This window comes from Blautia luti (assembly GCF_033096465.1).
In the GTDB taxonomy this organism is placed as follows: Bacteria; Bacillota; Clostridia; order Lachnospirales; family Lachnospiraceae; genus Blautia_A; species Blautia_A luti.
In genome coordinates, this window is record NZ_AP028156.1 from 777501 (window position 1) to 1007500 (window position 230000).

205 protein-coding genes, 10 tRNA genes, 1 rRNA gene, 3 pseudogenes and 2 riboswitches (2 of these 221 cut by a window edge) are annotated in these 230000 nt (G+C 43.4%); of the genes and pseudogenes, 187 read left to right on the plus strand and 32 right to left on the minus strand.

The genetic code is table 11. The features are described 5' to 3' along the window. The 17 genes and pseudogenes from R8695_RS03620 to R8695_RS03700 form a co-directional block, all read left to right on the plus strand. A 23S ribosomal RNA gene (locus R8695_RS03620) occupies positions 1–1904 on the plus strand (it extends 979 nt beyond the left edge of the window). Positions 1905–2233: 329 nt separating this feature from the next. Then, positions 2234–2587 (plus strand): nucleotidyltransferase domain-containing protein, encoded by a 354-nt coding sequence (locus R8695_RS03625; RefSeq protein ID WP_118510231.1) that lies wholly within the window; start codon positions 2234–2236, stop codon positions 2585–2587. A gap of 105 nt (positions 2588–2692) precedes the next feature. After that, positions 2693–2887 (plus strand): HEPN domain-containing protein, encoded by a 195-nt coding sequence (locus R8695_RS03630; protein ID WP_243139564.1) that lies wholly within the window; start codon positions 2693–2695, stop codon positions 2885–2887. Positions 2888–3449: 562 nt separating this feature from the next. Beyond that, on the plus strand, positions 3450–4478 hold the full coding sequence (hflK, locus tag R8695_RS03635; RefSeq protein WP_308418860.1) for an FtsH protease activity modulator HflK: 1029 nt from the start codon (positions 3450–3452) through the stop codon (positions 4476–4478). An 86-nt stretch (positions 4479–4564) separates the two neighbouring features. After that, entirely contained in the window at positions 4565–5431 is an 867-nt protein-coding gene (gene hflC, locus R8695_RS03640) for a protease modulator HflC (RefSeq protein WP_118510227.1), read from the plus strand. Between the two features lie 176 nt (positions 5432–5607). Then, positions 5608–6495 carry a metal-dependent transcriptional regulator gene (locus R8695_RS03645; RefSeq protein WP_118510225.1) on the plus strand — a complete coding sequence of 296 codons (888 nt, stop codon included), beginning with the start codon at positions 5608–5610 and terminating at the stop codon, positions 6493–6495. 5 nt (positions 6496–6500) lie between these two features. Further along, positions 6501–7367 carry a hypothetical protein gene (locus tag R8695_RS03650; RefSeq protein WP_118510223.1) on the plus strand — a complete coding sequence of 289 codons (867 nt, stop codon included), beginning with the start codon at positions 6501–6503 and terminating at the stop codon, positions 7365–7367. A 208-nt stretch (positions 7368–7575) separates the two neighbouring features. Continuing rightward, positions 7576–7965: a YbaN family protein gene (locus tag R8695_RS03655; protein ID WP_118510259.1), complete on the plus strand. Its 390-nt coding sequence runs from the start codon at positions 7576–7578 to the stop codon at positions 7963–7965. After that, positions 7962–9704, plus strand: a complete 1743-nt coding sequence (locus R8695_RS03660; protein ID WP_118510221.1) for an ABC transporter ATP-binding protein/permease — start codon at positions 7962–7964, stop codon at positions 9702–9704. The genes R8695_RS03655 and R8695_RS03660 overlap by 4 nt, the downstream gene beginning before the upstream one ends. 82 nt (positions 9705–9786) lie before the next feature. After that, positions 9787–11595, plus strand: coding sequence for an amino acid ABC transporter ATP-binding/permease protein (locus R8695_RS03665; RefSeq protein ID WP_154780741.1), 1809 nt, complete (start codon positions 9787–9789; stop codon positions 11593–11595). Positions 11596–11963: 368 nt separating this feature from the next. Continuing rightward, complete coding sequence (locus R8695_RS03670) at positions 11964–12947, plus strand: hypothetical protein (protein WP_118510219.1); 984 nt, start codon at positions 11964–11966, stop codon at positions 12945–12947. A gap of 178 nt (positions 12948–13125) precedes the next feature. Beyond that, positions 13126–14280, plus strand: a pseudogene (locus R8695_RS03675) (FprA family A-type flavoprotein); the annotation flags it as partial. Positions 14281–14403: 123 nt separating this feature from the next. Next, the gene (locus R8695_RS03680) at positions 14404–14916 is read left to right on the plus strand and encodes an HD domain-containing protein (protein WP_118510215.1); all 513 of its coding nucleotides are present in this window, start codon (positions 14404–14406) and stop codon (positions 14914–14916) included. A gap of 176 nt (positions 14917–15092) precedes the next feature. Beyond that, positions 15093–15743 (plus strand): RNA polymerase sigma factor, encoded by a 651-nt coding sequence (locus tag R8695_RS03685; RefSeq protein ID WP_154780734.1) that lies wholly within the window; start codon positions 15093–15095, stop codon positions 15741–15743. A gap of 7 nt (positions 15744–15750) precedes the next feature. Further along, the gene (locus R8695_RS03690) at positions 15751–16962 is read left to right on the plus strand and encodes a DUF4179 domain-containing protein (protein ID WP_243139563.1); all 1212 of its coding nucleotides are present in this window, start codon (positions 15751–15753) and stop codon (positions 16960–16962) included. Between the two features lie 84 nt (positions 16963–17046). After that, the gene (locus R8695_RS03695) at positions 17047–17541 is read left to right on the plus strand and encodes a hypothetical protein (protein WP_243139562.1); all 495 of its coding nucleotides are present in this window, start codon (positions 17047–17049) and stop codon (positions 17539–17541) included. Between the two features lie 209 nt (positions 17542–17750). After that, positions 17751–18923 carry an NAD(P)-dependent malic enzyme gene (locus R8695_RS03700; protein WP_154780733.1) on the plus strand — a complete coding sequence of 391 codons (1173 nt, stop codon included), beginning with the start codon at positions 17751–17753 and terminating at the stop codon, positions 18921–18923. Between the two features lie 95 nt (positions 18924–19018). Here the strand turns inward: R8695_RS03700 and R8695_RS03705 are convergent, their stop codons facing one another. After that, positions 19019–19891 (minus strand): AraC family transcriptional regulator, encoded by an 873-nt coding sequence (locus R8695_RS03705; RefSeq protein ID WP_154780732.1) that lies wholly within the window; start codon positions 19889–19891, stop codon positions 19019–19021. 233 nt (positions 19892–20124) lie between these two features. On the opposite strand from R8695_RS03705, the gene R8695_RS03710 reads away from it, so the two are divergent. The 4 genes from R8695_RS03710 to R8695_RS03725 all read left to right on the plus strand — a co-directional run bounded on the left by R8695_RS03710 (position 20125) and on the right by R8695_RS03725 (position 26471). Beyond that, positions 20125–21771 (plus strand): glycoside hydrolase family 43 protein, encoded by a 1647-nt coding sequence (locus tag R8695_RS03710; protein WP_154780731.1) that lies wholly within the window; start codon positions 20125–20127, stop codon positions 21769–21771. A gap of 131 nt (positions 21772–21902) precedes the next feature. Beyond that, positions 21903–23471 (plus strand): alpha-amylase family glycosyl hydrolase, encoded by a 1569-nt coding sequence (locus tag R8695_RS03715; RefSeq protein ID WP_243139561.1) that lies wholly within the window; start codon positions 21903–21905, stop codon positions 23469–23471. A gap of 114 nt (positions 23472–23585) precedes the next feature. After that, positions 23586–24992 (plus strand): MATE family efflux transporter, encoded by a 1407-nt coding sequence (locus R8695_RS03720; RefSeq protein WP_154780730.1) that lies wholly within the window; start codon positions 23586–23588, stop codon positions 24990–24992. 127 nt (positions 24993–25119) lie between these two features. Then, positions 25120–25240, plus strand: a riboswitch (NiCo riboswitch). Between the two features lie 373 nt (positions 25241–25613). After that, on the plus strand, positions 25614–26471 hold the full coding sequence (locus R8695_RS03725; protein ID WP_334296264.1) for a cation diffusion facilitator family transporter: 858 nt from the start codon (positions 25614–25616) through the stop codon (positions 26469–26471). Positions 26472–26551: 80 nt separating this feature from the next. On the opposite strand, the gene R8695_RS03730 is transcribed toward R8695_RS03725, so the two are convergent. Both R8695_RS03730 and R8695_RS03735 read right to left on the minus strand, forming a co-directional pair. After that, the gene (locus tag R8695_RS03730; RefSeq protein ID WP_154780728.1) at positions 26552–27172 is read right to left on the minus strand and encodes a response regulator; all 621 of its coding nucleotides are present in this window, start codon (positions 27170–27172) and stop codon (positions 26552–26554) included. A 15-nt stretch (positions 27173–27187) separates the two neighbouring features. Beyond that, on the minus strand, positions 27188–27973 hold the full coding sequence (locus tag R8695_RS03735) for a sensor histidine kinase (protein WP_243139560.1): 786 nt from the start codon (positions 27971–27973) through the stop codon (positions 27188–27190). A gap of 519 nt (positions 27974–28492) precedes the next feature. Between R8695_RS03735 and R8695_RS03740 the strand changes: the two genes are divergently transcribed. The 4 genes from R8695_RS03740 (at position 28493) to R8695_RS03755 (ending at position 32834) form a co-directional block, all read left to right on the plus strand. Continuing rightward, the gene (locus R8695_RS03740) at positions 28493–29422 is read left to right on the plus strand and encodes an ABC transporter ATP-binding protein (RefSeq protein ID WP_118510253.1); all 930 of its coding nucleotides are present in this window, start codon (positions 28493–28495) and stop codon (positions 29420–29422) included. A gap of 13 nt (positions 29423–29435) precedes the next feature. After that, a complete protein-coding gene (locus R8695_RS03745; RefSeq protein ID WP_154780725.1) occupies positions 29436–30560 on the plus strand; it encodes an ABC transporter permease in 1125 nt (374 codons plus the stop codon). Continuing rightward, positions 30547–31680, plus strand: a complete 1134-nt coding sequence (locus tag R8695_RS03750; RefSeq protein ID WP_118510193.1) for an ABC transporter permease — start codon at positions 30547–30549, stop codon at positions 31678–31680. Before R8695_RS03745 ends, R8695_RS03750 begins: the two co-directional genes overlap by 14 nt. Before the next feature lie 308 nt (positions 31681–31988). Then, positions 31989–32834, plus strand: a complete 846-nt coding sequence (locus R8695_RS03755; RefSeq protein ID WP_118510191.1) for a Cof-type HAD-IIB family hydrolase — start codon at positions 31989–31991, stop codon at positions 32832–32834. Positions 32835–32990: 156 nt separating this feature from the next. Here R8695_RS03755 and R8695_RS03760 read toward each other — a convergent pair. Both R8695_RS03760 and R8695_RS03765 read right to left on the minus strand, forming a co-directional pair. Then, positions 32991–33061: transfer RNA gene (locus tag R8695_RS03760), tRNA-Trp, on the minus strand. A gap of 85 nt (positions 33062–33146) precedes the next feature. Then, entirely contained in the window at positions 33147–34100 is a 954-nt protein-coding gene (locus tag R8695_RS03765; RefSeq protein WP_154780724.1) for a transglutaminase domain-containing protein, read from the minus strand. A 188-nt stretch (positions 34101–34288) separates the two neighbouring features. Between R8695_RS03765 and R8695_RS03770 the strand changes: the two genes are divergently transcribed. Further along, complete coding sequence (locus tag R8695_RS03770) at positions 34289–34810, plus strand: RNA polymerase sigma factor (protein WP_118510251.1); 522 nt, start codon at positions 34289–34291, stop codon at positions 34808–34810. Next, positions 34800–36134 carry an anti sigma factor C-terminal domain-containing protein gene (locus R8695_RS03775; protein WP_154780723.1) on the plus strand — a complete coding sequence of 445 codons (1335 nt, stop codon included), beginning with the start codon at positions 34800–34802 and terminating at the stop codon, positions 36132–36134. Before R8695_RS03770 ends, R8695_RS03775 begins: the two co-directional genes overlap by 11 nt. A gap of 45 nt (positions 36135–36179) precedes the next feature. On the opposite strand, the gene R8695_RS03780 is transcribed toward R8695_RS03775, so the two are convergent. Further along, positions 36180–36267: transfer RNA gene (locus tag R8695_RS03780), tRNA-Ser, on the minus strand. Between the two features lie 207 nt (positions 36268–36474). Here R8695_RS03780 and epsC point away from each other — a divergent pair. Then, positions 36475–37401, plus strand: a complete 927-nt coding sequence (gene epsC, locus R8695_RS03785; RefSeq protein WP_118510249.1) for a serine O-acetyltransferase EpsC — start codon at positions 36475–36477, stop codon at positions 37399–37401. Between the two features lie 83 nt (positions 37402–37484). Here epsC and R8695_RS03790 read toward each other — a convergent pair whose 3' ends face one another. Further along, a complete protein-coding gene (locus R8695_RS03790; RefSeq protein WP_243139559.1) occupies positions 37485–39320 on the minus strand; it encodes a glycoside hydrolase family 2 protein in 1836 nt (611 codons plus the stop codon). 254 nt (positions 39321–39574) lie between these two features. Here R8695_RS03790 and R8695_RS03795 point away from each other — a divergent pair. The 4 genes from R8695_RS03795 to R8695_RS03810 all read left to right on the plus strand — a co-directional run bounded on the left by R8695_RS03795 (position 39575) and on the right by R8695_RS03810 (position 39885). Continuing rightward, positions 39575–39645 (plus strand) — tRNA-Gly (locus R8695_RS03795). Between the two features lie 3 nt (positions 39646–39648). Further along, positions 39649–39721: transfer RNA gene (locus R8695_RS03800), tRNA-Gly, on the plus strand. 17 nt (positions 39722–39738) lie between these two features. Continuing rightward, a tRNA-Gly gene (locus R8695_RS03805) sits at positions 39739–39809 on the plus strand. A gap of 3 nt (positions 39810–39812) precedes the next feature. Further along, positions 39813–39885: transfer RNA gene (locus R8695_RS03810), tRNA-Gly, on the plus strand. A 115-nt stretch (positions 39886–40000) separates the two neighbouring features. On the opposite strand, the gene R8695_RS03815 is transcribed toward R8695_RS03810, so the two are convergent. Both R8695_RS03815 and R8695_RS03820 read right to left on the minus strand, forming a co-directional pair. Further along, the gene (locus R8695_RS03815; protein WP_118510183.1) at positions 40001–40216 is read right to left on the minus strand and encodes a DUF378 domain-containing protein; all 216 of its coding nucleotides are present in this window, start codon (positions 40214–40216) and stop codon (positions 40001–40003) included. A 126-nt stretch (positions 40217–40342) separates the two neighbouring features. Continuing rightward, on the minus strand, positions 40343–41395 hold the full coding sequence (locus R8695_RS03820; protein ID WP_118510181.1) for a DUF5067 domain-containing protein: 1053 nt from the start codon (positions 41393–41395) through the stop codon (positions 40343–40345). 119 nt (positions 41396–41514) lie between these two features. On the opposite strand from R8695_RS03820, the gene R8695_RS03825 reads away from it, so the two are divergent. From R8695_RS03825 to R8695_RS03840, 4 genes are all read left to right on the plus strand, one after another. Continuing rightward, a complete protein-coding gene (locus tag R8695_RS03825) occupies positions 41515–42438 on the plus strand; it encodes an alpha/beta fold hydrolase (protein WP_118510247.1) in 924 nt (307 codons plus the stop codon). A 79-nt stretch (positions 42439–42517) separates the two neighbouring features. Further along, the gene (locus R8695_RS03830; protein WP_154780721.1) at positions 42518–42679 is read left to right on the plus strand and encodes a hypothetical protein; all 162 of its coding nucleotides are present in this window, start codon (positions 42518–42520) and stop codon (positions 42677–42679) included. 48 nt (positions 42680–42727) lie between these two features. Beyond that, positions 42728–43201: a hypothetical protein gene (locus R8695_RS03835; RefSeq protein ID WP_118510179.1), complete on the plus strand. Its 474-nt coding sequence runs from the start codon at positions 42728–42730 to the stop codon at positions 43199–43201. After that, positions 43198–43707: a VanZ family protein gene (locus R8695_RS03840; RefSeq protein WP_118510177.1), complete on the plus strand. Its 510-nt coding sequence runs from the start codon at positions 43198–43200 to the stop codon at positions 43705–43707. Before R8695_RS03835 ends, R8695_RS03840 begins: the two co-directional genes overlap by 4 nt. 93 nt (positions 43708–43800) lie before the next feature. Here the strand turns inward: R8695_RS03840 and R8695_RS03845 are convergent, their stop codons facing one another. Then, positions 43801–44598, minus strand: coding sequence for a sirohydrochlorin cobaltochelatase (locus tag R8695_RS03845; protein WP_118510175.1), 798 nt, complete (start codon positions 44596–44598; stop codon positions 43801–43803). A gap of 253 nt (positions 44599–44851) precedes the next feature. Between R8695_RS03845 and R8695_RS03850 the strand changes: the two genes are divergently transcribed. The 5 genes from R8695_RS03850 to R8695_RS03870 all read left to right on the plus strand — a co-directional run bounded on the left by R8695_RS03850 (position 44852) and on the right by R8695_RS03870 (position 50119). Then, on the plus strand, positions 44852–45772 hold the full coding sequence (locus R8695_RS03850; protein ID WP_154780720.1) for an AraC family transcriptional regulator: 921 nt from the start codon (positions 44852–44854) through the stop codon (positions 45770–45772). Between the two features lie 123 nt (positions 45773–45895). Further along, a complete protein-coding gene (locus R8695_RS03855; RefSeq protein ID WP_154780719.1) occupies positions 45896–47560 on the plus strand; it encodes an alpha-glucosidase in 1665 nt (554 codons plus the stop codon). 173 nt (positions 47561–47733) lie between these two features. After that, positions 47734–48702, plus strand: a complete 969-nt coding sequence (locus R8695_RS03860; protein WP_154780718.1) for a diacylglycerol/lipid kinase family protein — start codon at positions 47734–47736, stop codon at positions 48700–48702. A 23-nt stretch (positions 48703–48725) separates the two neighbouring features. Next, a complete protein-coding gene (gene thyA, locus R8695_RS03865; protein ID WP_118510167.1) occupies positions 48726–49574 on the plus strand; it encodes a thymidylate synthase in 849 nt (282 codons plus the stop codon). 53 nt (positions 49575–49627) lie between these two features. After that, complete coding sequence (locus R8695_RS03870; protein ID WP_118510245.1) at positions 49628–50119, plus strand: dihydrofolate reductase; 492 nt, start codon at positions 49628–49630, stop codon at positions 50117–50119. Positions 50120–50173: 54 nt separating this feature from the next. Here the strand turns inward: R8695_RS03870 and R8695_RS03875 are convergent, their stop codons facing one another. Then, positions 50174–51199 carry a branched-chain amino acid aminotransferase gene (locus tag R8695_RS03875; RefSeq protein ID WP_154780717.1) on the minus strand — a complete coding sequence of 342 codons (1026 nt, stop codon included), beginning with the start codon at positions 51197–51199 and terminating at the stop codon, positions 50174–50176. A 252-nt stretch (positions 51200–51451) separates the two neighbouring features. On the opposite strand from R8695_RS03875, the gene R8695_RS03880 reads away from it, so the two are divergent. The 6 genes from R8695_RS03880 (at position 51452) to R8695_RS03905 (ending at position 62217) form a co-directional block, all read left to right on the plus strand. After that, a complete protein-coding gene (locus tag R8695_RS03880; RefSeq protein WP_154780716.1) occupies positions 51452–52702 on the plus strand; it encodes a 5-bromo-4-chloroindolyl phosphate hydrolysis family protein in 1251 nt (416 codons plus the stop codon). A 23-nt stretch (positions 52703–52725) separates the two neighbouring features. After that, positions 52726–53871 (plus strand): toxic anion resistance protein, encoded by a 1146-nt coding sequence (locus R8695_RS03885; protein WP_154780715.1) that lies wholly within the window; start codon positions 52726–52728, stop codon positions 53869–53871. Between the two features lie 6 nt (positions 53872–53877). Then, on the plus strand, positions 53878–55008 hold the full coding sequence (ispG, locus tag R8695_RS03890) for a flavodoxin-dependent (E)-4-hydroxy-3-methylbut-2-enyl-diphosphate synthase (protein ID WP_279238209.1): 1131 nt from the start codon (positions 53878–53880) through the stop codon (positions 55006–55008). A 108-nt stretch (positions 55009–55116) separates the two neighbouring features. Further along, positions 55117–59604, plus strand: coding sequence for a PolC-type DNA polymerase III (locus R8695_RS03895; protein WP_154780713.1), 4488 nt, complete (start codon positions 55117–55119; stop codon positions 59602–59604). A gap of 25 nt (positions 59605–59629) precedes the next feature. Then, entirely contained in the window at positions 59630–61585 is a 1956-nt protein-coding gene (locus R8695_RS03900) for a fructose-1,6-bisphosphatase (protein ID WP_118510157.1), read from the plus strand. Positions 61586–61620: 35 nt separating this feature from the next. Next, a complete protein-coding gene (locus R8695_RS03905; protein WP_154780712.1) occupies positions 61621–62217 on the plus strand; it encodes a hypothetical protein in 597 nt (198 codons plus the stop codon). Positions 62218–62329: 112 nt separating this feature from the next. Here the strand turns inward: R8695_RS03905 and R8695_RS03910 are convergent, their stop codons facing one another. Continuing rightward, positions 62330–62545 (minus strand): helix-turn-helix domain-containing protein, encoded by a 216-nt coding sequence (locus R8695_RS03910; protein ID WP_154780711.1) that lies wholly within the window; start codon positions 62543–62545, stop codon positions 62330–62332. Positions 62546–62951: 406 nt separating this feature from the next. Here R8695_RS03910 and R8695_RS03915 point away from each other — a divergent pair, with 406 nt between their 5' ends. From R8695_RS03915 to R8695_RS03965, 11 genes are all read left to right on the plus strand, one after another. Beyond that, the gene (locus tag R8695_RS03915; RefSeq protein WP_243139558.1) at positions 62952–64493 is read left to right on the plus strand and encodes a YifB family Mg chelatase-like AAA ATPase; all 1542 of its coding nucleotides are present in this window, start codon (positions 62952–62954) and stop codon (positions 64491–64493) included. A 20-nt stretch (positions 64494–64513) separates the two neighbouring features. Continuing rightward, complete coding sequence (gene dprA, locus R8695_RS03920; protein WP_154780710.1) at positions 64514–65407, plus strand: DNA-processing protein DprA; 894 nt, start codon at positions 64514–64516, stop codon at positions 65405–65407. 20 nt (positions 65408–65427) lie between these two features. Continuing rightward, on the plus strand, positions 65428–67500 hold the full coding sequence (topA, locus tag R8695_RS03925; protein ID WP_118510149.1) for a type I DNA topoisomerase: 2073 nt from the start codon (positions 65428–65430) through the stop codon (positions 67498–67500). Between the two features lie 314 nt (positions 67501–67814). Further along, a complete protein-coding gene (gene codY / locus R8695_RS03930) occupies positions 67815–68597 on the plus strand; it encodes a GTP-sensing pleiotropic transcriptional regulator CodY (RefSeq protein ID WP_118510147.1) in 783 nt (260 codons plus the stop codon). Positions 68598–68940: 343 nt separating this feature from the next. After that, entirely contained in the window at positions 68941–69225 is a 285-nt protein-coding gene (gene groES / locus R8695_RS03935; protein WP_008705701.1) for a co-chaperone GroES, read from the plus strand. 56 nt (positions 69226–69281) lie between these two features. Further along, the gene (groL, locus tag R8695_RS03940; RefSeq protein WP_154780709.1) at positions 69282–70901 is read left to right on the plus strand and encodes a chaperonin GroEL; all 1620 of its coding nucleotides are present in this window, start codon (positions 69282–69284) and stop codon (positions 70899–70901) included. Positions 70902–71041: 140 nt separating this feature from the next. After that, positions 71042–71545: a DUF6106 family protein gene (locus tag R8695_RS03945; protein WP_118510141.1), complete on the plus strand. Its 504-nt coding sequence runs from the start codon at positions 71042–71044 to the stop codon at positions 71543–71545. Between the two features lie 156 nt (positions 71546–71701). After that, positions 71702–73159 carry an IMP dehydrogenase gene (gene guaB / locus R8695_RS03950; protein WP_118510139.1) on the plus strand — a complete coding sequence of 486 codons (1458 nt, stop codon included), beginning with the start codon at positions 71702–71704 and terminating at the stop codon, positions 73157–73159. Between the two features lie 108 nt (positions 73160–73267). Then, positions 73268–74116, plus strand: coding sequence for a peptidoglycan recognition protein family protein (locus tag R8695_RS03955; protein WP_308418859.1), 849 nt, complete (start codon positions 73268–73270; stop codon positions 74114–74116). Between the two features lie 150 nt (positions 74117–74266). Then, positions 74267–74347, plus strand: a riboswitch (ZMP/ZTP riboswitch). A gap of 57 nt (positions 74348–74404) precedes the next feature. After that, positions 74405–75118 (plus strand): IMP cyclohydrolase, encoded by a 714-nt coding sequence (locus R8695_RS03960; RefSeq protein ID WP_154780708.1) that lies wholly within the window; start codon positions 74405–74407, stop codon positions 75116–75118. Positions 75119–75169: 51 nt separating this feature from the next. Beyond that, a complete protein-coding gene (locus tag R8695_RS03965) occupies positions 75170–76354 on the plus strand; it encodes a phosphoribosylaminoimidazolecarboxamide formyltransferase (RefSeq protein WP_118510135.1) in 1185 nt (394 codons plus the stop codon). A gap of 370 nt (positions 76355–76724) precedes the next feature. Here R8695_RS03965 and R8695_RS03970 read toward each other — a convergent pair. Next, positions 76725–76797: transfer RNA gene (locus R8695_RS03970), tRNA-Gly, on the minus strand. A gap of 259 nt (positions 76798–77056) precedes the next feature. On the opposite strand from R8695_RS03970, the gene R8695_RS03975 reads away from it, so the two are divergent. Beyond that, complete coding sequence (locus tag R8695_RS03975; protein WP_154780707.1) at positions 77057–78160, plus strand: 3D domain-containing protein; 1104 nt, start codon at positions 77057–77059, stop codon at positions 78158–78160. Between the two features lie 97 nt (positions 78161–78257). Here R8695_RS03975 and R8695_RS03980 read toward each other — a convergent pair. Both R8695_RS03980 and R8695_RS03985 read right to left on the minus strand, forming a co-directional pair. Then, positions 78258–78330: transfer RNA gene (locus R8695_RS03980), tRNA-Phe, on the minus strand. A 282-nt stretch (positions 78331–78612) separates the two neighbouring features. Beyond that, positions 78613–79797, minus strand: a complete 1185-nt coding sequence (locus R8695_RS03985; protein WP_154780706.1) for an iron-containing alcohol dehydrogenase — start codon at positions 79795–79797, stop codon at positions 78613–78615. Between the two features lie 293 nt (positions 79798–80090). Here R8695_RS03985 and glyA point away from each other — a divergent pair, with 293 nt between their 5' ends. From glyA to ade, 13 genes are all read left to right on the plus strand, one after another. Continuing rightward, positions 80091–81329, plus strand: coding sequence for a serine hydroxymethyltransferase (gene glyA, locus R8695_RS03990; protein ID WP_154780705.1), 1239 nt, complete (start codon positions 80091–80093; stop codon positions 81327–81329). Positions 81330–81646: 317 nt separating this feature from the next. Further along, on the plus strand, positions 81647–81862 hold the full coding sequence (locus R8695_RS03995; RefSeq protein WP_154780704.1) for a hypothetical protein: 216 nt from the start codon (positions 81647–81649) through the stop codon (positions 81860–81862). Between the two features lie 163 nt (positions 81863–82025). Beyond that, complete coding sequence (locus tag R8695_RS04000) at positions 82026–83066, plus strand: InlB B-repeat-containing protein (RefSeq protein ID WP_154780703.1); 1041 nt, start codon at positions 82026–82028, stop codon at positions 83064–83066. Positions 83067–83343: 277 nt separating this feature from the next. Next, a complete protein-coding gene (locus R8695_RS04005) occupies positions 83344–84252 on the plus strand; it encodes an NAD(P)/FAD-dependent oxidoreductase (RefSeq protein ID WP_154780702.1) in 909 nt (302 codons plus the stop codon). Between the two features lie 24 nt (positions 84253–84276). Then, positions 84277–84579, plus strand: a complete 303-nt coding sequence (trxA, locus tag R8695_RS04010; RefSeq protein ID WP_154780701.1) for a thioredoxin — start codon at positions 84277–84279, stop codon at positions 84577–84579. Positions 84580–84829: 250 nt separating this feature from the next. Then, on the plus strand, positions 84830–85060 hold the full coding sequence (locus R8695_RS04015) for a FeoA family protein (RefSeq protein WP_118510119.1): 231 nt from the start codon (positions 84830–84832) through the stop codon (positions 85058–85060). Beyond that, positions 85050–87047: a ferrous iron transport protein B gene (feoB, locus tag R8695_RS04020; RefSeq protein WP_154780700.1), complete on the plus strand. Its 1998-nt coding sequence runs from the start codon at positions 85050–85052 to the stop codon at positions 87045–87047. Before R8695_RS04015 ends, feoB begins: the two co-directional genes overlap by 11 nt. After that, entirely contained in the window at positions 87044–88723 is a 1680-nt protein-coding gene (locus tag R8695_RS04025; RefSeq protein WP_154780699.1) for a B12-binding domain-containing radical SAM protein, read from the plus strand. The genes feoB and R8695_RS04025 overlap by 4 nt, the downstream gene beginning before the upstream one ends. Positions 88724–88856: 133 nt before the next feature. Next, complete coding sequence (locus R8695_RS04030; RefSeq protein ID WP_154780698.1) at positions 88857–89474, plus strand: AIR synthase-related protein; 618 nt, start codon at positions 88857–88859, stop codon at positions 89472–89474. A 16-nt stretch (positions 89475–89490) separates the two neighbouring features. After that, the gene (locus R8695_RS04035; RefSeq protein WP_118510111.1) at positions 89491–89991 is read left to right on the plus strand and encodes a tRNA (cytidine(34)-2'-O)-methyltransferase; all 501 of its coding nucleotides are present in this window, start codon (positions 89491–89493) and stop codon (positions 89989–89991) included. Positions 89992–90073: 82 nt separating this feature from the next. Beyond that, positions 90074–90634, plus strand: coding sequence for a TetR-like C-terminal domain-containing protein (locus R8695_RS04040; RefSeq protein WP_118510108.1), 561 nt, complete (start codon positions 90074–90076; stop codon positions 90632–90634). Positions 90635–90876: 242 nt separating this feature from the next. Continuing rightward, complete coding sequence (locus R8695_RS04045; protein ID WP_182437389.1) at positions 90877–92853, plus strand: oleate hydratase; 1977 nt, start codon at positions 90877–90879, stop codon at positions 92851–92853. A 260-nt stretch (positions 92854–93113) separates the two neighbouring features. Next, complete coding sequence (ade, locus tag R8695_RS04050; RefSeq protein WP_118510106.1) at positions 93114–94841, plus strand: adenine deaminase; 1728 nt, start codon at positions 93114–93116, stop codon at positions 94839–94841. Between the two features lie 53 nt (positions 94842–94894). Here ade and R8695_RS04055 read toward each other — a convergent pair whose 3' ends face one another. The 3 genes from R8695_RS04055 to R8695_RS04065 are packed head-to-tail and all read right to left on the minus strand — an operon-like array spanning position 94895 to position 99402. After that, complete coding sequence (locus tag R8695_RS04055; RefSeq protein WP_154780696.1) at positions 94895–96307, minus strand: sensor histidine kinase; 1413 nt, start codon at positions 96305–96307, stop codon at positions 94895–94897. Further along, positions 96304–97005 (minus strand): response regulator transcription factor, encoded by a 702-nt coding sequence (locus R8695_RS04060; RefSeq protein WP_118510102.1) that lies wholly within the window; start codon positions 97003–97005, stop codon positions 96304–96306. Before R8695_RS04060 ends, R8695_RS04055 begins: the two co-directional genes overlap by 4 nt. Positions 97006–97020: 15 nt before the next feature. Further along, positions 97021–99402, minus strand: coding sequence for an endonuclease MutS2 (locus R8695_RS04065; protein WP_118510100.1), 2382 nt, complete (start codon positions 99400–99402; stop codon positions 97021–97023). A gap of 281 nt (positions 99403–99683) precedes the next feature. On the opposite strand from R8695_RS04065, the gene R8695_RS04070 reads away from it, so the two are divergent. Further along, the gene (locus R8695_RS04070; protein ID WP_154780695.1) at positions 99684–100871 is read left to right on the plus strand and encodes a serine hydrolase domain-containing protein; all 1188 of its coding nucleotides are present in this window, start codon (positions 99684–99686) and stop codon (positions 100869–100871) included. Between the two features lie 41 nt (positions 100872–100912). Here R8695_RS04070 and R8695_RS04075 read toward each other — a convergent pair whose 3' ends face one another. Beyond that, entirely contained in the window at positions 100913–101803 is an 891-nt protein-coding gene (locus R8695_RS04075; protein WP_154780694.1) for a helix-turn-helix transcriptional regulator, read from the minus strand. Between the two features lie 316 nt (positions 101804–102119). On the opposite strand from R8695_RS04075, the gene R8695_RS04080 reads away from it, so the two are divergent. From R8695_RS04080 to rlmD, 9 genes are all read left to right on the plus strand, one after another. Continuing rightward, entirely contained in the window at positions 102120–103412 is a 1293-nt protein-coding gene (locus tag R8695_RS04080) for an ABC transporter substrate-binding protein (RefSeq protein ID WP_154780693.1), read from the plus strand. Between the two features lie 79 nt (positions 103413–103491). Beyond that, a complete protein-coding gene (locus tag R8695_RS04085; protein WP_117850467.1) occupies positions 103492–104379 on the plus strand; it encodes a carbohydrate ABC transporter permease in 888 nt (295 codons plus the stop codon). 12 nt (positions 104380–104391) lie between these two features. After that, positions 104392–105237, plus strand: a complete 846-nt coding sequence (locus tag R8695_RS04090) for a carbohydrate ABC transporter permease (RefSeq protein ID WP_118510092.1) — start codon at positions 104392–104394, stop codon at positions 105235–105237. 35 nt (positions 105238–105272) lie between these two features. Then, on the plus strand, positions 105273–107372 hold the full coding sequence (locus R8695_RS04095) for a glycoside hydrolase family 3 C-terminal domain-containing protein (protein ID WP_118510090.1): 2100 nt from the start codon (positions 105273–105275) through the stop codon (positions 107370–107372). Positions 107373–107376: 4 nt separating this feature from the next. Then, positions 107377–108147 carry a polysaccharide deacetylase family protein gene (locus R8695_RS04100; protein WP_154780692.1) on the plus strand — a complete coding sequence of 257 codons (771 nt, stop codon included), beginning with the start codon at positions 107377–107379 and terminating at the stop codon, positions 108145–108147. 36 nt (positions 108148–108183) lie between these two features. Beyond that, complete coding sequence (locus tag R8695_RS04105) at positions 108184–109734, plus strand: glycoside hydrolase family 43 protein (protein ID WP_154780691.1); 1551 nt, start codon at positions 108184–108186, stop codon at positions 109732–109734. 153 nt (positions 109735–109887) lie between these two features. After that, a tRNA-Leu gene (locus R8695_RS04110) sits at positions 109888–109972 on the plus strand. A gap of 254 nt (positions 109973–110226) precedes the next feature. Continuing rightward, complete coding sequence (locus R8695_RS04115; protein ID WP_118510235.1) at positions 110227–111174, plus strand: 3'-5' exoribonuclease YhaM family protein; 948 nt, start codon at positions 110227–110229, stop codon at positions 111172–111174. A 5-nt stretch (positions 111175–111179) separates the two neighbouring features. After that, complete coding sequence (gene rlmD, locus R8695_RS04120; RefSeq protein WP_154780690.1) at positions 111180–112820, plus strand: 23S rRNA (uracil(1939)-C(5))-methyltransferase RlmD; 1641 nt, start codon at positions 111180–111182, stop codon at positions 112818–112820. A gap of 588 nt (positions 112821–113408) precedes the next feature. Here the strand turns inward: rlmD and R8695_RS04125 are convergent. The 5 genes from R8695_RS04125 to R8695_RS04145 all read right to left on the minus strand — a co-directional run bounded on the left by R8695_RS04125 (position 113409) and on the right by R8695_RS04145 (position 116715). Continuing rightward, the gene (locus tag R8695_RS04125) at positions 113409–113852 is read right to left on the minus strand and encodes a hypothetical protein (RefSeq protein ID WP_015534247.1); all 444 of its coding nucleotides are present in this window, start codon (positions 113850–113852) and stop codon (positions 113409–113411) included. 3 nt (positions 113853–113855) lie between these two features. Then, complete coding sequence (locus R8695_RS04130) at positions 113856–114314, minus strand: DUF1700 domain-containing protein (RefSeq protein ID WP_015537323.1); 459 nt, start codon at positions 114312–114314, stop codon at positions 113856–113858. Next, positions 114311–114670, minus strand: coding sequence for a PadR family transcriptional regulator (locus R8695_RS04135; RefSeq protein WP_015534245.1), 360 nt, complete (start codon positions 114668–114670; stop codon positions 114311–114313). The genes R8695_RS04130 and R8695_RS04135 overlap by 4 nt, the downstream gene beginning before the upstream one ends. A gap of 562 nt (positions 114671–115232) precedes the next feature. Beyond that, a complete protein-coding gene (locus R8695_RS04140; RefSeq protein ID WP_117466788.1) occupies positions 115233–115895 on the minus strand; it encodes a sigma-70 family RNA polymerase sigma factor in 663 nt (220 codons plus the stop codon). Further along, complete coding sequence (locus tag R8695_RS04145) at positions 115876–116715, minus strand: helix-turn-helix domain-containing protein (RefSeq protein WP_015534243.1); 840 nt, start codon at positions 116713–116715, stop codon at positions 115876–115878. Before R8695_RS04145 ends, R8695_RS04140 begins: the two co-directional genes overlap by 20 nt. Positions 116716–116948: 233 nt before the next feature. On the opposite strand from R8695_RS04145, the gene R8695_RS04150 reads away from it, so the two are divergent. The 26 genes and pseudogenes from R8695_RS04150 (at position 116949) to R8695_RS04270 (ending at position 140241) form a co-directional block, all read left to right on the plus strand. Next, complete coding sequence (locus R8695_RS04150) at positions 116949–117569, plus strand: CHC2 zinc finger domain-containing protein (protein ID WP_015537325.1); 621 nt, start codon at positions 116949–116951, stop codon at positions 117567–117569. Further along, a complete protein-coding gene (locus R8695_RS04155) occupies positions 117544–118917 on the plus strand; it encodes a DNA primase family protein (protein WP_054324427.1) in 1374 nt (457 codons plus the stop codon). The genes R8695_RS04150 and R8695_RS04155 overlap by 26 nt, the downstream gene beginning before the upstream one ends. A 593-nt stretch (positions 118918–119510) precedes the next feature. After that, positions 119511–119729, plus strand: coding sequence for a hypothetical protein (locus tag R8695_RS04160; protein WP_015534241.1), 219 nt, complete (start codon positions 119511–119513; stop codon positions 119727–119729). A gap of 2 nt (positions 119730–119731) precedes the next feature. Beyond that, positions 119732–120718, plus strand: a complete 987-nt coding sequence (gene mobV, locus R8695_RS04165; RefSeq protein WP_015537326.1) for a MobV family relaxase — start codon at positions 119732–119734, stop codon at positions 120716–120718. Beyond that, complete coding sequence (locus tag R8695_RS04170) at positions 120702–120899, plus strand: hypothetical protein (RefSeq protein WP_117466784.1); 198 nt, start codon at positions 120702–120704, stop codon at positions 120897–120899. Before mobV ends, R8695_RS04170 begins: the two co-directional genes overlap by 17 nt. Before the next feature lie 88 nt (positions 120900–120987). After that, positions 120988–121233 (plus strand): helix-turn-helix domain-containing protein, encoded by a 246-nt coding sequence (locus R8695_RS04175; RefSeq protein WP_117568913.1) that lies wholly within the window; start codon positions 120988–120990, stop codon positions 121231–121233. Next, positions 121220–122908 carry a recombinase family protein gene (locus R8695_RS04180; protein ID WP_154780689.1) on the plus strand — a complete coding sequence of 563 codons (1689 nt, stop codon included), beginning with the start codon at positions 121220–121222 and terminating at the stop codon, positions 122906–122908. The genes R8695_RS04175 and R8695_RS04180 overlap by 14 nt, the downstream gene beginning before the upstream one ends. A gap of 79 nt (positions 122909–122987) precedes the next feature. Continuing rightward, positions 122988–123218 (plus strand): hypothetical protein, encoded by a 231-nt coding sequence (locus R8695_RS17840; RefSeq protein ID WP_243283212.1) that lies wholly within the window; start codon positions 122988–122990, stop codon positions 123216–123218. Between the two features lie 20 nt (positions 123219–123238). Further along, positions 123239–123928, plus strand: a complete 690-nt coding sequence (locus tag R8695_RS04185) for a response regulator transcription factor (protein WP_008120506.1) — start codon at positions 123239–123241, stop codon at positions 123926–123928. After that, positions 123904–125169, plus strand: a complete 1266-nt coding sequence (locus R8695_RS04190; RefSeq protein WP_154780688.1) for a sensor histidine kinase — start codon at positions 123904–123906, stop codon at positions 125167–125169. The genes R8695_RS04185 and R8695_RS04190 overlap by 25 nt, the downstream gene beginning before the upstream one ends. 113 nt (positions 125170–125282) lie before the next feature. Beyond that, positions 125283–125957 (plus strand): ABC transporter ATP-binding protein, encoded by a 675-nt coding sequence (locus R8695_RS04195; RefSeq protein WP_006426335.1) that lies wholly within the window; start codon positions 125283–125285, stop codon positions 125955–125957. After that, positions 125954–128398 (plus strand): ABC transporter permease, encoded by a 2445-nt coding sequence (locus R8695_RS04200; protein ID WP_154780687.1) that lies wholly within the window; start codon positions 125954–125956, stop codon positions 128396–128398. Before R8695_RS04195 ends, R8695_RS04200 begins: the two co-directional genes overlap by 4 nt. 41 nt (positions 128399–128439) lie before the next feature. Further along, on the plus strand, positions 128440–129171 hold the full coding sequence (locus R8695_RS04205; RefSeq protein ID WP_154780686.1) for a hypothetical protein: 732 nt from the start codon (positions 128440–128442) through the stop codon (positions 129169–129171). Further along, on the plus strand, positions 129155–129403 hold the full coding sequence (locus R8695_RS04210) for a hypothetical protein (RefSeq protein ID WP_154780685.1): 249 nt from the start codon (positions 129155–129157) through the stop codon (positions 129401–129403). The genes R8695_RS04205 and R8695_RS04210 overlap by 17 nt, the downstream gene beginning before the upstream one ends. Positions 129404–129451: 48 nt before the next feature. Next, positions 129452–130333: a 3-deoxy-7-phosphoheptulonate synthase gene (locus R8695_RS04215; protein WP_195978913.1), complete on the plus strand. Its 882-nt coding sequence runs from the start codon at positions 129452–129454 to the stop codon at positions 130331–130333. A 111-nt stretch (positions 130334–130444) separates the two neighbouring features. Beyond that, positions 130445–130762 (plus strand): annotated as a pseudogene (locus R8695_RS04220) (recombinase family protein); the annotation flags it as partial. Continuing rightward, positions 130702–131676, plus strand: a complete 975-nt coding sequence (locus R8695_RS04225; protein WP_330585212.1) for a LysR family transcriptional regulator — start codon at positions 130702–130704, stop codon at positions 131674–131676. The pseudogene R8695_RS04220 and the gene R8695_RS04225, both read left to right, overlap by 61 nt. Before the next feature lie 216 nt (positions 131677–131892). Beyond that, positions 131893–132021, plus strand: a complete 129-nt coding sequence (locus tag R8695_RS04230; RefSeq protein WP_308418855.1) for a hypothetical protein — start codon at positions 131893–131895, stop codon at positions 132019–132021. 105 nt (positions 132022–132126) lie between these two features. Beyond that, a complete protein-coding gene (locus R8695_RS04235) occupies positions 132127–133014 on the plus strand; it encodes an aldo/keto reductase (RefSeq protein ID WP_167515486.1) in 888 nt (295 codons plus the stop codon). A gap of 18 nt (positions 133015–133032) precedes the next feature. After that, the gene (locus R8695_RS04240) at positions 133033–133665 is read left to right on the plus strand and encodes a flavodoxin family protein (protein ID WP_154780682.1); all 633 of its coding nucleotides are present in this window, start codon (positions 133033–133035) and stop codon (positions 133663–133665) included. A 71-nt stretch (positions 133666–133736) separates the two neighbouring features. After that, a complete protein-coding gene (locus R8695_RS04245) occupies positions 133737–134288 on the plus strand; it encodes a flavodoxin (protein WP_330585211.1) in 552 nt (183 codons plus the stop codon). Positions 134289–134308: 20 nt separating this feature from the next. Next, positions 134309–134863: a flavin reductase family protein gene (locus R8695_RS04250; RefSeq protein WP_154780681.1), complete on the plus strand. Its 555-nt coding sequence runs from the start codon at positions 134309–134311 to the stop codon at positions 134861–134863. 15 nt (positions 134864–134878) lie between these two features. Beyond that, complete coding sequence (locus R8695_RS04255) at positions 134879–135646, plus strand: carboxymuconolactone decarboxylase family protein (RefSeq protein WP_167829775.1); 768 nt, start codon at positions 134879–134881, stop codon at positions 135644–135646. Positions 135647–135907: 261 nt separating this feature from the next. Beyond that, entirely contained in the window at positions 135908–137350 is a 1443-nt protein-coding gene (locus R8695_RS04260) for an IS1182 family transposase (protein WP_154780680.1), read from the plus strand. Positions 137351–137829: 479 nt separating this feature from the next. Then, positions 137830–138936, plus strand: a complete 1107-nt coding sequence (locus tag R8695_RS04265; RefSeq protein WP_331669659.1) for an RNA-guided endonuclease TnpB family protein — start codon at positions 137830–137832, stop codon at positions 138934–138936. A 363-nt stretch (positions 138937–139299) separates the two neighbouring features. Beyond that, entirely contained in the window at positions 139300–140241 is a 942-nt protein-coding gene (locus R8695_RS04270; protein ID WP_154780893.1) for an Abi family protein, read from the plus strand. Positions 140242–140304: 63 nt separating this feature from the next. Here the strand turns inward: R8695_RS04270 and R8695_RS04275 are convergent, their stop codons facing one another. Next, positions 140305–140496, minus strand: coding sequence for a hypothetical protein (locus R8695_RS04275; RefSeq protein ID WP_154780892.1), 192 nt, complete (start codon positions 140494–140496; stop codon positions 140305–140307). A gap of 167 nt (positions 140497–140663) precedes the next feature. Between R8695_RS04275 and R8695_RS04280 the strand changes: the two genes are divergently transcribed. The 21 genes and pseudogenes from R8695_RS04280 to R8695_RS04375 all read left to right on the plus strand — a co-directional run bounded on the left by R8695_RS04280 (position 140664) and on the right by R8695_RS04375 (position 161565). Continuing rightward, entirely contained in the window at positions 140664–143636 is a 2973-nt protein-coding gene (locus tag R8695_RS04280; protein WP_154780891.1) for a TOTE conflict system archaeo-eukaryotic primase domain-containing protein, read from the plus strand. Next, positions 143629–145380, plus strand: coding sequence for a recombinase family protein (locus tag R8695_RS04285; protein WP_308418867.1), 1752 nt, complete (start codon positions 143629–143631; stop codon positions 145378–145380). Before R8695_RS04280 ends, R8695_RS04285 begins: the two co-directional genes overlap by 8 nt. A gap of 111 nt (positions 145381–145491) precedes the next feature. Beyond that, positions 145492–145614 (plus strand): hypothetical protein, encoded by a 123-nt coding sequence (locus R8695_RS04290; RefSeq protein WP_279238217.1) that lies wholly within the window; start codon positions 145492–145494, stop codon positions 145612–145614. A gap of 2 nt (positions 145615–145616) precedes the next feature. After that, positions 145617–145952 (plus strand): annotated as a pseudogene (locus tag R8695_RS17845) (ATP-binding protein); the annotation flags it as partial. Between the two features lie 329 nt (positions 145953–146281). Then, the gene (locus R8695_RS04295) at positions 146282–147076 is read left to right on the plus strand and encodes a nitrogenase iron protein NifH (RefSeq protein ID WP_279238216.1); all 795 of its coding nucleotides are present in this window, start codon (positions 146282–146284) and stop codon (positions 147074–147076) included. After that, entirely contained in the window at positions 147073–148353 is a 1281-nt protein-coding gene (locus R8695_RS04300) for a nitrogenase component 1 (RefSeq protein WP_154780890.1), read from the plus strand. Before R8695_RS04295 ends, R8695_RS04300 begins: the two co-directional genes overlap by 4 nt. A 4-nt stretch (positions 148354–148357) precedes the next feature. Beyond that, a complete protein-coding gene (locus tag R8695_RS04305) occupies positions 148358–149521 on the plus strand; it encodes a nitrogenase component 1 (RefSeq protein ID WP_154780889.1) in 1164 nt (387 codons plus the stop codon). After that, complete coding sequence (gene hypF / locus R8695_RS04310) at positions 149514–151871, plus strand: carbamoyltransferase HypF (RefSeq protein WP_154780888.1); 2358 nt, start codon at positions 149514–149516, stop codon at positions 151869–151871. The genes R8695_RS04305 and hypF overlap by 8 nt, the downstream gene beginning before the upstream one ends. A 2-nt stretch (positions 151872–151873) precedes the next feature. Continuing rightward, the gene (locus tag R8695_RS04315; protein ID WP_118510825.1) at positions 151874–152083 is read left to right on the plus strand and encodes a HypC/HybG/HupF family hydrogenase formation chaperone; all 210 of its coding nucleotides are present in this window, start codon (positions 151874–151876) and stop codon (positions 152081–152083) included. Continuing rightward, entirely contained in the window at positions 152083–153138 is a 1056-nt protein-coding gene (gene hypD / locus R8695_RS04320) for a hydrogenase formation protein HypD (protein WP_154780887.1), read from the plus strand. The genes R8695_RS04315 and hypD overlap by 1 nt, the downstream gene beginning before the upstream one ends. Positions 153139–153328: 190 nt before the next feature. Next, positions 153329–154336: a hydrogenase expression/formation protein HypE gene (gene hypE / locus R8695_RS04325; RefSeq protein ID WP_154780886.1), complete on the plus strand. Its 1008-nt coding sequence runs from the start codon at positions 153329–153331 to the stop codon at positions 154334–154336. Positions 154337–154352: 16 nt separating this feature from the next. Further along, positions 154353–154628 (plus strand): TM1266 family iron-only hydrogenase system putative regulator, encoded by a 276-nt coding sequence (locus R8695_RS04330; protein WP_118510819.1) that lies wholly within the window; start codon positions 154353–154355, stop codon positions 154626–154628. Continuing rightward, positions 154625–155458 (plus strand): nitrogenase iron protein NifH, encoded by an 834-nt coding sequence (locus tag R8695_RS04335; protein WP_154780885.1) that lies wholly within the window; start codon positions 154625–154627, stop codon positions 155456–155458. The genes R8695_RS04330 and R8695_RS04335 overlap by 4 nt, the downstream gene beginning before the upstream one ends. After that, complete coding sequence (locus R8695_RS04340) at positions 155458–156795, plus strand: nitrogenase component 1 (RefSeq protein WP_118510815.1); 1338 nt, start codon at positions 155458–155460, stop codon at positions 156793–156795. Before R8695_RS04335 ends, R8695_RS04340 begins: the two co-directional genes overlap by 1 nt. Beyond that, entirely contained in the window at positions 156792–157937 is a 1146-nt protein-coding gene (locus R8695_RS04345) for a nitrogenase component 1 (protein ID WP_154780884.1), read from the plus strand. The genes R8695_RS04340 and R8695_RS04345 overlap by 4 nt, the downstream gene beginning before the upstream one ends. A gap of 62 nt (positions 157938–157999) precedes the next feature. Beyond that, complete coding sequence (locus R8695_RS04350) at positions 158000–158404, plus strand: hypothetical protein (protein ID WP_118510811.1); 405 nt, start codon at positions 158000–158002, stop codon at positions 158402–158404. A 2-nt stretch (positions 158405–158406) separates the two neighbouring features. Then, entirely contained in the window at positions 158407–158724 is a 318-nt protein-coding gene (locus R8695_RS04355) for a serine hydrolase (RefSeq protein ID WP_154780883.1), read from the plus strand. After that, positions 158724–158903: a response regulator gene (locus tag R8695_RS17645; RefSeq protein ID WP_334298135.1), complete on the plus strand. Its 180-nt coding sequence runs from the start codon at positions 158724–158726 to the stop codon at positions 158901–158903. Before R8695_RS04355 ends, R8695_RS17645 begins: the two co-directional genes overlap by 1 nt. A 56-nt stretch (positions 158904–158959) precedes the next feature. Then, positions 158960–159616 (plus strand): SDR family NAD(P)-dependent oxidoreductase, encoded by a 657-nt coding sequence (locus R8695_RS04365; protein WP_118510859.1) that lies wholly within the window; start codon positions 158960–158962, stop codon positions 159614–159616. Positions 159617–159802: 186 nt separating this feature from the next. Next, positions 159803–160327: a GNAT family N-acetyltransferase gene (locus tag R8695_RS04370; protein ID WP_154780882.1), complete on the plus strand. Its 525-nt coding sequence runs from the start codon at positions 159803–159805 to the stop codon at positions 160325–160327. A gap of 65 nt (positions 160328–160392) precedes the next feature. Continuing rightward, on the plus strand, positions 160393–161565 hold the full coding sequence (locus R8695_RS04375) for a M20 metallopeptidase family protein (RefSeq protein ID WP_154780881.1): 1173 nt from the start codon (positions 160393–160395) through the stop codon (positions 161563–161565). Positions 161566–161747: 182 nt separating this feature from the next. Here R8695_RS04375 and R8695_RS04380 read toward each other — a convergent pair whose 3' ends face one another. Then, positions 161748–162386, minus strand: coding sequence for a Crp/Fnr family transcriptional regulator (locus tag R8695_RS04380; protein WP_154780880.1), 639 nt, complete (start codon positions 162384–162386; stop codon positions 161748–161750). Positions 162387–162547: 161 nt separating this feature from the next. Here R8695_RS04380 and R8695_RS04385 point away from each other — a divergent pair, with 161 nt between their 5' ends. The 4 genes from R8695_RS04385 (at position 162548) to R8695_RS04400 (ending at position 166894) form a co-directional block, all read left to right on the plus strand. Then, positions 162548–164338: a flavin reductase gene (locus R8695_RS04385; protein WP_154780879.1), complete on the plus strand. Its 1791-nt coding sequence runs from the start codon at positions 162548–162550 to the stop codon at positions 164336–164338. Between the two features lie 178 nt (positions 164339–164516). Continuing rightward, positions 164517–165506, plus strand: coding sequence for a nucleotidyltransferase family protein (locus R8695_RS04390; protein ID WP_154780878.1), 990 nt, complete (start codon positions 164517–164519; stop codon positions 165504–165506). Positions 165507–165606: 100 nt separating this feature from the next. Next, positions 165607–165732, plus strand: a complete 126-nt coding sequence (locus R8695_RS17925; RefSeq protein WP_279238215.1) for a hypothetical protein — start codon at positions 165607–165609, stop codon at positions 165730–165732. Positions 165733–165997: 265 nt separating this feature from the next. Continuing rightward, a complete protein-coding gene (locus R8695_RS04400; RefSeq protein ID WP_154780876.1) occupies positions 165998–166894 on the plus strand; it encodes a LysR family transcriptional regulator in 897 nt (298 codons plus the stop codon). Between the two features lie 113 nt (positions 166895–167007). Here R8695_RS04400 and R8695_RS04405 read toward each other — a convergent pair whose 3' ends face one another. Beyond that, on the minus strand, positions 167008–169383 hold the full coding sequence (locus R8695_RS04405; RefSeq protein WP_118510780.1) for a phosphoketolase family protein: 2376 nt from the start codon (positions 169381–169383) through the stop codon (positions 167008–167010). A 270-nt stretch (positions 169384–169653) separates the two neighbouring features. Next, a complete protein-coding gene (locus tag R8695_RS04410; protein WP_154780875.1) occupies positions 169654–170700 on the minus strand; it encodes a LacI family DNA-binding transcriptional regulator in 1047 nt (348 codons plus the stop codon). Positions 170701–170959: 259 nt separating this feature from the next. On the opposite strand from R8695_RS04410, the gene malQ reads away from it, so the two are divergent. The 11 genes from malQ to larC all read left to right on the plus strand — a co-directional run bounded on the left by malQ (position 170960) and on the right by larC (position 182001). Continuing rightward, complete coding sequence (gene malQ, locus R8695_RS04415) at positions 170960–172507, plus strand: 4-alpha-glucanotransferase (protein ID WP_154780874.1); 1548 nt, start codon at positions 170960–170962, stop codon at positions 172505–172507. 275 nt (positions 172508–172782) lie between these two features. Further along, on the plus strand, positions 172783–173313 hold the full coding sequence (locus tag R8695_RS04420) for a DUF3877 family protein (RefSeq protein ID WP_154780873.1): 531 nt from the start codon (positions 172783–172785) through the stop codon (positions 173311–173313). Positions 173314–173564: 251 nt separating this feature from the next. Beyond that, positions 173565–174983, plus strand: coding sequence for a pyruvate kinase (gene pyk, locus R8695_RS04425; RefSeq protein ID WP_154780872.1), 1419 nt, complete (start codon positions 173565–173567; stop codon positions 174981–174983). A gap of 101 nt (positions 174984–175084) precedes the next feature. Continuing rightward, positions 175085–175759, plus strand: a complete 675-nt coding sequence (locus R8695_RS04430) for a DUF6198 family protein (RefSeq protein ID WP_118510770.1) — start codon at positions 175085–175087, stop codon at positions 175757–175759. Positions 175760–175906: 147 nt separating this feature from the next. Then, entirely contained in the window at positions 175907–176803 is an 897-nt protein-coding gene (locus tag R8695_RS04435) for an ROK family protein (protein ID WP_154780871.1), read from the plus strand. A 21-nt stretch (positions 176804–176824) separates the two neighbouring features. Beyond that, on the plus strand, positions 176825–177565 hold the full coding sequence (locus R8695_RS04440) for a PIG-L family deacetylase (RefSeq protein WP_154780870.1): 741 nt from the start codon (positions 176825–176827) through the stop codon (positions 177563–177565). 14 nt (positions 177566–177579) lie between these two features. After that, the gene (locus R8695_RS04445) at positions 177580–178344 is read left to right on the plus strand and encodes a tRNA threonylcarbamoyladenosine dehydratase (protein WP_154780869.1); all 765 of its coding nucleotides are present in this window, start codon (positions 177580–177582) and stop codon (positions 178342–178344) included. Positions 178345–178591: 247 nt separating this feature from the next. Further along, on the plus strand, positions 178592–179776 hold the full coding sequence (locus tag R8695_RS04450; protein ID WP_154780868.1) for a PP-loop family protein: 1185 nt from the start codon (positions 178592–178594) through the stop codon (positions 179774–179776). Next, entirely contained in the window at positions 179773–179907 is a 135-nt protein-coding gene (locus tag R8695_RS04455; RefSeq protein WP_022380740.1) for a hypothetical protein, read from the plus strand. The genes R8695_RS04450 and R8695_RS04455 overlap by 4 nt, the downstream gene beginning before the upstream one ends. Further along, a complete protein-coding gene (gene larB / locus R8695_RS04460; protein WP_025580512.1) occupies positions 179885–180646 on the plus strand; it encodes a nickel pincer cofactor biosynthesis protein LarB in 762 nt (253 codons plus the stop codon). The genes R8695_RS04455 and larB overlap by 23 nt, the downstream gene beginning before the upstream one ends. A gap of 2 nt (positions 180647–180648) precedes the next feature. Beyond that, positions 180649–182001: a nickel pincer cofactor biosynthesis protein LarC gene (larC, locus tag R8695_RS04465; RefSeq protein WP_154780867.1), complete on the plus strand. Its 1353-nt coding sequence runs from the start codon at positions 180649–180651 to the stop codon at positions 181999–182001. A 167-nt stretch (positions 182002–182168) separates the two neighbouring features. Here the strand turns inward: larC and R8695_RS04470 are convergent, their stop codons facing one another. Next, positions 182169–184121, minus strand: a complete 1953-nt coding sequence (locus R8695_RS04470) for a glycoside hydrolase family 31 protein (RefSeq protein ID WP_154780866.1) — start codon at positions 184119–184121, stop codon at positions 182169–182171. A gap of 344 nt (positions 184122–184465) precedes the next feature. On the opposite strand from R8695_RS04470, the gene R8695_RS04475 reads away from it, so the two are divergent. The 13 genes from R8695_RS04475 (at position 184466) to R8695_RS04535 (ending at position 199353) form a co-directional block, all read left to right on the plus strand. Next, entirely contained in the window at positions 184466–185854 is a 1389-nt protein-coding gene (locus R8695_RS04475; protein ID WP_118510754.1) for an alanine/glycine:cation symporter family protein, read from the plus strand. A 61-nt stretch (positions 185855–185915) separates the two neighbouring features. Next, positions 185916–186626: a tRNA (N6-threonylcarbamoyladenosine(37)-N6)-methyltransferase TrmO gene (gene tsaA, locus R8695_RS04480; RefSeq protein WP_154780865.1), complete on the plus strand. Its 711-nt coding sequence runs from the start codon at positions 185916–185918 to the stop codon at positions 186624–186626. A 256-nt stretch (positions 186627–186882) separates the two neighbouring features. Further along, a complete protein-coding gene (locus tag R8695_RS04485; RefSeq protein ID WP_118510752.1) occupies positions 186883–188202 on the plus strand; it encodes an aspartate kinase in 1320 nt (439 codons plus the stop codon). 192 nt (positions 188203–188394) lie between these two features. Next, the gene (locus R8695_RS04490) at positions 188395–190758 is read left to right on the plus strand and encodes an ATP-dependent DNA helicase (RefSeq protein WP_154780864.1); all 2364 of its coding nucleotides are present in this window, start codon (positions 188395–188397) and stop codon (positions 190756–190758) included. A gap of 66 nt (positions 190759–190824) precedes the next feature. Continuing rightward, positions 190825–192258 (plus strand): serine hydrolase, encoded by a 1434-nt coding sequence (locus R8695_RS04495; RefSeq protein ID WP_154780863.1) that lies wholly within the window; start codon positions 190825–190827, stop codon positions 192256–192258. Positions 192259–192425: 167 nt separating this feature from the next. Then, positions 192426–193700, plus strand: coding sequence for a sn-glycerol-1-phosphate dehydrogenase (locus R8695_RS04500; protein ID WP_154780862.1), 1275 nt, complete (start codon positions 192426–192428; stop codon positions 193698–193700). 4 nt (positions 193701–193704) lie between these two features. Then, a complete protein-coding gene (ispF, locus tag R8695_RS04505; protein WP_154780896.1) occupies positions 193705–194181 on the plus strand; it encodes a 2-C-methyl-D-erythritol 2,4-cyclodiphosphate synthase in 477 nt (158 codons plus the stop codon). A 17-nt stretch (positions 194182–194198) separates the two neighbouring features. Continuing rightward, the gene (gene cysS / locus R8695_RS04510; protein ID WP_154780861.1) at positions 194199–195608 is read left to right on the plus strand and encodes a cysteine--tRNA ligase; all 1410 of its coding nucleotides are present in this window, start codon (positions 194199–194201) and stop codon (positions 195606–195608) included. Beyond that, positions 195593–196072 carry a Mini-ribonuclease 3 gene (locus tag R8695_RS04515; RefSeq protein WP_330585270.1) on the plus strand — a complete coding sequence of 160 codons (480 nt, stop codon included), beginning with the start codon at positions 195593–195595 and terminating at the stop codon, positions 196070–196072. Before cysS ends, R8695_RS04515 begins: the two co-directional genes overlap by 16 nt. Beyond that, on the plus strand, positions 196069–196806 hold the full coding sequence (rlmB, locus tag R8695_RS04520) for a 23S rRNA (guanosine(2251)-2'-O)-methyltransferase RlmB (RefSeq protein ID WP_019161073.1): 738 nt from the start codon (positions 196069–196071) through the stop codon (positions 196804–196806). The genes R8695_RS04515 and rlmB overlap by 4 nt, the downstream gene beginning before the upstream one ends. Positions 196807–196843: 37 nt before the next feature. Further along, positions 196844–197467 carry an RNA polymerase sporulation sigma factor SigH gene (gene sigH, locus R8695_RS04525; protein WP_154780860.1) on the plus strand — a complete coding sequence of 208 codons (624 nt, stop codon included), beginning with the start codon at positions 196844–196846 and terminating at the stop codon, positions 197465–197467. Positions 197468–197530: 63 nt separating this feature from the next. Next, positions 197531–197602 (plus strand) — tRNA-Thr (locus R8695_RS04530). 83 nt (positions 197603–197685) lie between these two features. Continuing rightward, positions 197686–199353 carry a glutamine--tRNA ligase/YqeY domain fusion protein gene (locus tag R8695_RS04535; protein ID WP_154780859.1) on the plus strand — a complete coding sequence of 556 codons (1668 nt, stop codon included), beginning with the start codon at positions 197686–197688 and terminating at the stop codon, positions 199351–199353. 135 nt (positions 199354–199488) lie between these two features. On the opposite strand, the gene R8695_RS04540 is transcribed toward R8695_RS04535, so the two are convergent. Then, positions 199489–199896 carry a hypothetical protein gene (locus R8695_RS04540; RefSeq protein WP_154780858.1) on the minus strand — a complete coding sequence of 136 codons (408 nt, stop codon included), beginning with the start codon at positions 199894–199896 and terminating at the stop codon, positions 199489–199491. Between the two features lie 173 nt (positions 199897–200069). Here R8695_RS04540 and R8695_RS04545 point away from each other — a divergent pair, with 173 nt between their 5' ends. From R8695_RS04545 to R8695_RS04575, 7 genes are all read left to right on the plus strand, one after another. Further along, positions 200070–200663: a Maf family protein gene (locus R8695_RS04545; RefSeq protein ID WP_154780857.1), complete on the plus strand. Its 594-nt coding sequence runs from the start codon at positions 200070–200072 to the stop codon at positions 200661–200663. 6 nt (positions 200664–200669) lie between these two features. Beyond that, positions 200670–201335: an HAD family hydrolase gene (locus R8695_RS04550; RefSeq protein ID WP_154780856.1), complete on the plus strand. Its 666-nt coding sequence runs from the start codon at positions 200670–200672 to the stop codon at positions 201333–201335. Then, the gene (locus tag R8695_RS04555; RefSeq protein WP_118510706.1) at positions 201328–202131 is read left to right on the plus strand and encodes an HAD family hydrolase; all 804 of its coding nucleotides are present in this window, start codon (positions 201328–201330) and stop codon (positions 202129–202131) included. The genes R8695_RS04550 and R8695_RS04555 overlap by 8 nt, the downstream gene beginning before the upstream one ends. Continuing rightward, the gene (locus R8695_RS04560) at positions 202132–202389 is read left to right on the plus strand and encodes a glyoxalase (RefSeq protein WP_118510704.1); all 258 of its coding nucleotides are present in this window, start codon (positions 202132–202134) and stop codon (positions 202387–202389) included. Positions 202390–202487: 98 nt separating this feature from the next. Beyond that, positions 202488–205193 carry a hypothetical protein gene (locus tag R8695_RS04565; protein WP_243139582.1) on the plus strand — a complete coding sequence of 902 codons (2706 nt, stop codon included), beginning with the start codon at positions 202488–202490 and terminating at the stop codon, positions 205191–205193. A 155-nt stretch (positions 205194–205348) separates the two neighbouring features. Continuing rightward, positions 205349–207415: a molecular chaperone HtpG gene (gene htpG / locus R8695_RS04570; protein WP_154780855.1), complete on the plus strand. Its 2067-nt coding sequence runs from the start codon at positions 205349–205351 to the stop codon at positions 207413–207415. Positions 207416–207677: 262 nt separating this feature from the next. Next, positions 207678–208019 (plus strand): sporulation initiation factor Spo0A C-terminal domain-containing protein, encoded by a 342-nt coding sequence (locus R8695_RS04575; protein WP_118510700.1) that lies wholly within the window; start codon positions 207678–207680, stop codon positions 208017–208019. Between the two features lie 36 nt (positions 208020–208055). Here the strand turns inward: R8695_RS04575 and R8695_RS04580 are convergent, their stop codons facing one another. Next, complete coding sequence (locus R8695_RS04580; RefSeq protein WP_118510699.1) at positions 208056–208556, minus strand: DUF5721 family protein; 501 nt, start codon at positions 208554–208556, stop codon at positions 208056–208058. Between the two features lie 200 nt (positions 208557–208756). Here R8695_RS04580 and R8695_RS04585 point away from each other — a divergent pair, with 200 nt between their 5' ends. Together R8695_RS04585 and R8695_RS04590 are read left to right on the plus strand one after the other, a co-directional pair. Then, a complete protein-coding gene (locus R8695_RS04585; protein ID WP_154780854.1) occupies positions 208757–209596 on the plus strand; it encodes a DegV family protein in 840 nt (279 codons plus the stop codon). A gap of 75 nt (positions 209597–209671) precedes the next feature. Next, positions 209672–210112, plus strand: coding sequence for a hypothetical protein (locus R8695_RS04590; RefSeq protein WP_154780853.1), 441 nt, complete (start codon positions 209672–209674; stop codon positions 210110–210112). A 109-nt stretch (positions 210113–210221) separates the two neighbouring features. On the opposite strand, the gene R8695_RS04595 is transcribed toward R8695_RS04590, so the two are convergent. After that, the gene (locus R8695_RS04595) at positions 210222–210422 is read right to left on the minus strand and encodes a cold-shock protein (RefSeq protein WP_008705499.1); all 201 of its coding nucleotides are present in this window, start codon (positions 210420–210422) and stop codon (positions 210222–210224) included. Between the two features lie 289 nt (positions 210423–210711). On the opposite strand from R8695_RS04595, the gene R8695_RS04600 reads away from it, so the two are divergent. The 21 genes from R8695_RS04600 to R8695_RS04700 all read left to right on the plus strand — a co-directional run. After that, positions 210712–211998 (plus strand): dihydroorotase, encoded by a 1287-nt coding sequence (locus R8695_RS04600; protein WP_154780852.1) that lies wholly within the window; start codon positions 210712–210714, stop codon positions 211996–211998. Between the two features lie 91 nt (positions 211999–212089). Further along, entirely contained in the window at positions 212090–213016 is a 927-nt protein-coding gene (gene pyrF, locus R8695_RS04605; protein ID WP_118510691.1) for an orotidine-5'-phosphate decarboxylase, read from the plus strand. Between the two features lie 10 nt (positions 213017–213026). Next, positions 213027–213815: a dihydroorotate dehydrogenase electron transfer subunit gene (locus R8695_RS04610; protein WP_154780851.1), complete on the plus strand. Its 789-nt coding sequence runs from the start codon at positions 213027–213029 to the stop codon at positions 213813–213815. Next, positions 213815–214717, plus strand: coding sequence for a dihydroorotate dehydrogenase (locus R8695_RS04615; RefSeq protein ID WP_118510687.1), 903 nt, complete (start codon positions 213815–213817; stop codon positions 214715–214717). Before R8695_RS04610 ends, R8695_RS04615 begins: the two co-directional genes overlap by 1 nt. A gap of 54 nt (positions 214718–214771) precedes the next feature. Continuing rightward, complete coding sequence (gene pyrE, locus R8695_RS04620; protein WP_118510685.1) at positions 214772–215452, plus strand: orotate phosphoribosyltransferase; 681 nt, start codon at positions 214772–214774, stop codon at positions 215450–215452. A 20-nt stretch (positions 215453–215472) separates the two neighbouring features. Next, the gene (locus tag R8695_RS04625) at positions 215473–215625 is read left to right on the plus strand and encodes a hypothetical protein (RefSeq protein WP_167515493.1); all 153 of its coding nucleotides are present in this window, start codon (positions 215473–215475) and stop codon (positions 215623–215625) included. Between the two features lie 9 nt (positions 215626–215634). Further along, the gene (locus R8695_RS04630) at positions 215635–216108 is read left to right on the plus strand and encodes a VanZ family protein (RefSeq protein ID WP_118510683.1); all 474 of its coding nucleotides are present in this window, start codon (positions 215635–215637) and stop codon (positions 216106–216108) included. Continuing rightward, positions 216092–216412: a DUF6142 family protein gene (locus R8695_RS04635; protein WP_118510681.1), complete on the plus strand. Its 321-nt coding sequence runs from the start codon at positions 216092–216094 to the stop codon at positions 216410–216412. The genes R8695_RS04630 and R8695_RS04635 overlap by 17 nt, the downstream gene beginning before the upstream one ends. A gap of 40 nt (positions 216413–216452) precedes the next feature. Then, the gene (locus R8695_RS04640) at positions 216453–218480 is read left to right on the plus strand and encodes an aminopeptidase (RefSeq protein WP_154780894.1); all 2028 of its coding nucleotides are present in this window, start codon (positions 216453–216455) and stop codon (positions 218478–218480) included. A 213-nt stretch (positions 218481–218693) separates the two neighbouring features. After that, positions 218694–219194: a 5-(carboxyamino)imidazole ribonucleotide mutase gene (gene purE, locus R8695_RS04645; protein WP_117844700.1), complete on the plus strand. Its 501-nt coding sequence runs from the start codon at positions 218694–218696 to the stop codon at positions 219192–219194. Positions 219195–219221: 27 nt separating this feature from the next. Beyond that, positions 219222–220247 carry a phosphoribosylformylglycinamidine cyclo-ligase gene (gene purM, locus R8695_RS04650; protein ID WP_154780850.1) on the plus strand — a complete coding sequence of 342 codons (1026 nt, stop codon included), beginning with the start codon at positions 219222–219224 and terminating at the stop codon, positions 220245–220247. Continuing rightward, positions 220241–220867, plus strand: a complete 627-nt coding sequence (purN, locus tag R8695_RS04655) for a phosphoribosylglycinamide formyltransferase (protein ID WP_154780849.1) — start codon at positions 220241–220243, stop codon at positions 220865–220867. Before purM ends, purN begins: the two co-directional genes overlap by 7 nt. A gap of 47 nt (positions 220868–220914) precedes the next feature. Beyond that, positions 220915–222189 carry a phosphoribosylamine--glycine ligase gene (purD, locus tag R8695_RS04660; RefSeq protein WP_154780848.1) on the plus strand — a complete coding sequence of 425 codons (1275 nt, stop codon included), beginning with the start codon at positions 220915–220917 and terminating at the stop codon, positions 222187–222189. 157 nt (positions 222190–222346) lie between these two features. Then, positions 222347–223060 (plus strand): DNA alkylation repair protein, encoded by a 714-nt coding sequence (locus tag R8695_RS04665; RefSeq protein ID WP_118510673.1) that lies wholly within the window; start codon positions 222347–222349, stop codon positions 223058–223060. A 4-nt stretch (positions 223061–223064) separates the two neighbouring features. Beyond that, positions 223065–223829, plus strand: coding sequence for an SseB family protein (locus tag R8695_RS04670; protein WP_154780847.1), 765 nt, complete (start codon positions 223065–223067; stop codon positions 223827–223829). A 159-nt stretch (positions 223830–223988) separates the two neighbouring features. Then, complete coding sequence (locus R8695_RS04675) at positions 223989–224372, plus strand: GntR family transcriptional regulator (RefSeq protein ID WP_118510669.1); 384 nt, start codon at positions 223989–223991, stop codon at positions 224370–224372. Between the two features lie 8 nt (positions 224373–224380). After that, positions 224381–226852: an ATP-dependent Clp protease ATP-binding subunit gene (locus R8695_RS04680; RefSeq protein ID WP_154780846.1), complete on the plus strand. Its 2472-nt coding sequence runs from the start codon at positions 224381–224383 to the stop codon at positions 226850–226852. Positions 226853–227006: 154 nt separating this feature from the next. After that, positions 227007–227420 (plus strand): endosialidase, encoded by a 414-nt coding sequence (locus R8695_RS04685; RefSeq protein WP_154780845.1) that lies wholly within the window; start codon positions 227007–227009, stop codon positions 227418–227420. Then, on the plus strand, positions 227414–228790 hold the full coding sequence (radA, locus tag R8695_RS04690) for a DNA repair protein RadA (RefSeq protein ID WP_154780844.1): 1377 nt from the start codon (positions 227414–227416) through the stop codon (positions 228788–228790). Before R8695_RS04685 ends, radA begins: the two co-directional genes overlap by 7 nt. A 69-nt stretch (positions 228791–228859) precedes the next feature. Continuing rightward, positions 228860–229531: an HAD family hydrolase gene (locus R8695_RS04695; protein ID WP_154780843.1), complete on the plus strand. Its 672-nt coding sequence runs from the start codon at positions 228860–228862 to the stop codon at positions 229529–229531. A gap of 315 nt (positions 229532–229846) precedes the next feature. Further along, positions 229847–230000: the 5' portion of a nitroreductase family protein gene (locus tag R8695_RS04700; protein ID WP_243139581.1), read on the plus strand. 128 nt of this gene lie beyond the right edge of the window; the window shows 154 of its 282 coding nt (coding positions 1–154); the start codon lies at positions 229847–229849; its stop codon lies off the right edge, out of view.

The window sequence follows — 230000 nt, forward strand, 5'->3', positions numbered from 1 at the left end:
CTGCACGAGATAAGTTGGGCGGTCAAAAGGGAAAGAGCCCAGACCTTCAGTTAAGGTCCCAAAGTGTGCGTTAAGTGGAAAAGGATGTGGGATTTCGAAGACAACCAGGATGTTGGCTCAGAAGCAGCCATCCATTCAAAGAGTGCGTAATAGCTCACTGGTCGAGAGGTCCTGCGCCGAAAATGTCCGGGGCTGAAACGCGCCACCGAAACTAAGGAACCGAAAGGTTGGTAGAGGAGCATTGCATGCGGGAAGAAGCAGTACCGAAAGGAGCTGTGGACTGCATGGAAGAGAGAATGCCGGAATGAGTAGCGAGATAGAGGTGGGAATCCTCTAGGCCGAATATCCAAGGTTTCCAGAGTAAAGCTGATCTGCTCTGGGTAAGTCGGGGCCTAAGGCGAGGACGAGAGTCGTAGCCGATGGACAACAGGTGGAGATTCCTGTACTGCGGTATGACAGAACTGTGGGGACACGTAAGGAAAGCGGAAGCCGGGAATGGAAAGCCCGGTGCAAGCGGGGTACCAGCCACTCTGGCAAATCCGGGTGGCAATGGGAAGCCGTGATGCGGAGCGAAATAAAGTAGCGAAGTCCGTGAGCCATGCGTCAAGAAAAGCCGCTATTGTTTATACCGTACCCGTACCGTAAACCGACACAGGTGGATGAGGAGAGAATCCTAAGGCCGGCGGAAGAAGCATTGTCAAGGAACTCGGCAAAATGGCCCCGTAACTTAGGGATAAGGGGTGCCTCAGAAATGAGGCCGCAGAGAATAGGCTCAAGCAACTGTTTAGCAAAAACACAGGTCTATGCGAAACCGAAAGGTGAGGTATATGGGCTGACGCCTGCCCGGTGCTGGAAGGTTAAGAGGAGAGGTTAGCGCAAGCGAAGCTTTGAATTTAAGCCCCAGTAAACGGCGGCCGTAACTATAACGGTCCTAAGGTAGCGAAATTCCTTGTCGGGTAAGTTCCGACCCGCACGAAAGGCGTAATGATTTGAGCGCTGTCTCGACAATGCATCCGGTGAAATTGAAGTACCAGTGAAGATGCTGGTTACCTGCGCCAGGACGGAAAGACCCCATGGAGCTTTACTCCAGTTTGGTACTGGGACTCGGTATTGCATGTACAGGATAGGTGGGAGGCTAGGAGATAGTAACGCCAGTTATTATGGAGCCGCTGTTGGGATACCACCCTTGCAGTATTGGGTTTCTAACCAGCCGCCGTGACCCGGCGGTGGGACAATGCCAGACGGGGAGTTTGACTGGGGCGGTCGCCTCCGAAAGGGTATCGGAGGCGCCCAAAGGTTCCCTCAGAATGGACGGAAACCATTCGAAGAGTGCAAAGGCAGAAGGGAGCTTGACTGCGACACCGACGGGTGGAGCAGGTACGAAAGTAGGGCTTAGTGATCCGGTGGTATTAAGTGGGAATGCCATCGCTCAACGGATAAAAGCTACCCTGGGGATAACAGGCTTATCACTCCCAAGAGTTCACATCGACGGAGTGGTTTGGCACCTCGATGTCGGCTCATCGCATCCTGGGGCTGTAGTAGGTCCCAAGGGTTGGGCTGTTCGCCCATTAAAGCGGTACGCGAGCTGGGTTCAGAACGTCGTGAGACAGTTCGGTCCCTATCCGGCGTGGGCGTAGGATATCTGAGAGGAGCTGTCCTTAGTACGAGAGGACCGGGATGGACGGGCCGCTGGTGCATCGGTTAGACTGCCAAGTCTACGGCCGAGTAGCCAAGCCCGGAAGGGATAAACGCTGAAGGCATCTAAGCGTGAAGCCCCCCTTAAGATGAGATATCCCATTCGAAAGAAGTAAACCCCCTTGAAGACGACGAGGTAGATAGGGCAGAGGTGGAAGTGCAGTAATGCATGGAGCTGACTGTTACTAATCGGGTGAGGGCTTGACCAAGAATCGCAGGAAGTAATGAATCTCAAGGAAATGTCAACATGTATGTAGTTTTGAAGGTACAGAAAAAGCCAGCTAGATGATAGCTGGTTTTTTTGTACGTAAAAATAAATATAATAAAATTATATAAGATAGTTTGTATGCTTTCATGAATTAATCCTCCTGACCAAATTATTTGAAAAAGTTTCGGAAAGTCTTTTTCTTTTCTTCAGAAATATGGGAGATAGACATAGAAGATCAGGAATGTTATAATTTTTTTACAAAGAAATCCTGAAGTAGAAAATGTAAGTATAATTTGGAAATAATATACAGAGAAAACGGAGGGATAGAAAATGCTGATATGTATCAGATCAAAACGACAGAGAAATGCAGCGGAGTATGCTTTAAGAACTATTCAGTCATCATGCATAAAGCCTTATATTAAGACAATATATCTGTATGGCAGTTGTGCACGGGGAGAAGAGAAATATAGCAGTGATGTTGATTTGTTTCTGGAACTGTCAGAGTCATTCCGCTCCCGGCCGGAACTTAAAAAATATCTTTATCTTCTAAAATCAGAAGTATCCTCTGAGGAATTGGATGATGCAGAAACGGATCTGAAAATTGTAGTTGACGATGACTGGAAAAGGAACAAAATGCTGTATTATACAAATGTGCGAAAGGAAGGAATTCAGATATGGCCTTAAACAGTTATTTTGATTTTGCAGAAAATGATTTTCAATATTTTAAAGCTTCTTATGATGCGGGGATAGTTTAGTCTGAACAGATTGATGAAATTTCTAAAAGGAAATATGGGAGCAGAGTTTTCAAAAAATACGCAGACACATATGAGAATGATAGATGGTTTTTATTTTTCAACCAGATACCCTGGTGATGATAGCATAGAGATAGATGGTGATGATGTGGAAACCTGTAATGATGCAATAGAATTATGCAGAAAAGAAGTTTTAGAGTTAGAACGAAAATTAAAAAAGAGTGAGGTATAAACAGAAATCACACAAAAATAAAAATATCCTGAACAAGTTGCAGAGCCAGATAGCCTTGTAACTATCAGGATATTTTTGTTTGGTGCTGTCAGCTCTAAAAAATGTTTGAAAATGGAAATATATATACAGAATACTGTCGCTGGAACGACCCGCTGCAGGTGGAGAATCCTGTAAACAGAATTCTTTCTTGTGAGCAGACAAAGAAGCGGATTGTGAATATTCGCTTGACCTCAGCATTGTATGTTAAGTATAATATATCACTGAGATTACGTAAAAATATTTCTTGCATTTTGTAAATAGTTATGATATGATGCTGCTCAAAGAAAAGGGAGTAGCGGCCATCGATATGAAGAACTGGACTTGTTTTTCCTATAAATGGTACATAAATGCGTCAGAACGGCAGATTAAGAATGCCCGCATTATGATATAATCGGCAAGACTTTTGTTTTAGACATTAAGAGAAGAGCTCATGTTATGTCTGAAATGAAAGTCTTTTTCTTTTCTTCAGAAATTTTAGAAGCAAAATATTTACTTATGTCAAATGGTGAAACGGAGGAGAAAAGTGAACGAAAAAGTAAATCCATTTAAAAAATTACAGAAACCGGGAAAACATGTGAAACGTATTGTAATAGGAGTAGCAGGGGTGGTGATTATTGCAGGGCTTGCAGGAGATGCTACCTATCAGATCCAGGAGCAAGAACAGGCAGTACTGACAACTTTCGGAGTGCCGAAGGCAGTGGCAGAAACAGGACTGCATTTTAAGATTCCTTTTATACAGAAAGTACAGAAAGTAAATACAACGATCCAGGGATTTCCTATTGGATATAGTATGGGAGATAATTCGGTGGTTGAGAATGAAGGCATTATGATTACCTCGGATTATAACTTTATTGATGTAGATTTCTTTATTGAGTACAGAATTTTAGAACCGGTAAAATATCTTTATAATTCAGAGAAACCGGAAGATATTCTGAAAAATATTTCTCAAAGCTGTATCCGTACAGTAATCGCAAGTTATGATGTGGATGAAGTACTTACCACCGGAAAAGGTGAAATCCAGAGCAAGATCAAAGAAATGATACTGAAGCAGATGGAGGAACAGGATCTGGGAATCCAGCTTGTGAATATCACAATCCAGGATTCAGAACCACCCACACAGGAAGTTATGAAAGCATTTAAAGCAGTAGAAACTGCCAAGCAGGGAAAAGAAACTGCTCTGAATAATGCAAACAAATACAGAAATGAAAAGCTTCCGGAAGCTGAGGCAGAAGCAGACCAGATCATTCAGGATGCTGAGGCACAGAAACAGGTAAGGATTAATGAAGCGGAAGCTGAGGTTGCACGTTTTAATGCCATGTATGAGGAGTATGTAAAAAATCCGGAGATCACAAAGAAGCGCATGTTTTACGAGACAATGGAAGATGTGCTGCCGGGAATGAAGATTGTGATTGATAATGGAGATGGAGTTCAGAAGGTTCTGCCGTTAGATTCTTTTACAGGGGATAGTTCAGAGAATTCAACAGAGACACTGAACACAGAGCCGCAGAGTTATCAGGATACACAAGATTTAAATGATTCTGAGAATGAATAAAGAAATGACAGAAAATATTTCATATAAAAAGTGTTTTGGTAAATGAAATACGAAGGATAGAGATATAATTTGGAAAGGACTAATTTATGAAAGGTAAGAGAGTTGGAATATTAATTGGTGTGGCTGCAGTGGTTGTAGCTGTCGGAGCGTCGGTAACGGTAACTCAGCAAAATGAATACAAGCTGATCCGTCAGTTTGGTAAGGTTGACAGGGTGATCAGTTCATCGGGAATCAGCTTTAAGATTCCGTTTATAGAGAGTACACAGTCATTGCCAAAGGAAACATTGCTGTATGATCTTGCAGCATCTGATGTAATTACAAAAGATAAGAAAACGATGATCAGTGACAGTTATGTTCTCTGGAAAATCAGCGATCCGCTTAAATTTGCACAGACATTAAACTCTTCTGTGGAAAGCGGCGAGAGCCGAATTAATACCGCTGTGTATAATGCCACTAAAAATGCAATCAGCAGTATGTCACAGGATCAGGTGATCACAAGTCGTGACGGAGAACTGTCTGATATGGTCATGGAGGCAATAGGAACAAACATGGATCAGTATGGAATCGAACTTCTCAAATTCGAAACCAAGCAGCTGGACCTGCCAGATGATAATAAGGAAGCTGTGTATGAACGAATGATTTCTGAACGGGATAATATTGCAGCGACTTACAAGGCAGAGGGAAACTCTGAAGCAAAGGTGATCCGAAATAAAACAGACAAAGAAGTAGCAATCCAGATTTCTGATGCAAAAAAACAGGCAGAGATCCTGGAGGCGGAGGGTGAGCAGGAATATATGAAAATCCTTGCGCAGGCTTATGGAGAAGAGGACAGAAGTGAGTTTTATTCATTTGTGAGAAGCCTGGATGCGCTGAAGACATCTATGAAAGGTGAGGACAAAACAGTGATACTGTCTGCAGATTCACCGATCGCTCAGATCTTTGAAGGGAAATAAAAGAAGAAGGCTTCGAATTTATAAAAATCTTACAAATTCGAATAAAAAACAGAAACATAGAATTGGCTTGACAGTAACGCAGAATTGTTCATATAATACAAATTAGCCAAAACTAATCTGCTGATATAAGGTACTTGGAGAGAAAATTATTATAGAATAATTCAGGTGGGATCAAAATGAGAAAACTGATGCAAACTGATTTTGAAGAAATAAAGGAAACGAATATTCAGCTTCCATCTTCACGACGTGAGATTGCGGAAGACATGTTAGAGCAGATTTGTCTGATCGCGAATGCAGGAGCAGAGATTACGGTTGAGGAGTTATGCGGCCGTATGAATATGAGCAGAAGAGAAGTTAATTTTTGTCTGAAACAATTAAAAAATCATGGATATGTTGTCGAGGAGAAAGAGACGTATACAGGATTACAGGGGAAAGAAGCTGAATCAGGGATTTTTCTCACAGAGCTTGGGAAGATTACAGGTGAGGAATTTCAATATCGTCATGAAATTCTGAGGCAGTTTCTGCAGTTTGTGGGTGTTTCAGAGGAGAAGGCAGAAGAGGATGCCTGTCGTATGGAGCATGTGATCAGTGAGGAGACGGTTCAGCAGATTTGCAATTTTGTGGATTATGGAGATACTTTTGAGAGGATTTTGAAGCAGCCGGATCTGCGTAGCTGGTACCGGCCGGGGAGTTATCAGTTTCTTATGGGAATCTACCAGATAGAGAAGACGTATCCGAGAAGATTTGCCAGGGAATTTAAACGTTTTTCTGAGAATATCCGGCTGCATGTTACAGAAGATGAGAGCAGTTTTGAACTGATCAAAAGGGAAGGTGAGGCTTCATCTCAGAATTTATGGTACAAAGATCCGGAACAGGGATGGATACAGGCGGAAGAGAGAATGGAAAATCCCCGGATACCATCTGTTGCATTTAAGTTTCTAACCCGATGTCAGGATCCGATCATAGAGGGAGTCGCACTGATTGCGTTTACGAGAAAAGGTGAGAAGCCTGTTGACTGGAACAGCCGGGAACTTGATGTACATATCTGGAAGTCGGAGGGATAAGGGGCATGAATAAACAGGATAGTGTGGATCTTCTGCATCCCTCAATGCTTCAGATCCAGTATCTTATAGAACTGGAAAAGGTGGGGAAAAAGCGTGGAAGTGTTACAATGATCGCAGACATCTGTGGGGTGAGTCATGGACCGGTCAGTCGTTTCTTTAAAGAGTGCATGGAGAGAGGATATCTGACGGAGAAATATGAGTTTACTGCCGAGGGAACGCATGCCTTACTGATTTACAAGAAACTTCTGCGGGATGTGAAACTGTATCTGAAGGCAATGAATATTCAGGAAAAAGAGATTCCTGAGAAGATGCGGCAGTTGATTGAGAATGTAGATTATGATCTGCTCAGGAATATGATAAGGAATGGGAGGCAGACTGCCGAGCATATAAAGAAACAGGATAAGAGTCAGGAATATGCCAGAGATAGTCAGCACAGCAGGGAGCCGAATACATATTTTATTGAGAAAATATTGGAGAAAGGAAAGTTTCAGGTTGGGATTGCGGTTCATCAGATGAGCAGAAACAGTGAAACCAGGATTTCCATGGCTCATCAGGGATTTGAGCATCTTGCACTTATTCGAAATAATACACGCGGAAGCTGGCTGGAGCTGACAATCCGGGAGGTTAACGGACGATCCAGGATTGATGGAACCAGGATGTGGGGACATATTTCTTCTTTGAAATATGAGAAGCAGGGACAGCTTTATGAAGCGGTTATAAAGGACGGACATCTGAAAATTCCGCTCAGTGCCTGTCATTTTTTCCGTGGGAGGATGGGAAATGTAAAGGGCACAGTTCACATTACTGTTGCCTGTAATATTGGAAACGCACATATGCCGGAGAGTACAGCAGTGCTGACATTCTGGATGTAGGATTAAAGGTCGAAATGAAGAAAGTTCGGCCTTTTTATTATGCACAATTATGACAAAAAGCTGATTTTACAGGTATTTCAGAAATTCATAAACCGTTCTCATAAGGAACGAAACTGCAAAAATTAGTTGACGCTAATCCAATAGTACTGATACAATGACCTGACGGTTAGCAATAGATAACCAGATAGAGAAAAGGATGGAGAAAATTATGAAACATACACTCAAAATCTTTTGGATGACACTGGGATTTTTGTGTCTTGGGCTTGGGACGGTGGGGATTGTACTGCCGATTCTGCCCACAGTTCCATTTTATATGGCAACGTTATTCTTTTTTGCCAATAGTTCAGAGAAGCTTCATTCATGGTTTCTTGAAACAAATTTATATAAGAAACATCTCGACAGTTTTGTGCAGAAAAGAGCTATGACCATGGGAACAAAACTCCGCATCATGGGAACGGTAACTGTAATCATGGGCATAGGATTTTTATGTATGAAAAATGTGCCGATTGGCAGAATCTGTCTGATCGTGGTCTGGATCTGCCATGTATTGTATTTTTTCTTGAGAGTAAAAACAGAAAAAGAAAAGGGGAACTTATGATAAAAACAAGACTGGTGGGATTATTATCCCATGCGAAAAAATATATTGTATATACGATCCTGTGGCAGTGGGCAGCACTTCTGTCGCAGGTGATGGCAGTTTTTTCAATCGCAGATTTACTGGAAAAGGTCGTATATCAGAATGTGACAACAGCAGTCATTGAACGAACAGTAATTGCGCTGATTCTGGTAGTGATCATTAGATTCATTTGTGAGAGAATGGGGGCAAGATCATCTTATCTGGCCTGTGTGGATGTGAAGCGTATCCTGCGTGAAAAGATTTATGAAAAGATGCTGAAGCTTGGAGCATCCTATAATGAACAGGTATCTTCTTCAGAGGTGGTTCAGGTATCAACGGAAGGTGTGGAGCAACTGGAAACTTATTTCGGAAAATATCTTCCGCAGTTATTTTATAGTCTGATCGCACCGGTGACACTGTTTGTCATTCTCAGCAGAGTGAGCCTGAAAGCCAGTATAATCCTTCTGATCTGCGTACCGCTGATCCCGGTTTCCATTGTGGCAGTACAGAAAATTGCGAAGAAGTTATTGGATAAATACTGGAGCATTTATACTGGCCTTGGAGATTCTTTTCTGGAAAATCTGCAGGGACTGACAACTCTGAAAATCTATCAGGCAGATCAGCAAAAGGCAGACGAGATGGACATGGAATCTCAGAACTTCCGCAGAATCACCATGAAAATTCTGACCATGCAGTTGAATTCTACCAGCGTGATGGACATTGTGGCATATGGCGGTGCAGCAATTGGTATGGCAGTGGCAGTATCTGAATTTCTGAAAGGAAATATCAGCATTTCCGGAACTTTATGTATAGTTCTTCTGGCAAGTGAATTCTTTCTGCCATTAAGACTTTTGGGATCTTTTTTCCATATTGCAATGAATGGTATGGCGGCAAGTGACAAGATTTTTAAAATATTAGATTTACCGGAACCACAGACAGGAGAGAAGATTTTGCCTGAAGGATCATTGGATATTTCTTTTAAGAATGTACATTTCGCATATGAAGAAGATAGAGAGATTTTAAAAGGAATCGATCTGTACCTTCCGGCGGGAAGTTTTGTGTCTCTGGTAGGAGAATCCGGATGCGGAAAGAGTACGATCGCAGGAATCATTTCTGCAAAGAACAGAGGATTTACCGGAGAGATTACTATTGGCGGTGTGCCGCTTTCCCAGGTAAAGGAAACGGATCTGATGAGACATGTGGTACTGGTCCGCCACAACAGTTATCTGTTTAAGGGAACAGTGGAAGAGAATCTTAGAATGGCAAAACCGGATGCAACAGAAGCGGAAATGGAGGAAGTTCTTGTTAAGGTAAATCTCCTGGGATTTCTGCAGACTCAGGACGGACTGCAGACAAAACTTCTGGAAAAAGCCGGCAACCTGTCCGGCGGACAATGCCAGAGGCTGGCGATTGCCAGAGCATTACTGAGAGACTCGGCAGTATATATTTTTGATGAGGCTGCTTCCAATATTGATGTGGAGAGTGAAGAACTGATTATGGATGTGATCCACCAGCTTGCCAGAACAAAAACAGTACTTCTGATTTCACATCGACTGGCAAATGTGGTAAATTCCGACCAGATTTATTTCCTGAAAGATGGAGAAATAAAGGAAAGTGGAAAACATGAAGAGCTGATGCAATTGAATGGTGAATACAGACATCTGTATGACAGCCAGATGGCATTGGAGAACTATGGAAGGGAGGAACCTTTGGATGTCTGATACGAATAAAAAAAGCGTACAGAAAAGTACAGTACAAAAGAAGATGGTGAATGAAAGCATAGCATCATATGAAGCGGTCACAATGAAAAAACGCAGAAGTGCTATCTCGATTATGGGAAGTCTGATCGGTCTGGTGAAACCATTGCTTCATATCATGCTGGCAGCGATCATCCTGGGAACAGCCGGATATCTCTGTGCTATTTTCCTGACTATTCTTGCAGGGCAGGTAATTGTACATGGAGTTATTGCAAGAGGTGCAGGAAGTATAAAAACGATCATAACTGTAATGATCATCATAGCAGTTCTACGCGGAATACTGCATTATGCGGAACAATACTGCAATCATTTTATTGCATTTAAACTTCTGGCAATCATCCGTCACAAAGTATTCGCAGCACTGCGAAAACTCTGTCCGGCGAAGCTGGAAGGCCGGGACAAGGGAAACCTAATTTCTATCATTACAACAGATATTGAACTTCTGGAAGTGTTTTATGCACACACAATATCGCCGATTGCCATTGCAGCTCTGACTTCTCTGGTTATGGTATTTTTTATCGGAAGATATCACTGGCTGGCAGGAATTCTTGCGCTGGCAGCTTATCTGGTCGTGGGAGTTGTGATCCCTATGTGGAACGGCAGACGTGGAAGTCAGATGGGAATGGAATTTCGTACAAACTTCGGGGAATTGAACAGCTTTGTATTAGATTCCCTTCGTGGTCTGGATGAAACAATCCAGTACGATCAGGGGGAGAAACGAAAAGAACAAATGTCTGAGCGCTCCAGAAGCCTGGCGGGAATGCAGGAGAAATTAAGCAAAATGGAAGGCACTCAGAGATCATTTACAAATCTGGTGATTCTGCTGGCATCCTTTGGAATGCTGGCACTGACTGTATGGCTTTACGGAAAAGAAGAGATCGGATTCGAGGGAATCCTGACCTGTACCATTGCAATGATGGGTTCTTTCGGACCGGTGGTGGCACTGTCCAGTCTGTCCAACAATCTGAATCAGACGCTGGCAAGCGGAGAGAGGGTTCTGTCTTTATTGGAAGAAACACCCATGGTGGAAGAAATCTCCGGGAATGTGGATATAAGAACTGATTCTGATAATGAAATTTCAAATACATCTATTGTCTCAGAAAATACAGATAATGATATAAGAAATCAAAATAATAGTCCGGAAAAAGAAAAATATATTTTGAGAGGTATTTTAACAGGCAGAGCAAAGAACAGCGTAAATGTATTCTCAGGTGCAGAAGCACAGCATGTTACCTTTGCTTACGAAAATGAAACAATCCTGGATGATTATTCCCTGAAATTGGAGCCAGGCAAGATCACCGGTATCCACGGAGCCAGCGGTTCTGGCAAGTCTACACTCCTGAAACTGCTCATGCGTTTCTGGGATGTAAATCAGGGAAGTGTATCCGTAGATGGCGAAGATATAAGAAAAATCCAAACCAGACATCTGCGAGATATGGAAAGCTACGTAACACAGGAAACTCATCTGTTCCATGATTCCATTGCTAATAACATCGCAGTAGGTAGTCCGGGGGCTTCCAGAGAAGCAATCATCGAAGCAGCAAAGAAAGCTTCTATTCACGACTTTATAATGAAACTTCCGAAAGGCTACGACACAGAAGTCGGCGAATTGGGGGATACCTTATCCGGCGGGGAAAAACAGCGAATCGGAATCGCCAGGGCATTCTTACATGACAGTCCGTTGATCCTTATGGACGAACCAACATCCAATCTGGATTCCCTAAATGAAGGAATCATCCTGAAATCTCTGCGGGAAGCGTCAGAGAAAAAGACTGTAATACTTGTATCACATAGAAAATCTACTATGAATATCGTTGATACTGTATTTGAAATGAAAGATGGCAGGATTTCGTAATCCTAATATCAGAACTTATAGCAATCTTCTTAAATTCATTATTTATGAGGACTGCTTATAGAAGAGAGGCTGTTACACTAATTGCTTATGTAGTGTGACAGCTTTGTGTATTATGTCCTAAAAATTTGTTGCTGAAACGTAAGGAATAAATTTTCAAGAGCAGTGTTGATGTGTCGAAAACTATTGATTGACGGAACTGTATGTATTTGTTACACTGAATTTACATATTCGAGTTCCAGACCAGTCGGTCATCTTTTTCCCTTTATGAAAGCATGTACGAAAGATAAGGAGTATCCTATTTATGATATTTGTGCAAATTGGGTATTCAAACATTGTTGCCGTATGTTAGAATAGAAGTGAGGTATCTAATGAATAATACGATATTTGATGATGTATTTCGTACAATGATTGAGAAAATGCCATATCTGGCAGTACCTTTGATTAATGAAGTGTTCCATACTTCTTATTCGGAGAATGTACCGATTGTGCAGCTGCGCAATGAACATCAGCAGGAAAACGGAGAGATTATCACGGATTCCTGTTTAAAGATTGCTGGTAAATTGTATCATATTGAATGTCAAAGTGTAGACGATACAACTATGGCAATTCGTATGATAGAATATGATTTCTCCATAGCAATTGAAAATGCACAGAAACAGGGACGCAAATACAGGATGGATTTTCCAAAGTCCTGCGTATTATATTTGAGAAGCGGAAAGAATACGCCGGATTTTTTGGAGATAGAGATGGTACTTTCGGATGAGAACATAGTACATTATTGGGTTCCGACAATGAAATTGGAGACATATACGAGAAACAGTATTTTTGAAAAAAATTTACTGATGCTTCTGCCGTTTTATATTATGCGATATGAAAAGGATATTCATGAAATGAGTGAGAATCCGGAAATGTTCCAAAGTTTGCTGAATGACTATGAGGAAATCCGGATAAATCTGGAAAGAGAACTTTCAGGAGCAGATAAGACGGCTTTATACATGAATTTAAATAAACTGATCATAAAAATAGCGGACTATATATGCAGGAATGAAAAAACAGTCCGGAAAGGAATAGGTGAGATTATGGGTGGAAAAGTTCTTGAACTGGAATCTGAAAGGCTCGAACGGCTTCAAAAAGAGGCGGAAGCAGAGGCAAAAGCAATTGGAGAAGCAAGGGGTAGGGCAATTGGAGAAGCAAAGGGCATAGCGATTGGAGAAGCAATCGGCGAAGAACGATTAAGCACTTTGCTTAATCGTCTGATTATGGATGGAAGAAGTGCAGAAATACAGTCTGTTGTGACAAATGCAGAGACTCGAAAACGGTTATATAAGGAATATGGAATTTTACCAGAATAGGTATTAAATAAAACGACAGTATTACTTTTTATATATGAGTTAAGGGGTGAAATTTTAGAGATAAAATGAAACTTGACGAACGATATGAATGTGGATATAATAGGTTCAGAAATAAAAAAATTGGATTTTTTAACCGGATTTGACCGGCCCTGATATCGCTAAGGAGGAACATTTTATCATGAAAATCGGAAATGATATTTATTATGTAGGTGTAAATGATCATCAGGTAGATCTGTTTGAAGGTCAGTATGTAGTGCCAAACGGTATGTCCTATAACTCATATGTGATCATGGATGAAAAGATTGCAGTTATGGATACCGTAGATGCTAATTTCAAAGATGAATGGCTTGAAAATGTAGCCAGAGTCCTGGACGGTGCGAAACCGGATTATCTGGTAGTACAGCATATGGAACCGGATCATGCCGCAAATATCGAGAACTTCATGAAAGCATATCCTGACACAACCGTAGTTGCAAATACCAAGACCTTCACTATGATGGGAAATTTCTTCAGAAACCTGAATCTGGACGGAAAGAAGCTGGTAGTTGCAAACGGTGACAGCCTGACACTTGGAAAACATGTGTTGACTTTCGTATTTGCACCAATGGTTCACTGGCCGGAGGTTATGGTTACATATGACAGTACTGATAAGGTTCTGTTCTCAGCAGACGGTTTCGGTAAATTCGGAGCACTTGACGTAGAAGAAGACTGGGACTGCGAAGCACGCCGTTACTATATCGGAATCGTTGGAAAATACGGTGCACAGGTTCAGAAGCTTCTGAAAGCTGCCGCAACTCTGGATATCCAGACAATCTGTCCACTCCATGGACCAATCCTCACAGAGAACCTTGGACATTACATTGAGAAATATGATATCTGGTCCTCCTACAAAGTAGAGAGCGAAGGTGTTGTGATCGCCTATACATCTGTATATGGTAACACAAAGAAAGCAGTAGAACTTCTGGCACAGAAACTGGAAGAAAAAGGATGTCCGAAAGTAACTGTATTTGACCTTGCAAGAGATGACATGGCAAAAGCAGTGGAAAATGCTTTCCGTTACGGTAAACTGGTACTTGCCACAATTACATACAACGGAGATATTTTCCCATTTATGCGTACCTATATTGAGAATCTTACAGAACGCAGCTACCAGAACCGTACCATCGGTCTCATCGAAAACGGAAGCTGGGCACCTGCAGCAGCAAGAATCATGCAGGGAATGTTCGAAAAGAGTAAAAATATCACATGGCTTGAAAATAATGTAAAGATCACTTCTTCCTTAAGCGGAGCAAACGAAGCAGAGATTGAGGCTATGGCAGAGGAACTTTGCAAATAATTGATAATTGTAAACAGCAGGATCGAAAGATTCTGCTGTTTTTCAGAATAAGATAAACCCGGTTACTGAGAACGGAGTACACAAGTAACTAAATCCGTAAGAGAAAGGCAGAAACAAAACATGACAGTAGCGGAAGTTGTAAAGAAAATGGTAGAGTATTCCGAGGGAGATCTTCATGATATCAATCATTTCATGAAAGTATATGCATATGCAAAAACAATCGCGGAAGGCGAAAATCTGTCACCGGAGCAGCAGAAGCTGGTGGAGGTGACTGCGGTTGTCCACGACATTGCCTGCCCTCTCTGCAGAGTAAAATACGGAAATGCCAACGGTAAACATCAGGAGGAAGAAAGTGCGGCACTGATAAAGGAATTTTTCGCAGATTCAGATATGCCGAAAGAATTTGTAGATCGTGTTTCTTATATTGTAAGCCATCATCATACAATAACTGGAATCGACGGTATTGATTATCAGATTATGATAGAAGCAGATTATCTGGTAAATGCAGATGAGAGTAATTTCTCCGGAAACAATGTGAGAAACATGCTGGAAAAAGTATTCAAAACAGAGACAGGAAAATTCCTGCTCCAGTCTATGTATCAGAAGAGATTGAATGCTAAGGAAGAGAAATAAACAGAATGAAAATATAACATCAAAATAATCATTGAAAAGCTGTCACAAAAAAGTGGCAGCTTTTTGAAACTTTTCATTACATTTTCCCATCTAATAAGTGTAAAACAAAAACAACAAAACTTCATTCGAATGAAAACCATTTACAGAAACATACTCTAAGCAAGGAGGATCAGCATTTGATACAGTTGGTAAAGCGCTCCATCTCAGGAGATGCGGATGCATTTCTGGAACTGATGGAAAAGAATTCTCTGGCAATGTACAAGGTGGCGAGGGGAATCCTTGATAATGATGAGGATGCCGCAGATGCCATGCAGGATACCATACTTACCTGCTTTGAAAAAATACATACACTGAAGAATCCGGAATATTTCAAAACCTGGATGATCAGGATCCTGATCAATGAATGCAATAAAATCCACAGACACTACAAAAACTTCAGCAGAGCCGAAGAACTTCCGGAAGTCCCCGGACAGGATATGTCCATTGAGGAATTTGAGTTCAAGGAAATGCTTGGAATGTTGGACGAATCCTACAGGATCATACTGGTTCTGTATTATGTAGAGGGATTTCGGATTGCAGACATTGCTTCTATATTAAATATGAATGAAAACACAGTAAAAACCAGACTGGTCAGAGCCCGGGTGCAGCTAAAGCAGGAATATACTTCAGCAGAAGATAATATTCAGAAGAAAAGACTGCAGCAGAAGAAAAAGAAAAACAGAGAATTCACAGGTATAACAGAAGAGCTTGCGGAAAACCAGAATGGAAATATGAGAACAGAATCGGTAATAGCAGGAAGCATAACGGTAAGTGCAAGAAAGGGATGAAGTGATTATGGCGAAGAAATTGGATTTTGATAAAGAAAAGAATAACAGAAATGACAATGCGATAGAGGAAATCATGCAGGCAGAGTTTCCATTGCCAAAGCAGGCAGAAGACGCGAAGAATACAGCATTTGCCAGAATCAGAGAAATGGCAGCAGCTTCTGGAAATGCGGAAAACACAGAGAATATGGTGCGAAGATTATCGGAGAAATCAACAGAAAAATCAACAGGAAGTTCTGGAAAGAAATCAACAGAAAAATCAACAGGAAGTTCTGGAAAGAAATCAACAGGAACAGTAAAATCGCATAAGAAATTCAAAACAGTGTACAAAACAGCTTTGGGACTGACCGCAGCGGCAGCTGTGTTTTCCGCAGTGTGTATCACAAATCCTGCATTTGCAGAGAATATTCCTCTGGTTGGAAATGTATTTAAGCAGCTCGGCAATTCCCTGGGATTTTATGGTGATTATTCAAAATATGCAAAGCAGCTGACAGATTCCACAGAAGATGCACGGTCTGCAGATGCTGATGGAAGTCAGGAGGGAAGCAATAATTCTCAAAATGTTCAGGCTGAGGATCAGAATACAACAGAAAATGATAATTCAGATAAAACGAAAGACAATGAATCCTACAGCAAAACGGTAGATGGAACAACTGTCACACTCTCAGAGATATACTGTAATGAACTGGCAATGTATCTGTCTATGACAATTCATACAGAAGATAAATTCCCGGATACCTTCATTAGATTTGATGGAAAACCCGATATTAAGCTCAGTGAGAATTCTACAGTGAAATATGATTACATGGATGGAAAAAGTAATCTGTTCAATGCTTATCTGGATGGAAAAATGCTGGATGATAACACCTATGCAGGAGTTTTGCGTATTCCTGTAGAAGATATGACAGTGGATGATGCAAGATGGACAAAATTTTATGAGGTGCGTAACGCATTTTTCAAAGAAAAAGGGATTGATGTAGATTCTGAGGACTTTAGTTTTGATAAGCTAGCCCAGGCACTGGGAATGGATGAATACAGTGATGAGAAGCTTCCTCAGGTGGGAGGTCCGGCAATCAGTGATTATGTCAAAGACATCAAAGTACCTGACCGGTTTACCATGGAGCTGGATCTGAAAGATATTGTGGGCGCTCTTCCGGAGAATCAGGATACCACCCCGGATATCCCTCAGGATCTGCGGGATGAATATAATCAGAAAATGTAAGAGCATGGAATCAGCACAGACGATGCAGATTATGAGAGCCTGACAGAAGAGCAGAAGAATCTGGAGCATCAGTTTTTCACTGAGATGTGGAATGAGTATTATGAACGATATCCTGAGGCAAACGAAGGTGATAACAGATATAACTCATGGACACTAAAAGGTGACTGGAAGTTCAACGTAGATGTAGAGAAAAATACTTCCGATACGGTTGAAAAGGATGTAAATGTGGTAGATGAAAATGGAGATGGTGTTCTCTCCATTACGAAAACACCATTTGAGATCACTATGAAAATGCAGGATCCGGAAACAAAATATGTTGCTGTTATGCTGGATGCCAATGGAGATATACTACCAGATGGCGGAGTGGCAAACGGTAATGCGGACACCTATGCAATACAGGACAGGGATGTTTCCACAGTATATATCTATCTTTGCGATTACTATGAGTATATGGACGAACTGAAAGGCTACTACTGGTCCGATGACTACGAAGAAAAAGCAAAGACCAAGACTTTCAAACAACTCCTGGATGAGCGTGCAGTTGCCAGCGCAGAAGTACATTTTGATAAAGATAAATAATGATGTTAGGGTCAAAAGGTATTTTTCCCCTAACCTGATATCAAAAAATAAAGTATCATAACTGAGACAGCATCTTTCCAATTTTCTGCAGGAAGATGCTGTTTTAGTTATTTTGATAAAAAAGGTCAGAAAAACAGTAGAATCCGAGCCAGGTTAATGTTACAATGTAGGCGTCTCAAAAGAAGAGTGCAGAAGGGAGCCAAAACAAAATGGACTACGCAAAAGAATCTTTAAAAATGCATTATGACTTAAAAGGTAAAATTGAGGTTGTATCAAGAGCCAAAGTAGATTCCAAAGATGCTTTAAGCCTTGCTTACACACCGGGTGTTGCTCAGCCTTGTCTGGAGATCCAGAAGGATGTAAACAAGAGTTATGATCTGACAAGACGTTGGAATACAGTTGCTGTTGTAACAGACGGAACTGCGGTACTTGGACTGGGAGATATCGGACCGGAAGCAGGTATGCCTGTTATGGAAGGCAAATGTGTACTCTTTAAAGAATTCGGCGGTGTAGATGCGATTCCGCTCTGCGTCCGCAGTAAAGATGTTGATGAGATCGTTAAGACAGTAAGTCTTCTGGCCGGATCCTTTGGAGGAATCAACCTTGAGGATATTTCCGCACCGAGATGTTTTGAAATCGAAAAGAAACTGAAAGAATGCTGTGATATTCCGATCTTCCACGATGACCAGCACGGAACAGCAGTTATCACACTTGCAGGTGTTATCAATGCGCTGAAACTGGTTGGCAAGAAGCTTGATGAAGTGAAGATCGTTACTTCCGGAGCAGGTGCTGCAGGTATCGCTATTATCAAACTGTTAATGTCCATGGGACTTAAAAACGTAATCATGACAGACAGAAAGGGTGCAATCTACGAAGGCAGAGAAGGATTAAACCCGATTAAAGAAGAGATGGCTAAGATTACAAACTTCAACAAAGAGAAAGGTACTCTTGCAGAAGTGATCAAAGGCGCAGACATCTTCATCGGTGTATCCGCACCTGGAACACTGACACAGGATATGGTTCGCACAATGGCAAAAGATCCGATCATCTTTGCATGCGCAAACCCAACACCTGAAATTTTCCCAGACGAAGCAAAAGCAGCAGGCGCAGCAGTTGTTTCCACAGGACGTTCCGATTATCCAAACCAGGTAAACAATGTACTCTGTTTCCCGGGACTCTTCCGTGGTGTACTGGACGCAAGAGCATCGGATGTTAACGATGAAATGAAAGTTGCAGCAGCATACGCCATCGCAGGTCTGGTAAGTGACGAAGAATTAAGTGCAGAATACATTCTTCCGGCTGCATTTGACCCACGTGTAAAAGATGCTGTAGCTAAAGCAGTAGCAGAAGCAGCCATAAAATCAGGTGTAGCAAGAATCTGATCAGATTAGCGGCAGCTGATTAAATGTAATAGAATAAAATATCAGAATCCCCCTGTATTTGTGTGAAAACATAATAGCAGGGGGATTTTTTTGAACTACATTGCTGAAGTCGAAACTTCTGACTTTTGATAATTTCTGCGGATCTGCGTAGGAGTGTCCCCGAAATGTTCCTGAAACATCTGCCGAAACAGTTTATAATTGGTAAATCCATGTCTCTCCAGGATCACATGAACGGGATCTGTGGTAGAGATGAGATCACGATAAATAAAAGAAAGCCTGTATTCATTCTGATATTCCAGAAAAGTAACCCCCATCCTTTTTTTGAAAAAACGGCAGAAATATCCTGTCTGCAGATAAGCAATCTCTGAAATTTCTGCCAGAGATATTGGACGCTGGTAATGATCCGCGATATATTTGAGAACCACATTCAACCTGTCCAGATCCTTCTTCTTCTGGCTGAGATCACTTTGAAAAACTTTCACACTGAAGTTATGATACAGCTGAAAAAGCAGCTCGAAGATCAGACTGTTGAAACGCATGATAAAACCATCCGGCCGGATCTCATCAATGATCTGCATCTGTTCCAGAACAGTACAGAGCATGGCTGTTTTCGTACTGCGGACAGGATCTGTGCTGGTATGATCCAGTATAAAAAGCAGCTGCTGAACATTGGGGATATATTTTTCCATAAAATCAAGAGGGATCTGCAGAACGATCGCCTTATTGGGATTGGTACATTTCGTAGAATGCAGGACATTAGCGTTGATCAGCGTACAGTCGCCGGGATGGATGGTGAAACTTCGGGATTCAACAGTGATATCCAGGGAACCTTCCTGCATATAAATGATCTCCACAGCCCGGTGCCAGTGAGGCGGAATATAACTGCCCTGGTCAATAGAAGTATAAAAACGCACATTGGTAATATCCGACACATCTATGATCTCATAAGAATTTTCTGTTCTTTTCATAATCCATTTTCTCCATAAAATATCTGATGAAAATCTATCCGTCAATTATCATATCATAGTTTCTTTACAGCAGGCAATGGGAATAACACGGACAAAAGAGAATATCGACCTATATATTTGTCCTTATTATGCCTGACGTCTGCCAGTTATTTATGATAAGATAAAGTCGTCAAACAAACAGATAGAAGATTAAACAGATAATAATAAAAGAAACATACAAGGAGGAAAAGAATATGATCCGGAATCCAATACTTCCAGGCTTTAACCCAGATCCGTGCATCTGCAGGAAAGGAGACGACTATTACCTCGCAGTTTCCACTTTCGAGTGGTTCCCGGGAATCCCGGTTTATCATTCCAGAGACTTAAAGAACTGGGAATTATATACCCACGTACTGACAGATGATGAGAAAGTAGACCTGAAGAAACTTCCAAGTGCCAAAGGAGTCTGGGCACCGTGTCTGACTTACTGTGAGCAGGAAGACATGTTCTATGTTGTTTACGGAGTCATGAATTCCATGAACGCCAGATATTTCGATGTAGACAATTTCATGATCTGCGCGAAAGACATTAAAGGACCATGGAGCGAACCTGTATATCTTCATTCTTCAGGTTTCGATGCATCTATGTTCCACGATACAAACGGAAAGAAATATATTGTATCTCTGGAATGGGAGACAAGAGAGGGCTACGAGAAGCCAGGCGCTATCTGCATGGTAGAATATGATCCTGAGAAGAAAGAAATCGTAGGATATCCGAAACGGATCTGGTGGGGCGGTACAGATAGAGGATGTATCGAAGCACCGCATCTGACCAAACGCGGCGAGTATTATTATATTATGTGTGCAGAAGGCGGCACAGGCTACAATCACTGTGTTACAATGGGACGCTCCAGAAATGTCTGGGGACCATATGAAAAAGATCCGAAAAACCCGATTGTTACCAGTGTACCTGGAGAATCTTATGAAAGACAGGACCCGGATCATCTGAAACCGAAATATTATAATCCGGAATCCATTTTACAGAAATCCGGTCATGGAAGTTATGTGGAACTTCCTACAGGAGAAGTATATCTGGTACATCTCTGTGCAAGGCCATTTGTGCCGGAACTTCGCTGCACACTGGGACGTGAGACTGCCATTCAGAAAATGATGTGGACAGAGGATAACTGGCTTCGTATGGCTGATGGAAGTAATCTGGCGAAAATGGAAGTGCCGGAAAGCTCCCTTCCCGAATATCCGGTAGAAAAGACTCCGGATTTCGATGATTTCGACGAGGATGCGCTTGGAAACTTTTATTATTCTCCAAGGATTATGCCGGAGAGATTTGCAGATGTAAAAGCACGTAAGGGATATGTAAGACTTCGCGGACAGGAATCCCGAACTTCTTTAAATAAAGTAAGTATTCTTGCCAGAAAGCTTACCAGCGTATATGCAAGGATCACTACAAAAATGGAATTCGTGCCGGAAGTACATCAGCACAGTGCAGGTTTGATCCTTTATTACGACAACATGAACTATATCAACCTTCGTAAATATTACAGTGAAACACTGGGTCAGAGCGCATTATCTATTATTCATCTGGAAAATGGAGTAAAAACAGAGTTTCTGAATACCAGAATTCCGGTGGAAGATAAGCCAATTTATCTGAGACTTTATATTGAAGGACGTAAATCCTGGTTCGAGTGGAGCTATGATGGCGAAAATTATGAGAAGATCGGAAGAATTTTTGACACCACCAGATTTTCTGATGAATACTGTAAATACGGCGAATTCACTGGAACCATGGTAGGAATTACCTGTGCAGACCGTGTACTTCATAAGAAATGTGCAGATTTCGATTTCTTTGAATATAAAGCAGATGAAAGTCGTCAGGTTGAGTAAAATTTAAGTAGATATGCCTGGGCAATAATGTCAAAATAATAGACAAATATGTCAAAATAAGGGTGGATATTTCTGAGATATAGCAATATAATCAACTCAGTGTGAAAATTAATTTAAGGAGGATTTTTACAATGGGACTGCCATCATGGTTGGAGAATATTGTTTTTTATGAAATTTACCCACAGAGTTTTCTGGATACAGACGGGGATGGAATTGGAAATATTCAGGGAATCATTCGGAAACTGGATTATATCAAAGATTTAGGCTGTGACGGAATCTGGCTGAACCCGTGTTTTGCATCACCATTTTATGATGCAGGATATGATGTGGCTGACTATAAAAAGGTAGCACCACGTTATGGAACCAATGAGGACTTAAAGGAACTGTTCCAGAAAGCACATGAAAAAGGAATGAAAGTTCTGCTTGACCTTGTTCCAGGGCATACTTCCACAGAACATGAATGGTTTAAAGAGTCCTGCAAAGCAGAAAAGAATGAATATACAGATCGTTATGTATGGACGAATAACATCTGGGATGATTTTAAAGATGTTGGAAGTATCACAGGAAGCATCCGTGGTTTTTCTTCCAGAAACGGCTGTTGTGCTGTAAACTTCTTTTCTGTGCAGCCGGCCCTGAATTTCGGCTTTGCCAGATGTGACAAAGAATGGCAGCAGCCAATGGATGCACCCGGACCAATGGCCACAAGGGAAGCTATGAAAGATGTCATGCGCTTCTGGATGTCCATGGGATGTGATGGTTTCCGTGTGGATATGGCAGGTTCACTGGTAAAGAATGATGATGACCAGGAGGGAACAATTGCTTTATGGCAGGATTTTCGTAAATTTATGGATGAAGAATTTCCGGAGTGTGCCCTTCTTTCCGAGTGGGGAGATCCGGGACGTTCTTTAAAAGGCGGTTTTCATATGGATTTCCTTCTGCACTTCGGACCATCTCATTACCTGGATCTGTTCCGTGCAAAAGAACCTTATTTTTCAAGAAGAGGAAAGGGAGATATTTCTGAATTCGTAAAAACATATGAAGAAAACTATGCAGCCACAAACAGAGAAGGGCTGATGTGCATCCCGTCCGGAAATCACGACATGATCCGTATCAAAGAAACGTTGGATGACGAAGAAATCAAGATTGCATTTGCATTTCTGTTATCTGTACCTGGAGCACCGTTTATTTACTATGGAGACGAAATTGGTATGAAATATCTGTCCGGTATCGAATCTGTAGAAGGCGGTTTTGAACGTACCGGTTCCAGAAGCCCGATGCAGTGGAATCACAGTGCAAACGCAGGATTTTCAAGCTGTAAACCGGAAGAACTTTATATTCAGATTGATCCTGATAAAAATCGTCCGACAGCCCAGGATGCGCTGGAAGGCCAGAACAGCCTGTACACGGAAGTGAGGAAACTGATCGCAGTGAGAAAAGAGCATCAGGCATTACAGAACACAGCGCCAATGGAATTTGTATATGTAAAAGAATCCGCATATCCACTGGTATATAAGAGAACAGGAAAAGAAGAAACTGTCTATATTGTGCTGAACCCATCCGGACAGGATGTGGAATGTGAAGCAGAGATTCCGGAAAACGCACAGGTGATCTACTCCAATCACGACGAAGCGTTTTATGCAGAAGGTGTATGGAAAGTGCCTGCAGCTTCAGCTACTTATCTGGCTGTTTCGAACAAATAAATATAAAACTTGAAAACGGTGAGTTTTTATAGTATTGTAAGTGTTACGACACTTTGAATCAGAGACTGTCATGAGGCAGTCTCTTTTTATGAGACAGGATGAGGGGGGGATTTTATGGAGAGGACAAAAGAAAGATCACTGTTTTTCAGGAAATTTATCGGTGATAAAAAGTTTTACATGATGGTGCTGGCTGTGGCTGTTCCGATCATGATTCAGAATGGAATTACAAATTTTGTAAGTCTTCTGGACAATATTATGATCGGACGGATAGGCACAGAGCAGATGTCAGGAGCTTCTATTGTGAACCAGCTGATCTTTGTATACAACCTGTGTATTTTCGGGGGAGTATCCGGTGCGGGAATTTTTACTGCTCAGTATTTCGGACAGAAGGATCATGAAGGTGTACGCCAGACCTTCCGGTATAAATTCTGGATGGCTGTGGTACTGACAATCGGGACGATCATTTTATTTCTGACAGCAGGAGAAAATCTGATCAGTATGTATCTGCAGGGAGAAGGAACACCTCAACAGATTGCAGATACATTAAATTATGGAAAACAATATCTGCAGATTATGCTGATCGGTCTTCCGCCCTTTATGATGGTGCAGATCTATTCCAGTACATTGAGAGAATGCGGTGAGACAGTACTTCCAATGAAAGCAGGTGTTGTGGCAATCTGTGTGAATCTGCTGTTTAATTACCTGCTGATTTATGGAGCGTTCTTTTTCCCGAAACTGGGAGTGAGAGGTGCGGCAGTGGCTACTGTGTTATCCCGTTATGTAGAAGCTGCTATCGTGCTGAGCTGGACACACAGGCATACAGAGAAGAATCCTTTTGCCAAAGGTTTATATCATACGTTGAAAGTCCCGGTAGGACTGACGAAGAAGATACTGGTTAAGGGAACTCCCCTTCTGTTTAATGAAACTTTATGGGCTTCTGCTATGGCAATGCTAACTCAGTGTTATTCTGTACGCGGTCTGAATGTGGTTGCGTCTCTGAATATTTCCAACACTATTAATAATGTGTTTAATATTGTATTTATTGCTCTTGGAGATTCTGTGGCGATTATTGTAGGGCAGCTGCTGGGAGCAGGGGATATGAAGAAAGCCAGAGATACAGATAACAAAATGATCGCATTTTCTGTGATATGCTGTACCTGTGTGGCGATTGTTATGTTTGTTATGGCACCGTTGTTTCCAATGCTTTACAACACCAATGATGAGGCAAGAGAACTGGCAAAATATCTGATCATGATCACTGCATTTTTTATGCCGCAGAATGCCTTTCTGCATGCCACTTATTTCACGCTGCGTTCAGGTGGAAAGACTATTATCACATTCCTGTTTGACAGTGTATTTGTCTGGTGTGTCAGCGTACCTGTAGCATTTGTGCTGAGCCGTTTTACAGGAATCCATGTGCTGGCTATCTATACCTGTGTACAGCTTGCTGATCTGATCAAATGTGTGATCGGATTTGTGCTTGTAAAGAAAGGTGTATGGCTTCAGAATATTATATCATAGAATATGTAACATTGGGCTTGACTAACTCATAGAGTATAGTGTATCATCAGTGAAAGTCAGTGAGAAGCTGGCAGCAACTATTATTTTCTCTTTGCACTGCATTACATTCCAACAGAATGCGAGATCAACAGTACAAACTGAGCAGGCGATGCCCGCAGGATGAGAGATCAATCATACTCAGGGCGTGGGGCCGGGCTGCACGAAGCGGCAGCAGATATGAATATTACAGACATATCTGTGGGACAGTGTATGTTCCGCAGGTGTGTCTTTTTGTTTTTAGAAAAGTATATTTCAGAAAATGAAAAGACCCCGGGAAGACCGCACTTTGATAAGGAACAGGAGAGAATCTCCTGTGACGCAATGTATGTGACATAAGAAGAACCCGTAAGTTACTGTTCACTGGTAATATCGCGCGAATTTATGCGATTAGCATAAATTCTGTGTATTGTGAAGCGTATTACTGGGCATGGAGAGAACAGTAATACTTGTGAAATTAAGGAGGTCCTGGTTATGGAACAGACAAGACAGATCAATATGATCAACAATAACATGGAAACGAAGAAATCATGGAAGGAGAGAAATGTGAAGAAGGAAGAACCTGCATGGGAACATAAGGTGGCAATGAAAGTTTCCGGTGTGAGCATTGCAGTAAACCTTTTACTTTCACTGTTTAAACTACTTGCCGGAATCCTGGCACATTCAGGAGCCATGATTTCAGATGCGATTCACTCTGCATCAGATGTAGGGAGCACCTTTGTGGTGATCGTAGGAGTGAATTTGTCCAGTAAAAAATCAGATAAAGAACATCAGTACGGACATGAACGTATGGAATGTGTATCTTCCATTATATTATCTGGACTGCTTCTGGCTACAGGTATCGGAATCGGTATGAATGGTATCGAAAACATTATCAAAAGTACTTCAGGGGAGAGCATTGCAATTCCCGGAACTTTGGCACTGGTTGCAGCAGTAGTTTCCATCGTGGCAAAGGAGTGGATGTTCTGGTATACCAGAAGTGCTGCTAAGAAAATCAATTCCGGAGCATTGATGGCAGATGCATGGCATCATCGTTCAGATGCAATGTCTTCTGTAGGAGCATTTATCGGTATTCTGGGAGCCAGACTTGGATTCCCGATTCTGGACCCTCTTGCCAGTGTGGCAATCTGTATCCTGATCGTAAAAGCATCTGTAGATATTTTTAAAGATGCTGTAGATAAAATGGTTGATCATTCCTGTGATGAAGCTACAGAGGAGAGCATGAGAAAAGTAATCTCGGAAGTAAAAGGAGTCAGAGGAATTGATCTTCTTCAGACGAGACTTTTTGGATCCAAGATGTATGTAGACATCGAAATTTCAGCAGAAGGTGACATTTCACTGAATGAAGCACATGATATTGCTGAGAATGTTCATCATACCATTGAGGATAATTTTAAGGATGTCAAACATTGCATGGTACATGTGAACCCGGTGAATGAATAAAATATACGAAAGAATAAGATCCCTGCAGGATTGTTTCCTCTTATCAGAGAGGAAACAATCCTGCAGGGATCTTTTGAGTATTATTTATGTTGGTAATAAAAGACAGCTACCTGTGTCCGGTCACGAAGCTGTAGCTTATCCAGGATGGAACTGAGATAATTCCGTACAGTTCCTTCACTCAAAAATAATTCAGAAGCAATCTCTTTATTGCTGTAACCATTGGCGATAAGCTCTATGATCCGAAGTTCCCGTTCATTGATATCGCAGGCATTGTAATCAAAAGAGGGTGAGGAATGAAGCATTTGTGGAATCCGGGCGACGATCTCTGTGCCGAATACAGTCTGCCCAGAGAATACTGCCCGGAGGGCGGGAAGAATGCTGGCATAATCCTGTTTCAAAAGATAACCTTTCGCTCCCAGGCGGAGCGCTTTTATTATATATTCGTCATCAGAAAAGGTGGTCAGAAGCAGAATCCTGGCATCTGGAAATTCTTTCAGGATCAAAGCAGATGCCTCCAGTCCAGACATATTTTTCATGCGGATATCCATAAGCAGAATATCCGGCTGGTATCTGCGGTACAGCTCACAGGCTTCCTGACCGTCAGAACCTGTGGCAGTGATATTAATATCCGGATTGATCTCAAGAATTGTCTTTAAAGCGCCAGCCACCAGGCTGTCGTCGTCTACGATTATAATATTCATAAAAAACTCCAATATCTAATTGTTGTTTACAGATTTCGGTATGGTGATAAAGATCCGAAATCCGTTTTGGGTACTGATCTGCAGTGTGCCGTTCAGGGAATATACTCTTTCTTTCATATTCACCAGCCCGATTCCTGAGAAAGCAGGATCATAATGAATATCTGTGCCGTTATCTTCAAAGCAGAGCTGATACAGAGCAGGATGTTCCCTGATGAGGATTTTTACGGAAGAAGCATTGCTGTGTTTCATGATGTTAGACAGTGCTTCTTTTATAATGCTGATAAAGCAATATTTGATATTGCGTGGAATCTGATCAGAGATATCATAGGTGACACCTACCGGGCAGAAGGTGAAGTCGCGGATCAGGCTGTCAACAGCGTGTTCCAGATTGACAGATTCATCATGAAGATCGTGCACACTGGAACGGATGCTGTTCATGGCAGCATTAAGAGAGTCTTCCAGACTGTCCATCAGAGGTGCTGTTTTCGGATCATTGTTAACTGCCCGGACAGCCGCAGTAAGCAGGATAGAACGGGAAAGAACATGCCCTACATTATCATGGATTTCCCTGGCAATGCGGTTGCGCTCTTTCAGTGTTGCATTGTAGATTTCATAGTTCTGTTTTTCCAGAAGAGCGTGATTTTTCTCTGCCAGAATAAGAGTACGTTCTTCACTGTCGTCCCTGCAATGAAGAAAATCAAGTTCCAGTTTCTCATATTCTGAAGTGCTTTTTTCCAGAAAAACGGACAGCAGAACACCAAAAAAAATTGCGCATACAAGTACATCAGGAAATTCTTTCATACTCGGAGACCGGAAGAGGAAAATACCCGTGGCCCATAGCAGGAACAGCTGCAGATGGCTGTATAAGATAACATAAATAAAAACGGGATAAAACAAAAGAAAATCAGGCAGAACCAGGACTGCCAGCCCGTAAGTCAGAAACAGTAAAGCTGCTATTACATGATTTTCGAAGATGTAACAGCAGCACAGGAGGATGACGGTGCACAGCAGTGCACAGATAAAAATGCTGTCTGCATCTATGAAAAAAAGAGCTAGCAGGCTGTATAAGATCAATAAGCCGATATCCCGAAAATAACGCATGGTTTCCTCCCCCTTTCAAAATCTATCATACTATAATCAGGTGAGAAAATAAATGCATGGGACGAAAGATATGACATTTGTCATGAAAATACAATGACATTGTGCACTTGGATGAAGCTGAAGATTCGCATATAATATAAGTTGTAGAAAATGCTTCATGGGGACATATTTATGAAAAAGTGAAGAGCAGATCAAAGGAGGGAGAACATGTCACAGAATATTGTTCATATAGAGAATCTGGTAAAGAGATACGGAGAATTGACAGCATTGAACCATCTGAACCTGGATATCAGAGAAGGAGAAATTTTTGGTCTGCTGGGACCTAACGGCTCAGGAAAGACCACAGCCATAAACTGTATGTTGTCACTTCTGAAATACGAGAAAGGTCAGATTGAAATATTCGGAGAGCCTATGAGACCGGATAATTATCAGGTAAAGAAGCAGATTGGAATCGTGCTCCAGAATGTTGCTGTATTTGATGAGCTGACAGTACAGGAAAATATTGATTATTTCTGTGGTTTGTACATAGGAGATAAGAAAAAAAGAAAAGAACTGGTAGAAAATGCCATCCATTTTGTGGGGCTGGAAGACTACCGGAAAATGCGACCGAAGAAGCTTTCAGGAGGACTTTTAAGACGTCTGAACATTGCCTGCGGAATTGCCCATAAGCCCAGACTGATCATTCTGGATGAGCCTACGGTAGCGGTAGATCCACAGAGCAGAAACAAGATCCTGGAAGGAATAAAACAATTAAATGAACAGGGCTCTACCATCATCTATACTTCACATTATATGGAAGAGGTGGAACAGATCTGTACCAGGGTCGCCATTATGGACCATGGCAGGATCATTGCATCCGGAACAAAGGATGAACTGAAACAGATGATCAAAACAGGTGAGACTATCACTATTGAAGCTGTGATTCTGGAAGAAAATAATCTTAAAGAAATCCGGGAACTGGAGCATGTTTTTGATATACAGTATAGAAATCAGATTCTGACAGTCAGGTGTACACGCGCCAGACACAATTTGATCCGAATTCTGAATTATCTTCAGAACCAGGATATCGCATTTGGAAGGGTGTTCTCGGAGATGCCGACTCTGAATGATGTATTTCTGGAGATCACGGGTAAACAGCTGAGAGATTAAAGGGGGAGAGAACATGCTTCATTTATTAAAATATAATGTGAAGGTAAAGCTGAAAAATTTCGGAATGACGTTCTGGCCCCTTGCATTTCCGCTGATTCTGGGAACCTTGTTTTATTTTGCTTTTGGAAATATCAGTGATGCAGATTTTCAGACCGTACCTGTGGCTGTGGTGGAAGAAGCACATGCAGATCAGGTGTTCCTTGCATTTCTGGATCAGATCGAAGGAGGCGAGGATAAACTTCTGTCAGTGGAAAAAATGACAGATGAACAGGCACAGGATAAACTGGAAGCGAAAAAAGTTTCCGGAATTTATTATGTGGGAACAGAACCCTCACTGACTGTAGCATCCAGCGGGATCGAGGAAAGTATCCTTCAGTCGGTTCTGTCCAGTTATGAAAATACGAGAAGTACAGTGAGAAATATGCTGAAAACCCATCCGGAAGGAATCTTCGATGGACTTCGGGCTATGCTGAGACAGCAAAACAGCGTTCAGGAACTTTCATTGGGAGGCAGGACCATAGATGGAAACGTGCAGTTTTTTTATGCACTGATTGCCATGGGATGTCTCTACGGATGTTTCATAGGGGTTGGCACAGCCATCAGATTACAGGCAAATCTTACAGCTCTGGCAGCCAGAAGATGCGTCACTCCTACCCATAAGTTGAAGCTGGTCCTCTCAGAGCTGATTTCTTCATTTCTTCTGGGATATGTGGATGTGGTGATCCTCCTTTTGTACTTGAGATATGTACTGAAACTGGATTTTCAGGGACAGATGGGGAGAATGCTTGTGATCTGCTTTTGGGGTTCGCTGATCGGAGTTTCCATGGGGATTTTCGTGGGAAGCCTGGGAAAGATGAAAGAAGGGGTGAAGATCGGTATCATTTTGGGAATTTCCATGGTATGTAGCTTTCTGGCTGGCCTGATGAACAATATCATGAAAGATATTGTGGAAAAACATGCACCTTTTATAAACCGGATCAATCCGGCGGCACTGATCTCAGATGCATTTTATTGTATCAATGTGTATGATGATCCGGCACGTTATCACAGAAGTCTGATCACTCTGGCCGTGATGGGCGTGGTGCTGGTGACTGCATCATTTTTGCTGATACGGAGGGAACGCTATGACAGTATTTAAAGGCTATATGAAAATATTAAAAAAGAATGCAGGGCTGGTGGTGATGTATCTGGTGATCTTTTTCTCTGTAGCACTGGCACTGCAGGCAGCCGCTGGAAAAGAGGGCAGTGACAGTTATCAGAGCAAGAGTATTGAGATTGGGATGGTAGATGAGGACGGCCAGGCCCTGGCAAAAGGCCTCCGGGAATATCTGGGAAAGATCCATCACATTACCATGCTGGGAAATGACCGGGAAGTTCTGCAGGAGAATCTGTTTTACAGAAACGTGGAATATATCGTGCAGATCCCAAAAGATTTCACACAGTCCTGTATATTGGACGGAGAAAGCCTTAAGGTGACGAAGGTTCCGGGATCATATTCTTCTTATTATGTGGATCAGCAGATCAACAGTTATCTCAGTATGGCGAGGGCTTATCTGGCAGCAGGATTTTCCCAGGAAGAGGCTGTGAAGGCCATTGAAAGTGAGACACATAGTCAGGTGAAGACTCTGGCAGGCAATTCCGGAAATGTGGAAGCACCGGGGTATCTTTATTATTTCCGTTATCTTCCTTATCTGTTTCTGGGAGTGTTCTGTTATGTGATGGGATATATCCTTATGGCATTCCGTCAGGGAGATATTCAGAGACGAATGGAGGCGTCTGCAGTATCCATGAAACGTCAGAGCCTGGAAGGGCTTCTGGCAATGGGAGTAATGGGAATCACTTTGTGGGGAATCGGCATCGCAGGAGCAGGGATCATGTATGGCAAAAAGTTCTGCCAGTCCGGGAACCTGGGATATTATCTGGCAAACAGTCTGCTTATGATGGCAGTGGCATTGTCTCTTTCCTATCTGGTGGGAATGTTTATGAAAAACAGCAATATGCTCAGCGGAGTGGCCAATGTGATCTCTCTGGGAATGTGCTTTCTGTGCGGGGTATTTGTACCCATGAGTGTGATGGACCAGAAAGTCCTGAAAGTTTCCCGGTTTCTGCCAGTATACTGGTATGAGCAGGTCAACGAACTGCTGGGTGAATATACAGTTCTTCCGGATCATGTGGTTTCGAAGATTTATATGGCCATGGGAATAGAGGCGTTATTTGCAGTGGCTTTTGTATGTCTGATCCTGGCAGCAGGGAAATAGTTACTGTTCACTCCGTGCACAGTAACACGCTTCGCGATGCAGGGAAGATGAACCTCCTTGCGCAAAGCCCAAGGAGTATCGTTTGCTCCGCAAACTTAATTTATGCTAATCGCATAAATTCGCGCGGTATGTCTCGGGTTTTCTGTGATCTTTGCTCACAAAAAACACCTCGCGGGATATTACCTGTGAACAGTAACGGGAAATACAGAAGACAAAAGTAACTGTGGATTGATCTATTGCGTGAACGGAGACTTCATGTTATCATCAGGAAAGTACATGAAAAGTAAGGGAACAGAAAGGAAAGAGAAATGAGTATCCGTGTAATTGCATTAGATATTGATGGAACACTGACCAATAAGAAAAAAGAGATCACTCCCAGAACAAAGGAAGCTTTAAAGAAAGCACAGGAAATGGGAATTCGCCTGATCCTGGCATCCGGCAGACCGGATAAGGGTCTTATTCAATATGTAGAAGAACTGGAAATGGATAAATATCATGGATTATGTGTTTCCTACAACGGTTCCAGAGTATTTGACTGCCAGACGGGGGAGGTACTGTTCAATGAAACCATGACAGTAGAAGAGGGCAGGGCTGTGCTGGAACATATGAAGAAATTCAATGTTCGTCCTATGCTGTACAAAGGGGATTATATGTATGTAAATGATGTGTATGACTGTATGGTTACAGATGGGGACGAGAGCCTGAACATTATCAAATATGAATCGCGTAACTGTAATTATAAGCTCTGCGAAATGGATGATCTGGTGGAATTTGCAGACTGGCCTATGAACAAGATCCTGACAGCAGGAGATGACGTGTATCTTCAGGCACATTTCGAAGAAATGCGGGAACCTTTCAAGGATACGCTGAATTCCATGTTCACAGCTCCGTTCTATTATGAATTTACCAGGAAGGGAATTGATAAAGCCAAAGCCCTTGATACTGTCCTGACAGATCTGGGCTATAAATCTGAAGAACTTATCGCTTTCGGAGACAGCCAGAATGACAAATCTATGATCCAGTATGCAGGAATCGGTGTAGCCATGGAAAATGCCACCGACGAATTAAAAAACGCCGCAGACGAGATCACCCTGTCCAACGAACAGGACGGAATCGCTGAAGCATTATATAGGCATATTCCGGATTTGAACTGAAATCTATTAAGTCAACAAAAACAGGAGCATCCTGAAATTTGTGTAAATTTTCAAATTTCAGGATGCTCCTGTTTTTATCTGGGATATTTTCAAACCATTTTGAAATAAAATAAAAAGCCGGGAATCTTTTCAGAAAGATTTCCGGCTCGATGTCAGCAGGGGATGAGAGAATCGAACTCCCACCAAAGGTTTTGGAGACCCCTATCATACCATTTGACCAATCCCCTATATGTAATTTCTGTTGCAATTATACATATAAAAGCTACATTTGTCAAGCTTTTATATGCACAATTGCAAAAAACTAATGAACAGTTATTTCATAAAATCATAGATTTTCGGGTTATCATCTGGAGCCGGGTGTTGTTTTAAGCCGTAAACATTACGGATCCAGCCGGACCAGTGGGTCTGGGGATCATAGTGCAGGCCGTTGATGGTGATCCAGCAGTGGTCATATCCCACGACGATCTTAATGTTTTTATATCCCACCTCTTTCGCCATAGCTGCGAATGCACATGCGAAAGAATAACAGTTGCCTCTCTTGGTCTGAAGCATTTTCAGGGCAGTGCTTCGGTACCAGCCTTTCTGGTTTAAGTTGGGATCACTGCCGCCGTAGCTGAAATTCCTCCAGGATACAATATAATTCCAGCAGGCACGGAGCTTTTTCGCCTTAGTCATATTGGAACTGGTGAGGGAGGAAACTGTCTGCATAGTCTGCATTTTCAGAAGCGCGGCAGTATTTTTCCTGGCTGCTCCACTGGAAGTGAAATAGAGCTGTCCGTTTTCACGGGAACGGTTCAGATAGCATCTTCCTTTGGAATCTGCATAATACAGATTATTCCGGTAAATGAAATATCCGGTGGCAGGGTGTCCGTACTTGGAAATGATATAATATTTCTTATCATAAACCGTCACCATTTTATTCTGCTTATTCTGGATCAGACGTCCCTTCTCATCGAAAACATATACTTTATTGTTGATCCTGTGGGTGCCCTTGAAAGCGTAGCCGTCAGTTCCGAAATAGTATTTGGTTCCTTTGTAATTCAGCCAGCGGTCTTTCACCATGCTGCCGTTTTTGTAGAAAGAAATTTTATTTCCTTTCACAGTCAGCCCTTTGGGGGTGGATGCCTTCTGCGATGTGGCAGTGGGGTCTGCGGTTACGGTTGTCTGGGAGACCACTGTGGTAAGTTCCCGGGCAGAAGCGCCCTGTGGTGCAGCAGCCACACAAAGGACTGCCAGAAAAGCAGGGATTAATCTGGGTATTTTCATGCTTGTAATTCTCCTTCTTGTTTCCCGGTTTTAAAGCACAGGAGGGGAAACATACTCATAAATGTGCTGATAAAAAGTTTCTGACATCATTATATAAGGGAACGAAAAAAAGGTCAATTTTAATATGTAACATTTGCGGAAGATACGTGTTATATTGATAGAAAGAAAAAGGAGAGGGGGGAGTGCTCATGGACAGGGATATATTGCGGCAGTTTTACCGGCGGTATTCACGGGAGATTTATCTGTATCTTTACTCGTTGTGTAAAAGCAGAGAGACAGCTGAAGATCTGATGCAGGAAGTATTCTTGAAAGCACTTCTTTCCCTTCCTGATCAGAATGAGAATCTTCGTGCATGGCTGTACAAGGTGGCGAGAAACGCCTGCTTTAATGAACTGCGGAACAGGAAAAGGGAAGTGGAAATGGATCCTGCTGCGGAGGCTGATGTCTATGCAGCAGAAGCAGTGGAAAAAAAACAGGACAGTCTGTCAGACATACTGATCCGAAATGAGCAGAAAAAAATGTTATATGAAGCAATGCTGAAACTCCCGGACAGGCAGAGGGAGATCCTGGAATTATTTTATTTTTCGGAAATGAGTATGAAACAGATCGCAGAGATCATGAAACTGACACCGCAGAATGTGCGGGTTCTTGCGTACAGAGCGAAGAAACAGCTTCGGGAGTATATGGAGGTGAAGGAATATGAGTTATAGGGAAAAACTTGAAAAGTATAAAAAGAATCAGCTTCCAGAAGAGGAAAAAAAGAAAGTAGAAGATGAGATTGAGAAAGCAGAGGCCATCAATGAATATCTTGCAGATAAACTGGAAGAGGAACTGATAGAAGATGACGAAGCCTTTCAGGACGGGAACGAGGAGAATACATTTCGCGAAGAAAAAGACAGCAGGATGGAGGAAAAAGAAGCGCAGTTTGAGGAATATGTAAAAAAGTCCATCCACCGTATTTTTCGAAAAATATCTGTAGGAACAGGGGCAGTGCTCCTTGTGGCCCTTTTATTTGTACAGTTCGGACTTTCCCCGCTGGTATCTTTGTTTTATTATAATCCGGCGAAGCAGATTAAGGTGAAAATGGAATCCGACGGCGATTCGGAGAGCTGGGAAAGTTCGGAGTCTCAGTTTGGAATTGATTTTGGAATCTTTTCAGAACTTACGATGCCGTGCAGGAGTACAGATTCTGCTCAGGCGGTTTCTCAGGGATATGGAAATTACTATTTTCAGATCAATCCAACCATCGGATATGGGACGCAAAGCCGTCAGGGGATTGCAGGACAAATCAAAAGAGGAAAAATGCAAGCGTATACTCCCGGGTATTTTCAGTCTGTACAGGACAATTATTTTATAGCATATGGATTGGACAGAACTAAAGATTTCCGGGAGCAGATAGAGAATTCCGTGACAGATTATGGTGATTATTCGGTGAGCACAAGTCAATGGGTTTACGCATCTTTAGAGGAGGGGGAGGAAGCTGTCAGGAGTCTGGATAAAGAGGGGTTTTATTATACCTATGTTTCTTTTGACCAGACACTGTCCTTCGAAGAAGTTGATCAATTGATGGAAAAACTGCAGAATGATGTTTCTGTTATGGGAAATCCATGGATTGCAGTGTATGCTTCCGAAGGAGATTATATGAGAACCTTGGGATATGATTATGAGAATACCAAGAATAATATATGGAAAGTCCCTGCTGAGTATAATCAGGGGTATCCTGAACTCTCACTTTTCAGTAAAAACAGTTATTCCGATGAAGCGTATGAAGAGGCACAGGCAAAGTTAAAGGATGAGAAAGCCATGACGCAGCACATGGTCAGCATGCTCCGGTATATGGCAGACCAGAAGAAATTTACAACAATGATGGAAAAGATATCAGGGAGTGATAGAAACTGGTCACTGGCAGCAGATTATATTGAAGAGAATGGGTTGAAATCCTACGGGTTCGTGTGTGTGACTACCAAAGCGGATATGGAGAAGATGCTGATGGAAGACCATATCCTCGGCATTGCAGTAGAAGCATGGAAATAAAAAATAAGAATAAAAAATCCTGCCACGGAGCAGGAAAAATAAAAGCGGAGATGGAGGGATTTGAACCCTCGCACCGGTTGCCCGGCCTACCGCATTTCGAGTGCGGACCCTTCAGCCACTTGGGTACATCTCCATATTAAGATGAAAAACAGTTCCGCGGAATAACCGGAACTGTTTTTTATTATATAAGGAATTAGTGAAAAGGTCAAATCTTTTTTTATTGACGAATTGCTCTCACTGTAATAAGATAATAACAAAATGCGGTTGTTTACCCTGTGGATAAAGCGATTTTTGTCCAAGGCAGGGAAGCAGCTGCGAGGAAAGCGGACAGGTGACCATCATGACAGATAAGAAGAAAACGATTCTGGAAGCTGTGGAGAAGCTGACAGATACTTACCGTAAAGAAGAACTTTTTCTGGGAAAAGACAGAGGACGTCTTCCGAATAAGAAAGAGATCATCGATTTTATTAAAGATATGAGATCCATTATCTTTCCAGGATATTTCAGTGTAGATTCCAGTGCCAGTGTGTTCCCGGAACATTATGTGGCATATCGCCTGAATGATTTGTACGACTGCTTACAGGAGCAGATCGAGATTGCATTTTTATATCAGGGAGAAGAAGAGCAGAAGGCGAAAGAACATGCAGAGAAGATCACAGAGAAATTCTTCACCAGTATGCCGGAGATCCAGCGTATGTTATTAACTGATCTGCAGGCGGGATTTGACGGCGACCCGGCAGCCAAGAGTAAAGAAGAGATCATTTTCTCCTATCCTGGATTTTATGCGATTTATGTATACAGACTTGCACATGTTCTTTATCAGGAGAATGTGCCGTTTATTCCAAGGATCATGTCTGAGTATGCCCATGGTTATACAGGCATTGATATCAACCCGGGGGCAACCATCGGAGAATATTTCTTTATTGACCATGGAACCGGTGTTGTAGTTGGTGAGACTACAGAGATCGGAAAGAACGTGAAGCTGTATCAGGGTGTGACACTGGGTGCGCTTTCTACCCGTCAGGGACAGCTGCTTGCCAATGTGAAGAGACATCCGACGATCAGAGACAATGTGACGATCTACTCGAACTCTTCTGTACTTGGAGGTGAAACTGTGATCGGTGAGAATACGATCATTGGAGGTAACACCTTCATTACAGAGTCCATTCCGGCAAACACCAAGGTCAGTGCCAAGAGCCCTGAACTTGTGATCAAGAAACCGAGAAGTGCAGTGGAAACTACGAATGTGTGGGACTGGGAGAACTGATCCTGAGTGGTGACATAAATAAAACTATCCTGCCAGGCATCAAGCCGACTGCTTTGATGCCTGTGCAGGATAGTTTCTTATTTTTATAAGGAATTTTTCAGCAGTTTATTCCATTTCTTGACAGCAGAAGGATTCATCTTTAATTTCTTGCGGTCATAAGTGAGCAGTCCGTTGGTCTCTTCTTCAATATCTGAAAGCTGTGTATAAATCGTGGCAGAATATCCTTTTTTTACAGAAGGGATGATGGTATCTTTCATCAAACCGACGAAGCCGTCGGTGAGCTCTTTACTGTTTTTGAAGTTCTTATATCCATAAATATTGCGGCAGGCACTGTGCTCCGGAATGCGCAGAGAATAGCCGCCGAATTCAGAGAGTGCAAGTACACGCTCTGATCTGGGGATGGGAAGTCCCAGAAAATAATAATGCAGACTGTTGATATCTCCGCAGTCCTGATCGAACCATCCGCTGGCAGAATCTACCAGGCGGGAAGGATCCAGTCTGTGGATAAAATCTGTAACTTTTTTCGTAGAAAACTGTCCCCATCCTTCATTGAACGGGATCCAGGTGACAATGGAAGGGTGGTTGTACAGTGTTTTTATCATATCCCGGAGCTCATAGATATATTCCTGGCGGCCGTCTTCATCTGTACGGGAGAGAAGGTGTGCATGAACATCTTTTACCGGAATCCGTGCCCAGTTCAGCAGAGTGGCGAGATAGGTGACGAACCAGTGCTGGTAATCAGAGCCGCCGTTGGGCATATCCTGCCATACCAGCATTCCCATACGGTCGCAGTGGAAATACCAGCGGTCAGCCTCGATCTTGCCATGTTTGCGAAGCATATTGAAGCCAAGGGTTTTCATGGCACAGATGTCATGGATCAGTGCTTCGTCAGAGGGTGCAGTATAAAGTCCATCCGGCCAATAGCCCTGATCCAGCACGCCGTTCTGGAAATAAGGCTGGTCGTTGAGGAAGAAGCGTGGATATCCGTCAGCTGCCGTCTGGACGTTGCATTTGCGAAGGGCAAAGTAGCCCAGAACACGGTCTTCGCCATATTCGAGAGAATAAGGATAGAGCCAAGGTTCTTCCGGGGTCCAGGATTTCTGCGCGCTTTCCGGAATGGGAATAGCAGATTCCTTTCCAGGGAGCAAAGCAGCAGAAGTAATCTCTTCGTGCAGTAAATCGTCTGTAAGTCCCTCTGATTCCAGAAAAACAGGGGGATAAATTCTGCAGGTGATTGCATTCTGATCTTGCGCAGAAGCGGTACGAACTCTCATGCGGATCTTTTTTTTATCATAATCCGGAGTGGTGCGGATGTCTTTGATGTATTTATCTGGTACAATTTCCATCCATACAGTCTGCCAGATCCCGCTCTGGGCAGTGTAGAACATCCCGCCCCGTTCCAGCTGCTGTTTTCCCCTGGCATGGTAAGAAGTATCACTGAAATCGTGTACACTGATGAGGATAGAAACAGTCAGGTCTTCTGCGATAAAGTCCGTGATATCTACAGTAAATGGCAGATATCCCCCCTTATGGTAAGCCACGAATTTACCGCCTATATATACGCTGCAGATCTGGTCAACAGCTCCGAAATGAAGAAGAAGCCGCTGGCTGTTCACATCCAGACAGCCTTCTGGGAGCTGGACTACGCGGGAATACCACAGGACTTCATCTGGCAGAAGCTGTCTGTTTACCTGAGAAAGGGGTACTTCCGGTGAAAATGGAACCAGGATCTGTCCGTCAAAGGGGAAGTATTCATTTTCATAAAACTGATGTGGCAGAATTCGTTTGTCTGTGATCAGATAATCCCACATACCATTCAGATTGATCCAGTGTTTTCGCTTCATACCAGGACGTGGGTATTCTTTTAATGTCTCTCCCTGGGCTGCTGCTTCAGTCCAGATGGTTTTCAGTTTTTTCAATATATCAGGTCCTCCTTCTGAGTATAAGATCAATGGAAAGTATAAAAACGGGTACATATATAACCTTATTATACATGAAAAACAACAGTTTGTGAGGGGAAAAGAAGAAAAGAAATACGGGATAATTGTCTGAAAGAGACTAAATTGTACATGCTATTAAAAAAATAGAAAAAATTTAAATTTAGTGTTGACAAATGAAGATTCATCATATATACTAATCTTCGTTGATGCGGCAGAGATGCACAGACAACTGTGCGGGTGTAGTTCAATGGTAGAACACCAGCCTTCCAAGCTGGATACGTGGGTTCGATTCCCATCACCCGCTTATGCGATAGTGGCGTAGTTGGTAACGCGCGACCTTGCCAAGGTCGAGACCGCGGGTTCGAGCCCCGTCTATCGCTCTTTTAACTGAATATCTGCGGGTGTAGTTCAATGGTAGAACACCAGCCTTCCAAGCTGGATACGTGGGTTCGATTCCCATCACCCGCTTGTGCGATAGTGGCGTAGTTGGTAACGCGCGACCTTGCCAAGGTCGAGACCGCGGGTTCGAGCCCCGTCTATCGCTCTTGAGACTTCGGATTTTCCGGAGTCTTTTTTGTATGCATGAGAAATAAAAAGCAGGAGAGCACACCGGGATGCTCTCCTGTCTCAGGAAGGATTAAAGAGTATTGTCTTTGATATCAGGATTCTTCAGAGGCTGTATCTGAATCACCGTAAAAAGTAAGAAGATAAAGTCCGCAGATCCCCACCAGACCATAGATGATCCTGGAGATCCAGCTCATGCTTCCGAAAAGCAGTGCTACCAGATTCAGATTAAAAAAGCCGATGAGGCCCCAGTTTACAGCCCCAATAATGGCAATAGTCAGTGCTGTATATCGTAAACATTTATTTCCCATAAGTCACCATCCTTTCATCCATCCGTGATATTCTACAGTGTGCGCAGTGTGAAAAAAAATATGCACAATTTTCAAAAATAATCATGAAAACTGTGCATAGTGTTTCTCTGCCAGAGAGAGCAGAACTTATTTTACTTTCAGGATCTGGCTTGCGGTGGCATCTTCGTCGAAAGAGAATGCTTCCTGAACCTGTACGGTCACGTCACTTTCATCTGTGAGAGTAAATGCCTGGCATACCGTAACTGTCTGTTCCGGCTGGATCTCGGCAGTGTAATGATCAATGGCATCATCATTGTTCTCCGGGATTGCTGCGTCGCAGACTTCTCCGTGCTGATAAGCTTTCAGATTAACATCTACCATTGCACTGGATGCTGAGGAAGAATGATTGGTGTAATCATAGTAGATCATAATACAGGGGTTACCTGCGAAATCCTTGGTGATGGTGTGTTTTTTGTACTTGATGGTGAACTTGTCAGTGGTCAGGTTCAAAGTGTCGGATTCTGTGGCTTCCGGTGAGGAGGATGAACTGCTGTCATTGTCCATATTATTGAGGGAATTGTTGATCTCGTCCTCTACACTCTTGAAGTTGGCTGACATGATCTTTACGGTAGCATCATCCAGAGAAACGATCTTCCAGCCTTCATTTGTCTTGATCAGCGGATAGATGATATCTGCTTCTGAGAATTCATCTTTTTCACTGCTCTTTGCTTTTTCGTTCAGGATGGATGCCAGTTTTTCCTGGGTTTCTTCTTCACTGAGCTGAGCTCCGGAATAAGCACTGGCTACGATCTGGCGAAGGAATTCCGTGATGGTTTCCTTATAAATGTTCGTGCCGTCCACATAAGTGATATGTGCTGTAACAGAGGCGGTTCCGTTCTGGATATCGAATCTGTTTCCGGTGATCTTATAGGTCATTTTCTGGTTGATCGCTGTGAAGAAATCTGTATATGCTGCATTGCGGATGTCTGCGTTATCAAGGGCTGAGAGATCGCTGCTCTGAAGCAGGGATTCCATTGTGGTAAAGTCCATTTTCTGCATGCTGTCCAGGAACTGTTCGGCAGTTTTTTTCGGCTGCTGGCGCTGATACAGATAGAATGCAGTCCCGCCTGCCACTGCCAGTACCAGGATCACGAGAATAACGATCAGACCGGCATGGCTTTTTTTATTTTTTTTACTCATGGTTCCTCCTGTCTTAGTAAGGTATATCAATTATTTCGTTTACGGGTTTATTATAGCAGAATGCGTTGACATTGGCAAATTTCTTCTATTATAATAAAAAGAAAGGAGTGGCAGAGAAAATGAAATATGAGAGTTCTTTTAAATCAGAAGCAGACGGTCTGGAAATCTCCATTATGGCAGTTCTGCCGGATCAGAAGCCTTACAGGGCAGTTATCCAGCTGGTTCACGGCATGAGCGAGCATAAAGAAAGATATCTTCCATTTATGAAATTCCTGGCGAAACAGGGTTATGTGACGGTGATCCATGATCACAGAGGCCATGGAAAAAGCGTAAAATACCAGCAGGATCTGGGATATACATACGGAGGCGGAGCGAATGCTATGCTTCAGGATATCGGAACAGTGAACCGTAAAATACATGTACATTTCCCGGATCTGCCGGTGATCCTGATGGGACACAGTATGGGATCTCTGGCTGTACGTGCCTATGTGGCAGAACATGACAGCACGGTGGATATGCTGATTGTGTGCGGTTCTCCCAGCAATAACCCGGCCAGACCACTGGGAGTGGCAGTTGCCAGGATGGAGAAGGCTGTTCTGGGACCGAGACACAGAAGCTGGCTGATAGAGGGGCTGTCTTTCGGCACAGGTGTGATGAGATTCCGCAAAGATAAAACCTGTACAGCCTGGATCTGTTCTGACTCGGAAGTTGCCAGAGAATATAAAGAATCGGAACTTTGCGGATTCACTTTCACAGATGATGCTTATCTGGCGCTGTTTGATCTGATGAAGCGGGCCTATGATGCAGAACATTATTCCTGCACCAATCCGAAGATGCCGGTGCTGTTTGTAAGCGGAGCAGAAGATCCATGCATGATCAATGTGCGGCATTTCGCAAAGGCAGTGCAGAATATGCGCCATGCAGGATATCTGGATGTAAAGGGCAAACTTTATCCGGGAATGCGCCATGAGATCCTGAATGAGAAGAATAAAGAACAGGTTTATCATGACATTGCAGTATATTTAAAGAAAAAAGGATTCTGAAACCGAATAAAAAACTGAATAAAAAAACATCCGGGATCTCATAATAAATTTGAACACAGAAATGAAAAGGAGAGACTTGATGTTTCGAAAAGGGATTTTTTTCCTGATCCTGACAGGGCTGTTGCTTTGTGCCGGGTGCGCGGGCAGGAGACCAGCAGAACAGGGGGAATTGGTACGTATGGAGGCTGTCGGAGAAAATCCGGCGGTCTTTTTGCTTTACGCAGATGTGAAAAAATGGTAATATTATATTCGGGCAATTTAAAAATATAAAAACAGGAGGTTTTTACTTATGGAGGAACAGAAAAAAGAAAACCTGCCGGAGAATACTGAGGCAGAGAATTCTTTGGAAGATACATCAGAAGCGCAGAAGGCTGCACAGCCTGCAGGCAGATCCTTTCTCTGGATGCTGGCTGGAGTTTATCTTCTGTATACAGGCTACAGTCTGGCAGCAGCTGTTATCAGAGGAGAAGAAGGTGCCACACCCATTTTCCTGCTGATTGGAATCGTATTTCTGATCATTGGAGCAGGCCTGGTGTTTACAGGAGGAAAGAATCTTCTGAAGGCTAATAAGATGAAACAGGAACTGGAAGCAGGAAAATCAGCTGGTATGGCAGGTGCAGAAGCAGCAGCCGGCGGAGAACTGAAAACAGAAGAACAGCCTGCAGCCCAGAAGAAAATGAGCATTGCAGACAGAGCGAATCTGGCGAAGAGACTGGATGAGGAAGAAGCTTCATCAGAAGAGGAAGAAGAGAATCAGAAATGAAAATCGTAAAGATGTTATTGAAACCTTTTTCTTTCGTACCTGCACTTCTTATGATGTATGTGATCTTTTCGTTTTCCGCGCAGACCGGAGAAGTATCCGGTGACCTGAGCTATAAGATCAGTTATAAGATCGTGGAGACCAAGAATGAACTGTTTAATGAAAACAAAAGCCCTGAGGAGCTTTCCTGTGCGGCGGATGGAATTCATCATTATGTAAGAAAAGCAGCGCATATGACAGAGTATTTCCTGCTGGCAGTTGCCATTTCTTTTCCATTGTATGTGTACGGTGTGAGGGGAATCTGGCTGATGATCCTGGCAGGGATCGTATGTGTGGGATTCGCGGGGCTGGATGAATATCACCAGTCTTTCGTGGACAGCCGTACTCCCTCTGTGAAGGATGTGGGGATAGACAGCATAGGAGCCATGATCGGTGTTCTGTTGGTACAGGCATTCTGTTGGTCCGCACTGAACAGCCCGGTAAAGAAAAAGAAGAAAAAACGAAAATAAAAAACTGCGGTACTTTTTACATCACAGTGAGAGGATGTAAGAGGTATCGCAGTTTTTTGGTACAGGAAATTGCAGCAGTCTCGAATGCCGGGATCAGCGGGTCAGCTGTGCAGATCCTGCGCGGACATGGCGGAGGAAAATATCTCTGATGGATGGAAGTTCTCCCAGTCCCTGCAGGGTACAGGAAATCTGGAATCCCTCTTTTTCCAGAATGCTTTTCCAGGAATCTTCATCCTCACCTGCCATATCGTTGGAAGCATGGTCACCGGCTACGATCATGAAAGGTGCCAGATGTACGTGGGCAGGATGAATGGTTCGTAATTCTTCAAGGAAGGTTTCCAGGGAGAAATCACCCTCCACAGTTCTTATATGGATATTCGGGCAGCCGGACTCTTTAAAGAGGCGGTCCATTTCCGGGTAGAGTTCGTTGGCGATGTGTTCTGTCCCGTGTCCCATAAGAAGCAGGAGATCTTCTGGTGCAGGATGATATTCCCGGATCAGTGCCTGACAGACTTCTTCTTCGTCCTGCTGTGTTACGATGAGGGAGTCACAGATCACGATGGAATCAAAATCTTTTTCAGATGCCAGGACTTCTTTTTTCATGGCGTCACTCTCAAATCCTGTGATCACATAAGTCGGCTGTACGATCACGTTTCGGATCCCGTCATTTTTCATCTGTATCATGGCTTCTGCAATATCCATGATGTGGGTCCCGTCACGTTTCTTAAGTTTGGCCCGGATCCTGGGGCTGGTCCATGCACGGTAGCAGGGAAGATCCGGGAAGGCCTGCTGGATATCTTTTTCAATCTTTTCTATGGTTTTCTTGCGGGTTTCCGGGTAGCTTGTTCCGAAGCTGATCACCAGAACCGCAGTTTTTTCAGGTATAGGCATTGGTATTCTCCTTAATAATTGGCATATTATGCGCACTCGTGCTTCATTATACAGGGGAAAAATCGAAAACTCAAGAACAGTAGAAAAATTTTTTTATGAATGCTATAATGGAGTTACTGTTCACAGGTCAATGGTATTTAGATAATCTATACCCTTAAGACTAACTAAGGATATAGATTATCTAAATACCATTGCGGAGTGAACAGTAATATAATGTCAGGAGATAAAGATAAAAAAGGAGCCATCCATAAAAATGCAGAATGAAAAATTACCGAAATTAAGAGAAGGAAGGGTCCACGGGACAAAGGATTTTCCATGCGCCATTTACTGGACCGGTTCCAGAAAAAAAGGAATCATGGTGCAGCACCACTGGCATGAGGAAATTGAGATCATTTATTTTTCTGGTGGAGAATTCTGTGTGGAGATCAATATCGAGAAATACAGGATCAGCGGAGAATGTATTTTCTTTATCAATCCAGGAGAACTGCACAGCATTTCGGTAGAGAAGGACGGAGAATGTATGGAGGATGCAGTTGTTTTTCACATGGATATCTTGAACTTCGCTTCTTCCATGGATCAGGTACAGACCAGACTGCTGCAGCCGATCCAGAATGGCAGGCTTCTGTTTCCGCGATGTATTGAAACTGAGAGTCCGGCTTTTAAAACAGTAAGGGATGCTTTTCTGAATATCCAGAATGCTTTCGGCAGATCATGCACAGGAGAGGGGATTTGCGACGGGCAGGCCGTGACAGAGGATATTACCTGTCAGCTGGCTGTCAAAGCGTCCCTTCTGCGTATCCTGACGGTACTGTCTGCCAATAGAATGTTTACAGAAACCAGTAGGAACAATGACCGGAGGATCGAGACCATCAAAAAGGCCATCGGATATATCCAGGACAATTATAAGGAAAAAATCTATATCCGGGATCTGGCAGACCTGATCGGGATGAACGAGCAGTATTTCTGCCGCTTTTTCAAGAAAGCCATCGGTCGTTCTCCTATTGAGTATGTAAATGAGTACAGGATAAAAAAAGCAAGACATTATCTGGAAGAAACAGACCTGACGGTAATGGAGATCTGTCTGGAATGTGGTTATAACAATCTGGGAAATTTTCTCCGGGAATTCCGCAGATACACAGACACCACACCCTTACAGTACCGTAAAAGGTCATGATTTCGTATTTTTTTATCAAATAAAAGTAAGACGTAAGGGAAATATGCATTTATAATATAGTTCAGTTAAAACGATCGAAAAGACGAAATATAACGTAAGATCAGATTACGGAGGACTATAAAAATGATAAAAAAATGGTGGAATGACAAAGTTGCATATCAGATTTACCCGAAGAGTTTCTGCGATACGAACGGCGACGGGATCGGGGATCTGCGGGGTGTGATCAGCAAGTTGGATTATTTAAAGGATCTGGGGGTGGATATCGTCTGGCTGTCTCCCTGCTATAAATCCCCGCTGGCTGACCAGGGCTATGATATTTCAGATTATTATGATATTGATCCGCGTTTCGGAACCATGGAAGATATGGATGAACTGATCGCGGAAGCGAAGAAGAGAGATATGTACATCCTGATGGATCTGGTTGTAAACCATTGTTCCGATGAACATGAATGGTTCAAAAAAGCCTGTGAAGATCCTGATGGAAAGTACGGAAAATATTTTTACCTGAGAGATAAGAAAGAAGGGGAACTGCCGACCAACTGGCGCTCCTATTTCGGTGGTCCTGTATGGGAGGATCTGCCTGGAACCAATAAGCAGTATCTCCATGTATTCCATAAGAAACAGCCGGATCTGAACTGGGAGAATCAGGAAGTAAGAGAGGAAGTTTACAAAAATATCAACTGGTGGCTGGACAAAGGTTTGGGTGGTTTCCGTATCGATGCCATCATCAATATCAAGAAGGCACTTCCCCTGCACGATTATGAACCGGACAGAGAAGACGGTTTAAGCAGCATCCACAAGATGCTGGAGGAAGCTACAGGGATCGGAGAATTTCTGAGTGAGATGAGAGACCGGACTTTTAAGAAGTATGATGCTTTTTCCGTAGGGGAAGTCTTTAATGAAAAGCCGGAGGAGATTCCGGATTTCATCGGAGAGAACGGATATTTTTCCAGTATGTTTGATTTCAATGAAACGATCTGCGGAGGTTCTGATAAAGGCTGGTATGACTGCCGCAAGATCACTCCGGATGAGTACAAGAAGTGCTGTTTTGAGACCCAGGCGAAGATCGGAGATCAGGGAATGGTTTCCAATATTATCGAGAACCATGATGAACCACGTGGCGTAAGCCGTTACCTGCCGGATGGCGAATGCACAGAAGCGGGCAAAAAAATGCTGGGTGGATTAAACTTTATGCTTCGCGGCCTTCCGTTTATTTACCAGGGCCAGGAGATCGGAATGGAAAACGTAGAGTTCCAGTCTATTGAACAGGTGGATGATATTTCCACCCTGGATGAGTATAAAGTAGCTCTGGAAGCAGGGCTGTCACCGGAGGAAGCCTTAAAGAGTGTGGGAAGATTCAGCAGAGACAATGCCAGAACTCCGATGCAGTGGACAGACGGGGCCAATGCGGGCTTCACAAGTGGAAAACCATGGCTGGAAGTAAACTCCAACTATACAAGGATCAATGCAGAAGCACAGATGAAAGATCCGGATTCTGTATGGAATTTCTATAAGAAACTGATCGCACTGCGCAAGGATCCTGAATATAAAGAAACAGTTGTCTATGGTGCACTGAAGCCTGTATGGGAGGATGTACACAACCTGATGGCATATTACCGCAAAGGGGACCGGACACTTCTGGTAGTGGGAAATTACCAGAAAGGGCCTCAGAGCATCGAACTTTCCCATGGATACAAAAAGGTTCTGCTGAACAATTACCATGAGCTGTCTGAGAACGGAAATAAACTGATTCTTCAGGGATATCAGTTCCTGGTGCTGGAAGTATAAATTAAGAATAGAATATAAAGTTGTGAGAGAAGCCTCTTTTTATGGAGAACAGTTGCGTTTTCCATGAAAAGAGGTGCTTTTTTATGGAGAATTATGTCGCTGGCAGGATTCTTTTTACTTGTATGGATAGGGCAAATATTGTATGATAGTAGGAAAGGCGTAAGGTGAGAAAAATGAATCAGATACAGATTATTGTAAACAACGGCGCAGGAACGGGAAAAGCCTTTCAGGTGTGGAATGAAACCCAGAAATTACTGCGCAGATATAAAGTAAATTATACAGCCTATGCTACCAGATACCGGGGACATGCCACCAGACTGGCGGAGAAGATTTCCACAATGGAGGGAAAGGCCCAGGTTTATCTGATCGTGGTGGGAGGCGACGGCACCATCAATGAGGTGCTGAACGGAATCAGAGATTTTGACAGGGTACGTCTAGGAGTGATCCCTACAGGTTCGGGGAATGATTTCTGCAGAAATCTGAAGCTTCCCGGAACACCGGAGGAGAGTCTGCGACAGATCCTGGTGTGCATCCGCAGGGACCGCCAGGGCAAAGAACTTCTGCGGATCGATCTGGGACAGGTTACCTGGGAAGGCTGCAAAAAGCCCAGGATCTTCGGAATCAGTGCAGGGGTGGGACTGGATGCTCTTGTGTGTAAGAAGGCACTGGATTCCAGACTGAAACGGGTTTTAAACCGTCTGCATCTGGGTAAACTTACATATCTGGCTCTGACTGTGCAGTCATTATTTACTATGGAAACTGCCAACGGGAAGGTGATCACAGAGCACGGCGGCTACATCCTTCCGAAGATGATCTTCGCAGCATCCATGAACCTTCCGGCAGAGGGCGGCGGTGTCCCCATGGCACCGGAGGCATCCCCGAAGGATGGACTTTTATCTTTAAGCAGTGCATCGGGAATCGCCAAATGGCGGACATTTTTCCTTCTTCCATTGCTGGTTGCAGCGAAGCAGGAAGGAATCAAAGGATTTAATATCCGCGATGAGAAAAATTTCCGCATGGTTCTGGACAAACCCATGGTCCTTCATGCAGACGGAGAATATTGCGGGGATGTAAAACGGGCAGAATTTTGCTGCCTGGAGAAGAAACTGCAGTTGCTGCATAAAGACAATATGATCAAATAATACGAAACGGAGAGAATGAGACGATGAGTTACGCAGATGATGTTTTTATAAAAATGTGCCAGGACATCCTGGAGAACGGTACAAGCACGGAAGGTGAGAAAGTACGTCCCGTATGGGAAGACGGAACGCCTGCTTATACCATCAAGAAATTCGGCGTAGTAAACCGATATGATCTGAGAAAAGAATTTCCGGCCATGACACTGAGACGTACCGCATTAAAAAGCGCCATGGACGAAATCCTCTGGATCTGGCAGAAGAAGTCAAACAATATCAATGATCTCCACAGTCACATCTGGGACAGCTGGGCCGATGGGGACGGTTCCATTGGCAAGGCTTACGGATACCAGCTTGGTGTGAAGCATCAGTACAAAGAAGGTATGATGGATCAGGTTGACAGAGTACTCTACGATCTGAAAAACAATCCGTTCAGCCGCAGAATTATGACAAATATCTATGTACATCAGGATCTCCATGAGATGAATCTGTATCCCTGTGCCTATTCCATGACATTCAATGTAACACAGACACCGGGAAATGAGAAACTGACATTAAACGCGATCCTGAACCAGCGTTCCCAGGATATTCTTACAGCAAACAACTGGAATGTGTGCCAGTATGCAATCCTGCTTATGATGGTCGCCCAGGTATGTGATATGGAGGCAGGGGAACTGCTTCATGTGGTGGCTGACTGTCATATTTATGACCGCCATATCCCGGTAGTAAAAGAGATGATCAAGAGAAAACCATATCCGGCACCGATCGTGAAACTGAATCCGGAAGTGAAAGATTTCTATCAGTTTACAACAGATGATCTGATCGTTGAGAATTACGAGACATGGCCGCAGATCAAGAACATTCCGGTGGCCATCTGATCGTAAATGACAGTACAGATGATACAGAAGAAAGATATCAGGAGGAAAAAGAGATGAATTTAATCGTAGCAGTAGACCAGAACTGGGCAATTGGCAAAGACAACAAGCTTCTGGTAAGCATCCCGGCGGATATGAAAATGTTCCGTGAGGAAACTTCCGGGAAAGTAGTGGTTCTGGGAAGAAAAACTCTGGAAACTTTTCCAAACGGACTGCCATTAAAAAACAGAACCAACATTGTAATTACCAAGAATCCGGATTTCGATGGAAAAGGTGCCATTGTAGTCCACAGTATTGAAGAGGCACTGGAAGAGGTTAAGAAATATCCATCAGAAGATGTGTATTGTATTGGTGGTGACAGCATTTACAAACAGATGCTTCCATACTGTGATACAGCGCACGTGACCAGAATCGACTTCGCATATGAAGCAGACAGTTATTTCCCGAATCTGGATGAAGACGAGGACTGGGAGATCACGGCAGAGAGCGAGGAGCAGACATATTTTGATCTGGAGTACCAGTTTGTAAAATATGAGAGAAAGAAATAATGAATAAGAAATAAAAAATGCGCTGTGTTGTTAACACAAACACAGCGCGATTTTTTATTCGATCACTTTCAGCCATCCTTCCGGTGCCTGGATGCGGCCCATCTGGATTCCTGTTAATGTGTCGTAGAGTTTCTGGATAACCGGACCCATTTTCTCCATTCCGCTTGGGAAGCAGATCTCTTTGCCATGGTCAACGATCTTTCCAACAGGAGAGATAACTGCAGCAGTACCGCAGAGACCACATTCAGCGAAATCTTTTACTTCATCGAAGTATACTTCTCTTTCCTCAGCTTCTAATCCAAGGTATTCCTTAGCAACATAGATTAAGGAACGACGTGTGATAGAAGGAAGGATACTGTCAGACTTAGGTGTAACAACTTTGCCGTCTTTTGTAACGAAGATGAAGTTAGCACCGCCTGTTTCTTCTACTTTCGTACGTGTAGCTGCATCAAGATACATGTTCTCATCGAATCCGTTCTTGTGGGCATCTACGATTGCATGTAAGCTCATTGCATAGTTAAGACCAGCTTTGATATGACCTGTTCCATGAGGTGCAGCACGGTCAAAATCAGTGACACGGATTGTGATCGGCTTAGCGCCGCCCTTGAAGTATGGTCCTACAGGTGTGGTGAATACACGGAACATATACTCGTCAGCAGGTTTCACACCGATAACCGGGTTAGTACCCATCATGTAAGGACGAACATATAAAGTAGCTCCTGAACCATATGGTGGAACATATGCTGCGTTCGCTTTTACTGTCTGAACGATGGCATCAACGAAACGGTCTTCCGGGAATACAGGCATCTCAAGTCTCTTGGCTGAGTTTGCCATACGCTCTGCGTTTAAGTCAGGACGGAAAGTAACGATACGTCCGTCTTCTGTTGTGTAAGCTTTCATTCCTTCGAAAGCTGTCTGCGCATACTGGAAAACACCTGCACATTCGTTCAGTGTTACATTAGGATCTGTTGTCAGTTCCCCGGCATCCCATGCGCCATCTTTAAATTTAGATACATAACGATAATCAGTCTGTACGTAACCGAAGCCGATGTTGCCCCAGTCGATATTCTTTTTTTCCATAATGAATCTTTCCTCCGTTCACACATATTACAGTATTTTCAAGTGTGATTACTGTTTATCTCTTTACCATTGTAAAACTTTTGCTTGTTAACTTCAATGGGAAATTTTCAATTTCAGTAAAATTTTGGAGAAAAATAAAAAATACCGGGGAAAAAACGCCGGATTTCAAGTGGAACCAGCAGAAACGATGTGCCAGTCTTGTTTTTTATATTGGATTTCGCTATAATATGGAATAGAAAAATGGAGGTCAACATGAGCGAAAATTTTGACGAATTAGGAGAACTTGGAGACAGAATAAAAGAGATCATAGATACAGCGGTTTCCACGAAGGATTACAGGCAGATGACCGAGGATATTAAACAGACAGTAGGACAGACCATAAACAGTACGCTGAATTCTGCTGTTGATACCGGAAGTGAAGCTATCAGGAATGGTCTGAACAGTATGTTTGGTTCAGGAAATTCCGAGTATCATAATAAGACGAAAGAGTTTGAAGAACGACGCAGACGGGAACGTGAACAGGAACGAAAGAAGCAGGAAGAGGAGAAAGCGAAAGAGCGCATGCTGACTCTGTATGACAGGAATACAGGGGGAAGAATGAAAGGCATGATGCTTGCCATCTCCGGCGGTATCCTTGCCAGTGGCATGGGACTTGGCACACTGGTTCTGTCTATTTTCGGTACAGTGGGACATATGAGTTCCCTTGTGCTGGGTGGAACCTGTTTCCTGGCAGCAGGAGCACTGGCCGGGGTGGGACTTCTCACTGGCGGCATAAAAAAATTAGGAAAGCTGGAACGTTTCCAGAAATACATCGGCACACTGGGAACTCACACATACTGTAACTTCGAACAGCTCTCTGCAGCAGTAGGGAAACCTGTGAAATTTGTAAAAAAAGATGTAAAGAAAATGATCAGTGATGGGTGGTTCCGCCAGGGACATATTGATGCCCAGGAAACCTGTCTGATCACAAGCAACGAAACCTATCAGCAGTATACCCAGACCGCGAAGGCGTTGGAAGAGAAGAAACAGGAAGAAGAGAGACGTCAGGCAGACTTTTCCCCGGAGGTTCAGGAAGTTCTGGATAAGGGAAATGAATTTCTGGATAAGATCCATAAGAGCAATGATGCAATCCCGGGCGTAGAGATTTCTGCCAAGATTTCCAGAATGGAACTGATCGTGGAGAAAATTTTCGAGCGTGCACAGAAGCATCCGGAGATTATACCGGATCTGAAAAAGATGATGAATTATTATCTGCCAATGACTGTGAAACTGCTGGATGCGTACGAAGAAATGGACAGGATGCCGGTACAGGGGGAGAATATCAAGTCTTCGAAGAAAGAGATCGAGGATACACTGGATACCTTAAACCAGGCATTCGAGAAACTGCTGGATTCTGTATTCCAGGATACGGCATGGGATGTTTCCAGCGATATTTCCGTACTGCATACACTGCTGGCACAGGAAGGTCTGACAGATGATGATTTCGCGAAGATGAATAAATAAAAGCCTGATCAAAAGGAGAAAACATGGAAAAAGAGTTTAAGGATTTTGAAATGGAAACACCATCACTGACCCTGGAACCGGATCTTGGCGCAGTGGAAGAGAAAGAAGAAATTGCAGAAGTCAAACAGCCGGAGAAGGAACCGGAAGCACCGGCACTCACACCAGCAGAACAGAAAATGGTGGAGGAATTTGCTGCAAAGATTGATATTGAGAATACAAACCAGATCCTTCAGTACGGAGCGGGAACCCAGAAGAAGATGGCAGATTTTTCCGATACAGCACTGGAGAATGTGAAGATGCAGGATCTGGGAGAAATCGGGGAGCTGATCACAAATGTGGTCGGAGAACTGAAAGATTTTGAAGCGAAAGAAGAAAGTGGATTCTTCGGATTCTTTAAGAAACAGTCTTCGAAAATTGAGAATATGAAGAACAAATATGCCAAGGCAGAGGGGAATATTGAAAAGATCACAGATTCTCTTCAGCAGCATCAGGTACGTCTCCTTAAAGATTCTGCCATGCTGGATAAGATGTATGAGCAGAACCTGAATTATTTTAAAGAACTTACCATGTATATTCTGGCAGGCAAGAAGAAACTGGAGGAAACAAGAAACGGAAAACTTGCAGAACTGAAGAATAAAGCAGTACTGAGCGGACTTCCGGAGGACGCGCAGGCAGCCAGAGACCTGGATGAGAAATGCAACCGCTTCGAGAAGAAGCTGCATGATCTGGAACTTACCAGAACCATCGCAATGCAGACTGCACCGCAGATCCGTCTGATTCAGAATAATGATACGGTAATGGTAGAGAAGATCCAGACAACCATTGTAAATACCATTCCGTTATGGAAGAGTCAGATGGTACTTGCTCTGGGAATCGCACATTCTGCAGAAGCAGCAAAGGCCCAGAGACAGGTAACCGATGTTACCAATGAACTTCTGAAAAAGAATGCGGAGATGCTTCATGTGGCAACTGTGGAAACTGCCAAAGAATCTGAACGTGGAGTAGTGGATATGGAAACCCTTCAGAAGACGAACGCAGACCTGATCCAGACACTGGATGATGTGATGCGCATCCAGATGGAAGGCCGTCAGAAGAGACAGGCAGCAGAGATGGAAATGCGCCGTATGGAAGACGAGCTGAAACGAAAACTTCTGGAGATCAGAAAATAAAAAGCAATGGAACAGGTGGGAGCTGCCGGGAATCCGGCCGCTCCTGTTTCTGACAGGAATGTTAAAAGAAAAGAGGAAATTATGTACAGAGATCATACAAAAGTCATCCGGATCGGTGACAGAAAAATCGGTGGCGGCAATCCCGTTTTAATCCAGTCCATGACCAACACCAAGACTGAGGACGTAGAGCAGACCGTAGCCCAGATCCTTGCCCTGGAGCAGGCAGGATGCGACATTATCCGCTGCGCAGTACCAACTATGGAAGCGGCGAAAGCATTAAAAGAGGTCAAGAAGCAGATCCATATTCCACTGGTAGCAGACATTCATTTCGACTATCGTCTGGCTATCGCAGCGATGGAAAACGGCGCGGACAAGATCCGTATCAACCCGGGAAATATCGGAAGCACAGAGCGTATCAAAGCAGTTGTAGACGTAGCGAAAGAACGTGGAATCCCGATCCGTGTCGGTGTAAACAGTGGTTCTCTTGAGAAAGAACTTGTGGAAAAATACCACGGAGTTACAGCAGAAGGCCTGGTGGAAAGCGCACTGGATAAAGTACACATTATCGAAGAGTTAGGTTATGATAATCTGGTCATCAGCATCAAATCTTCTGATGTCCTTATGTGTGCAAAAGCCCATGAACTCATCGCAGAGAAAACAAACTATCCGCTCCATGTAGGGATCACAGAAGCCGGAACTCTTTATTCCGGAAATATCAAATCCGCTATCGGTCTGGGAATCATCCTGAATCAGGGAATCGGTGACACGATCCGTGTATCTCTCACAGGTGCACCGCTGGAAGAAATCAAATCCGCGAAACGTATCCTGAAGACATTAGGCCTTCGCAAAGGCGGCGTAGAAGTGGTATCATGTCCAACCTGCGGCCGTACGCAGATCGACCTGATCGGCCTTGCAAACCAGGTAGAAACCATGGTACAGGACATCCCGCTTGACATCAAAGTCGCAGTTATGGGATGTGTCGTAAACGGACCTGGAGAAGCGAAAGAGGCAGATATCGGAATCGCAGGTGGAGTGGGTGTCGGACTTCTGATCAAACACGGTGAGATCATACAGAAAGTTCCGGAAGACCAGTTATTGGAAACTTTGCGTCAGGAACTTCTGAACTGGAAAGAATAGACCAGTGTTATTTGTACAGTAAGATTTTGAAAATCCCTGAGAAGTGATTTGGGGGAGTTGAAACAGGAACGGTATCTGTTTCAGTTGGAATAACGAGGAGATTTTATTTTGGAAAAAGACTTTTTTGATGTATTTCCCAATTTAAAAGTGAAGAAAGAACTAGAAGAATTACTGGAAATGGTATATGTGACCAGGGTTTCCTGCAATCCTTCCAAAACACATATCTGGGTCTATATAAAAAGTGAACGCTGGATCCACAAGAAGTATATTTTTGCACTGGAAGACCAGATCGAGCGCCAGCTTTTTGCCGGGCTTGGCGTGACGGTTACTGTCATCGAGAAGTTCCGTCTTTCAGGCCAGTATACTCCGCAGAATTTTCTGGATACCTACAGATCCAGTATGGAACTGGAACTGCGCAATTACAACATGCTGGAATACAACATGTTCAAGCAGGCGCAGATTTCTTTTCCTGGAGAGCATGACCTTCATATGATCCTTCCTGACTCTGTAATTGCCAGAGAAAAGAGCGACATTCTGATCGAGTATCTGCAGAAAGTTTTCTGCGAGAGATGCGGAATGGATTTAAAAGTAGAACTGGAATTCACAGAAACCCAGGAGAGTAAATACCGAAAGAATGCGGCAGTCCAGATCGCGCAGGAAGTGGAGAATGTCATCCGTCATGCGAAAATGAATGCAAAAAGTGAGGAAACCGATCAGTCCGAAGAGGCTGGAAGTGATAACAAAAAAACAGAAAAGAATGCTGAGAAACCGCAGCAGGAGAAGAAGGATAAGAAAGCAGCTTTTGGCGACCGCAAGGACAAGAAAGGCGATTTCCGAGGCGGATTTCGAAGGGACAGCAACCCGGATGTTATCTATGGAAGAGACTTCGAAGGCGAACCTGTTGCACTGGAAAGTATTACAGGTGAGATGGGTGAAGTGATCGTCCGCGGACAGGTTATGGATGTGGAAGCAAGAGAAATCCGTAATGAAAAGACCATCCTGATCTTCCCGATTACAGACTTCACAGACAGTATTGTAGTAAAGATGTTTCTGCGAAATGAGCAGGTGCCGGAAGTGACAGAGCATGTAAAGAAAGGCGCATTCCTGAAATTCCGTGGCGTAACAACCGTAGACCGATTCGACAGTGAACTTACCATTGCATCCATCGCAGGAATCAAAAAGATTGCCAACTTTACCACATCCCGAGTAGACACCAGCCCACAGAAACGTGTAGAGCTTCACTGCCATACAAAGATGAGCGATATGGACGGTGTTACAGATGCCAAATCTCTGGTAAAGCGTGCATATGAATGGGGACATCCTGCCATTGCCATCACAGACCACGGCGTTGTCCAGGCATTCCCTGAGGCGAACCACTGCTTCGATGCATGGGGCGGATGTGTCCCGAAGGATTCTGATTTCAAGGTCCTGTATGGTATGGAGGGTTATCTGGTAGATGACTTAAAAGGTATGGTTACTAATGGAAAAGGCCAGAAGCTGGACGGCAGATTTGTAGTCTTTGATATCGAGACCACCGGATTCTCCTCCCTGACCTGTCACATCATAGAGATTGGTGCAGTACTGGTAGAGAATGGTGAGATTACGGACCATTTTTCAACATTTGTAAACCCCAAAGTTCCGATTCCGTTCCGTATCGAACAGCTTACCAGCATCAATGACAGCATGGTCATGGATGCTCCGACCATCGAAGAGGTTCTGCCGGAGTTCCTTGAATTCAGCAAGGGTGCAGTGATGGTTGCACACAATGCAGACTTCGATATGGGATTCATTATGAAGAACTGCGACAGACTGGAAATCGAACATGATTTTACCTATGTAGATACTGTAGGTATGGCACGTTTCCTGCTTCCTGCATTGAACAGATTCAAATTGGATACCGTAGCAAAGGCAGTAGGGGTTTCTCTGGACAACCATCACCGAGCGGTGGACGATGCTGCCTGCACTGCAGAGATTTTTGTTAAATTCGTAAAGATGCTGGCAGACCGTGATATCCTTGATGTGGATGAGCTGAACAAGCAGGGGGCAGTTTCTGCTAATACTATTAAGAAACTGCCAACATACCATGTAATTATTTTTGCCAGAAATGAAACCGGCCGTATTAATCTGTATAAACTGGTGAGCCAGTCTCATCTGAAATACTATCACAGACGTCCCCGTGTACCAAAGAGTATCCTGCAGAAATATCGCGATGGACTTCTGGTAGGAAGTGCCTGCGAGGCGGGAGAACTGTATCAGGCATTACTGCGAAATGCACCTGAGACAGAGATCGCCAGACTGGTAAATTTCTATGATTATCTGGAAATCCAGCCCATCGGAAATAATAAATTTATGCTCGCAGATGACAAGCACGATATGATCAATTCCGAGGAAGATTTACGAGAAATGAACCGCAGGATCGTGAAGCTGGGTGAACAGTTTAAGAAGCCTGTAGTGGCAACCTGCGACGTGCATTTCATGGACCCGCAGGATGAAGTTTACCGACGGATCATCATGGCAGGAAGCGGCTTCTCGGATGCAGATGAACAGGCACCTCTGTATCTGCGTACCACCGAGGAAATGCTGGAAGAATTTGCTTATCTCGGAAGCGAGAAAGCAGAAGAAGTAGTTATTACAAACACCAATAAGATTGCTGATATGATCGAGAAAATCTCTCCGATCCATCCGGATAAATTCCCTCCGGTCATCGAGAATTCCGACCAGGATCTGAAGAATATCTGCTTTACCAAAGCACACGAAATGTATGGAGATCCATTGCCTGAAATTGTAGAGAGCCGCCTGGATCGAGAACTGAACTCAATTATTTCCAACGGATATGCCGTAATGTATATCATTGCCCAGAAGCTTGTATGGAAGTCAAATGAGGATGGATATCTTGTAGGTTCCCGAGGATCTGTAGGATCTTCTTTGGCAGCGACTATGTCCGGTATCACAGAGGTAAATCCTCTTCCACCACACTATCTCTGCCCGAATCCGGACTGCAAATACAGTGATTTCGATTCACCGGAAGTAAAGAAATATGCAGGTATGGCAGGGTGCGATATGCCTGACAAGATCTGCCCGAAGTGCGGAACGAAGATGAAGAAAGAGGGATTTGATATTCCGTTCGAAACGTTCCTTGGATTCAAGGGGGATAAAGAGCCGGATATCGACCTTAACTTCTCCGGTGAATACCAGGCAAATGCCCACAGATACACAGAGGTTATCTTTGGTAAGGGCCAGACATTCAAAGCAGGAACCATCGGTACCCTTGCGGAGAAAACTGCGTTCGGTTATGTGAAGAACTATTTTGAGGAGCGCGGTGTGCATAAACGTTACTGCGAAATCAACCGTATTGTACAGGGATGCACCGGTGTTCGCCGTACCACAGGACAGCATCCGGGAGGTATCATTGTACTTCCGGTGGGCGAGGAAATCGAGAAATTTACTCCTGTTCAGCATCCTGCGAACGATGTAAACAGTGACATTATCACCACACATTTTGATTACCATTCCATTGACGGAAATCTGCTGAAACTGGATATACTGGGACACGATGATCCGACTATGATCCGAATGTTGGAAGACCTGACAGGCATCAGTGCGAGAGATGTTCCGCTGGACCAGAAAGATGTCATGTCTCTGTTTGCCAGTACAAAAGCGCTTAATATTGAGCCGGAATCCATCGGTGGATGTAAGCTTGGATGTCTGGGAATTCCGGAGTTTGGTACTGATTTTGCCATGCAGATGCTTATTGATACCAAGCCGAAATACTTCTCAGACCTGATCCGTATTGCAGGACTTTCCCATGGTACGGACGTATGGCTTGGCAATGCCCAGGTGCTGATCCAGGAGGGAAAAGCAACCATTTCCACGGCCATCTGTACCCGAGATGACATCATGATCTACCTCATCGGTAAAGGGGTAGAGAGTGGTCTGGCATTTACGATCATGGAGAGTGTCCGTAAGGGGAAAGGTCTCCGTGATGAGTGGATCGCGACCATGAAAGAACACGACGTACCGGACTGGTATATCTGGTCCTGTAAGCTGATCAAGTACATGTTCCCGAAAGCTCATGCTGCGGCATATGTTATGATGGCGTACCGAATCGCATGGTATAAAGTGTTCCAGCCATTGGCGTATTATGCGGCATATTTCAGTATCCGTGCCACCGCGTTTTCCTATGAACTGATGTGTATGGGTAAGGAACGTCTGGAATATTACATGGCAGAGATCCGTAAAAAAGGCGATGCCGTCTCCAAGAAAGAGCAGGATACCCTGAAAGATATGCGTATTGTACAGGAGATGTACGCGCGAGGTTTCGAATTTGTACCGATTGACCTTTACACAGCCAAAGCCCAGCGATTCCAGATCGTAGACGGCAAACTGATGCCGTCCCTTGCGACTATCGACGGACTTGGGGATAAGGCGGCAGACGCTGTCGTAGATGCCGCAAAACAGGGCAAATTCCTGTCAAAAGACGACTTCCGCGACAGAACGAAAGTCAGTAAAACAGTTATTGATCTGATGGATGATCTGAAGCTGTTCGGAGATATTCCGCAGTCCAATCAGATGTCATTATTTGATTTTACAGGTTGATTTTTCATGCCAACAGGAGATGAATATGAGAAAAGAAGAATTAAGATATTTACAGAGACTTGCAGAGATTTACCCTACAATTGGGAAGGCATCCACGGAGATCATCAATCTCCAGTCCATCCTGAATCTGCCGAAAGGAACCGAGCATTTCATGTCTGATCTCCACGGCGAATATCAAGCATTTTCCCATGTGCTGCGAAACGGTTCCGGGGCAGTCAGAAAGAAGATCGATGATGTATTCGGTCATACTCTTGGAAATAATGACAAGCGTTCTCTTGCGACCTTGGTCTACTATCCAAGGGAGAAAATGGACCTGGTCAAAGAAACAGAGGAGGACATGGAAAATTGGTACAAGATCACCCTGTACCGCCTTATCGAAATCTGCAAAACGACCGCGTCCAAGTACACCAGATCCAAGGTACGCAAGGCACTTCCGGCAGATTATGCCTATGTGATCGAAGAACTGATCACAGAGAAAGCAGAGGTTCTGGACAAAGAAGCCTACTATGATTCTATTGTAAATACGATCATTCAGATCGGCGGTGCAGAGAACTTTATCATTGCTCTGGCTGAACTGATCCAGAGGCTGGTAGTGGATCATCTGCATATTCTGGGAGACATTTACGACAGGGGACCTGCACCTCATTTTATTATGGACCGCCTGATGGAATATCATTCCCTGGACATCCAGTGGGGAAATCATGACGTGGTATGGATGGGAGCTGCAGCAGGGCAGAAGGCCTGCATTGCAACAGTTCTACGAAACAGTATCCGTTATGGAAATCTGGATATTCTGGAGGACGGATACGGGATCAATCTGCTGCCTCTGGCTACTTTTGCCATGGAAGCGTATAAGGACGATCCCTGTGAGATCTTTGCCATGAAGGGGGCTTCCAACTATAATAATCTGGAAGCAGAGCTGGGCAAAAAAATGCACAAAGCTATCGCCATCATCCAGTTTAAATTAGAAGGAAAACTGGTAAAAAAACACAAGGAATTTCAGATGGAAGACAGAGCATTGTTGCATCGGATCGATCCGGAAAAAGGAACCATCACCCTGCCGGATGGCAAGGTCTATCCTCTGCGGGATAACAGCTTTCCTACTGTGGACTGGAAGCACCCTTATGAGCTTACAGATGGTGAGAAAGAAGTGATGGGCAAGCTGTCTTCTGCATTCAGAAACTGTGAAAAACTTCAGAATCATATCCGCCTTTTACTTGACATGGGCGGCCTGTATAAGGTATATAATGGGAATCTGCTGTTTCATGGAAGTATTCCGCTGAACGAAGACGGAACCTTCCGGGAAGTACAGATTTATGGAAAGAGTTATAAAGGAAAAGCCCTGTACGATGCACTGGAAGCCTATGTGCGCAGAGCATTTTATGCAGTGGGCAAAGAGGAACAGAAAAAAGGCAAAGATATCATGTGGTATATTTGGGCTGCACCGGATTCTCCGCTGTTCGGCAAGAGCAAGATGAGTACGTTTGAACGATATTATATTGAGGACCCGGCTACACATGTGGAGAAAAAGAATGCTTACTACCGCCTGTGGGAGAATGAAGAAGTAGTGGATAATATGCTGCGGGAATTCGGACTGGATCCTGCAGAAGGACACATTATCAACGGCCATGTTCCGGTTCACCAGAGTGAGGGAGAAAGCCCTGTGAAGTGTAATGGAAAGGTCATTGTCATTGACGGCGGATTCTGTAAAGCATACCGCAAAGTAACAGGAATCGCAGGATATACGCTGATCTATAATTCCTACGGCCTCACTCTGTCTGCACATGAGCCTTTCACATCCAAGACAGATGCAGTGGCAAAAGAGACCGATATCGTATCCAACCGTGTGGCTGTCCGGTATATGGCGAGACGGCAGCTGGTGGGAGATACAGACACTGGTCATGCGCTGAAAGAGAGAATCCAGGAACTGATGCAGCTTCTGGATGCATACCGTAAGGGAATTATCAAAGAAAAGAAATAAAAACGGAAATAACGAAAAAGAGGAGACGTGTAAGTTTGTCGGTAAAGAACAGAAAGAATACAGAGAAAAAAAGAAGAATACTGAAAAGGCTGCTTGTAGTGATGATCATTTTATTTCTGCTGACAGGGCTGACAGGGATCGGCCTGGTCCATCTGCAGAACAGCAGGGACAGGGCTCAGCGAAAAGAAGAAGCTATCGCAGCACTGGAAAGTGTGCCGACGATCACACCGACTCCTGTTGCAACGGTAACGCCTACGCCTACCCCTGTTCCTACAGCAACGCCTACGCCAGTGATCACCAGAGAACCTGCATTTAATCCGGAAGATTATATTGGAACCTGGTACAGCACCAACGGAAGAGTGACAGTACAGATCACCAAGCTCACGGAGAAATCCATTACCTTTACCTATACGCAGGTAAATAAAAAAGGAACTGCAGTCTGTGAGGCAAGTGCGAAGAAGTCTGTGGCAGGAAACGCAGCCAGAGTGTCTTTTACGGATTCTCTGGGAAACAAGGCAAAGGGGTATTTCACCTTTGACAATGGTATGCTTTATGTGAAAATCAAAACAACAAAGAAAGCAGAAGGAGCAGGGGTGAAGCCGTCTGTGGACTGCATTATGGTGCGGGGATAAACCGGCCTGCACTGTTTATACAATAAAAAGAGGTTCTGGCATGGGATATCTCAGGATATCCTGATGTCGGAACCTTTTTGGATTTTTATGTACTGCCTGGCAGTAATAATGATCATTTTGCCATTTTTTTGTTGTCTGTACGGCCTACCAGATAATCGAGACTGATCTCATAGTAATTGGCCAGACGGATAAGCATTTCTACAGGGATGTTTCTGGAACCTGTCTCATAATGAGAATAGGAACGCTGGCTGATGTGGAGAATCTCACTTAATTCTCTCTGGGACAGATCTGCATCTGTGCGCAGATCCTGAATACGCTGAAATTTCATTTCATTCACCTCTTTCTGTCAGGGGATTATGGGGCTGCTGGCTGCAGCTGCCGTTTATAATAAAAAGTATAAATCAGACAAAATATACTATTGCAATTTGGAGCAAAATGGACTATAATAAAAACATTCTTTTAAACAGATCGATATCAGGGTGTTTGTCAAACCTTATCTGTATCATCCATCTGAGTTCTCAGATATTTTTAATTTCATTCATAGGAAATTAAAAGTCTTCCGGGCAGGATTGCACTGCGGCGGAGAGGAATTATGTCGCTGAAGCGACCCGCCGCAGGCGGAGAATCCTGCTTGCAGGATTCTTTCTTGTATCAGATGTTTCTATATAAGATATTTCCCATATAAGAACAAGTGAATCAGAGTTCAGTCATACGAAGGGTCCGGGGAACTTTGTATGCAGAAAGGAGACTGTTTGTTTGCAAGTGTTTTATCTGCTGCCATTATGGGGGTAGAAGTACGTCCTGTCAAGGTAGAAGCAGATGTAAGTAACGGCCTGCCTTCTTTTGTCATGGTTGGCTTTCCGTCCACACAGGTAAAGGAAGCACAGGACAGAGTGCGGACTGCTTTCAAAAATAACGGATTTAATTTTCCACCAAAGAAGATCACAGTAAATCTGGCACCGGCAGATATGAAGAAAGAAGGTTCTGGATTTGACCTGCCGGTAGCTGCTGCAGTTCTGTCTGCTTTTGAAATGATCCCCGGGGAGGTGCTGAAGGGGGTGATGATGGCAGGTGAGATCAGCCTCAGCGGAGAAATACATGGAATTTCCGGAATCCTTCCCATAATATTGTGTGCCAGGAGCCTGGGCTGCCGGTTATGTGTGGTTCCCAGGGAAAACCTGGCAGAGGGAAGACTGGTAAGTGACGTCCACGTAGCAGGGGTAAGGAATCTTACAGAATTGCTGAAATGTCTGAAGAACCCGGAACCCTTTCTGAAAGAGGAGGTCTTTGTACCGGAAGAAGGGGGGACAGCAGGGGTGGATTTCGCAGATATTGAGGGACAGGAGGGAGCCAGGCGGGCTGCAGAGATCGCAGTCAGCGGATTTCACAATATTCTGTTTATAGGACCGCCGGGGACGGGGAAAACCATGTTTGCCAGAAGGCTTCCCACGATCATGCCGCCTCTGACTTTCGAGGAGAAGCTGGAGCTGACCAGGATCTACAGCATTGCAGGTCTTCTGTCAGAAAAACAGCCCCTGATCAGCCAGAGACCTTTTCGAAGTCCTCATCATACCAGCTCACCACAGTCCATGGCAGGCGGGGGCAAAAATCCCAAACCAGGAGAGATCACTCTGGCGCACAGAGGCGTGCTTTTTCTGGATGAAATGCCGGAATTTTCCAGAAGAAGCCTGGAACTTCTGCGCCAGCCCCTGGAAGACCGGGTGATCCAGATCTCAAGGGTGAGCGGAACCTATCTGTTTCCGGCAGATTTCATGCTGTGCGCAGCCATGAACCCATGTCCCTGCGGCTACTATCCTGATATGAACCGATGTACCTGTACAGCAGGGGAAGTGGCTCATTATATGGGAAAGATCAGCCGGCCGTTGCTGGATCGTATTGATATCTGCACGGAGGTTCCGCCTGTGTCTTTTCAGGAACTTAAGAAGGCTGTTCCGGGAGAGAGTTCCGCCCGGATCAGGGAAAGGGTACGGAATGTGCAGAAGATCCAGGAGGAACGTTACAGGGGAGAAAATATCCGGTTTAACGGACAGCTTCAGAGCAGGATGATCGACAGATACTGCCCTGTGACAGACAGTGCATCCAGGCTGCTGGCAATGGCTTTTGACAGGATTTCATTCAGTGCCAGATCCTATCACAGGCTTCTGAAAGTGGCACGTACCATCGCCGATATGGAAGGGGAAGAAGTGATCGCCAGCCATCATGTAGGAGAGGCTTTGTCCTATCGTGCACTGGAAAAAGATTCTGTCATAAAATAAGGCATCAGGAGGTATTTTATATGGAAGGAAACAGTACACAGATGATCCGCTGTATAAAGAAAACAGATAAGGAGTACCCACAGAAGCTCTTGCAGTATTCTTCCATGCCTGCAGCTTTGTATGTGAAGGGGCAGCTTCCCTCTCAGGAACGTCCGTCTGTGGCAGTCATTGGTGCCAGAATGTGCAGTCCTTACGGAAGGATCCAGGCTTTTCGCTATGCGAAGTTTCTAAGTGCTGCGGGAGTACAGATCATCAGCGGGATGGCGCTAGGGATCGATTCAGAAGGACATAAAGGAGCCCTGGAAGGGAAGATGCCTACATTTGCAGTACTTGGAAGTGGCGTGGATGTATGTTATCCCAGATCCAACAGGAAACTGTATGAGAGGATCCTGTGGGAGAGCGGAGGGATACTCAGTGAATGTCCGCCGGGAAGCCCGCCCATGCAGTGGTGCTTTCCGGCCAGGAACCGGATCATCAGCGCGCTGTCCGATGCTGTTCTGATAGTGGAGGCGAAAGAGAACAGCGGATCCCTGATCACAGCAGGCTTTGCGCTGGAACAGGGGAAGATGGTTTTCGCCATTCCGGGGGCTGTTACGGACGCATTGAGCACAGGCTGCCATAAGCTGATCTACGATGGAGCAGGGATCGCCTACACTCCGGAAATCATCCTGGAAGAACTTGGGATATCCCCAAAAGGCGACAGAAAAACACCGGAAAAAAATAACTTAGGACTTGCAAGTGATTTGAATATGGTGTATAGTTGTCTCGATTTACGACCCAAAAACCCTGATCATATTGTGAGAAAAACAGGTTTTTCTCCGGCCAGGGTGAGCAATTGTCTGGTGGAACTGATGCTGAGGGGGCTGATCAGGGAAACAGGCAGACATTATTATGTAAGAACAGATATCGATTAATTATAACTAGGAGAGGTAACATGGCAAAATATCTGGTGATAGTGGAATCACCTGCAAAAGTAAAAACAATCAAGAAATTTCTTGGGTCCAATTACGATGTGGAAGCATCCAACGGACATGTTCGGGATTTTCCGAAAAGTCAGTTTGGAATAGATGTAGAACATGATTTTGAACCGAAATATATTACGATCCGCGGAAAGGGTGAACTTCTGGCCAAACTTCGCAAGTCAGCCAAGAAAGCAGACAAGATCTATCTGGCAACTGACCCCGACCGTGAGGGAGAAGCAATTTCCTGGCATCTGATGCAGGCACTGAAGGAAGACCCGAAGAAAATGCACAGGATTACTTTCAATGAGATCACCAAGACTGCAGTAAAAGCGTCCATCAAACAGGCAAGAGATCTGGATATGGATCTGGTAGATGCACAGCAGGCCAGACGAATGCTGGACCGTATGGTAGGTTATACCATCAGCCCACTGTTATGGGCGAAGGTAAAAAGAGGCTTAAGTGCAGGACGTGTGCAGTCAGTAGCGCTGCGTATCATCTGTGACAGAGAGGATGAGATCAATGCATTTATCCCGGAAGAATACTGGAGCCTGGAGGGAGAATTCCAGGTAAAAGGTGAGAAGAAGCCTCTGCAGGCGAAATTCTACGGTACAGATAAGAAGATGAGTATCCATAATAAAGAGGAGATGGATGCACTTCTTGCCTCTCTTAAGGATAAAGAATATGAGATCACAGAAGTGAAAAAGGGCGAGAGGATCAAAAATGCACCTCTTCCGTTTACAACAAGTACTCTGCAGCAGGAAGCTGCGAAGACGCTGAATTTTTCTACACAGAAAACCATGCGTCTGGCACAGCAGCTTTATGAAGGAATTGATATCAAGGGAAGCGGCACTGTAGGTGTGATCTCCTATCTGCGTACAGATTCCACCCGTATTTCAGAGGAAGCAGATTCCGCTGCAAGAGAATACATCACTGCCCAGTACGGAGAGAACTACGTATCCAGAACAGAAAAAACAGTAAAAAAAGGTCAGAAGATCCAGGATGCCCATGAAGCCATCCGCCCTACGGATATTACCCGCACACCGGCAGCCCTGAAGGAATCACTTTCCAGAGATCAGTTCCGTCTGTATCAGCTGATCTGGAAGCGCTTTGCAGCAAGCCGTATGGCACCTGCCCGATATGAAACAACTTCTGTGAAGATCGGGGCAGATGAGTATGTATTTACAGTATCTGCGTCCAAGATCGCTTTCGATGGATTTATGTCTGTGTATACAGATGAGGAGGATCAGAAGAAGGGAAATGTGCTGAACCAGAGCCTGGAGAAAGGGATGAAGCTGTCTCTGAAAGAATTGAAACCGGAACAGCATTTCACCCAGCCGCCGGCTCATTATACAGAGGCGTCCCTGGTAAAGACCATGGAAGAATTGGGAATTGGACGTCCAAGTACCTATGCGCCGACCATCACCACCATTATCAGCCGTCGTTATGTGGCGAAAGAGCAGAAGAATCTTTATGTCACAGAGCTGGGTGAAGTGGTCAACAATATTATGAAGCAGGCATTTCCGAGTATTGTTGATGTAAACTTTACAGCCACCATGGAAGGTCTTCTGGACTGTGTGGCAGCAGGAACTGTGAAATGGAAAACTGTAGTAAGCAATTTCTATCCGGATCTGAAGAAAGATGTAGATGCAGCAGAGGAAGAACTGGAGAAAGTAGATATCCAGGACGAAGTGACAGATGTGATCTGTGACAATTGCGGCAGAAACATGGTGATCAAATATGGTCCTCACGGACGTTTTCTGGCATGCCCGGGATTCCCGGAATGCAGAAATACCAAGCCATATTTCGAGAAGATCGGTGTGCCTTGTCCGAAATGCGGCAAGGAACTGGTACTGAAAAAGACCAAAAAAGGACGTAAATATTACGGATGCGAGGATAATCCGGAATGTGATTTTATGTCCTGGCAGAAACCATCTGTGAAGAAATGCCCGAAATGTGGAAGCTACATGGTGGAAAAGGGGAATAAACTGGCATGCAGCCAGGAAACCTGTGGATATGTAGAGTCGAAACCATCGGAAGAGAAATAATTACAGCAATTGAATATAATTTTCCAATAAAAGCAGCAGAATGAGGATCTCTTCTGCTGTTTTGGTTTTCTGGAAGACCGGAATCAGGAGAACCCTATTTACAGGAATGCCTGTGTAAGCAGATATTTTCCGGCAGTTAAACTGTATTTGTTGAATAATATTTGGGAAAGAAATCTATTTTCAGAAAAGCAAAGATAAAATGAAAAATAGTAAAATTTATCTTGCAATTTATACTTGGAACGTGTAATATTAAACTATAAGTAGAAAAACAGCAATTACCGGGGCTTACAGCTCCATAGCGAAAGGAGGACAACATGAGCGTTCAGTTGCTGGATAAAACAAGAAAAATCAACAAACTTCTGCATAACAGCAGTTCCAGTAAGGTAGTTTTCAACGATATCTGCCAGGTCCTGATGGAAACCCTGAGTTCTAATATTCTGGTGCTCAGTAAGAAAGGAAAGGTTCTGGGCGTCAGTTTATGTCCAGGAGTGGAAGAAATTACAGAGCTTATTGAGGATAAGGTCGGAGGTTATGTGGACTCCTTATTAAATGAAAGATTTCTTGGTGTTCTGTCCACGAAAGAGAACGTGAATCTTCAGACATTAGGATTTGAGCATGTTTCAGGAAGCTATCAGGGAATCATCAATCCTATTGATATTGCAGGTGAAAGACTGGGTACTGTATTTATGTATCGTTTCGATAAACCGTATGATATTGAGGATATTATCGTCAGTGAATATGGAACTACAGTGGTAGGACTTGAGATGATGCGTGCTGTCCATGAAGAGAATGCCGAAGAAGACAGGAAACAGCAGGTAGTGAAATCAGCCTTTAATACACTTTCCTTCTCCGAACTGGAAGCGATCATCCACATTTTTGATGAGCTGGACGGGGATGAGGGAATCCTGGTTGCCAGCAAGATCGCAGACCGCGTGGGAATCACCCGATCTGTTATTGTAAATGCACTGAGGAAATTTGAAAGTGCAGGTGTGATCGAATCCAGATCTTCCGGTATGAAGGGAACCTACATTAAGGTACTCAATGAAGTGATCTTTGATGAACTGGAAGAGATCAAGGCACAGAGAAATAAGAAATAATAAAGACACGATATGAAAAGAGAAGCTCCGGTGTATCAGCTTTTATACAGGCCTGAACGCCGGGGCTTTTTTTGGTCTCGGGCAGAAAGTTTTTCTGAATAAAATTATTTGTAAATTAAGAAAACAAGAGAAAAACAGAGTAAATAAGAGTAAAAAAGAGAATATCATTAAAAATATAATGCTAAAACAACTTGCGAAATTACCCCTTTTTCAATAATATAAGGACAGTGATTAGCACTCGAGGTAAAAGAGTGCTAGCAAAAATCGGCAGGGTTTGACAGATGCCGGAACAGCTGCTGAAAAAGGCGGCAATCATTCGGAGATTAAAGGAGGATTATAGATCATGACATTAGTACCTTTAGGTGACAGAGTTGTATTAAAACAGGTTGAAGCAGAAGAAACAACAAAATCCGGAATCGTTCTTCCGGGACAGGCACAGGAGAAACCACAGCAGGCAGAAGTAGTAGCTGTAGGACCTGGCGGAGTAGTTGATGGCAAAGAAGTAAAAATGGAAGTAGCTGTAGGTGATAAAGTTATCTACTCCAAATATTCAGGAACAGAAGTAAAGATGGACGGCACAGAATACATCATTGTAAAACAGAATGATATTCTTGCAATCGTTAAATAAGACACAACAGACAGTAATATAGAAAGATCAGAATTTAAACAGGAGGTCATTTTATCATGGCAAAAGAAATTAAATTCGGCGCAGAAGCCAGAGCAGCTCTTGAAGCTGGTGTAAATAAATTAGCAGATACAGTAAGAGTAACATTAGGACCGAAAGGAAGAAACGTAGTTCTTGACAAACCATACGGTGCTCCGCTTATCACAAACGACGGTGTTACAATCGCAAAAGAAATCGAACTGGAAGATGGATTCGAAAACATGGGAGCTCAGCTGATCAAAGAAGTTGCTTCCAAAACAAACGATGTAGCAGGTGATGGTACAACAACAGCTACTGTTCTTGCACAGGCTATGGTTCACGAAGGAATGAGAAACCTGGCAGCAGGCGCTAACCCGATCATCCTCAGAAAAGGAATGAAGAAAGCTACAGATGTAGCTGTAGAAGCAATCAAGAACATGAGCCAGACAATCAGCGGCAAGAAACAGATCGCAAACGTTGCATCTATTTCCGCAAGCGATGAGACTGTTGGACAGTTAGTAGCAGATGCTATGGAAAAAGTTTCCAAAGACGGCGTTATCACAGTAGAAGAATCCAAGACAATGCACACAGAACTTGACCTGGTAGAAGGTATGCAGTTTGACCGTGGATATGTTTCCGCATACATGTCAACAGACATGGAAAAAATGGAAGCAAACCTGGAAGATCCATATATCCTGATCACAGACAAGAAGATCAGCAACATCCAGGAAATCCTTCCATTACTGGAGCAGATCGTAAAAGTTGGTGCGAAACTTCTCATCATCGCTGAAGATGTAGAAGGTGAAGCTCTTACAACCCTGATCGTAAACAAATTAAGAGGAACATTCCAGGTAGTAGCTGTCAAAGCTCCGGGATATGGCGACAGAAGAAAAGAAATGCTTCAGGATATTGCAATCCTTACAGGCGGCCAGGTAATTTCAGAAGAAGTTGGTCTGGAACTGAAAGATGCAACTATGGAACAGTTAGGACGTGCAAAATCTGTTAAAGTTGCAAAAGAGAACACAGTTATCGTTGATGGTATGGGTGACAAAGATGCAATCGCAAACCGTGTTGCTCAGATCCGTGGACAGATCGAAGAAACAAAATCTGAATTCGATAAAGAAAAATTACAGGAAAGACTTGCAAAACTGGCTGGCGGCGTAGCTGTTATCCGTGTTGGTGCTTCCACTGAAACAGAAATGAAAGAAGCGAAACTTCGTCTGGAAGATGCTCTTGCAGCTACAAGAGCAGCAGTAGAAGAAGGTATCATCGCAGGTGGCGGATCTGCTTACATCCACGCATCCAAAGAAGTTGCAAAACTTGCTGCAACTCTGGAAGGTGACGAGAAGACAGGTGCAAACATCATCCTGAAAGCTCTGGAAGCTCCTCTGTACCGCATTGCTGCAAATGCAGGACTGGAAGGCTCCGTAATCATCAACAAAGTAAGAGAATCCGAACCGGGAATCGGTTTCGATGCCCTGAACGAAAGATATGTAGACATGGTAGGTGAAGGTATCCTTGACCCTGCAAAGGTTACAAGAAGCGCTCTTCAGAATGCTACAAGTGTTGCATCTACATTACTGACAACAGAATCTGCTGTTGCAATTATTAAAGAAGATACACCTGCACCGGCTGCTAACCCGGGAATGGGAATGATGTAATCTTATAAAATAATTTAGACATACAATCTTCACATGAAAACGGGACCGTCGTCATAGACGATGGTTCCGTTTTATGATATAATGAACCTCAAAGGTCCGGAATGTCCGGAACCGGAACACAAGAAAAGGAGAAAAGAAGAATGGGTGATCTGTATTCAGAACTTCTGGTAAAAAGAGAACGCACAGCTAAAGACAGTCTGGTGAAATACGGTCTGATCGTTCTGACAGCACTGGCTGTTTTTGCAGGACTTTTTATCACTCCGCTGCTTCTTATCGCAGCGATCATACTGGGAATTGCGTGCTATTTCGTGATCCCGAAGACAGATGTGGAATATGAATATCTGTTTATCAATGGAGATTTCGACATTGATATGGTTATGGCGAAGACCAAGAGAAAAAGAGTAAAGAGTTTCAAACTGTCAGATGCAGACCTGGCAGCACCGTTAAATTCACACAGAATGGACTACTATAATGGAAATCAGAAGATGAAAGTACTGGATTTTTCATCAGGAAATCCGGAACATAAACGCTACGGTGTTATTACCAGACTGGACGGGGATACCTGCAAGATCATCCTGGAGCCGGATGAGAAACTGGCACAGGCTATGAAAAATTCAGCACCCAGCAAAGTTTTTTTGGATTGACACGGAATCTGATTTTTGTTACACTGTTACACAAAATAAAGGACCAGTTACTGGTTCCTTATTTTTATTGTAACTGTTCAGTAACTTCACAACAGACTGCAGGATAGTTACTTTTTATTACTAAATTAATTTCATATACGCAAGGGAGGAAATGCAATGGGTACTATCATTGGTGAAGGCATTACTTTTGATGACGTTCTGTTAGTTCCGGCATATTCAAAGGTAATTCCGAATCAGGTAGATGTTACAACGTACTTAACCAAAAAAATCAAACTGAATATTCCTATGATGAGTGCAGGTATGGATACGGTAACAGAGCATCGTATGGCAATCGCCATGGCGCGTCAGGGCGGTATCGGTATCATTCATAAGAATATGTCCATTGAAGCACAGGCAGAAGAGGTAGATAAGGTAAAACGTTCTGAGAATGGTGTTATCACAGATCCTTTCTATTTATCTCCTGAACATACACTTAAGGACGCAGATGAGTTAATGGCGAAGTTCCGTATCTCCGGTGTGCCGATCACAGAAGGCAGAAAGCTGGTCGGTATCATCACCAACCGTGATCTGAAATTTGAGACAGATTTCACTAAGAAGATTAAAGAGTGCATGACTTCTGAAGGACTGATCACAGCCAAAGAAGGAATCACCTTGGAAGAGGCAAAGAAGATCCTCGCCAAATCCCGTAAAGAGAAATTACCCATTGTAGACGACAACTTTAATTTAAAAGGTTTAATCACCATCAAAGATATTGAAAAACAGATCAAATACCCTCTGGCAGCCAAAGATGAGCAGGGACGTCTGCTCTGCGGTGCAGCAGTGGGAATCACAGCGAATGTCCTGGCACGTGTGGAAGCACTGGTAAAGGCTTCTGTAGATGTGATCGTAATCGACTCTGCACATGGCCATTCAGAGAACATTCTGAAAGCTGTACGTGAGATCAAGGCCGCATATCCTGACCTTCAGGTAATTGCAGGAAATGTTGCTACAGGTGCTGCTACAAAGGCTCTGATCGATGCCGGTGTAGATGCAGTGAAGGTAGGTATCGGACCTGGATCTATCTGTACTACCCGTGTTGTTGCAGGTATCGGTGTTCCGCAGATCACAGCAGTTATGGACTGCTATGAAGTTGCCAACCGCTATGGCATTCCGGTTATTGCAGATGGTGGTATCAAATATTCAGGAGATATCACGAAAGCCATCGCAGCAGGAGCTAATGTTTGCATGATGGGAAGCATGTTCGCAGGATGCGATGAGAGCCCGGGAACATTCGAACTGTATCAGGGAAGAAAATATAAAGTATACCGTGGTATGGGATCTATCGCTGCTATGGAGAATGGAAGTAAAGACCGTTATTTCCAGGAGAATGCGAAGAAGCTTGTTCCGGAAGGTGTAGAAGGACGTGTTGCTTACAAGGGACATGTGGAGGACACTGTATTCCAGCTTATGGGTGGTCTTCGTTCCGGTATGGGTTACTGTGGAGCCGAGAATATCGAAACTCTTAAGACTACAGGAAGATTTATTAAGATTTCTGCTGCTTCCCTTAAGGAATCACATCCTCATGATATCCATATTACAAAGGAAGCTCCGAACTATAGCGTAGATGATAAATAAATAACAGAAAGATATGCCCGGCTGGCAGCAGGGAAGGATCCGGTTGGTGATCTTTTCACTGCTCCTGCGGGGCATCTTTTTTTCCAAAAACAGGTGACCAAAGAGAAGATGATTTCGAAAAAGGGGAACAGCGAAACAAAGAAAACTGGAAAAACAACCCAGACCACAGTACGAAAAAGTGCCAGACCTTCCCGCACAGTACAAAAGACCTCACCGGCAAAGCCTCGAAAAAAGAAGGTATCTGTCAGAAGGGCCGGAACCCGTAAGTCTTCCAGAACCAGCAGAGTTTTTCAGAGAAATCTGAGAGTATTTCTGGCTTTTCTGGTATTTCTGGCAGTTGCGGGGGTAATTGCAGGATACTGGATGAGCCGACAGCAGGAAGAACAGATAGAAAGTGACAGTGGGAGCACAGACGGTCCTGAAAAGTGGATGCAGGAGGGAGCTCCTTATATTGATGTAGAGCTGCTCACGCCCAATGAATATTCCAGACCTCAGATCCCTATTAGCAGTGTGCAGTATATCGCAATCCATTATACAGCTAATCCAGGGGCGACAGCCATGGCCAACAGGGATTACTTTGAAAACCTGGCCAGTACCCAGGAAACAAAGGTGAGCAGTCATTTTGTGGTAGGACTGGAGGGTGAAGTGGTCCAGTGTATTCCTACATCGGAGATGTCCTATGCGACCAATTCAAGGAATGTGGATACACTTTCCATAGAGTGCTGCCACGCAGATGAAACGGGGAAATTTAATGATTCTACCTATGATTCGGTGGTGAAGCTGACCGCATGGCTGTGCACCAGATTCGGACTGACATCCGAGAATGTGATCCGGCATTATGATGTCACAGGTAAGGACTGTCCGAAATACTATGTGGAGAATCCGGATGCATGGGCGCAGATGAAAGGAGATATTGCAGCGCAGATTGAAACGGATTATGCGCTTCAGAGTAATTAAAAGAGGTAACATAACAGAACGGTAGCAGCAGAATTACCGGGCATGGAGCGAAGAGCAACAAAATAGAAAATCAGCATGGAAAAAAAATTTTTGTCTTGAAATCACGGAAGAAGTATTGTACTATAATAACAGCGTGTGAGTTTTTCACAACAGTGCCTGCATGACTGGCGGAAGTAGGAGTACCTACAGGGAGTGCAGCGTAGAGATAAGCCGACCGCCTGGGCAGCCTGGAGATAAAGGGTTTCCCAGGCTTTTTTTGACCTTATTTATAAGAAAAGGAGAAAAATTATGGAAATGTTATCACTGGAAAAAGAACTGAAAGAGAATTCCTATCCTGGAAGAGGAATTGTGATCGGACGTTCTGCAGACGGTAAGAAAGCAGTGACAGCTTATTTCATCATGGGCAGAAGCGAGAACAGCAGAAACAGAGTATTTGTAGAAGAGGGCGAGGGAATCCGCACACAGGCATTTGACCCGTCCAAACTTACAGATCCAAGCCTGATCATCTACGCACCTGTACGTGTACTGGGAAACAAAACAATCGTAACCAACGGAGACCAGACAGATACGATCTATGAAGGAATGGATCATCAGCTTACTTTCGAGCAGGCGTTAAGATGCAGGGAATTCGAGCCGGACGGCCCGAACTACACACCTCGTATTTCCGGTGTGATGCATGTAGAGAACGGCAGATTCAACTATGCAATGTCAATTCTCAAGAGCAATAATGGAAATCCGGATGCATGTAACCGTTATACATTTGCATACGAGAATGCCATTGCAGGAGAGGGTCATTTCATTCATACCTATAAATGTGACGGAAATCCACTTCCAAGCTTCGAGGGAGAGCCGAAACTGGTAGCAATCCCGGATGACATGGACGAGTTCGCAGAGCTTCTCTGGAACAGCCTGAATGAAGATAACAAAGTTTCTCTGTTTGTGAGATATATTGATATTGAAACAGGTAACTATGAGAGCAAAATTATTAATAAAAATAAATAACAGAAAATTAATTTCAGAATACTTATTTGATTCGTACGGAGGATTAATATAATGAAAGAATTCGAATTAAAATATGGCTGTAACCCAAATCAGAAACCTGCGAAAATTTATATGGCAGACAATTCAGAACTTCCGATCAAAGTTCTTTCCGGAAGACCTGGATATATCAACTTCCTGGATGCATTTAATGGCTGGCAGCTGGTAACAAACCTGAAGAAAGCTACAGGACTTCCGGCGGCAACATCCTTCAAGCATGTATCTCCTGCAGGTGCTGCAGTGGGGCTTCCTCTTACAGAGACTCTGGCGAAGATTTACTGGGTAAATGATATGGACTGGAAGAATTTTTCCCCGTTAGCATGTGCTTATGCAAGAGCACGTGGCGCAGACAGAATGTCTTCTTTCGGAGATTTCATTTCTCTTTCAGATGTATGTGATAAAGATACTGCACTTCTTATTAAGAGAGAAGTATCTGACGGTGTGATCGCACCTGGATATACAGAGGAAGCTCTGGAAATTCTGAAACAGAAGAAAAAAGGCAATTACAATGTGATCCAGATTGATGAAAATTATGTACCGGCTCCACTGGAACATAAAGAAGTATTTGGCGTAACTTTTGAGCAGGGACGCCAGGAACTTGTGATCGATGATGAGATGCTTTCCAATATTGTGACTGAGAATAAAGAGCTTACAGAGGAAGCGAAACGTGATATGAAGATTTCTCTGATCATCCTGAAATATACACAGTCCAACTCCGTATGTTTCGTAAAAGACGGGCAGGCAATTGGTGTTGGTGCAGGACAGCAGTCACGTGTACATTGTACAAGACTAGCAGGACAGAAGGCTGATAACTGGTTCCTCCGTCAGTGTCCGAAGGTGCTGAACCTGCCGTTTAAAGAGACGATTTCCCGTGCAGAACGTGACAATGCGATTGACGTTTACATTGGAGAGGAATATATGGATGTACTTGCTGACGGTATGTGGGAGAAAACTTTCACAGAGAAACCGGAAGTATTTACGAAAGAGGAGAAACGTGTATGGCTGGATCAGATGACAGATGTTACACTGGGATCTGATGCATTCTTCCCATTCAGTGATAATATTGAGCGTGCGCATAAGAGCGGGGTGAAGTACATTGCTCAGCCGGGTGGTTCTGTGCGTGATGCGGATGTGATTGATACTTGCAATAAATATGGAATTGTGATGAGCTTTACTGGAATCAGACTGTTCCATCACTAAGAAAATTTTGGCGTGGGGACGCGCGGGAGCCAGAAGGTGTTTGACCGCGGTTTCGGAGCCTAAGAAAAACTAAGTGCCTGGGAATCTGCTAAAGGCATGTAAAAAAATCTCAAACTCGCCGACGAGCGGCTCAGACAGTGAGATTTTTTTACATAACGCAGATTCCCAGGCACTAACTTTTTCTAAGACTCCTGCAAATGTGGTCAAACACCTTCTGGCTCCCACGCTGGTTGTTGGAAAATGTGTTCAGATTTAAAATAGGAGACTGTTCGAAAGGAAGAGGACGGTATGTGTGAAATATGATACAGAGAAAGGTGCCTGCTGAATTAGAGGAAATAAAAAAGAATCAGCAACTGGCTGATTCTTTAAGAGCGATAGACGGGGCTCGAACCCGCGGTCTCGACCTTGGCAAGGTCGCGCGTTACCAACTACGCCACTATCGCATTGGGTTGTCTTAATAACAAAATATATATTACTACAGGTGTGGGGATTTGTCAAATGTTTTTTGGAATTTGTTCGAAAAAATTCGGGAATTTGAAATTTTGGTGAACTGTGGGGTGGTAAATTGCAAATGGGGAGGGGGTGTGGTATGATGGGGGAGATTTGAGGGCTGGTTTGCGTCCGGGATATGTGGATGGGAATCCGGCGGTTGTTTGAGTTTGGGCAGGTGACTGTGCGATATAAAGGAGATGTGATTTATTGATGAAGAGAAGATTGCTGGCGGCTTTGCTGTGTGCGGTGTTGGTGGCTCCTTCCGGGAGTGTGACAGCTTCAGCGGAGATCCTGGATTATGAGGGGACGTTGAATTCTTATAAGCAGGATAACAAGACGCCTCAGATTTTTGAGATAGATAATGGCAGCGGGAAGAGTGTGAGTGTCATGGCGAAGTCAGATACGGTAACTGTTTCTGCGAAGTCTACTTATATCCGGTTGAAGCCGGGGAAGAATGGAGAGAAACTTCAGAAGGTGTATCTGGGAACTTCCATGGATCGGGTGGCTGTCTGTGATAATGGATGGAGCAAGGTGAATTATGAAAAGAAGACCAAAGATGGCACGAAGAAGATCATCGGGTATATTCCTACCGCGAAGATAGATAATGGAGATCAGGTGGAAGAGACGAAGGGTACATTTACTGCGTTGAAGGACAGCGATATTCTGGATTATCCGGGAAAGAAGGACGGAGAAGTGGTAGGAGAAGTGATCCAGGAGGATTCAGTGAAGCGGCTTGCTACCATTAATGAGATCTGGAGCCAGATATCCTATAAGAAAGAGAATGGAAAGAAAGGGATCGGATATATTCCTACCAGTGTTTTGGAGAAGACCACTTCTGCCAAGGCAGCAGCGAAAGCGGAAAAGATTGCCAAGGTTGATGGTGAAGAGGCAGGGGTGATCCATAAGAGTAAGGGCGAGGGGGTTTTCGCTGATGCTGTGGATGGTGTTACTGCATCTAAGGATCCTTCTGTAGATGGAGTACAGGTGGGGACTCCTGTTGCTGTGTCTTCCGATGCATCGTTGAAGCCGCTGGGTACATTTAAGATCACTCATTATTGTCCGTGCAGTATCTGTTGCGGTCCGTGGGCTAATGGAGTTACCTCTACCGGGGTGACTGCGACGACCAACAGAACGATTGCTGTAGATCCGACGCAGATTCCATATGGGTCCAAGGTTGTGATCAATGGGCAGGTTTATGTGGCTGAGGATTGTGGAGGTGCGATCAAGAAGAATTGTATTGATATTTATGTTGCGACTCATGAGGAAGGGGAGGAGAAAGGGGTTTATTATACAGATGTTTATCTGTTGCAGTAAAGGTGTTTTTTATAATAATATAGAGTGATAAAAAAACGGGTGTATGTCATATGACATACACCCGTTTTGTATTTTGGTTTGTAAAGGAATTAAAAAATGCCCAGAGCCGGAATCGAACCAGCGACACGAGGATTTTCAGTCCTCTGCTCTACCAACTGAGCTATCTGGGCATTGATGGTGATAATTACCACGGGTTTTATATTATCATATTGGGTGGGGGAATGCAAGAAATTTTTTGAATTTTTTGAAAAAAGAGAAAATTAGGGGTTACTGTGCACGGAGTGAACAGTAACAATTAGGGCGTTTAATGGGGATGCTGCGAACAATAAATGTCTTCTGACACGGCTTCGGAGGCAGGAAGCTAAGTATTGATACACCTCATGCAGATGTGTCAGAAGACATTTATTGTTCGCAGCTGGTTATTGGAAGAAACTATTTGTTATTGGAAAAAGCTATCTTGCCATGAGGTAGATCTTTTCTATGTCTTTCATGTTGAGCTGTTTGAAGACGCCAATGGTGCGGGTGTCGTGGAAGCTGCATTTGAAGGCGAGGTCGTGGATTTCCTGTTCGGTGAGATCCAGGCCTAGTTCGTGGAGATTGGTGGGCATATTGATGGAGCGGAAGAAGTCTTCCATAGCTTCGATTCCTGCAAGAGCTGTTTTTTCGAAGTCAGTTCCGCAGGGGATATCGAATATATTGGTTGCGAACTGTGCAAAACGCTCAGGATTTACCTGATAGACATATCGAGCCCAGCTGCCCCAGATTGCTGCCAGACCGGCACCGTGGGTGACATCGTAGACTCCGCCCAGTTCGTGTTCAAGCTGATGGCATGCCCAGTCACCACCGCCTGTGCCGCATCCTGTCAGTCCGTTGTGGGAGAGACTTCCTGCCCACATGATTTCGGCTCTGGCGCTGTAGTTGTCCGGTTCTTTCATAAGGATGCGGGCGTTGTAGATAACAGTCTGCATGAGGGATTCGCTGATGCTGTCAGTGATCTCCATGGTTTCAATGTTTACGAAGTAGCGTTCCATGGTGTGCATGAGGATATCTACACAGCCGCTTTCTGTCTGGTACTGTGGGAGGGTGTAAGTGAGTCGGGGATTTAAAATGGCAAATTTGGGTCTGCAGTAATCGGTTTTTGCACATCCTCTTTTTTCTTTGGTTTCTTCATTTGTGATCACGCTGGAACTGCTCATCTCACTTCCGGAAGCTGCGATTGTAAGGACTACACCGATGGGCAAGCAACCGGTAGGAGTTGCTTTTTTCAGACAGAAATCCCATACATCTGTGTCTGGATCTGCCACACCATATCCGATGGCTTTGGAGGAGTCAATGACACTTCCACCGCCTACAGCCAGAATGAAGTCTATATTTTCTTTTTTGCATAATTCAATTCCTTCACGGACTTTGGAAAGATGAGGGTTAGGTACAACACCGCCCAGAGTGACAAATTCAATTCCTGTCTCTTTTAAATTAGCAGTAATTTCATCAATCAGTCCTGAACGGACAGCACTCTGACCGCCGTAATGGATAAGTACTTTGTGTGCACCATATTCTTTCAGCAGGGAAGCTGTCTGAAGGTGGGTATCTTTGCCGAAGATGATGCGGGTTGGGGTATAATATTCAAAATTTCTCATAATATTTAGTTTCCTCCTTTAATTTTTTGTGATAGTTACTTTATCAAATCAGGTAAGTACGTTGTTTCATAACGAAGGCTTGTCAAAAAGTGCAGGATATTTATTAGATTAATATTTCTTTTTTATATTAAAGCAAATAATGAAAAAATAGTCAAAAAATATTAGAAAATTTAAAAATAAAAATCTAAATATTTTTGATACGCGGACAAATGTCTTTTTGGAATTGACACGATGGATAGAATTCGTTATAATCGGGATAATTACTGAGCATATAACGAAGGAGGATTATTAAAATGTATTCAATCAATGACGTAGCAAAGACAGACAAAGATATCGCGGATCTGATCGAGGCGGAGTTTGCACGCCAGAATTCCCACATTGAGCTGATTGCTTCAGAAAACTGGGTAAGTAAAGCAGTTATGGCAGCTATGGGAAGCCCCCTTACAAATAAATATGCAGAAGGATATCCGGGGAAGAGATTTTACGGAGGATGTTCCTGTGTAGATGAGGTAGAAACTCTTGCAATTGAACGTGCGAAAGAATTATTCGGATGTGAATATGTAAATGTACAGCCGCATTCAGGAGCACAGGCAAATATGGCAGTCTTCTTTGCGATGCTGCAGCCGGGAGATACAGTAATGGGTATGAATCTGAACCATGGTGGACATCTGACACATGGAAGCCCTGCCAATATGTCCGGAACCTACTTTAAGCCAGTATATTATGGGGTAAATGATGATGGTGTGATCGATTATGAAGAAGTCAGAAGAATCGCCATTGAGAATAAACCAAAGTTGATCGTAGCAGGTGCGAGTGCCTATGCCAGAATTATTGATTTTAAGAAATTCCGTGAGATCGCGGATGAGGTTGGTGCTTATCTGATGGTGGATATGGCACATATTGCAGGCCTGGTAGCAGGAGGACAGCATCCAAGCCCAGTCCCTTATGCAGATGTTGTAACGACAACTACACATAAAACTCTGCGTGGACCAAGAGGTGGTCTGATCTTAAGCAGTGCAGAGAATGCAAAGAAATTCAACTTTAACAAAGCTGTATTCCCGGGAATACAGGGCGGTCCTCTGATGCATGTGATTGCTGCCAAAGCCGTATGTTTCAAAGAAGCACTCCAGCCGGAATTTAAAGAATATGCAAAAATGATCGTTGAGAACGCGCAGGCACTTTGCAAGGGACTTCAGAAACGAGGCATTGACATCGTTTCCGGTGGTACAGACAATCACCTGATGCTGGTTGACCTCAGATGCCTGGGTGTTACGGGTAAACAGATGGAGACTCTTCTTGATGAGGTAAACATCACCTGCAATAAGAATGCAATCCCGAATGATCCACAGTCTCCATTTGTTACAAGTGGTGTACGTCTTGGAACAGCGGCAGTTACTTCCCGCGGGATGAAACCGGAAGACATGGACAAGATCGCAGAAGCAATCGCTATGACTCTAAAAGAAGAAGGAAGCCAGGAAAAAGCGAAAGCAATCGTCAAAGAACTTACAGACAAATATCCGCTGGTTGGATAAGAAATATTTTGTGGGTATTGAATTAATTTGATAAGAAAAAATAAGATTAGAAATACCAAAATTCCTTATACGTTGTAAACAGGAATTTTGGTATTTTTATTACTGTCGAAAATGTCAGTGTTAAATCCTGAAGATGGGGAATGATAAAGAAACAGTCAAAATAAATATAGAGGTTGAATCTGAATTTAAAAAATTAAATGAATATTAAATAATTTAACAAAAATGTAACATCCATGTTGACATTCTTAGATTAACGTAATATTATGTAGAGGTAGCATATTACTAATATTTTAGAAAGAATAAAAGGAAGATATGCTATGAGATTAAGAAAGTTATTATGTGCAATGACTGCCAGTGCAGTTCTGTTGAGAGGAACTTTCCCGGCTGCTGCATATGAAAGTATGCAGACACAGGTAACAGAGAGCATTCAGGAAAACTATAGAGATGAAGGAATCCTGATGAAAAAGAAACTGAATTTTGACTATTATGGAAAATATGAGAATAACATTTACAGCAATCAGAAACTTATATAATGTGAAACAGGAACTTATAAAATTTCATGCGCAGCTGCCAAAGGATGGAAAGTAAAAGAAATTACCTGTATTGTAAGCTTGTTGTCTCCGGAAGTATATGATATATTAAAAAAGGATTAACAAATACAGCAGACAAACAGCAGGATACCAAGGGGAAAATCAAATGAATATAAAGAAAATATTGTGCGGAGTACTTGCGGGACTGCTTTTGTGTATGGGGACTCCGGGAAATGTGCTGGAGGCACAGGGGAAAAGTACTGTTTCAAATCTGTTTAGCAATGGTACAGAAACGAAACCGGAACTGAACAGCCAGCCGGTAGTTACCTTCCGTTACAGCAATGGGAAAATATATAAAAGATATACCGTATCCAATGGAAAATTAAAACTGCCGTCCATGGCAAACAAAAAAGGCTGTACATTTATGGGCTGGTCCAAAGTTAAGGGAAGAACAGCCAATCCGGCGTATGAATCCGGTGATACTATAACTGTAAAAAGCAATATGAATCTATATGCAGTAGAATTCAGGCGCAGTGCAGAGCCGAATCTTTCAGGAAAAAACATTCAGATGCCGCGAAAGTATTCCAGGGTGATCTTTGTGGGCGATTCCAGAACCTATGCCATGGGAAAGGTGGTCAGTGAAAAGTTCGGCAAGAATGCATTTCCAGATGTTTACTTTGTGGCGAAAACAGGTTCTACATTGGACTGGCTGGAAAGTACCGGGGAATCTAATCTTATGAATATACTGGCATCCGGCAATGGGAAAACGGCTGTAATATTTAATCATGGGGTGAATGACCTTAATCATAACTGGAGCAATGTAAATGTAAAAAGTCTGGCAAATACATACACTTCTTATATGAAGAAACTTGGCAGAACACTTCAAAAGAAAAACTGCGATCTTTATTATATGTCTGTAAATCCTCTGAATTCCGGGACATCGGCACGTCTGGGACGTCATGACCCTCAGGAAATCCGACAGTTTAATCAGCGGCTATGCAGACAGCTTGGAGGAATGTATCAGTTTATTGATACATATTTTTACCTGAGAAAGAATGGATACGGAACTGCCAGATGGCTGGACAGACAGAATGAAGATGATGGACTGCATTATACCTATAAGACTTATAAAAGAATTTTCTCTTACTGTATGAAGTCCATAAATTCCCTGAATGTATCAGGAGATTATGTAAGTAAGAAATTTTAACCGAAACTGCGAAGCAGATATTCGGCTATGAGCAAGTAGCAGAGCAGATTGCGAATATCCGCTTTGCTACTTGTTTTATTTTGTCAGTTTCTGCCAGAAACAGAAGATACTTGTGATGATTATAAAATTTACTAATTTTATCCAGATAAAAGATGGATTTTTCATAGAAAACGTAGTATAGTAATAAATACATTGAAATGTGATTTCTTTCCTGAACATTCAGTAACAAAGTGAGAGGCAGGAAAGGAATAGATTCATGGAAAGCAGGTGACAGAAATTGGAGAAAGTGATAATCATAGGCGCCGGACCTGCTGGAATTTCCGCTGCACTTTATGCAGTAAGAGGAAATCTGGATCCGTTGGTAATCAATAACGGGATCGGGGCTTTGGAGAAAGCAGAGAAAATAGAAAATTATTACGGACTGGAGCATCCGTTGTCCGGTCAGGAATTGTATGATACGGGAATCGCCCAGGCGAAAGCGCTTGGTGTACGAATATTAGATGCACAGGTTCTTGGAGTCGGCGGTTTTGATACCTTTGTGGTAAAAACTACAAAGGGTGAATTTGAAACACAGAGCCTGATCCTTGCAACAGGAAGCAGACGTGCTGCACCGAAGATTCCGGGTGTTAAAGAATTTGAGGGAAAAGGTGTCAGCTACTGTGCAATCTGTGATGCTTTCTTTTACAGAGGCAAAAATGTAGCAGTTCTGGGAAACGGTGACTTTGCTATGCATGAAGCAAAGGAACTGTCCAATACAGCTTCTACAGTAACTATTTATACAAACGGTGAAGAACCGGAATTTACCCCTGAAGGAAATATCAGTGTAAATACAATGAAAATCCAGTCTGTAGAAGGGGATGACCTGGTATCAGGAATCCGTCTTGCACCAGATATACAGGCACAGGAAATGAATGCAGATGCAGGTCAGCAGGCAAATGATTTCTGCCCTGCAGCAGGTGTATTTATCGCGATGGGAACTGCCGGAAGTACCGAGATCGCCCGTCAGATGGGAGCGGATCTGACAGAAAAAGGCAATATCAAAGTTGATGAAAATATGGAAACAACTATTCCGGGACTTTATGCGGCAGGTGACTGCACCGGTGGACTTCTTCAGGTGGCGAAGGCTGTCTATGAGGGTGCACAGGCAGGCATTAATGCCGGAAAATATGTAAGATCATTAAAATAAGAACAAGTAAAGGAGACATCAATCATGGCAAAAGAGATTACTGTAGCAAATTTTGAAACAGAAGTATTAAAATCCGAGAAACCGATCCTGATCGATTTCTGGGCAACATGGTGCGGACCATGCATGCGCCAGGGTCCAATCGTAGAAGAACTGGCAGAAGAAGGCTATGCAGTAGGTAAAGTAGACGTAGACCAGAACATGGCACTTGCACAGCAGTTCCGTGTAGTCAGCATTCCGACAATGATCCTGTTCAAGGACGGAGCAGAAGCGAAACGCTTCGTAGGTCTTACTTCCAAAGAAGAATTGAAGAGTGCTCTGGATGCATAATAAAATACAACTGATGCAGAAATCAGGATTATTGATTTGAACAGTTTGAGAAAGCAGGTTTGGCGAAAATGCAGACCTGCTTTTTTTGCTACAGACAATTTGCACAGTATGTCCCGAGATTGTAGCATAGAAATAATAATGATAAAGTTTCTTAAAACTAATTAATAATTGACGTTTTCAGACACTTATCTTATAATTTCTATAGAACTATAAAAATAAAAAAAAGTATCAATAGATACAAAGGAGCGACATGACATTACTTGAGACAAAGACTGCGCAATGGTATCAGGTGGAGGAGATCCATGAGTGGGAAAATGTACAGAGGCGTCTGGAGGCACTGGGAATCCTGGAGGGAACCAGAGTGCAGGTGCTGAATCAGAAAAGAAACGGCTCCACGATCATCCGTGTCCGCGGAACCAGATGGGCACTGGGAAAGGAAATCGCAGGGGGAATTGAGGTGAAAGAATATCATGAACAGTGAACATACCATTCAGGTAGCTTTCGTGGGAAATCCTAACTGCGGAAAAACTACATTATTCAATGCTCTTACAGGAGCCAATCTGAAAGTTGCCAACTGGCCCGGAGTTACAGTAGAGAAAAAAGAAGGAACTGCATTCTATAAGGGACAGAAGATCAATTTGATCGATACGCCGGGTATTTACAGCCTTACTTCCTATTCCATAGAAGAGAAAGTTACAAGAAACTGTGTGATGGAAGATGATATTGATGTGATCGTCAATGTAGTGGACGCTTCTTCTCTGGAGCGAAATCTGTATCTGACTCTTCAGCTTCTGGAACTTGGAAAGCCTGTGATCCTGGCTATGAATATGATGGATATTGTGAAAGAACGTGGAATGGAGATTGATAATCATCGTCTCCCGGAAATGCTGGGAAATATCCCGGTAGTGCCAGTTTCAGCCAGAAAAAGAACCGGACTGAATATACTTCTTCATGCGGTCAAGCACCATTATGAAGAAGATGTACAGGCACTGGTAGTAAAATATTCTGATGAGATTGAGAATAAGATCACAATGGTGACAGAGAAATTGTGTGAAAAATATCCTGAACTGAGTTTTAAACGCTGGACGGCTATCAAGCTTCTGGAAGCAGATGAGCAGATGATAAAGGCGTATCCGGTGGATCTGCCGACAGTTCTGGACAGAAGTTATGAAAAAGAAATCATCAATGGCAAATACAAATATATTGAAGAAATCATAGAGGAAGTACTGTTTTACAAGCACTCTTCCAAGGAAGAGATGACTGACCGTGTGGATCAGATCCTGACACACAGGATCTGGGGCGTTCCTGTATTTCTGGGAATCATGGCACTGGTATTTTTCCTGACGTTTACCATCGGCGATCTTTTGAAAGGAGTATTTGAAACAGGCCTGGATGCATTGCTGAATGGAGCGACAGCATTGCTCACATCTATGAAAGTGGCAGACTGGATGATCTCCCTTGTGGTGGATGGAGCAATTGCCGGGGTAGGTGGAATCCTTACATTTCTGCCTAATATCTTTATTCTGTTCCTGGCACTGGGAATTCTGGAAGACAGCGGGTATATGGCGAGAGTTGCCTACGTCATGGATGGGATCATGGGAAAGGTAGGACTTTCCGGAAAAGCATTCCTGCCTATGGTGCTTGGATTCGGCTGCAGTGTTCCTGCAGTCATGGCATCCAGAACGCTGGAAAAAGAAGAGGACAGAAGAAGAACGATCTTTTTGACACCATTTATGTCCTGTTCTGCCAGAATGCCGATCTATGTGCTGTTTTCTTCAATATTTTTCCCGGACTATGCAGCTGCGGTAGCATTTTCCCTGTATGCACTGGGGCTGGTCATTGCTATTCTTATTGCGTTGATCATGGGAAAAATAAAAAAGGGTGACAGTGCAGGAAGCCTTCTTATGGAACTCCCGGAATACAAGATGCCAAATGCAAGGACGATTGCCATTTACGTGTGGGAAAAGGTGAAAGACTATCTGAGTAAGGCAGGAACCACCATTTTTCTTGCATCTATTGTAATCTGGTTTGTGTTGAATTTCGGCGTACATGGAATGGTACAGGATGTGCAGGAAAGTTTCGGTGCTGTCCTGGGACACTGGCTGGAACCAGTACTTGCACCTGCAGGACTGGGATTGTGGCAGATCGCCCTTTCTCTTATTGCTGGACTTTCTGCAAAAGAAGTGGTAGTATCAAGTATGGCAGTGCTCTTTGGCATTGCAAATATTAACTCAGCAGCCGGTATGGCCGGTTTATCCACTGCTCTTGCACAGTACGGTTTCGGACCGGTCAATGCTTATGCACTGATGGTATTCTGCCTGCTTTATACACCTTGTATGGCAACAGTGGCGACCATTCATAAGGAGAGCGCATCCTGGAAGTTCACCATGAAGATGGTGCTGTTTCAGCTTGTCCTGGCCTACGTCGCTGCTGTGATCGTATTTCAGGCAGGGAGTTTATTTTTATGAAAATCATGTTAGCGGCATTTAATGCCAAATATATACATTCCAATCTTGCAGTCTATGATCTGAAAGCATATGCGCAGAAATACGCATCCAATGTGATCCTTAAAGAATACACTATCAATCAGCAGAAAGATGACATCCTTCGAGATATCTATCTGGAACAGCCGGATGTGGTGTGTGTTTCCTGTTATATCTGGAACATTACCTTTGTGAAGGAGCTGATGCGTGATCTTGCGAAAATTCTTCCGGGCGTTTCCTTCTGGGCAGGCGGCCCGGAAGTTTCTTTTGATGCGCCTCAGTTTCTGGAAGAGAATCAGGAATTTACCGGTGTGATGGCAGGGGAAGGGGAGGAAACTTTCCTGGAGCTTGCCGGACATTATATAGAGCAGAAACCGGAGGAACTGAAAGAAATCACCGGGATCTGTTACAGAGATGCAGAGGGAATCCATCACAATGGATGGAGACACATTCTGGATCTGTCCTCGATTCCCTTTATCTATGAAAATCTGGAGGATTTCAAAAACCGTATTATTTATTATGAGAGCAGCAGAGGCTGTCCTTTTTCCTGCAGCTACTGTCTTTCTTCCATTGATAAAAAGCTCAGGTTCAGGGATACGGAGCTGGTAAAAAAAGAACTGCAGTTTTTCCTGGATCATAAGGTACCGCAGGTAAAATTTGTGGACAGGACTTTTAACTGTAAACATGATCATGCAATGGAAATCTGGAAATATATCAAAGAGCATGACAATGGGATCACAAATTTCCATTTCGAGATTTCCGCAGATCTTCTCAGGGAAGAGGAGCTGCAGGTGATGGAAGGAATGCGCCCGGGACTGATCCAGCTGGAGATCGGTGTACAGTCCACCAATCCACAGACTATCAAAGCTATTCACAGAACCATGGATTTTCAGGAACTTACCAGGATCGTAAACAGGATCCACAGTTTCGGAAATATCCATCAGCATCTGGATCTGATTGCTGGATTGCCATATGAAGATTATGACAGTTTCAGAAAGTCCTTTAATGATGTATATGCCCTGAAACCGGAGCAGCTGCAGCTGGGATTTTTGAAGGTATTAAAAGGATCCCATATGCAGGAAATGTGCGGGGAATACGGGATCGTCCATAAAGAACAGGAGCCGTATGAGGTTCTTTTTACCAGATGGGTGGATTACGGAGATGTTTTAAAGCTGAAAACTGTGGAAAATATGGTGGAAGTGTATTATAATAGTGGTCAATTCAAAAAGACTCTTGAATATGCGGAGAGATTTTTTGAAGATGCTTTTTCCATCTATGAACGCCTGGGGCAGTTTTATGTGGAAAAGGGATACGGAGATGTTTCACACAGCAGGATGCGGCGTTATGAAATCCTTCTGGAGTTTCTGGAAACCATACCTGGAATTTCCAGAGAGGAGATTGCAGACCAGATGGTCATGGATCTTTATCTGCGGGAGAATCTGAAGAGCAGACCTGGATTTGCCAGCGACCAGAAAGCCTATGAGAAGCCTGTATGGGATTTCCGAAAGAAAGAAAATGTAGCGAAAAATGCACATGTAGAAGTATTTGGAGATAAAAAAGCTGTGCTGTTCGATTATAATCATCGTGATCCTCTGACAAACAATGCCTATGTGGAGGATGTAACAGAACAGGTATTTGAAAAAGCACAGAGTCTGGTATGAATTTAAAGAGGTGAATGAAATGGGAATGTTTAATCCGAAAAACCGTAAGGTCATTACAGCCATCATTGCAATCATTCTGGTACTTGCAATGGTAGTTCCTACTGTACTTTCTCTTCTTGTTTAGGAGTGAGGGATGAGACTGGGACAGGCGGCAATGGAAGCTCTGAGAGCCGAGATCACAGGATGTCTGCAGCCGGGAGATGAGCTGGCAGTTGTATGTCCGGTAGGGCTGAAAGGAACCTCCATTATTGCGGAACAGAAGAAAGAGAGACTGGCAGAGCAGTTTTCTGCCGGGTTTATTTATAACTGCAGGACACTTTTCAGAGATTATGGAGCTGGAGAAACGGTATCTGTAAAGGACAGTACGGTATGGAAGATGGCGCAGGAGGCAGGTGTCAGTGCACTTTATGCCATGAAGGAAGGCGGCTTTTTAAGTGCACTGTGGAAAATGGCAGAGGCGTCACAGGTGGGGCTGACTGTGGATTTTCGTAAGGTGCCTATACGACAGGAGACCATAGAGGTATGTGAGATCTTTGATATCAATCCGTACAGACTGGAATCCGAAGGCTCTGTTCTGTTGGGAATCCGAGGCGGTCAGGAACTGGTACAGAAACTTCGTCAGGAAGGATATATGGCAGAGATCATCGGACAGACAAACGATGGAAACGACAGGCTTCTGTACAGCGGTTCCGGTGTCCGTTATCTGGAACGTCCGGGAGAGGACGAACTTTATAAGATAAAAATGTTATAAAAAAGGAATCATAAAAATGGCAAAACTTAATATTGTACTTCATGAGCCGGAGATTCCGGCGAATACAGGAAATATCGGCCGTACCTGTGTAGCAACAGGTACCAGACTTCATCTCATTGAGCCTCTGGGTTTTTCTCTGAGTGAAAAAGCCTTAAAGAGAGCCGGAATGGACTACTGGAAAGATCTGGATGTGACCACATATCTGGATTTCGAAGACTTTTTGGAGAAGAATCCGGGAGCAAAAATTTACTATGCAACGACAAAAGCACCGCAGACTTACACAGACGTTCATTACGAAGAAGACTGCTACATCATGTTCGGAAAAGAGAGCGCCGGAATTCCGGAAGATATTCTGGTAAAGAACCAGGAAACCTGCGTAAGGATCCCGATGATCGGAGACATCCGTTCCCTGAATCTGAGCAACTCTGTAGCCATCGTTTTGTACGAAGCACTGCGCCAGAATAATTTTGACCACATGAATCTGGAAGGACATCTGAGAAATTACGACTGGAAATAAGTATACTTAATTCAAATCCACAGATAACGGGGGAGATGGTTATTGGTGGAACAATGTAATGGAAACAAACAGGAGAATTGATATGCCAAATGCGACCAAAGCAGCACTGGAAGAATCTCTGAAAAGGCTTCTTCTGAAAAAACCTCTGGACAAGATTACGATCACAGACCTCACCACAGACTGCGGAATCAGCCGTATGGCTTTTTACTACCATTTCAAAGATATCTATGATCTGGTAGAATGGTCCTGCGTAGAAGACGGGGCAAAGGCGCTTCAGGGAAAGAAGACTTCCGAGTCCTGGACAGAGGGACTGACTCAGATTTTTGAGGCAGTTCTGGAAAACAAACCATTTATCATGAATGTTTACAGAAATGCAGACAGGGAACGAATGGAAAATTATCTTTACAAACTCACTTATGATCTGATCGCCGGTGTGGTGGAAGAGAAGAGTAAAGGATTGGATCTCACGGAAGAGGATAAGAAATTCATTGCGAATTTTTATAAATATGGGTTCGTAGGAATCATGATCGAGTGGATCCAGGCAGGAATGAAAGAGGATATCGAGGAACTGGTAAATAAGATGAGTCTGACTCTTCATGATACTGTAACGACTTCTGTTCAGAATTTCCAACAGGATAAATAAAGTTCTTTACAAAAACCGTGGGATGATAAAAAACTTATCATTTTGCGGTTTTTGTAAATTGAAGAACAATATTTTTACTGTTAATATACAGCCATAGCAACAAAGAGATACAGACAAAACAAAGTTCAGATGGATGAAATGCCTGCTATATGGGAAATATGTAGATTAAGAAAGCAGCATTTGTAATCGCAGATCTGAAAGAATTTTCGAAAAACAAAGTTCGAGAAAGGTGGATGTGTATTATGAGTAAAAATAAAGGTTTAGGACTTGTATCCGCATTAGCAGTTGGAGCTGGCGTAGCAGCAGTGGCAGCAGGAAAGAAATACAAAACAGCAGAAACAAAGAAGAAAGAAGAATATGATGCACTTCACAACACAAGTGAATACCGCAATACAGAGCGTGGAAAATATGAGAAAAACAGTAAAGGAATCTATTATTCCAACGGTAACTACGAAGCATTTGCCCACCCGAGAAAACCAGAGGGTGTAGATGACAAACATGCTTACATCGTAGGAAGCGGACTTGCATCTCTTGCAGCAGCTTGTTTCCTTGTACGTGACGGACAGATGCCTGGAAAGAATATCCACATTCTGGAAGCAATGGACATTGCAGGCGGTGCATGTGATGGTATCTTCGATCCGAGCAGAGGATATGTAATGCGTGGCGGACGTGAGATGGAAAACCATTTCGAATGCTTATGGGATCTTTTCAGAAGTATTCCATCCATTGAAACACCAGGGGTATCCGTACTTGACGAATACTACTGGCTGAACAAAGAAGACCCGAACTATTCTCTCTGCCGTGCAACAAAAGAGAGAGGCAAGGATGCACATACAGACGGTAAATTCAATCTGAGCCAGAAAGGCTGTATGGAGATTATGAAGTTGTTCATGACAAAGGATGAAGATCTCTATGACAAGACCATTGAAGATGTATTTGATGACGAAGTATTTGATTCTACATTCTGGTTATACTGGAGAACTATGTTTGCATTCGAGAACTGGCACAGTGCATTGGAGATGAAACTGTACTTCCAGAGATTTATTCATCATATTTCCGGACTTCCGGATTTCAGCGCTCTGAAATTTACAAAATACAATCAGTATGAATCACTGATCCTGCCGATGCAGAAATATCTGGAGACAGCAGGTGTGGAATTTCAGTTCAATACAGAAGTTACAAACGTGCTCTTTGAGTTTGAAGGAAACAAGAAGATCGCCAAAGCAATCGAGTGTAAGGTAAACGGCGTAGAAAAGGGAATCGTTCTGACAGAGAATGACCTTGTATTTGTAACAAATGGAAGCTGTACAGAGGGAACAATTTACGGTGATCAGAACCATGCACCGAACGGAGATGCAGAAGTTCGTACAAGCGGATGCTGGAGCCTCTGGAAAAATATCGCAAAACAGGATCCGTCTTTCGGACATCCTGAGAAATTTTGTTCCGATATTGCAAAGACAAACTGGGAGTCAGCAACAGTTACAACTCTGGATGATAAGATCATTCCTTATATTACAGATATCTGCAAACGTGATCCGAGAACAGGTAAGGTTGTTACCGGCGGTATCGTAAGCTGTCAGGATTCCAGCTGGCTGATGAGCTGGACTATCAACAGACAGGGACAGTTCAAGGATCAGGATAAAGATAAGGTTTGTGTATGGGTATATGGTCTGTTTACAGATGTACCTGGTGATTATATCAAGAAACCTATGAAAGATTGTACAGGTAAGGAGATCACAGAGGAGTGGCTGTATCATCTGGGTGTTCCGGTTGAGGAGATTGAAGATCTGGCTGAGAACAGTGCAGTTTGTGTTCCGACTATGATGCCTTATATCACAGCATTCTTCATGCCGAGAACAAAAGGAGACAGACCTGATGTTATTCCGGATGGATGTGTAAACTTCGCATTCTTAGGACAGTTCGCTGAGACTCCAAGAGATACTGTATTTACTACTGAGTATTCTGTAAGAACTGCTATGGAGGCTGTTTATGGACTTCTTGGTGTGGACAGAGGTGTGCCGGAAGTATGGGGTAGTGTTTATGATATCAGAGAGTTGCTGGACAGCAGCGTGAAGCTGATGGATGGGAAATCTCCACTGGAAATTGAACTTCCTGGACCACTGGATATGCTGAAGAAACCATTGTTGAAAGTTGTTAAGGGCACGGTGATTGAGAAAGTACTCAGGGATCATGATGTGATTAAAGAGTATATGATGTAAATAAGATGATATATATGGAAAGGCTGCAGGGCGTATGTTCTGTGGCTTTTCTTTTGTATAAGGGACGCGGGGAGTCTGGACACCGCCTGGCGGTGTCGGCGTGAGTTTTTTAGGAAAAAATGAAAGGGATAAGAAAAATTGGTTGCGTATTGAGCGGACAGATGATAATATATAATGAAATATATAGAAAAAATAAATTTGATATTAAAAAAGTCTGAAAAATAAAGAGGCTTTTCAAGATTAGAAGGGAGGGTGTTTTTATGGAACTTGAGGTGTATCGCAGATATTCGCAGATGGCGAGAGGTCTTGAGAAAGCGGAGCTGGTGTTTAAGAATGGGCGGGTGTTCAGTTCTGGTACGGGGGAGTTTATTGAGGGAGATGTGGCTGTTGCGGATGGAATTGTGATCGGTGTTGGTACATATGAGGGGGAGACGGAGATTGATTTGGATGGAAAGGTGATTTGTCCGGGATTTATTGATAGTCATTTGCATCTGGAGTCTACATTGGTAACGCCTGGGGAGTTGGTGCGGCAGGCGGCGCAGTGTGGAACTACGACGTTTATTGTGGATCCCCATGAGTCAGCCAACGTGTCTGGTACGGATGGGATTGATTATATTCTGGATCAGACGGAGGATGCTCCGGCGAATGTGTATGTGATGATGCCGTCGTGTGTTCCGGCGACTCATGTGGATGATAATGGATGCCTTCTTACGGCAGGCAAGATGAAAGGATATCTGGATCATCCCAGGATTTTGGGGCTGGGCGAGGTGATGGATGCACCGTCAGTGATCAATGGAAGTATTGCCATGCATGAGAAGCTTCATCTGTTTCATGACAGAGTGAAGGATGGACATGCGCCGTTTTTGTCACCTGGGGATCTGGCTGCGTATGTACTTGGTGGTATTGACACAGACCATGAATGTGTGGATTATGAATATGCAATGTCCGAGGCCAGAAATGGAATGTATGTGCTGATCCGTGAGGGCAGTGCTGCCAGAAATCTGGATGCTATTGTGAAGGGAATCGTGGAGCATCACACAGATACTTCAGTTTTTTGTTTCTGTACAGATGATAAACATATTGAGGAGATTCGGAAAGAGGGACATATCAATTATAATGTGAAGCGGACCGTACAGCTTGGCCTTCCTGTTGAAAAGGCGCTGCAGATGGCTACAATTCAACCGGCGAGATGTTATGGTTTGCATCAGCTTGGCATGATCGCACCTGGGCGGCAGGCAGATTTTGTAATTCTGGATAATGTGACAGATCTGAATGTGACAGATGTATATCACTGCGGAAAGAAGATCATCAGGGATGAGAAAGCGGAAATAAAACCATGTCCGCCATATCTGAAAAATACCGTTCATATATCCGGTTTCAGTGAAGAACGTCTGAAGCTGAAACATCCGGGAACAAAGGCTCATGTGATCGGTATGCTGGAACGACAGATAGTGACGAAAGACATGATCGAAAAAGTTCCATGGATTGAGAAGAATGGACAGAAGTTTTTCGTATCTGATGGAGAATATCAGAAGATCGCGGTGATCGAGCGGCACAAAAATACCGGAAAAATGGGCGTTGGAATTGTGAAAGGATACGGGATCAGAGGCGGTGCCATTGCATCCAGTGTGTCCCATGATTCCCACAATATCATTGTAGTTGGTGATAATGACCATGATATGATGCTGGCAGTGAAGGAACTGATCCGCGATCAGGGAGGTTATGTACTGGTATGTGACGGGGAGATTTATGGGACTCTGCCACTGCCGGTGATGGGGCTGATGAGCGATGCAGGATATGAGAAGGTAAATGCAGCGATGGGCAGGATGATTCCCAAGGCACATGAAATGGGAGTAAAAGAAGGATTTGATCCGTTTATTACGTTATCGTTTATGGCTCTTCCGGTAATACCGGAAATTCGCGTTACACCGAGAGGAATTTATCTGGTGAATGAAGACAGGATGCTGGTAAATCCTTTCTTATATTGAAAATAAGATAAAATACAGATCAAGCCGGAGGATTTCTCCGGCTTGATCTGAGCTTATTTACATTTTTCCAGTGTGAAAATAAATTCTGTTCCCACTCCTTCTGTGCTGACTACATCAATATGCTGGTTATGTGCGTTGATGATCTCTTTTACAATTGCCAGTCCCAGACCGGTTCCCTTGCGGTCTTTTCCACGGGAGGCGTCAATCTTATAGAAACGGTCCCAGATCTTTGGAAGGCTGTCTTTGGGGATTCCGGTTCCGTGATCTTTTACAGATACGAAGGCCTTGTCATTTTTCACAGAGGTCTCAATCTGGATAGAAGAATTATCTTCGCTGAATTTGATAGCATTGTCCAGTAAATTGTACAGTACCTGCTGGATCTGTTCCATGTCTGCCCGTACATAAAGTTCATGGCCGGAGAGAAGAAGCTCCAGACGGATCTGCCTGCTGGAACAGATTCCCTCGAAAGTAGCAGCAGTCTGGGTAATGGTATCATTAATGTTGAAACGATGGAGATGCATCATCCGTTTCTTAATATCCAGTTCATTTAAGGTCAGGAGACTGCGGGTGAGTTTTTCCAGACGCTCGGATTCAAAGGCAATGATCTTTAAATATCGTTCCTGCATTTCCACAGGGATCGTGCCGTCCAGCATGGCGGTGACATATCCCTTGATGGAGGTAAGAGGGGAGCGGAAATCATGGGAAACATTGGCAATGAACTTCCGCTGGTATTCGCCGTTCTGGTTCAATTTGTCAGCCATGTAGTTCAAGGTTTTGGCCAGATAACCCAGTTCATCGTCTGAGTTTACCTCGATCATGTACTCGAGGTTTCCGCTGGCGTATTCGGATGCCCCCTTGATGATCTTTGTCAGAGGTCTTCGTATGTAATGGCTGTAGACCCACAGCAGAAAACTGGTTGCTGCGTAACAGATCAGAAAGATGACCTGCATGATGAACAGGATACTGCTTCTGTGGTTGTACAGATCGTGCATATCATAATGCATGGTTACATATCCCAGGACGCCCTGATCGGAAGTGACGGGAGTCAGTACGCTTAGATGATCACAGGAAAAATGGTCATAAAAGCGTCCGATCTGGTAGTGAGAGGGACTCCAGGCAGAAGCAGTGAAATTCTCCGGAAGTATGGAATCTCCCGGTTCAACTCCCAAACTGGAACTGAACACAAGCTGTCCTTGAGTATCGGTGATCCAGAGTACGGAATCATGAAGTTCCGTAAAGCCGGAAATTTCTTCCAAAATATGGCTGCCTTCTGGATCAGAAAGCTGTTCTTTGAGCAGATCACTGGAAGCAATACTGCAGACGTCCTCATACAGGGTGGTACTTTGTGCACTTTCGAAGTATTTTTCCACCATATAGGAGCCGCCAAGTGTGATGAGGAAAAAACCGAAAATTCCGATGCAGATATAGAACGTCAGAAACCTGCTGGAAAGATGATGCTGTTTCATGGATTTTTAACCTCAAATTTATAGCCGATCCCCCATACAGTGGCGATGGACCAGGATGGATTATCCTTGATCTTTTCACGGAGACGTTTGATATGAACGTCTACAGTACGGGTGTCGCCGATGTATTCATAGCCCCAGATGTGATCCAGAAGCTGTTCACGGGTAAACACCTGATTGGGAGAAGATGCCAGGAAGTAGAGAAGTTCCAGTTCCTTGGGTGGCATGTCTACCTGTCTGTCCATATAGGTGACTGCGTAGTTGGTCAGATTAATGGTCAGATCAGGATAGCTGACACATTTTTCATTGGAAGAAACAGTCGGCTGTTTTACCTGGAAACGGCGGAGGACAGCACGGACACGTGCCACCAGTTCTTTGGAATCAAATGGCTTGATCATATAATCGTCTGCGCCCAGTTCCAGTCCCAGAACTTTGTCGAAGGTTTCTCCTTTGGCAGAGAGCATGATGATGGGAACATCGGAAGTATGGCGGATCTCACGGCAGACCTGATAGCCGTCGATACCTGGAAGCATCAGATCCAGGATGATCAGATCCGGATGGAAGCGGACAAATTCTTTCAGCGCTTCCTCTCCATCATTTACGATCTTTGTCTCGAAACATTCTTTCGTCAGATACAGGGCGATCAGCTCTGCGATATTATTATCATCATCTACGATCAGGATTTTCTGTTTGGAAACCATAAAAACCCCTCCTTTTTATTTTTTGAATTCTACGATAGTTACGCCGGCGTCGCCTTCACCGAATTCTCCAAGGCGGAAGGAGGCGACATGCTTCTGGCGTTTCAGATAGTTATGAACACCCTTTCGAAGTGCACCGGTACCTTTTCCGTGTACAATACGTACGGATTTCAGATGGGCGATGTAGGCGTCATCCAGGTATTTATCAAGCTCTGCAACTGCTTCGTCTACAGTTTTACCCAGAAGGTTGATCTCTGTGGATACATGGGCGGATTTGGACATACGGATCTTACCGGCACCTGTACGCTGCATGGTAGGTGTGGTGATTTCTGCTTCATCGATCAGTTCCAGATCGGAAATGTGGACTTTGGAACGGATGATTCCCATCTGTACAAACAGGTAGCCCTTATTGTCCGGACGACTGCTTACAGTACCTTTCAGGTTCATGCTGAGAACCTTGACTGCATCACCAAGGGAAAGGTCTTTGGCAGTAAGTTCTTTCTTTGGCTTCTGAGCGGCAGTTTTCTGAGTCATGCCTTTTTCTGCCTTATTCATGCGTTTGCGCAGATCCTGGCGTTCTTTTTCCACAGCAGCCAGATCCACGTGATCTTTCTGGAACTTATGGAACATTTTCATGGTCTTGTCCGCATATTCCTTGGCTTCCCGGAGAACTGCATGAGCCTCTTCGTTGGCCTGACGGATGATGCGGTCACGCTGCTCGTTCAGTTTCTCCTGCTTGGATTCCATTTCAGATTTCAGGGAAGCGACTTCTTTTTTATACTGTTCGATCTCGCGGCGTTCATTCTCGATGGTCACACGGCTGCTTTCCAGAGAACTGAGGACATCTTCGAAGGATTCATCCTGCTCGCTGATCTGTTCTTTTGCCTTATTGATGATATAGTCCGGAAGACCAAGCTTGGAAGAAATAGCGAATGCATTACTTTTTCCAGGGACACCGATCAGCAGGCGATAGGTCGGACGGAGCGTTTCCACATCAAACTCACAGCAGGCATTTTCCACGCCGGGAGTGGAGAGTGCGTATACTTTCAGTTCACTGTAATGGGTGGTTGCCATGGTGCGGATTCCCTGCTCATGAAGATGGGAAAGGATCGCAATGGCAAGAGCAGCACCCTCTGTCGGGTCTGTACCTGCGCCAAGCTCATCGAACAGGACGAGAGAGTGGCGGTTGGCTTTTCTGAGAAAAGAAACCACGTTTGTCATATGTGAGGAGAAAGTACTTAAGGACTGCTCGATACTCTGCTCATCACCGATATCTGCATAAACTTCCTCAAACAGTGCAAGTTCTGAGCGGTCCAGTGTGGGAATATGAAGTCCAGACTGACCCATAAGAGTGAGAAGTCCGACAGTCTTTAAGGATACGGTCTTACCACCGGTATTCGGTCCGGTAACAACAAGCAGGTCGAAATCATCACCGAGACGGATATCGATGGGAACTGCTTTCTTCTTATCAATGAGCGGGTGGCGTGCCTGTTTCAGACGGATACGTCCTTCGTCATTGAAAATTGGTTCTGTTGCATTCATGTCCATAGCGAGGGAGGCTCTGGCGAAAATGACGTCAAGCTGTACCATGATATCAAGGTCTGCGCGGATGGAGTCGGTCTGTTCTGCGGTCATCTGGCTCAGGTTGGAGAGGATCACTTCGATCTCTTTCTGTTCTTCCAGTTCCAGTTCACGGATGTCGTTGTTTAATTTTACGATGGCCATTGGTTCGATGAATAAAGTAGAACCTGTGGAGGACTGGTCATGTACCATACCTGGAACCTGACCTTTGTATTCTGCCTTGACCGGGATACAGTAACGTCCGTTTCTCATGGTGATAACGGAATCCTGCAGATAATTGCGGGCGCTTCCGTTTACGAGAGAAGAGAGCTGGGTGTGGATCCTGTCTCCGGCGATCTTCATGTTTCTTCGGATCTGTCGGAGATTGCTGCTAGCATCATCGCTGATCTCATCTTCTGAGAGGATACATCTGCGGATTTCTGTTGTAAGAGGAGTCAGTGGCTCCAGTGCTTCAAACATTCCATCCAGAGAGTCCACAAGAGAATCACCGCGCTCGCTTCTGGAATACGCTTTCACACGGTTGGTATTCTCTAGCAGGCTGCAGATGGCAAGCAGTTCACCGATCCCGAGAGAACTTCCGATTTCCAGACGCTTCAGAGAACCACGCACATCCTTCACACTTCCGAAAGAAATGTTCCCTTTCTGGAAGAGACGGGTGAGTGCATCTTTCGTCTGAGTCTGCATATGACGGATCTCATCAATATCTGTAGACGGTTCAGTCTTTTTGCAGATTTCCTTTCCCATGGAAGAAGAAGCCTTGTCTGTCAGCATATTGATGATCTTATAGTATTCAAGTGCTTTATATGCTTTCTGATTCATTGTTGATTTAAGTCTCCTGATATTACTTTTAATATTTATGATACCGGAAAAAAGAGCTGACCTGTTTCCCGGTGTAACTGTAATAGTGGGAGTATTTCAGCAGAAAAAAATCGGGTATGGCTGAAATACCTTTCTTATTATATATGATTTTGGGTGTTATGAAAAGCGAAAATTTAATACTTGTGTATCATACAGCGGTATGCTAGAATGCGAAATATATAGACAAAACAAAAGATTGAAAGAGCGGACAAAAGTGTATTTAAGAAAGAAGAGTGAGGATCATGGACTTAAAGGAAAAAATCAGCAGGGTAATGAAGCAGTCGATCAGTGATTCGGAGGTCATGGGAGTGAATCTTCTGGTTGAGAAAGACGGAAGAGAACTTATTTATTGTGAAGAGGGACTGGCTGACAGAGAGGCTCATAAACCAATCCGCAGAGATACGATCTTTCGGCTTTATTCCCAGACAAAACCGATAACAGCGGCCTGCGCAATGATATTAATGGAGAGAGGGCTTCTGGACCCGGGAACCCCTGTTTCAGAATATCTGCCTGCGTATTCTGATATGAAGGTAGAGAAAAACGGGGAAATCTGTGCAGCGGAGATTCCTGTCAGGATTCATGATCTTCTGCGAATGACATCAGGACTGGTCTATCCGGATGAATGTACAGAACCCGGAAAAGCTACAGACAGAGTGTATAAGGAAGCATGTGACAGATTACATACAGATCATCCGATGACAACCAGAGAGCTGGCAGATCGTCTTGCGAAATGTCCTCTGGCTTTTGAACCGGGATCAGGATGGAGATATGGAACATCGGCAGATGTTCTGGGAGCAGTGATCGAAGTTATTTCCGGGAAAAAGCTGTCTGAATTTATGCAGGAAGAAATTTTTGAACCATTGGGAATGAGCGATACTGCATTCTGGTTACCGAAAGAAAAACAGTCTCGCCTTGCGAAAGCTTATGAAACAGTATGTGATGAAAATGGAAACAGAAGTATGAAACTTTATACAGGAGACAATCTGGCAGTAAGAAATGATATGGCAGAGCCGCCTGCGTATGAAGCCGGCGGAGCAGGGCTTACCTCTACTTTGGACGACTATATGAAATTTGCCAGAATGCTCAGACAGAATGGTACTTGGGGGGACAGGCAGATCCTGAAGCCGGAAACTGTGCATTATATGCGTAACGGACAGCTGTTACCGAAACAGCAGCAGGATATGGATAAATGGCTTGGCCTGGAAGGCTATAGCTATGGAAATTTGATGCGTGTTTGCAGGAATCCGTCGCAGGCAGTGATGCTGACCAGAGAGGGAGAGTATGGCTGGGACGGCTGGCTTGGCATGTATTTTGCCAATTTCCCCAAGGAAGACATGACCATTCTCATGGGTATGCAAAAAAAAGATGCAGGAACCTTTCCTCTGACCAGAAAACTGCGAAATGTAGTTATCAGTGAATATCTGAGGTGAATTTGCTGCAAAGCAGAAAATACAGACACCTGCTTCCGGGATTACTTTTTCCCGGAAGCAGGTTTTTTTTGTAATTGTGAATCATACATACTTCGGAATTCTGTGGGAGTGCACAGGTTTAATTGTTTGAACATCCGTAAAAAGGCGGACAGGCTGGAAAAGCCTGATTGTGCTGCCACTTCGGTAACAGCAAGCTCCGGATCCAGCAAAAGAGATTTTGCGTATTCAATTCTTTTCTGGTTCAGAAATTTGTAGAAGGAGGAATTAGTATATTGTTTAAAAAGGCGGGCAAAGTGATATTTGCTGAACCCTGCCAGACTGGCAACCTCCTCCAGAGTAAGGTTTTCAGAAAAGTGGTTGCTGATATAGTCGGTGATAAACAGAAATTTCTCCATATATTCTTTCTGATGGTGAATATCACGGTCTCCGTCCTGCTGATGAAAAGCTTTGTGATTTCTGCCAATATCCACAAGGATTTCCAGGAATTTTGCAATGATGGAAATCTCAGAATAGGTGGTAAAATTCATATATTCATCCTTGATTTCCAACATAAGACTGTGGATGTGTTCATAGATCTGTGGATATTCTTCCTTGGTGATCAGAATGGCGGGACTGAGGAGTGGTGTGATCAGATCTAGTTCTTTTAGCTTGATGTGGCTCAGGCCGGGCTGAAAAATAATCCTTTCTCCTGTAGCCGGAGCAAAGAGCTCGTGAAGCATACAGGGACATATAACAAGAATTTCTCCTTCTTTGATATGATAATCGTTATGACCGCAGACAACCCGGTAGTCATTAATAACAGGCATGATTACTTCGAATGAGGGATGCCAGTGAGGCGGATAGTTTTCGGCTTCCTCATTGTAATAAAGACAGATCTGGGTATCTGCTTTGTAATCAACGGTTTCATGAATTCCCTGTAAATTATGGATCATATGGACTCCTTTCACACCTAATTATTGCTTTTGATAGCAAATGTTGCTTTTTAATGTTTGTGTATATAATGTATCAAAAACATGTGTAAATGGCAATATATAACATTGAAAAAATTAAAATAATAAAAACATATGTCAAAATACACAAAAAAGAATATAAAAATCTATTAAAATTGACATATTGAAGAAAATAGTAGAAGATAAATAGCAAGAATTGATAGTAACATGACAAGAATTATGGAGCCAATCACAGGACATTCTGATATAGTAGAACCATCAAGAAACGAGGTAATAAATCAAAAGGAGGATTAAAAAAATGAACAAGAAAAGATTACTTTCAGTATTACTTTCAGCAGCTATGGTAGCGGGAACCATGGCAGTAGCAGTGCCTGCATATGCAGATGACACAGAGGAAATCACATGGATGTTCTGGGATGACCTGGAAGCTACAGAGGATCTGGTTTCCAAAGGATACAAAGATGTTATTGATCGCTTCAATACAGAATATGAAGGGAAATATCATGTAACACCGATCACAACAAATCTGGAAGAATATGACGGAAAATTAAATGCCCTGATCGCAGCAGGACAGACACCGGATGTATACATTTGTAACCCGGGACCCAACATGGATGTATATGTAAATGCAGGAGCAGCAGCAGACCTGACAGATATTCTTGAGAATCAGGAAAAAGACTGGTACGCAACATTTACAGATGGAATCTTTGACAGACTGACTTATGATGGAAAGATTATGGCAGTTCCTACAAACTTCGCAGCTGCCTGTGTATACTATAACACAGAGCTTTTTGAGAAGGCCGGAGTGGAAGTTCCGACTACATATGATGAACTGATCGATGTATGTAAGAAACTGCAGGATGCTGGTATTACACCAATCTCCTGTTCCGCAGGAACTGCATGGTGCTTGTCAATGATCGCAGGTTATCTTTGTGACCGTTCAGGTGTAGATCTTCAGGCAATCGCAGATCATACAGCAAACTGGACAGACGATAACTGTATTGCTGCAGGTGAGAAATTAAAAGAGTTATCTCAGTATTTCCAGGAAACAGCAGCTGGTGACTCCAATGATCAGGCTACAGCAAACTTCTACAATGGAGATGCAGCAATGCTGGTACAGGGATCATGGGCTATGGCTCAGATCAATGGCAATAATCCTGATTTCCAGAGCAAATGCGGTGTATTCCAGTTCCCTGAAATCGAAGGAGCGAATGATCCGAACCGTATGATCGTTAAAACAGACAACTTACTGATGAGCTCTACAACAGAGCATCAGGATGCAGCAATTGCACTGATGAAGATGTTTACAGATGAAGAAGCACAGAAATATACAGCAGAAATAGGAGGAAAATTCCCGATCATCAAAGATCTTGACATTGACTATGACAAAGCTCCTGCACAGCTGAAATATGTTCAGGATATTATGGACAAAGCAACTGGTACTTTTGGATTCTACAATGAATCTCTGGCATCTGTAGAAGCAGGTGACTGCTTCGACAATGCAATGGTTGATATATTCCTTGGAAACCAGACTCCGGAAGAAGCCTTCCAGACAGTACAGGATTTCTATGAAGAAAACGTCTGGAAATAATTGTGGATAGATAGTACAGAATTTACATGGCTGCTGCGGAAGAAAAAAGTTCCGCAGCAGTTTTTAAATGGAGGCAATTATGGATAAAATTTTACGTAATAAGAAGGCTATTTTCATATTTATCGCACCGGCACTGATCATGTTTGTCCTGGTACTGGTTATCCCTATGGTGCAGATGGTTTATTATTCTTTATGCGATTATGCGGCATTGACACCGCCCAAATTTACCGGACTTGCAAACTATAAAAAGCTATTTTTTCAAGATTCTACATTTAAAATTGCGTTAAAAAACTCTATTTTCTTTATGATCTTTTCTGCTATCACTCAGCAGGTGATCGGCCTTGGTCTTGCAGTTATGCTTACCAATATTAAGAAAGGCAGAAACCTTTTCAAAAATATTTATTATCTTCCATCCGTTCTTTCCTCAGCAGCCTTAGGTCTTTTATGGGCATTTATGTTTAACCCAAAGATCGGTATCAATAATCTGCTGGCACAGTTCGGAATCAAAGGCCCTCTTTGGCTGATGGATTCCAAAGGTTTTATTGTACTTCCCATGTGGGTCATTGCGTTTGTTGCCTTATGGCAGTATGTTGGACAGAATATGATGCTTTATATGGCTCAGATCACAGGGATTTCCAGAGACATATATGAAGCTTCTTATATAGACGGCGCATCAAAGACACAGTCATTCCGTTACATTACACTTCCGTTGATTAAACCAATGATGGTAACTTCACTTTCATTGAACTGTATCGGTTCTCTTAAATTCTTTGACCTTGTGTATAACATGACTCAGGGTGGACCGAACCACAGAACCGAGGTGCTTGCGACAGAACTTTATGCAGAAGGTTTTAACTATTTTAAATATGGTTATGCCAGTGCGATTTCTGTAGTCTTACTGGTTATGTGTCTGATCGTAACATTATTGGTTAAAAAAGTAATTAAAGTTGAAACTTACGAGGGCTAGGAGGTAACAGAGATGCAGACAAAAAAATCAAGAAAACCGGTAAAGCCTGTTACAGTAATTCTTTATATATTTCTTATTGCACTTGCTGTGATTTATGTGGCTCCGCTGTTATGGATGTTAAGTGTTTCATTAAAAGATAATGCAGGCGTAATGGCAGCTCCATTTGCCCTGCCGGAAGTATTTCATTGGGAAAATTATCAGCAGGCATGGACAATGGGTAAGCTTGGAACTGCACTTGTAAACTCAGTACTGGTCTGTGGGATCACACTTGTAGTCAGTCTGTTTTTTGGAGCAATGGCAGCATTTGCCATTGCAAGAATGCGTTGGAAATTATCAGAAGCAGCACACACATTTTTCCTGATCGGAATGATGGTTCCGGTACATTGTATCCTGATTCCGCTGTTCGTACGTTTTGCAGGGCTGGGATTGACTAACTCAAGAGTAGGTCTGATGATCCCGTATATTACGTTTTCCCTTCCGATGACTATTTTCCTTCTGACAGGATTTTTCAAATCTATGCCTGGAGAATTATTTGAGGCAGCATCCATTGACGGATGTGGAATTTATGGATGCTTTTTCAGAATCGCACTTCCCCTTTGCAGAACAGGATTCTTTGTTTCAGGTCTTATGACATTCGTAGGTAACTGGAATGAGCTGTTGCTGGCTATGGTATTTGTCTCAGATCCGGTAAAGAAAACACTGCCTGTAACACTTACATATTTCGTAGGACCATATGCCACAAACTATGTACAGATGTTCGCAGCAATCATTATCGCAATCGCACCAACCGTTATTGTATACTGCCTGTTCAGTAACCAGATTGTAGAAGGCCTGACTACAGGTGCAGTAAAGGGATGATGCATAAAAACAATGCATAAAATTAGGAGGCTTGTATGAACAGAGACGAGGCAAGAAAAAAAGCACAGGAGCTGGTATCCAGAATGACTCTGGAAGAAAAGGCCAGCCAGTTAAGATATGATGCACCTGCCATAAAAAGACTTGGAATCCCGGCATATAACTGGTGGAATGAGGGACTTCATGGCGTGGCCAGAGCGGGACAGGCAACTGTTTTTCCTCAGGCAATCGGAATGGCTGCTACATTTGACAGAGACTGTGTAGCTGAGATGGCAGATATTGTAGCGACAGAAGGGCGTGCAAAGTATAATGCATATTCCAGCGAAGAGGACAGAGATATCTATAAAGGACTGACATTCTGGTCTCCCAACGTAAATATTTTCCGTGATCCCAGATGGGGCAGAGGGCATGAAACTTATGGAGAAGATCCATATCTGACAAAGGAACTGGGAGTGGCTTTTGTAAAGGCACTTCAGGGTAACGGAGAAACAATGAAAGCGGCGGCATGTGCCAAACATTTTGCAGTACATTCCGGACCTGAGGCAATCCGCCATGAATTTGATGCAAAGGCATCTGCAAAAGATATGGAAGAAACTTATCTGCCGGCATTTGAAAGTCTGGTGGAGGAAGCGGATGTGGAAGCAGTTATGGGAGCATATAACCGTACAAACGGAGAACCATGCTGCGGAAGCCCGGCACTGCAGAAAAAGCTCAGGGGAGACTGGAAGTTCCAGGGACATTTTGTATCAGACTGCTGGGCGATCAGAGATTTCCATGAACATCATATGGTGACAAATACTGCTTATGAATCGGCAGCTCTTGCTATCAATAATGGATGCGATCTGAACTGTGGAAATACCTATCTTCATATTATGAAAGCATATGAAAAGGGGCTTGTCACAGAGGAAAGGATTACAGAATCAGCAGTAAGACTTTTTACTACCAGATATCTTCTTGGGCTATTTGATGGCAGTGAATATGATAATATTTCCTATAGGGAAGTAGAATCAGCAGAACATCTGGCAGCAGCAGAGAAAGCAGCAGCGAAGAGTTTTGTACTTTTGAAGAACAATGGAATTCTTCCATTAAAAAAAGAGGATATCAAAACAATCGGAATTGTGGGACCTAATGCAGACAGCAGAAAGGCTTTGATTGGAAATTATCATGGAACTGCATCCAGATATATTACAATCCAGGAGGGAATCCAGGATTATGTAGGTGAGGATGTGAGAATTCTTAGTTCTGTAGGAAGCGAGTTGTTTAGAGACAGAACAGAACCTCTGGCATTCAGCAGAGATCGTCTTGCGGAAGCTAAGATCGTTGCAGAAAACAGTGATGTGGTGATTCTTTGTGTAGGTCTGGATGAGACACTGGAGGGTGAAGAAGGAGATACCGGAAACAGCTATGCATCCGGAGATAAAGAGAGCCTGAAGCTTCCTCAGTCCCAGATTGATTTAATGGAAGCAATGGCTGGTTCCGGAAAACCGGTGGTTCTCTGTCTGATGGCAGGAAGTGATATTGATATGAGCTATGCAGCAGAGAAATTTGATGCAGTTATGGTTCTGTGGTATCCGGGAAGTCAGGGCGGAAAAGCGGCAGCAAAAATTCTGTTTGGGGAAAACTCCCCATCTGGCAAACTTCCGGTTACCTTTTACGAGAGCCTTGAAGAACTTCCGGAATTTACAGATTATTCCATGAAAGGCAGAACCTATCGTTATATGGAAGGAAAAGCACAGTTCCCCTTTGGATATGGACTTACCTACAGTAATGTAAAAGTAGAAAATGCAGAGGTAAGACAGTGCGGACGGCAGATAACAGTAGAGGCCGAAGTATATAATAAGGGTAATGCAGATACTGAGGAAGTTGTCCAGATTTATGTAAAAAATCTTGACAGTAAAAATGCAATTCCAAATCCTGCACTGGGAGGATTCCAGAGAATTTTTATAAAAGCAGGAGAACGCAGAAAAGTTATGGTTCCTGTCTGGGAAAAGGCATTTACAGTGGTAGATGAAAATGGAGAACGCGTAGAGGATGGCAGGAAATATGAGATTTTTGCAGGCTGCAGCCAGCCGGATGAAAGAAGTATAGAGCTTACCGGAACAGAACCTGTAAAGGTAATCTGGGAGAAAGAAGACTGAGCTTATGAAATTTGAATTGTTTTATCCGCAGTGGAAAGACCGGGCAGTTACATTCAGCTATGATGATGGCCAGATTTTTGATAGAAGACTGGTTGATATTTTTAATAAATATAATCTGAAAGCAACATTTCATCTGAACTCAGGGACTTTGGATACAGAAGGATTTATAAAAACACAAGAACTGAAAAGCTTATATCAGGGACATGAAATTGCCTGTCATGGTGTTGCACATGAGTATCCCACACATCTTTCGCAGGAAAGACTGGTTCAGGAATTTTATCAGGACAGATGCAGTCTGGAGAGAGAAACGGGAAGGATTATCAGGGGATGTTCTTATGCATTTGGAGAATATGATGAAAATGTCATCAGCACTCTCAAAAGCCTGGGATTTGTATACAGCAGGACAGTGGAGTCTACAGGCGGTTTTCGCATTCCGAAAGACTTTATGAGATGGACACCATCCTGTCATCATAATGATGCATTTAAAGATATGGCAGAATGTTTTCTGGATACTCCGGAATATCAGAAGATCCCGCTCTTATATGTATGGGGACATAGCTTTGAATTTGACCGTGAACAGACATGGGAGAAAATGGAAGAATTCTGCAAAAAGATTTCCGGACACGAAAACGTGTGGTATACCACAAATATAGATTATGTGAATTATATGACAGCGGCAAGAAATCTTATATTTAATGCAGAATGTACGCAGGTGGAGAATTTATCCAAAATAGAAATATACTGCAAAATAAATGGAGAATGCCGGATCATATGATCTGGCATTCTTTTGCGCTACAGGAGGAAATAGAACATGATAAGCTGTAAGAACCCGATTTTAAATGGCTTTTATCCGGATCCGTCCATATGCAGAGTGGGAGAATGGTTTTATCTGGTAAATTCTACATTTGCCTATTATCCAGGGATACCGATATTTCGAAGCAGAAATCTGGCACAGTGGGAACAGATTGGAAATGTGCTGACCCGTGAGAGTCAGGTACCGTTAAGAGGCAGTGGACACAATGAAGGAATTTATGCGCCTACGATCCGATGGCATGAGGGGACTTTTTATATAATAACCACCAATGTGGCAGGGGGAGGAAACTTTATTGTAACAGCAAAGGATCCTGCAGGTCCATGGTCTGAACCTTATTTTCTGGAAGAAGCAGAAGGGATCGATCCGAGTCTGTTTTTTGACGATGATGGAAGCTGTTATTATATTGGTCAGAGGCAAAATTCTGATGGAAGCAGATATTTTGGTGACTGTGAGATCTGGATCCGGAAGTTGAATCCAGAGACTTTTGAGCTGGAAGGAGAGGCACATCCTGTTTTGTACGGATTTCAGAAGAATGCTGTATGGCCGGAAGGACCGCATCTTTATAAAAGAAACGGATATTATTACATTTTACATGCAGAGAGCGGAACAGAGCAGTACCATTGTGAAGTGGCAGCCAGAAGCAGAAATATTTTCGGCCCATATGAATATGCGAGAACAAATCCGATACTGACACACAGACATCTGGGCAGCAGGGCAGAGATTACCTGTGTGGGACATTGTGACCTGACTGAAGACCAGGCCGGAAACTGGTACATGGTAGTTCTGGGCTGCAGGCCGCAGGATGGAAAGACATTTAGGGGAAGAGAAACATTTCTGGCAAAGGTGGAATGGGAAGACGACTGGCCAGTAGTCAATCCAGGAATCGGGATGATTCAAAAAGAAGTAGAACTGCCGGGAGAGAAAGATACTCTTATGCCGGAAAGTCTGTCTGAAAGCAGAGAATATCTTTTTAAAGATCTGCAGGAAAAACAGCTACCACCGGAATTTCTCATGCTTAGAAATCCGGATACAGATGCGTATGTTCTGGATAATGAATGTTTAATGCTCCCGGCAAAAGCTGTTACTCTGAAAGATAAAGCAACTCCTTCCTATGTTGCTTTAAGACAGACTAGCGCTCAGTTTCTGGCAGAAACAGAGTTCACTCTGAAAGGCCAGCCGAAAGACCGTGCAGGCATTGCCTATATCCAAAATGACCAGAATTATCTGTGCGTGGAATATGAAGAAGATGAGAGTTACGGCAGAGTTTACGTAACTGCATGCATTGGCGGAGAGAACAAGATACTGGCGGAAAGAAAGACAGAGATAAGATTATGTCAGAACCTGAGATTAATAGTAAATAAAAATTGTGCAGAGGCATGGCTGAAAAAAGGCGATATCTGGGAATGTGTTCTGGAAAATATAGATATCAGCTATATGTGTTCAGAATCAGCTGGCGGTTTTACGGGCTGTACAGTGGGAATGTATACGCATTCCGGAGAAAAGCAGAGCAGTGGATATACGAAATTTTATCGGTTTGTTTTAAAATAGATTTTGCCGGATGATCTGATCAGGGCAACACAAATACAACAAATTGAAAAAAATATAAAAAAATTTTTAAAAAGCTATTGACACTTCCATGAATTTTTGGTATAGTACCGATTGTCGCAACAATAAGTAAAACTTAAAGATGAAACGCGATATGCGGAAGTGTCGGAACTGGCAGACGAGCAAGACTAAGGATCTTGTGAGCATTGCGCTCGTGTGGGTTCAAGTCCCATCTTCCGCATGAGAAACCTTGTATCATTTTGGTACAAGGTTTTTTTGTGTCATTGGACAGGAACTCGTTGAATCCCTTTGGAATGGAGAGAATCTGGCAGTACTGCCTGCAGGATTCTTCTACGGGACAGGAATCTATTCATAGAAAGTTCATATTTGTCTGATAAAATATTAATAGAATTATGAGCGTTCTTCCAGATTCGGAAAATGGAAGAGAATGTTGGAAACAAAAAGAGATGAATGAAAGATAGAGAGGCAGAGTTTATGCGTTTTTTAAATGAATTACATGAGGGAGACAGAATCAGCGGGATTTATCTGTGCAAGCAGAAACAGTCCGCTGTAACAAAGAACGGAAAACCGTATGAGAACATTATTCTTCAGGATAAGACCGGCATCATGGACGGTAAGATCTGGGACCCGAATTCCCTGGGAATTGATGATTTTGATGCACTGGACTACATTGATGTAGTGGGAGATGTGACCAGCTTTGCAGGTGCCATGCAGCTGAATATCAAGCGTGTGCGCAAGGCAGCAGAGGATGAGTATGATCCTGCAGATTATCTTCCTGTAAGTGAGAACAGCACAGATGACATGTACAGTCAGTTAAAAGCATTTATTGGCAGTGTAGAGAATACATATCTGTCTGCACTGCTGAAGAAACTGTTTATAGAAGATGAGGAATTTATCAAAGCATTCGAGGGACATTCCGCAGCGAAGACCGTGCATCATGGATTTATCGGAGGTCTGATGGAGCATACACTTGGAGTTACCAGACTCTGCGATTATATGTCAAAAGCATATCCCGTCATTAACAGAGACCTGCTGATCACAGCATCACTGCTTCACGACATCGGAAAAACAAAAGAATTATCCTCATTCCCGTTAAACGACTATACAGACGAAGGCCAGCTTCTTGGACACATTTATATCGGTGCTCAGATGATTTCCGACCTGGCAGGTCAGATCCCGGAATTCCCGGAGGTACTTAAGAATGAGCTGATCCACTGTATCCTTGCTCATCATGGCGAACTGGAATACGGCTCACCGAAGAAACCTGCACTTGTAGAAGCAGTAGCTCTGAATCTTGCAGACAACACAGATGCAAGAATGGAAACCATCACAGAGATTTTTGCCGCAGATAAGGGTAAGAAAGAATGGCTCGGATACAACAGACTGTTTGAGTCAAACTTAAGAAGAACAGATGAGGTGTAATCTTTATGGAATTTCGTAAGAACGATCTTGTTACGTTAGAGATAGAAGATTGCGGAATTGACGGTGAAGGTATCGGAAAAGCCGATGGCTTCACCGTTTTTGTCAAGGACGCAGTAATCGGAGATAAAGTAACAGCTAAAATTATTAAAGCAAAGAAAAATTACGGTTACGGCCGTCTGATGGAGGTACTCAAGCCATCTCCATATAGAGTAGAACCGAAATGTGCCTTCGCCCGTCAGTGCGGTGGCTGCCAGCTTCAGGCACTTTCCTATGACCAGCAGCTTGTATTTAAGACCAATAAAGTCAAAGGTCATCTGGAGCGCATCGGAGGATTTACAGATATCCCTATGGAGCCGATCATTGGCATGGACGAGCTTTTCCATTACAGAAACAAAGCACAGTTCCCTGTAGGCAGAAATAAAGAGGGAAAAATCGTCACAGGTTTCTATGCGGGAAGAACCCACAATATTATTGAAAATCGTGACTGCGCACTTGGCGTAGCTGAGAATAAAGAAGTTCTGGACCGTGTGATCGCACATATGGAGAAATATGGGATTGAGCCGTATAATGAAGCAACTGGAAAAGGACTGGTACGCCATATCCTGATCCGTTACGGATATTTCACAAAAGAAGTAATGGTCTGTCTGATCCTGAACGGAAATAAAATATCGAAAGAAAATGTGCTGGTAGAATCCCTGCGTGAAATCCCGGGAATGACAAGCATTACCATCAACGTAAATAAGAAACGCAGCAACGTGATCCTCGGCGAAGAAATCCGACTGCTCTGGGGACAGGAATACATCACCGACAAGATCGGAGATATTTCCTATCAGATATCCCCACTCTCTTTCTACCAGGTAAACCCAAGACAGACACAGAAACTCTATGCAAAAGCACTGGAATATGCAGACCTCCATGGCGAGGAAACTGTCTGGGATCTCTACTGCGGAATCGGAACAATCTCACTGTTCCTGGCACAGAAAGCGAAATTCGTCCGCGGTGTAGAAATCGTTCCGGCGGCGATTGAGAATGCGAAAGAAAATGCAAAGCTTAACGGGTTGGAGAATACGGAATTCTTTGTTGGCAAAGCGGAAGAAGTACTGCCGAGAGAATATAAGAAAAATGGTGTTTATGCGGATGTTATCGTTGTAGATCCACCTAGAAAGGGATGCGATGAGACATTGCTGGAGACTATGGTTGAGATGAATCCGGAGAGGATTGTATACGTCAGCTGCGATAGTGCTACGTTGGCTAGAGACTTGAAGTATTTGTGTGAGAGAGGGTATGAACTTCGCAAGGTCTGTGCGGTTGATCAGTTTGGGATGACTGTGCATGTGGAGACGGTTGTTTTGCTTTCCAAGGGAGAAATCGACTCAAAGAAGGTGCGGGTGGAGTTCTCGCTGGAAGATATGGATATGTCCGGCTTCCAGAAGGGCGCGACTTATGAGCAGATCAAGGCGTATGTGTTGGAGCATACCGGTTTGAAGGTATCTTCCCTGTACATCTCACAGATAAAGCGCAAGTGCGGGCTGGATGTGGGGCAAAATTATAACCTGTCAAAGAAGGAAGATGCCAAAGTGCCAAAATGTCCGCCGGAGAAGGAAGCGGCGATCAGGGATGCGTTGAAATATTTTCAGATGATTTAAGAGTCTATTGAGCAAAAAAGCAGTAAATCAATTTCAGATTTACTGCTTTTGCTGGCCGGGCCGGTGAGCTACGAGCATTCATGACTTTTTGATAACTTGTTCCATACTGATATATTAAGCGGAAAGTTGTGGCCCTGTATTTTCAGAGGGAAACGAATGCTCCTTGAATATATCCCACAAAATATGCCATCGCTATACTCAGTGCAATGCAACATATACATAGTATTTCAGCAATTACCTTTTTTTCGATTATTTCATTTATGGACTTTCCGTAATCAATAGTAGACCATACCATTGAAAGCAAAAATAGAATTGAAATCCATTGAGTATGAAATGATAGTCCCATGCTAACAAATACATAGTTTGAGATGATGTAAAAAGCGCTTCTGACTACAACTTCTGTCACTTTTACAATCCGATTTCTCATAGAATTCTCCCTCTCTGATAATACTGTGGGCGGCAGCACTCCTTGCTGTCGCCCCTTGATTGCCTATCTGCAAAGGCGGGCGGGGCTGTCAACGGCGGCGCTTGCGCCGTTCATCTTGACCGTTGACTGGCTCGGCTGGCTTTGCTATTCCGTGATCTCTTTCAGTTATTGTCAAAGGAAATGTAGATAGTTAGACTATTGGGTATGTAGCTGATACTTAACCACTTTTCGTCGTTTGATAAAAGTGTCCCGATAGAAACATAGTTTTCTCCCTCGATTTCCTCTGACACATTTTCAATTACGGAAAAGCCTTCTTGGTTCAAAAGCTCCATATACTCGTTATAGTCGTTTTCGCTAATACCGGTAAGGTTGATATTACAATTCTCATGTTCTGTATCAAGTGTAGCCCATGCAACCGTACCAGGCGCAACAGGAAGCCCCTCTGTGTACTCATTCTCAGGCCAAACACCCTCGTCCAATTTTGTAACACTATTAGATTGCGTATTGTTCTCATTGCTTGTCGGTGTAGATGAGGTATTTTGATTAGAACACGCAGCCAAAAAAATCATAATCATGATTGTGAATACAGAAATATATTTCTTCATTGGTTACCTCCTGTTTTTGTGTATGGTTCGGATAATTAACAAAAGAGCAATAGCTGTTGCTGCAAACCCAATAGCCAAAAGGATTTGCGAAATATCAAAGGCAAACGCGCCCTCAATCTGTATATTTGTTGTCGCGTCGGCTTGTCCGATTGCTCCTTCTGGTACTTTTCCTGATTGTGTAACAGCATATACCGAAAAGGCAGCAGCCGCGATAACAAGCGCAGCAAGAGTAGAAATGATACCGTTCCTTTTTTTCGATTTGGTGTTATCAATGCCAAACTGTTCTGCGGTGCTGTCTGCAAATTCTTTTGGCGTCCCCAAACGCTGGATAATCTGCTGCTCTGTTTCTCCATGCTCCATAGCAGACGCAAAAACTTCATTCAAGTCACGTACAACCTCTTTTTTCATTTTGCGTGGTAAAGATAGTTCCTTTTCAACCTGTTTGATATATTGTTCTTTCATTTGGATACCCTCGCTTGTTGATAACTTTCTATAAAGCCGTTTACGCAGTTTTCATAGCTTGACCAAAATAAGATTAGTTCATCAAGTACATTCCTGCCTTTATCCGTTAAAGAATAATACTTTTTTGAGCCGCCATTTGCCGCAGCCGGAGCCAATCGGCATTTGATTAGTTCTGCTTCCTGCAAACGATACAAAATGGGGTAAATGGTTCCCTCTTTCGCATATCCCAAAACAGACGCACTATTGTTCAATTCAGTTATAATTTCATATCCATAAGTCTCCTTGCGTCCGATTAGGCATAAAAGTATCATTTCCAGAGAGCCTTTTTTGAATTGCTGGACATATTTGTTATTCATATCGTCGCCTCTCTTTAGCTTTGCTATTTAGGCTCGCTAAGTAGCAACTATATTATATCTCTTCCGAAGTATCAGAGTCAATAGGCTTAACGAAAAAGTTACAAGATGTCTGTGTAAGGTAATGACAGAATAGCGGTGTGCTGGCGAACTATGCTTTATTTTGTTTTTTATCTAAATCATTCAATAGGGCGGTAGCATCCCTATTGGCAAGGGGATTCCAAAAGGGAACAGCGTTCTCCTTTGTCTGGGGTGTTCAGAGGGGATAGTGTTCCCCTTTGACCGGAAGAATCCAAAGAAACCGGCGGTTTCGTGGCACACGATTTTCCGTAGGAAAGTCTAGTGTGTTATACCTTTGTGGAGCAGATGGCAGCCGGAATTGTAGCACACCCTGAAAAGTGTGGCCACAGTTGCGGCGTTCTGGCAGGAAAGGTTGCCCCTTGCGGGGCAGCATAAGCGACAGAAAAAGGCTGGCAGGCGGTGCGGGCAAGCACTGTCTGTCAGCCGTGTCATTTGCGGAACAAAGGTATATCAAAGCCCCCGTCAGCCGCTGCTTCCCATCGTATCAGAACCACCACGGCAGCTTTCCGCGCAGGCTGTCCATCGCCTCGCCCTCCACCTTCTTTGTCCAGCTCTCGCTGAGATGGAAATGGAGCGCCGCGCCGATCAGCGGGTGCTCGATTCCATCGGTAAAGCCATAGCGGTACAGCAGATAGGTCTGCTCTCTGGCTGTCAGCTTGTCCAGCGCCGCATACAATTCTATCAGCTGCTCTTTTTGGATATAGATTTGCTCCGGCGTTTGGGTGTGAGGGTCGGCTATGGCTTCGATCCGCAGCATCCGTTCATCCTCTGAGAGAACGTCATCCAGATATACTCTCTGGAAGCCGGGGCCGTCTTTCTTATCCACCATCCGTTGCTCAAATAAACCGAGGGCGGCGCGGATGCAGTCCGTCATGGCGTTGCGGAGCGCCGGTGCTGCATAGGTCAGAAATTTCATGCCCCGTCCGGCATCAAACAAAGGGATCGCGTTCAGCAGGCCGATACTTCCCTCCTGCATCAAATCATCCAAATCAATTCCAATATCATTTTCATCCAGCCCCATGTTTCGGTATTGCTCCAGCGCAATTTTTCGGATGAATCCCAGATTCTTTTCCAGCAGAATGTCACGGGCAGCCGTATCCCCTTTCTGTGCCAGTCTGCACAGCTGCTCATTGCTCCGGGTCGGCATTTTGCTTCTCCTGCGCGTGGTCTAAGGTGGATTGGAGAAATTCCGTCAGCGCCTGACCGAACTTGTCTAATGCTTCCTTTTGCACACCGTCCATCCCCGCTGCGCTCTGGGTGACGGCGGCGGAAATCATTTCGGGCGTGATGGTCGGAGTATGAACATCCGCCCCTTTGGTGAGTTCGGTAAACATCTGCTGAGTGATGCCCTTGGTCAAGGACTGCGCTGCTGTGAAATCGTTGCCGATCTCTTTCTTCACTTCCCGTAGCGCCGCCATAAATGTGTTCTGTATCATCGTCAGGTCTGCCTGATATACGGGAACTTTCTGCCGGTTGACAGTTCTGGCCGCCTGCACCGCAGCGTCTGTTTTATTGTTTCGGCGCAGCATGGCGCTGAGAGTAGTAAGCATCTGGTTCTGTCCGGCGAAACCGGCGGCCAGCGTATCGTCAAAATATTGCTCAATCATATAGGTGACTTCTGCAAAGCGAGGGCTTTCCAAAAGGCGGTTGACGATCTCTGCATTGGCTTTTCCGGTGTACAGATTCCGCGCCGCCTGCACCGACAGGCCCAGTTCTTCAATATCAAAATTTGTCCGGTCGGGCGTGTTGACTTCCCCCAGCAGGAAATCTGTGGAGACTTCAAACACTTTCGCAATGCGGAGCAAATGTTCTGTGCTGATCTTATCAGTCTTACCGCTGACAAACCGGCTGATGGCGCTCTCGGTGCTGCCGATGCGGGTCGCCAGCTGTGCCTGGGTAATTTTATGTTCCTTCATAAGCTCCTGCATCCGCTGCCGGATATTGCCGGGCAGATAGGCTCCCTCCATGTGACGCACCTCTCTTCTGAAAACTCTCTTTATCCATTATACCTGATAAAACCAGCGCGGGCAAATGCTTTCCGCTGGCTTCGCCGCTCTGAGGTCTTGCATTTTTGCAAGATTTCAGGGCGGCGTTTTTTCATTTCTTGCACTTTTAGCGGATTTTTCGGTTTATAGGCTTTTTCCCCGTATATTCAGGCAGACGGGCAGATACCGTCAATAAATAATGGAGGACAAAGCCTATGAATTTATTTGAAACTGTAAAATCCGCTGTCACCGTGAAGCAGGCCGCCGAATACTACGGCTGTAAGGTCAACCGGGGCGATATGATCTGCTGCCCCTTCCACGATGACCGGCATCCCAGCATGAAGCTGAACAGGGATTATTTCTATTGCTTTGGCTGCGGGGCTACCGGGGATGTGATCGATTTTGTGGCGCGGCTGTTCGGCCTGAGCAGCTACGAGGCCGCAAAGAAGCTGGCCTATGACTTTGGCATCGACCCGGACAAGCCCCCGGCAGCGATGGCTTTGAAAAAGCCCTATCCGCTGGCGCGGGCTTTCCGCAACGATGAGATACACTGCCAGCGGGTGCTCTGCGATTATCTGCATCTGCTGGAACGCTGGAAGGTCGAATATGCCCCGCAATCGCCGGAGGATGAACTGGATGACCGCTTTGTGGAAGCCTGTCATATGATCGAGTATGTAAATGATTTGTTGGACGTTCTCATGTTTGCGGAACTGAAGCAGCGTGTGAAAGCGGTGGATATGCTGCTGAAGGACGGCACTATCACCGCGCTGGAGCAGCGGCTCAGACGTCTGGAAAAGGAGGTGCAGCACCGTGGCGAAGAACGAGCAATCGCGTGAGGCCAACCAGCCCATCTGGTTTGACGGCAAGAGTATCAATGAAGCCCTGTTTTGTGATGATTTTCTCGGCAGACACAAAATCATCTACACAAACGGGGCTTTTTTCACGCCTGATGGCCGCGTGACCGATGAGCTGCCACTGCGTGGAGAAATTTTTGAGGAACTGAAATGCTGTGCGGTCAGCAATATCCCCCGCAAAATCAGCAATATCGTGGAGCTGATGAAGCTGGCGGCGCTGGTAGAGGATTTCCCGCCGGAGGCTGACCGCATTCATCTGGCAAACGGCACGTTGTTTCTGGATGGCTCCTTTACGGAGGGAAAACCGGACATCGTGCGTTGCCGCCTGCCGGTGGCCTATAATCCCGATGCGCCCACGCCGACCCGCTGGCTGGCTTTTCTGGATGGGCTTCTTTACCCGGAGGACATTCCCACTTTGCAGGAATATATCGGCTACTGCCTGATCCCCAGCAACAAGGGACAGCGCATGATGGTCATTAAGGGCAATGGCGGCGAGGGTAAGAGCCAGATCGGCGCGGTGCTGTCCGCCCTGTTCGGCAGCAACATGAAGGACGGCAGCATCGGCAAAATTTCCGAGAACCGTTTTGCCCGCGCTGATCTGGAACACATTCTGCTGTGTGTCGATGATGATATGCGGATGGAGGCCCTGCGGCAGACCAACTATGTCAAATCCATCGTCACCGCACAGGGTAAAATGGATTTGGAGCGTAAAGGCAAGCAGAGCTATCAGGGATGGATGTGCGCCCGGCTGCTGGCATTCAGCAATGGCGACTTGCAGGCTCTCTTTGACCGCAGTGATGGCTTTTATCGGCGGCAGTTGGTGCTGACCGCCAAAGAGAAACCTGCCGACCGTGTGGATGATCCCGACCTGGCAGAGAAGATGAAGGCCGAGGTGGAGGGCATTCTGCTGTGGGCTTTTGCGGGATTGCAGCGGTTGGTAGCGAACAACTTCAAGTTCACCGAGAGCCAGCGCACCAAAGAGAACCGGGAGGCCGTCAAGCGGGACAACAATAACGTGTTTGATTTTCTGGAATCCGAGGGCTATATCCGGCTGAAAGCGGATGCGTCCATCAGTTCAAAGGATTGCTACGACATTTACCGGATGTGGTGCGAGGAAAATAGCCTGACTGCACTCAAACGCCGCAGCTTCAGCGATGCGCTGGTGGCAGCCTGCGGTAAGTACAATCTGGAACACTGCAACACGATTACCAATTCGGCAGGACGCCGGGTATGGGGCTTTATGGGGATCGAGGCAGTGGCAAGGCCGCATATAAACGAGTTTACGGACGCTTCACAGTGTACGTACGTACCGGAAGACTGGCGGGATTGATTTCCGATCTGGTCGCCGGTACGTATGTACGCAGCGATTGACCCTGTTACCTCATATATTGTAGAGGCGCTTCATTTGGATAAAGTGGTCGTGCCCATTTTGGGTACACCTATTTTGATGTGTAAAAGTGGTTATGGATATTTTGTCCACCACCAGAACCGTGAAATTCTTCGCGCTTTTGTGCTGTGAAGTAGGTGTGGTCATTTTGACCACACCTGAAGCGGTCAGTAAAAGCGGTGATTTTGCAGGCATATTTTAGAGCAATCTCAAAACAGCGAAATGTTTCTCTTTTATCCGTATACAGTTCGCCGGATGGCGGCTCACGGAACGACGTACAGATTGCAGCATTTTGTGACAATACAGCCCGAACAGTGAAAAGTCCCGCATTTCTGTGAAGTCGAATATTCCGCCGTTGACCAACGATACGCAGGGAATCATTTCTATCGCAAAACAGCATTTGCACAAATTTCACCATTGACCAAAGCCGGTGCGCTCCCCAGCGTAGCCGGTTCTTTTTATGACGCAACCGAAAATCATGTTTTATCTATCAAGTGACAAAGGGCTTCACTTGCGAAAATGGAGGAATATATTTTATGAAGTCAAGTATCCGAAACGAAATCAAGGCGCAGATCATCCGCGCCGGTTACACCATGCAGGAAGTCGTTGACCAGCTGCACGATGAGTATGGGTGGAGCGACAGCGTATCCAATCTTTCCGGAAAATTGCAGCGGGAATCGCTGCGGTATCGGGAGGCCGTGGAGTTGGCTGACGTGCTGGGATATGACATTGTCTGGCAGAAACGGAGGGATTGAGTATGGAAAAAGCACAATACGCGATTATGCGATTTGCCAAATATAAGGGGCCTGAAATCGGCAATATCGAGGCCCATAACGAGCGCACAAAGGAAAAGTACGCCAGTAATCCCGATGTGGATACCAGCCGAAGCAAGTACAACTTCCATCTGGTCAAACCGCCCGGCAAGTACCGGGCCGAGTCAGAGAGGCAAATTGCCGCTGCCGGATGCCGTACCCGGAAAGACAGTATCCGTATGATCGAGACGCTGTTCACAGCCAGCCCGGAGTTCTTTAAGGGAAAGAAACGGGCGGAAATTCGGGTATTTTTCGAGGAAGCTCTGCACTTTTTGGAACAGCATCAGTCCAAAGAGACAATTATATCCGCCGTGGTGCATATGGACGAGAAAACGCCCCATATGCACCTTTGTTTTGTCCCTTTGACGGAGGATGGCAGGCTCAGCGCCAAAGACATCATGGGCAATAAAAAGAAGCTGACCTGGTGGCAGGATGAGTTTTGGAAACACATGGTCAAGAAGTTTCCAGATTTGGAGCGTGGCGAGAGCGCCAGCCTGACCGGGCGCGACCATATCCCGCCCCGCGTATTTAAGGAGATGACCAGACTGACCAAACAGAAAAGCAAACTGGAGGATCTGCTCACTGGAATCAATCCCTTTAACGCCAAAAGCCGGGCGGAGGAAATCTGCAAGATTCTGGATACCTATATTCCCAGCGTGGAGAAGATGGACACACTGCTGCGGAAATATGGCGTAGCCTTCACGAAAACAGCATCCGAAAACAAAAAGTTGAAAACGAAAAATGCCGAACTGGAAGAATCTCTTGCATCGGCGCAGAAGGTCAGCACCCTAAAGCAGATCGAAGACCTCAAGCTGCGGCGCGACTATGACAGTGCCGTGGCGATTTTGGAACAGATACCGGCAGAAGTTTTGAACATCTATGCGCAGAGCAGCCATAGAGGAAAGGAGCGGCCTATTGAGCAAAGTTTATGATGATCCGAAATATAATGCGGCATTTGACCGCTGTGTTGATGTGATGGCGCGGCTGTTGCAGAAGTACGGGCCACAGCTGTTGGGGCAGATGCAGGAGACTGAGAAGGATGGCCGTACACAGTCTGCGGCATCAGGAAAGCAACCCGTTCCTGTGTATCAGGAATTTGACAAAGCCGCTTGATATAAATTAAATTTACACGTTGCGTATTTGTTTGGCGTATGCTATAATAAATACGCAACGTGTATTTTTGCTTTATGGGGTAAATGAAATGGACTGCAAAACCAAAATAAAAGAATTGCGGGAAAGCACTGGCATGAATCGCAAGGAATTTTGTAAATATTTTCAGATTCCCTATCGGACTGTGACAGAATGGGAACTGGATAACCGCCATGCGCCGGAATATGTACTCCGTTTGTTGGAGTACTACATTCAGAATGAAGGTCTGGCGAAGAAGAAAGTAACGGATGAATGTTTAGAGCTGGAAGAAAGGGGCGGCCTGCATGAAGAAAACTAAAACAAAATGTTATCTCTACACACGGGTATCTACATCCATGCAGGTGGACGGATATAGTCTGGATGCTCAGCGAGACAAACTGCGGAAATACGCTGAATACGAAGATATGGTAGTGGCTGGTGAATATTCTGATGAAGGCTTTTCCGGCAAGAATATTCAGGGCAGGCACGAATTTCAGCGGATGCTGCAAGACATTCAGGACTGCAAAGACGGTGTGGAATATGTGCTGGTGTTCAAGCTGTCCCGGTTTGGCAGGAATGCCGCTGACGTTCTGAATTCCTTGCAGCTGATGCAGGATTTCGGTGTCAATCTGATTTGTGTGGAAGACGGCATTGACAGTTCCAAAGATTCCGGCAAGCTGATGATTTCTGTCCTTTCTGCGGTGGCAGAGATAGAGCGTGAAAATATTCGGACACAGACGATGGCCGGACGGGAGCAGAAAGCCCGTGAAGGAAAATGGAACGGTGGCTTTGCCCCTTATGGATACCGCCTTGAAAAAGGCGAACTGTTGATTGCTGAGGATGAAGTGGACGTGATCCGCACCATCTTTGACCGCTATATTCACACCAACGATGGTGTCAGTGGCGTGGCAAAATATCTGAACCGGCAGGGCTTTGTGAAGAAGTTAAGGCAGAACGGCACCATTCCCGGTTTTTCTGCCAGCTTTGTGAAGAGTATCATTGATAATCCGGTATATATGGGAAAAATCGCCTATGGCAGACGCCGGACAGAGAAGAAGATCGGCACACGGAATGAGATGCACGTAGTTGAGCAATCGGAGTTCCCTGTGTACGAGGGGAAGCATGAGGCTATCATTTCAGAAGAAGATTGGAACCTCGCGCAGGAAAAACGGAAAATCAATGCTTACCGGCGTGGGAAAGTCAATGACCCTACCCACGCACATATCTTGTCCGGTATTCTGAAATGCCCCTGCTGCGGCAAAAGCCTGTACGGGAATATTGCGAAAGCCCACAGCAAGGACAAAAAGACCCGCTATTACTATTACTGCAAGAATACGGTGACGCCAACAGGCCACGAGTGTACCTTCCGGCTGAATATTGAGCAGATGGAAATGAACCGCATGGTAGCGTCAATCATCTCTGCTATGGTCAGTGACCCACGGTTTGCGGATGCAATCAAGGCGAAAATCGGCTCCGCTGTCGATACGAACGATTTGGAGAAGCAGCTGGAAGCATTACAGGCGCAGCTTCGGCAGACATTAGGCACAAAGGCCCGACTGGAACGGCAGATGGACGGTTTAGATGTGAATGACCCGTATTATGACCGGAAAATTTCTGATTTGCAGCGCCGATATGACGAGCAATATGGCGCAATAGATGAGATTGAAGTCCAGATTGACGATGTGCAAAGCCAGATACGGAGTATCCGGCAGGAGAAGATTTCGGGTGATAATATCTACCGCCTGTTGCTGGCATTCGATCAGGTCTATGAAGCAGCCTCCGAAGTGGAGCGGAAGGAGTTCATGCGGGCGTTTATTGAGCGGATTGAGTTATTCCCGGAAAAGCAGCCGGATGGCAACTGGATTAGGAAGATTATCTTCAACTTCCCTGTCCCGGTGAATGGAACAGAAGTGAAAGAATTGCCCTTGGAAAATGAAACAATAGTCGAGACAGTTGCTCTTTTGTCCCAACTGAAACAAAAGCCGGATCATTAATTAATGTCACGATTGAACTTGATGATATGGATATAACATCTGCAGAGACTAAGGCTACATATGATGAGATAAAGAGTATGTGGCTGAACATAATGCCGGCATGAAGGTTTCCAATCGGTATATCTCACAGGTAAAGAGAAAATGCGGAATTGAGGTTGGAAAGAATTATAATTTACCTAAAAATGAAGATAGCAGGCAACCGCAGTGTCCAGAAGATAAAGAGAGTGCAATTGTGGAGCCATTGAGCAAGAAGCCCCCACTTCAAAATCAGAGATTTAAGTGGTGGGAGCATGTCACGATGAATAGTTAATAAAGAGAGGTGCAGATGCTATGCCAGGTATACTCGTGGTTGAAGATGATGAAAATTTAAATCGTGGAATTACATTCTCACTGAAAAAATCCGGATATGAGGTTTTTTCAGCAGAATCAGTGAAAAAAGCGAAAAGAATTGCAAGTGATAATAATGTGGATGTTACCATTTGTGATGTGAATCTTCCGGATGGGAATGGACTGGAATTTGTAAGGTGGATGAGATGCAATTATAATACATACATTATTTGTCTTACAGCACTAGATCAGGAGATGGATCAGGTCATGGGATATGAAGCAGGGGCAGATGATTATATTACAAAGCCGTTTAGTCTTTCGGTACTTCTTTTGAAAATAGAAGCACATTTCCGCCGCAGACAGGAGAAAACGGAAGCCGGAAAGATGATTTCGGGAGATATCGTATTTATCGCAGGAGAAATGAAAGTCCTGATAAAGAGTCGTGAAATCAGTCTGACAAAAACGGAGTTGAAAATGCTGACTTTTTTTCTTCAGAATCCGAAACAGATTCTTTCAAAAACACAAATATTGGAAAATGTGTTTGATCTGGAAGGGGATTTTGTGGATGAAAATACAATCGCTGTCAATATCAGAAGACTCCGTGAGAAAATCGAAGACAATCCGGCTGCACCGGTCTATATAAAGAATATCAGAGGTCTTGGGTATATATGGAATCAGGAGGTAAGGCAGTGACAAAGAGATATCGCAAGAAGATTACAGTAGTGCTCTCCTTGGTATTACCTGTCATATTATTGTTTGCAATATTAAATTGCTTTACCACGTATGTGTTTTATGAAGATTATAAATATAAAATGAATCTTATGACAGAGATTGCTGCAAAGGAAGAATTTTTCGGGCTGGATGCTGTTTCGGAATTGCTTAAGGATAAGGATATTGAAACTAACGAACAGGGAAGGCGATTATTGGAACAATATGGATACTGGGGGAATAAAGGGAATGCATTTTATTCGCAATTCCGGCATCAGGTTATGGTGACCGGTGCTGTAAGCACTGTGATATGCGTGCTTCTTTTGACTTTTTTACTTTATTGGAAGAAAAAAGAAGATGCGTGTCATCAGAAAATTTTAGACCAGTTGGAAGAAATTCTGATCAGATTCCGTGAAAATAAATTTGATGATTTACTGAAAACGGAAAATCATGCAGAACTGGAAAAATTGAATGACCAGCTTGAAGCAATCGGACATCATATTCAGTTGATAAAGGAAGAAGCAAGGGCAGAAAAGGAGAACACGAAAGAAATGGTTTCTGATATTTCTCACCAGTTAAAGACACCGGTTGCAGCTTTGGATACATGTTTTAGTGTGCTGATGCAGAATGACTTAAGTGCCACAGAACAGGAGGAGTTTCGTATCCGTTGTCGGAGTGCTCTGGATGGACTGGAGACATTATTGCAGTCGCTTCTTGAAATATCCAAGATGGAAACTGGACTGATTCAGATTAATAAGAAAAAACTTCCGCTTATGGATACTGTCATATCTGCTGTGAACCGCACTTATCCTAAAGCGGATGAGAAAGAAATGGAATTCGTTTTTGACTATGAAAAAGAGCTGGAAACATGCATGGTTATGCAGGATAAAAGGTGGCTTGGTGAAGCTGTGATCAACGTTCTGGATAATGCGGTCAAGTACAGTCCGTGTGGTTCAAAAATATTTATCCGGTTACAAAAAAGAAACTATCTTGTAAGAATGGAAATTGAGGATCAGGGAATTGGTATTCCGCAGAATGAGTATCACAAAATTTTTCAACGATTTTACAGAGGAAGTTCCAAGGAGGTCATGGAAAAGAGTGGTACAGGAATCGGACTTTTTCTATCGAGAGAAATTATCGAAAAACACGCAGGTACGATTACGGTAACCTCCGGCAAAAAGAAAAAAGGAAGCACGTTTGTGATTCAATTACCATATGTTGGTTAAATTTTAAGTGAGCAGAAATCTTACAATTCTGTAAGATTTCTGCTCGTTTTTTGAAAGTGAAATGAAAGATTGCCCTGATACAATTTGGATGTAAGATGAAAAGGAGGCAACACATGAGTGTGATATTAGAAACCAAGCAGCTTTGTAAGTTTTATGGAGCAGGTGAGAATCAGGTCAAAGCGGTCAATCAGGTGGACATTCAGATTGAGCAGGGAGAATTTGTCGCAATTGTTGGAAAGTCAGGTTCCGGTAAAAGTACATTACTTCATATGCTTGGAGGGCTAGACACCCCGACAAAAGGCAGTGTTACTTTAGCAGGGAAAGATTTATACAGGATGAAGGAAGATGCCCTTGCTGTTTTCCGCAGAAGAAAAATCGGATTTGTTTTTCAGGCATTTAATCTGGTTTCATCTGTTAATGTCTGGGAAAATATTGTACTGCCACTGGGGCTGGATGGAAGAAAAGTGGATGAAGCGTATGTAAATGATATTATTGCAACTCTGGGGATTGAAAACCGGATTTATAATCTGCCAAATCAGTTATCCGGAGGACAGCAGCAGAGAGTAGCAATTGCAAGAGCACTGGTGAATCGTCCGGAAATTATATTTGCAGATGAGCCGACAGGAAATCTTGATTCTAAGACCAGTGATGAGGTAATCGCTCTGCTTAAGATGACAGCAAAAAAATATGGACAGACAATTGTAATGATTACCCATGATGACGAAATTGCACAGGTCGCTGACCGTATTCTGGTGATTGAGGACGGACAGGTGGTGGATTTCAGATGAAGACAATAAGCAGGATTGCATATAGCAATGACAAAAGGAACAGGACAAGAAGTATACTGATCATGATGGCAATCTGTCTGACCACGATGCTGCTTGTTATCATCAGTACTGTGGGAAATGGGGTAATTCATTTACAGAAAAGTCAGGCGGCAGGATCATATGGAAGCAATTATGGTCTGTTTGTTTCCGCAGACGGATCGCAGTTAAAAGAAGTAAACCGCCGTGCGGAAATAGATGCTACAGGCACTATGTGCACCGAAGGTATCATAAAAGGCAATGAAAAAGGCGGGTTTGTCTGCATGGATGAGACTGCAAGAAAAATGCTTCCTTATAATAAAGAATATGAGTTGAAGGAAGGAAAGTATCCGGAAAAAATGCAGGAAATTGCCGCAGGAAGAGCATTTTTTCGTGCAATGGGGTATGGTGATGTAAAGATCGGAGATACGGTTACACTGGGTTACCGCGCAGGGATGCAGTCAGAATATAAGCCGGAAGAATTTGTTGTCAGCGGAATCCTATATGATCGGGATGAGTATACCATCGAGGCATCTTATGTTGCTTTCGGGTCACAGGAGTTTTATGATGAGCACGTCGCAGAGAATGACAGACAGTATAATATTTATTTTACTTTAAATGATTCTGCAAATGTATCTATGAATAATATTGATTCGGTTATAAAGCAGATTGCAGCAGCTTGTGGGATCGAAGAAAAAAACGTTATAGTCAATGATCTCTATTTGCAATGGGTCTTGCAGCCGAGTTATGAAACGATTGCGGTATGCGGGGTTTTGATTCTTGCAATTGTACTTTTCTCTGTTGTGGTCATTTATAATATTTTTCAGGTCGGTATTGCCAACAAGATACAGGAGTATGGAAAAATCAAGGCTCTGGGAGCGACAAAAAAACAGATGAAACAACTGATCTTCAGAGAGGGTATGTTTTTGACAATTTCTTCAATACCAGTTGGATTGCTTCTTGGTTTTCTGATTGCAAAATGCGGTTTTAATTGGCTGGTAGAACAGGGAAAACTTGTATCAACCGGAACTGGCTCTATGGGAGTCCAAAATCAGCAGATCCCACTGTTTTCCCTGCCTGTTATGCTTCTATGTATTTTCGTGTCATTTTTTACCGTTGCTTTGGCGCTGCGTAAACCAATGAAAATTGTTTCACGGATTTCACCTATCGAAGCAACACGGTATTTAGAAAATGCAGAAACACACAAAAAAGGAAAACGAAATGGCAGAAAAAATGTCACCGTGTTTTCTATGGCAATGGCAAATATAACGGGTAATCCAAAAAGAACCATTGGTACCATCCTCACACTGGGGCTTTCCTGCGCATTGTTTGTGATTATCTCTAATTATGTAGGAAATATTGATACGGAGCATGAAGCACGTCTTTCCGTTAATCATGGACAATTTGAACTGCAGCTTGACTATTCTGCTGAGTACGATGAAAGATATCCGGAGAATAATCTGGATACGATTCTGACGGATAATCCATTGAATGATTCAATGATTGAAGAAATCAAAAGCATTCCAGGAGTGACAGATGTCATGACGAGAGAGATTGTCTCTGTAAATCTGAACGGAACAAGATTTCCGGCTGATATTGTGAGTAAAAATGATTTTGATTCTATGCGCCAAGAAGGGGATATTGGCTCTATGGACTATGATCAGGCGGTAAAGAATGGTGATATTTTCTTTGGCTGGTCAACGTGGATGGAACAAGATGGATATGCTCCGGGTGAATCCATTGCATTTGACTTTGAGAATGGAAGTGGAACCTATACCTATCAGGGAAAGATTGCAGGATCCTTTGTAAGTGCGGACACTTATCTTGTCATTCCGGAAGGTGTATATCGTTCCATGAATCCGAGAGGAACAGCCTATGGCTATCTGTGGGTGGACTGTGATAAAAAAGATGTGGCATCTGTGGAACAGAGTCTGAATACTTTGATTTCTAATACTTCGCATATAAAAATGGATACTTATCATGCGCAGTTACAATCTGCCGAATACGCAAGCCGTATGATGAAGCTTGGCTGCTATCTGTTCATGGCAATTGTCGGTCTCATTGGGTTTATGAATCTGGCAAACACCATGATCATCAATATCACCACGAAGAAGCAGGAATACGGTGTGCTGCAAGCGGTAGGCATGACCAATAAGCAGTTGAATCTGTGCTTACAAATACAGGGCTTGATTTTTACGGTTGGCACCATCTGCGTCGCACTTGCTGCCGGTCTGCCCCTTGGCTATGCACTGTTTTCCTATGCGAAGCATAATGGGATTTTTGGAATGAACGTTTATCACGTTCCTCTTATCCCGATTCTTGTTATGATTCTTCTGGTTGGTCTTCTACAAATTGTGCTTTCCTGTGTTTTAAGCAGTAATCTGAAAAAGGAAACGCTGGTAGAAAGAATAAGGTATCAGGGATAGCAAGCATGATACAATAGAGGCATGCTGAAGGAGGATCTCATATGGCAAAGCAACATGACAAACAATTTAAACTTGATGCAGTCCAGTACTATCAGGATTCTATGCTATTGGATAATAGAAGTATAGATGTAGTGTATAAAACAGAAGAAAAACCTAGACTGGATTATTTCATAATGGAAAAATATTGGAGTAGAGCTTTGGAAATATACGAGGAAATAGCAAATTTGGATGAGGACATTTTTATAAAGGTAAATTCGGATAAAGTTCCAGTTGTATTGGCGAATAAGTATACAAATGACTTTGACTATAATGTTTGCAAGAAAATAATACGTGAGGTAGAGAAGAATGCAAGAAAGCAGAATTCGAATCCTTTATTCTCTGTATCTTCATTAATTGATGTTGATGACATTGTGCCTCAGCAGGTTGGAATCTGGTATCATCAAAAAAAAGGAGAGGCGGAGCAATTAGGATTAAGAATTGAAGAATTAAGATTTGAGAAAAAGCAATATGAAGATAAAAAGAAGCAGTTCAAAAAGCCAAAAGGAATGAAAGCCGGGTTATGTCTTTTTGTTACTTTTTCGGCTCTTGGAGTGTTTTTCCCGCTTATATGTGCATTGATAAATCATATGAATACACTTGAATGTTTGTGTTTACCAATAATATCCCTTGCACTTTTCGGTATTTGTACTTTGAGTACATTTATATACTTAGCTTTATTATTGAGATGGAAAAATGTCGATATGGAGGGAGTAAGACATGAGAGCGATAGTTGAGAAGGTAAATTTTAAAAGAGGCTTAGTGACCTATGAAATTGATGGTTATGATTATGGATGGTTAGAGATATTGGATTCTGTCGAGGTGGAACCTGAAGAAATAATTGAAGGTCCATTTACAACGTTAGGAGAAGCAAAAATATATAAAAGAAGTACTGGTGAGACGATTAATGTTTTTATCGAGGATTACGGGATGTCGCGACAAGGGGCAATTGAAATGATTATGAGATAGGTAGCAGGAAGACTCTAGTATATCAATGATAGAAATCAGGTGATGTTAATGTATGAAAGTGAATTAATAATTGCTGTTCGTAATGGTAATGGAAAGATAATCGCTTCTCAGACATTTGAAGAGTTTATGAACGGAAGAAAGAATATTGAAATTTTAAATTATTACACAGGGCAAAAGTTATTTGATATTCTATTTGACGATTTGGGTATTATTAGATATGAAGATAACGTTTTTGCATTGAAAACAATATTCCAATTGAACCCTGAAAAAACAACTATGTCATTACTGGGAAAAATTGCTGAAGCAGTGATAGTAAGAAGATGTAGAGAAGATGAGGAGATTAATAAAAAATGGTTATCTATTGCTAGAAGAAAAAAAGCTAAAAGCAAAACAGCAGAGCGTTTTCAGGCGGTGGGTACTGGGCTTATGAGAACAAAGATTGATTATCCATCAATCTATAATCCAGCAGATACACAAAGGGATATAGTTTGGGTGGATGATGAAGGAATGAGAGCGATGATCAAGTCGTCTTATGCTGCAGGTATAGAGGCGGGGCTACAGATAAAGGTGAGCAGAAATGGCATGGGCTATTTTTTTCAGGACCTATGTAACTTGAGATATGAAGTTCCGGTAGTATATTTTGATATAAGTCATGATTATGATAAAGTTGCAAGAGAATTGGTATTAAATCAGGGATTTTGTGGTAAGCCGAGTATAGAAGAAAACTTTGTAAGAGCTAGTGCTATAGATTATAATGGGTATGAGGAAGTGTGCTTTTATGAAGATTTGGTTATGGCGTTAGTAACAGGTAAACTAACAGTTGAGGATTTGCTGAAGAATAAGACTGTTTGTGAAAGTGAAACATTTAGAAACTCATTATTATCTGCTACGATTTCACAAATACCACTTCAGAATATTATTATTAAATGATAAACAGTCCGCCAGAATGGTGCAACTTTTTGTAATTAGCGTTCAGGAGTGCAAAAAATAACAAAAGCACCAAATTGTGCGCGAATGTTAATACGAAGTGAAGTTATACCGCACGTTGAGACGGTATGCCTTTTGTCCAAACTCCATGAAGCGAAATATCATGTGAATGTGAGACTTGACATGGACGAGATGGATTTAACGGCGGCTGAGAGCAAGGCTACTTATGAGGAGATAAAGAAGTATGTTGCAGAGTATAATGATGGGATGAAGGTATCTGATCTGTATATTGCACAGGTGAAGAGAAAGTGTGGAATTGAATTAGCGGAGAATTTTAATATTCCTAGGTCAGAGGGAGCAAAGCAACCACAATGTCCGAAGGAGAAAGAAGAGGCAATTATTGGGGCACTGAAAGCATTTCAGATGATTTAAAATCACAAAGAGGAGTGAATTACATGATGTATAATCCACAACTTGATACATTTATCTGCGTTGTCGAAGCTGGAAGCTTTAGTAAAGCGGCAGAAGAATTATATATAAGTGCACCTGCGGTTATTAAACAGATAAATTCTTTGGAAAACAGCTTAAATTTGCAATTATTTGAAAGAACACACAGAGGTCTTATTATTACGGAAGCTGGTAAATCGCTCTATCAGGATGCAAAATATCTGATTCAATATTCAAAAGAATCGTTGATACGGGCGCAGGAAGCAATGAATCATAATGAAGAAATCATTCGTGTTGGAATATCTCCGATGACGCCACCGGAAGTTTTTGTGGAACTTTGGCCTAAGATACAGAAAATATATCCGGAGATAAAGTTTAAATTGATTACATTTGAAAATACACCAGAGAATGCAAGAGAGATACTGGCTAATATGGGAAAGAATATTGATGTGATAGCTGGAATCTTTGATGAAACAATGCTTGAACTCAGAGGCTGTGATGGTACTGAGATTTCAAGAGAACCATTTTGTGTGGCGGTATCAATTCATCACAGGCTGGCAAAAAAAGAAAAAATTACACTTGATGATCTGGCTGGAGAAAATCTTATGCTCATGCAAAGAGGATGGAGTTATTATGGCGATATGCTAAGGGATGATATGATGAAAAATCATCCTGAAATCAATATTGTAGACTTTAATCTGTACAATGTAGAAGCATTTAACCGATGCGAAAACAATAATGAGGTATTACTGGCATTCAAGAGCTGGGAAAGTGTTCATCCACTGATCAGAATCATTCCAGTAGAGTGGGATTATACTATGCCGTTTGGAATTCTTCATTCGAAAAAACCGTCCATTAAGGTTAAGCGGCTGATAAATGCTATTAACAAGGTAAAATGAAGACATCATTCAAATGAGTAAAAACCTAAAGGTTAATACTGAATAACAAAACGAGACTTCTAATGGAGTCTCGTTTTGTTATACTTTTTATCGTCCGGAAGCACAGACTGCCTGTGAGAATCTTGCCAGAGCAATTGTTTTTTTACATGAAAATGTAGAGAAACTACCGATTGATATGACGGGTTATTCTCTCTGGGAGGCTCGGCTGGAGCCAGGATGGCAGCCAGGCTTGGTTCTTATGGAACAGCTTACTTTGGAGAAAAAGAAATTGCATCATACAGAAGTATGGAAAATTTATATCTCCCAGATACAACAAAAAGGCACAAATATTCAAAATGTGAATAAACCGAAAGGTTAAGACTGAAAAACTTATCGAAACTTCTCAAAAGAATCTATCAGTTATATAGTATGAATGTAAGAAAACAGTATGAAAACAAGGAGGATACGACAATGGAATATGTTTCATTAAATAATGGTGTAAAAATGCCAATACTGGGATATGGCGTATATCAGGTAACAAAAGAGGAATGTGAAAGATGTGTGCTTGATGCTTTAAAAGTTGGATACCGGGCGATTGATACAGCACAGAGTTATTTTAATGAGGAAGAGGTTGGGCATGCAATCCAAAAGTCAGGTATTCCAAGAGAAGAAATCTTCCTTACAACAAAGGTGTGGGTTGAACATTATGGATATGAAGAAGCAAAGAAATCAGTTCTTGAATCCATGAAAAAGTTAAAGACAGATTATCTGGATCTGGTATTGCTTCACCAGCCATTTTCAGATGCTTATGGTGCTTACCATGCATTGGAAGATCTGTACGATGAGGGAAAAATCAGAGCAATCGGAATTTCCAACTTTTATGTAGACAGAATGGTTGATTTTGCATCCTTCAACCGCATTAAACCTATGGTAAATCAGGTGGAAACCCACATCTTCAATCAGCAGAAAGAGATGAAGGAATGGGCAGACAAATATGATATCCGGTTAGAAGCATGGGCACCATTCGGTGAGGGCAGAGGAGGCACCTTTGAGAATCCTGTCATCGCAGAGATTGCAGAAAAATATCAGAAGACTCCGGCACAGGTTATGCTTCGCTGGCATATTCAGAGAGGGGTAGTGGTTATTCCGAAATCAACACACATTGAGAGAATGGAAGAAAACTTTAATGTTTTTGATTTCACACTTTCTGATGAAGATATGAAGACTATTGCAGAACTGGACAAGAAGACAAGCTCCTTTTTCTCGCATCAGGATCCGAATATGGTGGAATGGTTCGTGAAGATGGTTGAGGAAAGAAAAAAGAATAATGACAGTTCAAAAGAAAAAAGGAACTGGTAAGCATAAGAGGAAAAATCAATGAAAGTATTACTTGTCAATGGCAGTCCACACGAAAATGGCTGTACTTATACAGCTCTTTGTGAAGTATCCAGTGCATTAAATGAAAATGGCATAAGTACAGATATTTTCTGGATTGGGAATAAGCCGATTTCAGGATGTATTGCTTGCAGAAAATGTCAGGAAAAAAATAAATGTATTCTGGATGATATCGTGAATGAATTTCTGGAAATAGCAGGGGATTATGACGGATTTGTATTTGGAACGCCAGTACACTGGGGTGGTGCAGGCGGTGCAATCACATCCTTTATGGACAGAGTATTTTATGCCGATTTAAATGGTGACGGCAACAGATTCCGCCTGAAACCTGCAGCAGTGGTGATTTCAGCAAGAAGGGCAGGAACAACTGCAACGTGGGATCAGGTAAATAAATATTTGGGGCTTATGCAGATGCCGATTATCACATCGAGATATTGGAATATGGTACATGGGACGAATCCGGATGAAGTAAAACAGGATCTCGAAGGAATGCAGGTTATGCAGATCCTTGGAAACAATATGGCATACTTCATTAACTGTAAAAATGTTGCGACAAAAATGGGAATTGAAATGCCAAAGGCACCGGATTTTGTATTTACCAATTTCATCCGATAGAAATTAGCGTGACATGATGGGTTAAGTATTTCAAGAAATGATGTGGCTGAAAGTGAACAGGAGATTGCTGATTGGGTGAAAGGATTTCAGTAATAGGAAAGAAAGGAATGGATATAAAAATGAAGAAAATGTTAGTTGTATATTATTCCTGGTCAAATGGAAACACGAAAAGAATTGCAGAGCAGCTGACTAATGGGACAGGTGCAGATATTGCGAGAATCGAAACAGCAGAGCCATACAGCGGCAGTCATGAAGATGTGGTTGAACAGGGAAAAAGAGAGGTAGAGGCAGGCTTTATGCCTCAGATTAATCCGATATCTGTAAATCTTGCTGATTATGATGTGATTGCTATCGGAACTCCAACGTGGTGGTATACGATGGCACCTGCAGTGCTTACATTTTTGACAACAAATGATTTTACAGGAAAGACAGTGATTCCATTTATGACAAATGGTGGATGGCCGGGGCATGTTATAAAAGATATGGAGGAAAATTGCAAAGGAGCTGCCTTTGCACATGAAATGCAGATTCAGTTTGATTCCAAAGGAAAAGATCATCTGGAAACTTCAGAAGAGGTGATTACAGAATGGATTGGGCAGATAAATACTGATATAAACAAATAACCATAAGGAGAGATAAAACAATGAGAAAAAATTTTGGAGCAAAGCCATTTTTATATCCACAGCCGGTTATGATTCTGGGAACCTATGATGAAAATGGAAAGGCAAATGCAATGAACGCTGCATGGGGCGGAATTGTAGGTGCAAATGAGATTATTGTAGATTTGTCTGCCCATAAGACAACAGACAATATTATAAAAAATAAGGCTTTTACAGTAGGGGTGGCAGATCTTGAACATCTGGTTTCCTGTGATTATGTGGGAATTGTTTCTGCAAATAAAGAAGCAGATAAGATGAAAAAAGCAGGCTTTACTACAACGAAAGGTGAATTTGTAAATGCACCAATCATCAATGAACTTCCATTGACTCTTGAGTGTGAACTTGTAAAAGTCATTGATGGCAGCAAGTATCTTGCGGAAATTAAAAATGTAAGTGCAGATGAGAAATATCTCGGTGATGACGGAGAAATTGATCTTAGTAAGTTTACACCAATTACATATGATCCGGTACATCACGGATATTACAAACTTGGAGAACGTGTGGGAAATGCTTTTAAGGATGGAGCAAAGTTAAAATAAGGACAGGTGATTAAAGTGAAAAAAATTGTACAGACAGCAGGAAGAAACGCACTGAATGAATTTGCACCACAGTTTGCACATTTTAATGATGATGTTTTGTTTGGAGAAAACTGGAATAATCAGGATATTGATGTAAAGACAAGATGTATTATAACAGTCACAGCACTTATCGCTTCAGGAATGATTAATACATCTTTAGTACATCATTTTGAAAATGCAAAAGCTCATGGAGTGACTCAGAAAGAAATTGCAGCCGTGATTACCCATATAGCATTTTATGCAGGGTGGCCAAAAGGATGGGCGGCATTCAATCTTGCAAAAGATGTCTGGAGTATAGACGAAGGTGATCTTTCATATGAAGATGAAGCAATGAGAGCTCATGCTAAAAAGATGCTATTCCCGATTGGAGAGCCAAATGATAAATTTGCACAATATTTTACAGGGAAAAGTTTTTTGGCTCCTGTGTCTACGTCACAGGTTGGAATTTTCAATGTGACTTTTGAACCTGGTTGTAGGAATAACTGGCATATTCATCATGCAAAAAGCGGAGGCGGACAGATTCTTATCTGCATTGCAGGATGTGGATACTATCAGGAAGAAGGAAAAGAAGCAGTAGAAATGAAACCTGGAGATTGTGTCAATATTCCGGCAGAAGTAAAACACTGGCATGGAGCAGCACCGGATGAATGGTTTTCACATCTGGCAATTGAAGTACCGGGAGAAAAAACATCATCAGAATGGTGTGAAATAGTAACGGATGAAATATATGAGAAACTGAAATAAATACTTTCTCCCCAAAATTATGCCTGTTTTGTTAAAAAACTTGATATCTGTTGTCCATGAAAGGAACCAACTTGTGGATATAGTTCCTGAATCTCTTGATATTTTGCTTCAATCATTTCAGGCTCATCAGCCCAGATCTTTTCATATATTTTTAACAACCGTAGCAAGAATTCCCTCACCTCTATAGGGACGCCACTGAAAAAGTGGTCGTAAAATCATATATCTGATATAATTAAGGTATCATAATTGTCGGAGGTTGAAATGTTATCATCCCAACTTAAACTTAGCCTTAGTTATTATTCAGATTTATATGACATGATTGTTCCAAAAGATCATATTCTAAGAAAAATCAGGGAATTGGTCGATTTTTCTTTTATATATGATGAATTAAAAAATAAATATTGCCTTGATAATGGACGTAATGCAAAAAACCTTATATTGCTATTTAAATATCTGCTTTTAAAATATCTTTATAACCTTTCTGATAATGGTGTTGTTGAAAGATCACGATATGATATGTCTTTTAAATATTTTCTGGAATTAACGCCAGAAGAAGAGGTTATCCATCCTAGTCTTTTAACCAAATTCAGAAAGCAGCGTTTAAAAGATGAAAATATACTTGATCTGCTCATAAATAAAAGTGTAGAACTTGCCATAAATCAAGGTGTTTTAAAAAGCAATACTATAATTGTTGACTCAACTCATACAGAAGCCCGTTATCATAAAACTACTCAGAGAGAAATGTTGAAAAAAGCCTCTACTTCTTTAAAAGCAGCTTTAAAGGATTCTGATAAAGACATTTATCTGCCAGATGAACCTGAAAAACGAGCTTCTTTAGATGAGTATAATGAATACTGTCATGAATTATTAAACACAGTTCAGGAAAGTCCGTATTCAGAACTGCCAACGATTAAAGAAGAATCTTCTATGTTATCCGAAATTTTGGATAATCAGATTGATTGTTATGATCAATCCATTGACCCGGATGCCCGGATTGGCCATAAAGCGGTCAATTCTTCTTTTTACGGATACAAAACTCATTTGGCCATGACAGATGAACGGATTATCACAGCAGCAACAATCACATCCGGCGAAGCATTTGATGGTCAGGAACTTCCAGTACTGGTTCAAAAAAGTAAAGCAGCAGGTGCAACCGTTAATGAAGTAATAGCAGATACCGCATATTCCACACTGGAAAATTTAAAAGATGCACAAAGCAATGACTATAAATTAATTTCAAAGCTTAACCCGAGCATCATAAAAGGGACTCGTTCAGAGGACGGCTTTATCTTTAATAAAGATGCGGATACCATGCAGTGCCCAGCGGGGCATTTGGCTATAAAATATCGAATTGACAAACGTAGTAATCAGAAAAAGAATACACGTATCAAATATTTTTTCGATATTAATAAATGCCATGTCTGTCCTTATCGTAATGGCTGCTATAAAGAAAATGCAAAAACCAAAACGTATAGTATCACTATTAAATCGGATTATCATAAAAATCAAGAAGCGTTTCAAAAAACACAATATTTCAAGGAACGTTTCAAAACCCGCTATATGATAGAGGCAAAAAATAGTGAATTAAAAAATATACACGGATATAGTCGTTGTGATGCTGCTGGACTATCAAACATGCAACTTCAAGGAGCAGTATCAATATTTGCAGTCAATTTAAAACGAATTTTAAAACTAAAGGGATAAGTCTGCCCAAATGAGGAAAAATAGGAAAATTCATCTCTCAAAAGGGTAGATTTTGTATCCCTCAAAACACTATTTTAGCAATATTTTATTATCAAGGAACATTTTTGCACATATTTGACACCCTGTGATACTAAACTTACCACTTTTTCAGTGGCGTCCTATAGGTGATGGGATGAATTGCACATTCGAGCATGTCTGCTCAAATTCATAAAAAATCGCAAAAACACTTGTTCTGATACAATAAATATATTATAATAGAAAAAAGAACAATATGCTCTTGAAATTTAGACGGTCGAAATAAGCAATAAGTGAGTGTACATAATGAGTTTAGATAATAATTCTCATTCAGTGTTTTTTGTTTGATTCTGGTTATGAAATATAGCAGAAAGATGCTGGACGATAAGATGTCAGAGAGAACAAAAGAAATCTTTGAAATATAGCACCTGTTGAAACAATCCATCAGTATATAGAGAGTCAGGGTGAGAAAGATAAACCGGGCAGTAAAAATAAGAATCTATCCAAATAAAAAACAGATAACCCAGATAGAGAAGACGATCGGCTGCAGTCGTTTTCTTTATAACCGGATGCTTGCGGATAAGATCCGTTATTATCAGGAAGAAAAAAAGATGCTGAAAAATACGCCGGCCGGATATAAAAAAGAATATCCATGGCTGAAAGAGGTAGATTCTCTTGCGCTGGCGAATGTACAGTTAAATCTGGAAGGGGCTTTCCGGAAATTTTTTCGGGAACCGGAAGTGGGATTTCCGCATTATAAATCAAAAAAACATTCGCGGAAATCCTATACAACGAATATGGTAAATGGGAATATCTGTCTGCAGGACAGGTTCCTGAAACTGCCAAAGATGCAGCCGGTAAAAATAAAACTCCACCGTATGATCCCGGAGGGATGGAAGCTGAAATCAGTGACTGTGAGCAGGGAACCGTCCGGAAAATATTTTGCCAGCCTGCTGTTCGACTGTGAAAACCAAACAGCGGAGAAAAGACAGGCGGAAAAATTCCTGGGGATGGATTTTGCCATGCATGGGATGTGTGTATTTTCTACCGGTGAAAGAGCCGGATATCCCATGTTCTACCGGAATGCAGAGAAAAAACTTGCCCGGGAACAGAGAAAACTTTCCAGATGTGAAAAGGGCAGCCGTAACTATCAGAAACAGAAGAAAAAGGTTGCATTATATCATGAAAAGATAAAGAACCAGAGGAAGGATTTCCAGCATAAGCTCAGCCACAGCCTTGCAGAAGACTATGACGCAGTATGTGTGGAGGATCTGAACCTGAAGGGGATAGCCGGAGGCCTGCATTTCGGAAAAGGGATACAGGATAACGGATACGGTCAGTTCCTTTCCATGCTTGGATATAAGCTGGAAGAACGTGGAAAATATCTGATAAAAGTAGACAGATATTTTGCATCCAGTAAGATATGCAGCGTATGCGGACATAAGAAGAAAGAGCTGGCATTATCAGAACGGATATACCTATGCGAATGTGGAAACCGGATGGACCGGGATGTGAATGCGGCGGTCAATATTCTGGAAGAAGGAAAAAGAATATATAAAAAATGTGCATAATAGCACAGAAAAGATTCGTAACCGGATAAAAAAGAACCGCGGGACACGCGGGGATAGCCTGTTTTAGCTTTGCCCTGAAGGGCAATTGAGCAGGAAGCTCCCACTTCAAAATCTGTAAGATTTAAGTGGCGAGAGCATGTCACATCAAATAAATTTTAAAAGCTGATAAAAAAGAATGATAATTTGGAGAAAAATAGCATAGAATAATTTTGAGCTGATATGACAGAGAATGTTTTGGCATATTGACAGGACATTTAAAATGACGTATACTAAGCTCAGTGATCGTTCTGTAGAAACTTGAGAAGCCTACAGGCGGGGGGGAGCCTGCGGGTCTCTCCCTCTTTTGTTTTAAGGAGAAATGAGATGCAGACACCGAAAAAATTCTCTTCTTTTAGTGACCAGGTTTCCTGGATCAGTGATGAAAAGGGAATAAGAATAAAAGACAGAGAATATGCGGAAGAGATGTTACGGCAAATAGGATATTTTCCTCTTATGGGAGGATATAAACATCTTTTTAGAATATCGAATACAAAGAAATATAAAGTAGGAACAAGTTTTGAAGAAATAGTCAGTCTGTATAAGTTTGATGCAGAGCTTAGAGAGTTGTTCTTTAAATATTTACTGCAGATTGAGCGACAGATGCGTTCTTTGATGTCATACTATTTTACTGAAATGTATGGAGCAGAGCAGAAGCAGTACCTGGACGCTAATAATTATAATAATACAAAAAGAAATCATGCAACAATCGTAAAGTTGATAGCGACCTTGAAACGAGCAACAACGACCACAGATTATACATATATCAACTATTACCGCAAGACATATGGTGAAATTCCATTATGGGTTTTGGCAAATGTACTTACGTTTGGAAACTTATCAAAAATGTTCCGAGTGTTTCCGCAGTCCTTAAAATCAAAAGTATCAAAAAACTTTGAACCTTTGAATCAGCATCAGATGGAACAGTTTCTATCTGTTCTCACTAAGTATAGGAATGTATGTGCCCATGGGGAACGACTGTTTACATACAGAACAGTAGATGCTATTGCGGATACACCGCTTCATAAAAAACTTTCATTACCACAGAGTGGGAATCAGTATGAAAAAGGAAAACAGGATCTGTTTGCTGTGGTGATTGCTTTTAGATATCTATTACCTGGAAAAGATTTTCTGGAATTTAAAAGAAAGCTTATAAAAGAGATTGACCGAGTAAACAGAGAGGTAGAGCATATAAGCGAAATTGAATTATTGAATAAAATGGGTTTCCCAGAAAATTGGAAAAATATTACCAGATACCATTTAAATTAAAGAAATATCCTCTAAGAGATAGTGAAATACCTATTGTCTTAGAGGATTTTTTATTGAAGAATTTTAATATTTAAGAGTTTGTTTTTTTCTTTTTGACATTAAAGATAAGATTTCTTGTGGGTTTGTCAACTGACGTCCGGGAAGTGTCTGCTTTGGTGTGCGGTCACGGTCGGCTTCATCAATCGCTGCGATAAAATGTTTTACGCTATTTGGGTTGGATATGACAAAATTATGAGTAATACTTGAAGTAGCCATACGAACACCTCCTCTTTTCGTTTTTTTGTGTATTAATTATACGATTGACAGAGAAGTGCGTCAATAAGAAAATAAGTATTGAAAATAGTTGGAACAAATACTAAAATAAAGTTGGGACATTGAATGGAAGTTATGTTACGAGATAATAAGAATTGTAGGTGGAAGGTTTGAACATAGAAGCATATGATGCAGATTCATTGAGAAAGATGGTTAGGTTGCTTGAATATGAGAACAAGATATTAAAAGATAAATTGAAGAAAGCAGACATTTCATATGAAGAGGTGAATCCTTTTGAAGAAAAAATAGAAAGTGCAGAAGAATATGACCTGGATCAAGGGAATCGTATTGTAAATCCGCTGTATATTACAGAGAAAATGGCAATACGTTTCTTTTCGATGTTTTGGGGAAGAGAAGATGTATATGCCAGACGGGGAAAGAACGGGGGCTATTTTCCACAATGTGCAAATCGTTGGAATGACCGGCTTTGTCCTAAACAACGTAAAGAGAAGGTATTTTGTGATGAATGTGAAAATACCAAATGGATTAGTTTGGATGTAAAAAAAATAATTGCTCATTTGTTAGGCACAAAAGAAGATGGATCAGATGTAATAGGTGTATATCCTTTATTACCAAATGGTACATGCAGATTTATTGTATTTGATTTTGATAATCACGAAAAAGGAGCAGAGGTTACGGACTTTGCAAATACGGATAATGAGTGGCATAAAGAAGTAGAAGCACTTAGAAAAATGTGTGAGCTTAATGGTATCAGACCTTTAGTTGAGAGATCTCGATCTGGAAAAGGTGCCCATGTATGGATTTTCTTTAAAAAGGCAATACCTGCGGCAACAGCAAGGAATTTTGGATTTCTCCTGTTAGATAAGGGTTCAACTTCCATCAATCTGAAATCGTTTCATTATTATGATAGAATGTATCCTTCGCAGGATGTGGCAAGCAGCATAGGTAATTTGATTGCATTGCCATTACAGGGGCAGGCGCTTAAAAATGGAAATAGTGCTTTTGTAGATGAAAATTGGAATGCATATCCTGATCAATGGGATGCTCTTTTTAATAAAACAAGAAAGCTGGGAATAGAAGATATTGAACAATGCATGGCAAAATGGCAGAGAGAATTAGCAGAAGTCAGAGGATTGCTTACTAATATGGAGAAGAATGTCAGACCGAAACCATGGAAGAAGAAATGCGAGTTTTGTAATTCAGATGTTGTGGGCAAGCTACACATGGTATTAGGAAATGGAGTTTATATAGATACTCTGAATCTTATGCCAAGAATACAAAATCAGATTCGTAGTTTGGCGGCATTTGATAATCCGGAATTTTACAAAAATAAAAGGCTGGGATATTCTAATTATTATAATTTTAGTGCTGTATATTTAGGTAAGGATATAGATGGATATATACAGATTCCGAGAGGACTGCGGGAAAATATTATACAGGAATGTGAAAAAGCAGGCATTTCAGTTGATGTTTCAGATCAAAGAGAAACAGGACAACCTATCAGAGTATCTTTTAAGGGTGATCTGCGAATGCAACAGGAATTAGCAGCAGAAAAATTATTATCACATTCAGATGGGGTTCTGAGTGCGGCAACTGCATTTGGAAAAACTGTAGTATGTAGTTACCTTATTGTAGAGCGAAAAGTAAATACGCTCATTTTGCTGCAAAGTAAAGATTTGCTTAATCAGTGGGTTGATGAATTGAATCATTTCTTAGAGATAAGAGAAGAACCACCGGAATATGAAACAAAAACAGGAAGAAAGAAAAAAAGGAATAGTGTGATAGGCGTTTTGCACGGAAATAAAAATACATTGACGGGGATCATAGATGTTGCAATGGTTGGTTCGATGTACAGCAGAGGAAAATTTAATGAACGAATTAATTCTTACGGAATGGTAATTATGGATGAATGTCATCACGTAGCTTCTAATACATCTATGGAATTATTGCAGAAAATAAATGCAAAATACGTGTATGGTGTTTCTGCTACGCCTAAACGTGGCGACAGTCTTGATCGGATTATCTATATGCTGCTGGGACCTTTGAGACATAGATTTACTGCGTTAGAGAGGGCTAAGGAACAGGGGATTGGACATTATTTTGTCCCAAGATACACGAGAGTAGTTGATACTGCAGAAAGCAAGGATAATATTAATAAAGCATATAATTTGATTAGTACCAGTAAGGTGCGCAATAAAATGATTATAGATGATGTTATAACTTGTGTTGCAAGAAAACAAACTCCTGTAATTTTAACAAGATTTAAGGAACATGCAAAATTTTTACATGAAGCCTTAAAGAAAAAAGCAGATCATGTATTCCTTCTATATGGGGATAATTCGGATAAGGAAAATGCTGAAATAAGAGTAAAATTAAAGCAGATACCTGAAAATGAATCGCTTATTTTGGTGGCAACTGGTCAGAAAATAGGAGAAGGGTTTGATTTCCCAAGACTGGATGTATTAATGCTTGCAGCACCTGTATCTTTTGAAGGACGTCTGGAACAGTATGTAGGTAGATTAAACAGAGATTATGTCGGAAAAGAAGCCGTTTATGTGTATGATTATATCGATTCGCATATGCGTTATTTTGATAAAATGTATGCAAAAAGATTGAGAACATACAGGAAGATGGGATTTTCAATCTGGACGCAAGAGTTGCAACCTAAACAAATAATAAATGCAATATTTGATTCTGTAAATTATACCGAAAAATTCGAGCAAGATATTGTAGAGTCAGAAAAAATGGTGGTAATTTCCAGTCCGGATATCAGACAGGATAAAATTGACAGATTTTTATTACTAATCAAGAAGAGACAGGAAGTAGGGGTAAAGGTCACAGTTATTACAACAGATCCGGAAGATATTACTTACGGAAAGTCGGATGTATGTTATGAATTAATCAGAACAATGCAATTGGTAGGAATAAATGTGATAACAAGAACAGAAGTAGAAGAATGTTTTGCTGTTATTGATGATGAAATAGTATGGCATGGTGGGATGAATCTACTTGGAAAAGCTGATGTCTGGGATAACTTAATGCGTATCAGAAATTCACAAGTTGCAACGGAATTGTTGGAAATTGCTTTGGGATGTTCTGAGGAGAGGAGAAAATGTGAATAAGAAGATTAAATGCGATATATATACCAGAGTATCCACAACCATGCAGGTAGATGGCTACAGTCTGGATGCTCAGAAAGAAAAACTCAAGAGATATGCGGAATTTCAGAATATGGAAATCGTAAATGAGTATTCCGATGAAGGTAAGTCTGGAAAAAGCGTAGAAGGCAGACCGGAATTTCAGAGAATGTTGGATAATATTGAGAATGGAACAGATGAGGTGCAGTTTGTATTGGTGTTCAAGCTTTCCAGATTCGGTCGTAATGCGGCAGATGTGTTAAACTCTCTGCAAAGAATGCAGGATTTTGGAGTGAATCTGATCTGTGTAGAAGATGGAATTGACAGTTCAAAAGATAGTGGAAAGCTGATGATTTCTGTTCTGTCTGCGGTGGCAGAGATCGAACGGGAGAATATCCTTGTTCAGACAATTGAGGGACGTAAACAGAAAGCCAGGGAAGGAAAATGGAACGGTGGATTTGCTCCATATGGCTATGAATTGGTAAATGGAGAATTGCAGATTGCAGAGGATGAAGCGGAAATTATTCGTCTGATCTATGATAAATTTATTCATACCAATATGGGAATCTCTGCGATTGCTGCATGGCTGAACCAGCATGGATATAAAAAGAAAAAACGACAGAATAATACACTGGACGCATTTGCCGCATCATTTATAAAAGGCGTTCTGGATAATCCGGTATACTGTGGAAAGCTGGCTTATGGACGAAGGAAGAACGAGAAAGTTTCTGGAACAAGAAATGAATATCGCATTGTAAAACAGGAAAATTATATGCTGCACGATGGTATCCATGAAGGGATTGTTTCAGAAACAGACTGGGAGCTAGCTCATCAAAAACGAGAAAAAACAGGTGTGAAATATGAAAAGACACATAGCCTCGATCATGAGCATATTTTATCCGGAATATTGAGATGTCCGTTATGTGGAAGCGGTATGTATGGAAACGTGAACCGAAAGAAAAAGAAAGACGGAACCTTATATAAGGATTATTTCTATTATGCCTGCAAACATCGTCGTCTGGTAGATGGTCATAAATGTGGATATCGTAAACAATGGAGCGAGGAGAAGATTAACAATGCAGTGGAAGAAGTTATTCGGAAACTGGTGAAAAATCCTAAATTTGAAGAAGCAATTCTGAATAAAATCGGTTCAAGAATAGATACAGAAGAAATAGAAAAAGAGATTGAAGGATTGGAAAAGCAGCACAAGCAGTTGACCGGAGCAAAAGCAAGACTTGGACAGCAGATGGATAGTCTGGATATCATGGATAAATTTTATGAAAAGAAATATCAGGATATGGAGACACGCTTATATCGTCTATATGATGAAATTGAAGGCGTGGAGAACAGTATAGAAGAAGTTAAGAATCGCCTGCTGAATATCCGGCAACAGAAAATATCAGAAGAAAACGTCTATCAATTTCTTTTATATTTTGATAAACTATATGATAAGTTCACCGACCTGGAGAAGAAAGAATTTCTTAACAGCTTTGTGGAACAGGTGGACATTTACGAGCAGGAGCAGCCAGATGGCAGATTCCTGAAGCACATAAAGTTCCGTTTTCCAGTGTATTTTGGAGAAAGGGAAACACAGGAACTTTGTTGGGACAACGAAAGTACCGTTGAGATTGTGTGCCTCTTGGGCAACCGAAAACCAGATACCACGGTAAAACTCAGCGTGGATATGGATGATTACCACAGTATTATAAATGGTAAAGATGAGGAATGATGATTTCACTATAGTGACTGTGTTGAATTCCTATTTTTTAAATCGTTCACATTGATAATGTATCTGATTTTGGAGTAAAATTAATTTATGAACAAATAAGGAGCGAAATTTGTGGAAATTAAAAGAGACGCATACCTTGAACAGTTAAAGATAAGAAAAGATAATGGGATGGTAAAGATTATCACGGGAATCAGGAGATGCGGAAAATCATTCCTAGATAGGAGCTACTACTAATTATTGTTTATAATGAGCTGCTCATCAGAGGCTATAGTGTGGATGTTGGTATTGTAGAGGTATATGCAAAAAATGATGAAGGAAAAACGACTCGAAAGTAGTTTGAAGTTGATTTTGTAGTCAATCAGAGCAGTCAGAGATATTATATTCAGGTGACTTATGATATGACTTCTGAGGAAAAGCAGACACAGGAACTTAACTCATTTAGAAACATTCCGAATTCGTTTAAAAAGATTGTGATAGTAAACGGAACGAAGAAGCCGTGGAGAAATGAGGAAGGTTTTGTGATTATGGGTATGAAATATTTTCTGCTTAATGCGGATAGCTTGGAGTTTTAGGAAAACCAGAAACAACCAGAGTTCGTGTTGACTAATTTGTATAGTAGATGATAAAATTAATCTATAAAATTGCTGTATCTGATTCACACATCTGTGAAACATTTGTTGAAAAAGACGCAACAGTAATTAATTGAAACGATTTTAATACAATAAATAAGAAAACTCTGACGGCAAGGAGAATCCGAGCGGAAATAGTTACTAGATAAGAATTTGCGAAACCATTTTTCTGACAAAATGCCAGAAAGATGGTTTTTTGTATATTTAACCAAATAAACTGCGGAGCAGTTATTTGATTATGAGCAAGTAGCAAAGCGAATGTTTTTATCCGCTTGACTAAGCAGCAAAACAACAGGAGGGGCAATATGTTAAAGGTAGCAATATACGGAAAAGGCGGCATCGGCAAGTCCACAGTGACTTCGAATCTGGCGGCCGCTTTTGCAAATATGGGGAAGCGTGTCATTCAGATCGGATGTGATCCGAAAGCGGATTCCACCATCAATTTACTTGGAGGAGAGCCGCTTCGTCCGGTGATGAATTTTATGAGGGAAGAGGACGAGGAGCCGGAAAAGCTGGCGCAGATTTCAAAGGAAGGATACGGCGGAATCCTCTGCATTGAGACAGGTGGCCCGACACCTGGACTTGGCTGCGCAGGGCGAGGAATTATTGCAACTTTTCAGCTTCTCGAGGACATGGAATTATTCGAACACTATAAACCGGATGTGGTTTTATATGATGTATTAGGCGATGTTGTATGCGGTGGTTTTGCAGCACCGATCCGTGAAGGATATGCGGATAAGGTTCTGATCGTTACATCCGGAGAGAAGATGGCACTGTATGCGGCAAACAATATTTCCAGTGCTGTCAGAAACTTTGAAGATCGCAGTTATGCCCGTGTATTTGGTATCGTGTTAAACCACAGAAATGTGGAAAATGAGACTGAGAAAGTACAGGCATTTTCCGAAAAAATCGGAGTGCCGATTGTGGGAGAAGTACCACGAAGTGATGAAATTATCCACTGGGAAGAGCAGGGAAAGACAGTGATCGAAGGAAATTCGGATTCAGAGATCAGCAAGTGTTTCTTTGACCTGGCCACATTACTATGGAAAGAAGAGGAAAAAGCATGAAACAGGAAGCTTATTTTTGTACGGTAAAAGAGCTGAATGAACTTGGAAAAAATAAGATTCCGCAGCAGCTTATTTCCCATACACATCTGATCTACAGTTCCCCGGCAACGCTGGCATTCAATTCCCCGGGAGCAGAAGGATTTGGTGTCAAACGTGCAGGTCTGGCAGTTCCGGATTCAATCATGCTGATCGTGTCTCCGGGATGCTGCGGCCGCAATACATCGGTTCTCAGTTCCATGCGAGCCTATCATGACCGTTTTTATTATCTGCTGATGGATGAGACAGACATTGTAACAGGAAGACATCTGAAAAAAATTCCAAAGGCAGTAGCAGAAATCTGCGAAGGACTTGAGAAAAAGCCGTCTGTTGTGATGATATGTATTACCTGCGTGGATGCACTGCTTGGTACAGATATGGAACGCGTCTGTCATAAGGCCGAGGAATATGCGGGGATTCCGGTAAGGCCATGTTATATGTATGCACTGACCAGAGAAGGAAGAAAGCCGCCGATGGTGCATGTGCGGCAGTCCATTTATTCTTTGCTGGAGCCGAAGAAGAAAAAAGGAAATGTAGTGAATTTACTTGGATATTTTTCACCGCTTGTAGATGATTGTGAACTGTATGATCTGCTTCACAGAGCTGGGGTAAAAACGATTCATGAGATTTCCAGATGCAGGGATTATGCGGAATATCAGACCATGTCAGAGGCAAACTTTAATCTGGTATTGCATCCGGAAGCACGTTTTGCGGCAGAGGATTTTCATGATCGGCTGAAAATTCCGTATATCGAGCTGCGCAGACTGTATCAGATTGATAAAATTGCCAGTCAGTATCGTGCCTTTGGAGCAGCGTTGGGTGTGGAATTTGATGATGAATTTCCGCGGAAAGCAGCAGAAGCTGCGGTGGCAAAATTTAAGGAAGTCCATCCGGATGCTGCATTTGCAGTTGGAGAATGGATGAACGGAGATCCGTTTGAGCTGGCACTTGCACTGGTGCGATATGGATTTCAGGTGCCGGAGATTTACGGAACTTTATCCGGTGAAAATTTCATCTATGTGAAGCAATTAGCGCAGATCAGTCCGGAGACGAAAGTATTTTCCAATCTGGAACCGACCATGATGTATTATGACGGAAGTCAGTCCGGTGTCAATCTGACCATTGGAAAAGATGCCGGATATTACCATAAAGAATGTCCAAACGTGCTCTGGAATGAAGAACGGCAGCCATTCGGTTACGCCGGCGTGCGCAGACTGTTTGAGGCACTGGCGGAGGTGTAACACAATGAGAGGACTGAGAAAATATCTGACACCTTTTGCGCCGGATCAGTCCGGGGTTGTGTCTGTATTATATGAATTTGGTGGTATTATCGTTATCTGTGATGCCGGCGGCTGTACCGGAAATATCTGTGGATTTGATGAGCCGCGATGGTTTGAGAGCAAAAGTGCACTGTTCAGTGCGGGGCTTCGTGACATGGATGCGATCCTTGGACGTGATGACCGCCTGGTAGCAAAACTTGCAGATGCAGTGACAAAACTGGATGCGAAATTTGCGGCAATCATCGGGACACCGGTTCCGGCAGTAATCGGAACGGATTACCATGCACTGAAACGCATGACTGAGAAAAAAGTAGATCTGCCGATCCTGACTGTGGACACGGATGGCATGGAGTTGTATGACAAGGGCGAAGAGAAAGCATGGCTGGAACTGGTTCGTGTATTTGCAGGCGAAAAGGAAGATGCAACTGCAAATAGAATAGGGATTCTCGGTATGACACCGCAGGATATCAGTGATCTGCGTGCAGCAGACCGCATCCGGGAACGTTTCGCCGCAGAGGGAAAAACTGCAGTCTGTTATGGAATGGGAGACGGACTTGAGGATGTGAAAAGGGTCTCCAGCGTGGAAAAAAATATTGTAGTAGCGCCGGCTGCTTTGGAAGCGGCTAAATATCTGGAACGCACCTATGGAACACCTTATGAGACTGGTTATCCGCTGGTAGATGAGTTGGTCTGTGATATGGATTATCATGGAAAAAAGGTGCTTATTGTACAGCAACAAGTAATTGGATGTGCTATCCGGGAGGAAATATTAAAGAAAGCACCGGATGCACAGGTAACGGTGGCGAGCTGGTTTATGATGAAACCGGAACTTCGCAGGGATGAAGACCTGAATTTGCGAGATGAGGAAGATTATATCGGGCTGGTGGAAAATGGAGCATATGATGTGATTTATGCAGATTCGTGTATGAAACGAATGACGCCGAAATTTGAGGGAGTATTTGTGGATACCATACATTTTGCTGTGTCAGGGAAACTTGTAACAGTGGAAGCAGCAAAAAAATTGAAAGAACCGAAAAATCCAAGAGGATCAAAAGAACCGGGTAAAACGGACAGTCACGATTATTATAATTACGATCGAATGAGTCTAATGGGAGAAGTGTATGAATAAAGAAGAAATAACCTGGCGCATCCGGGTATACGGTATCGTTCAGGGAGTTGGATTTCGGCCAACAGTAAGTCGCCATGCGACGACCCACGGGATTCGCGGAACTGTCTGTAATAAGGGACCATATGTAGAAATTTATGCGCAGGGCACAAAAGAACAGGTCGAAGGATTCCTGAATGAACTGAAAGAACATCCACCGAAACGGGCGGCTATTTTAAAAATAAATACAGAAGATATTACTGCAGAGACAACAGTACATTTTGAAACATTTGACATTATTGAAAGTGAGAAAACAAAAGGTGAGATCTTTGTTTCACCGGATATTGCAATCTGTGAAGAATGCAAAGAAGAAATGTTTGATCCGAAAAACCGACGGTATCTGCATCCGTTCATCAACTGCACCTGCTGTGGTCCAAGACTTACGATTCTGGATGCACTGCCGTATGACCGGGAACGCACAAGCATGAAAGAATTTCCCATGTGCCCGGATTGTGCGAAAGAATATTTCGATGAGAAAACAAGGCGTTATGATGCGCAGCCGGTGTGTTGCAATGAATGTGGACCGGAGGTGTATCTGATCGGAAGATCCGAACGGGGACGAGATGCAATTACATATACACGTCGAATGATCAGCGAAGGCAAGATTGTGGCAATCAAAGGAATCGGAGGTTTTCATCTGTGCTGTGATGCGACAAATGAAGAAGCAGTTAAACGTCTGAGAACATTAAAGAAACGTCCTGCCAAGCCTTTTGCAGTGATGGCAAAGGATGAATCGGTGGTAAAACGGGAATGCATTGTGACACCGGAGCAGGAGACAATACTTACCGGACATCAGAAACCAATCCTGCTACTGGACAGAAAAAACAGCGGCAGGCTGGCAGATTCTGTAGCACCGGGAAATCCGAAAGTTGGAGTGATGCTTCCCTATGCACCAGTGCAGTTATTGATTTTTCAGTATGATGATGGGATTAAAATGCCGGATGTTCTGGTGATGACCAGTGGGAACACCTCTGGAGCTCCAATCTGTCGTGAGGATAAAGAAGCAGTTGATGAATTGTCGCATTTATGTGATGCGATGCTTTCACATAATCGAAAAATCAGGATCAGGGCAGATGATACGGTAATGGATTTCTATAAAAATAAGCCATACATGATCCGGCGTTCCAGAGGCTATGCACCGTTGCCGTTTATGACATCAACAGACTGGAAAGGACAGGTACTTGCCGTTGGTGGAGAGTTGAAAAATACTTTTTGTATCGGTGTGGACAGTCGTTTTTATCCGTCTCCATATGTGGGAGATCTGGAAGATCTGAGAACAGTAAAGGCATTGCAGGAGACAATTCACCGTTTTCAGACATTACTGGAAGTAAAGCCGCAGGCGGTGGTCTGTGATTTGCATCCAAAGTACAATTCTACAGTGGTTGCGAAGGAATTTGGCTATCCGATGATTCAGGTGCAGCATCATTATGCGCACATCTTATCCTGCATGACAGAAAATGACTGCCAGGAACCGGTTATAGGAGTTGCTTTTGATGGAACTGGATATGGAACGGACGGTACGATCTGGGGTGGAGAGATTCTGCTGGCAGATTATGAGGATTTTACAAGATTTGGAAGTATTACCCCGTTTTTGCAGATTGGCGGTGATGCTTCTGCGAAAGAGGGTTGGCGTATTGCGGTATCTATGATCTATGGATATACGAAAGACCGCGAACAGGCGTGGGAGATTATTGAAAAACTTGGTCTTTGCACTGAACAGGAAAGTAAAGTGCAGTTTACCATGGCAGACCGGAAAATCAATGCAGTGATTTCAACCAGTTTGGGACGGCTTTTTGACGCAGTCAGTGCGATACTTGGTATCAGACGTCAGTCAAGTTTTGAGGGCGAAGCATCAATGGCACTGGAGTTTGCGGCAGAAGCATATGAACCGCAGGATATGGAAACAGTCGAAAATCCGACCGGAAATGAAAACTTAGACAAGATGGTGTATAAAAACGAGGAACGTTTTATTTTGAATACCAGGATGCTGATACAGTACATTGTAGAAGAAAAAATGCAAGGTTCAGACAGCGGCAGACTCGCATATCTGTTTCATCAGGTACTGGCAGAACAGATCACAGCAGTCTGCATCGAAGCACGCAACAGCAGCGGCAGAAATAAAGTCGTGCTGAGTGGCGGTGTATTTCAGAATCGATTACTGTTGCGCCTGACAGAAGAACGACTCGTACAGGAAGGATTTGAAGTACTGCGACATCACATGATTCCGCCAAATGATGGAGGAATCGCAATCGGACAGGCCGCATACGGGATGTGGCATTTGAACAATAATATATGGGTGAACAGGAGGATATAGAAATGTGTGTAGGATTATCTGCAAAAGTAGTAAAAATCAGTAATGGCACAGCGCTCATCGACGCAGGCGGTGCCAAAAGAGAGGTTTCTTCTCAGCTTCTGGAAGACCTGGAGCCTGGAGATTATGTCATGGTTCATGCAGGTGTGGCGATTGCAAAGATCACTGATGAAGATGACAGTGAAACAGAACAGCTCATGGAGGAATTTTTATAATGGCAGAGGAGAAAAGTGAAAAGAAAAAGAAAACCGCCAGGGAGATCATAGAAAATTATGATGGCCCGAAGGTACGGATCATGGAAGTATGCGGAACGCACACTCATGAAATCTTCAGACTGGGAATCCGTAAATTGCTGCCAGAGCAGGTAGAATTGATTTCCGGCCCTGGATGTCCGGTATGTGTGACTCCGGTTAGCTTTATTGACGAAGCAATTTATCTGGCACTGGAAAAAGGAGTTACGATCTGTACGTTTGGCGATCTGGTACGTGTACCGGGGACCAAGATGAGTCTTGCGGGAGCACGTGAACAGGGAGCAGAAATCCATGTCGTGTATTCTCCGGCAGATGCGGAAGAATATGCCAGAGAACATCCGGACAGGCAGGTGACATTTCTGTCTGTTGGATTTGAAACAACGACACCGGCTGGATGCCTTTCTGTAAAGGCAGCAAAAACGGATGGACTGGAGAATTACTCGATACTGACTGCCAATAAAACCATGCCACAGGCTTATGAGGTGTTAAAAGGCAGTGCAGATGTATTTTTATATCCGGGACATGTCAATGCCATCACGGGAACACGTCTGTGCGAAGCACTGACAGAAGAGGGAGTCAGCGGCGTTGTGGCAGGATTTACTGCAAAAGAACTGATGACAGCACTGGCAGTTGCACTGGTAAAATTTCAGGAAGGAAAGCCGTTTTTTGTAAACTGCTATCCGCGTGTGGTGACACAGGATGGAAGCAGGGAAGCACAGGCACTTGTAAATGAGATGATGGAAGCCTGTGACTGTGAATGGAGAGGCTTGGGCGTGATTCCGGCGTCTGGCATGAAATTAAGACAGGAATGGCAGAATTTCGATGCACGTATCAAGTATCAGATGCCGAAAATCGAAGGAAAACCAAACCCGGCCTGTCGCTGTGGCGATGTATTGCAGGGAAAATGCAAACCATCTGATTGTAAAGTGTTCGGAAAAGGCTGCACTCCGCAGCATCCGGTCGGGGCCTGCATGGTATCCGGCGAGGGAGCCTGTTCTGCGTATTATCAATACTCATAACGATTCGGTACTTTCTCAGTTATAAGTCAAAATCCATTAAAAACTGGCTTCAATGATGGGATTTTTATTTTATATGTTTCAGTATTTTGGCATGAAAATGTAAGAACACCTCGCGGGACAATAGACTGCTGAATAGTTATCAGCATTCATAAGATATAAATTTATCTTTACTAGAAAGAAGGAATTCATTATGGAAAATAAAACAGTAACAATGGCACATGGTGCCGGTGGCAAACAGACATCTGAACTGATCGACCAGGTGTTTAAAGCACATTTTGCAAACAAGGATCTGACAGCAGATGATGCAGCAGTATTAGTTCCACCAACAGGCAAAATGGCAGTATCTACCGATGGTTTCATCGTATCTCCGGCATTCTTTCCAGGAGGAAATATCGGTAAATTGTCTATTTGCGGAACTGTGAATGACCTTGCCTGTATGGGAGCAAAACCACTGTACCTGACCTGCGCATTTGTGATTGAGGAAGGATTTCCGATGGAAAAACTGGAAGAGATCGCTGCCGCCATGGAGAAAACAGCAAAAGAAGCAGGTGTACATATTGTATCAGGAGATACAAAAGTTGCAGGAAAAGGTCAGGTAGATGGAGTTTTTATCACCACAACCGGAATGGGTGAAATAGAAGAAGGAGTAACTGTCGGCGGAGAACTGGCGAAACCTGGGGATGCAATCATTGTAACCGGTGATATCGGACGCCACGGATGCACGATTTTGCTAGAGAGAGAAGATTTTGGAATTGATGCAGATGTGACCAGTGACTGTGCACCTTTGTGGAACACGGTAAAGGCAGTCATGGATACCACACACAATCTGCATGTAATACGTGATGCAACCAGAGGCGGTGTTGGAACTGTCCTGTATGAGATTGCAGGTCAGAGCAACGTAGGCATTTGTTTAAATGCGGCGGATGTTCCGGTACAGCCGGAGGTAAAGGGAGTCTGTGGAATGCTTGGACTTGAGCCTCTATATCTGGCATGCGAGGGAAGACTTGTCATTATGGCACCAAAGGAAGAGGCAGAAAGCATTGTAGAAACATTGAGAAAATGTCCATATTCTGCAAATGCAGCGATCATTGGTGAAGTGATCGCAGAGGAACCGGGAAGAGTGATCATGGAGACAGAGATCGGCACACAGGCACTGCTCCCTCAGCCGGGAGGAGAACTTTTACCAAGAATCTGCTAAACAGGAGGAATCAGGCATGGACACCAGAGTGGCAGTTATTTCAATTATTGTAGAACAGGAAGATGCGATCGAGGAGTTAAACACTCTGCTTCATGAAGCTCGCCAGTATATTGTAGGCAGAATGGGAATCCCATACCGCTCAAAGGGAGTCAGTATTATCAGCATTGTCATAGATGCACCGCAGGATAAGATCAGCGCACTTTCCGGGAAAATCGGACATTTAAAGGGAGTATCTGCAAAAACAGCATATTCAAAAGTCATTACTCCGGCAGAAGGAGGAACAAAAGATTGATCAGAATAGCAGTATATGGAAAAGGCGGAATCGGAAAATCTACGACTGTTTCAAATGTAGCGGCAGCACTGGCAGAAATGGGACTTAAGGTGATGCAGATCGGATGCGATCCGAAAGCAGATTCTACCATTTTACTCCGTCACGGAGAGGCAGTTCCGGCAGTGCTGGATTTATATAATGAAAAAAAACAGGCATTGCAGTTGGAGGATATGATCCGTATTGGCTACAACAATGTCATCTGTGTGGAAGCCGGCGGACCGACTCCGGGACTTGGCTGTGCCGGTCGTGGAATCATTACGGCGCTGGAAAAGCTGAAAGAGCTGGGAGCATATGAAGTATACAAACCGGATGTGGTCTTATATGACGTGCTTGGAGATGTAGTCTGTGGTGGATTTTCCATGCCGATGCGAAACGGTTACGCTGACAAAATATTTATCATCACATCCGGAGAAAATATGGCGATTCATGCAGCCGCAAATATCGCCATGGCAGTGCAGAATTTTAAGAATCGTGGATATGCCGGACTTGGCGGACTCATTTTAAACCGTAGAGAGGTTCCCAGAGAAGAGAAAAAAGTAGCAGAGCTGGCAGAAGATTTCCACACTTCTGTTATAGGTACCTTATCACACAGTGAACAGGTAGTACTGGCAGAAGAACAACAAAAAACATTGATGGAGTGTTATACTGAAAGTGAAATGGCAGAGGAATATCGTGCGCTTGCAGTGCAGATGTACCGCATATGCGGCGGTGCTTTGAGAGACGGAAACAGTGCTGTAAAGGATGAATGTATGAGTAGATGCGTGGATGCACATATACAGGAGGAAGTGTAATGTTACGTTGTGTGGGTGAAACGGTTGATCCGAAAGGTGCAATGGTAAAAATAAAAGACGCTTCGTTTCCAGTGCCTTTTGCTTCAGAATTGGAATATAATTCTCCGGTACATGGCAACTGGAATATTGTACATACAGGGATGCAGGTTCCGGAATCCATTCAGATTTATGTCTGTGCAGACAATTGCATGCGTGGTGTTGTACTGACAGCGGCGGAGATGAATGCGGCAGACCGTTTTTCTTTTGTGATTCTGGAAGAACAGGATCTTCTAAACAGCAACCTGGAAGATATTACTATCGAAGGTGTGACAGATGTGCTGAACAAACGCGGGGACCATCCAAGGGCAGTTCTGCTGTTTACGGTTTGTCTGCATCATTTTGTGGGAAGCAATCTGGACTATATTTACAGTGAACTGGAGTACCGTTTCCCGGATATCTGTTTTATCCGCTGTTACATGGATCCAATCATGCAGAAGCATGGTTTAACTCCGGATCAGAAGTTACGCAAAGCAATGTATGATCCACTTCCATTCTGCGAACCGGACAGGAAAACAGTATCTGTATTTGGCAGTGATTTTGCGCTGGATGAGAGCAGTGATATTAAGCGTTTATTAACACGATATGATTATACAGTGCAGGAACTGCCTATTTGCAAAACCTGGCAGGACCTTCTGGATATGAGCAAAGGCTGTCTGTTTATTGACTGTTATCCTGCCGGAAAATACGGAATGGAAGAACAGGCAAGACATCTGGGACGTAAGCATCTGTATCTTCCCGGCAGTTTTGACTATGAAGAGATCGAGCGGCAGTTAAAGCAGTTGACAGATACACTTGGACTGCCGGAATTGACAGAAGACGAACTGGCGCATGAACGAGAATCCTGTGAAGAGGCGCTGGTAAATGCCAAAAAACTGATCAAAGATATGCCGATTGCTTTGGATTATCTGTATCATCCAAGACCTCTTGGACTGGCGAAACTGCTTCTGACTCATGGCTTTTGTGTGAAAGCTGTTTATCTGGATGGCATCAGTCCGGAGGAAAAAGAAGACTTTCTCTGGCTGCAGAAATACGCACCGGAACTTGAGCTGATCGCAACGATCCAGGTGAAGATGCGAGTACTGCCAAGAGGCGGCAGTGAGGAAGTGCTTGCAATCGGACAAAAGGCAGCTTATTTCAGTCGAAGCCGTCACTTTGTCAATCTGGTACAGGGAGAAGGCCTGTATGGATTTGACGGTATCAGAAGAACAGCAGAGCTGATGATGGAGGCGTATCGTGAAGAAAAGGATACGGAAAAACTTGTAGTGCAAAAAGGATGGGGGTGTGAGTGCTGCCTATGAGACAGTCTTATCGAATTATACCGATTTATACAGCAGACGTGTCCGGTGTCTGTTCCGCATTATATGAACTCGGTGGAATGATCGTGATGCATGATCCGTCCGGATGCAACTCTACTTACAATACCCATGATGAGATACGCTGGTACGATCAGGACAGTCTGATCTTTATCTCAGGACTTACAGAAATCGATGCGATCATGGGAAATGACCGTAAATTTATCGATGACATCAAACATGCAGTTCGTGAATTACATCCAAAGTTTCTCGCACTGGCAGGATCTCCAATCCCATTTATGAATGGCACGGATTTTCCCGCAATCGCGCGGGTGATCGAGGCGGAAACCGGAATTCCTGCATTTTCTGTGCCGACAAATGGTATGCATGATTATATATACGGAGCGGGAATTGCGCTGGAACAAATTGCCCGGAGGTTTGTAAAAAAATCTGCCAGACAGGAGAAAGAAGCTGTTTTTTCACGCAGTGTAAATCTGCTGGGAGTGACACCACTGGATTTTGGACCACAGGAAAACGTAGAGACATTAAAAGAAAATCTGAAAAAGTATGGATGGAATATTTTAGCTACATGGGCGATGGGAGATGATCTGGAAACTCTGCAGAAATCAGGGAAAGCAGATGTGAATCTGGTGGTGTCTGCAGTAGGACTGCGGGCGGCAAAGTTCCTCTGGGAAACATATAAAATCCCATATGTGATCGGAACGCCAAACCAGTGGCTGGCAGAAGATATTTCAAACTCACTGGAGACAGAAGTTATACAGCAGTCTGCAAGCGAACAGCACTCCACAATTGCACATCAGGCAGAACCCACGGTTGTATATCTGCAGAACCGTATATTGCAGGATGCAGGGATCACTCTGATCGGGGAACCTGTCACGATGGGATCTCTGGCAGCAGGTATCGAAAAGAAATATGGACGTGCAGCCCGCGTGTTTTGCCCGTTAAAAGGATGTGAAACTTTGCTTGGCAAAAAAGACAAAGTGGTATCTGGAGAAGAAGCAATGGAAGAAGCCCTGAAAGATTCAAAAATTATCGTTGCAGACCCGCTATACCGTCCAATATGCCCAAAGGACAGCACTTTTTATGAACTTCCACATGTGGCATTTTCAGGAAGAATACATTTATAAAGATAAGGATTCGGACTCTGAAGTTTTGGGATATTTATAGGAAAGTAAGAAGATAACAAAAGATGAAAAAGATATCACAAAGAAAAACAGGAATTTTGATCTGTATACTGGCGGCGGTCTGCATACTGGCAGTTTCGGTACAGGTACAGGCAGCATCAAAAAAAGTAATTTTTGCGAAAGCAAATGGAAGTGTGAAAATAACATTGGAGAAAAAAGATGGTTCATGGCATCTTACAACAGGAAAAAAAGAGAAAGATAAACAGCTCCTGGCGTCAAAAATCGTATATGTGAAATTTTCCAAAGAAAGCGAATTTTCTACAGGATATTATGCATTTAACAAAAAGGGAATCCTGGATACGCGAAGAACCTTTCATGTTCTGGATACAAAGATCGGCGATGTACGAAAACCAGCTGTCACAGCAGCCTTCATCCATCCAGTTCTTCCTTCACATGGGACGGTCAGGTAAACATGGCTTCTGCAAAGGATGCAGGAATGATCCTGGAGCAGATTTACAGGGGAAAATGCGTATCTGCCAGATATTCCAGAGAAATGCTGAATCTGCTTCTGCGTCAGACAAAAACATGGAAGATCCCGGCAGGACTTCCGTACGGAGTAAAATGCGCGAATAAAACAGGGGAGAACGACAGCTGCCAGAATGATGTGGCAATTGTTTATGGCAAAAAGACTACGTATATTTTATGTATTTTTGCACAGACAGATGAGTACAGTGGAGTAAATGGAATCCAGACATTATCTTCCAGGATCTACAGTGCACTGAATCGCTGATCTTCAACAAACAGGAGGAAAAATGCCAGGAAAAAGCTGTTATCCCGATCATAGCAATGACAGCAAATGCTTTTGAAGAGGATCGTCGAAATGCATTTAAAGCAGGCATGAACGGGCATATTGCAAAACCGATACATGTAGAAGAATTATTTTCACTTCTGGCTGAGATGATAAAATGACAGATATGACAGAGTTGAAACTGAAATTATCCGTCGGACTTTGGGAGGATATGATTATGAGAGTACTGATCACAGGTACAAGTTCCGGGATCGGAAAGGGTATTGCAGATAAATTTTTGAAGGAAGGATACACAGTTATTGGGATTGACCGCAGGGAAGCATCCATACAGCATGAATGCTATACGCATATCTGTATGGACATTCGTGATAAGACACAATATCCGGAATTAGCTCCCTTTGACATTGTGGTCAACAATGCAGGGGTGCAGAACGAAGAAGATATTGATGTGAATTTAAAAGGAACGATTGCAATTACCGAGAAATACGGAATGCATCCGGGAATCAAAGCAGTCCTTATGATCGGTTCTGCCAGCGGACATAACGGGTCTGAATTTCCGGAATATGTTGCGAGCAAGGGAGGAGTCCTTTCTTATACAAAGAATGTTGCGCTCCGCATTGCAAAGTATGGAGCAACCTGCAACAGTCTTGATTTCGGAGGTGTTCTGACGGAGCTGAATAAACCGGTTATGGAGGATGAGGCTTTGTGGAACGAGATCATGGAGCAGACCCCGCTGAAACGCTGGATGACAGTAGAAGAAGCCGCAGACTGGGCATATTTTATGACAGTCACAAACCGTTTCTGTACAGGACAGAATATCCTGATAGATGGTCTGGAAGCAGGAAATGCCCATTTTGTATGGCCGGAGGAATAGAGAGCAGAGATACTTGTAAAAACAGGTATCTCTGTTTTTATCTGTTCCGGCAGATTATTCATTGAGAAATCGAATATTTTACAGTATAATAAAATAAATACGCCCTGTGAAAAGCTCTGCTGTTCTCGGCATGTTCAGTAAACTGATAAAGGGGTATTGGAATAATTTTTGGATGAGGAAAAAGAAATGAAGGAATTTATCAGTGAAACAATTATGGAAAAGTACGAATTCCGTAATATCAGACCAGAGGAAGTTGATCAGGCGGTCAGAATGGAACAGATCTGCTTTCCGCCAAATGAGGCGTGCTCGGAGAAGCATATGAGAGAAAGAATACTGCAGGTTTCAGAGTTCTTTCTGGTCGCAGTGGATAAAGAAACTGGAAAAATAGCCGGTTTCTTAAGTGGAAACGCAACAGATGAGGAAGTTTTCCGTGATGAGTTTTTTACAGATGTTACGTTAAAAAACCCGAAGGGAAAGAACATTATGCTTCTGGGACTTGAAGTACTGCCGGAGTACAGAGGGCAGGGACTTGCAAGAGAACTGATGTACCAGTATCTGAAAAGAGAGAAAGAAAATGGCAGAGAGAAAGTCTTTCTTACCTGCCTGGATAACAAAGTGGAGATGTACACTAAAATGGGCTATAAAGATCTGGGAATCTCTGATTCTTCATGGGGCGGTGAAGAATGGCATGATATGCTATATACTCTGTAGAAAATGAAGGCAGGGAACTAAATAGGAAATAGAAAAGACCATAATGAATGCAGACAGGAGATTATATGAAGATACAAGATTACACAGAAGAATTGATCAATCTGAGACGCCATTTTCATCAGCATCCGGAGCTTGCACTTCAGGAAGTGGAAACATCTGCATATATCCGCATATATCTGGAGAAGCTGGGTTATACGGTTACCGCTGTAGAACCTACAGGACTGATCGCAGAACTTCCATGTCTGAAAAAAAGAGAGAAGCTGATCATTCTCAGAGCAGAAATGGATGCACTGCCGATACAGGAGCAGACTGGTCTGCCCTACGCATCTGTAAATCAGGGCTGTATGCATGCCTGCGGACATGATATGATCCTTGCAGCAGCGCTGATACTGGCGAAGATCGTAGCAGAAGAACAGGAGACTTTTCCGGTAAGGATGCGGTTCCTTTTCGAACCTGCAGAGGAGATCGGTGAGGGTGCGAAGCGGATGATCCAGGCAGGGGCATTAAAAGATCCCAGACCAGATGCCTTTCTGATGTTTCATTATGCAGCAGATATGACGCTGGGAATGGCTGTGCATCAGGGACAGGCATCTTCCATGATCGGCAGTATGAGGATCCATGTTTATGGCAGATCCAGCCACTGGTGTGAAGCACATAATGGAGTGGATGCCATCTATGGAGCTGCGCAGGCAGTTACTGCAATTCATGATCTGAATGAAAATTTCGGAAAGGAACATCCGGAAGCAGGGAAATATATTCTGGGGACAGGAACAATACATGGCGGCGAATATACGAATATTATCGCAGATCATGTGGTACTCAATGGAAATATCCGGGCAGTACATGAGACAACCTATTTCTGCCTGAAAGATCTTCTGGAAGAGAAACTCAGGGAGGTTGAGAAACAGACAGGAACCCGGATCGTTATAGAATATCCGAAAGATCCGGTATATGCATTTGCCAATGATGAGGCGTTTGTACAAATTGCCAGGGAAGTGGGAGAGAAAGTGTTTGGAGATAAATTTGTCCTGGAGGGAGAAGATGAACTTTTTTTGTCCGGGGACAATGCTTACCGGTATTTCAGAGAAACGGGAGGACTTTTTTCCATATTTCTGGCAGGAATCCCACAGGAAGTCTATCCGTTCCATCATCCGAAATTCCGCCTGGATGAAAACATTCTTCCATATAGTGTAGAAGCCCTGTATGAGATGATAAAGAAAATAGGCGGATCCTGTTAAGTTTCACGAAATATGTGGTATAATAGAGAACAAAGTTTGTGGAATAGAAATATACATAACAGGGGATGGGGCAAATGAAGAAGGACGATAGAATATATTTGAATTTATCAAACAGTATGATCCGGGATATTATCAGGGGTATCTGTTTGCGAAACCATTGTCTATCGGAGATCTGGAGAGTTTCATGAAAGAATATGTATGATCCGTCCTTCTCTGGCAATGATCTGTTCCTCACAGAGATTTTTTAATTCGCGCATCATGGCACTGCGATCTACACTCAGGTATTGGGCCAGGTCTGTGTAGGACATAGACAAGGCAGCGGTGTGAGTCTTTTCATCAACCAGAGATGAAAAATAAGACATCAGTTTCTGGCGTATGGTTCCATGGGAAAGTACGTAAATGCGGTTAGTCTGCTGGCTGGCTTTGCGGGCAGTCATCTGCAGCAGGTTGCTGATTAGCTGGCTGTGATGGCTGCAGGCATTTGAACAGCGTTTGATCACATGCTGGTAGTCAATAAACATGACCCGTGTTCTGGATCTGGAGCGGACATAATAATGCAGTGAGTCTCCGGGGAGAAGGAATGGTTCCCCGAAAACGCTGCCGGTATGCAATTCATCCATGATATATTCCGTTCCGTCTATATCGCAGCAATAAAGTGTGGCCTGACCCTCAAGGATCAGGCCTATTTTTGTCATGGAATCGGAATACTCCATGATGATCTCGTTATTTTTATAAAGGATTTCTCTGGCCTGAAAACAGACCCGCATTCTTTCCTGTTCTTCGGGAAGAATATGAGAGAAAAGAGTAATATTATCTGTCATGATCAGTCACCTCACCAGTTGATTATAACACCATTTTCTGGAAAAATCACATAAAATTGTTGCATATGCAACAGAAATAATTGGACTATTTTGGTATAATATAAGCATAGAAAAGAAACAAAGATAAACATAAGTTTACAGGAAAGAATAGAGGGAAAAATATGAAGATTACAGAAAGTATCAAGTACGCAGGAGTAAATGATCATCAGGTAGATCTGTTCGAGGGACAGTACGCAGTACCAAATGGAATGGCTTATAATTCTTATGTGATCCTGGATGAGAAGATCGCAGTTATGGATACGGTAGATGCGAATTTCAAACACGAATGGCTGGATAACCTGGATCGGATACTGGATGGGCGGAAACCGGATTATCTGATCGTACAGCATATGGAACCGGATCATGCTGCCAATGTGGCTAATTTTCTTGAAGTATATCCGGGAACTACAGTGGTAGCCAATGCGAAAACTTTTGTCATGATCAAAAACTTCTTCGGACTGGATCTGGAGGGTCAGAAACTGGAAGTAGAAAATGGCTCCACATTAAGTTTGGGAAACCACAATCTTACTTTTGTATTTGCACCAATGGTACACTGGCCGGAAGTTATGGTGACTTATGACAGCACAGATAAAGTTCTTTTCTCAGCAGATGGATTCGGTAAATTCGGTGCTCTGGATGTAGAGGAAGACTGGGACGATGAAGCAAGAAGATATTTCATAGGCATTGTAGGCAAATATGGCGCACAGGTACAGAGACTTCTGAAAGTTGCCGCAACACTGGATATCCAGATCGTCTGTCCATTGCACGGACCGGTTCTGACAGAGAATCTGGGTCACTATATCGGACTCTATGATACATGGTCTTCCTACACTCCTGAGGAAGAAGGAATCGTTGTTGCCTATACTTCTGTATATGGACATACCAAAGCAGCAGTTAACCAGTTCGTAGAGAAATTGAAGAGTAAAGGATGCCCGAAAGTAGTAGTTTATGATCTGGCAAGGGATGATATGTCTCAGGCACTCAGCGATGCGTTCCGTTACAGCAAACTGGTGCTTGCAACAACCACTTACAATGCAGGAATCTACCCATTTATGAATGACTTCATTACCCGTCTGGTGGAGCATAATTTCCAGAACCGCACGGTAGGTCTGATCGAAAACGGATCCTGGGCACCTCTGGCAGCGAAGGTGATGAAGAACATGCTCTCTGAATGCAAAAAGATCAACTGGCTGGATACAACCGTGAAGATCATGTCCGCAGTAGATCAGGACAATAAGGATCAGATGGAAGCAATGGCTTCTGAACTCTGCCAGGAATATATTGCAAAAAATGATGAACTGGCAAACAAGAATGATATGACAGCTCTTTTCCGCATCGGATATGGTCTGTATGTGGTAACCTCCAATGATGGAAAGAAGGATAACGGACTGATCGTCAATACAGTTACACAGCTGACTGATTCTCCATTCCGCGTAGCAGTTAATATTAATAAGACAAATTATTCTCACCATGTTATTAAACAGACTGGTGTGATGAATGTAAACTGTCTCTCTGTAGAAGCTCCGTTCTCTGTATTTGAGCAGTTTGGCTTCCAGAGCGGAAGAAGTGCAGATAAATTTGCAGGACAGAAAGTAAACCGTTCTGATAATGGTCTGGTGTTCCTGGATAAATATATCAATGCATTCATGTCCCTGAAAGTAGAGCAGTACGTAGATCTGGGAACTCACGGAATGTTTATCTGCAGCGTGACAGAAGCACGTGTGGTAAGTGATCAGGAGACCATGAGTTATACCTACTATCAGAAGAACGTAAAACCGAAACCGGAAACAGAAGGCAAGAAAGGCTTTGTATGTAAGGTCTGCGGATATATTTATGAAGGCGATGAACTTCCGGAAGATTATATCTGTCCGTTATGCAAACACGGTGCAGTAGATTTTGAACCGATCGGATAATACAATACGAATAAAGCAGCAGGAAACAGGCGGTGAAACAGGCCGTCTGTTTTTGTGCGTAAGAAACAGGATTTTCCTTGATAATCTGATGAAGTCTGATAAAATAAAAAGTAACTGTAAATTTTATGGAAATTCCGACGAAATACAGAGTAAGAAAAAAAGAGCAAGAGGCATGCCTATGATAACATTAAATGATTATTTATATTCCGGAGATACGGTACTGAAAATACTGCAGAATTATATTGAGGACCTGCGAAAAGATGCGAAGAAGAATCATAATGAAATTGATCTGATCCACTGCAATTTTCTGATCCAGATCAAGGAACTGTTGGAACATAACGATTTCCTTACCGCACAGTCTCAGAAGATCAGAGAATTTTATAAATATATGACTCATGAATATCCGTTTTTGGCCTTTACCGTAAAAGGGCGAATCAAATCCCTGATCCGCGCAGAGGAGAAATTTAACGGATATATTGTAGAATATATTTACGATTACTACATAAAAAACGGAACTTACCCGCCTATTGCAGAGTTGAAGAATAAGCTGAGCTGTTTCCGCGATCTGATCGCGTACCGAATTGTAATCTCTCTTCCGAAATGTCACCTGAAACCTGGTGAGGACAGAGAGACAGAGGAGCTGAAATATCTTTATGATATTGCCAACAGACTTCCGGGATTTCTGGAAGAGCAGGGGTTTACGGCAGAGCCTGCGAACGGGGTGAAAATAAGTCATTCGGAATTGATGGATGAGTTTGCGAAGCCCTATTACAGGGATTATATTTCTGAGAAAAAAGATTCCGATTATCAGTCCCTCCATATTACATTCTATGACAACAGCTCCAGGTCCTACCTGGAAGTGCAGATCCGTACCAAGGATATGGATGATGTAGCAGAGATCGGCGCAGCCAATCATCTGGGATACGAAAAGAAGCAGGAGAGTGAACGCGCCAGACGTGATGCCATTCCCCAGGGCGAATGCAGATATTTCGATGATGCATATGAAAGAGGAATCCGCCTGCAGAAACTGGATCTGTCAAAGCTGGATGTAAATATGTTTGCAGCAGTAAATAACAGCCTGATCAATGACGGATGCGGACTGTACAGAGGAAGACTGATCCTTCCGTATGAACATTTGTCGAGATTTCAGAATGATCTGATTGATTAAGTGAATTATTGGAATAAGAACGAAACAGGGTCTGGCGAAAGCCAGGCCCTGTTTGCAAAAGCACTATACAGAAGCAGAATCTTGCCAGCAGAGGAGACACATGAAGATCGTCCCGTTTGATATGAAGCTCAGGGTAGTTCTTTATGATATAGAAAAGGCAAAGAATAACGCTGACTGCCTGCGCTGCAATAGTGGCAACAGCAGCGCCCTGTACGCCGAAATGTAATGGCCCCATAAACAGGATATCCAGAATTACGGTAATGTAACTCATGGTTCCTGTGAAAGTATCTTCAGGTGTCTGAATGACACGAAGAAGCGGGTAACGGAAAATAAGAAATCCGGCAGTCATAAAAATCTCCATTCTGTCCATTTGGTTAAGATTAATAATCCGGAATCATTATAATTCCGGATTGAGAAATTGTAAAGATTGTACAAAAAAAGAATTTATGATAAAATATGCGCGAAAAAAGGCTTAAATGACGGAGAAAGAAATGAATTCTAATTTCGAATATTATAAGGTGTTTTATTATGTTTCCAAGTATGAAAATCTCACAAAGGCAGCAGCAGTGCTGAAAACCAGCCAGCCGGCTGTGACCAGGACGATCCATAATCTGGAGAATGTACTGGGCTGCCGCCTTTTTACAAGAAGCAAAAGCGGGATGAAATTGACACCTGAGGGAAAGATTTTCTATGAATATGTAGCAGCAGGCTGTGCGCAGTTTTTTAAGGCAGAAGATAATCTGAACAATCTGATCAGCCTGGAAAATGGAACCATCTATATCAGTGCCACGGAGACGGCGCTTCATTGTTATTTGTTTGAGGCAGTCAGAGACTTTAATATTCAATATCCGAATGTGCATTTTAAGATATTGAATAACAGTACTACGGACTCTGTAAGTGCACTCAGGGAAGGAAAGGTAGACCTTGCAGTTGTGTCTGCAGCCTTACAGGTTACAGAGCCATTGAAAATGAAAGTTGTGCGAAAGTATAAAGAAATCCTGATCGGGGGCAGCCGTTTTGCAGAGTTGAAGGGAAGAAAGACTTCATTGGAGGAGTTGTCCACCTATCCGTGGATCAGCCTGACTTCTGAGGCAATCACCAGGAGATATCTGAATGCGTATTTTGCCAAAAACGGCCTGCAGTTTTCACCGGATGTAGAGCTGGCGACTACAGACATGATCCTCCCGGCAGTGCGATATAACATGGGAATTGGATTTCTGCCTGAAGAATTTGCAAAAGATGATCTGGCAGCAGATAAGGTTTTTGAAATTGATGTAAATGAAACATTTCCTGAGAGAAGTATTATTCTGATACATGATACAGAATATCCTCAGAGTATTGCATCCAAAGCGTTTCAGAAATTCCTGGCAGAAAGAGAAGGTGTATAAATCTGGTGGGGATTTGTATATAAAAATAATGTAGAAGAAAAACAGGACAGGTATCATGCGAAATCACATGTACCTGTCCTGTAGTTATGTCTGGACAATTTAACTATAAGATTTTATTTATGCCACTCCCAGTTCCTGATCTCTTCAAGATCCTGGCCATATTCAGCGATGTACTGTTTATGCTCAACAAGCTTGTCGTTCATCTTTTGGATTAAGTAAGAACCTTTATTTCCAAGCTGTGGCAGATGCATGATGGCATCTTTTACAAGGTTGAAACGGTCGATCTGGTTCTGTACACGCATATCGAATGGAGTAGTGATCGTACCTTCTTCCTGATATCCATGAACGGAAACATTGTGGTTATGACGACCATATGTAAGCTCGTGGATCAGTGTCGGATATCCGTGGAATGCAAAGATAACCGGTTTGTCTTTTGTGAAGATTGCATCGTACTCTGCATCGCTTAAGCCGTGTGGATGTTTGTGGTCGGATTCCAGTTTGAACAGGTCGACAACGTTAACAACACGGATCTTAAGTTCTGGCATTTCATCACGAAGGATCGTAACAGCAGCCATGATCTCAAGTGTAGGTGTATCACCACAGCAAGCCATGACAAGGTCTGGTTCTTCACCACAGTCATTGCTTGCCCACTCCCAGATACCGATACCCTGTGTGCAGTGCTTAACAGCCTGCTCCATGGTCAGCCACTGGCAGCTTGGATGTTTGGAAGCTACGATTGCGTTTACATAGTTCTTACTCTTGATGCAGTGATCGAAGCAGGAGAGTAAGCAGTTAGCGTCTGGTGGTAAGTACATACGTACCACGTCTGCTTTCTTATTAGCGATGTGATCCAGGAATCCAGGATCCTGATGTGTAAATCCGTTGTGGTCCTGCTGCCATACGTTGGATGTCAGGATGAAGTTCAGGGATGCGATCGGCTGTCTCCAAGAAAGCTGGTTGCAGACTTTGAGCCATTTTGCATGCTGAGCTGCCATGGAGTCAACGATACGGATGAATGCTTCATAGCTTGCGAAGAAGCCGTGACGACCTGTTAACAGGTAACCTTCCAGCCATCCTTCACACATATGCTCGCTGAGCATACTGTCCATGATACGTCCGTCTCTTGCGAGGCAGTCATCAGTATCAAGCATTTCTGCATTCCAGTCACGTTTCTGATATTCAAATACTTTGTACAGACGGTTGGACATACTTTCGTCTGGTCCAAAGATACGGAAATTCTTGTTCTCTTCATTCAGTTTGAAGATGTCACGAATGTATCCGCCAAGTTCAATCATATCCTGAGCTTTTGTTTTGCCAGGCTGTACTTCGATACCGTAATTACGGAAATCCGGAAGACGAAGGTCTTTCAGAAGAAGTCCGCCGTTTGCATGTGGGTTCGCACCAAGACGTGCATTTCCCTTAGGAGTCAGTTCAGCCAGTTCAGGGATCAGGCGGCCATTTTTATCGAAGAGATCCTGAGGACGATAGCTTTCTAGCCACTCTTTCAGAAGTTCAAGATGTTCTGGTTTCTCCATGGAGATCGGAACCTGATGAGCACGGAAAGAACCTTCGATCTGAAGTCCGTCAACAACCTTAGGACCTGTCCATCCCTTAGGAGTACGAAGAACGATCATTGGCCATACTGGACGCTCCGGATCATTGTTCTCACGTGCGTGTTTCTGGATTGCTTTGATTTCTTCGATTACAGTATCCATTGTTTCTGCCATCTTCTTGTGCATGGTCATTGGGTCATCGCCTTCAACGAAGTATGGTTTCCAGCCACAGCCCTTAAAGAAGCATTCAAGCTCTTCATGAGAAAGACGGGAGAAGATAGTAGGGTTGCTGATCTTATATCCGTTTAAGTGAAGAATAGGAAGTACAGCACCATCAGTGATCGGGTTCAGGAATTTGTTGGACTGCCAGGATGTTGCCAGAGGGCCGGTCTCAGCCTCGCCGTCACCTACAACAGTAGTAGCGATCAGCTCCGGGTTATCGAATACAGCTCCGAAAGCATGAGCGATGGAATAACCAAGCTCACCACCCTCGTTGATGGAACCAGGTGTTTCCGGTGCACAGTGGCTCGGAACTCCACATGGGAAGGAGAACTGTTTGAACATTTTCTTCATACCTTCTTCATCCTGGCTGATATTAGGATAAACTTCGCTGTAAGAACCTTCCAGATAAGTGTTGGCGATCATGAAGTTTCCACCATGTCCCGGACCGGAAAGGAGGATCATATCCAGGTCGTAACGTTTAATGACACGGTTGCAGTGTGCATAAACGAAGTTCTGTCCTGGTACAGTTCCCCAGTGACCAACGATTTTCTTCTTAATCTGATCCATGGTTAATGGCTCTCTCAGAAGCGGATTGTCAAGAAGATAGAGCTGTCCGGCAGACAGGTAGTTCGCTGCACGCCAGTAAGCATCGATTTTGTCAAGCATTTCCTGATTTAAAGGCTGCTTTTCAAGACATAATTTGTTGTCTTCCATTTTCTTACCTCTTTTTCTTTCTTTATCTTTGATGTCTCGGCAGTGTACCGACAACTTGCAGGTACACTGGTAAATAAATTGTGTTATTTTTTTAACTAGACACATGCTATCACAGAAAGAAAAAAACGTAAAATAGAAAAAATGCATTATAATTATAACTTTTTGATATGAATAGATCTACTGTACCTGTATTGGGACAGTAGATCTGCAAACAAAGATTGGGAAATAATTAACAAAAAACTGAAGCATAGGTATGACCAATTACAAAAATTACAGCGGTTCGGAATGGATATCCACTGACCGGCAGCTGTCCCTCTCTATGAGATGATGAGGAACGATGATCTTCGTTGCCAGGAGATTGGGGTTTTCGATATGGTTGATCATCTGGGAGGCTGCCTCGATCCCCAGCTGACAGGAATTGATGTCTATGGATGTGAGCTGAGGCGAGGTAAGTCTGGCCAGAAGAGAGTTGTTAAAGGAAAGAATGGACAGGTCTTCGGGGATGGAAAGCCCTGCCTCCATACATACCCGTTCCAGATAAACCGCCAGGATGTCGTCACTTACCAAAATGGCAGTGGGACGGTCTTTCTGCTTAAGAAGATTGAGCAGCTGGTCTGATCTTTCCTGAGAAATCTCCGGAACTTCAATACAGTAGTCGGGACGTACAGCCAGTCCATGATTCAAAAGTGCCTGCTGATATCCCATTTTACGGTCGGAAGAGAATACCAGGGAAGAATCCACACCCAGATAAGCAATGCGTCTGTGGCCAAGGCTGTAGAGATATTCTGTGGCTTCCTGGCCTGCCAGAAGATTGTCGTTATCGATATACATGGTGTGATTGGTGTACTGGGCAGGTTTACCGATGAGAATATAAAGCAGGCCTTTACTGAACAGGTAATCAATGACAGGATCATCCTGTCTGGAATACAGAAGGATAAAACCGTCTGCTTTGCCACTGCGTGCCATAGAACGCACGGTCTGCAGGATTTCTTCTTTATTCTGTCCTGTTATAATGGTGCTGATATACTGGTGGCTGTTGCAGTAGTGGCTGATTCCCCGGATGGTTTCCAGATAAAAGGAATTTTCGTATGCTTCTTTGGCAGAAGCGGGCAAAATGATGCCAATGCACCGGGAATTGGATGACTGGGATGCCAGGGTGCTGGCCTGGAAATTGGGTTCATAGCCTAACTGAAGCATGGCTTTGCGCACGCGTTCTTTTGTCTCTTCACTGATAGAAGGGTTATTTTTACAGGTTCTGGAAACTGTGGACGGTGAAACGCCGGCCAGAGCTGCTACCTCTTTAATGGTTACTGCCATGAAAAAACCTCCATAAATAGTGATATGGAGCGATTGGTAAAAAACTCCATACCATGGTTATCGTTGCATCTATTTTATAAGAAGAAACAGGGGTTGTCAAATGGCATTCCCAGGTCTTCAGATAGTTCCCCAATGCACAAAAAAGTAAGAAATGCACAAAAAACAAGGCGTCTGATTGTTTAAAAAGTAGAATTAAAAATAGTGGATTGTAATTAATGCAAAATAACGCTATAATTAATGCAAACGTTTGCATGAAATAATGCAAATAAAGCATAGCAAGGGATGCAAAAGGAGAGAAATTATGGAAAATAGATCAGCGGGAATTTTATTACCGATCAGCAGCCTGCCGTCAGACTATGGGATCGGATGCTTTTCCAAAAGTGCGTATGAATTTGTAGACTGGTTAAAGGAAGCCGGTCAGACTTACTGGCAGATCCTGCCGTTAGGCCCAACCAGTTATGGAGATTCTCCCTATCAGTCATTTTCCACATTTGCGGGAAATCCTTATTTCATAGATCTGGATACACTGGTGGAAGAGGGCGTTCTGGATAAGAAAGACTGTGAGAAAGTCAACTGGGGAAAGAAACCCGATGATGTGGACTATGAGAAAATATACAAAGGACGATATCCTCTTCTGCGAAAAGCATATGAAAACAGTGCTATCAGCAAGAATCCGGACTATCAGAAATTTGTAGCAGAGAACAGCTGGTGGCTTTCCGATTATGCTTTATTTATGGCAGTAAAGGATCGTTTCGGGGGTGTGGAATGGACGAAATGGGCAGAAGATATCAGACTTCGCTGGAACAATGCCATGGATTATTATCGTGAGGAGTTATATTTTGATATTGAATTCCAGCAGTATATGCAGTTCAAGTTCTATGAGCAGTGGATGAAACTGAAATCCTATGCCAATTCAAAGGGAATCCAGATCATCGGGGATATCCCGATCTATGTTGCCATGGACAGCGCGGATGCATGGGCACATCCGGAATTATTCCAGCTGGATGAGGAAAATGTACCTCTGGCAGTGGCAGGATGCCCTCCGGATGGATTTTCTGCAACAGGACAGTTATGGGGAAATCCACTGTACCGTTGGGATTATCACAGAGATACAGGATATCAGTGGTGGATATCCAGAATGAGTTACTGTTTCAGGCTCTATGATGTTGTCCGTATCGATCATTTCCGTGGATTTGATGAATATTTTGCTATTCCGTATGGAGATACGGATGCCACAGGTGGACATTGGGAAAAAGGACCGGGAATCGATCTGTTCCGCAGAATTGAACAGGTCCTGGGCTGGAAGCAGGTTATTGCAGAGGATTTAGGATATATGACAGACTCTGTACGTCATCTGGTATATGAAAGCGGTTTTCCGGGAATGAAAGTACTGGAATTCGCCTTTGACGCCAGAGATTCCGGATGTGCCAGTGATTATCTGCCGCACAATTATCCGGAGAATTGTGTGGCATATACTGGAACTCATGATAATGAAACAATCGTGGGATGGTGGAAGAGCATTACAGAAGAAGAAAGAAAGCTGGCAAGAGATTATCTGTGCGATCATGCAACACCGGAAGAAGAATTGTATCAATGCTTCATTAGCCTGATCATGCGAAGTGCAGCACGCGTCTGCGTAATTCCAATGCAGGATTACATGGGACTGGATAACCGGTTCCGAATGAACAAACCATCCACAGTTGGCACCAACTGGAAGTGGAGGATTAAAAAGAGAGATCTTACGAAGAAACTCCAGAAAGAGATCCATGATGTGACACTGCGCTATGGACGTAAGAACTGGGATTAAGTACAGATTGAAATAGTATGAACGATGACAGCGTTTTGGATATGGAGAGTATCTGAAACGCTGTTTTATTTCATGGAAAATTACTCCGTAATGTTCCTATGAAATAAAAAGCCCTTAGGGCAGGATCGCATACTTTACTTTTGTATGAAAAAGAAAACATTGGGAATGTTTTGGATTGTGTACAATTGGGAAAGAAATCCATTGATTTTCGGGCAATATTTGATAAAATATTAACCAGAAAAAGGTAAAAAACAGATTTTCAGGAGGACTTATAAATGAATTATAATAGATTGGAAACAAGTCTGATCGATGTGATCAAGGAAGAACAGGCGAAGCTTGGATACATGAAGGAGAAGATCAGTCTTTATTATCCGCTCAGTTCCCTGAATCATTTTTTTGAAAGCAATGCCGATGCAGCAGGAATGATGGAAATTTTAAAAGATTTTCCTGCTTATATGAAAGAGAAATTTGGGGAGGTTGTGGTTTCACACAGAGGAAATCGTTTCTGTTTCACTGTTTCTGATAAAGCGTCAGAATATGTGCATAATAATATGAAAGATAATGAATTTATCAAGGCACTGATCGAGTTGGTAGGTAGACATGGATGTACGCTGGATGAAATCAAAGAGTTATTTCATTCTTATTCAGACAAGATTGTTACTGAACCTATGGATAACGGCGAATTTGATGTGATGGTACGCTTTGATGATGGATCAGATCCCTATTATTATTGTTTCAAAGATGAAGGATGCCATATCATTTACCACAGGTTCCTGCCGGAAGACTACGCAGATTTTGGGTTTTGACAGGAATTTGTAATAAATTTGCCAACTGTCGAACCAGCAAAAATATATGTAACATTTGCAATAAAAGTGTGTTATTTTTTTGTCAAATATTTACAAAAATAAACCGAAATTTGATATTGACATATAGTCTCAATAATGGTAATTTTTAGTTGACTTAATGTTTTTCATTGATAAAAACGAGTAACATTTTATTACATTGTTTTACAGGGATAATAGAGAAAATTGACTTGACAGTTGGAGGGAAAGATTAAATGAGAAAAACCAAAATTATCTGTACGATGGGACCGTCTACGGATAAAGACGATGTTATGGAACAGCTTGTGAGAGAGGGAATGGATGTAGCACGTTTCAATTTCTCACATGGACCTCATGATGAACAGAGAGGACGCATCCAGAAGCTGAGAGAACTTCGTAAGAAATATGACAGACCTGTTGCAGCGCTTCTTGATACAAAGGGACCGGAGATCAGACTTGGATGCTTCAAGGATGGCAAGGTTTCTCTGGAAGAAGGACAGATTTTTACATTTACAAATAAAGATATCGAAGGAACCAACGAGCATGTAAGCATTACTTATAAAGAACTTTATAAGGATGTACAGCCGGGCGGACACATTCTGGTTGATGACGGACTTGTTGATCTAGAAGTACAGGATATTTCCGGAAAAGATATTGTCTGCAAGGTTATCAATGCAGGTGTGATCGGAGATAAGAAAGGTGTCAATGTTCCAGGAGCAAACCTGAAGATGCCATTTATCAGCAAGAAAGACCATGAAGATCTTCTCTTTGGTATTCAGGAAGGATTTGATTTCGTTGCAGCATCCTTTACACGTACTGCAGACGATATCCGTGAAGTGAGAAAAATTCTGAAAGACAATGGCGGTGAGGAAATCCAGATCATTGCCAAGATCGAGAACCAGCAGGGTGTTGACAATATCGATGAGATCATCGAAGCAGCAGACGGTATCATGATCGCCAGAGGTGATATGGGTGTTGAAATTCCACCGGAATATGTACCTGTTATCCAGCAGAAGATCATTCAGAAAGTTTATACAGCAGGCAAACCGGTCATCACAGCAACACAGATGCTTGATTCCATGATCTCTCATCCGAGACCAACTCGTGCAGAAGCTACAGACGTTGCCAATGCGATCTTCCAGGGAACAAGTGCTACCATGCTTTCCGGTGAGACAGCAGCAGGTAAATATCCGGTACAGGCACTTCAGATGATGAGCCGTATCGCTGAACATATGGAAGAGAACATTGAGTACAACACAATCTTCAAGAAAACCGACAGAAATGAGAACCCGGATATTACAAACGCGATCGCACATGCAACCTGTCTGACAGCCATTGACCTGAAAGCGCAGGCAATCCTGGCAGTGACCAAATCCGGAAGTACCGCACACATGATGTCCAAACACAGACCAGGATGTCTGATCGGTGCTTGCACAAGCTCTGAGAGAGTTCTGCGTCAGCTGAATCTGTCATGGGGTGTATATCCAATGCTGATCAGGGAAGAATACAGTTCTGAGATCCTTTGCCTGAGAGCAATCGAAGCAGCACAGAAACATAAACTTGTAAAAGTTGGCGATACTGTTGTATTTGCCGGTGGTGTACCGCTTGGTATCCCGGGCAGAACAAATATGATCCGTGTCTGCATCGTAGAATAATAAATAACAATATAAATTTTAAAGACACATACAAGGGTCTGCCGTCAGCTTTTCGACAGCGGTCCCTTGTTTTTTGTGCGCAATGAGGAGAGAAGATTATTATGAAAACAAACGGAGAAGAAGACTCGAGACATATTTTCAGAGGGGAGCTGGCACTGGTGATCGCAGTTATGATCAACAGTCTTGCAGTTATCCTGATGCTGTATTCCGGTTCCGGAATATCTGCCATATCCAGCGTTCCCTATGCATTTGAAAAAGTATTTCCGGTGATCACACTGGGAACATGGACTTACATATTTCAGGCACTTCTGATCTTAAGCCTGATGATACTGAGAAAGAAATTCGTACCGATTTATCTGTGCAGTTTCTTTGTAGGATTTGCGTTCAGTGAACTTCTGGATGTTAATGAGGCATGGATCAATGTTCTGCCGAAGACAATTCCACTCAGAGTTTTATATTTTGTGATCAGCTATCTGCTGATCTGTGTGGGAATCGCACTTTCCAACAGATGCGGTCTGCCGATCATTCCAACAGACCTGTTTCCACGTGAACTGTCAGAGATTATTAAAGTGAAATATTCTAAAATCAAGGTTTCTTTTGATGTGATCTGTCTGGGAACAACTGCATGCATGACAGGACTGATCCTGGGACATATCAAAGGTCTTGGAATCGGAACAGTGCTGGCGGCATTTACGATGGGAAAAGTGATCGGCCTGATCGGTGACGAGATGGATAAGCATTTCCAGTTCGTGAATTTCCTTTCTGCGAAAAGTTGATAGAAGTATTTATTATGGGAATCCTGCATTGCAGGATCCTTTTTATTGTGCTATACTAAACCAGAATGTCTGCAAAGGCAGACAGAAGTTTACATATGTTGACGAGAAAGGAGATTCTGCATATCAGATGCAGAAGAATTATGGGTTATGAAATACGCAGTAGCAATTGACATCGGGGGAACCAATACAAGAGTAGCATTAGTAAACGAAAACCTGGAAATTACAGATAGACAGCAGTTTTCAACAAACCCGGAGAATCCCGGAGAAACACTGGGGAAAATTGCAGATGTGATCAGAAATTATGGGGATAAAGTTGTAGGAGTAGGAATGTCCTGCCCCGGACCGCTGGATCTGATAAACGGACAGATCCTGACTCCTCCGAATTTAAGAGGAGACTGGCAGCATTTACATGTGGCACAGGAACTCAGTGATAGAATCGGACTTCCGGTATATCTGAACAACGATGGAAATCTGGCTGCACTGGCAGAAGCTGTTATCGGAGAGGGAAAAGATTACAGATTCGTACAGTTCCTGACAGTTTCCACGGGAATCGGAGCCGGATTTGTGATTGATAAAAATATCTACCAGGGTGCTCATGGATGGGCGAATGAGGTAGAGAACACGATTATGAAGCAGGGTGGTCCATGCCACGGATCAATCCTTCCGGGAGGTATCGAAGGGATCAGCAGTGGAACTGCTATTACAACCAGAGCTAGAAAAGCCGGACTTGATGTAAAGCATGCAGGTGAGGTAAATGACCTTGCGAAAGTGGGAAATGAAACTGCACAGGAGATCATGACAGATGCGAAAGTCCATCTGGCGAATTTCATTGCAGCCATTTATAATCTGACAGACCCGGATATTGTGATCCTGGGCGGTTCAGTGGCAATCAAGGTGGAAGGCTTTGTACAGGAAGTAGAGGAACTGGTAAAGAGCAAGGTTTATGAAGCACAGAGGGAATTTATCAAAGTAAGAAAATCTACTTTAAGCGAAGATTCCGGACTTCTTGGTGCTGCATATCTTGCGTTTTCTAAGGAAAAATAAAAGGACAGTGACTTTCCTATTATGATAAAACAACTGAAAAAGAATCAAAGAAAAATATGGAGATATTTTCTGCTTCTGATATTTCTGGCAGGTGCATGCCGGGCTGCTTATGTTACAGGAATCAGATCTTCCCATGTAACTGTGAAGGAACTGGACAGTCTTCAGCTTGAAGACTGTACCAAACTGATGATCGTAGCTCACCCGGATGATGAAACGATCTGGGGAGGTGCCCACCTGACTGATAAGGGGTATTTCGTGGTCTGCCTGACAGATGGATATAATAAGACCAGGAGAAATGAATTTCAGAATACCATAAAGGAGTCTGGAAACAAGGGACTGATCTTGCGTTATCCTGATAAGGTTCATGGAGAACGTTCCAACTGGGCCGGAGATAAAAAGGATATCATCAAAGATCTGGATACGATCCTTACTTATAAACACTGGAATATGGTAGTGACCCATAATCCGGAAGGAGAGTACGGACATATTCATCATGAGATGACCAGTCAGCTGGTGACGCAAGAATATTACCGGAATTACCAGAAGAATGATCTGTATTATTTTGGACAGTACTATAAAAAGAAAGTGCTCCCGGAGGTGGAATCTTCACTGAGAAAGGTATCGTCAGAGAATGAGGCGGTCAAAAGATCCCTGTTGGAGAATTATAAGTCCCAGCAAAAAGTGGTAGATATGTTTGCCCATATGATTCCATATGAGGAATGGATACAGTCAGGAGCGAACAGAGAACTAAGAGACGAATAACAGGAGAATAGAGAATGCTGAATCAATTTTCAAGAACAGAGCTTCTTTTGGGAAAAGAAGCGATGAACAAGCTGGAGAATTCCCGTGTGGCAGTTTTCGGGATCGGAGGGGTTGGAGGATATGTATGTGAAGCACTGGCAAGAAGCGGTGTGTATTCTTTTGACCTGATCGATGATGACAAGGTGTGCCTGACGAATCTTAACAGACAGATCATTGCGACCAGAAAGACAGTAGGCCAGTATAAGACTGAGGTAATGAGAGACAGGATCCTGGAAATTAATCCGAAAGCAGATGTGAGAATCCATAAGTGTTTTTATCTTCCGGAGAATTCGGCTGATTTTGATTTCAATGAGTATGATTATGTGGTGGATGCAGTGGATACTGTGACTGCGAAGATTGAACTGATCATGCGTGCAAAGGAGTCAGGGACTCCGATCATCAGCAGCATGGGTGCGGGGAATAAGCTGGATGCCAGTGCGTTTCGTGTGGCAGATATTTATAAGACAAAGGTGTGCCCGCTGGCGAAGGTTATGCGCAGGGAGTTGAAGAAGCGTGGCGTTAAGAAGCTGAAGGTTGTTTATTCTGAGGAAAAGCCGATCAGACCGGTTGAGGATATGGCGATCAGCTGTAGGTCGCATTGTATTTGTCCTCCGGGGGCGAAGCATAAGTGTACGGAGCGCAGGGATATTCCCGGAAGCGTGGCGTTTGTGCCGTCTGTGGTGGGATTGATCATTGCGGGAGAGGTTGTTAAGGACTTGACTGCGGAGTGCAGGAGATAAAAAATGTTTATGTGGATGTGTATTGTATCAGAGATGGTATGGTGCACATCTTTTTTATAGGGGACGCGCAGAAAAATAATTCATTTTGTGTGCACACAAAATTTTTGCGGGGTGTTGAGGTGGGGTGGGAATGTGTTGACTATCATGGGGTTTCAAAGTATAATGATGGCTGGTGAATTGGGCGGAAATATAGGGTGATTCATCAGATGTAGGCGATTGATTTTTAAGAGATAAAGGCAGGTTATATATGAATACAATTAGTGTGGAAGAGTTGGAGAAGATTGATGCTTCTGAGATTACGATCGTGGATGTGCGGCCGGCGGATCAGTATAGTAGGGGATCTTTTCCTGGGGCGGTGAATATTCCGCTGGATGAGTTTGATGAGAAGATGGAGGCTGTTGATAAAGATAAAACAGTATATGTTCTCTGCCATACGGGGGACAGGAGCCGGGATTGTGTGGAGAAGCTGAGTGATGCAGGGTATGAGGCTGTGAATATTGAAGGTGGATATCGTGCCTATCTGAGACTTTCTCTGAGTCGTTTTATGGAGAATGATGCTAAGGAGCAGAAGGAACTGAAGACGAAAGAGATTGAGCACAGTATTATCAAGACTTTCAGAAAGACGGTCTGGAGACCGTTTACCAAGGCTTTGAATGAGTATCAGCTGATCCAGGAGGGGGATAAGATTGCTGTCTGTATTTCAGGTGGTAAGGACTCTATGCTGATGGCGAAGCTGCTTCAGGAGCTGAAGCGTCATGGAAAGATTCATTTTGAACTGGTGTTTTTGGTAATGAATCCGGGCTATAATGCGGATAACTGGAAGATTATTCAGGATAATGCAGAGCTTCTGGGAATTCCTCTTACGGTTTTTGAAAGTGATATTTTTGATACAGTGGCAGAAATTGAGAATAATCCCTGTTATCTTTGTGCGAGAATGAGACGTGGTTATCTGTATTCTCATGCCAAGGAGCTGGGATGTAATAAGATTGCGCTGGGACATCATTTTGATGATGTGATCGAGACGATCCTTATGGGTATGCTGTACAGTGGTAAGGTGGAGACTATGATGCCGAAGCTGCACAGTCAGAATTTTGAGGGGATGGAATTAATCCGCCCTATGTATCTGATCAAGGAATCTGCGATCAAGGCATGGAGAGATACCAATGGACTGCATTTCATTCAGTGTGCATGCCGTTTTACTGAGAACTGTGTAAGCTGTGGAGGCGGACGTGGTTCCAAGCGTGATGAGATGAAAGAGCTGGTTGCGCAGTTTAGAAATACAAGCAGTGTGATCGAGACGAATATCTTTAACAGTGTGCGGGATATTAATCTTCGTACTGTTATGGGATATCATAAAGATGGAGAATACTACAATTTCCTGGATGACTACGATCAGCGTGGAAATAAGGGCGCTGATAAGGAAAAAGAATGATAACAGCAAAATCTTCATTTGTGGAAGAGAAATACACTGCTCAGTATTATAGTGGGAACGGTTGTCTGTATGTTTCTGGTGCAGGTGGTGTTCTAAAAGGAGGAATCCATGACCTTACAGGAGATTCTTGAAAGTGTAAAAAGTGGTTCTGTATCTGTGGAAGAGGCAGAGAGAATCCTTAAGAAAGAAAGTTATGAAGAAATGGGGTATGCGAAGCTGGATACAAGCCGTAAGGCAAGAACCGGTTTCGCAGAAGTAATCTACTGCAGTAATAAGGCAGATGAACATCTTCTGAATATTTTTGAAAGATTATACAGAGAAGACGGTGAGGTATTCGGAACCAGAGCTTCCCAACATCAGTATGAACTGGTGAAGGAGAAGTTTCCGGAAGTGGAATATGATCCGATCTCACGCATCTTAAAGGTTGAAAAGAAAGATAAGAAGCGTATTGGTAAGATTGCGGTGTGTTCAGCAGGAACTGCAGATATTCCGGTTGCTGAGGAAGCTGCACAGACAGCGGAATATTTTGGCACAAATGTTGAACGGATTTATGATGTGGGAGTCAGCGGAATGCATCGTTTATTCTCCAGACTGGAGACGATCCAGAGTGCGAACTGTGTAATTGCAGTTGCGGGAATGGAGGGAGCTCTTGCCAGTGTGATGGGCGGTCTGGTGAGCAGACCGGTGATCGCAGTACCGACATCTGTGGGTTATGGTGCAAGTATGCATGGTCTTTCGGCACTTCTTACCATGATCAATTCCTGTGCGAATGGGATTGCTGTGGTGAATATTGATAACGGCTACGGTGCCGGCTATCTGGCAACGCAGATCAACCGTCTGGCAGCAGGTACAGATGAGAAAGGAAATTGATTATGGGAAAAACATTATATCTGGAATGTTATTCAGGGATAAGTGGTGATATGACGGTTGCGGCTCTTCTTGATCTGGGAGCTGACCGCTCAGTGCTGGACAGGGTGCTGAAGAGTCTTAAGGTATCAGGATTTGAGACAAAGATCAGCAGAGTTGTGAAGTCCGGAATAGATGCATGTGATTTTGATGTTGTGCTGGATAAAGATCATGAAAATCATGACCATGATATGGAATATCTGCATGGACATCATCATGAAGGCCATGAGAGCAATCACGCCCATGGCACAGGAACAGCGCAAGACCATCACCATCACGAACACCGTGGAATAAAAGAAATTACCTATATTATAGAGCATAGTGCAATGACTGAGAATGCAAAGAAGATTGCATTGCGTATATTTGAAATTCTTGCAGAGGCAGAGAGTAAAGCACACAATGTGCCTGTGGATCAGGTGCATTTTCATGAGGTGGGAGCAGTGGACTCTATTGTGGATATTGTGTCTGTGGCAGTCTGTCTGGATAATCTGGATGTTACAGAGGTGATCGTTCCTGTTCTCTGCGAGGGACGTGGAACTGTCCGTTGTCAGCATGGCATCCTGCCAATCCCGGTTCCGGCAGTCGCAAATATAGTAAGTGCCAATCATTTATATCTGAAAATGACAGAGGTAGAAGGTGAACTTGTAACGCCTACAGGTGCGGCGATAGTGGCAGCAGTGAAAACAAAAGATAAACTTCCGGAAACATTTGAAATCCGGAAGATTGGAATCGGTGCAGGTAAACGCCAGTATGAGTGTCCGGGAATCCTAAGGGCAATGATTATCTCACAGAGCGCAGAAATAGATGAAGAAAAGGCTCAGACAGAAGAATTCAAAAACCCGGAAATCAGAAATAATCCGAAAGCTGAAAATCAGGAAACCAAAGATACGATTATCAAGATGGAGACAAACATTGATGACTGCAGTGGAGAAGTTCTGGGATTTGTCATGGAGCGTCTAATGAAAGCCGGTGCCAGAGATGTGCATTATGTGCCTGTTTTTATGAAAAAGAACAGACCTGCATGGGTTCTGAATGTGATCTGTAAGGAAGAAGATATGGAAACGCTTCAGAATATTATTTTTGAAGAAACTACTACGATTGGAATTCGTTATAGCAGAATGGAACGTACGATTCTTCCCAGAGAAACGAGAACCCTTCCGACTCCATGGGGAGAAGTTCTGGCAAAGGTATGCACTTTGAATGGAAAAGAGCAGATTTACCCGGAATATGAGAGCGTTGCACAGTTGAGCAGAGAAAAAGAGATCCCATTTGCAGAAATTTACCGTTATATTGTTTTGGCAAATAAAGATAAAGAATAACAATGTAAAAGAAAACAGTCACATACTTGAGTGAATATCTCGACATTCATCAGATGTATGTGACTGTTTCTTTTTATTATTTTTATGAGGTGACTTCTGGTTCAGTTCTATCTGCTGCCTGGTACTTTTTGCAATTCAGGCAGGGAAAGTTGTCTGATTCGGTTAAATTACAGAGTACTTACACCGTCATCATCATAACGGTCATATTCAGCCCCCTCATATCCGATCATGCGGATAGTAGCCGGATCAATGTCTTTTACTGTCTGTGCAACATCAGCAACCGGAATAGCTTTTCCCTTGCGGATGAACAATGGAACTTCATTCAGGGCAACTTCTACATAGTGATGTCCTTTTTCGAGGATTTTCTGAGAGATGGTTCCATCCGGCAGAAATTTTACGAACATCATTTCTTCTGGCAGATATACATAGCGGCCTTTTGCATTCTGTGTATAAACAGGTGCGATCATGATTTCGTTTCCGAGAAGAAGCTGATCTTCTACCTGAGTTGCGAATGCATCCTCTGTGTAGTCAAATGCCAGCGGACGGAACATCATGTCATCGTTTAATGCAGCTTTCATGTATTCACTGTACAGATATGGAACAAGGCGATATCTGACACCGATCACATGACGGAAGTCTTCGATGTTTTCAAACTGGTAAGCTTCCTGTTCTCTGGTTCCCAGAGCGGAGTGGTTTCTCATAAGAGGTGTGAATACACCCAGTGCCAGCCAGCGCAGTACCAGGTCACGTGTGGTATCTGCACCGAAACCGCCCAGATCTGCACCTGTGTAAAGGAAACCGCACATATTCAGGGATGGAAGCATCTTTAAGTTCAGAAGGATGTGTGACCACCAGGATTTATTGTCTCCCATCCAGATTCCGCCGTATCTGTGCATTCCCACATAGGAGGAACGGGAGAACATCAGGAAACGTTTGCCAGGTGCGATTTTTTCAAATGCTTCACCTGCTGCACGGGTCATGTTATAGCCAAACAGGTTATGTACCTTGTCGTGGCGGATCTTCTGACCGTTTACATTGTGATAGAAGCGTTTGTAATCTTCCGGATTATTTGCAAGTCCTTTTACCTTTGCGCCAAGAACGAATCCAGATGTTTCTTCATTGTCCATGAAGTTGTCTTTGATGTATTCTTTTAATTCAGCAACGCCTTCCGGTGTGCAGAACATTGCAGGCTCGTTCATGTCATTCCAGAAACCGTCGATTCCTTTGGAAATGAGACGTTCATATTTCTGTCCGAACCATGCTCTGGCATCTGCGTTCAGGACATCCGGGAAATGAGTCCAGCCCGGCCATACAGCGGAAACGAAATCACTGCCGTCTTCACGTTTGCAGAAGTAGTTCTTCTCAACGCCTTCTTCATAAACATCATAGCCAGCCTCTACCTTGACACCTGCATCGATGATCGGGACAAGGTGGATGCCTTTTTCTTTCATTTCATTGACATAGGCTTCAAAGTCAGGGAAGTTTTCCTGATTGACTGTGAAATCTTTGTAGTCTTCCATGTAATCGATATCCATGTATACCATATCGATTGGAATATTGTTTTCGCGATATCCGTCAGCGGCTTTTCTGAAGTCGTCAGCAGTTGTATATCCCCAGCGGCTCTGACCGAAACCAAATGCGAATTTAGGCGGGATATAGCTTCTTCCGATGATTTTACGGAACTGTTTTACGATATCGTAAGGAGTTTCACCATCGATCACATACAGATAAAGGTCTGCATCCTCACAGGTGATCTTTAACTGGGAAGAGAGTGTGTAACCGATATCAAACTTCAGTTTTCCTGGATAATCAACGAAGAGACCGAAAGTCTGCTTTCCAGAGATTACGAGGAAGTTGTGTGCTCCGTAGAGGGAGATTTTATCTTCTGTATGGTTTGGCTGGTCGGAGCAGTTGCTTTCATAAACATATCCACGTTTGTTGATTCCGCGGTTTGATTCGCCCAGACCATAGACAACATCGTTGTCATCCATGTCATAAGTAAAAGAGAAGCCGTTCTCTGTGGAGATAGTTCCGTATGCAGGAGTTCCCTCAGAAGCCGGGATAGAAGTTACGATGGCATCGGTTTCAAATGGGGTTCCGTAAGTATATTTCTGAATCATTTTGTCATATCCTCCTTAGGTTGAAAAATGTTAAATAAATAACTGAAACGATTAAGTACTATTGGAAAATACACATATGTTTTCCTTGATTTCATATTTACAATAATAGAGGTTTGGGTGAGGAAATGCTACTGAAATTATGACAAATTTATACGTTATTTTGACTTTTGATCAAACTGTGAAGCAGAGATACAGGTATGGCAGGCAGTAGAGCGGATGGTTTTAGTTGTTTGTTCCGATAATCTGTTATGCTTTAATGCTTTATCTTGATAGAATTTTTCCTGTACATACGGTGAAAAAAGTGCTAAACTGTTATTATTACACGAAAGAAAGGTTTATTTAACATGCTTCAGACAATTGAATCCATCAATAACGTCGTAAATAATTTTATCTGGGGTGTCCCGGCTATGATCTGTATTATCGGCGTAGGGCTTTACCTGAGCCTGCGGACCGGTTTTGTCCAGATCCGCAAATTCCCGTATGCGCTTAAAACCACACTGGGAAGAATTTTTAAGAAGAAGGAGGCCTCTGACGGTTCCATGACACCTTTCCAGGCAGTCTGTACTGCGTTGGCAGGTACAGTAGGTACTGGAAATATCGCCGGTGTTGCCGGAGCTATCGCCATCGGCGGACCGGGAGCTGTATTCTGGATGTGGGTTTCCGCGCTCCTTGGAATGTGCACGAAATTTACAGAGGTTACCCTGGCAGTACATTTCCGTGAGAGAAACAGACATGGGGATTATGTAGGCGGACCTATGTATTATATTAAGAATGGTCTGGGAAAGAATTGGAGATTTCTTGCAGTTCTTTATTCTGCATTCGGTGTACTGACTGTATTTGGAACAGGTAATGCTACTCAGGTAAATACTATTACAACAGCAATTGATACAGCGCTTATAAACTTTAACGTAATTTCTGATTCTTCTACAGGCACACTGAATCTGATCCTTGGAATCGTGATCACTTTACTGGTAGGTATGGTGCTTCTTGGCGGCATTAAGAGAATTGGAAGTGTTTCCGAGAAACTGGTTCCATTTATGGCACTGTTTTATATCGTGCTTGCAATCGGTGTTGTTATTTTAAATATCGGCAGAGTTCCGGCAGTATTCCATGATATTGTTTACGGAGCATTCAATCCGTCAGCAGTGACCGGCGGTGTGATCGGAAGCTTTTTCCTCAGTATGAAGAAAGGTGTTTCCCGTGGTATCTTCTCAAACGAAGCCGGACTTGGTACAGGTTCTATCGCTCATGCGTGTGCGGATACAAGCAAACCTGTAAAACAGGGTATGTTTGGTATCTTCGAAGTATTTGCAGATACCATCGTGATCTGTACTCTGACAGCACTTGTCATCCTTGTAAGCGGTGTGCCGATAAATTACGGTGCAGCAGCAGGAGCAGAGCTTACAATTTCCGGATTTACTTCTACATACGGAAGCTGGATATCCATCTTCACAGCAGTTGCGATGTGCTGTTTCGCATTCTCAACTATTATCGGATGGGGACTTTACGGAGCACGATGCATTGAATTCTTATTCTCTGCCAAAGTTATCCGCCCGTTTATGATCGCGTATTCCTTAGTAGCGATCCTTGGTGCAACTGTAGACCTGGGACTCCTCTGGAGCATCGCCGAGACCTTCAACGGCCTCATGGCAATCCCGAACCTGATTGGTGTGTTCTTACTTTCAGGAACCGCCATTACACTTACGAAAGAATATTTCGCACAGAAGAATTAACATGAATAGCCCGGAGAGCAATTTTCCGGGCTATTGTTTTCTGAAAAAGGAGAAGAAGTATATGAAGCCGATCGCACATATAGAAAATGACTTTCCAACCAAATTCGGAATCCCCAGACAGAGCGGCCGGGTAGAAGCTTTGAAAGCGAGAATTATATTTGAACCGGAATACCGCAATGCGGATGCCTGCCGGGGACTGGAAGAGTTTAGTCACATCTGGTTAATCTGGGAGTTTTCAGAGGCAAAACGAACAAAGTGGTCACCGACTGTCCGTCCGCCCAGGCTTGGTGGAAATGTGAGAAAAGGCGTTTTTGCCACCAGATCTCCATTCCGTCCAAATTCCATAGGTTTATCTTGCGTGAAACTTACAAAAGTATCTCTGGATGAGCCAGACAGCCCGGTGATCTTTGTAGAGGGTGCAGACCTGATGAATGGCACGCCGATTTTTGATATTAAACCATATATTCCCTATGCAGACTGTCATCCTGAAGCCACGGGAAGCTTTGCTGAATTTGTCAGAGACTATCATCTGAACGTAGAATTTCCACCCCATCTTCTGGAAAAAATCCCGCCGGAAAGCCGCGAAGCATTAATGGCGGTACTTGCAGACGACCCACGCCCTGCCTACCAGAATGATCCGGAACGCTCCTATGGAATGCCCTTTGGGGACAAGGACATCCATTTCCGCGTAAACGGGGATACTCTGCGAGTTCATGATGTAACAGATTTTGTAAAAAAACAGCAAGAATCTGCCGCAGATTGTGAAAAATAACTATTTTCAGATATTTCTGTAAGAAAAGCTTGCAAAATTCCGTTTTATTCAATAAAATATTAAACAGACTTTATGTTAGTAGAGTGAAAAAGACTAACAGGTTGTTGTTTACTTTGTGAACAGTAACAATAACAGTTCTCAGACAGGAACCGGACCGAAATAAATAATGATAGTGAGGCAGGAGACTGATCAGGAACAACAAGGCAAGAATAAGCGTTATCTGGAAATACTAAGTAACATATGAGGAGCAGGAAAGATGAAGAAAATTGTAAAATTCGGAGGAAGTTCTCTGGCAAATGCACAGCAGTTTGAGAAGGTAGGAGAGATCATCAGAAGTGATGAGAGCAGACGTTACGTGGTTCCGTCCGCACCTGGAAAGAGATTTGACGGAGATACCAAAGTTACCGATTTACTTTATAAATGCTATAACATCGCAGTACAGGGCGAAGATTTCGGATCTGTTTTACAGGAGATCAAAGAGAGATACTACGAGATCATCCGTGGCCTGAAACTGGACCTTTCTTTAGAGGAAGAATTTGCACAGATTGAAAAAGATTTCAAAGCGCAGGCAGGTTCTGACTATGCTGCATCCAGAGGCGAGTTCCTCAATGGTAAAGTAATGGCAGCTTACCTTGGCTATGAATTTGTAGACGCAGCAACCGTGATCCGTTTCGATAAGAACGGAAACTTTGATGCAGACAAAACAGACAAGCTTCTTTCCAAGAGACTTGCCAAATGTGAACGTGCCGTAATCCCGGGATTCTACGGTGCATATGAAGACGGAACCGTTAAGACATTCTCCAGAGGTGGTTCTGATGTAACAGGTTCTCTTGTTGCAAAAGCAATCAAAGCAGATCTCTATGAGAACTGGACAGACGTTTCCGGTTTCCTTGTAACAGACCCGAGAATCGTAGAGAATCCGGCTGTGATCGAGACGATCACATACAGAGAACTTCGTGAGCTTTCTTACATGGGTGCAACTGTTCTTCATGAAGATGCGATCTTCCCTGTTCGTAAAGAGGGAATCCCGATCAACATCAAGAATACAAATAAACCGGAAGATAAAGGTACTTTCATCGTAGAGAGCACATGCAAGAAACCGAAATATACAATTACCGGTATTGCAGGAAAGAAAGGTTTCTGCTCCATCAATATTGAGAAATCCATGATGAACAGTGAAGTTGGTTTCGGACGTAAAGTTCTGCAGGTATTCGAAGACCAGGGAATCAGCTTTGAGCATATCCCATCCGGAATCGATACATTGACTGTATATGTACATCAGGATGAATTTGAAGAAAAAGAACAACAGGTAATCGCAGGAATCCACCGTGCAGTACAGCCGGATTTCGTAGAAATGGAATCTGACCTTGCACTGATCGCAGTTGTAGGACGCGGCATGAAATCCCAGAGAGGTACAGCAGGCAGAATCTTCTCTGCACTTGCTCATGCAAATGTAAACGTTAAGATGATCGACCAGGGATCCAGTGAGCTGAATATCATCATCGGTGTTGAGAACAGAGATTTCGAAACTGCTGTAAAAGCAATTTATGATATCTTTGTACTTACTCAGATCTGATGTAGAAATACATCCGGCAGAAAAACAGAGAATAAATGAAACAGAGAACCAGCAGGAGTAAGAAAAATATTCCTGCTGGTTTTGCATATACAGATATGGACAGGTCACCTTTTACAGAACAGATGCTTCTGTGCTATAATGTAGGGTGAATCAGTGGGAAAAGCAGAAAGATTAATTGGAGGCAGAAGGAATATGGAGAAACCGGCGGTCCGTATTTCCGTCAGGAATCTGGTGGAATTTATATTGAGAAGCGGGGATCTTGACAACCGGAGAGGTGCCGGGGATAAAGAAGCCATGTTAAAAGGCAGCAGGCTTCACAGAAAAATACAAAGCCGGATGGGCAGTGAATACAGAGCTGAAGTTTCCATGAAATTGGAAAGTGAATACGAGGATGTCCGCATTATCGTAGAGGGGCGGGCAGATGGAATATTCACAGAGGATGACCAGGTCTGGATCGACGAGATCAAAGGAGTCTATGCAGATATAGAAAAAATGGAAGAACCTGTAGCTGTGCATAAAGCCCAGGCGAAGTGCTATGCGTGGATCTGCGCCAGGGATCAGGGACTGGAACGTGCAGGTGTACAGATGACCTATGGAAATCTGGATACAGAAGAGATCCGCCGTTTCCGGGAGATCTATACAGCAGAAGAATTAAGAGACTGGTATCAGGGATTGCTGGATGCTTATCACAAGTGGATTGCCTATCAGATCGCATGGAAAAAAGAAAGAAACAGCTCCATGGAAGGGCTGGAGTTTCCGTTTGCCTACAGAGAAGGCCAGCGAAAGATCGTTACCAGTGTCTACCACAGCATATCTGCAGGAAAACAGATCTTTATTCAGGCACCTACAGGAGTAGGAAAAACCATGTCGACCATATTTCCGGCAGTGAGGGCTGTGGGAGAAGGTCTTGGCGAAAATATTTTTTATCTCACAGCGAAAACCATCACCAGGACAGTGGCAGAGGAAGCTTTTCAGATATTGAGCAGGCATGGGCTGAAATTTAAAGTTATTACAATCACGGCGAAAGAGAAATTATGCTTCTGTGAGAAACCGGAATGTAATCCTGAGAAATGTCTCTATGCCAGAGGACACTTCGACAGGATCAATAATGCTGTGTATGAATTGTGGACGGGGGCTGACAGATATGACAGGGAAACACTTCTGGCAGCTGCACAGAAGTGGCAGGTCTGCCCTTTTGAACTGTGCCTGGATCTGGCAGTCTGGACGGACAGTGTGATCTGTGATTACAATTATGTATTTGATCCCAATGTATACCTGAAACGCTTTTTCGGAGAAGGGACTTCCGGAAAGTATATTTTCCTGATCGATGAGGCACATAATCTGGTGGACAGGGGCAGAGAAATGTATAGTGCCATGGTATCCAGATCAGATGTGCTGGAGGCAAAAAAGCTGGCAGCAGGATACAGCAAAGGTCTGGTGAGAGCACTGGAAAAGGTAAACAGACAGCTCCTTGCACTGGAAAAAGAATGTGAAGGATACAAGATCCTGGAGAATCCCGGGGCAGTCTCCTTAAGTATGCTTCAGGTGATGGGGGAGATGGATAAACTTCTGGAAGAACTTCACGGAGAAGAGCTGCCGGAAACTCTGCTGGAATTTTATTTTTGTGTAAGGGATTTTCTGAATATTGAGGAGCTGCTGGATGAGAATTATGTAGTATATACAGAGAAGGATGAGCAGGATAAGGTATGTATGAGACTTTTCTGTGTGAATCCAGCAGAAAATCTTGGCAGATGCCTGGAAAAAGGGAAAAGCGCTGTGTTTTTTTCTGCAACCCTTCTTCCTATGGATTATTACAAAACCCTCCTGAGTTCCAGAAAAGATGATTACGGGATCTATATCCCCTCCCCTTTTCAGCAGGAAAAACGGTGCATTCTCACAGGCTGTGATGTAAGCAGCCGGTATACCAGAAGAGGATACGAAGAATACCGCAGGATCGCCTCGTATATTGCCAGAATGGTCTGGGCTAAAAGGGGAAATTATATGGTATTTTTTCCCTCGTACAAATTCATGGAGGATGTCCGTGAAGTGTATGAGAATGAGTTTTCGGCAGAGTGGGTGCACTGCATTACCCAGAGTTCAGGCATGAATGAAAAGGAAAAAGAAGAATTTCTGGAGGAGTTTGCCCGGTCAGAGGGAACGCTGGTGGGATTCTGTGTAATGGGAGGAATTTTTTCCGAAGGGATCGATCTGATGGGAGAGAAGCTGATCGGTGCCATCATTGTGGGAACAGGACTTCCCCAGATCGGAATCCAGAGGGAAATCCTCAGACAGTATTATGACAGAAAAGGAACGGATGGTTTTGACTATGCGTATCGTTATCCAGGCATGAACAAAGTGCTACAGTCGGCAGGAAGGGTGATCCGAACGCAGGAGGATATAGGCGCGATTTTGCTTCTGGATGAACGGTTCCGGGACAGGGAATACAGCAGACTGTTTCCGGCAGAGTGGTCTGACCGCAGAAACTGCACCCTGAGAACTGTGGAAAGTGAGCTGAAACAGTTCTGGGAAAGAAGTGGCAGCCAGGCTGGAAAATAAAGAAAATCGTTGCGGTTCCTGCAAAAAACAGGTATACTTTTCTCCATCAGAAAAAAGGAGGATTCCATGAAACACAAAAGAATGCCAGTGGTGCCAGTGGGGACGTTGATTTTGGCTGGAATATCGTGTGTCAGTGTCCAGGCAGCACAGCAGAGCATGTCTTCAGTAACAGAACAGGCACAGATCCAGCCAATAGAAGACGGCAGCGGAAAATATATGATGAAAAGTGATGGCTTCTACTGTCTGGATATTAATGGGGGCAGAAGCACAACAGCAGAAATTCATTATTTTGATGATTTTGAAATAGATGGAACGGTGTTTAACGGTTACTATTACCATGATGCAGATGGCAAATTCAAGGCTTGCAGTTCCCACATGAAGCATCTGAAAAGTGTTCAGGCTTATGAAAATCAGGAAGAGGAAAAGCTGGACGGTTTTTACTTTGTCAACAATTTGGGAAAGCTCAGCGCAGCACCGCAGGTACGGTATATTGACAATCTGATTCTGGACGGGACTTCTTTGAACGGATATTACTATTTCGATGAAACAGGGAAGATGGTAATGGATCCGGGAATCCATTATCTGGAGATGGACTGTTATACACAGCATTTCGACGGAAGCTATTATTTCGGCGGGACGAATGGTGCACTGCTTCAGGAAAGCACCACTACTGCGGATGGATTTGAGGTGGACGAAACAGGTAAGGTGGTTAATCTGGATGAAATGGGAATTGAGAACCTGAAGTCCCAGCTTGAGAAAATGATCTCTGATTATACGGGAACCTGGAGCATTTATGTAAAGGACCTGGATAAGAATAAAGAGGTGGTGATCAATGACCAGCCGCTGTATTCTGCAAGTCTGATCAAGGCCTTTGTCATGGCAGAAACCTATGAGAATCTGGAACAGGTAAAGAAAGATGAAGGAAAGAAGCTGAATGTCACAGACGAAAAGACGATTGATGTGAAAGTAAACGATCTTCTCTGGAATATGATCACAGTCAGCGATAATGAATCTCATAATGAACTGGTAAAACTTCAGACAGATGCGCTGGACTTCAAAAAAGGCGCAGAGCTGATCAATGAATGGCTGAAAAAAGAGGGATATACGGAAACTACCGTACAGCATACCCTGCATCCATCTGCCTCTGCCAAGGAGAGTCTGGGAGGAAGAAGCACCACATCTGTAAAGGACTGCGGTACACTTCTGGAGAAAATATATAAAGAAGAATGTGTCAGCAAAGAGGCTTCCGGGGAGATGCTGAACCTTCTTTCCAATCAGGAGGAAGTGTGGAAGATTCCCCAGGGACTGCCGTCAGGAATCCGGTCAGCCAATAAAACGGGAGAGACCGATCAGGATCAGCATGACATTGCGATCGTATACGGAGAAAAGACGACATATATCCTGTGTATCATGTCTGAAAACTGTCCGGAAGGCACAGCAGTTACCAATATTCAAAATCTGTCCAGAATGGTCTATAATTATCTTAATTTACAGGGATAATTCCATGCAGCCACAAATTGATTTTTAATGGGAAATCATGTATAATACCAACGAACTGTATACTGTTTGTACTGTACCTGTCAGAAGGCAGAAGGGAAACAGTAATAAAATGTATCTTATACAGCCGGGATGAAGGCTGTGGAAATAAGTCAGGAGGAGAAAATTAAATGCGAGTTGATGCGGACGATTTTGCCCGACCTTGCAGCTGCGGCAGGGAACACCAGATTGCAGTGAAAGAGATTTTGATAGAAGCCGGAGCATTAGAGAAGCTTGAAGAAGAGATGTCAGAGGGGATGCTCAGAGAATACATATCTCCGCTGGTCATCTGCGACACCAATACCTATGCAGCAACAGAGGAACTCATGGAGGATATCTATGACAGATGCCAGGTACTGGTCCTGGATGCAGAGGGGCTTCAGGCAGACAGACAGGCGATACGGATTGTGGAGAATAACATGGAGGAGGATATCGATCTGATCCTTGCAGTAGGGGCAGGTACGATCCACGATATCAGCCGTTATGTTGCGCACGCATATAAAATACCTTTCATTTCGGTGCCTACCGCAGCAAGTGGAGATGGATTTGTAACAACAGTAGCGACGATGATCTCAGATGGAGTGAAGAAGACGGTGCCGTCCGTAGCTCCCATCTGTGTATACGCAGATACAGATATTTTTTCAAAAGCACCCCAGCGTCTTACGGCAGCGGGGATTTCAGATCTGATGGGAAAATATATCTGCCTTGCAGACTGGAAGATCGCCAGCCTGGTCACCGGAGAATATTTATGCCGTGAGACAGTAAAACTGGAGGAGAAAGCACTGAAAACTGTCAGATCTTCCATTCAGGATATTACAGAGGGAGAGGAAGATGAATGTGAACAGCTTATGTACGCACTGATCCTTTCCGGACTTGCCATGCAGATGATTGGCAGTTCAAGACCAGCGTCCTGCGCAGAACACCAAGTTACACATTTATGGGACATGGAAGTGATCAATGGTCCTCTGGATGCACTCCACGGTGAGAAAGTTTCTGTAGCTACACTTCTTGTACTGGAAGAATACAAGCGTATCGCAGCAGCCATCACACAGGGACGTTGTCACGTGAAACCGTATAAGAATGAAGATGAGAAACTCCTGGAAGAAACCTTCGGAAAGAAAGGGGTTCTGGAGGAGATAAAGAAAGAAAATGAGCCGGAACTGCTGGAGTCCATTTCTCCGAAACATCTGGAAGAGTGTCTGGATGGGATCGCAGAGATCATTGATGAACTTCCCAATGAGCAGGATATGTTTCATCTGCTGGAGAAAGCAGGATGTGCGAAGACAGTCTATGATATCGGACTTGATGAAGCAGCTGTTCTGCCAAGCCTCCGACTTGCTCCTTATACAAGGAGAAGATTAAGTTTATTGAGAATCAGCAAAATGCTGGAAATCAGAGGAGAATAATATGATGCGTGTTGGAATGGGATATGATGTACACAGACTGACAGAAGGCAGAGATTTGATCCTGGGCGGCGTAAAGATTGACTGGGAAAAGGGACTCCTGGGACATTCAGATGCGGATGTACTGATCCATGCAGTAATGGATGCACTTCTGGGAGCTGCTGCGTTGGGAGATATCGGGAAACATTTTCCGGATACAGACCCTGCATATAAAGGAATTTCCAGTATTCTGTTACTGGAGCATGTAACGAAGCTTTTGAGAGAGCATCATTACGAGATAGGAAATATAGATGCCACGATCATTGCGCAGAAGCCGAAGATGGCACCTCACATTCCACAGATGAGAGCCAACATGGCGAAAGCGATGGGAATCGATGAGTCTCAGCTGAATATCAAGGCAACTACAGAAGAGAAGCTGGGATTTACAGGAAGAGAAGAGGGAATCGCGTCTCAGGCGATCTGCCTTCTTAATGAAGTGAAATAAAACTGGAGGAATAAAGTATGAAACTTTTTAACACACTGACACGTAGAAAAGAAGAATTCGTACCTCTTGAAGAGGGAAAGGTTCGTATGTATGTCTGCGGCCCGACTGTTTACAACCTGATCCATATCGGAAATGCACGTCCGATGATCATCTTTGACACTGTACGCCGCTACATGGAATATAAAGGCTATGAAGTAAACTATGTTTCCAACTTCACAGATGTAGATGACAAGATCATCAAGAAAGCAATCGAAGAGGGCGTAAGTGCACAGGAGATTTCCGAGCGTTATATCGCAGAGTGTAAGAAAGATATGGACGGCATGAATGTAAAACCTGCCACAACCAATCCACAGGCTACACAGGAAATCGATGGAATGATCAACATGATCCAGACACTGATCGATAAAGGATATGCATATCCGGCAGCAGATGGTACTGTATATTTCAGAGTTAAGAAGTTCAAAGAATATGGCAAACTTTCCCACAAGAACCTGGATGATCTGCAGTCAGGTTTCCGTTCTCTGCAGGTATCCGGTGAAGACCAGAAAGAAGATCCGCTTGATTTCGTACTCTGGAAACCGAAGAAAGAAGGCGAACCGTCATGGCCGTCACCATGGTGCGACGGACGTCCGGGATGGCATATCGAATGCTCAGTTATGGCTAAGAAATATCTTGGCGATGAGATCGATATCCATGCAGGTGGAGAAGACCTGATCTTCCCTCATCATGAGAATGAGATCGCACAGAGCGAATGCTGCAACGACAAAATCTTTGCAAAATACTGGATGCACAATGCATTCTTAAATATTGATAACAGAAAAATGTCAAAGTCTCTGGGAAATTTCCGTACTGTCCGTGAGATCAGCGAGCAGTATGATCTGCAGGTACTTCGTTTCTTCATGCTGAATGCACATTACAGAAGTCCGCTGAACTTCAGCGCAGACCTGATGGAAGCTGCAAAGAACGCATTAGAGCGTATCACAGACGCTGCCGCAAACTTAAAAGACAGAAAAGCAGCAGCACAGACAGAAGCTGCAACAGATGCAGACAAAGAATTGCTTGCACAGTCACAGGAATTCGTAAAGAAATTCGAAGAAGCCATGGATGATGACTTCAACACAGCTGATGCATTGGCAGCAATCTTTGAACTGGTTAAATTTGCAAACACAAACGTATCTGATACAAGCTCTGCAGAATTTGCAGGCGCACTTCTTGATACAATGGTGAAATTATGCGATGTACTTGGCCTGAAAGTTGAGAAGAAAGAAGAAATTCTCGACAAAGAAATCGAAGACCTTATCGCAGAACGCCAGGAAGCAAGAAAAGCAAAGAACTTTGCAAGAGCTGATGAGATCAGAGATGAACTTCTGGCAAAGGGAATCATCCTTAAGGATACCCGTGAAGGAGTAAAATGGAAACGAGCTTAAATGATATGAGTGAAACCAATGAGCTTAATGAAATGAACTTAGGCGCTCTGAAAAGTCTGCTTAATCAGGCATTTCATCTGGAAGATAAGGATCTGAGAACGTATTCTCCACTGACTCTGGCCTATATCGGAGACGGTGTCTATGAACTGGTGATCCGCACGATCCTTGTAAAAAAAGGTAACTGTCCGGTCAATCAGCTTCACAGAAAAGCCAGCAGCCTGGTCAAGGCAGGAACCCAGTCTTCCATGATGGAAGTGATCGAGCCAATGCTCACAGAAGAGGAATACAGCGTTTACAGAAGAGGAAGAAACGCCCATTCTCCCACAATGGCAAAGCATGCAACTATGGCAGATTACCGCAGGGCAACAGGATTTGAAGCTCTGATGGGTTATTTATATTTAAAAGATGATTTCAGCAGGATCATAGAACTGGTCCGTGCAGGAATCGGAGAGGATCAGATATGAGTGAACAGATAGAAGGACGCAACGCAGTCCTGGAAGCCTTTCGTTCCGGTAAATGTGTAGATAAGCTGTTTATCCTGGATGGATGTCAGGATGGCCCGGTCCGCACAATCGCCAGAGAGGCAAGAAAAAAAGATACCATTATTAATTATGTGGCAAAAGAGCGTCTGGATCAGTTAAGCGAGACAGGGGCACACCAGGGCGTGATCGCTCAGGTGGCAGCCTACGAATATGCAAGCGTAGAGGATATCCTTGCGAAAGCAAAGGAAAAAGGGGAAGATCCGTTTATCTTTATCTTGGATAATATCGAAGATCCTCACAATCTCGGTGCGATCATCCGTACTGCAAACCTTGCAGGTGCACATGGTGTGATCATTCCGAAGAGAAGAGCAGTGGGTCTGACTTCCACAGTTGCCAAAACCTCTGCAGGTGCATTAAACTATACACCTGTTGCGAAAGTTACCAATCTGGGACATACTATCGATGAACTGAAAGAACAGGGTATGTGGTTTGTATGCGCAGATATGGGTGGCGAAACCATGTACAACCTCAATCTCACAGGCCCGATTGGTGTAGTGATCGGCAACGAAGGGGAAGGCGTAAGCAGACTGATCCGTGAGAAATGCGATTTCGTGGCATCTATTCCTATGAAAGGTGACATCGACTCCCTCAACGCATCAGTAGCAGCCGGCGTACTTGGCTATGAAATCGTTCGTCAGAGACTGCAGAAAAAATAGAAGCTTTCAAATATATGTAAGGAAATGAGAGGCAGTTATGAATCCATATGATGAAATAAGTGATGAAGAACTGATCCTGCGTTTTAAAAACGGAGAATCAGAAATCCTGGACTACCTCATGGAAAAATATAAAGATATGGTGAGAAAAAAAGCACGTGCCATGTTTCTCATTGGCGGTGACAATGATGACCTGATCCAGGAAGGGATGATCGGGCTGTTTAAAGCAGTCCGTGACTATCAGCCGGATAAAGAAGCATCCTTTCAGACTTTTGCACGAATGTGCGTGGACCGTCAGATTTATAATGCAATCCAGAATTCCAACAGGCAGAAGCATCAGCCTCTCAATTCCTATATTTCACTGAGCCAGGATCCGGGGGAAAGCCAGGATCATCTGCAGGATATGTGGGCGGATAATCCGGAATCCATTATCATAGATCAGGAAAATGTCCGTAGCCTGGAACAGGAGATCACCTGTACATTAAGTCTAATGGAAAATCAGGTTCTGGAATATTATCTGGATGGAATGGGTTATTCAGAGATCGCAGCCCTTATGAAAAAAACACCCAAATCCATAGATAATGCCCTCCAGAGGATCCGAACCAAGATTAAAGAACAGCTGAAAAGTACAAACAATACAAATAATTTAAAAAATTTGAAATAGGGATTGACAACCGGAGCATATTTTGGTAACATAAACAACTGTGAACGGCAAGTCCGACACGATGCTGATGTGGCTCAGAGGTAGAGCACTTCCTTGGTAAGGAAGGGGTCACGGGTTCAATTCCCGTCATCAGCTTTTTTTTGTACCTAAATTTATGTATTCAGCCAGGCATCACAGGTACATGAAACAGTAAAAAAGTGACAACAGGAGGGAAGAAGATGGAGAACGAAACAGTTTCCAAGAATTTTATTGAGAATATCATTGATAAAGATTTAGCAGAGGGTGTTTATGACACCGTGCATACACGTTTCCCGCCGGAACCGAATGGATATCTTCATATCGGTCATGCGAAATCTATTCTTTTAAACTATGGCCTTGCACAGGAATATAACGGAAAATTCAACATGCGTTTTGATGATACAAACCCGACTAAAGAGAAGAGCGAGTTTGTAGAATCCATCAAAGCGGATATCAAATGGCTGGGGGCAGACTGGGAAGACAGACTTTTCTTTGCATCTGATTATTTCAACCAGATGTATGAAGCAGCTGTAAAGTTGATCAAGAAGGGAAAAGCTTATGTATGTGACCTGACAGCAGACCAGATCCGTGAATACCGTGGAACTCTGACAGAGCCGGGTAAAGAAAGTCCGTACAGAAACAGAAGCGTAGAAGAGAACCTTCAGCTTTTTGAAGAAATGAAAGCAGGCAAATACGCAGACGGAGAGAAAGTACTCCGCGCCAAGATTGATATGGCATCCCCGAACATGAATATGCGTGATCCGGTTATCTATCGTGTTGCTCATATGACACACCACAGAACAGGGGACAAATGGTGCATCTATCCAATGTATGACTTCGCTCACCCCATCGAGGATGCGATCGAGGGAATCACACATTCCATCTGTACTCTGGAATTCGAAGACCACAGACCGTTGTATGACTGGGTAGTAAGGGAACTGGAATATCCACAGCCACCGAAGCAGATCGAATTTGCAAAGCTGTACCTGACAAATGTTGTTACAGGTAAACGTTATATCAAGAAACTGGTAGAAGAAGGAATCGTAGACGGATGGGATGACCCACGTCTGGTTTCTATCGCAGCACTGCGCCGTCGTGGATTTACACCGGAATCTATCAAGATGTTCGTTGAACTTTGCGGTGTATCCAAAGCAAACAGCTCTGTTGACTATGCAATGCTTGAGTACTGCATCCGTGAGGATCTGAAACTGAAACGTCCGCGTCTGATGGCAGTTCTTGATCCGGTCAAACTTGTAATTGATAACTATCCGGAAGGCGAAGTAGAATACCTGGAAGCTCCGAACAACATGGAGAACGAAGAACTTGGCACCCGCAAGATGCCATTTGGCAGAGAACTCTACATCGAGAGAGAAGACTTCATGGTAGACCCGCCGAAGAAATATAAGAGAATGTTCCCTGGCACAGAAGTACGTCTTATGAACGCATATTTCGTAACCTGCACAGGATATGAAGCTGACGAAGACGGAACTGTACGTGTCGTACACTGTACTTATGACCCCGCAACAAAGGGCGGCAACGCACCGGATGGCAGAAAAGTAAAAGGAACTATCCACTGGGTAGAAGCAAGCCAGGCAGGAAAAGCAGAAGTACGTCTCTATGAGAACATCGTAGACGAGGAGAAAGGTGTATACAACAAAGAAGACGGTTCTCTGAATGTAAACCCGAACTCTCTGACAAAAGTGACTGCATATGTAGAGCCTGCACTGATGGAAGCAAAAGGCTACGACAGCTTCCAGTTCGTAAGAACAGGATTCTTCTGCGCAGACATCCATGACTCCAAAGAGGGTGCTCCGGTATTTAACCGTATCGTATCTCTGAAGAGTTCATTCAAACTTCCGAAAGCATAAATAAGAAAGAAGCCAGCACACAGGATGTTGAGTCTGTGGGCTGGCTTCAGTGACATAATTCCTCTCCGATGCAGTGCGATCCTGACATAAAAAATGCGTCGTATGTTTATCGTACGGCGCATTTTCTGTGAAATATTATTTCTCTTCTGAAGCAGATTCTTCCTGGACTGCTTCTTCTGTTTCAGATTTTTCTTCTGAAACGTCATCAGGAGCAGCTTCTTCAGCAACAGTTTCTTCATCAGAAGCCTGGCCAGCTTCGTCGGCTGCTGTATCTGTTTCTTCTGCCGGAGATTCTTCTTCCTGAGTTTCTTCCTGAGCGGAAACTGTTTCCCATGCCTGGAAATTCTCGGAAATTTCCTCTTCTTCTTCTCTTTCTTCTTCTGATTCTACTGGAATATCGAAATCTTCATCAAAGTCATCCTCGAATTCAAATTCCTCGTTACGGGAGTTTCTTTTGGCGATTACTGCGGCAACAGCACCTGCAGCAGCGGCAGTCAGAGCACCAATTGCTACAAATCCCCAATATTTGTTGATCTTTGCCATATGATATTGACTCCTTTCTGATCTTATCCTATTTCCTGCTGATATGATCGGATATAGGTTATCCCTATTTTAATACTTTTTGGTCTAAAAGAAAAGGGGAAACTTTCGGTAAAAGCGGTTGCACCCCCTCAGAATACAGGGTATACTATGACAGGAAAGAAAAGGAGAGATCTATGAGTAAAATTATTTTGGCATCTGCCTCTCCGAGACGGAAGGAATTGCTTGCGAAAGCAGGCATATCCTTTACCGTGATCCCGGCGGCAGGTGAAGAAAAACGAACCTCCGAGAACCCCGGGGAAGCTGTACAGCAGCTGGCACGTGATAAAGCAGAGTGGGTCGCACAGTCTCTGGCTGAATGCGAAGAAGGAACTCTGGTAATCGGTTCAGATACCATTGTTGTATTTGAAAACCGGATCCTGGGAAAACCGAAAGATCGCAGGGATGCCGCAGAAACGCTGGAGAAACTGCAGGGAAATACCCACCAGGTTTACACCGGAGTGTCAGTGCTGGAAAGAAAAGCCGGCAAATGGGTGGAACATACTTTCTTTGAGAGTACGGATGTGACATTTTATCCTGTTTCCAGAGAAGAGATACAGGATTATATTGCAACAGGAGAGCCGATGGATAAAGCAGGAAGTTACGGAATCCAGGGACTTTTCGGCATTTATGTAAAAGGCATCTGCGGAGACTACAATAATGTAGTAGGACTGCCGGTAGCAAGACTTTTCCATGAAATGAAGAAATCAGGAATTAATTTGAGAGGATGACGAAAGATGATCAAGGCATGTATATTTGATCTGGATGGAACTCTGGCGGATACACTGGAGTCTATGGCGTACGTAGCCAATGAGATCATGCAGAAATATGGACTGAAAACGCTGCCCACAGATAATTTCAGATATTACAGCGGTGAAGGTGCTGATATGCTGATGCAGCGGGCACTGAAAGATGCAGGAGATAAAGAACTGATTCATTATGAAGAGGGACGCAGGCTTTACAGGGAAATGTTTGCGGCAGATCCCATGTATAAAGTAGTTCCCTATGAGGGAATGCCGGAGACATTAAAAGAACTGAAAAAACGCGGCATCCGTCTGGCAGTATGTTCCAACAAGCCACATCCGGCAGCTGTGAAAGTGATCGCCCAGCTTTACGGAGATGACTTCGATATGGTGTTGGGACAGAGTGATGCGATCCGGAGAAAACCGGCACCGGACGGTCCGCTTATGATAGCAGGGAAATTTGGAGTCAGACCGGAAGAATGCATGTATGTAGGGGATACAAGCACAGACATGAAGACAGGAAAAGCAGCCGGAATGTTTACAGTAGGAGCACTCTGGGGCTTCCGCGACCGTGAGGAACTGAACGCAAATGGTGCGGATCTGGTGGCAGAGCATCCCACAGATCTGGTGATGATAAGCGAGGAATACTGCAATGATTAAAATGATTGCCAGTGATCTGGATGGAACATTACTGTTGAATAAAGCACAGTCCCTTCCTGAAGAAATTTTTCCGCTGATCAGGAAACTGAAGGAAATGGGAATCCTTTTTGTAGCTGCCAGCGGAAGACAGTATCCCAATATGAAGCGGATGTTTGCACCGGTTGCTTCCGAGATTGCATATATCAGTGAAAACGGGGCACTTGCTGTTGACCAGGAAGAAGTTTTGTATCAGGATTCCTTTGACCGGAAGGTGGCAGCTGAGATCATCGAAGCGATCATTGGAAAAAAGGACGCGGAATTTACCTGCTCTGCCAAAGATTATCACTACCTGATGCCGAAGACAGAACGTTTCCGGGAGCATATGCTTTATGAAGTAAAAAATGACTGCAGGTTTGTAAAGAGCCTGGATGAAATGACAGACCCTATTATGAAACTGGCAGTCTATGAACCGGCAGGGATCACAGATGAATCCGTGAAATACTGGAGGGGCAGATTTTCACAGTACTGTACAGTAGTAACTTCCGGAAATGACTGGATCGATTTTATTCCTTTCGGGACAAATAAAGCCAAAGGAATCCGGGAGTATCAGAAGCGCTATGGAATCCTGCCGGAAGAATGTATGGTATTCGGGGATGAATACAATGATATTGAAATGTTAAAATCAGTAAAATACAGCTTTGCCATGGAGCATGCAAAGGATGGGGTAAAAGCAGCAGCATCTTATACAGCTGTGCGTGTAGAAGGAGTTCTGAGAAAACTGATCCAGGCAGAGGGAAAAATTGAGGAGGTAATTTAAATGTATACAGAAGAATGCATCAACATATTTCTTGAGAATCAGGGGCAGCTGTTTCCACAGCCGGTAGCAGCATCGTATGAGGAGGCAGAAACTTTCCTGGAAGACTGCATGGCAGCAGTGGTGGATTCCCTGGGAGAAGTAAGAGAATATCTGGAAGATATGGGTGCAGATGTAGACGGAATGTCTGATGAAGAACTGGAAGAAGCCAGTGAAGTATTTGCCCTGCCGGATGGAAAGTACCTGATCGTAGAAGGGTAGTACAGCGAAAAACGCAGATTACATTAACGAAATATGAAATGATATAATTGCCACAGGCAGAGGACATATTTTATATAATGTGAAAAGGAGGATGACAAATGGAGAGAAAGAGATTTCTGGCAATTGTCATGACTGTGTTTATGGTATTTGCAATGCTCCCTTCCATGGTCTTTGCGGCAGCTCCGTCGGGAGAGCTGGGCGGCAAACTGAAGATCAAAGGGCTGGCAGCAGTTGGAACTACACTGAGCGCAGATTATACGAAAGTAACACCGGAAGGAGTAACAGATGATGATGTTACTTTTTCATGGTCCAGACAGACAGGGGAGAAAGAACTTGTCGAGGTAGGGACAGAGAAGAATTATACAGTGACCCAGGATGACCTGGGATATAAGCTGGTACTTACAGTCACCGGACTGGATGGTTCGGAGCTTACAGGCACCTTGACTGCGAAAACTCCTGAGACTGCTGCTACAGAGGAAGAAGCCAAGGCAGCAGCTCAGAAGCAGGAAGAGGAAGAACAGGCAGCACAGGATTCTGAAGATACAGAAGAGGTAGAGGGTACTCTGGAAGAGGATGGAACAGATGCTGACAGCCAGGATGCACAGGAAACTGAAGATGTCCAGAACAGCGATGAAGCACAGGATTCCCAGGATCAGGAAGAGTATCCGGAGGATGCACAGCAGACTGATGGAGAAGATCAGGATGTACAGCAGACTGATGATAGCACCCTGGAAGAGGTTCCACAGACAGAAGAGAGCCAGGATTCAGAAACTCAGGATCCGGAGAATAAGGATTCCGAGGAAATGCATATCTATACAGAATCAGAGCTTCAGCCTGACGGTACAGAGAAGACTACAGATAATACCACAGACAATACTGCGGACAGTACAGCAGATAATACCTCTGGTGATTCATCCGGGGATGAGACAGATAAGCCGGTTTATGAGGCTCAGGCATATATAGACGGAACCGAAGAAGGGGAAGAGCCAGTCTGCGATTTCGGAACAGTCACACCGTCTGATGAAACACAGAGTCAGATGATGTTTGTGGATATTAAGAATACAGGAACAGGAACCCTGAATTTCAAATCCATCAGCCCGGAACATTTTATGGTGGCTGATATTGAAGAACCGCTGGCTGCAGGAGAATCTGTCAGTGTATGGATCCAGCCGAGAGATACTCTTGAGGCAGGTTCTTATGACGATACCATCACCTATGAGACAGAAGAAGGCGCAGAAGTTTCGTTCCAGGCCAAGGCAGTGGTAGAAGAGCAGCAGCCTTCCGAAGATCCGACAGAAGATCCGGAACCGACCGAGACACCGTCAGAGGAGAATCCGGAGCCTACAGGTAACCTGGATCCGGCAGATGATCCTGACAATGAAGAACCTGAGCTGGAGAGAAGCATCAGCACAGATACGGACACACTGAGTTTCGATAATCTGGAAGAGGGATATGAGCAGGTAGAAGCGAAAACTGTTACCATCCAGAAAACAGGTGAGGTAACACTGGATGCACCGCAGTCAGATTATTTTGACATTACCCTTGTGAAAGAGGATGACACTTCTGCAGTTTATAGCGTGCAGCCAATAATGGGACTGGAAGCAGGAACCTACAGTGATCCGATTTTATTTACCATTGCGGAAGATCCGGAAGTAACAGCAGAGGTAAACGCAGAAATTACAGTAAATGAAGCAAAGAGGGCAGAACTGTCTGTAGATCCTGATGAGATTGATTTCGGAGAGACAGAGGCAGGTTACAGCAAAGCACCTTCAGCTGAGAAAGTTACTGTTACCAATGAAGGAAATACAACTATTACATTAAGCAAACCGGAAAGTGAGAGCCAGACATTTAAAACGGGTAAACTTTCTGCTACAGAACTGGCACCTGGAGAGAGTGCTTCCTTTAAGATACGTCCGGAAGATGGACTGGGGGAAGGTGTTTATACAGAAACTGTTGCAATTCCCAATAATCAGGGGGTTGATGCAGTTGTAAATGTGAAATTCACAGTTATAGCAGCAACAGTAAAACTGACAGGGATCCAGGCACCTTCCGATGTGACTGACGTGAAGAACGGAGCAGAGAAAACAGCCAAAGCCCTTGGACTTCCATCCAGCGTAGTGATCAACACTACCAATGGAGATATGAAGGCGAAAGTTCAGTGGAATGTGAAAGAAAGTTCCTATGATCCTTCTGTAAAAACAGCCCAGAGCTTTAAGGTAAAAGGTACTGTCACACTCCCTGACAGAGTCGAGAATCCGGATGGGATCAATCTGATCACAGCAGTTAATGTCACTGTAAAGGCAGGACGTACTGCGAAGATTGCAGATCCTGCAGACAATAAGATCAAGGGAATCAGCAGTGACGGTTATACCACTCAGTCCAAGATTACCTTCGAGGCAGTAGGCGCAGGAATGGATAACGAAAATCCGGGCAAAGGTGATACACGTTATGTTCCATATAACTGGAAGGTCCTGAACACCAATAGCTGGAGCCAGGCTCCATATACAGCTGCATTTGGTATTACAAAGGCCGGAACTTATACTCTTACAGTTGTGTTTGACCAGCAGAAATACACAGGAAGTAAATGGGAAAACACAGGTTCCCAGGATACCAAACAGGTGAACTTCACCATCACCCAGGGACAGCAGATCACAGCAACCCCAACTCCGCAGCCAAACAGTGCAAACCAGAAAAAAGCAGTGCAGACAGGTGATACTACCAATATTGCTCCATTCGTGATCATTCTGGTGATCGCAGCGGGATGCATTGCAGGTGTGGTTGTTTATAAAAAGAAAAAGAAATAAAAACGAATAAAAAACATTGTTAGCACTCATTTTTAATGAGTGCTAATTTCTTCTTGACTTTTGGTCAAAATGGTATTAGTATATCTTTCAGAGATACAGTTCCCGCTTATTCAGGGAACTGCAGGATAATAAAAGAACTAAGGAGTGTGGACAGAATGGCTGTAAAACATGGAAGTTTATCAATCAACAGCGAAAATATTTTCCCGATCATTAAGAAGTGGCTGTATTCAGACCACGATATCTTTGTAAGAGAGCTGGTATCCAACGGATGTGATGCCATTACCAAACTGAAGAAACTGGAAGTAATGGGGGAATATACATTCCCGGACAATTATAAACCAGAGATCCAGGTAATTGTAAACCCAGATGAGAAGACTCTGAAATTCATTGATAATGGTATTGGTATGACAGCTGAGGAAGTAGAGAAATATATTACTCAGATCGCTTTTTCCGGTGCTACCCAGTTCCTGGAGAAATATAAAGACAAGACAACAGATGACCAGATCATCGGTCATTTCGGACTTGGTTTCTATTCTGCATTTATGGTAGCAGATGAAGTACACATTGACACTCTTTCCTGTACAGAAGGTGCACAGCCTGTACACTGGACCTGTGACGGTGGAACAGAATATGATATACAGGAAGGCAATAAGAATACAGTTGGTACAGAGATCACACTGTTCCTGAATGAGGACTGCCTGGAATTTGCCAACGAATACCGTATGCGCGAGATCCTTGAGAAATACTGTTCCTTCATGCCAGTTCATATTTACCTTTCCAAGGCAAATGCACCGCAGGAATATGAGACGATCGATGAATCTGAATTAAGAGATGACGATGTCGTTGTTGAGCATATTCATGAGGATGCCAAGACAGAAGAGAAAGAGAACGAAAACGGCGAGAAAGAAGTAGTTGAAGTCTCCCCTGCCAGGGATAAAGTAAAGATCAACAAACGTCCGGTTTCCATCAGTGACATCAATCCTCTCTGGATGAAACATCCGAATGAATGCACAGATGATGAATACAAAGAGTTCTACCGCAAGGTATTTATGGATTACAAGGAGCCGTTATTCTGGATTCATCTGAACATGGATTATCCGTTTAACTTAAAAGGTATCCTGTACTTCCCGAAGATCAACACAGAGTATGATTCTATCGAAGGAACGATCAAACTGTACAACAATCAGGTATTTATCGCAGATAATATCAAAGAAGTAATTCCTGAATTCCTGCTTCTGCTTAAGGGCGTGATCGACTGCCCGGATCTTCCTCTGAATGTATCCAGAAGTGCACTGCAGAATGACGGATTTGTACAGAAGATTTCCGAGTACATTTCCAAGAAAGTAGCAGACAAACTTACCGGAATGTGCAAGACAGACCGAGAATCTTATGAGAAATACTGGGATGACATCAGCCCATTTATCAAATATGGCTGTATCAAAGACTCCAAGTTTGCTGAGAAGATGGGAGATTATGTACTCTTCAAAAACCTTGACGGCAAATATCTCACACTGAAAGACTGCATCGAGGAGAATAAGAAAGAGACAGCAGAAGCTGAGACTGAAGAAAAGAAAGAAGACACTGCAGCAGAAGAGAATAAGGATAAAGCAGAGGAAAAAGAACCGGAAAAGACTATTATCTTCTACGTGACAGATGAAGTTCAGCAGAGCCAGTATATCAATATGTTTAAGGAAGCAGGTAAGGATGCAGTGATCCTGAAGCATAATATTGACAGTGCCTTTATCTCCAGCCTGGAGCAGAAACATCAGGATATCCAGTTCAAGAGAATTGATGCAGACCTGACTGAAGAACTGAAAGGCGAAGGAGCTACTGATGAGGAAACAGTGAAAGAACTGACAGAGCTGTTCCGCAAGAACCTGAAGAAAGATAAACTGGAGGTTCATGTAGAGAATCTGAAGAATGAAAGCATTTCTGCAATGGTTACTCTTTCTGAAGAGAGCCGCCGTATGCAGGATATGATGAAGATGTATAACATGTATGGAATGGATCCGAACATGTTCGGCGGTCAGGAAACACTGATACTGAATGCAAATCATCCGCTGGTAAAATATCTGGCAGAAAACAAAGAATCAGACAAGGCACCTGTAATCTGTGAACAGCTGTATGATCTGGCTATGATGAGCCACAAACAGCTTTCACCGGAAGAGATGACACGTTTCGTGCAGAGAAGCAATGAAGTACTTCTTATGCTGACAAAATAGATCTTATAACTGAATAATTTACACAAAATATCAAAAAACGACAGTCCAGGAACAATCTGGACTGTTGCTTTTTTGCATTTTGTATTGACAAATGTCGTATATATTTTTATGATTAAATTGCTGATATTTCAATACAACTCTATAAATTTTATGTGAAAAGTGACGATGATTTCCGAATGACAATTCTGCCGGGTTATGTGTGTATAAAAGAGAAGCATGAACACACAGACAGTGTTCAACAGAAAGTTAGGAGGAAAAATGTATGAGTGAAATTTATAGTTTAATAAGAAGGCTTGGGGCAACTTCGAAGTACAAAGGTTATTACTACGTTGCGGAAGCAGTAAAAATGGCAGAGGCACTGCAGGAGCGTCCGATGAAGATCACAAAAGATATTTATCCGATCCTTGCCAGAAAATACAAATCAACTCCGTCCAATGTAGAGCATAATATCCGTACTTTGATCAATCTATGCTGGATGAGCCACAGAGAAACTTTGGAAGAAATTGCAGGATGTACTATGGAAGACAAGCCGACAAACAGTGAATTCATAGATATCCTTGCATACTATTTATACAGTTCCCATGAGAAAACAGCACGGCAGTAAACTGTGCAGGAAGATGACAGGTGTCAGAAGATCAGGCTACAGAACCTGAAATGCGATGTGTTGTCCTGAGAGAAATTTCCGGATTATTTCATCCCATAAATGTTCCGGACGCTTATCCAGACAGAAAGAAGTATAGGACACACCGGTAGTACATAAAAGTGAATCATTTCTATATTGAAGGTTCAGGCAGAATCTGCAGTCAGGAACGGATCCGTCAGGAAATGACGGATTCAGGATCTGCTGTGTCTGTTTATGGGAAAGCTGAAGTACGATCCTGAAATTCAGAGGCGTACGTCTGCCGCGTATTACAGAGAAACAGTAAGGTTTCACATCACGCCACAGAGAATACTCGATCGAATTGCTTTTATGCATGGCAACAGTATCTGTATCAAAAAAGTCCTGCTGGAGCCTTCCGTCAATGGTAAAGGTGTTGAAAGTGGTGACAGAGGCTTCCACCAGGAAAAATCTGTCGAACACTTCACCGATCAGAAGCTTATTCATGAAATCTTTTACGTCGATAATGGATAATGCAATCATAGAAATCCTTTCTTAACTCCCCTGAAATTCAGTCGGAATTTTATTATTTCCGGCAGGATAGGGGAGTGTCTTTTTGATTATAAATCACTTTTGAAAAAAAGAACAGTGTTTTTGCGAAAAAGTCTTTTCAAACCTCTGGCAGTATGATAATATATATCTGGTATTCAAAACTACATATAATGGAAAAGAGGACGATATAATTGAGATATAAGATTGCCATAGATAGTTGTGGAGAACTTTTAGACGAATGGAAGAATGATGAACGCTTTGAAACAGTTCCACTTACCCTGATGGTGGGAGCTGAACAGATCATAGATGACGAAACTTTTAATCAGAAGGAATTTCTCAAGAAAGTAGCAGATTGTCCGGAGTGTCCGAAATCTGCCTGCCCTTCCCCTGAGAGATATATGAAAGCTTATGACTGTGAGGCAGAGCATATTTATGCGGTAACACTTTCTTCTGAACTCAGCGGTTCTTATAACAGTGCACTTCTGGGAAGAAATCTTCTTCTGGAAGATCACCCGGAGAAAAAGATCCATGTGTTTAATTCCTGTTCGGCATCTGTGGGTCAGACACTGATTGCTATGAAGATACAGGAATGTGAAGAAGCAGGAATGAGCTTTGAGGAGGTGGTCGCAACAGTAGAACATTATATCAAAGGCCAGCATACATTTTTTGTTCTGGAAAATCTTGATACTTTAAGAAAGAATGGCCGTCTGAGCAAGGTAAAAGCTCTGGTGGCAAGTGCCCTGAAGATCAAACCGGTTATGGGTTCCACAGATGAGGGAAACATCTGCCAGCTGGATCAGGCAAGAGGCATGAACCGCGCAATGATCAAAATGGTGGAACAGATCATCGAGAAAACACCGGACAGTGAAGAAAAAGTCCTGGCTATCAGCCATTGTAACTGTCCTGCCAGAGCGCAGGTTCTGAAAGAAGCGTTCCAGGAGAGAATGAAAACAGGAAGAATCATTGTTCTGGATACAGCAGGAGTCAGCTCTATGTATGCCAACGACGGTGGGGTGATCGTAGCAGTATAACTTTGTTGTTTCTTTTTATAACAGCATGTGCTATAATAAGGAATTATGAAATAAGTTATGCAAAGGAGACACACCATGAGCCAGAAGAAAGTCGATGCGTATAAGTCAAAGAAGCTCCATCGCGGAAAAGCAGATAAAAAAGAGAAAGTGCTCTTCACCCTGGAGATGTTTGCATGGGCATTTATCTGTGTTGTGATCATTGCTTGGATTGGTTATTCTGCATACGTAAAAGTAACAGGAACCAAGGAGGATGTTGTACAGAATACAGTTATGGATACCAGTGCACTGGATAACTATATGTCCAGTCTTACCACTGATTCTACAGATACTGAAGATTCTGACAGTACTGAGGCAGATGAGACAGACAGCACTGAAGATGCAGAAGACGTAACAGACAGCACAGCAGAAGATACCTCTTCTACAGATGCTTCAGAAGATGCAGATACTACAGATGAGACAGCTTCCGCAGATGATACATCCTCTACAGAAGACACAGCTGAAACAGACGCTGAATAATAAACAGGATAAAAAGAAAACCCCCGGATGAAGAGCCGGGGGTTTTTGAGGTTTAACCCGTACAAAAAGTGCGGGATTCAATCCTCTTTCTGTTACAGTAAATTATGAATTATAATTTTGTAACGTTTGCAGCCTGCATGCCACGTGCGCCTTCTGTTAAGTCGTATGTTACAGCCTGGCCTTCTTCAAGGGATTTGAATCCTTCACCATTGATAGCGGAGAAATGTACAAATACGTCTGCACCGTCTTCACCAGTGATAAATCCGTAACCTTTTTCTGCATTGAACCATTTTACAGTTCCCTTGTTCATGTTGTTACCTCCATAAAAAATAAAAAAGTTGAAAAGCTTTCTGGCAATAAAAAATCACCAGATTTTACAGATTATATGATGTTATATAATCTCTAAAAACCAGTGACTATACATTAAATAATCCAGATATAGGTTGATTATATCTCTCATATTTTGAATTGTCAAGCACAAAATAGCCACTGTGCTTTCGTACTAAATATCTAAAAAAAGGGCTTTATAAAAAAGGCTGTTTCGTGTATTATGTATGTTAGGTATATTATGGTATGAACCAATGAAGGGAGCTAAGCACATGGGTATTCTGATTCGGGGCGGCCGTATTGTAGATGCGGCAACCGGTACTGATAAGACAGGAGATATTTATCTGGAAGAAGGTGTGATCACAGAGATTGGTGAGAAACTGAAGACCAGGGATAAAAGTGACAGAGTAATAAATGCAGAGGGACGTCTGGTTATGCCGGGATTGATCGATCTGCATGTTCATTTCAGAGATCCGGGACAGACACAGAAAGAAGATATTGAGACCGGTTCCAGGGCAGCTGCCAGAGGTGGAGTGACAACAGTTGTTGCCATGCCCAACACTACGCCGGTCATTGATAATCCGGACAGGGTAAATTATGTGCACAATAAAGCGGCACAGGTATCCGGAATCCACGTACTCCAGGCAGGCGCCATTACACAGGGAGAAAGGGGCGAACAGCTTTCTGATATAGAAGGAATGGTAAAAGTAGGCATTCCGGCATTATCAGAAGATGGTAAATCCGTGATGAACACAGCACTGTGTAAAAAGGCAATGGAAGTTGCCAGAGATCTGGATGTGCCGATCTTCGCCCACTGTGAGGATATTGACCTGAGAGGGGCCGGATGCATGAACGATGATGAGAATGCGAAACATCTGGGACTTCCCGGAATCTGCAATGCAGTGGAAGATGTGATTGCTGCCAGGGATATCCTTCTGGCAAGAGAAACAGGAGCCAGACTTCATCTGTGTCACTGTTCCACAGAAGGAGTGGCGAAAATGATGGAGATCGTGAAGGAAGAAGGGCTGGACAATATCACTGCAGAGGTATGCCCACATCACTTTGTTCTTACATCTGATGCCATCCAGACAGATGATCCGAACTATAAAATGAACCCGCCGCTTCGTACACAGAAAGATGTGGATGCCCTGATCGCAGGTCTGAAGGACGGTTCTTTCCAGGTGATCAGCACAGATCATGCACCTCACGCAGCAGCTGATAAAACAGGCTCCATCCGTGACGCTGCTTTCGGTATTGTGGGAATCGAGACAAGTTTTGCGCTGACTTATACAGCACTGGTGGAAACAGGGATCCTGACACTGACACAGCTGGTGGAAAAAATGAGCTGGAATCCGGCACAGATCTTAAAGAGCGACAGAGGAACTCTTCAGGAAGGTCATCCGGCAGATGTGGTGATCGCAGATATTGATACAGAGTACAAAATAGATAAGACGAAATTTGCGTCCAAAGGACGAAACACTCCATTTGACGGATGGAAAGTAAAGGGAAAAATTCTTTATACGATCTGTGATGGAAAAATCGTGTATCAGGAAGTCTGAAACAAAAACATCAGAATCTATATAGTGACTGCACACGGAGTGAACAATACTTTTTATAATTATACAGAACATATAGCAGGAGGAAAAATTCATGATTAACAAACTGATTGAAAAAATACAAAAAACAAACGCACCTATCGTGGTAGGCCTTGATCCGATGATGAATTATATTCCGGAGCATATCCAGAAGAAAGCTTTCTTGGAACTGGGTGAAACACTGGAAGGTGCTGCGGAAGCGATCTGGCAGTATAATAAAGGAATCGTAGATGCTGTCAGTGATCTGGTTCCGGCAGTGAAACCACAGATCGCCATGTATGAGCAGTTCGGAATTCCGGGACTTATGGCATATAAAAAAACAGTAGACTACTGTAAAGAAAAAGATCTGGTTGTAATCGGAGACATCAAACGAGGCGATATCGGTTCCACATCAGCAGCCTATGCAGTAGGCCACCTTGGAAAAGTCCAGGTAGGAAGCAAAAAATATGCCGGCTTTGATGAGGATTTTGCAACCGTAAACCCATATTTGGGTTCTGACGGTGTGAAACCATTCATAGATGTATGCAAGGAAGAAAATAAAGGTATTTTTGTTCTGGTAAAGACCTCCAATCCTTCCAGCGGCGAATTCCAGGACAGGATCATTGACGGACGTCCTCTCTATGAGTGGGTTGGTGAGAAAGTTGCACAGTGGGGCGAAGAACATATGGGCAATGGATACAGCTATGTAGGTGCAGTAGTAGGCGCTACCTATCCGGAAATGGGCAAGGTTCTCCGTAAGATCATGCCGAAAACATTTATTCTGGTTCCTGGCTATGGAGCACAGGGCGGAAAAGGCGCAGATCTGGTACATTTCTTTAATGAAGACGGACTGGGTGCCATTGTAAACTCTTCCCGTGGAATCATCGCCGCATACAAGCAGGAGAAATATACATCTTTCGGAGAGTTAAATTATGCAGATGCATCCCGTCAGGCTGTAAAAGATATGATTGAAGATATCAGCGGTGCATTAAATAACCGCTAGGAGGACAACAATGAGCGAAAAGAAAAAAGAAATTTGTACAGTGGTCAGTCAGGAATCCATAGGCACAGATATTTACAGCATGTGGCTGCAGACAGAAAAAATCGCAGCAGAAGCCAAGCCGGGACAGTTTGTGTCTTTATACACGAATGATCCGTCCAAGCTTCTGCCCAGACCCATCAGCCTGTGTGAGATCGATAAAGAGAAGGGCAGGATCCATCTGGTATACAGAGTAACAGGTGCAGGTACCGGAACTGCAGAATTTTCCAGATTAAAAACAGGAGATACAGTTTCGGCCATCGGACCGCTGGGAAATGGATTTCCGTTAGAAAAGGCAGAAGGAAAGAGTGTATTCCTTATGGGGGGAGGAATCGGAGTTCCTCCCATCCTGGAACTTGCCAAAGCGATGAAATGTGAGAAAAAACAGATCCTTGCAGGTTACCGTGACTGCCATACTTTCCTGAAGGAAGAATTCGAAGCAGCAGGCACGCTGTATATTTCCACAGAGGATGGCAGCGTGGGTACGAAGGGAAATGTCATGGACGCGATCAGAGAAAATGACTTGAAAGCGGATATGATCTTTGCCTGTGGTCCTACCCCAATGCTCCGTGCCATCAAAAATTATGCAGAAGCAAATGGCATTGAGTGTTACATCTCCCTGGAAGAGCGGATGGCGTGCGGGATTGGTGCCTGCCTTGCCTGTGTCTGCAAGTCCAGAGAGAAAGATGCACACAGCAATGTAAATAATAAGAGAATCTGTAAAGACGGTCCTGTATTTCTTTCTACGGAGGTGGAAATCTGATGAATATGAGTGTAAATATAGCCGGCGTAGAGTGGAAAAATCCGGTGACTGTGGCTTCCGGTACATTCGGGTCAGGAGAAGAATTTTCACAGTATGTGGATCTAAATAAATTAGGAGCAGTTACCACCAAAGGCGTGGCCAATGTTCCCTGGGCAGGAAATCCGACTCCGCGAGTTGCAGAAGTTTACGGGGGAATGATGAATGCCATCGGTCTTCAGAATCCGGGAATCGATCTTTTCTGCAAAAGAGATATTCCGAATCTGAGAAACTATGATACGAAGATCATCGTAAATGTATGCGGTCATGCACCGGAAGAATATCTGGCAGTAGTGGAGAGACTGGCAGACGAGCCGGTAGATATGCTGGAGATCAATATTTCCTGCCCGAATGTCAATGCTGGTTTTCTTGCATTTGGTCAGGATGCACATCATGTGGAGGAGCTTACCGCACAGATCAAAAAGATCGCGAAGCAGCCGGTGATCATGAAACTGACCCCGAATGTAACAGACATTACAGAGATCGCCAAAGGAGCAGAAGCCGGCGGAGCAGATGCAGTTTCGCTGATCAATACTCTGACAGGCATGAAGATCGATATCAACCGGAAAACTTTTGCACTGGCCAATAAGACCGGTGGAGTATCCGGACCGATCGTAAAACCTATTGCTGTACGTATGGTTTACCAGGTAGCACAGGCAGTGAAGATCCCGATCATAGGCATGGGTGGAATTTCCTGTGCAGAAGATGCCATAGAGTTCCTCCTTGCAGGAGCCAGTGCAGTGTCTGTGGGAACTGCGAACTTCCATAATCCGGCAGTAACTATGGAAGTGATCGACGGAATCGAAGCTTATATGAAGAAGAACGGATTCGAATCAGTGAAAGATATGGTTGGAATCGTGAAATAAAGATACAGTTAATGGAGGATACACCCCAACAAACAGTAGGAGGAATAGCAGAAGATGGAACAGTATAAAAAAGATTTTATTGAATTTATGGTAGACAGCCAGGTGCTGAAGTTCGGTGAATTTACCCTGAAAAGCGGCAGAAAATCCCCGTTCTTTATGAACGCAGGCGGCTATGTAACAGGTTCCCAGCTCAAGAAACTGGGTGAATATTATGCACATGCGATCCATGACAAATACGGAGATGACTTTGATGTACTTTTCGGACCTGCCTATAAAGGAATTCCGTTAAGCGTGGTTACTGCCATTGCATTCAGTGAACTGTACGGCAAAGAAATCCGTTACTGCTCTGACCGTAAGGAAGAGAAGGACCACGGTGCAGACAAGGGAAGCTTCCTTGGCAGCAAATTAAAAGATGGAGACCGTGTAGTTATGATCGAGGATGTAACAACATCCGGTAAATCCATGGAAGAAACCGTGCCGAAGGTAAGAGGGGCTGCCAATGTGGAAATCGTAGGTCTGATGGTATCCCTGGACCGTATGGAAGTGGGCAAGGGCGGTGTGAAATGCGCACTGGATGAAGTCCATGATCTCTATGGATTTGAGACCAATGCCATTGTTACGATGAAAGAAGTGATCGAACATCTTTACAATAAAGAATACAATGGAAAAGTAGTCATCGATGACAGCCTGAAAGCAGCCATTGATGCATATTATGAACAGTACGGAGCAAAATAATCCCAAAAGGAGAAATGACTGTGAACGAAAAGATTTATAAGACCATGTCTTCCACCGGTGCCTGCAGTCTGGCAGTAGGAATCATTGTCCTTACTACAGGCATTGTCACCGGAATCCTGATGATCGTGAACGGTGCAAGACTGCTGAAAAAGAAATCAGAAATATTAATATAGGGGAAAACATTGAAAAAAGAAACAAAACGTATCATCCGGGGACTTGGAACAGTTCTGTTTATCCTGTATGTTCTGGCACTGATCTATTTCCTGTTTTTCTCTGAGGAATACGGAAGAGTTGCCATGGAAGAACGGCAGTACAGATACAATCTGACGCCGTTTGTGGAAATACGAAGATTCTGGGTATACAGAAGACAGCTTGGATTCTGGGCGGTATTTACCAATCTGTTTGGAAATGTGGCAGGATTTCTGCCTTTCGGGTTTATGCTGCCGATGATCGTGAAACGGATGCGGAACGGATTGTTGATCATTTTATCTGGATTTGCTCTCAGCTTTACAGTGGAGGTGATCCAGCTGATCGCGAAGGTAGGCTGCTTTGATGTGGATGATATGATCATGAATACAGCCGGGGCAGCGCTGGGCTATCTGCTCTTTTTTATCTGTGATCACCTGAGGAGAAAGAAATATGGCAAAGAGATATAGGTATGCCTTTGCGAAAAAGAAAGAAGCACAGAAGGGCAAACTGTCCACAGTACTTGCTGCAGTTTCATTTGTACTGTTTGTGATAGCTGTCCTTCTGGCATTCTGGCTGCAGGGAAGCTTAGGATATATGATAGGCGGGATCAGCCTTTTCGCAATGCTGCTGTCGGTTTACGGATTTATTATGGGACTTCTGAGTTTTTCTGAGGAAAACCGAAACCACAGGACAAGTATGGTAGGTTCCATTGCAAATGGAATGATCATGATTGGCTGGCTGGGCATTTTCCTGATGGGAATGGCCGGATAAGCCGTAAATAAAAGGAGATAAAAATTTGGACGAATGGGTTATGGAGCGGTATGAGCTTGCCAGAGAGAGGATCGGAGAGATCCTGGAAGAGAAAACAGTGGCAGAGCCTTATCGTGACTTTTTTATAAAAGAAGCTGCTTTTCTGAAAAAAGTGGCTGCTGTAATGGATCATGAGCAGGAAAGAGAAGCGTGGTCTCTGGGGGAACACCAGAAACTCAATCATGAACTTTATGAGGATGTTCTTCCTGAGAATTACGAAAATTCTTATGGAAATCCTGCCTATGCACAGAAAATGCTGGGAGAATACGGAAGGGATTTTACCTTCCTTTATACAGAACTTCATGGCACGATCGCCTATGCATTTGAGAAAAAGATCTGGGATCTTACGGTAGGATTTGAACTGTTTCTGGAAATCTATTCAGCATTTTCCCAAGAAGAGATTCCTTCGGAAAAACAGGTGAGAGAGATCCTGGTGTCCTATGTGAATGACTATTGTCAGGATATGGTGGAAGAAAGGATCCGGGAGGCTATTGATGCGAAGGATAATTTCGCAGTAAATATCATTATGGATTCTGATCTGCAGGATGTGAGATATCTGTACAGATTCGGGGAATTTATTTCGGACGACCAGCTGCAGACCGCAGAATTCCTGAATTCTCTTTCCCAGAATGAGATTGATGAGATGGCACGCACATATACAGAGGGGTACAGGATCGGTTTCATTACAGGAAGAAAAGATATCACGAAGAAGAAAACGGTAAATATCCGCTATCATCTGGGATTTGAGAGAATGGTGAAGGCTGCGATCCTGCAGTTTAAGGAAATGGGGCTGGAGACTGTGATCTACCGCCATTCACTTCATGCAGTCAACAGAAGAAACCAGTTCAGAAGCGGATTTACAGGCGGTATTGCCAATCCGCAGTTTGATTATGACCACAGACAGGACAGTGCACTCTTTATGGATTCTGACTTCGTGAAGCGCAAGTTACGGGCAATGCAGACTTCCTATGATGAATATGAGGAACTGGCAGCTGTTCACGGCGGTCCGGCGGTGATCGAGACATTTGGTGAGACTCCTTTTTCACCGGTGAGCAAGCCGGAGAGCTGGAATTTTACAGAAGCACAGCAGAAACTTCAGCTGGAACTGGATAATGAATCCAGCCAGATCACAAACCGCTATATTAAAGGGGACGAGAGAAGCTTTACCATTATTGCATATCCGGTTCCTGCCATTGGCGTTAAATTCCCGGAGATCTTCCGTGAGATTGTCAAGATCAATACACTGGACTATAAGAAGTACCAGACGATCCAGCAGACGATCATCGACACTCTGGATACCTGCGAATGGGTGGAAGTCAAGGGAAAAGGTGACAATGAAACAGATATGCTGATCCATCTCCATACTCTCACAGATCCGAAGAAGCAGACAAACTTCGAGAACTGTGTGGCAGATGTGAACATTCCGGTTGGTGAAGTGTTTACTTCTCCTGTACTGGCCGGAACAGGCGGAACCCTTCATGTGTCACAGGTATATCTGAACGGACTTCAGTTCCGTGATCTGAAACTGGTATTTGACTGCGGACAGGTGATCGATTATACATGCAGCAATTTCGAATCAGAAGAGGAAAACCGCAAGTATATCGAAGATAATATTCTGTATCATCATCCGAAGATCGCCATGGGAGAATTTGCCATCGGTACCAATACTACTGCGTACGTAGCAGCACAGAAGTATCAGATTGCTGACAAACTGCCAATTCTGATCGCGGAGAAAATGGGACCGCATTTCGCAGTAGGTGATACCTGCTACAGCTGGGCAGAAGATACTCCGGTATTTAATCCGGATGGCAAGGAGATCATTGCCAGGGACAATGAGATCTCAGAGATGAGAAAGGATGATCCGGGTCTGGCATATTTCGGATGCCATACAGACATTACGATCCCGTATGATGAACTGGGAAGCATCCGTACAGTAGATGATGAGGGAGAGATGACTTCCATTATTGAAGACGGAAGATTCGTTCTGCCGGGAACGGAAGGACTGAACGAGCCTTTTGAGGAACAGTAACAGGTCAAAAAAATTATTAGTTTGTCAAAATATTTCTTTGCGCTAATATTGTTGACAGAAAAAGGGAATCTTAGTAGAATTTACGGTTAGAGAGGGTTTATATCCATAAATCTTTTCTGACCGTACTTTTTTTATCAATAAAATAAAAGTGGAGTCTTCGGCAGAGAAAGTTTCGTCTGTCAGAAGATACTTGAGAAGAAAAGGAGAATAATCATGGCAAAAGTAGGAATTGTGATGGGCAGCGACTCAGATATGCCGATCATGAGCAAAGCAGCAGACATTCTGGAGAAACTGGGAATTGATTATGAGATGAAGATCATTTCCGCACACAGGGAACCGGATGTCTTTTTTGAATATGCAAAAACAGCAGAAGAAAAAGGCTTTAAAGTAATTATCGCAGGTGCCGGAATGGCAGCTCATCTGCCAGGAATGTGCGCGGCAATCTTTCCGATGCCGGTTATCGGAATTCCTATGCACACCACTTCTCTGGGCGGAAGAGATTCCCTTTATTCTATCGTACAGATGCCGTCAGGAATCCCGGTGGCAACCGTAGCCATCAACGGAGGTGCCAACGCAGGACTTCTGGCAGCCAAGATCCTTGCAACCTCAGATGCAGAACTTCTTGCAAAATTAAAAGCTTACAGCCAGGAATTAAAAGAACAGGTAGAAGCAAAAGACGCAAGATTACAGGAAGTTGGATACAAGAACTACTAAATAAAAAACACAAAACGGAGGATTATTATGGATTACAAGACCGCTGGAGTAGATATTGAAGCAGGATATAAATCAGTAGAACTGATGAAAGAACATGTAAAGAGAACCATGCGTGAAGAAGTTATGGGAGGTCTGGGCGGATTTTCCGGAGCATTTTCCCTTGCGAAGATCAAAGACATGGAAGAACCAGTACTTTTATCCGGTACAGACGGATGTGGAACCAAAGTAAAACTTGCAATGGTAATGGATAAACATGACACTATCGGTATCGATGCGGTTGCCATGTGTGTCAATGATATCGCATGTGCAGGTGGAGAACCTTTATTCTTCCTTGACTATATCGCATGTGGCAAGAACTATCCGGAGAAGATCGCAGCCATCGTAGGCGGCGTGGCAGAAGGATGTGTACAGTCTGATGCAGCCCTGATCGGCGGTGAGACAGCAGAACATCCTGGATTAATGCCGGAAGACGAATACGACCTTGCAGGTTTTGCAGTAGGTGTCTGTGATAAGAAAGACATGATCACTGGCGAAGACCTGAAAGCAGGCGACGTTCTCATCGGTATGGCATCCACAGGTGTTCATAGCAACGGTTTTTCCCTTGTCCGTAAAGTATTCGATATGACAAAGGAATCCCTGGATACCTATTATGATGAACTTGGAACAACTCTGGGCGAAGCACTTCTCGCACCGACCAGAATTTATGTAAAAGCATTAAAGAGCATCAAGAACGCAGGTGTACGTGTACACGCATGCAGCCATATCACAGGCGGCGGTTTTTATGAAAACATTCCGCGTATGCTCAAAGATGGCACACGTGCAGTGGTAGAGAAGAACAGCTACCCGGTACTTCCGATCTTCAAACTTCTCGCAGAGAAGGGAAACATTGAAGAACAGATGATGTACAATACCTACAACATGGGTCTTGGAATGATCCTTGCAGTAGATGCAGCAGATGTAGACAAAACAATGGAAGCGATCAAAGCAACAGGCGATACTCCATATGTAGTAGGACGTATCGAAGACGGTGAAAAAGGAGTGACTTTATGTTAAAAGTCGGCGTACTGGTTTCCGGAGGCGGCACAAACCTGCAGGCTATCCTGGATGCCATTGACAGCGGAAAGATCACAAATGCAGAAGTATCTCTGATCATCAGCAACAATCCAGGTGCCTATGCACTGGAGAGAGCGAAGAAGCACAATATAGAAGCTGTATGCATTTCCCCGAAACAGTTTGAGAACAGAGAAGAATTTCACAAGGCACTTCTGGCGAAGCTGAAAGAGAGTGGTGTGGATCTGATTGTTCTGGCAGGATTCCTGGTAGCGATCCCGTCGATGATCGTAGAAGCATTTCCAAACAAGATCATCAACATTCACCCATCTCTGATCCCGTCATTCTGCGGTGTAGGCTATTATGGACTTCACGTACATGAGAAAGCACTGGCAAGAGGTGTCCGCGTTACAGGTGCTACTGTACACTTTGTTGATACAGGCACAGACACAGGTCCGATCATCCTGCAGAAGGCAGTGAAGATCAAATCAGATGATACACCGGAGATTCTTCAGCGTCGTGTAATGGAAGAAGCAGAATGGAAGATTTTGCCCAAGGCCATCAATCTGATTGCCAATGGTAAAGTGACTGTTACAGATGGAAAAGTCCAGATCGATGATTAGAAGATCTGAGAGTTATATTACAGATTAAACAAGAGGAGCGAAAGCAAATGAAGGTTTTGATCGTAGGAAGCGGCGGAAGAGAACATGCCATTGCATGGAGTGTTTCCAAAAGCCCGAAAGTAGATAAGATTTACTGTGCACCGGGAAATGCGGGAATCGCAGAACTGGCAGAGTGCGTGAATATCACAGCTATGGAATTCGATAAATTGGCAGATTTTGCCCAGGAAAAAGAGATCGATCTGACTATTATCGGTATGGATGATCCACTGGTGGGCGGAATTGTGGATGTGTTTGAGGAAAGAGGACTGAAAGTATTCGGACCGAGAAAAAACGCTGCGATCCTGGAAGGCTCCAAAGCTTTTTCCAAAGATCTTATGAAGAAATATCATATTCCTACAGCTGCATATGAGAATTTCGATGATCCGGAGAAAGCACTGGAATATCTGCGTACTCAGGCGAAATTCCCTATCGTTCTGAAAGCAGACGGACTTGCTCTTGGAAAAGGTGTACTGATCTGTAACAGCCTGGAAGAAGCTGAGGACGGAGTGAAAGAGATCATGGAAGATAAGAAATTCGGGAATGCCGGAAATACCATGGTCATTGAAGAATTCATGACAGGACGTGAGGTCTCCGTGCTGTCTTTCGTAGACGGCAAAACAATCCGCACCATGACTTCCGCGCAGGATCATAAACGTGCACAGGATGGCGACCAGGGACTGAATACCGGTGGTATGGGAACATTTTCCCCGAGTCCTTTCTATACAGAAGAAGTGGATGAATTCTGCAGAAAATATGTGTATCAGCCAACCGTGGATGCCATGGCTGCAGAAGGACGTCCGTTCAAGGGAATCATTTTCTTTGGACTGATGCTGACAGCAGATGGTCCGAGGGTTCTGGAATACAATGCGCGTTTCGGTGATCCGGAGGCACAGGTTGTCCTTCCGCGTATGAAAAATGACATCATAGAAGTTATGGAAGCCTGCATTGACGGAACACTGGATCAGGTAGACCTTCAGTTTGAGGATAATGCAGCAGTATGCGTAGTACTTGCCAGTGACGGATATCCTGTGAAATACGAAAAAGGGATCCCGATGTATGGCTTTGAGAACTTCAAAGATAAAGAAGGCTATTACTGCTTCCATGCAGGAACTGCATTAAAGGATGGTCAGATTGTTACAAACGGCGGACGTGTTCTGGGAATCACAGCCACAGGAAAAGATCTGAAAGAGGCAAGAAAAAATGCCTATGCAGCTACAGAATGGATCACTTTTGCCAACAAATATATGCGCCATGATATTGGAAAGGCCATTGACGAGGCATAAAAAATAAAAACAATACAGAGGACTGTCTCAGGACAGTCCTTTTGTTTTGGTGATATTTGTGAAAAAATTATAGGGATTACCTTTACTTTTCATGCATTTTGTTATAAAATGAAACAGTGCCGTATAAAATGCGGCAGGGAGAGCAGAAAGAAACGAAATGAAGAAACAAGATGAAAAGGTAACAACGGCCAGGGTGCGTGAATTTCTGGAAGAAAATACAGATCCGGGATACCGGAAGTTTCACAGCAGTCTGCTTCCTGGAGTTGATAATATTATGGGGGTGCGGCTTCCCGCATTGCGTAAATTCAGCCAGAATCTTGCGAAAATGCAGTGGCAGGACTGGTTTGCACAGGCAGATGACCAGTGGTATGAAGAAACCATGCTGCGGGGATTGACTGTTGCGTACAGTAAGTTAGATTGTGCAGAGAAGATGACATATGTGGAGCGTTTTGTACCGGACATTTCCAACTGGGCAGTGTGTGACTGTTTCTGCAGTACTCTGAAGGATGCGGACAGATACCAGGAGGAATACTGGGAATTTCTGGAACCGTATTTTATTTCAGACCGGGAATACAAGGCGAGATTTGGAGCAGTTATGCTTCTGTCACACTTTGTGAAGAAAGAATATCTGGAGAAATCCATACAGAGGCTTGAGAGCATCACTCAGCAGGGGTATTATGCGAGGATGGCAGTGGCATGGGCAATTTCCATATATTTTGTGGCATTTCCGGGAGAAATGCTGGATTATCTGCAGCACAGCCATAAGCTGGATGAATTTACATATAAAAAATCATTACAGAAGATTCTGGAATCTTATCGTGTAGATAAAGAGACCAAGCAGATCATAAAAGAAATGAGACAGAGAGGATAAGGCAATGGGAATCAGTAAAGAAGAAGCAATCAAGGAATTACAGACCAGAGAGATGGTATATGTGGCATACTCACAGGCAACGAAGCTGCCGTATGTGAAATGTGATGAAGAAAGTTATAATGACCAGGCATGGATCTTTTCCACAGAGGAGCAGATCAAGGAATTCGGCAAACAGCTTCTGGAAGATAAGATCCTTCTGATGGGAATGAGATATGCGAAGAAAGATTACCCAAGATTATACGGAACATTTTATGCAATTGGCATAAACAGCGTGGTATGGGTAGACGGAGAGGATAAGATCGAGATCGACCTTCCGGACATTGCGAAACAGGCAGATTTAAGTAAACTTGAGCCTGCACAGAGACCGCTTCTGAATCCTACCCTTCAGCTTTCAGGCATTTATTTCATGCAGGAACTCCGCCGTCCGGTAGAGAAAGAACAGCATGGAAATATCCGTGAATTAGAAGAAGAGCTGATCGTGAATTTAAGAAAGTCAGAATTTCTGTTAGCTATGGATGTAGATCCGGAGAATCCAAAGAAGATCAACATTCCGTATCTGAAGAACAAGAAAGACGAGATCCTTCAGCCTGTATTTACAGATGTGATGGAACTTGAGAAATTTACAAAAGGCAGAAAGCTCCGCATCGCAAAAGTACCATTTAACAAACTTCCGGATCTGATGATCCAGCAGGCTATAGCATATGCAGTAAATCCTATGGGATTTAACCTTATTCTGACCAAAGAACAGATGGCGAAGATCATTGGCTGAGACAGATTAAAATAAAAGAAATCGAGGAAATGTATTTCACAGAGAAGTGCATTTCCTCTTTTTTGATTGTGAACAGTGATTGAAATTTTACCAAAAAAGGTTTGCAAATCTGCTTGTATGTGCTAGTATAAGTGTAACACAAAAAAGGAGAAACGTGTTATGATGATTGAAATCGATTTCAGCAGTGATGAAGCAATCTATATTCAGCTGACAAACCAGATTATCATGGGAATCGCTACCTCCAGGCTGAGAGAGGGAGATACACTGCCCTCTGTAAGGCAACTTGCGGATACTGTAGGGATCAATATGCATACAGTGAATAAGGCATATTCTCTTCTGAGACAGGAGGGATTTGTAACGATTGACCGCAGACGCGGAGCAGTGATATCCATAGATGTAAATAAACGTAAGGCACTGGAAGAGATGAAAGAACATCTGATGGTCGCACTGGCACGTGGATGCTGTAAGAATGTGACCAGAGAAGAGGTTCACCAGTTGATTGATGAAATTTTTGATGAATATAACTCGGCAGAGGACAGATAGGAGACAACATGGATAGAAAATTTACCAGACAGGCAGAAGCTGCCCTTAAACTGGCAAAAACCACAGCGAAGTCCTGCGAACACAGCTATATTGGAACAGAGCATCTTCTGACCGGACTTTTAAAAGAGCCGGAAGGAACCGCAGGCAAGATCCTGGCTGAATTCGGAGTAGACCAGGAGAAGCTTATGGAGTTAATCGGACAGCTTGTAGCGCCGCCCCAGGGAGAGACAGCCCTGAAAGAGCCGAAAGATCCGCAGTACAGTCCCAGATCCAGAAAGATCCTGGAGCAGGCCCTGGAGGATGCGGAGAGCATGGAATGTACAGCAGGAACAGAACATATTCTGCTGGCATTATTAAAAGAGACAGATTGTGTGGGAACCAGACTTCTTTTTACAATGGGAGTCAATATACAGAAGCTTTTCGCTGCTGTTCTGACTGCAATGGGATTTGACAATGATACCATTGCAGAAGAATTTCAGTACGCGCGGAATGTAGGAAACAAAAGAACAACCAGCACCCCTACCCTGGATCAGTACAGCAGAGATCTGACAGAACTGGCAGCAGAGGGAAAACTGGATCCTGTAGTGGGACGTGACAAAGAGATCAACAGACTGATCCAGATCTTAAGCAGAAGAACCAAGAACAACCCCTGCCTGGTGGGAGAACCCGGAGTGGGTAAAACTGCCATTGCAGAAGGCCTTGCACAGAGGATCGTTATGGGAATGGTCCCGGATACAGTGAAGGATAAACGTCTTGTAGTTCTTGATCTTTCAGGAATGGTGGCAGGAAGTAAATACAGAGGTGAATTCGAAGAAAGAATTAAGAATGTTGTACAGGAAGTACGGGAACATCAGGGAATTCTTCTGTTTATTGATGAACTTCACACCATTATCGGTGCCGGAGGCGCAGAAGGTGCACTGGATGCTTCCAATATTCTGAAACCATCCCTGTCCAGAGGAGAGATTCAGCTTATTGGGGCCACAACTCTGGAAGAATACCGTAAATATATTGAGAAAGACGCAGCACTGGAAAGAAGATTCCAGCCTGTGACTGTAGAGGAGCCTTCCGCAGAAGAAACTATGGAAATACTTCGTGGGCTTCGTCCATATTATGAGAAACATCATGGCGTGGAGATTACAGATGAAGCGCTGGATGCAGCGGTGAAAATGTCACAGCGCTATATTAATGACCGTTTTCTGCCAGATAAGGCCATTGACATCATTGATGAAGCCGCATCCAGGATCCAGCTGGCCGGTTATCAGTCTGCACCGGAGATGGAAGCTTATGAACTGGAACTGAGTGCTCTCAGAGATGAGAAAGAAGAAGCAGTGAAATCTGCGGATCTGTCCCGGGCAAAAGCAGTCCAGGCCCGTCAGCTTGAAGTGGAAGAAGAGATGGAGAAGCTTCGCGCAAAAACAGAACGAAGAAATAAACGTAAGAAACTGGTAGTGGATGAGGCTGCTGTTGCAGCAACGATTTCAGACTGGACCAAGATCCCTCTTCAGAGACTGACAGAAGGAGAGAGCAAACGTCTTGCACGTCTGGAAAAAGAACTCCATAAGCGTGTGATCGGTCAGGAAGAAGCAGTAAAGGCAGTAGCGCAGGCTGTCAAACGAGGCAGAGTAGGACTGAAAGATCCGAACCGCCCCATTGGTTCCTTCCTTTTCCTGGGACCTACAGGTGTTGGAAAAACAGAACTTTCCAAGGCACTGGCAGAGGCTGTGTTTGGCAGTGAACAGGCTATGATTCGTGTGGACATGTCCGAATATATGGAGAAACACAGTGTATCCAAACTGATCGGTTCCCCTCCGGGATATGTAGGATATGAAGAAGGGGGACAGCTTAGTGAGAAAGTAAGACGTAACCCTTACAGTGTTCTTCTTTTCGATGAAATTGAGAAAGCACATCCGGATGTATTCAATATTCTTCTTCAGGTGCTGGATGACGGACATATCACAGATGCCCAGGGCAGAAAGATCGATTTCAAACAGACGATCATTATTATGACCTCCAATGCAGGAGCGCAGGCAATCATGGAACCGAAACGTCTGGGCTTTATGTCGGGAAATGATGAGAAGAAGGATTATGAACGCATGAAAGGCGGCGTTATGGAAGAAGTGCGCCGGATCTTCAAACCGGAGTTTCTGAACCGTATTGATGAGATCATTGTGTTCCACGTGCTGAATAAAGAACACATCAAGAAGATCGTGACACTTCTTATGAAGACTCTGGAGAAACGCTGTGCAGAACAGATGGATATTCACCTGAGTGTTACAGGTGCAGTGAAGGAATTTATCGCGGAAAAAGGTTCCGATAACAAATATGGAGCAAGACCTCTGCGCCGTGCCATCCAGAGCCGGATCGAGGATACTCTGGCCAATGAGATTCTGGAAGGAAAGATCAAACGGGGAGATCAGGTGCAGGTTAAACTTCACAAAAATGAAATCTGTTTTGAAGTGAAACAGGATGAAAAGCAATAATTGAATTGTGAAAATACCATAAATTTTTGACTAAGATACTGGTCAGAATAAAAGATTTATTATATAATATAACAATAAAAATGCCGGACTTAAAGTCCGGAATATCCAGATAAAAGGCCGGCAAACAAAAGAGTCTTAGGGAGGACATTAGGAAATGGCAGTAGTAAAAGAATTAATCCGTACAGAAGAGAATGGCGCAATCAGCTTTGGTGATTATGATCTGGCGCAGAAGTCTAAATTATCCGACTACCAGCATCAGGGAGATATGTATAAAGTAAAAACCTTCAAAGAGATTACCAAACTAGAGAGAAACGGAATGTTCGTTTACGAATCTGTTCCGGGAACAGCAGTATTTAACCTTACCCAGAACGAAACACAGATGGATTTCCATGTAGAGGGACCGGAAGATGCACAGATCACAGTGGAACTGGAACCTGATACAGAGTATGAAGTATTTATCGAACAGGCCAGCACAGGAAAAATGAAAACCAATCTGGGCGGCAAGCTTTCATTCAGTGTGGAACTTGGAAACGCTGCAAGAGTAGAAGTTAAGATCGTAAAATGCTAAAAAATAAAAAAACCGTATATTTTTGTCAGGAATGCGGATATGAATCCGCGAAATGGATGGGACAGTGTCCGGGCTGCAAAGCATGGAATACCTTTGTAGAGGAAACTGTTTCAGCGAAAAAGCCGGCATCCGGTACAACAGGAAGAACTGAGAAAAGACAGGAACCTGTCATACTCAGGGATATCAGCCTGTCTGAGGATGAGCGGCAGACAACAAAGATCGGTGAGCTTGACAGGGTGCTGGGTGGCGGAATCGTCCCCGGCTCCCTTGTTTTGGTAGGAGGGGATCCGGGAATCGGCAAATCGACCCTTCTTCTTCAGGTATGTCGGAATCTGGCAGAGAGACAGGTTTCTGTTCTGTATATTTCAGGAGAAGAATCTCTGCGCCAGATCAAATTGCGGGCCAATCGTATCGGAGAATTCAGCGATAAACTGCAGCTGCTTTGTGAGACGAATCTGGAAGTGATCAGAGAAGTGATCCAGCGTAAGAAACCGGAAGTGGTTGTGATCGATTCCATTCAGACTATGTTCCATGAGGATGTAAGTTCTGCACCTGGAAGTGTTTCACAGGTAAGGGAATCCACGAATATCCTCATGCAGATCGCCAAAGGAATGGGAGTTTCTATTTTCATTGTAGGCCATGTGACCAAAGAGGGCAATGTGGCAGGTCCCAGAGTTCTGGAACATATGGTGGATACAGTTCTGTATTTCGAAGGTGACCGCCATGCGTCTTACAGGATCCTGCGGGCTGTAAAGAACCGATTTGGTTCTACCAATGAGATAGGCGTATTTGAAATGTGTGGAACAGGACTGGAGGAAGTAAAGAATCCTTCGGAATTTCTGCTGAACGGCAGACCTGAGGATGCATCAGGATCCGTGGTGGCCTGTTCTATGGAAGGAACGCGCCCTATTCTGGTAGAGATACAGGCACTGGTATGCCAGAGTAATTTTGGAATTCCCAGACGTACAGCAGTGGGAACGGATTTTAACAGAGTAAATCTGCTGATGGCTGTACTTGAGAAAAAGGTCGGGATCCATCTGGGTTCGTCAGATGCATATGTGAACATTGCCGGCGGAATGAAGATGACAGAACCGGCCATTGACCTGGGAATCTGCCTGGCTGTTGTCTCAAGCTGTAAGGATATTGTGATACCGGACAACGTGATGGTGTTTGGTGAGGTTGGTCTCAGCGGTGAGATTCGTGCAGTGAGTATGGCAGGACAGAGAGTTCAGGAAGCGAAGAAACTGGGCTTCGAGACGGTCATGCTTCCGGAAGTCTGCCGGTCATCAGTCGGGAAGATCGAAGGGATCAGACTGATTTATGTATCACAGATCAGAGATGCGATACAGTATATTATGAAAAATAAATGATATCTGGCTGAGGGGGAGACTCTCAGCCTTTTTTGGATAAAGTTGTGATAAAAGGGAGAGTAAGAAAGTATGGCAGGAAAGGGAGAAGCTGTAATATTTGATATGGATGGAGTGATCTTTGATTCAGAGACACTTGTATTGAATTGCTGGAGGGAAGTGGCTGAATGTCATGGAATCAGGAATATCGAGATTGCATGCCATGAATGTCTGGGTACCAACAGTGCTGTAAGTAAACAGATTTTTCTGAGACATTATGGTCAGGATTTTCCGTATGATGAGTATAAAGCAGAGATGTCAGAGGTATTTTTTGGTTATGCTTCCGGCGGCAGACTGAAGAAGAAACCAGGGGTTGAAAAACTTCTGAAGTATCTGAAAGAATCTGGTATAAAAGTGGCACTTGCAAGTTCTACCAGGGAGGCTGTTGTGAAGAAGGAACTGGAGGAGGGCGGACTGCTTGGGTATTTTGACGAGATCGTATGCGGAGATATGGTGAAGCGAAGCAAACCGGAGCCGGATATTTTTCTGGAGGCGTGCAGACGTCTGAGGTCGGAGCCAAAGAAGTGCTATGTAATAGAAGATTCTTATAATGGGATCAGAGCGGCCCATGCAGCAGGGATGCATCCGATCATGGTGCCGGATCTGATGGAACCTACTGAAGAGATGCAGGGGCTTGCGGAGACGATTTTGGGGTCGTTGTATGACGTTATAGGATATCTGGAGCCTTTTTACCTGGATGCATAACAAGTGAAAATGGTTATCAAATATAAAGGGAAAATAAGATATAATGAGTTATATCTTTGGTACTGTGCTGGTAACGAGGATGTTATATTTATAGGAAAACAGGAGGCGTAAAATATGAAATTTCAGAAGTTGATCGAGAAGAGAAGAACGGTTCGTAAATATGCAGAGGGTAATACGGTGAGTAAGGAGGAGGTTCTTGCTATGATAGGGGCAGATCAGGAGGCTCCTTCATGAAAGAATTCTCAGACGTGACGTTATTATTGCATTATGGATGAGAAAGATGTTACGCGGTTCAGACAAGAGTGCCTGCCGGAAATGAATGCAGGGAAGGGTGAGAATGCGGTATTGATTATCAGTACTTTTGTTCATAACAGAGCGGGATTTCAGAAGGATGGGACTGCAGATAATGAACTGGGAAATGGATGGGGATGTTATGATCTGGGACTTCGGAATGAGAATCTGATATTGA

Excerpts from the sequence above, each read along its gene's own strand:
- groL (WP_154780709.1), top strand. The coding sequence starts at position 69,282 with ATGGCAAAAGAAATTAAATTCGGCGCAGAAGCCAGAGCAGCTCTTGAA.
- ispG (WP_279238209.1), top strand. The coding sequence starts at position 53,878 with ATGGAACAGGTGGGAGCTGCCGGGAATCCGGCCGCTCCTGTTTCTGAC.
- R8695_RS04595 (WP_008705499.1), bottom strand. The coding sequence starts at position 210,422 with ATGAACAAGGGAACTGTAAAATGGTTCAATGCAGAAAAAGGTTACGGA.
- R8695_RS03680 (WP_118510215.1), top strand. The coding sequence starts at position 14,404 with ATGACAGTAGCGGAAGTTGTAAAGAAAATGGTAGAGTATTCCGAGGGA.
- feoB (WP_154780700.1), top strand. The coding sequence starts at position 85,050 with ATGAACAGTGAACATACCATTCAGGTAGCTTTCGTGGGAAATCCTAAC.
- R8695_RS04160 (WP_015534241.1), top strand. The coding sequence starts at position 119,511 with ATGAAGTCAAGTATCCGAAACGAAATCAAGGCGCAGATCATCCGCGCC.
- R8695_RS04190 (WP_154780688.1), top strand. The coding sequence starts at position 123,904 with ATGGAATCAGGAGGTAAGGCAGTGACAAAGAGATATCGCAAGAAGATT.
- R8695_RS03765 (WP_154780724.1), bottom strand. The coding sequence starts at position 34,100 with ATGAAAATACCCAGATTAATCCCTGCTTTTCTGGCAGTCCTTTGTGTG.
- ispF (WP_154780896.1), top strand. The coding sequence starts at position 193,705 with ATGCGTGTTGGAATGGGATATGATGTACACAGACTGACAGAAGGCAGA.
- R8695_RS03995 (WP_154780704.1), top strand. The coding sequence starts at position 81,647 with ATGAGATTAAGAAAGTTATTATGTGCAATGACTGCCAGTGCAGTTCTG.
- R8695_RS04670 (WP_154780847.1), top strand. The coding sequence starts at position 223,065 with ATGGGAATCAGTAAAGAAGAAGCAATCAAGGAATTACAGACCAGAGAG.
- R8695_RS03730 (WP_154780728.1), bottom strand. The coding sequence starts at position 27,172 with ATGAATATTATAATCGTAGACGACGACAGCCTGGTGGCTGGCGCTTTA.
- R8695_RS04440 (WP_154780870.1), top strand. The coding sequence starts at position 176,825 with ATGATAAAACAACTGAAAAAGAATCAAAGAAAAATATGGAGATATTTT.
- R8695_RS04225 (WP_330585212.1), top strand. The coding sequence starts at position 130,702 with ATGTCCGAAGGAGAAAGAAGAGGCAATTATTGGGGCACTGAAAGCATT.
- groES (WP_008705701.1), top strand. The coding sequence starts at position 68,941 with ATGACATTAGTACCTTTAGGTGACAGAGTTGTATTAAAACAGGTTGAA.
- R8695_RS04590 (WP_154780853.1), top strand. The coding sequence starts at position 209,672 with ATGAGCCAGAAGAAAGTCGATGCGTATAAGTCAAAGAAGCTCCATCGC.
- R8695_RS04140 (WP_117466788.1), bottom strand. The coding sequence starts at position 115,895 with ATGCCGACCCGGAGCAATGAGCAGCTGTGCAGACTGGCACAGAAAGGG.
- R8695_RS04560 (WP_118510704.1), top strand. The coding sequence starts at position 202,132 with ATGTATACAGAAGAATGCATCAACATATTTCTTGAGAATCAGGGGCAG.
- R8695_RS04105 (WP_154780691.1), top strand. The coding sequence starts at position 108,184 with ATGATAAGCTGTAAGAACCCGATTTTAAATGGCTTTTATCCGGATCCG.
- R8695_RS04470 (WP_154780866.1), bottom strand. The coding sequence starts at position 184,121 with ATGATTCAGAAATATACTTACGGAACCCCATTTGAAACCGATGCCATC.
- cysS (WP_154780861.1), top strand. The coding sequence starts at position 194,199 with ATGAAACTTTTTAACACACTGACACGTAGAAAAGAAGAATTCGTACCT.
- mobV (WP_015537326.1), top strand. The coding sequence starts at position 119,732 with ATGGAAAAAGCACAATACGCGATTATGCGATTTGCCAAATATAAGGGG.
- R8695_RS04435 (WP_154780871.1), top strand. The coding sequence starts at position 175,907 with ATGAAATACGCAGTAGCAATTGACATCGGGGGAACCAATACAAGAGTA.
- R8695_RS04080 (WP_154780693.1), top strand. The coding sequence starts at position 102,120 with ATGAACAAGAAAAGATTACTTTCAGTATTACTTTCAGCAGCTATGGTA.
- R8695_RS03960 (WP_154780708.1), top strand. The coding sequence starts at position 74,405 with ATGGAAATGTTATCACTGGAAAAAGAACTGAAAGAGAATTCCTATCCT.
- R8695_RS04150 (WP_015537325.1), top strand. The coding sequence starts at position 116,949 with ATGAATTTATTTGAAACTGTAAAATCCGCTGTCACCGTGAAGCAGGCC.
- R8695_RS03735 (WP_243139560.1), bottom strand. The coding sequence starts at position 27,973 with ATGAAAGAATTTCCTGATGTACTTGTATGCGCAATTTTTTTTGGTGTT.
- R8695_RS04185 (WP_008120506.1), top strand. The coding sequence starts at position 123,239 with ATGCCAGGTATACTCGTGGTTGAAGATGATGAAAATTTAAATCGTGGA.
- hypE (WP_154780886.1), top strand. The coding sequence starts at position 153,329 with ATGGAAAATAAAACAGTAACAATGGCACATGGTGCCGGTGGCAAACAG.
- R8695_RS04405 (WP_118510780.1), bottom strand. The coding sequence starts at position 169,383 with ATGGAAGACAACAAATTATGTCTTGAAAAGCAGCCTTTAAATCAGGAA.
- R8695_RS04675 (WP_118510669.1), top strand. The coding sequence starts at position 223,989 with ATGATGATTGAAATCGATTTCAGCAGTGATGAAGCAATCTATATTCAG.
- R8695_RS04055 (WP_154780696.1), bottom strand. The coding sequence starts at position 96,307 with ATGAAACAGCATCATCTTTCCAGCAGGTTTCTGACGTTCTATATCTGC.
- R8695_RS03630 (WP_243139564.1), top strand. The coding sequence starts at position 2,693 with ATGGGAGCAGAGTTTTCAAAAAATACGCAGACACATATGAGAATGATA.
- R8695_RS04515 (WP_330585270.1), top strand. The coding sequence starts at position 195,593 with ATGGAAACGAGCTTAAATGATATGAGTGAAACCAATGAGCTTAATGAA.
- larC (WP_154780867.1), top strand. The coding sequence starts at position 180,649 with ATGGGAAAAACATTATATCTGGAATGTTATTCAGGGATAAGTGGTGAT.
- R8695_RS03820 (WP_118510181.1), bottom strand. The coding sequence starts at position 41,395 with ATGAGTAAAAAAAATAAAAAAAGCCATGCCGGTCTGATCGTTATTCTC.
- R8695_RS03880 (WP_154780716.1), top strand. The coding sequence starts at position 51,452 with ATGAGCGAAAATTTTGACGAATTAGGAGAACTTGGAGACAGAATAAAA.
- R8695_RS04490 (WP_154780864.1), top strand. The coding sequence starts at position 188,395 with ATGGAGAAACCGGCGGTCCGTATTTCCGTCAGGAATCTGGTGGAATTT.
- R8695_RS04355 (WP_154780883.1), top strand. The coding sequence starts at position 158,407 with ATGGCTTCTGCAAAGGATGCAGGAATGATCCTGGAGCAGATTTACAGG.
- R8695_RS03965 (WP_118510135.1), top strand. The coding sequence starts at position 75,170 with ATGAAAGAATTCGAATTAAAATATGGCTGTAACCCAAATCAGAAACCT.
- hypF (WP_154780888.1), top strand. The coding sequence starts at position 149,514 with ATGAATAAAGAAGAAATAACCTGGCGCATCCGGGTATACGGTATCGTT.
- R8695_RS03875 (WP_154780717.1), bottom strand. The coding sequence starts at position 51,199 with ATGGAAAAAAAGAATATCGACTGGGGCAACATCGGCTTCGGTTACGTA.
- R8695_RS04450 (WP_154780868.1), top strand. The coding sequence starts at position 178,592 with ATGAATACAATTAGTGTGGAAGAGTTGGAGAAGATTGATGCTTCTGAG.
- R8695_RS04600 (WP_154780852.1), top strand. The coding sequence starts at position 210,712 with ATGGGTATTCTGATTCGGGGCGGCCGTATTGTAGATGCGGCAACCGGT.
- R8695_RS04400 (WP_154780876.1), top strand. The coding sequence starts at position 165,998 with ATGAATTCTAATTTCGAATATTATAAGGTGTTTTATTATGTTTCCAAG.
- R8695_RS04420 (WP_154780873.1), top strand. The coding sequence starts at position 172,783 with ATGAATTATAATAGATTGGAAACAAGTCTGATCGATGTGATCAAGGAA.
- tsaA (WP_154780865.1), top strand. The coding sequence starts at position 185,916 with ATGAAGCCGATCGCACATATAGAAAATGACTTTCCAACCAAATTCGGA.
- pyk (WP_154780872.1), top strand. The coding sequence starts at position 173,565 with ATGAGAAAAACCAAAATTATCTGTACGATGGGACCGTCTACGGATAAA.
- R8695_RS04575 (WP_118510700.1), top strand. The coding sequence starts at position 207,678 with ATGAGTGAAATTTATAGTTTAATAAGAAGGCTTGGGGCAACTTCGAAG.
- R8695_RS04665 (WP_118510673.1), top strand. The coding sequence starts at position 222,347 with ATGAAGAAACAAGATGAAAAGGTAACAACGGCCAGGGTGCGTGAATTT.
- R8695_RS04305 (WP_154780889.1), top strand. The coding sequence starts at position 148,358 with ATGAGAGGACTGAGAAAATATCTGACACCTTTTGCGCCGGATCAGTCC.
- R8695_RS04015 (WP_118510119.1), top strand. The coding sequence starts at position 84,830 with ATGACATTACTTGAGACAAAGACTGCGCAATGGTATCAGGTGGAGGAG.
- R8695_RS04640 (WP_154780894.1), top strand. The coding sequence starts at position 216,453 with ATGGAGCGGTATGAGCTTGCCAGAGAGAGGATCGGAGAGATCCTGGAA.
- R8695_RS03840 (WP_118510177.1), top strand. The coding sequence starts at position 43,198 with ATGAAAATCGTAAAGATGTTATTGAAACCTTTTTCTTTCGTACCTGCA.
- R8695_RS04115 (WP_118510235.1), top strand. The coding sequence starts at position 110,227 with ATGCGTTTTTTAAATGAATTACATGAGGGAGACAGAATCAGCGGGATT.
- R8695_RS03885 (WP_154780715.1), top strand. The coding sequence starts at position 52,726 with ATGGAAAAAGAGTTTAAGGATTTTGAAATGGAAACACCATCACTGACC.
- topA (WP_118510149.1), top strand. The coding sequence starts at position 65,428 with ATGGCAAAATATCTGGTGATAGTGGAATCACCTGCAAAAGTAAAAACA.
- hflC (WP_118510227.1), top strand. The coding sequence starts at position 4,565 with ATGAAAGGTAAGAGAGTTGGAATATTAATTGGTGTGGCTGCAGTGGTT.
- R8695_RS03625 (WP_118510231.1), top strand. The coding sequence starts at position 2,234 with ATGCTGATATGTATCAGATCAAAACGACAGAGAAATGCAGCGGAGTAT.
- R8695_RS04275 (WP_154780892.1), bottom strand. The coding sequence starts at position 140,496 with ATGGCTACTTCAAGTATTACTCATAATTTTGTCATATCCAACCCAAAT.
- epsC (WP_118510249.1), top strand. The coding sequence starts at position 36,475 with ATGACAGATAAGAAGAAAACGATTCTGGAAGCTGTGGAGAAGCTGACA.
- R8695_RS17925 (WP_279238215.1), top strand. The coding sequence starts at position 165,607 with ATGAAGATCGTCCCGTTTGATATGAAGCTCAGGGTAGTTCTTTATGAT.
- R8695_RS04195 (WP_006426335.1), top strand. The coding sequence starts at position 125,283 with ATGAGTGTGATATTAGAAACCAAGCAGCTTTGTAAGTTTTATGGAGCA.
- R8695_RS04130 (WP_015537323.1), bottom strand. The coding sequence starts at position 114,314 with ATGAAAGAACAATATATCAAACAGGTTGAAAAGGAACTATCTTTACCA.
- R8695_RS04580 (WP_118510699.1), bottom strand. The coding sequence starts at position 208,556 with ATGATTGCATTATCCATTATCGACGTAAAAGATTTCATGAATAAGCTT.
- R8695_RS04445 (WP_154780869.1), top strand. The coding sequence starts at position 177,580 with ATGCTGAATCAATTTTCAAGAACAGAGCTTCTTTTGGGAAAAGAAGCG.
- R8695_RS04040 (WP_118510108.1), top strand. The coding sequence starts at position 90,074 with ATGCCAAATGCGACCAAAGCAGCACTGGAAGAATCTCTGAAAAGGCTT.
- R8695_RS04550 (WP_154780856.1), top strand. The coding sequence starts at position 200,670 with ATGATCAAGGCATGTATATTTGATCTGGATGGAACTCTGGCGGATACA.
- R8695_RS03835 (WP_118510179.1), top strand. The coding sequence starts at position 42,728 with ATGGAGGAACAGAAAAAAGAAAACCTGCCGGAGAATACTGAGGCAGAG.
- R8695_RS04180 (WP_154780689.1), top strand. The coding sequence starts at position 121,220 with ATGAAGAAAACTAAAACAAAATGTTATCTCTACACACGGGTATCTACA.
- R8695_RS04025 (WP_154780699.1), top strand. The coding sequence starts at position 87,044 with ATGAAAATCATGTTAGCGGCATTTAATGCCAAATATATACATTCCAAT.
- R8695_RS03775 (WP_154780723.1), top strand. The coding sequence starts at position 34,800 with ATGAGTTATAGGGAAAAACTTGAAAAGTATAAAAAGAATCAGCTTCCA.
- R8695_RS04205 (WP_154780686.1), top strand. The coding sequence starts at position 128,440 with ATGGCAAAGCAACATGACAAACAATTTAAACTTGATGCAGTCCAGTAC.
- R8695_RS03710 (WP_154780731.1), top strand. The coding sequence starts at position 20,125 with ATGATCCGGAATCCAATACTTCCAGGCTTTAACCCAGATCCGTGCATC.
- R8695_RS04235 (WP_167515486.1), top strand. The coding sequence starts at position 132,127 with ATGGAATATGTTTCATTAAATAATGGTGTAAAAATGCCAATACTGGGA.
- R8695_RS03660 (WP_118510221.1), top strand. The coding sequence starts at position 7,962 with ATGATAAAAACAAGACTGGTGGGATTATTATCCCATGCGAAAAAATAT.
- R8695_RS04070 (WP_154780695.1), top strand. The coding sequence starts at position 99,684 with ATGGACTTAAAGGAAAAAATCAGCAGGGTAATGAAGCAGTCGATCAGT.
- R8695_RS03915 (WP_243139558.1), top strand. The coding sequence starts at position 62,952 with ATGCAGAAAGGAGACTGTTTGTTTGCAAGTGTTTTATCTGCTGCCATT.
- R8695_RS04215 (WP_195978913.1), top strand. The coding sequence starts at position 129,452 with ATGTATGAAAGTGAATTAATAATTGCTGTTCGTAATGGTAATGGAAAG.
- pyrE (WP_118510685.1), top strand. The coding sequence starts at position 214,772 with ATGGAACAGTATAAAAAAGATTTTATTGAATTTATGGTAGACAGCCAG.
- R8695_RS04030 (WP_154780698.1), top strand. The coding sequence starts at position 88,857 with ATGAGACTGGGACAGGCGGCAATGGAAGCTCTGAGAGCCGAGATCACA.
- R8695_RS04410 (WP_154780875.1), bottom strand. The coding sequence starts at position 170,700 with ATGGCAGTAACCATTAAAGAGGTAGCAGCTCTGGCCGGCGTTTCACCG.
- R8695_RS04370 (WP_154780882.1), top strand. The coding sequence starts at position 159,803 with ATGAAGGAATTTATCAGTGAAACAATTATGGAAAAGTACGAATTCCGT.
- R8695_RS04485 (WP_118510752.1), top strand. The coding sequence starts at position 186,883 with ATGAAGAAAATTGTAAAATTCGGAGGAAGTTCTCTGGCAAATGCACAG.
- R8695_RS04240 (WP_154780682.1), top strand. The coding sequence starts at position 133,033 with ATGAAAGTATTACTTGTCAATGGCAGTCCACACGAAAATGGCTGTACT.
- rlmB (WP_019161073.1), top strand. The coding sequence starts at position 196,069 with ATGAGTGAACAGATAGAAGGACGCAACGCAGTCCTGGAAGCCTTTCGT.
- R8695_RS03910 (WP_154780711.1), bottom strand. The coding sequence starts at position 62,545 with ATGAAATTTCAGCGTATTCAGGATCTGCGCACAGATGCAGATCTGTCC.
- R8695_RS04565 (WP_243139582.1), top strand. The coding sequence starts at position 202,488 with ATGGAGAGAAAGAGATTTCTGGCAATTGTCATGACTGTGTTTATGGTA.
- R8695_RS04555 (WP_118510706.1), top strand. The coding sequence starts at position 201,328 with ATGATTAAAATGATTGCCAGTGATCTGGATGGAACATTACTGTTGAAT.
- R8695_RS03700 (WP_154780733.1), top strand. The coding sequence starts at position 17,751 with ATGGACTACGCAAAAGAATCTTTAAAAATGCATTATGACTTAAAAGGT.
- R8695_RS04200 (WP_154780687.1), top strand. The coding sequence starts at position 125,954 with ATGAAGACAATAAGCAGGATTGCATATAGCAATGACAAAAGGAACAGG.
- R8695_RS03755 (WP_118510191.1), top strand. The coding sequence starts at position 31,989 with ATGAGTATCCGTGTAATTGCATTAGATATTGATGGAACACTGACCAAT.
- R8695_RS04390 (WP_154780878.1), top strand. The coding sequence starts at position 164,517 with ATGATAACATTAAATGATTATTTATATTCCGGAGATACGGTACTGAAA.
- R8695_RS03670 (WP_118510219.1), top strand. The coding sequence starts at position 11,964 with ATGAATAATACGATATTTGATGATGTATTTCGTACAATGATTGAGAAA.
- R8695_RS04685 (WP_154780845.1), top strand. The coding sequence starts at position 227,007 with ATGGCAGTAGTAAAAGAATTAATCCGTACAGAAGAGAATGGCGCAATC.
- R8695_RS04545 (WP_154780857.1), top strand. The coding sequence starts at position 200,070 with ATGAGTAAAATTATTTTGGCATCTGCCTCTCCGAGACGGAAGGAATTG.
- R8695_RS04000 (WP_154780703.1), top strand. The coding sequence starts at position 82,026 with ATGAATATAAAGAAAATATTGTGCGGAGTACTTGCGGGACTGCTTTTG.
- purM (WP_154780850.1), top strand. The coding sequence starts at position 219,222 with ATGGATTACAAGACCGCTGGAGTAGATATTGAAGCAGGATATAAATCA.
- R8695_RS03770 (WP_118510251.1), top strand. The coding sequence starts at position 34,289 with ATGGACAGGGATATATTGCGGCAGTTTTACCGGCGGTATTCACGGGAG.
- R8695_RS04350 (WP_118510811.1), top strand. The coding sequence starts at position 158,000 with ATGAAAAAGATATCACAAAGAAAAACAGGAATTTTGATCTGTATACTG.
- R8695_RS04035 (WP_118510111.1), top strand. The coding sequence starts at position 89,491 with ATGGCAAAACTTAATATTGTACTTCATGAGCCGGAGATTCCGGCGAAT.
- dprA (WP_154780710.1), top strand. The coding sequence starts at position 64,514 with ATGGAAGGAAACAGTACACAGATGATCCGCTGTATAAAGAAAACAGAT.
- R8695_RS03830 (WP_154780721.1), top strand. The coding sequence starts at position 42,518 with ATGTTTCGAAAAGGGATTTTTTTCCTGATCCTGACAGGGCTGTTGCTT.
- R8695_RS03945 (WP_118510141.1), top strand. The coding sequence starts at position 71,042 with ATGGGTGATCTGTATTCAGAACTTCTGGTAAAAAGAGAACGCACAGCT.
- R8695_RS03705 (WP_154780732.1), bottom strand. The coding sequence starts at position 19,891 with ATGAAAAGAACAGAAAATTCTTATGAGATCATAGATGTGTCGGATATT.
- rlmD (WP_154780690.1), top strand. The coding sequence starts at position 111,180 with ATGGAATTTCGTAAGAACGATCTTGTTACGTTAGAGATAGAAGATTGC.
- pyrF (WP_118510691.1), top strand. The coding sequence starts at position 212,090 with ATGATTAACAAACTGATTGAAAAAATACAAAAAACAAACGCACCTATC.
- R8695_RS03690 (WP_243139563.1), top strand. The coding sequence starts at position 15,751 with ATGGCGAAGAAATTGGATTTTGATAAAGAAAAGAATAACAGAAATGAC.
- R8695_RS04315 (WP_118510825.1), top strand. The coding sequence starts at position 151,874 with ATGTGTGTAGGATTATCTGCAAAAGTAGTAAAAATCAGTAATGGCACA.
- R8695_RS04430 (WP_118510770.1), top strand. The coding sequence starts at position 175,085 with ATGAAAACAAACGGAGAAGAAGACTCGAGACATATTTTCAGAGGGGAG.
- R8695_RS03645 (WP_118510225.1), top strand. The coding sequence starts at position 5,608 with ATGAGAAAACTGATGCAAACTGATTTTGAAGAAATAAAGGAAACGAAT.
- R8695_RS04500 (WP_154780862.1), top strand. The coding sequence starts at position 192,426 with ATGCGAGTTGATGCGGACGATTTTGCCCGACCTTGCAGCTGCGGCAGG.
- R8695_RS03655 (WP_118510259.1), top strand. The coding sequence starts at position 7,576 with ATGAAACATACACTCAAAATCTTTTGGATGACACTGGGATTTTTGTGT.
- R8695_RS03715 (WP_243139561.1), top strand. The coding sequence starts at position 21,903 with ATGGGACTGCCATCATGGTTGGAGAATATTGTTTTTTATGAAATTTAC.
- R8695_RS03860 (WP_154780718.1), top strand. The coding sequence starts at position 47,734 with ATGAATCAGATACAGATTATTGTAAACAACGGCGCAGGAACGGGAAAA.
- purD (WP_154780848.1), top strand. The coding sequence starts at position 220,915 with ATGAAGGTTTTGATCGTAGGAAGCGGCGGAAGAGAACATGCCATTGCA.
- R8695_RS04340 (WP_118510815.1), top strand. The coding sequence starts at position 155,458 with ATGTTACGTTGTGTGGGTGAAACGGTTGATCCGAAAGGTGCAATGGTA.
- R8695_RS03850 (WP_154780720.1), top strand. The coding sequence starts at position 44,852 with ATGCAGAATGAAAAATTACCGAAATTAAGAGAAGGAAGGGTCCACGGG.
- purE (WP_117844700.1), top strand. The coding sequence starts at position 218,694 with ATGGCAAAAGTAGGAATTGTGATGGGCAGCGACTCAGATATGCCGATC.
- R8695_RS04270 (WP_154780893.1), top strand. The coding sequence starts at position 139,300 with ATGCAGACACCGAAAAAATTCTCTTCTTTTAGTGACCAGGTTTCCTGG.
- R8695_RS04540 (WP_154780858.1), bottom strand. The coding sequence starts at position 199,896 with ATGGCAAAGATCAACAAATATTGGGGATTTGTAGCAATTGGTGCTCTG.
- sigH (WP_154780860.1), top strand. The coding sequence starts at position 196,844 with ATGAATCCATATGATGAAATAAGTGATGAAGAACTGATCCTGCGTTTT.
- R8695_RS04060 (WP_118510102.1), bottom strand. The coding sequence starts at position 97,005 with ATGGTTTCCAAACAGAAAATCCTGATCGTAGATGATGATAATAATATC.
- R8695_RS04125 (WP_015534247.1), bottom strand. The coding sequence starts at position 113,852 with ATGAAGAAATATATTTCTGTATTCACAATCATGATTATGATTTTTTTG.
- R8695_RS04635 (WP_118510681.1), top strand. The coding sequence starts at position 216,092 with ATGGCAAAGAGATATAGGTATGCCTTTGCGAAAAAGAAAGAAGCACAG.
- larB (WP_025580512.1), top strand. The coding sequence starts at position 179,885 with ATGACCTTACAGGAGATTCTTGAAAGTGTAAAAAGTGGTTCTGTATCT.
- R8695_RS04475 (WP_118510754.1), top strand. The coding sequence starts at position 184,466 with ATGCTTCAGACAATTGAATCCATCAATAACGTCGTAAATAATTTTATC.
- R8695_RS04680 (WP_154780846.1), top strand. The coding sequence starts at position 224,381 with ATGGATAGAAAATTTACCAGACAGGCAGAAGCTGCCCTTAAACTGGCA.
- thyA (WP_118510167.1), top strand. The coding sequence starts at position 48,726 with ATGAGTTACGCAGATGATGTTTTTATAAAAATGTGCCAGGACATCCTG.
- R8695_RS04300 (WP_154780890.1), top strand. The coding sequence starts at position 147,073 with ATGAAACAGGAAGCTTATTTTTGTACGGTAAAAGAGCTGAATGAACTT.
- R8695_RS03745 (WP_154780725.1), top strand. The coding sequence starts at position 29,436 with ATGCTTCATTTATTAAAATATAATGTGAAGGTAAAGCTGAAAAATTTC.
- guaB (WP_118510139.1), top strand. The coding sequence starts at position 71,702 with ATGGGTACTATCATTGGTGAAGGCATTACTTTTGATGACGTTCTGTTA.
- R8695_RS03900 (WP_118510157.1), top strand. The coding sequence starts at position 59,630 with ATGAGAAAAGAAGAATTAAGATATTTACAGAGACTTGCAGAGATTTAC.
- R8695_RS03975 (WP_154780707.1), top strand. The coding sequence starts at position 77,057 with ATGAAGAGAAGATTGCTGGCGGCTTTGCTGTGTGCGGTGTTGGTGGCT.
- R8695_RS04610 (WP_154780851.1), top strand. The coding sequence starts at position 213,027 with ATGAGCGAAAAGAAAAAAGAAATTTGTACAGTGGTCAGTCAGGAATCC.
- hypD (WP_154780887.1), top strand. The coding sequence starts at position 152,083 with ATGGCAGAGGAGAAAAGTGAAAAGAAAAAGAAAACCGCCAGGGAGATC.
- R8695_RS04380 (WP_154780880.1), bottom strand. The coding sequence starts at position 162,386 with ATGACAGATAATATTACTCTTTTCTCTCATATTCTTCCCGAAGAACAG.
- R8695_RS03720 (WP_154780730.1), top strand. The coding sequence starts at position 23,586 with ATGGAGAGGACAAAAGAAAGATCACTGTTTTTCAGGAAATTTATCGGT.
- R8695_RS03695 (WP_243139562.1), top strand. The coding sequence starts at position 17,047 with ATGTGGAATGAGTATTATGAACGATATCCTGAGGCAAACGAAGGTGAT.
- R8695_RS04175 (WP_117568913.1), top strand. The coding sequence starts at position 120,988 with ATGGACTGCAAAACCAAAATAAAAGAATTGCGGGAAAGCACTGGCATG.
- R8695_RS04330 (WP_118510819.1), top strand. The coding sequence starts at position 154,353 with ATGGACACCAGAGTGGCAGTTATTTCAATTATTGTAGAACAGGAAGAT.
- R8695_RS04535 (WP_154780859.1), top strand. The coding sequence starts at position 197,686 with ATGGAGAACGAAACAGTTTCCAAGAATTTTATTGAGAATATCATTGAT.
- R8695_RS04065 (WP_118510100.1), bottom strand. The coding sequence starts at position 99,402 with ATGAATCAGAAAGCATATAAAGCACTTGAATACTATAAGATCATCAAT.
- R8695_RS04090 (WP_118510092.1), top strand. The coding sequence starts at position 104,392 with ATGCAGACAAAAAAATCAAGAAAACCGGTAAAGCCTGTTACAGTAATT.
- trxA (WP_154780701.1), top strand. The coding sequence starts at position 84,277 with ATGGCAAAAGAGATTACTGTAGCAAATTTTGAAACAGAAGTATTAAAA.
- R8695_RS03870 (WP_118510245.1), top strand. The coding sequence starts at position 49,628 with ATGAATTTAATCGTAGCAGTAGACCAGAACTGGGCAATTGGCAAAGAC.
- purN (WP_154780849.1), top strand. The coding sequence starts at position 220,241 with ATGTTAAAAGTCGGCGTACTGGTTTCCGGAGGCGGCACAAACCTGCAG.
- R8695_RS03665 (WP_154780741.1), top strand. The coding sequence starts at position 9,787 with ATGAAAAAACGCAGAAGTGCTATCTCGATTATGGGAAGTCTGATCGGT.
- R8695_RS03725 (WP_334296264.1), top strand. The coding sequence starts at position 25,614 with ATGAAAGTTTCCGGTGTGAGCATTGCAGTAAACCTTTTACTTTCACTG.
- R8695_RS04095 (WP_118510090.1), top strand. The coding sequence starts at position 105,273 with ATGAACAGAGACGAGGCAAGAAAAAAAGCACAGGAGCTGGTATCCAGA.
- R8695_RS04615 (WP_118510687.1), top strand. The coding sequence starts at position 213,815 with ATGAATATGAGTGTAAATATAGCCGGCGTAGAGTGGAAAAATCCGGTG.
- R8695_RS03985 (WP_154780706.1), bottom strand. The coding sequence starts at position 79,797 with ATGAGAAATTTTGAATATTATACCCCAACCCGCATCATCTTCGGCAAA.
- R8695_RS04345 (WP_154780884.1), top strand. The coding sequence starts at position 156,792 with ATGAGACAGTCTTATCGAATTATACCGATTTATACAGCAGACGTGTCC.
- R8695_RS03825 (WP_118510247.1), top strand. The coding sequence starts at position 41,515 with ATGAAATATGAGAGTTCTTTTAAATCAGAAGCAGACGGTCTGGAAATC.
- R8695_RS03750 (WP_118510193.1), top strand. The coding sequence starts at position 30,547 with ATGACAGTATTTAAAGGCTATATGAAAATATTAAAAAAGAATGCAGGG.
- htpG (WP_154780855.1), top strand. The coding sequence starts at position 205,349 with ATGGCTGTAAAACATGGAAGTTTATCAATCAACAGCGAAAATATTTTC.
- R8695_RS04250 (WP_154780681.1), top strand. The coding sequence starts at position 134,309 with ATGAGAAAAAATTTTGGAGCAAAGCCATTTTTATATCCACAGCCGGTT.
- codY (WP_118510147.1), top strand. The coding sequence starts at position 67,815 with ATGAGCGTTCAGTTGCTGGATAAAACAAGAAAAATCAACAAACTTCTG.
- R8695_RS04075 (WP_154780694.1), bottom strand. The coding sequence starts at position 101,803 with ATGATCCATAATTTACAGGGAATTCATGAAACCGTTGATTACAAAGCA.
- R8695_RS04085 (WP_117850467.1), top strand. The coding sequence starts at position 103,492 with ATGGATAAAATTTTACGTAATAAGAAGGCTATTTTCATATTTATCGCA.
- glyA (WP_154780705.1), top strand. The coding sequence starts at position 80,091 with ATGTATTCAATCAATGACGTAGCAAAGACAGACAAAGATATCGCGGAT.
- R8695_RS03955 (WP_308418859.1), top strand. The coding sequence starts at position 73,268 with ATGATTTCGAAAAAGGGGAACAGCGAAACAAAGAAAACTGGAAAAACA.
- malQ (WP_154780874.1), top strand. The coding sequence starts at position 170,960 with ATGCAAATAAAGCATAGCAAGGGATGCAAAAGGAGAGAAATTATGGAA.
- R8695_RS03815 (WP_118510183.1), bottom strand. The coding sequence starts at position 40,216 with ATGGGAAATAAATGTTTACGATATACAGCACTGACTATTGCCATTATT.
- radA (WP_154780844.1), top strand. The coding sequence starts at position 227,414 with ATGCTAAAAAATAAAAAAACCGTATATTTTTGTCAGGAATGCGGATAT.
- R8695_RS03650 (WP_118510223.1), top strand. The coding sequence starts at position 6,501 with ATGAATAAACAGGATAGTGTGGATCTTCTGCATCCCTCAATGCTTCAG.
- R8695_RS04230 (WP_308418855.1), top strand. The coding sequence starts at position 131,893 with ATGGCAGCCAGGCTTGGTTCTTATGGAACAGCTTACTTTGGAGAAAAA.
- R8695_RS04365 (WP_118510859.1), top strand. The coding sequence starts at position 158,960 with ATGAGAGTACTGATCACAGGTACAAGTTCCGGGATCGGAAAGGGTATT.
- R8695_RS04045 (WP_182437389.1), top strand. The coding sequence starts at position 90,877 with ATGAGTAAAAATAAAGGTTTAGGACTTGTATCCGCATTAGCAGTTGGA.
- R8695_RS03845 (WP_118510175.1), bottom strand. The coding sequence starts at position 44,598 with ATGCCTATACCTGAAAAAACTGCGGTTCTGGTGATCAGCTTCGGAACA.
- R8695_RS03855 (WP_154780719.1), top strand. The coding sequence starts at position 45,896 with ATGATAAAAAAATGGTGGAATGACAAAGTTGCATATCAGATTTACCCG.
- R8695_RS04385 (WP_154780879.1), top strand. The coding sequence starts at position 162,548 with ATGAAGATTACAGAAAGTATCAAGTACGCAGGAGTAAATGATCATCAG.
- R8695_RS04135 (WP_015534245.1), bottom strand. The coding sequence starts at position 114,670 with ATGAATAACAAATATGTCCAGCAATTCAAAAAAGGCTCTCTGGAAATG.
- R8695_RS04375 (WP_154780881.1), top strand. The coding sequence starts at position 160,393 with ATGAAGATACAAGATTACACAGAAGAATTGATCAATCTGAGACGCCAT.
- R8695_RS04455 (WP_022380740.1), top strand. The coding sequence starts at position 179,773 with ATGATAACAGCAAAATCTTCATTTGTGGAAGAGAAATACACTGCTCAG.
- R8695_RS04210 (WP_154780685.1), top strand. The coding sequence starts at position 129,155 with ATGAGAGCGATAGTTGAGAAGGTAAATTTTAAAAGAGGCTTAGTGACC.
- R8695_RS04695 (WP_154780843.1), top strand. The coding sequence starts at position 228,860 with ATGGCAGGAAAGGGAGAAGCTGTAATATTTGATATGGATGGAGTGATC.
- R8695_RS04495 (WP_154780863.1), top strand. The coding sequence starts at position 190,825 with ATGAAACACAAAAGAATGCCAGTGGTGCCAGTGGGGACGTTGATTTTG.
- R8695_RS04260 (WP_154780680.1), top strand. The coding sequence starts at position 135,908 with ATGTTATCATCCCAACTTAAACTTAGCCTTAGTTATTATTCAGATTTA.
- ade (WP_118510106.1), top strand. The coding sequence starts at position 93,114 with ATGGAACTTGAGGTGTATCGCAGATATTCGCAGATGGCGAGAGGTCTT.
- R8695_RS04145 (WP_015534243.1), bottom strand. The coding sequence starts at position 116,715 with ATGGAGGGAGCCTATCTGCCCGGCAATATCCGGCAGCGGATGCAGGAG.
- R8695_RS04100 (WP_154780692.1), top strand. The coding sequence starts at position 107,377 with ATGAAATTTGAATTGTTTTATCCGCAGTGGAAAGACCGGGCAGTTACA.